This window comes from Frigoribacterium sp. CFBP 8759 (assembly GCF_014841655.1).
Classification (GTDB): Bacteria; Actinomycetota; Actinomycetes; order Actinomycetales; family Microbacteriaceae; genus Frigoribacterium.
This window is the reverse complement of sequence record NZ_JACYUH010000001.1, coordinates 680,035-907,352: the sequence shown is the minus strand read 5'-3', so window position 1 is coordinate 907,352 and position 227,318 is coordinate 680,035. Positions and strand designations below refer to the sequence as shown.

216 protein-coding genes, 1 tRNA gene, 4 pseudogenes and 1 riboswitch (2 of these 222 only partly in view) are annotated in these 227,318 nt (G+C 71.2%); of the genes and pseudogenes, 154 read left to right on the top strand and 67 right to left on the bottom strand.

All coding sequences use genetic code 11. From position 1 onward, the window contains the following. The 34 genes from pilM to map all read left to right on the top strand — a co-directional run. Window positions 1-334, top strand: the 3' end of a protein-coding gene (pilM, locus tag IFT79_RS04255) for a type IV pilus assembly protein PilM (protein WP_159827822.1). Its footprint begins 716 nt before the window's first position; the window shows 334 of its 1,050 coding nt (coding positions 717-1,050); its start codon lies off the left edge, out of view; it ends in the stop codon at window positions 332-334. Then, complete coding sequence (locus IFT79_RS04250; protein ID WP_123571292.1) at window positions 331-993, top strand: hypothetical protein; 663 nt, start codon at window positions 331-333, stop codon at window positions 991-993. The genes pilM and IFT79_RS04250 overlap by 4 nt, the downstream gene beginning before the upstream one ends. Window positions 994-995: 2 nt before the next feature. Continuing rightward, the gene (gene pilO / locus IFT79_RS04245) at window positions 996-1,775 is read left to right on the top strand and encodes a type 4a pilus biogenesis protein PilO (protein WP_192122973.1); all 780 of its coding nucleotides are present in this window, start codon (window positions 996-998) and stop codon (window positions 1,773-1,775) included. A 41-nt stretch (window positions 1,776-1,816) separates the two neighbouring features. After that, complete coding sequence (locus IFT79_RS04240; RefSeq protein ID WP_056043581.1) at window positions 1,817-2,392, top strand: DUF6121 family protein; 576 nt, start codon at window positions 1,817-1,819, stop codon at window positions 2,390-2,392. 209 nt (window positions 2,393-2,601) lie between these two features. Beyond that, window positions 2,602-2,976 (top strand): 30S ribosomal protein S12, encoded by a 375-nt coding sequence (gene rpsL / locus IFT79_RS04235; protein WP_056043579.1) that lies wholly within the window; start codon window positions 2,602-2,604, stop codon window positions 2,974-2,976. Beyond that, window positions 2,976-3,446, top strand: coding sequence for a 30S ribosomal protein S7 (rpsG, locus tag IFT79_RS04230; RefSeq protein WP_043593378.1), 471 nt, complete (start codon window positions 2,976-2,978; stop codon window positions 3,444-3,446). The genes rpsL and rpsG overlap by 1 nt, the downstream gene beginning before the upstream one ends. Before the next feature lie 87 nt (window positions 3,447-3,533). Continuing rightward, entirely contained in the window at window positions 3,534-5,648 is a 2,115-nt protein-coding gene (fusA, locus tag IFT79_RS04225) for an elongation factor G (RefSeq protein ID WP_056043577.1), read from the top strand. 129 nt (window positions 5,649-5,777) lie between these two features. Further along, window positions 5,778-6,968, top strand: a complete 1,191-nt coding sequence (gene tuf, locus IFT79_RS04220) for an elongation factor Tu (protein ID WP_043593375.1) — start codon at window positions 5,778-5,780, stop codon at window positions 6,966-6,968. Between the two features lie 125 nt (window positions 6,969-7,093). Next, entirely contained in the window at window positions 7,094-7,306 is a 213-nt protein-coding gene (locus IFT79_RS04215) for an Rv0909 family putative TA system antitoxin (protein ID WP_192122972.1), read from the top strand. Between the two features lie 86 nt (window positions 7,307-7,392). Then, window positions 7,393-8,385, top strand: a complete 993-nt coding sequence (locus IFT79_RS04210) for a DNA topoisomerase IB (RefSeq protein WP_192122971.1) — start codon at window positions 7,393-7,395, stop codon at window positions 8,383-8,385. Window positions 8,386-8,488: 103 nt separating this feature from the next. Then, window positions 8,489-9,328 (top strand): DarT ssDNA thymidine ADP-ribosyltransferase family protein, encoded by an 840-nt coding sequence (locus IFT79_RS04205; RefSeq protein ID WP_192122970.1) that lies wholly within the window; start codon window positions 8,489-8,491, stop codon window positions 9,326-9,328. Window positions 9,329-9,725: 397 nt separating this feature from the next. Further along, window positions 9,726-10,034: a 30S ribosomal protein S10 gene (gene rpsJ, locus IFT79_RS04200; protein WP_043593369.1), complete on the top strand. Its 309-nt coding sequence runs from the start codon at window positions 9,726-9,728 to the stop codon at window positions 10,032-10,034. A gap of 16 nt (window positions 10,035-10,050) precedes the next feature. Continuing rightward, on the top strand, window positions 10,051-10,701 hold the full coding sequence (gene rplC, locus IFT79_RS04195) for a 50S ribosomal protein L3 (protein WP_173154863.1): 651 nt from the start codon (window positions 10,051-10,053) through the stop codon (window positions 10,699-10,701). A gap of 3 nt (window positions 10,702-10,704) precedes the next feature. Further along, a complete protein-coding gene (gene rplD, locus IFT79_RS04190; RefSeq protein ID WP_043593365.1) occupies window positions 10,705-11,367 on the top strand; it encodes a 50S ribosomal protein L4 in 663 nt (220 codons plus the stop codon). Continuing rightward, on the top strand, window positions 11,364-11,663 hold the full coding sequence (gene rplW, locus IFT79_RS04185) for a 50S ribosomal protein L23 (protein WP_043593363.1): 300 nt from the start codon (window positions 11,364-11,366) through the stop codon (window positions 11,661-11,663). Before rplD ends, rplW begins: the two co-directional genes overlap by 4 nt. A gap of 18 nt (window positions 11,664-11,681) precedes the next feature. After that, window positions 11,682-12,521: a 50S ribosomal protein L2 gene (gene rplB / locus IFT79_RS04180; RefSeq protein WP_056043560.1), complete on the top strand. Its 840-nt coding sequence runs from the start codon at window positions 11,682-11,684 to the stop codon at window positions 12,519-12,521. A gap of 12 nt (window positions 12,522-12,533) precedes the next feature. Beyond that, window positions 12,534-12,815: a 30S ribosomal protein S19 gene (gene rpsS / locus IFT79_RS04175; RefSeq protein ID WP_043593360.1), complete on the top strand. Its 282-nt coding sequence runs from the start codon at window positions 12,534-12,536 to the stop codon at window positions 12,813-12,815. A 25-nt stretch (window positions 12,816-12,840) separates the two neighbouring features. Beyond that, entirely contained in the window at window positions 12,841-13,233 is a 393-nt protein-coding gene (rplV, locus tag IFT79_RS04170; protein WP_043593358.1) for a 50S ribosomal protein L22, read from the top strand. Continuing rightward, the gene (gene rpsC, locus IFT79_RS04165) at window positions 13,233-14,012 is read left to right on the top strand and encodes a 30S ribosomal protein S3 (RefSeq protein WP_043593357.1); all 780 of its coding nucleotides are present in this window, start codon (window positions 13,233-13,235) and stop codon (window positions 14,010-14,012) included. Before rplV ends, rpsC begins: the two co-directional genes overlap by 1 nt. Window positions 14,013-14,014: 2 nt before the next feature. Beyond that, window positions 14,015-14,434 (top strand): 50S ribosomal protein L16, encoded by a 420-nt coding sequence (rplP, locus tag IFT79_RS04160; protein ID WP_043593355.1) that lies wholly within the window; start codon window positions 14,015-14,017, stop codon window positions 14,432-14,434. Continuing rightward, the gene (gene rpmC, locus IFT79_RS04155) at window positions 14,434-14,757 is read left to right on the top strand and encodes a 50S ribosomal protein L29 (RefSeq protein WP_054145424.1); all 324 of its coding nucleotides are present in this window, start codon (window positions 14,434-14,436) and stop codon (window positions 14,755-14,757) included. Before rplP ends, rpmC begins: the two co-directional genes overlap by 1 nt. Continuing rightward, complete coding sequence (gene rpsQ, locus IFT79_RS04150) at window positions 14,757-15,053, top strand: 30S ribosomal protein S17 (RefSeq protein ID WP_056043557.1); 297 nt, start codon at window positions 14,757-14,759, stop codon at window positions 15,051-15,053. The genes rpmC and rpsQ overlap by 1 nt, the downstream gene beginning before the upstream one ends. A gap of 34 nt (window positions 15,054-15,087) precedes the next feature. Next, on the top strand, window positions 15,088-15,456 hold the full coding sequence (gene rplN / locus IFT79_RS04145) for a 50S ribosomal protein L14 (RefSeq protein ID WP_043593350.1): 369 nt from the start codon (window positions 15,088-15,090) through the stop codon (window positions 15,454-15,456). Window positions 15,457-15,459: 3 nt separating this feature from the next. Then, on the top strand, window positions 15,460-15,819 hold the full coding sequence (rplX, locus tag IFT79_RS04140; RefSeq protein ID WP_043593348.1) for a 50S ribosomal protein L24: 360 nt from the start codon (window positions 15,460-15,462) through the stop codon (window positions 15,817-15,819). Beyond that, the gene (gene rplE, locus IFT79_RS04135; protein WP_043593346.1) at window positions 15,819-16,406 is read left to right on the top strand and encodes a 50S ribosomal protein L5; all 588 of its coding nucleotides are present in this window, start codon (window positions 15,819-15,821) and stop codon (window positions 16,404-16,406) included. The genes rplX and rplE overlap by 1 nt, the downstream gene beginning before the upstream one ends. A gap of 141 nt (window positions 16,407-16,547) precedes the next feature. Beyond that, complete coding sequence (gene rpsH, locus IFT79_RS04130; protein ID WP_043593344.1) at window positions 16,548-16,946, top strand: 30S ribosomal protein S8; 399 nt, start codon at window positions 16,548-16,550, stop codon at window positions 16,944-16,946. A 6-nt stretch (window positions 16,947-16,952) separates the two neighbouring features. Next, complete coding sequence (gene rplF, locus IFT79_RS04125; RefSeq protein ID WP_056043554.1) at window positions 16,953-17,489, top strand: 50S ribosomal protein L6; 537 nt, start codon at window positions 16,953-16,955, stop codon at window positions 17,487-17,489. A gap of 2 nt (window positions 17,490-17,491) precedes the next feature. Further along, the gene (gene rplR / locus IFT79_RS04120; RefSeq protein WP_043593341.1) at window positions 17,492-17,863 is read left to right on the top strand and encodes a 50S ribosomal protein L18; all 372 of its coding nucleotides are present in this window, start codon (window positions 17,492-17,494) and stop codon (window positions 17,861-17,863) included. Then, window positions 17,860-18,600: a 30S ribosomal protein S5 gene (gene rpsE / locus IFT79_RS04115; RefSeq protein WP_043593339.1), complete on the top strand. Its 741-nt coding sequence runs from the start codon at window positions 17,860-17,862 to the stop codon at window positions 18,598-18,600. The genes rplR and rpsE overlap by 4 nt, the downstream gene beginning before the upstream one ends. Further along, complete coding sequence (gene rpmD / locus IFT79_RS04110; protein ID WP_043593338.1) at window positions 18,600-18,785, top strand: 50S ribosomal protein L30; 186 nt, start codon at window positions 18,600-18,602, stop codon at window positions 18,783-18,785. The genes rpsE and rpmD overlap by 1 nt, the downstream gene beginning before the upstream one ends. After that, the gene (rplO, locus tag IFT79_RS04105; protein WP_082460060.1) at window positions 18,785-19,420 is read left to right on the top strand and encodes a 50S ribosomal protein L15; all 636 of its coding nucleotides are present in this window, start codon (window positions 18,785-18,787) and stop codon (window positions 19,418-19,420) included. The genes rpmD and rplO overlap by 1 nt, the downstream gene beginning before the upstream one ends. Window positions 19,421-19,492: 72 nt before the next feature. Continuing rightward, complete coding sequence (gene secY / locus IFT79_RS04100; protein WP_043593336.1) at window positions 19,493-20,815, top strand: preprotein translocase subunit SecY; 1,323 nt, start codon at window positions 19,493-19,495, stop codon at window positions 20,813-20,815. Then, window positions 20,812-21,432, top strand: coding sequence for an adenylate kinase (locus IFT79_RS04095; RefSeq protein ID WP_173153446.1), 621 nt, complete (start codon window positions 20,812-20,814; stop codon window positions 21,430-21,432). Before secY ends, IFT79_RS04095 begins: the two co-directional genes overlap by 4 nt. Before the next feature lie 4 nt (window positions 21,433-21,436). After that, window positions 21,437-22,270: a type I methionyl aminopeptidase gene (gene map / locus IFT79_RS04090; RefSeq protein WP_192122969.1), complete on the top strand. Its 834-nt coding sequence runs from the start codon at window positions 21,437-21,439 to the stop codon at window positions 22,268-22,270. Between the two features lie 49 nt (window positions 22,271-22,319). Here map and IFT79_RS04085 read toward each other — a convergent pair whose 3' ends face one another. Further along, window positions 22,320-23,597 (bottom strand): LCP family protein, encoded by a 1,278-nt coding sequence (locus IFT79_RS04085; RefSeq protein WP_192122968.1) that lies wholly within the window; start codon window positions 23,595-23,597, stop codon window positions 22,320-22,322. Window positions 23,598-23,815: 218 nt separating this feature from the next. Here IFT79_RS04085 and infA point away from each other — a divergent pair, with 218 nt between their 5' ends. The 11 genes and pseudogenes from infA to glmM all read left to right on the top strand — a co-directional run bounded on the left by infA (window position 23,816) and on the right by glmM (window position 33,478). Continuing rightward, a complete protein-coding gene (infA, locus tag IFT79_RS04080) occupies window positions 23,816-24,037 on the top strand; it encodes a translation initiation factor IF-1 (RefSeq protein ID WP_043593329.1) in 222 nt (73 codons plus the stop codon). 68 nt (window positions 24,038-24,105) lie between these two features. Then, window positions 24,106-24,222: a 50S ribosomal protein L36 gene (rpmJ, locus tag IFT79_RS04075; protein WP_043593327.1), complete on the top strand. Its 117-nt coding sequence runs from the start codon at window positions 24,106-24,108 to the stop codon at window positions 24,220-24,222. 190 nt (window positions 24,223-24,412) lie between these two features. Further along, window positions 24,413-24,787: a 30S ribosomal protein S13 gene (gene rpsM, locus IFT79_RS04070; protein ID WP_043593325.1), complete on the top strand. Its 375-nt coding sequence runs from the start codon at window positions 24,413-24,415 to the stop codon at window positions 24,785-24,787. A 45-nt stretch (window positions 24,788-24,832) separates the two neighbouring features. Continuing rightward, complete coding sequence (gene rpsK, locus IFT79_RS04065) at window positions 24,833-25,231, top strand: 30S ribosomal protein S11 (RefSeq protein WP_043593323.1); 399 nt, start codon at window positions 24,833-24,835, stop codon at window positions 25,229-25,231. Window positions 25,232-25,421: 190 nt separating this feature from the next. After that, window positions 25,422-26,417 (top strand): DNA-directed RNA polymerase subunit alpha, encoded by a 996-nt coding sequence (locus IFT79_RS04060; protein WP_043593322.1) that lies wholly within the window; start codon window positions 25,422-25,424, stop codon window positions 26,415-26,417. Between the two features lie 48 nt (window positions 26,418-26,465). Beyond that, window positions 26,466-26,991: pseudogene (rplQ, locus tag IFT79_RS04055) on the top strand (50S ribosomal protein L17); the annotation flags it as partial. 160 nt (window positions 26,992-27,151) lie between these two features. Next, window positions 27,152-29,917, top strand: coding sequence for an ExeM/NucH family extracellular endonuclease (locus tag IFT79_RS04050; RefSeq protein ID WP_249407726.1), 2,766 nt, complete (start codon window positions 27,152-27,154; stop codon window positions 29,915-29,917). A 112-nt stretch (window positions 29,918-30,029) separates the two neighbouring features. Next, window positions 30,030-30,929 (top strand): tRNA pseudouridine synthase A, encoded by a 900-nt coding sequence (locus IFT79_RS04045; RefSeq protein ID WP_236557048.1) that lies wholly within the window; start codon window positions 30,030-30,032, stop codon window positions 30,927-30,929. Window positions 30,930-31,124: 195 nt separating this feature from the next. Continuing rightward, window positions 31,125-31,571, top strand: a complete 447-nt coding sequence (rplM, locus tag IFT79_RS04040) for a 50S ribosomal protein L13 (RefSeq protein WP_043593314.1) — start codon at window positions 31,125-31,127, stop codon at window positions 31,569-31,571. A gap of 32 nt (window positions 31,572-31,603) precedes the next feature. Beyond that, complete coding sequence (gene rpsI, locus IFT79_RS04035; protein ID WP_082059799.1) at window positions 31,604-32,089, top strand: 30S ribosomal protein S9; 486 nt, start codon at window positions 31,604-31,606, stop codon at window positions 32,087-32,089. A gap of 27 nt (window positions 32,090-32,116) precedes the next feature. Continuing rightward, window positions 32,117-33,478 carry a phosphoglucosamine mutase gene (gene glmM, locus IFT79_RS04030; RefSeq protein ID WP_192122966.1) on the top strand — a complete coding sequence of 454 codons (1,362 nt, stop codon included), beginning with the start codon at window positions 32,117-32,119 and terminating at the stop codon, window positions 33,476-33,478. A gap of 177 nt (window positions 33,479-33,655) precedes the next feature. Here glmM and coaA read toward each other — a convergent pair whose 3' ends face one another. Continuing rightward, window positions 33,656-34,612, bottom strand: coding sequence for a type I pantothenate kinase (gene coaA, locus IFT79_RS04025; RefSeq protein ID WP_123571284.1), 957 nt, complete (start codon window positions 34,610-34,612; stop codon window positions 33,656-33,658). A gap of 83 nt (window positions 34,613-34,695) precedes the next feature. On the opposite strand from coaA, the gene glmS reads away from it, so the two are divergent. From glmS to IFT79_RS03975, 10 genes are all read left to right on the top strand, one after another. Continuing rightward, window positions 34,696-36,549: a glutamine--fructose-6-phosphate transaminase (isomerizing) gene (gene glmS, locus IFT79_RS04020; RefSeq protein WP_192122965.1), complete on the top strand. Its 1,854-nt coding sequence runs from the start codon at window positions 34,696-34,698 to the stop codon at window positions 36,547-36,549. Between the two features lie 41 nt (window positions 36,550-36,590). Beyond that, window positions 36,591-37,010, top strand: coding sequence for a holo-ACP synthase (locus IFT79_RS04015; RefSeq protein WP_173153434.1), 420 nt, complete (start codon window positions 36,591-36,593; stop codon window positions 37,008-37,010). Next, on the top strand, window positions 37,007-38,098 hold the full coding sequence (gene alr, locus IFT79_RS04010) for an alanine racemase (protein ID WP_192122964.1): 1,092 nt from the start codon (window positions 37,007-37,009) through the stop codon (window positions 38,096-38,098). Before IFT79_RS04015 ends, alr (IFT79_RS04010) begins: the two co-directional genes overlap by 4 nt. Further along, on the top strand, window positions 38,095-39,231 hold the full coding sequence (gene alr, locus IFT79_RS04005; protein ID WP_192122963.1) for an alanine racemase: 1,137 nt from the start codon (window positions 38,095-38,097) through the stop codon (window positions 39,229-39,231). The genes alr (IFT79_RS04010) and alr (IFT79_RS04005) overlap by 4 nt, the downstream gene beginning before the upstream one ends. Window positions 39,232-39,278: 47 nt before the next feature. Next, entirely contained in the window at window positions 39,279-39,791 is a 513-nt protein-coding gene (gene tsaE / locus IFT79_RS04000) for a tRNA (adenosine(37)-N6)-threonylcarbamoyltransferase complex ATPase subunit type 1 TsaE (RefSeq protein ID WP_159828764.1), read from the top strand. A 96-nt stretch (window positions 39,792-39,887) separates the two neighbouring features. Then, a complete protein-coding gene (locus IFT79_RS03995; RefSeq protein WP_158612905.1) occupies window positions 39,888-41,393 on the top strand; it encodes a polysaccharide biosynthesis tyrosine autokinase in 1,506 nt (501 codons plus the stop codon). Further along, window positions 41,390-42,514, top strand: a complete 1,125-nt coding sequence (locus IFT79_RS03990; protein WP_235452272.1) for a glycosyltransferase family 4 protein — start codon at window positions 41,390-41,392, stop codon at window positions 42,512-42,514. Before IFT79_RS03995 ends, IFT79_RS03990 begins: the two co-directional genes overlap by 4 nt. Further along, the gene (locus tag IFT79_RS03985; RefSeq protein ID WP_199859385.1) at window positions 42,511-44,037 is read left to right on the top strand and encodes a polysaccharide biosynthesis protein; all 1,527 of its coding nucleotides are present in this window, start codon (window positions 42,511-42,513) and stop codon (window positions 44,035-44,037) included. Before IFT79_RS03990 ends, IFT79_RS03985 begins: the two co-directional genes overlap by 4 nt. Further along, complete coding sequence (locus tag IFT79_RS16825; RefSeq protein ID WP_192122962.1) at window positions 44,034-45,047, top strand: glycosyltransferase family 4 protein; 1,014 nt, start codon at window positions 44,034-44,036, stop codon at window positions 45,045-45,047. Before IFT79_RS03985 ends, IFT79_RS16825 begins: the two co-directional genes overlap by 4 nt. A 20-nt stretch (window positions 45,048-45,067) precedes the next feature. Next, window positions 45,068-45,616, top strand: a complete 549-nt coding sequence (locus IFT79_RS03975) for a DUF4265 domain-containing protein (RefSeq protein WP_192122961.1) — start codon at window positions 45,068-45,070, stop codon at window positions 45,614-45,616. A gap of 56 nt (window positions 45,617-45,672) precedes the next feature. Here the strand turns inward: IFT79_RS03975 and IFT79_RS03970 are convergent, their stop codons facing one another. Further along, entirely contained in the window at window positions 45,673-46,905 is a 1,233-nt protein-coding gene (locus IFT79_RS03970) for an AAA family ATPase (RefSeq protein WP_192122960.1), read from the bottom strand. A gap of 44 nt (window positions 46,906-46,949) precedes the next feature. Next, entirely contained in the window at window positions 46,950-47,891 is a 942-nt protein-coding gene (locus tag IFT79_RS03965) for a glycosyltransferase (protein WP_192122959.1), read from the bottom strand. A 76-nt stretch (window positions 47,892-47,967) separates the two neighbouring features. Here IFT79_RS03965 and IFT79_RS03960 point away from each other — a divergent pair, with 76 nt between their 5' ends. Then, the gene (locus IFT79_RS03960; protein WP_342211758.1) at window positions 47,968-48,969 is read left to right on the top strand and encodes a glycosyltransferase family 2 protein; all 1,002 of its coding nucleotides are present in this window, start codon (window positions 47,968-47,970) and stop codon (window positions 48,967-48,969) included. A 2-nt stretch (window positions 48,970-48,971) separates the two neighbouring features. Here the strand turns inward: IFT79_RS03960 and IFT79_RS03955 are convergent, their stop codons facing one another. The 3 genes from IFT79_RS03955 to IFT79_RS03945 all read right to left on the bottom strand — a co-directional run bounded on the left by IFT79_RS03955 (window position 48,972) and on the right by IFT79_RS03945 (window position 55,519). After that, the gene (locus IFT79_RS03955; RefSeq protein WP_342211757.1) at window positions 48,972-50,036 is read right to left on the bottom strand and encodes a glycosyltransferase; all 1,065 of its coding nucleotides are present in this window, start codon (window positions 50,034-50,036) and stop codon (window positions 48,972-48,974) included. Beyond that, the gene (locus IFT79_RS03950; RefSeq protein ID WP_192122957.1) at window positions 50,033-54,748 is read right to left on the bottom strand and encodes a PKD domain-containing protein; all 4,716 of its coding nucleotides are present in this window, start codon (window positions 54,746-54,748) and stop codon (window positions 50,033-50,035) included. Before IFT79_RS03950 ends, IFT79_RS03955 begins: the two co-directional genes overlap by 4 nt. Before the next feature lie 114 nt (window positions 54,749-54,862). Beyond that, a complete protein-coding gene (locus IFT79_RS03945) occupies window positions 54,863-55,519 on the bottom strand; it encodes a hypothetical protein (protein ID WP_192122956.1) in 657 nt (218 codons plus the stop codon). A gap of 165 nt (window positions 55,520-55,684) precedes the next feature. On the opposite strand from IFT79_RS03945, the gene IFT79_RS03940 reads away from it, so the two are divergent. Continuing rightward, window positions 55,685-57,247 carry a glycosyltransferase family 39 protein gene (locus IFT79_RS03940; RefSeq protein WP_192122955.1) on the top strand — a complete coding sequence of 521 codons (1,563 nt, stop codon included), beginning with the start codon at window positions 55,685-55,687 and terminating at the stop codon, window positions 57,245-57,247. Here the strand turns inward: IFT79_RS03940 and IFT79_RS03935 are convergent. Continuing rightward, a complete protein-coding gene (locus IFT79_RS03935; RefSeq protein ID WP_192122954.1) occupies window positions 57,195-58,511 on the bottom strand; it encodes a hypothetical protein in 1,317 nt (438 codons plus the stop codon). The genes IFT79_RS03940 and IFT79_RS03935 overlap by 53 nt on opposite strands. Before the next feature lie 296 nt (window positions 58,512-58,807). On the opposite strand from IFT79_RS03935, the gene IFT79_RS03930 reads away from it, so the two are divergent. From IFT79_RS03930 to IFT79_RS16165, 6 genes are all read left to right on the top strand, one after another. After that, complete coding sequence (locus IFT79_RS03930) at window positions 58,808-61,306, top strand: right-handed parallel beta-helix repeat-containing protein (protein WP_192122953.1); 2,499 nt, start codon at window positions 58,808-58,810, stop codon at window positions 61,304-61,306. A gap of 120 nt (window positions 61,307-61,426) precedes the next feature. Further along, window positions 61,427-62,101 carry a tRNA (adenosine(37)-N6)-threonylcarbamoyltransferase complex dimerization subunit type 1 TsaB gene (gene tsaB / locus IFT79_RS03925; protein ID WP_159824993.1) on the top strand — a complete coding sequence of 225 codons (675 nt, stop codon included), beginning with the start codon at window positions 61,427-61,429 and terminating at the stop codon, window positions 62,099-62,101. Between the two features lie 2 nt (window positions 62,102-62,103). Further along, on the top strand, window positions 62,104-62,637 hold the full coding sequence (gene rimI, locus IFT79_RS16170) for a ribosomal protein S18-alanine N-acetyltransferase (RefSeq protein WP_173153387.1): 534 nt from the start codon (window positions 62,104-62,106) through the stop codon (window positions 62,635-62,637). Window positions 62,638-62,705: 68 nt separating this feature from the next. Continuing rightward, entirely contained in the window at window positions 62,706-63,743 is a 1,038-nt protein-coding gene (gene tsaD, locus IFT79_RS16010; RefSeq protein ID WP_173154850.1) for a tRNA (adenosine(37)-N6)-threonylcarbamoyltransferase complex transferase subunit TsaD, read from the top strand. 118 nt (window positions 63,744-63,861) lie between these two features. Next, entirely contained in the window at window positions 63,862-64,266 is a 405-nt protein-coding gene (locus tag IFT79_RS03910; RefSeq protein ID WP_192122952.1) for a DUF4190 domain-containing protein, read from the top strand. 179 nt (window positions 64,267-64,445) lie between these two features. Then, a complete protein-coding gene (locus IFT79_RS16165; RefSeq protein ID WP_249407725.1) occupies window positions 64,446-65,522 on the top strand; it encodes a DUF4190 domain-containing protein in 1,077 nt (358 codons plus the stop codon). Between the two features lie 150 nt (window positions 65,523-65,672). Here IFT79_RS16165 and IFT79_RS03900 read toward each other — a convergent pair whose 3' ends face one another. Next, a complete protein-coding gene (locus IFT79_RS03900) occupies window positions 65,673-66,866 on the bottom strand; it encodes a class I SAM-dependent methyltransferase (RefSeq protein WP_192122951.1) in 1,194 nt (397 codons plus the stop codon). A 144-nt stretch (window positions 66,867-67,010) separates the two neighbouring features. Between IFT79_RS03900 and groES the strand changes: the two genes are divergently transcribed. The 3 genes from groES (at window position 67,011) to IFT79_RS03885 (ending at window position 69,969) form a co-directional block, all read left to right on the top strand. Continuing rightward, a complete protein-coding gene (gene groES / locus IFT79_RS03895; protein WP_043595988.1) occupies window positions 67,011-67,307 on the top strand; it encodes a co-chaperone GroES in 297 nt (98 codons plus the stop codon). Window positions 67,308-67,503: 196 nt separating this feature from the next. Continuing rightward, on the top strand, window positions 67,504-68,484 hold the full coding sequence (rarD, locus tag IFT79_RS03890) for an EamA family transporter RarD (protein WP_192122950.1): 981 nt from the start codon (window positions 67,504-67,506) through the stop codon (window positions 68,482-68,484). Window positions 68,485-68,646: 162 nt separating this feature from the next. Then, window positions 68,647-69,969, top strand: coding sequence for an ABC transporter substrate-binding protein (locus tag IFT79_RS03885; protein ID WP_056043452.1), 1,323 nt, complete (start codon window positions 68,647-68,649; stop codon window positions 69,967-69,969). A 546-nt stretch (window positions 69,970-70,515) separates the two neighbouring features. Here IFT79_RS03885 and IFT79_RS03880 read toward each other — a convergent pair. The 4 genes from IFT79_RS03880 to IFT79_RS03865 form a co-directional block, all read right to left on the bottom strand. Continuing rightward, window positions 70,516-71,238: an ABC transporter ATP-binding protein gene (locus IFT79_RS03880; RefSeq protein WP_043595993.1), complete on the bottom strand. Its 723-nt coding sequence runs from the start codon at window positions 71,236-71,238 to the stop codon at window positions 70,516-70,518. Between the two features lie 80 nt (window positions 71,239-71,318). Further along, entirely contained in the window at window positions 71,319-72,434 is a 1,116-nt protein-coding gene (locus tag IFT79_RS03875; protein WP_199859475.1) for an ABC transporter ATP-binding protein, read from the bottom strand. Between the two features lie 43 nt (window positions 72,435-72,477). Continuing rightward, entirely contained in the window at window positions 72,478-73,461 is a 984-nt protein-coding gene (locus tag IFT79_RS03870) for a branched-chain amino acid ABC transporter permease (protein ID WP_056043448.1), read from the bottom strand. Between the two features lie 12 nt (window positions 73,462-73,473). Further along, window positions 73,474-74,829 carry a branched-chain amino acid ABC transporter permease gene (locus tag IFT79_RS03865; protein ID WP_233568456.1) on the bottom strand — a complete coding sequence of 452 codons (1,356 nt, stop codon included), beginning with the start codon at window positions 74,827-74,829 and terminating at the stop codon, window positions 73,474-73,476. Window positions 74,830-75,188: 359 nt separating this feature from the next. Here IFT79_RS03865 and guaB point away from each other — a divergent pair, with 359 nt between their 5' ends. From guaB to guaA, 8 genes are all read left to right on the top strand, one after another. Then, on the top strand, window positions 75,189-76,691 hold the full coding sequence (gene guaB / locus IFT79_RS03860; protein ID WP_123571262.1) for an IMP dehydrogenase: 1,503 nt from the start codon (window positions 75,189-75,191) through the stop codon (window positions 76,689-76,691). Window positions 76,692-76,738: 47 nt separating this feature from the next. Continuing rightward, window positions 76,739-77,860: a GuaB3 family IMP dehydrogenase-related protein gene (locus IFT79_RS03855; protein ID WP_056043439.1), complete on the top strand. Its 1,122-nt coding sequence runs from the start codon at window positions 76,739-76,741 to the stop codon at window positions 77,858-77,860. Between the two features lie 61 nt (window positions 77,861-77,921). Then, window positions 77,922-79,781 (top strand): glycerol-3-phosphate dehydrogenase/oxidase, encoded by a 1,860-nt coding sequence (locus IFT79_RS03850; RefSeq protein ID WP_192122948.1) that lies wholly within the window; start codon window positions 77,922-77,924, stop codon window positions 79,779-79,781. A gap of 201 nt (window positions 79,782-79,982) precedes the next feature. Continuing rightward, window positions 79,983-80,513 carry a cation:proton antiporter regulatory subunit gene (locus IFT79_RS03845; protein WP_043595745.1) on the top strand — a complete coding sequence of 177 codons (531 nt, stop codon included), beginning with the start codon at window positions 79,983-79,985 and terminating at the stop codon, window positions 80,511-80,513. A gap of 4 nt (window positions 80,514-80,517) precedes the next feature. Continuing rightward, complete coding sequence (locus IFT79_RS03840; protein ID WP_056043436.1) at window positions 80,518-82,029, top strand: cation:proton antiporter; 1,512 nt, start codon at window positions 80,518-80,520, stop codon at window positions 82,027-82,029. A gap of 55 nt (window positions 82,030-82,084) precedes the next feature. Further along, a complete protein-coding gene (locus IFT79_RS03835) occupies window positions 82,085-82,936 on the top strand; it encodes an SURF1 family cytochrome oxidase biogenesis protein (protein ID WP_192122947.1) in 852 nt (283 codons plus the stop codon). A gap of 75 nt (window positions 82,937-83,011) precedes the next feature. Continuing rightward, window positions 83,012-83,452 (top strand): DUF3817 domain-containing protein, encoded by a 441-nt coding sequence (locus tag IFT79_RS03830; protein ID WP_043595742.1) that lies wholly within the window; start codon window positions 83,012-83,014, stop codon window positions 83,450-83,452. A gap of 92 nt (window positions 83,453-83,544) precedes the next feature. Continuing rightward, window positions 83,545-85,098, top strand: a complete 1,554-nt coding sequence (gene guaA / locus IFT79_RS03825) for a glutamine-hydrolyzing GMP synthase (RefSeq protein ID WP_342211774.1) — start codon at window positions 83,545-83,547, stop codon at window positions 85,096-85,098. A gap of 406 nt (window positions 85,099-85,504) precedes the next feature. Here the strand turns inward: guaA and IFT79_RS03820 are convergent, their stop codons facing one another. Further along, the gene (locus tag IFT79_RS03820; RefSeq protein ID WP_192122945.1) at window positions 85,505-86,338 is read right to left on the bottom strand and encodes a Bax inhibitor-1/YccA family protein; all 834 of its coding nucleotides are present in this window, start codon (window positions 86,336-86,338) and stop codon (window positions 85,505-85,507) included. A 289-nt stretch (window positions 86,339-86,627) separates the two neighbouring features. Between IFT79_RS03820 and IFT79_RS03815 the strand changes: the two genes are divergently transcribed. Both IFT79_RS03815 and IFT79_RS03810 read left to right on the top strand, forming a co-directional pair. Continuing rightward, window positions 86,628-87,620: a glycerophosphodiester phosphodiesterase family protein gene (locus IFT79_RS03815; protein ID WP_192122944.1), complete on the top strand. Its 993-nt coding sequence runs from the start codon at window positions 86,628-86,630 to the stop codon at window positions 87,618-87,620. Window positions 87,621-87,700: 80 nt separating this feature from the next. Next, the gene (locus tag IFT79_RS03810) at window positions 87,701-90,121 is read left to right on the top strand and encodes an ATP-dependent helicase (RefSeq protein WP_123571257.1); all 2,421 of its coding nucleotides are present in this window, start codon (window positions 87,701-87,703) and stop codon (window positions 90,119-90,121) included. On the opposite strand, the gene IFT79_RS03805 is transcribed toward IFT79_RS03810, so the two are convergent. After that, window positions 90,118-90,963, bottom strand: a complete 846-nt coding sequence (locus IFT79_RS03805) for an FHA domain-containing protein (protein WP_192122943.1) — start codon at window positions 90,961-90,963, stop codon at window positions 90,118-90,120. The two genes, IFT79_RS03810 and IFT79_RS03805, sit on opposite strands and share 4 nt — an antisense overlap. Window positions 90,964-91,065: 102 nt before the next feature. Between IFT79_RS03805 and IFT79_RS03800 the strand changes: the two genes are divergently transcribed. From IFT79_RS03800 to IFT79_RS03770, 7 genes are all read left to right on the top strand, one after another. Beyond that, complete coding sequence (locus IFT79_RS03800) at window positions 91,066-91,359, top strand: WXG100 family type VII secretion target (protein WP_043594286.1); 294 nt, start codon at window positions 91,066-91,068, stop codon at window positions 91,357-91,359. A gap of 80 nt (window positions 91,360-91,439) precedes the next feature. Beyond that, the gene (locus IFT79_RS03795; protein ID WP_056043422.1) at window positions 91,440-91,736 is read left to right on the top strand and encodes a hypothetical protein; all 297 of its coding nucleotides are present in this window, start codon (window positions 91,440-91,442) and stop codon (window positions 91,734-91,736) included. Beyond that, window positions 91,733-92,998, top strand: coding sequence for a putative T7SS-secreted protein (locus IFT79_RS03790; protein WP_192122942.1), 1,266 nt, complete (start codon window positions 91,733-91,735; stop codon window positions 92,996-92,998). Before IFT79_RS03795 ends, IFT79_RS03790 begins: the two co-directional genes overlap by 4 nt. A gap of 107 nt (window positions 92,999-93,105) precedes the next feature. Next, window positions 93,106-93,585: a hypothetical protein gene (locus IFT79_RS03785; protein ID WP_192122941.1), complete on the top strand. Its 480-nt coding sequence runs from the start codon at window positions 93,106-93,108 to the stop codon at window positions 93,583-93,585. Then, on the top strand, window positions 93,582-94,313 hold the full coding sequence (locus IFT79_RS03780; RefSeq protein WP_192122940.1) for a hypothetical protein: 732 nt from the start codon (window positions 93,582-93,584) through the stop codon (window positions 94,311-94,313). Before IFT79_RS03785 ends, IFT79_RS03780 begins: the two co-directional genes overlap by 4 nt. Before the next feature lie 34 nt (window positions 94,314-94,347). Beyond that, window positions 94,348-94,950 (top strand): hypothetical protein, encoded by a 603-nt coding sequence (locus tag IFT79_RS03775; protein ID WP_192122939.1) that lies wholly within the window; start codon window positions 94,348-94,350, stop codon window positions 94,948-94,950. Beyond that, window positions 94,947-99,380, top strand: a complete 4,434-nt coding sequence (locus tag IFT79_RS03770) for an FtsK/SpoIIIE domain-containing protein (protein ID WP_192122938.1) — start codon at window positions 94,947-94,949, stop codon at window positions 99,378-99,380. The genes IFT79_RS03775 and IFT79_RS03770 overlap by 4 nt, the downstream gene beginning before the upstream one ends. A gap of 35 nt (window positions 99,381-99,415) precedes the next feature. Here IFT79_RS03770 and IFT79_RS03765 read toward each other — a convergent pair whose 3' ends face one another. From IFT79_RS03765 to IFT79_RS03755, 3 genes are all read right to left on the bottom strand, one after another. Continuing rightward, a complete protein-coding gene (locus tag IFT79_RS03765; RefSeq protein WP_192122937.1) occupies window positions 99,416-101,356 on the bottom strand; it encodes a thioester domain-containing protein in 1,941 nt (646 codons plus the stop codon). Window positions 101,357-101,511: 155 nt separating this feature from the next. After that, the gene (locus tag IFT79_RS03760) at window positions 101,512-101,745 is read right to left on the bottom strand and encodes a hypothetical protein (RefSeq protein ID WP_056043406.1); all 234 of its coding nucleotides are present in this window, start codon (window positions 101,743-101,745) and stop codon (window positions 101,512-101,514) included. Between the two features lie 43 nt (window positions 101,746-101,788). Then, window positions 101,789-102,199, bottom strand: coding sequence for an ester cyclase (locus IFT79_RS03755; RefSeq protein WP_056043403.1), 411 nt, complete (start codon window positions 102,197-102,199; stop codon window positions 101,789-101,791). Window positions 102,200-102,411: 212 nt separating this feature from the next. Between IFT79_RS03755 and sucC the strand changes: the two genes are divergently transcribed. The 8 genes from sucC (at window position 102,412) to IFT79_RS03715 (ending at window position 113,383) form a co-directional block, all read left to right on the top strand. Then, entirely contained in the window at window positions 102,412-103,575 is a 1,164-nt protein-coding gene (gene sucC / locus IFT79_RS03750; RefSeq protein WP_192122936.1) for an ADP-forming succinate--CoA ligase subunit beta, read from the top strand. A gap of 15 nt (window positions 103,576-103,590) precedes the next feature. Further along, the gene (gene sucD / locus IFT79_RS03745; RefSeq protein ID WP_056043398.1) at window positions 103,591-104,478 is read left to right on the top strand and encodes a succinate--CoA ligase subunit alpha; all 888 of its coding nucleotides are present in this window, start codon (window positions 103,591-103,593) and stop codon (window positions 104,476-104,478) included. Between the two features lie 177 nt (window positions 104,479-104,655). After that, entirely contained in the window at window positions 104,656-106,029 is a 1,374-nt protein-coding gene (locus IFT79_RS03740) for a cell division protein PerM (RefSeq protein WP_236557045.1), read from the top strand. A gap of 66 nt (window positions 106,030-106,095) precedes the next feature. Further along, the gene (gene purN, locus IFT79_RS03735; protein ID WP_054147430.1) at window positions 106,096-106,689 is read left to right on the top strand and encodes a phosphoribosylglycinamide formyltransferase; all 594 of its coding nucleotides are present in this window, start codon (window positions 106,096-106,098) and stop codon (window positions 106,687-106,689) included. Further along, window positions 106,686-108,350: a bifunctional phosphoribosylaminoimidazolecarboxamide formyltransferase/IMP cyclohydrolase gene (purH, locus tag IFT79_RS03730; protein WP_192122935.1), complete on the top strand. Its 1,665-nt coding sequence runs from the start codon at window positions 106,686-106,688 to the stop codon at window positions 108,348-108,350. The genes purN and purH overlap by 4 nt, the downstream gene beginning before the upstream one ends. A gap of 429 nt (window positions 108,351-108,779) precedes the next feature. Then, window positions 108,780-110,615, top strand: a complete 1,836-nt coding sequence (locus IFT79_RS03725; RefSeq protein ID WP_056043391.1) for an ABC transporter ATP-binding protein — start codon at window positions 108,780-108,782, stop codon at window positions 110,613-110,615. After that, a complete protein-coding gene (locus IFT79_RS03720; protein WP_082460047.1) occupies window positions 110,612-112,537 on the top strand; it encodes an ABC transporter ATP-binding protein in 1,926 nt (641 codons plus the stop codon). Before IFT79_RS03725 ends, IFT79_RS03720 begins: the two co-directional genes overlap by 4 nt. 57 nt (window positions 112,538-112,594) lie before the next feature. Beyond that, window positions 112,595-113,383 carry a GNAT family N-acetyltransferase gene (locus IFT79_RS03715; protein WP_192122934.1) on the top strand — a complete coding sequence of 263 codons (789 nt, stop codon included), beginning with the start codon at window positions 112,595-112,597 and terminating at the stop codon, window positions 113,381-113,383. Window positions 113,384-113,492: 109 nt separating this feature from the next. Here IFT79_RS03715 and IFT79_RS03710 read toward each other — a convergent pair whose 3' ends face one another. Both IFT79_RS03710 and IFT79_RS03705 read right to left on the bottom strand, forming a co-directional pair. Then, window positions 113,493-113,879, bottom strand: coding sequence for an MGMT family protein (locus IFT79_RS03710; RefSeq protein ID WP_192122933.1), 387 nt, complete (start codon window positions 113,877-113,879; stop codon window positions 113,493-113,495). Between the two features lie 25 nt (window positions 113,880-113,904). After that, window positions 113,905-114,375 carry a GNAT family N-acetyltransferase gene (locus IFT79_RS03705; RefSeq protein WP_043594266.1) on the bottom strand — a complete coding sequence of 157 codons (471 nt, stop codon included), beginning with the start codon at window positions 114,373-114,375 and terminating at the stop codon, window positions 113,905-113,907. Window positions 114,376-114,474: 99 nt separating this feature from the next. Here IFT79_RS03705 and IFT79_RS03700 point away from each other — a divergent pair, with 99 nt between their 5' ends. The 5 genes from IFT79_RS03700 (at window position 114,475) to IFT79_RS03680 (ending at window position 122,353) form a co-directional block, all read left to right on the top strand. After that, window positions 114,475-115,749 (top strand): ROK family transcriptional regulator, encoded by a 1,275-nt coding sequence (locus tag IFT79_RS03700; protein ID WP_056043388.1) that lies wholly within the window; start codon window positions 114,475-114,477, stop codon window positions 115,747-115,749. A gap of 216 nt (window positions 115,750-115,965) precedes the next feature. Then, window positions 115,966-117,354, top strand: coding sequence for an extracellular solute-binding protein (locus IFT79_RS03695; protein ID WP_056043385.1), 1,389 nt, complete (start codon window positions 115,966-115,968; stop codon window positions 117,352-117,354). 4 nt (window positions 117,355-117,358) lie between these two features. Next, complete coding sequence (locus IFT79_RS03690) at window positions 117,359-118,345, top strand: carbohydrate ABC transporter permease (RefSeq protein WP_043594261.1); 987 nt, start codon at window positions 117,359-117,361, stop codon at window positions 118,343-118,345. A 2-nt stretch (window positions 118,346-118,347) separates the two neighbouring features. Then, a complete protein-coding gene (locus tag IFT79_RS03685; RefSeq protein ID WP_043594260.1) occupies window positions 118,348-119,184 on the top strand; it encodes a carbohydrate ABC transporter permease in 837 nt (278 codons plus the stop codon). A 94-nt stretch (window positions 119,185-119,278) separates the two neighbouring features. Beyond that, entirely contained in the window at window positions 119,279-122,353 is a 3,075-nt protein-coding gene (locus IFT79_RS03680; protein ID WP_192122932.1) for an alpha-mannosidase, read from the top strand. Window positions 122,354-122,520: 167 nt separating this feature from the next. On the opposite strand, the gene IFT79_RS03675 is transcribed toward IFT79_RS03680, so the two are convergent. Further along, on the bottom strand, window positions 122,521-123,447 hold the full coding sequence (locus IFT79_RS03675; protein ID WP_159825065.1) for an ROK family protein: 927 nt from the start codon (window positions 123,445-123,447) through the stop codon (window positions 122,521-122,523). Between the two features lie 339 nt (window positions 123,448-123,786). On the opposite strand from IFT79_RS03675, the gene IFT79_RS03670 reads away from it, so the two are divergent. The 8 genes from IFT79_RS03670 to IFT79_RS03635 all read left to right on the top strand — a co-directional run bounded on the left by IFT79_RS03670 (window position 123,787) and on the right by IFT79_RS03635 (window position 133,663). After that, window positions 123,787-124,989, top strand: coding sequence for an ROK family protein (locus IFT79_RS03670; RefSeq protein WP_199859382.1), 1,203 nt, complete (start codon window positions 123,787-123,789; stop codon window positions 124,987-124,989). A gap of 216 nt (window positions 124,990-125,205) precedes the next feature. Beyond that, window positions 125,206-126,528: an extracellular solute-binding protein gene (locus IFT79_RS03665; RefSeq protein ID WP_123571471.1), complete on the top strand. Its 1,323-nt coding sequence runs from the start codon at window positions 125,206-125,208 to the stop codon at window positions 126,526-126,528. 106 nt (window positions 126,529-126,634) lie between these two features. Further along, window positions 126,635-127,636 carry an ABC transporter permease subunit gene (locus IFT79_RS16160; RefSeq protein ID WP_199859381.1) on the top strand — a complete coding sequence of 334 codons (1,002 nt, stop codon included), beginning with the start codon at window positions 126,635-126,637 and terminating at the stop codon, window positions 127,634-127,636. Then, entirely contained in the window at window positions 127,633-128,586 is a 954-nt protein-coding gene (locus IFT79_RS03655) for a carbohydrate ABC transporter permease (RefSeq protein ID WP_199736328.1), read from the top strand. The genes IFT79_RS16160 and IFT79_RS03655 overlap by 4 nt, the downstream gene beginning before the upstream one ends. A gap of 4 nt (window positions 128,587-128,590) precedes the next feature. Next, window positions 128,591-130,321, top strand: coding sequence for a family 20 glycosylhydrolase (locus tag IFT79_RS03650; RefSeq protein WP_192122929.1), 1,731 nt, complete (start codon window positions 128,591-128,593; stop codon window positions 130,319-130,321). 22 nt (window positions 130,322-130,343) lie between these two features. After that, entirely contained in the window at window positions 130,344-131,129 is a 786-nt protein-coding gene (nagB, locus tag IFT79_RS03645; protein WP_056043373.1) for a glucosamine-6-phosphate deaminase, read from the top strand. A 76-nt stretch (window positions 131,130-131,205) separates the two neighbouring features. After that, complete coding sequence (locus IFT79_RS03640; protein WP_192122928.1) at window positions 131,206-132,873, top strand: amidohydrolase family protein; 1,668 nt, start codon at window positions 131,206-131,208, stop codon at window positions 132,871-132,873. 163 nt (window positions 132,874-133,036) lie between these two features. After that, window positions 133,037-133,663: an NAD(P)-dependent oxidoreductase gene (locus tag IFT79_RS03635; RefSeq protein WP_192122927.1), complete on the top strand. Its 627-nt coding sequence runs from the start codon at window positions 133,037-133,039 to the stop codon at window positions 133,661-133,663. 167 nt (window positions 133,664-133,830) lie between these two features. On the opposite strand, the gene IFT79_RS03630 is transcribed toward IFT79_RS03635, so the two are convergent. Next, window positions 133,831-134,235 (bottom strand): RidA family protein, encoded by a 405-nt coding sequence (locus IFT79_RS03630; protein ID WP_056043363.1) that lies wholly within the window; start codon window positions 134,233-134,235, stop codon window positions 133,831-133,833. Window positions 134,236-134,385: 150 nt separating this feature from the next. Between IFT79_RS03630 and IFT79_RS03625 the strand changes: the two genes are divergently transcribed. Further along, complete coding sequence (locus IFT79_RS03625; protein ID WP_192122926.1) at window positions 134,386-135,885, top strand: alanine racemase; 1,500 nt, start codon at window positions 134,386-134,388, stop codon at window positions 135,883-135,885. 91 nt (window positions 135,886-135,976) lie between these two features. Here the strand turns inward: IFT79_RS03625 and IFT79_RS03620 are convergent, their stop codons facing one another. Beyond that, window positions 135,977-136,873 carry a hypothetical protein gene (locus tag IFT79_RS03620; RefSeq protein WP_192122925.1) on the bottom strand — a complete coding sequence of 299 codons (897 nt, stop codon included), beginning with the start codon at window positions 136,871-136,873 and terminating at the stop codon, window positions 135,977-135,979. A gap of 138 nt (window positions 136,874-137,011) precedes the next feature. On the opposite strand from IFT79_RS03620, the gene IFT79_RS03615 reads away from it, so the two are divergent. Next, on the top strand, window positions 137,012-137,266 hold the full coding sequence (locus IFT79_RS03615) for a DUF4287 domain-containing protein (RefSeq protein WP_192122924.1): 255 nt from the start codon (window positions 137,012-137,014) through the stop codon (window positions 137,264-137,266). 45 nt (window positions 137,267-137,311) lie between these two features. On the opposite strand, the pseudogene IFT79_RS16155 reads toward IFT79_RS03615, so the two are convergent. Further along, a pseudogene (locus tag IFT79_RS16155) lies at window positions 137,312-137,422 on the bottom strand (DivIVA domain-containing protein); the annotation flags it as partial. 45 nt (window positions 137,423-137,467) lie between these two features. After that, a pseudogene (locus IFT79_RS16820) lies at window positions 137,468-137,548 on the bottom strand (DivIVA domain-containing protein); the annotation flags it as partial. A gap of 105 nt (window positions 137,549-137,653) precedes the next feature. Here IFT79_RS16820 and IFT79_RS03605 point away from each other — a divergent pair. Further along, window positions 137,654-138,184, top strand: coding sequence for an SRPBCC family protein (locus IFT79_RS03605; protein ID WP_192122923.1), 531 nt, complete (start codon window positions 137,654-137,656; stop codon window positions 138,182-138,184). 69 nt (window positions 138,185-138,253) lie between these two features. Here IFT79_RS03605 and IFT79_RS03600 read toward each other — a convergent pair whose 3' ends face one another. After that, a complete protein-coding gene (locus IFT79_RS03600; RefSeq protein WP_192122922.1) occupies window positions 138,254-139,216 on the bottom strand; it encodes a hypothetical protein in 963 nt (320 codons plus the stop codon). Between the two features lie 131 nt (window positions 139,217-139,347). Between IFT79_RS03600 and IFT79_RS03595 the strand changes: the two genes are divergently transcribed. Both IFT79_RS03595 and IFT79_RS16145 read left to right on the top strand, forming a co-directional pair. Further along, window positions 139,348-140,016, top strand: a complete 669-nt coding sequence (locus IFT79_RS03595; RefSeq protein ID WP_192122921.1) for a response regulator transcription factor — start codon at window positions 139,348-139,350, stop codon at window positions 140,014-140,016. Window positions 140,017-140,711: 695 nt separating this feature from the next. Continuing rightward, window positions 140,712-141,716, top strand: a pseudogene (locus IFT79_RS16145) (HAMP domain-containing sensor histidine kinase); the annotation flags it as partial. 501 nt (window positions 141,717-142,217) lie between these two features. Here the strand turns inward: IFT79_RS16145 and IFT79_RS03585 are convergent. Both IFT79_RS03585 and IFT79_RS03580 read right to left on the bottom strand, forming a co-directional pair. Next, entirely contained in the window at window positions 142,218-143,198 is a 981-nt protein-coding gene (locus IFT79_RS03585) for an NAD-dependent epimerase/dehydratase family protein (protein WP_192122920.1), read from the bottom strand. Between the two features lie 156 nt (window positions 143,199-143,354). After that, window positions 143,355-144,275: a copper homeostasis protein CutC gene (locus IFT79_RS03580; protein ID WP_192122919.1), complete on the bottom strand. Its 921-nt coding sequence runs from the start codon at window positions 144,273-144,275 to the stop codon at window positions 143,355-143,357. Window positions 144,276-144,347: 72 nt separating this feature from the next. Here IFT79_RS03580 and IFT79_RS03575 point away from each other — a divergent pair, with 72 nt between their 5' ends. Continuing rightward, window positions 144,348-146,093: an AMP-binding protein gene (locus IFT79_RS03575; protein ID WP_192122918.1), complete on the top strand. Its 1,746-nt coding sequence runs from the start codon at window positions 144,348-144,350 to the stop codon at window positions 146,091-146,093. Between the two features lie 154 nt (window positions 146,094-146,247). Here IFT79_RS03575 and IFT79_RS03570 read toward each other — a convergent pair whose 3' ends face one another. The 4 genes from IFT79_RS03570 to IFT79_RS03555 all read right to left on the bottom strand — a co-directional run bounded on the left by IFT79_RS03570 (window position 146,248) and on the right by IFT79_RS03555 (window position 149,425). Beyond that, window positions 146,248-147,618, bottom strand: coding sequence for an N-acetylglucosamine-6-phosphate deacetylase (locus IFT79_RS03570; protein ID WP_342211756.1), 1,371 nt, complete (start codon window positions 147,616-147,618; stop codon window positions 146,248-146,250). Next, window positions 147,615-148,010 (bottom strand): YrdB family protein, encoded by a 396-nt coding sequence (locus IFT79_RS03565; RefSeq protein WP_056043326.1) that lies wholly within the window; start codon window positions 148,008-148,010, stop codon window positions 147,615-147,617. Before IFT79_RS03565 ends, IFT79_RS03570 begins: the two co-directional genes overlap by 4 nt. 34 nt (window positions 148,011-148,044) lie before the next feature. Then, the gene (purU, locus tag IFT79_RS03560) at window positions 148,045-148,875 is read right to left on the bottom strand and encodes a formyltetrahydrofolate deformylase (protein WP_199859471.1); all 831 of its coding nucleotides are present in this window, start codon (window positions 148,873-148,875) and stop codon (window positions 148,045-148,047) included. Between the two features lie 133 nt (window positions 148,876-149,008). Next, window positions 149,009-149,425, bottom strand: a complete 417-nt coding sequence (locus IFT79_RS03555) for a DUF1304 domain-containing protein (protein WP_159827864.1) — start codon at window positions 149,423-149,425, stop codon at window positions 149,009-149,011. A gap of 120 nt (window positions 149,426-149,545) precedes the next feature. Here IFT79_RS03555 and IFT79_RS03550 point away from each other — a divergent pair, with 120 nt between their 5' ends. From IFT79_RS03550 to IFT79_RS03515, 8 genes are all read left to right on the top strand, one after another. Beyond that, the gene (locus tag IFT79_RS03550; protein ID WP_192122917.1) at window positions 149,546-150,574 is read left to right on the top strand and encodes a substrate-binding domain-containing protein; all 1,029 of its coding nucleotides are present in this window, start codon (window positions 149,546-149,548) and stop codon (window positions 150,572-150,574) included. A gap of 295 nt (window positions 150,575-150,869) precedes the next feature. Beyond that, window positions 150,870-152,213: a hypothetical protein gene (locus IFT79_RS03545; RefSeq protein WP_199859380.1), complete on the top strand. Its 1,344-nt coding sequence runs from the start codon at window positions 150,870-150,872 to the stop codon at window positions 152,211-152,213. Window positions 152,214-152,249: 36 nt separating this feature from the next. Beyond that, entirely contained in the window at window positions 152,250-153,551 is a 1,302-nt protein-coding gene (locus IFT79_RS03540; protein WP_446718850.1) for an ABC transporter substrate-binding protein, read from the top strand. A gap of 11 nt (window positions 153,552-153,562) precedes the next feature. Then, window positions 153,563-154,573 carry a carbohydrate ABC transporter permease gene (locus IFT79_RS03535; protein WP_056044485.1) on the top strand — a complete coding sequence of 337 codons (1,011 nt, stop codon included), beginning with the start codon at window positions 153,563-153,565 and terminating at the stop codon, window positions 154,571-154,573. Between the two features lies 1 nt (window position 154,574). Then, window positions 154,575-155,465, top strand: a complete 891-nt coding sequence (locus IFT79_RS03530; protein ID WP_192122916.1) for a carbohydrate ABC transporter permease — start codon at window positions 154,575-154,577, stop codon at window positions 155,463-155,465. Window positions 155,466-155,664: 199 nt separating this feature from the next. After that, window positions 155,665-156,720, top strand: a complete 1,056-nt coding sequence (locus tag IFT79_RS03525; RefSeq protein ID WP_192122915.1) for a glycoside hydrolase family 130 protein — start codon at window positions 155,665-155,667, stop codon at window positions 156,718-156,720. 108 nt (window positions 156,721-156,828) lie between these two features. Continuing rightward, window positions 156,829-158,925, top strand: a complete 2,097-nt coding sequence (locus tag IFT79_RS03520; protein WP_192122914.1) for a hypothetical protein — start codon at window positions 156,829-156,831, stop codon at window positions 158,923-158,925. A 114-nt stretch (window positions 158,926-159,039) separates the two neighbouring features. Then, window positions 159,040-159,285 carry a hypothetical protein gene (locus IFT79_RS03515; RefSeq protein WP_192123149.1) on the top strand — a complete coding sequence of 82 codons (246 nt, stop codon included), beginning with the start codon at window positions 159,040-159,042 and terminating at the stop codon, window positions 159,283-159,285. Between the two features lie 75 nt (window positions 159,286-159,360). On the opposite strand, the gene IFT79_RS03510 is transcribed toward IFT79_RS03515, so the two are convergent. Next, on the bottom strand, window positions 159,361-160,335 hold the full coding sequence (locus IFT79_RS03510; RefSeq protein WP_192122913.1) for an XdhC family protein: 975 nt from the start codon (window positions 160,333-160,335) through the stop codon (window positions 159,361-159,363). Window positions 160,336-160,482: 147 nt separating this feature from the next. Here IFT79_RS03510 and IFT79_RS03505 point away from each other — a divergent pair, with 147 nt between their 5' ends. Then, window positions 160,483-161,175, top strand: coding sequence for a nucleotidyltransferase family protein (locus IFT79_RS03505; RefSeq protein ID WP_192122912.1), 693 nt, complete (start codon window positions 160,483-160,485; stop codon window positions 161,173-161,175). A 19-nt stretch (window positions 161,176-161,194) separates the two neighbouring features. On the opposite strand, the gene IFT79_RS03500 is transcribed toward IFT79_RS03505, so the two are convergent. Next, window positions 161,195-162,166: a hypothetical protein gene (locus IFT79_RS03500; RefSeq protein WP_192122911.1), complete on the bottom strand. Its 972-nt coding sequence runs from the start codon at window positions 162,164-162,166 to the stop codon at window positions 161,195-161,197. 319 nt (window positions 162,167-162,485) lie between these two features. On the opposite strand from IFT79_RS03500, the gene IFT79_RS03495 reads away from it, so the two are divergent. Both IFT79_RS03495 and IFT79_RS03490 read left to right on the top strand, forming a co-directional pair. Further along, entirely contained in the window at window positions 162,486-163,004 is a 519-nt protein-coding gene (locus tag IFT79_RS03495) for a DinB family protein (RefSeq protein ID WP_192122910.1), read from the top strand. 236 nt (window positions 163,005-163,240) lie between these two features. Continuing rightward, on the top strand, window positions 163,241-163,786 hold the full coding sequence (locus tag IFT79_RS03490; protein WP_192122909.1) for an MOSC domain-containing protein: 546 nt from the start codon (window positions 163,241-163,243) through the stop codon (window positions 163,784-163,786). 57 nt (window positions 163,787-163,843) lie between these two features. Here the strand turns inward: IFT79_RS03490 and IFT79_RS03485 are convergent, their stop codons facing one another. After that, window positions 163,844-164,233, bottom strand: a complete 390-nt coding sequence (locus IFT79_RS03485; protein ID WP_054147090.1) for a DUF2256 and DUF3253 domain-containing protein — start codon at window positions 164,231-164,233, stop codon at window positions 163,844-163,846. Between the two features lie 228 nt (window positions 164,234-164,461). Between IFT79_RS03485 and IFT79_RS03480 the strand changes: the two genes are divergently transcribed. Together IFT79_RS03480 and IFT79_RS03475 are read left to right on the top strand one after the other, a co-directional pair. Next, a complete protein-coding gene (locus tag IFT79_RS03480; RefSeq protein ID WP_192122908.1) occupies window positions 164,462-165,124 on the top strand; it encodes a DUF805 domain-containing protein in 663 nt (220 codons plus the stop codon). A gap of 313 nt (window positions 165,125-165,437) precedes the next feature. After that, window positions 165,438-166,733 carry an MFS transporter gene (locus IFT79_RS03475; RefSeq protein WP_192122907.1) on the top strand — a complete coding sequence of 432 codons (1,296 nt, stop codon included), beginning with the start codon at window positions 165,438-165,440 and terminating at the stop codon, window positions 166,731-166,733. A gap of 92 nt (window positions 166,734-166,825) precedes the next feature. Here IFT79_RS03475 and IFT79_RS16610 read toward each other — a convergent pair whose 3' ends face one another. After that, window positions 166,826-166,951 carry a hypothetical protein gene (locus IFT79_RS16610; protein ID WP_255349713.1) on the bottom strand — a complete coding sequence of 42 codons (126 nt, stop codon included), beginning with the start codon at window positions 166,949-166,951 and terminating at the stop codon, window positions 166,826-166,828. A 146-nt stretch (window positions 166,952-167,097) separates the two neighbouring features. Then, window positions 167,098-167,583: an Asp23/Gls24 family envelope stress response protein gene (locus tag IFT79_RS03470; RefSeq protein ID WP_123571216.1), complete on the bottom strand. Its 486-nt coding sequence runs from the start codon at window positions 167,581-167,583 to the stop codon at window positions 167,098-167,100. 182 nt (window positions 167,584-167,765) lie between these two features. Here IFT79_RS03470 and IFT79_RS03465 point away from each other — a divergent pair, with 182 nt between their 5' ends. Together IFT79_RS03465 and IFT79_RS03460 are read left to right on the top strand one after the other, a co-directional pair. Further along, window positions 167,766-169,334, top strand: coding sequence for a cryptochrome/photolyase family protein (locus IFT79_RS03465; RefSeq protein ID WP_192122906.1), 1,569 nt, complete (start codon window positions 167,766-167,768; stop codon window positions 169,332-169,334). Window positions 169,335-169,501: 167 nt separating this feature from the next. Next, complete coding sequence (locus IFT79_RS03460; RefSeq protein WP_192122905.1) at window positions 169,502-170,098, top strand: hypothetical protein; 597 nt, start codon at window positions 169,502-169,504, stop codon at window positions 170,096-170,098. Between the two features lie 132 nt (window positions 170,099-170,230). Here IFT79_RS03460 and IFT79_RS03455 read toward each other — a convergent pair whose 3' ends face one another. Both IFT79_RS03455 and IFT79_RS03450 read right to left on the bottom strand, forming a co-directional pair. Next, the gene (locus tag IFT79_RS03455) at window positions 170,231-171,400 is read right to left on the bottom strand and encodes an SGNH/GDSL hydrolase family protein (RefSeq protein ID WP_192122904.1); all 1,170 of its coding nucleotides are present in this window, start codon (window positions 171,398-171,400) and stop codon (window positions 170,231-170,233) included. A gap of 58 nt (window positions 171,401-171,458) precedes the next feature. Further along, entirely contained in the window at window positions 171,459-173,150 is a 1,692-nt protein-coding gene (locus tag IFT79_RS03450; protein ID WP_056043269.1) for an ABC-F family ATP-binding cassette domain-containing protein, read from the bottom strand. Window positions 173,151-173,229: 79 nt separating this feature from the next. Between IFT79_RS03450 and IFT79_RS03445 the strand changes: the two genes are divergently transcribed. Then, complete coding sequence (locus IFT79_RS03445) at window positions 173,230-173,415, top strand: PspC domain-containing protein (RefSeq protein ID WP_054147120.1); 186 nt, start codon at window positions 173,230-173,232, stop codon at window positions 173,413-173,415. A gap of 140 nt (window positions 173,416-173,555) precedes the next feature. Here IFT79_RS03445 and IFT79_RS03440 read toward each other — a convergent pair whose 3' ends face one another. Then, window positions 173,556-174,032, bottom strand: a complete 477-nt coding sequence (locus IFT79_RS03440) for a DUF2017 domain-containing protein (RefSeq protein WP_342211755.1) — start codon at window positions 174,030-174,032, stop codon at window positions 173,556-173,558. Beyond that, a complete protein-coding gene (clpS, locus tag IFT79_RS03435; protein ID WP_056043262.1) occupies window positions 174,029-174,334 on the bottom strand; it encodes an ATP-dependent Clp protease adapter ClpS in 306 nt (101 codons plus the stop codon). Before clpS ends, IFT79_RS03440 begins: the two co-directional genes overlap by 4 nt. A 60-nt stretch (window positions 174,335-174,394) precedes the next feature. After that, a riboswitch (ZMP/ZTP riboswitch) is annotated at window positions 174,395-174,478 on the top strand. Window positions 174,479-174,522: 44 nt separating this feature from the next. On the opposite strand from clpS, the gene glyA reads away from it, so the two are divergent. Both glyA and IFT79_RS03425 read left to right on the top strand, forming a co-directional pair. Then, window positions 174,523-175,839, top strand: coding sequence for a serine hydroxymethyltransferase (glyA, locus tag IFT79_RS03430; protein WP_082460133.1), 1,317 nt, complete (start codon window positions 174,523-174,525; stop codon window positions 175,837-175,839). 62 nt (window positions 175,840-175,901) lie between these two features. Then, window positions 175,902-176,819: a bifunctional methylenetetrahydrofolate dehydrogenase/methenyltetrahydrofolate cyclohydrolase gene (locus IFT79_RS03425; RefSeq protein ID WP_173154823.1), complete on the top strand. Its 918-nt coding sequence runs from the start codon at window positions 175,902-175,904 to the stop codon at window positions 176,817-176,819. 328 nt (window positions 176,820-177,147) lie between these two features. Here IFT79_RS03425 and galK read toward each other — a convergent pair whose 3' ends face one another. Then, complete coding sequence (gene galK / locus IFT79_RS03420; RefSeq protein WP_056043260.1) at window positions 177,148-178,353, bottom strand: galactokinase; 1,206 nt, start codon at window positions 178,351-178,353, stop codon at window positions 177,148-177,150. Then, window positions 178,350-179,453 (bottom strand): galactose-1-phosphate uridylyltransferase, encoded by a 1,104-nt coding sequence (gene galT, locus IFT79_RS03415; protein WP_192122903.1) that lies wholly within the window; start codon window positions 179,451-179,453, stop codon window positions 178,350-178,352. The genes galK and galT overlap by 4 nt, the downstream gene beginning before the upstream one ends. Window positions 179,454-179,532: 79 nt before the next feature. Here galT and IFT79_RS03410 point away from each other — a divergent pair, with 79 nt between their 5' ends. After that, window positions 179,533-180,399, top strand: a complete 867-nt coding sequence (locus IFT79_RS03410; RefSeq protein WP_342211754.1) for a DeoR/GlpR family DNA-binding transcription regulator — start codon at window positions 179,533-179,535, stop codon at window positions 180,397-180,399. A 70-nt stretch (window positions 180,400-180,469) separates the two neighbouring features. After that, entirely contained in the window at window positions 180,470-181,411 is a 942-nt protein-coding gene (locus IFT79_RS03405; protein ID WP_192122902.1) for an aldose 1-epimerase family protein, read from the top strand. A gap of 442 nt (window positions 181,412-181,853) precedes the next feature. On the opposite strand, the gene IFT79_RS03400 is transcribed toward IFT79_RS03405, so the two are convergent. Next, a tRNA-Lys gene (locus tag IFT79_RS03400) sits at window positions 181,854-181,926 on the bottom strand. Window positions 181,927-182,074: 148 nt separating this feature from the next. Between IFT79_RS03400 and IFT79_RS03395 the strand changes: the two genes are divergently transcribed. The 3 genes from IFT79_RS03395 to IFT79_RS16140 all read left to right on the top strand — a co-directional run bounded on the left by IFT79_RS03395 (window position 182,075) and on the right by IFT79_RS16140 (window position 185,021). Further along, window positions 182,075-182,704, top strand: a complete 630-nt coding sequence (locus IFT79_RS03395; protein ID WP_192122901.1) for a DNA-directed RNA polymerase subunit beta — start codon at window positions 182,075-182,077, stop codon at window positions 182,702-182,704. 779 nt (window positions 182,705-183,483) lie between these two features. Then, window positions 183,484-184,080, top strand: a complete 597-nt coding sequence (locus IFT79_RS03390; RefSeq protein WP_056043251.1) for a sigma-70 family RNA polymerase sigma factor — start codon at window positions 183,484-183,486, stop codon at window positions 184,078-184,080. Next, entirely contained in the window at window positions 184,077-185,021 is a 945-nt protein-coding gene (locus IFT79_RS16140; protein ID WP_056043248.1) for an anti-sigma factor, read from the top strand. Before IFT79_RS03390 ends, IFT79_RS16140 begins: the two co-directional genes overlap by 4 nt. 116 nt (window positions 185,022-185,137) lie before the next feature. On the opposite strand, the gene pstB is transcribed toward IFT79_RS16140, so the two are convergent. The 10 genes from pstB to IFT79_RS03335 all read right to left on the bottom strand — a co-directional run bounded on the left by pstB (window position 185,138) and on the right by IFT79_RS03335 (window position 196,087). Beyond that, entirely contained in the window at window positions 185,138-185,917 is a 780-nt protein-coding gene (pstB, locus tag IFT79_RS03380; RefSeq protein ID WP_043597259.1) for a phosphate ABC transporter ATP-binding protein PstB, read from the bottom strand. A 64-nt stretch (window positions 185,918-185,981) separates the two neighbouring features. Next, complete coding sequence (gene pstA, locus IFT79_RS03375; RefSeq protein WP_056043244.1) at window positions 185,982-187,076, bottom strand: phosphate ABC transporter permease PstA; 1,095 nt, start codon at window positions 187,074-187,076, stop codon at window positions 185,982-185,984. Next, the gene (gene pstC, locus IFT79_RS03370; protein ID WP_056043239.1) at window positions 187,076-188,038 is read right to left on the bottom strand and encodes a phosphate ABC transporter permease subunit PstC; all 963 of its coding nucleotides are present in this window, start codon (window positions 188,036-188,038) and stop codon (window positions 187,076-187,078) included. The genes pstA and pstC overlap by 1 nt, the downstream gene beginning before the upstream one ends. Before the next feature lie 141 nt (window positions 188,039-188,179). Next, the gene (locus IFT79_RS03365; RefSeq protein ID WP_446718849.1) at window positions 188,180-189,280 is read right to left on the bottom strand and encodes a phosphate ABC transporter substrate-binding protein PstS; all 1,101 of its coding nucleotides are present in this window, start codon (window positions 189,278-189,280) and stop codon (window positions 188,180-188,182) included. Window positions 189,281-189,506: 226 nt separating this feature from the next. Next, on the bottom strand, window positions 189,507-190,448 hold the full coding sequence (locus IFT79_RS03360) for an NUDIX hydrolase (RefSeq protein ID WP_056043236.1): 942 nt from the start codon (window positions 190,446-190,448) through the stop codon (window positions 189,507-189,509). After that, window positions 190,445-192,616 (bottom strand): RNA degradosome polyphosphate kinase, encoded by a 2,172-nt coding sequence (locus IFT79_RS03355; protein WP_056043235.1) that lies wholly within the window; start codon window positions 192,614-192,616, stop codon window positions 190,445-190,447. The genes IFT79_RS03360 and IFT79_RS03355 overlap by 4 nt, the downstream gene beginning before the upstream one ends. A 154-nt stretch (window positions 192,617-192,770) precedes the next feature. Then, window positions 192,771-192,989 (bottom strand): hypothetical protein, encoded by a 219-nt coding sequence (locus IFT79_RS03350; protein WP_054146872.1) that lies wholly within the window; start codon window positions 192,987-192,989, stop codon window positions 192,771-192,773. Window positions 192,990-193,131: 142 nt separating this feature from the next. Further along, entirely contained in the window at window positions 193,132-194,469 is a 1,338-nt protein-coding gene (locus IFT79_RS03345; protein WP_192122900.1) for a hypothetical protein, read from the bottom strand. Window positions 194,470-194,562: 93 nt separating this feature from the next. Continuing rightward, window positions 194,563-195,393, bottom strand: coding sequence for a mycothiol synthase (mshD, locus tag IFT79_RS03340; protein ID WP_159827662.1), 831 nt, complete (start codon window positions 195,391-195,393; stop codon window positions 194,563-194,565). Between the two features lie 13 nt (window positions 195,394-195,406). Then, window positions 195,407-196,087, bottom strand: a complete 681-nt coding sequence (locus IFT79_RS03335) for a winged helix-turn-helix domain-containing protein (RefSeq protein WP_056043227.1) — start codon at window positions 196,085-196,087, stop codon at window positions 195,407-195,409. A 113-nt stretch (window positions 196,088-196,200) separates the two neighbouring features. Here IFT79_RS03335 and IFT79_RS03330 point away from each other — a divergent pair, with 113 nt between their 5' ends. The 4 genes from IFT79_RS03330 (at window position 196,201) to IFT79_RS03315 (ending at window position 199,712) form a co-directional block, all read left to right on the top strand. Then, window positions 196,201-196,491 (top strand): hypothetical protein, encoded by a 291-nt coding sequence (locus IFT79_RS03330; RefSeq protein ID WP_192122899.1) that lies wholly within the window; start codon window positions 196,201-196,203, stop codon window positions 196,489-196,491. 202 nt (window positions 196,492-196,693) lie between these two features. Further along, window positions 196,694-197,317: an FABP family protein gene (locus IFT79_RS03325; protein ID WP_043597230.1), complete on the top strand. Its 624-nt coding sequence runs from the start codon at window positions 196,694-196,696 to the stop codon at window positions 197,315-197,317. Beyond that, entirely contained in the window at window positions 197,310-198,563 is a 1,254-nt protein-coding gene (gene ygfZ / locus IFT79_RS03320; protein ID WP_199859379.1) for a CAF17-like 4Fe-4S cluster assembly/insertion protein YgfZ, read from the top strand. The genes IFT79_RS03325 and ygfZ overlap by 8 nt, the downstream gene beginning before the upstream one ends. 33 nt (window positions 198,564-198,596) lie before the next feature. Then, entirely contained in the window at window positions 198,597-199,712 is a 1,116-nt protein-coding gene (locus IFT79_RS03315) for an FUSC family protein (RefSeq protein ID WP_162234585.1), read from the top strand. A gap of 69 nt (window positions 199,713-199,781) precedes the next feature. Here the strand turns inward: IFT79_RS03315 and IFT79_RS03310 are convergent, their stop codons facing one another. Next, window positions 199,782-200,558, bottom strand: a complete 777-nt coding sequence (locus IFT79_RS03310; protein ID WP_056043213.1) for a hypothetical protein — start codon at window positions 200,556-200,558, stop codon at window positions 199,782-199,784. A 41-nt stretch (window positions 200,559-200,599) separates the two neighbouring features. On the opposite strand from IFT79_RS03310, the gene IFT79_RS03305 reads away from it, so the two are divergent. Beyond that, the gene (locus IFT79_RS03305) at window positions 200,600-201,343 is read left to right on the top strand and encodes a phosphoglyceromutase (RefSeq protein ID WP_192122898.1); all 744 of its coding nucleotides are present in this window, start codon (window positions 200,600-200,602) and stop codon (window positions 201,341-201,343) included. Window positions 201,344-201,439: 96 nt separating this feature from the next. Here the strand turns inward: IFT79_RS03305 and IFT79_RS03300 are convergent, their stop codons facing one another. Together IFT79_RS03300 and phoU are read right to left on the bottom strand one after the other, a co-directional pair. Further along, the gene (locus IFT79_RS03300; RefSeq protein WP_192122897.1) at window positions 201,440-201,973 is read right to left on the bottom strand and encodes an AAA family ATPase; all 534 of its coding nucleotides are present in this window, start codon (window positions 201,971-201,973) and stop codon (window positions 201,440-201,442) included. 94 nt (window positions 201,974-202,067) lie between these two features. Then, window positions 202,068-202,721: a phosphate signaling complex protein PhoU gene (gene phoU, locus IFT79_RS03295; protein WP_043597221.1), complete on the bottom strand. Its 654-nt coding sequence runs from the start codon at window positions 202,719-202,721 to the stop codon at window positions 202,068-202,070. Between the two features lie 238 nt (window positions 202,722-202,959). Here phoU and IFT79_RS03290 point away from each other — a divergent pair, with 238 nt between their 5' ends. Continuing rightward, a complete protein-coding gene (locus tag IFT79_RS03290) occupies window positions 202,960-204,153 on the top strand; it encodes a sensor histidine kinase (RefSeq protein WP_056044479.1) in 1,194 nt (397 codons plus the stop codon). A 13-nt stretch (window positions 204,154-204,166) separates the two neighbouring features. Further along, window positions 204,167-204,847: a response regulator transcription factor gene (locus IFT79_RS03285; protein ID WP_056043202.1), complete on the top strand. Its 681-nt coding sequence runs from the start codon at window positions 204,167-204,169 to the stop codon at window positions 204,845-204,847. A gap of 129 nt (window positions 204,848-204,976) precedes the next feature. Here the strand turns inward: IFT79_RS03285 and IFT79_RS03280 are convergent, their stop codons facing one another. Beyond that, window positions 204,977-205,543: a hypothetical protein gene (locus IFT79_RS03280; RefSeq protein WP_192122896.1), complete on the bottom strand. Its 567-nt coding sequence runs from the start codon at window positions 205,541-205,543 to the stop codon at window positions 204,977-204,979. A 166-nt stretch (window positions 205,544-205,709) separates the two neighbouring features. Here IFT79_RS03280 and IFT79_RS03275 point away from each other — a divergent pair, with 166 nt between their 5' ends. Genes IFT79_RS03275 through rlmB form a run of 4 tightly spaced genes read left to right on the top strand, consistent with a single transcriptional unit; the run spans window position 205,710 to window position 209,968 of the window. Next, on the top strand, window positions 205,710-206,192 hold the full coding sequence (locus tag IFT79_RS03275; protein WP_043597211.1) for a CarD family transcriptional regulator: 483 nt from the start codon (window positions 205,710-205,712) through the stop codon (window positions 206,190-206,192). Next, window positions 206,182-207,510: a 2-C-methyl-D-erythritol 4-phosphate cytidylyltransferase gene (ispD, locus tag IFT79_RS03270; RefSeq protein ID WP_192122895.1), complete on the top strand. Its 1,329-nt coding sequence runs from the start codon at window positions 206,182-206,184 to the stop codon at window positions 207,508-207,510. Before IFT79_RS03275 ends, ispD begins: the two co-directional genes overlap by 11 nt. Next, window positions 207,507-208,925 (top strand): cysteine--tRNA ligase, encoded by a 1,419-nt coding sequence (cysS, locus tag IFT79_RS03265; protein WP_192122894.1) that lies wholly within the window; start codon window positions 207,507-207,509, stop codon window positions 208,923-208,925. The genes ispD and cysS overlap by 4 nt, the downstream gene beginning before the upstream one ends. After that, window positions 208,922-209,968 carry a 23S rRNA (guanosine(2251)-2'-O)-methyltransferase RlmB gene (gene rlmB / locus IFT79_RS03260; RefSeq protein WP_056043187.1) on the top strand — a complete coding sequence of 349 codons (1,047 nt, stop codon included), beginning with the start codon at window positions 208,922-208,924 and terminating at the stop codon, window positions 209,966-209,968. The genes cysS and rlmB overlap by 4 nt, the downstream gene beginning before the upstream one ends. 74 nt (window positions 209,969-210,042) lie before the next feature. Here the strand turns inward: rlmB and IFT79_RS03255 are convergent, their stop codons facing one another. Both IFT79_RS03255 and IFT79_RS03250 read right to left on the bottom strand, forming a co-directional pair. Then, a complete protein-coding gene (locus IFT79_RS03255; protein ID WP_056043184.1) occupies window positions 210,043-211,344 on the bottom strand; it encodes a DUF4032 domain-containing protein in 1,302 nt (433 codons plus the stop codon). Between the two features lie 143 nt (window positions 211,345-211,487). Continuing rightward, window positions 211,488-212,588, bottom strand: a complete 1,101-nt coding sequence (locus tag IFT79_RS03250; RefSeq protein WP_043597318.1) for an ABC transporter ATP-binding protein — start codon at window positions 212,586-212,588, stop codon at window positions 211,488-211,490. Window positions 212,589-212,861: 273 nt separating this feature from the next. Between IFT79_RS03250 and IFT79_RS03245 the strand changes: the two genes are divergently transcribed. Beyond that, window positions 212,862-213,824, top strand: coding sequence for a DsbA family protein (locus tag IFT79_RS03245; protein WP_159827640.1), 963 nt, complete (start codon window positions 212,862-212,864; stop codon window positions 213,822-213,824). Here the strand turns inward: IFT79_RS03245 and IFT79_RS03240 are convergent. Continuing rightward, on the bottom strand, window positions 213,821-214,372 hold the full coding sequence (locus IFT79_RS03240; RefSeq protein ID WP_192122893.1) for a metallophosphoesterase family protein: 552 nt from the start codon (window positions 214,370-214,372) through the stop codon (window positions 213,821-213,823). The genes IFT79_RS03245 and IFT79_RS03240 overlap by 4 nt on opposite strands. A gap of 194 nt (window positions 214,373-214,566) precedes the next feature. Between IFT79_RS03240 and IFT79_RS03235 the strand changes: the two genes are divergently transcribed. From IFT79_RS03235 to IFT79_RS03225, 3 genes are all read left to right on the top strand, one after another. Further along, entirely contained in the window at window positions 214,567-215,700 is a 1,134-nt protein-coding gene (locus tag IFT79_RS03235) for an AI-2E family transporter (RefSeq protein WP_159827634.1), read from the top strand. Between the two features lie 303 nt (window positions 215,701-216,003). Further along, on the top strand, window positions 216,004-217,881 hold the full coding sequence (locus IFT79_RS03230) for an MDR family MFS transporter (protein WP_192122892.1): 1,878 nt from the start codon (window positions 216,004-216,006) through the stop codon (window positions 217,879-217,881). After that, the gene (locus tag IFT79_RS03225; protein WP_192122891.1) at window positions 217,862-218,476 is read left to right on the top strand and encodes a MarR family winged helix-turn-helix transcriptional regulator; all 615 of its coding nucleotides are present in this window, start codon (window positions 217,862-217,864) and stop codon (window positions 218,474-218,476) included. Before IFT79_RS03230 ends, IFT79_RS03225 begins: the two co-directional genes overlap by 20 nt. A 90-nt stretch (window positions 218,477-218,566) precedes the next feature. On the opposite strand, the gene IFT79_RS03220 is transcribed toward IFT79_RS03225, so the two are convergent. Then, on the bottom strand, window positions 218,567-219,610 hold the full coding sequence (locus tag IFT79_RS03220; RefSeq protein WP_056043170.1) for an NAD(P)-dependent alcohol dehydrogenase: 1,044 nt from the start codon (window positions 219,608-219,610) through the stop codon (window positions 218,567-218,569). Between the two features lie 171 nt (window positions 219,611-219,781). After that, complete coding sequence (locus IFT79_RS03215; RefSeq protein ID WP_159827628.1) at window positions 219,782-220,723, bottom strand: ROK family protein; 942 nt, start codon at window positions 220,721-220,723, stop codon at window positions 219,782-219,784. Between the two features lie 82 nt (window positions 220,724-220,805). Between IFT79_RS03215 and IFT79_RS03210 the strand changes: the two genes are divergently transcribed. Beyond that, complete coding sequence (locus IFT79_RS03210; RefSeq protein WP_192122890.1) at window positions 220,806-221,729, top strand: carbohydrate kinase family protein; 924 nt, start codon at window positions 220,806-220,808, stop codon at window positions 221,727-221,729. A 63-nt stretch (window positions 221,730-221,792) separates the two neighbouring features. On the opposite strand, the gene IFT79_RS03205 is transcribed toward IFT79_RS03210, so the two are convergent. The 3 genes from IFT79_RS03205 to IFT79_RS03195 form a co-directional block, all read right to left on the bottom strand. Then, a complete protein-coding gene (locus IFT79_RS03205; protein ID WP_159827622.1) occupies window positions 221,793-222,800 on the bottom strand; it encodes an NADP-dependent oxidoreductase in 1,008 nt (335 codons plus the stop codon). A gap of 167 nt (window positions 222,801-222,967) precedes the next feature. Beyond that, window positions 222,968-223,870, bottom strand: coding sequence for a KPN_02809 family neutral zinc metallopeptidase (ypfJ, locus tag IFT79_RS03200; protein WP_192122889.1), 903 nt, complete (start codon window positions 223,868-223,870; stop codon window positions 222,968-222,970). Window positions 223,871-223,897: 27 nt separating this feature from the next. Further along, window positions 223,898-224,335: a DUF5997 family protein gene (locus IFT79_RS03195; RefSeq protein WP_123571708.1), complete on the bottom strand. Its 438-nt coding sequence runs from the start codon at window positions 224,333-224,335 to the stop codon at window positions 223,898-223,900. A gap of 33 nt (window positions 224,336-224,368) precedes the next feature. On the opposite strand from IFT79_RS03195, the gene IFT79_RS03190 reads away from it, so the two are divergent. From IFT79_RS03190 to IFT79_RS03170, 5 genes are all read left to right on the top strand, one after another. Beyond that, window positions 224,369-225,094: a LysR substrate-binding domain-containing protein gene (locus IFT79_RS03190; protein ID WP_192122888.1), complete on the top strand. Its 726-nt coding sequence runs from the start codon at window positions 224,369-224,371 to the stop codon at window positions 225,092-225,094. Window positions 225,095-225,153: 59 nt separating this feature from the next. Continuing rightward, window positions 225,154-225,918, top strand: a complete 765-nt coding sequence (locus IFT79_RS03185) for an SDR family oxidoreductase (RefSeq protein WP_192122887.1) — start codon at window positions 225,154-225,156, stop codon at window positions 225,916-225,918. A gap of 48 nt (window positions 225,919-225,966) precedes the next feature. After that, on the top strand, window positions 225,967-226,416 hold the full coding sequence (locus tag IFT79_RS03180; protein WP_043597183.1) for a YdeI/OmpD-associated family protein: 450 nt from the start codon (window positions 225,967-225,969) through the stop codon (window positions 226,414-226,416). Between the two features lie 133 nt (window positions 226,417-226,549). Further along, window positions 226,550-226,759, top strand: a complete 210-nt coding sequence (locus IFT79_RS03175; RefSeq protein ID WP_056043151.1) for a DUF2945 domain-containing protein — start codon at window positions 226,550-226,552, stop codon at window positions 226,757-226,759. Window positions 226,760-226,808: 49 nt separating this feature from the next. After that, window positions 226,809-227,045 carry a hypothetical protein gene (locus IFT79_RS03170; protein ID WP_043597179.1) on the top strand — a complete coding sequence of 79 codons (237 nt, stop codon included), beginning with the start codon at window positions 226,809-226,811 and terminating at the stop codon, window positions 227,043-227,045. On the opposite strand, the gene IFT79_RS03165 is transcribed toward IFT79_RS03170, so the two are convergent. Continuing rightward, on the bottom strand, window positions 227,038-227,318 hold the end of the coding sequence (locus IFT79_RS03165) for an MFS transporter (RefSeq protein ID WP_192122886.1). Its footprint extends 967 nt past the window's final position; 281 of the gene's 1,248 nt are visible here — the last part of the coding sequence; the start codon falls outside the window, past its right edge — the gene reads right to left on this strand; it ends in the stop codon at window positions 227,038-227,040. The genes IFT79_RS03170 and IFT79_RS03165 overlap by 8 nt on opposite strands.

Below are 227,318 nucleotides of genomic sequence, written 5' to 3'. Positions count from 1 at the left end.
CCTCGCCACCACCGTCACGACGCCCGACGAGCAGGCCGCGTCGTCCGCCATCTTCGAGTCCGTCAACGAGCTGCTCGGCAGCCTGCGCAACACGATCCAGTACTACGTCAACACCCGCCCGACCGAGACCGTCGCGGGCATCATGATCGCCGGCGGGGGAGCGGCCCTGCCGGGCCTGCCCGAGGCGCTCAGCGAGGTCACCCGCCTGCCGGTTGCCCTCGCCGACCCGTTCGCGACGGTGGGCTTCGCGAAGAACCTCGACGAGGCCGCCCTGCGGTCGCGGTCGACCGACCTGACCGTGGCCCTCGGCCTGGCCCTGGGGAGCGCAGCATGAGAACCCGCGGAAAAGACACCGGCATCACCGTGGGAGGCGCGCCCCGCGTCGACCTGCTGCCTCCCGAGGTCCGCGCGGAGCGTCGCGCCGCCGCCCTGACCCGTCGGGTCTGGGCCGGCGTCGTCGTGGTCGCCGTCGTGGTCGGGATCGGATCGGGTGCGGCGTTCCTCGAGCGGATGAACGCCGAGGACGACCTCATGGTCGCCCAGGGTGAGACGCAGACCCTGCTGATGGAGCAGGGCGCCTTCGCCGACGTCCGCTCGACGCAGGCGCAGGTGAGCCTGGCCGCCGCGGCCCAGACCGTCGGCGGAAGCACGGACATCGATTGGCCGGCCTACCTCGAGAAGGTGCAGGCCACCCTGCCCGTGGGCGTCACCATCGTCGGCGTCTCGCTCGACCAGGCCTCGCCGCTCGTGCAGTACGCCCAGCCGACGGCTCCGCTCCAGGGCTCCCGCGTCGCCACCCTCACCTTCCAGGCGACCAGCCCGACGCTGCCGTCGGTGCCCGACTGGCTCAACGGCCTCGCCACCCTGCCGGGCTTCGCCGACGCCCAACCCGGTTCGGTCACCCTCGAAGAAGGCACCTACAAAGCCGACGTCACCATGCACATCACCGCCGACGCGTTCTCGGGACGCTTCGCCGCTTCGAAGGACGAATGACCATGGACCGCAACCGCTTGAAGATGATCATCGCCGTCCTGACCGGCGTGGTCGTCCTGGCCCTGGGGTTCGTGCTCGGGGTCCAGCCGCAGCTCACCGCCGCCTCCACGGCGTCCCAGCAGACCGCCTCGGTCGACGAGCAGAACGCCACCCTCCGTGCCGGTCTCGCCACCCTGAAGGCCGACAACGAGAAGCTGCCTGCGTTGCAGTCCGAGCTCGGCGCACTGCAGACCTCGGTGCCGTCCCAGGCGACCCTCCCGGCGTTCCTCACCGAGATCAGCCAGCTGGCCTCTGAGACCGGGACGACCGTGACAGCCTTCACGACGTCCGACGCCGTGGCGTACGCTCCGGCGGCGCCCGCCGCGGACGCCACCGCCACCGACGCGGCGGCCACGGACTCGACGGCCGCCGACGGAGCCACGGCCGAGGCCACGGCTCCGGTCGCCGCAGCGCCCGAGCTCGTCACCGATCCGCAGATCACCGCGGCGAACTTCTCGTCCATCCCGATCACGGTGACCGTCAAGGGCAGCTACCAGCAGGCCCGCGACTTCCTCGGCCGACTGCAGCAGGGTTCGCGGCTGTTCCTCGTGACGAACTTCGCCAGCTCGGGTTCGTCCGAGGGTGGTTCGACGAACGCCGTCCCCGACCAGTGGACCGTCGGCGGCCTCGTCTACGTCCTCCAGGACGCCGCCGCCACCCAGGCCGACCAGGCCGCCGAGACCCCCGCCACCACGGCCGAGGGCGCCGACGACGCGAGCTCGGACACGGCCGCGGGCGAGTAGCCGCGCGCCCCCGCACCCCCGCGGGCGCGTAGCCTCGGAGGATGTCCCGAGCCGTCTACGCCGTCATGGGCACCGTCCTCTTCGGTGCGCTCGTCATCATGGTGGCGGGGTTCGAGGCGCTGCTCCTCGACCGCGACCCCATCGACGAACCCGACGCCGGCACCCTGCTCGGCCCGTTGATGGTCGCCGCCGCCGTGCTCGTCGTGCTGCTGTCGCTGCTGCGGTCGGCGGCGCTCTCCGACGCCCGCGACGACAGGGCTCCGGAGGTGCGGGGCACGTTCCCTGCCCAGCCCGTCGTGTTCGCCCGCCCGGCCGGCGCGGGTGGGTCCCGCTCCGTCACCGGTGACGAGGTGGCCGGCCCTCGCGGGCCCGCACCGCACCTCCTCGTCGCCGCGCTCCTCACGGCCGCGCTCGTCTACGTGTCGATGCTCGCCGTCGGGGGAGTCGTCTACGGCCTCGTGCGAGAAGAGCTCGTCTGGGTGCTGCTGTTCGCCGCCCGGTACGCCGTGTCGCCGTTCGTGATCGGTTCGGCTGTCTGCGCCGGGCTCGTGGTCGGGGGCACGCTGGCGGTGTCGCGCATCGACCCGGGGCGTTCCGACCCTCGACCATTTGATTAAGGCCCTACCTCAAGATAAGCTCTTTCGGGTGTGCGCCTGACCGCGCGCCCGAATAAAAGCCCCCTCGACCTCGCGGCCGAGACGGGCAGACCGTCTCGATCACCGAGACGAGGATGCCGGCTGATCAGCCGGACAGAGCAGAGCGATGCGAGAGCAGCGCGACTCGGCGTGTTCGCAAGGGCAGCGTCGAGATCCGATGAGGAGAACCAGTGCCAACTATTCAGCAGCTGGTCCGCAAGGGACGCACGCCGAAGGTCGTCAAGACCAAGGCCCCCGCCCTGAAGGCCAACCCCCAGCAGCGTGGCGTGTGCACCCGTGTGTACACCACCACCCCCAAGAAGCCGAACTCGGCGCTCCGCAAGGTCGCCCGCGTCAAGCTCTCCAACGGCACCGAGGTCACCGCCTACATCCCCGGCGAGGGCCACAACCTGCAGGAGCACTCGATGGTGCTCGTCCGCGGCGGTCGTGTGAAAGACCTCCCCGGCGTGCGCTACAAGATCGTCCGTGGCGCGCTCGACACCCAGGCCGTCAAGAACCGCAAGCAGGCCCGCAGCCGCTACGGAGCGAAAGCAGAGAAGAAGTAATGCCTCGTAAAGGACCCGCTCCCAAGCGCCCTGTCGTCGCCGACCCGGTCTACGGTGCGCCGATCGTCAGCCAGCTCGTCAACAAGATCCTCCTCGACGGCAAGAAGGGCCTGGCCGAGCGCATCGTCTACGGTGCTCTCGCCGGCGTCACCGCCAAGAACGACCAAGATGCAGTGGCCACGCTGAAGAAGGCGCTCGACAACGTGCGCCCCACGCTCGAGGTCCGCTCGCGTCGCGTCGGCGGTTCGACCTACCAGGTCCCCGTCGAGGTCAAGCCCCACCGCGCCAACACCCTGGCCCTCCGCTGGCTCACCAGCTACGCCAAGGCCCGTCGCGAGAAGACGATGACCGAGCGTCTCATGAACGAGATCCTCGACGCGTCGAACGGTCTGGGCGCCGCTGTCAAGCGTCGCGAAGACACTCACAAGATGGCCGAGTCGAACAAGGCCTTCGCGCACTACCGCTGGTAACCGGCACGAGGAGGCGCGGTGTGCGCACGACGCGCACCGCACCTCCTCGTCCCCCCAACTTCCCCACCTACCCCTTCGGAGGAACCTGTGGCACAGGACGTGCTCACCGACCTGAACAAGGTCCGCAACATCGGCATCATGGCGCACATCGATGCTGGCAAGACGACCACCACCGAGCGCATCCTGTACTACACGGGCATCACCCACAAGATCGGTGAGGTGCACGACGGTGCGGCCACCATGGACTGGATGGCGCAAGAGCAAGAGCGTGGCATCACGATCACCTCGGCGGCGACGACCTGCTTCTGGAACAAGAACCAGATCAACATCATCGACACCCCGGGTCACGTCGACTTCACGGTCGAGGTCGAGCGTTCGCTCCGCGTGCTCGACGGTGCCGTCGCCGTCTTCGACGGAAAAGAGGGCGTCGAGCCCCAGTCCGAGACCGTGTGGCGTCAGGCCGACAAGTACGACGTGCCGCGCATCTGCTTCGTCAACAAGATGGACAAGCTCGGCGCCGACTTCTACTTCACGGTCGACACGATCATCAACCGCCTCGGCGCCAAGCCGCTGGTGATGCAGCTCCCGATCGGTGCCGAGAGCTCCTTCGAGGGCGTCGTCGACCTGGTCGAGATGCGTGCCCTCACGTGGCGTGGTGACGCCAAGGGTGACGTCGAGCTGGGTGCGAAGTACGAGATCGAAGAGATCCCCGAAGACCTCAAGGAGAAGGCGGCGGAGTACCGCGCCAAGCTCCTCGAGACCGTCGCCGAGTCCGACGACGTGCTGCTCGAGAAGTACTTCGGTGGCGAAGAGCTCACGATCGCCGAGATCAAGGGCGCCGTCCGCAAGATGACGGTCAACTCCGAGCTCTACCCGATCTTCTGTGGTTCGGCCTTCAAGAACCGCGGCGTGCAGCCCATGCTCGACGCGGTCATCGACTACCTGCCCTCGCCGCTCGACGTGCCTCCCATGGAGGGCCACGACGTCCGCGACGCCGAGAAGATCATCATCCGCAAGCCCGAGTCGACCGAGCCCTTCTCGGCTCTCGCCTTCAAGGTCGCGGTGCACCCCTTCTTCGGTCGTCTCACCTACGTCCGCGTCTACTCGGGCTCCATCGAGTCCGGCGCCCAGGTCATCAACTCGACCAAGGACAAGAAAGAGCGCATCGGCAAGATCTTCCAGATGCACTCGAACAAGGAGAACCCCGTCGACAGCGTGACCGCCGGTCACATCTACGCCGTCATCGGGCTCAAGTTCACCACCACGGGTGACACCCTCTGCGACCCGTCCGAGCAGATCGTCCTCGAGTCGATGACGTTCCCCGAGCCCGTCATCGAGGTCGCGATCGAGCCGAAGACCAAGGCCGACCAAGAGAAGCTGTCGCTGGCCATCCAGAAGCTCGCCGAAGAAGACCCGACGTTCCGCGTCGAGCTCAACGCCGAGACGGGCCAGACGGTCATCAAGGGCATGGGCGAGCTCCACCTCGACATCCTGGTCGACCGCATGAAGCGCGAGTTCAACGTCGAGGCCAACGTGGGCAAGCCCCAGGTCGCGTACCGCGAGACCCTCAAGAAGGGCATCGAGCGCTACGACTACACCCACAAGAAGCAGACCGGTGGTTCGGGTCAGTTCGCCAAGGTGCAGATCGCTCTCGAGCCCTTCGAGGTCACGGCCGAGTCGACCTACGAGTTCGTCAACAAGGTCACCGGTGGCCGCATCCCCCGCGAGTACATCCCCTCGGTCGATGCCGGCATCCAGGACGCCATGCAGGTCGGCGTGCTCGCCGGCTACCCGACGGTGGGCGTCCGCGCGCTGCTGCTCGACGGAGCGGCGCACGACGTCGACTCGTCCGAGATGGCGTTCAAGATCGCTGGGTCGATCGCCTACAAAGAGGCGGCTCGCAAGGCCCAGCCCGTTCTCCTCGAGCCGCTCATGGCGGTCGAGGTCCGTACGCCCGAGGAATACATGGGCGACGTCATCGGCGACCTCAGCTCGCGACGCGGGCAGATCTCGTCGATGGAAGACGCCAGTGGTGTGAAGGTCGTTCGGGCCAGCGTGCCGCTGTCGGAGATGTTCGGTTACGTCGGAGACCTGCGGTCGAAGACCTCGGGCCGGGCCGTCTACTCGATGACGTTCGAGTCGTACCAAGAGGTGCCCTCGGCCGTCGCCGAAGAGATCATCCAGAAGAACAAGGGCGAATAGTCCTGAACCGCGTGGTCGTCCGACGACCGCGTAACATGTACACACACCAATCCGCAGGGCGACCGGTAGGCCGGGTCATCGACCCGGCCCCCGGGCCGCACTGCAACCGAGTCCTGAGGAGGACCCACAGTGGCTAAGGCCAAGTTCGAGCGGACCAAGCCGCACGTCAACATCGGAACCATCGGTCACGTCGACCACGGCAAGACCACGCTCACCGCGGCGATCACCAAGGTCCTGCACGACAAGTACCCCACCCTCAACACGGCGTCGGCGTTCGACCAGATCGACAACTCGCCTGAAGAGAAGCAGCGCGGCATCACGATCAACATCTCGCACGTCGAGTACCAGACCGAGAAGCGCCACTACGCTCACGTCGACGCTCCCGGCCACGCCGACTACGTCAAGAACATGATCACCGGTGCAGCTCAGATGGACGGCGCGATCCTCGTCGTCGCCGCCACCGACGGTCCCATGCCCCAGACGCGTGAGCACGTCCTGCTCGCCCGCCAGGTCGGCGTGCCCTACATCGTCGTCGCGCTGAACAAGGCCGACATGGTCGATGACGAAGAGATCATGGAGCTCGTCGAGCTCGAGGTCCGCGAGCTCCTCTCGAGCCAGGAGTTCGACGGCGACAACGCCCCGATCGTCCAGGTCTCCGCTCTCAAGGCCCTCGAGGGTGACGAGAAGTGGGCCGAGACGGTCGCCGAGCTGATGAACGCCGTCGACGAGAACGTGCCCGAGCCCGTTCGCGCCACCGACCAGCCCTTCCTCATGCCCATCGAGGACGTCTTCACGATCACCGGTCGTGGCACCGTCGTCACCGGTCGTGTCGAGCGCGGTCAGCTCAACGTCAACGAAGAGGTCGAGATCGTCGGCATCCGCCCGACCGTCAAGACCACCGTCACCGGCATCGAGATGTTCCGCAAGCTGCTCGACTCGGCTCAGGCCGGCGACAACACCGGTCTCCTCCTCCGCGGCACCAAGCGCGAGGACGTCGAGCGCGGCCAGGTCGTCGTCAAGCCCGGTTCGGTCACGCCGCACACCGAGTTCGAGGCGAACGTCTACATCCTGTCGAAGGACGAGGGTGGGCGTCACAACCCGTTCTACGCGAACTACCGTCCGCAGTTCTACTTCCGCACCACCGACGTCACGGGTGTCATCACGCTGCCCGAGGGCACCGAGATGGTCATGCCCGGCGACACGACCGAGATCAGCGTCCAGCTGATCCAGCCGATCGCCATGGAAGCCGGTCTGCGCTTCGCCATCCGTGAGGGTGGTCGCACGGTCGGTGCCGGTACGGTCACCAAGATCAACAAGTAAGTCCTGTTCACACAGAACTGCTGATCTGACGAGAGAGGTCAGGCCCTTCGGGGCCTGGCCTCTTTCGCGTCAGCAGGGCACGATGGGGGAGACGTCGGACGGACCGGCGCCGACGGGAGGACGACATGGCAGGTTTCGACGACATCACCAAGAAGGCCCGGGCCTTCCTCAAGGACGGAAAGGTCCAGGAGGCGCTCAAGAGCGAGAAGGCCGAGGGTGTCAGCGACAACATCCTCGACGCGGTCGCCTCCGCGGCCGACAAGGCCACCGGCGGCAAGCACGCCGACAAGATCCAGCAGGCCAAGGAGCAGGCCGACAAGAAGCTGGGCAACCAGTAAGGCACGAGCGATGCCCCCGCCGTCGAGCGGGGGCTTCGCTGTACCCCGCCCAGGCCCCTCGACGACGTGCGGTGTTCACTCGACCGATGCCGCGCCTCCGGAGGACCGATTCGAGCCGACCCGGGCTGACGCGGGTCCGGGCAGGACGAGGGTTCTCGTACCGGACGGCCGACGGGACCGCCGTCGCCGACGCCGAGCTGCGGGCCCGCATCGAGCACCTCGCCATCCCACCGGCCTGGACCGACGTCTGGATCTCCCCTTACGAGAACGGCCACATCCAGGCCACGGGAGTGGACGCCGCGGGTCGGCGTCAGTACATCTACCACCCGACGTGGCGTGAGCAGAAGGACCGCATCAAGTTCGACCGGGCACTCGCCCTCGCCGAGTCGCTGCCGACCGCGCGTCGATTCGTGACGCACGACCTGCGCGTCCAGGGGGCCGGCCGTGAGCGGGTCCTGGCCGCCGCCTTCCGCATGCTCGACACGGGCTCCCTCCGGGTGGGCTCCGAGCGCTACGCGCAAGAGCACGGCAGCCACGGGTTGTCGACCCTGCTCTGTGCGCACGCGACCGTCTCCGGCGACACGGTGTCGCTGGCGTTCCCCGGCAAGAGCGGCCAGGACTGGGACTCCGAGATCCGCGACGCCGACCTCGCCGCCGTCGTCCGCAGCCTCAAGCGGCGGGGCGGGCGGGCCCGGTTGCTCGCCTGGAAGGCCGACGGCGGGGGAGCGGGGGAGGCGCGCGCGGCCTGGCACCCGCTACGAGCGACCGAGATCAACGACTACGTCAAGGTGAGGGCCGGCGACGAGTTCACCGCCAAGGATTTCCGCACCCTGCACGGCACCGTCGCCGCCGCCGTCAGCCTGGCCCGCTCCGGGCCGCAGGCGTCGGCTTCCCGGCAGTCGAAGTCCCTCGCCCAGGCGATGCGGGACGCCGCCGCCGTGCTCGGCAACACCCCGGCCATCGCGAAGTCGTCGTACGTCGATCCCCGACTGGTGGATGCGTACCGGCACGGGGAGACCATCGATCCGGCCCGCCTGCACGCGGCCGAATCCGAGGTCCGGGCATTGCTGTTCCGCTGAGCCGTCGCACACCCGAGGTGGTCCACGGTCTGCGAACGGTGCGCGTCGTGACGTAACCTAGAGGGTCGCGTCCCGTTCGGGTCGCCCGAGAGGAACAACTGCAGTGACTGACGAGTGCATCCACGGATTCGAGCGAGAGTTGTGCGACATCTGCGCTCCCCGCAAGCGCGAGGGCGTCGCCGACGGCATGCCCTCGACCGCCGCACGGTCGGTCACCACCCGCCGCCGCCCCTCCAACCGCAAGCCCGAGTCGCTGCGCAGCACGCCCGCACTCGCCCGTGACTCGGCCGCCGTCGCCGTGGCCGCGCAGGCGGCCGCCACCCCCGTCCCCGAGTTCTCGACCCAGCGTGCCTACCACTGGACGCACGTGTCCAACCTGCCCGGCATCCTCGAGGCCGGCGCGCTGCAGGCCGGCGCGACTCCCGTGCTCGACGTCAGCTCCGAGGCGACCCGGGCCCTCCGCGCCTCCGTCACGACCGCGTCGGGTCAGCCCGTCGCCGCGCACGTGCCGTTCTCCCTGTCGCCTCATGCGACCGCCTGGGACGCCGTCCGTACCGGAGCCGAGGGCTACGAGTGGTCTGATGCGGCACGTGAGGCCCGTGCCATCGATTTCGTCATGCTCGTCGTTCCCGTCGCCTCGCTCGGCGACGACTTCGTCGTGACCGAGGGTGACGCGGCCGTCGAGGGCGTGCGTGCGGCCGCCGGACTCGACGACGCCTCGTCGATGGTGCGCCGGTTCAGCCTCAAGGACCCCGACCTGCTCGGGCCGGAAGTGCTCGTGCCCGGTTCCGTGCCCTTCTCCTCGGTGACGCTCGTCGGCGTCCCGAACGACAAGGTCCGCGACGCCGTGAAGGAGACGCTCGCCGGGCTGGGAGCCGAGGCGCCGCGCGTCGCCGTCTACCCGCCGTGGTTCCGGCCCGCACCGGTCGTCGAAGCCGTCTGACATCCGCGACACGCCCGGGTTGCAGCAAATGCAGGCGTGTGGCAAAATCGTCTAGTTCAACATTTCGAGCCTGGCCTCTGCGCCGGGTGTCGGATCACTGCCAGGCAGTGCACAGACGCAAGGCGTCTGGGCCGCGGGTAGCAGGACGCATCTCACAACGAAACCACCGCCGTGACCTCAGGTCGCGGTGTGCCGGGGCGAAGCCCCGGGTGCGGTTGGCGGTGGCGAAGATGGCCCTCCCCGGGTCCTTCCTCGCGGGCACCGGCCGGTTTCGGCAGATGGATTGACACAAGAACAGCGGTACGCGAGAGACACGTAGTGCCAACAGATGTTCGCCCAGCGAACAGCGTCAGGCGGCCCCCGAGGTGCGCGACGTCCGAACGAGAGAGAGTCACACATGGCGGGACAGAAGATCCGCATCCGACTTAAGTCGTACGACCACGAGGTCATCGACACTTCCGCGCGCAAGATCGTCGACACGGTCACCCGCGCGGGCGCTACGGTCGTCGGCCCCGTGCCGCTCCCGACCGAGAAGAACGTGGTCGTCGTGATCCGTTCGCCCCACAAGTACAAGGACTCGCGCGAGCACTTCGAGAAGCGCACGCACAAGCGCCTCATCGACATCGTCGACCCGACGCCGAAGGCCGTCGACTCGCTCATGCGTCTCGACCTGCCTGCCGACGTCAACATCGAGATCAAGCTGTAGGGGGGCGACCATGACCATCAGCACCACCAAGAACGTCAAGGGCCTGCTCGGCAAGAAGCTCGGCATGACCCAGGTCTGGGACGAGAACAACAAGCTCGTCCCCGTCACCGTCGTCGAGATCGCCCCGAACGTCGTGACCCAGGTCCGCTCGCTCGAGAAGGACGGCTACACCGCCGTCCAGATCGCGGCCGGCCAGATCGACCCCCGCAAGTCGAACAAGCCCTCCACGGGTCACTTCGACGCCGCGGGCGTCACCCCCCGTCGCCACCTCACCGAGGTCCGCACCGCCGACGCCGCCGAGTACGCACTCGGCCAGGAGCTCACGGTCGACACCTTCGAAGCCGGCCAGAAGGTCGACGTCGTCGGAACGTCCAAGGGCAAGGGCTTCGCCGGTGTCATGAAGCGTCACAACTTCAAGGGCGTCAGCGCCTCGCACGGTGCGCACCGCAACCACCGCAAGCCCGGTTCGATCGGTGCCTCCTCGACCCCCAGCCGTGTCTTCAAGGGCATGCGCATGGCCGGTCGCATGGGTGGCGAGCGCGTCACCATCCTCAACCTCACGGTGCACGCCGTCGACGCCGAGAAGGGTCTGCTGCTCGTCAAGGGCGCCGTCCCCGGTGCTCGTGGCCGCATCGTTTTCGTCCGCACCGCCGTGAAGGGGAAGTAGCTCATGGCCACCACTACCGCATCGGCCGCTTCGGTCGACGTCGTCGACGCCAAGGGCCAGAAGACCAGCACGGTCGAGCTCCCCGTCGAGCTCTTCGACGTCGTCACGAACGTCCCGCTCATCCACCAGGTCGTCGTCGCCCAGCAGGCCGCCGCACGTCAGGGCACGCACAAGACCAAGCGTCGCGGCGAGGTCTCCGGCGCCGGTCGCAAGCCGTTCAAGCAGAAGGGCACCGGCCGCGCCCGTCAGGGTTCGATCCGCGCTCCTCAGATGACCGGCGGTGGCATCGTCCACGGCCCGCAGCCCCGCGACTACGCCCAGCGCACCCCCAAGAAGATGATCGCCGCAGCCCTGCTCGGTGCTTTGTCCGACCGCGCTCGTGGCGCCCGCGTCCACGTCGTCGAGAGCTTCGTCGCCGACTCGATCTCGACCAAGGTCGCTCTCGAGCTGCTCGCGTCGATCGCCTCCAGCAAGCACGTCCTGATCGTCACCGACCGCGATGACACGCTGACCCTCAAGAGCGTCCGCAACGTGCCCACGGTCCACGTGATCACGTTCGACCAGCTGAACGCCTACGACGTCCTCGTCAGCGACGACATCGTCTTCACGAAGAGCGCCTTCGACGGCTTCGTCGCCTCGAAGACCAAGAAGGAGGCCACCGCATGAGCGGCTACGGAAAAGACCCCCGCGACGTCATCATCGCGCCCGTCGTCTCCGAGAAGAGCTACTCCCTGATCGACCAGGGCAAGTACACCTTCCTCGTGGACCCGCGTTCGAACAAGACCGAGATCAAGCTCGCCATCGAGAAGATCTTCGACGTCAAGGTCGACAGCATCAACACGCTCAACCGAACGGGCAAGACCCGTCGCACCCGCTTCGGCACCGGCAAGCGCAAGGACACCAAGCGCGCCATCGTCACGCTGAAGTCCGGTTCCATCGACATCTTCACGGCTGTCGGCTAGGGAGCAGAGGCATAAATCATGGCAATTCGTAACTACAAGCCCACGACCCCGGGTCGCCGCGGTTCGTCGGTCGCCGACTTCGCGGAGATCACGCGTTCGACGCCCGAGAAGTCGCTGCTGCGCCCGCTTTCGAAGTCCGGTGGCCGTAACAACGCCGGCCGCATCACGACCCGTCACATCGGTGGTGGCCACAAGCGCCAGTACCGCGTCATCGACTTCCGTCGCAACGACAAGGACGGCGTCAACGCCAAGGTCGCTCACATCGAGTACGACCCCAACCGCACGGCTCGCATCGCGCTCCTGCACTTCGTGGACGGCACCAAGCGGTACATCATCGCGCCGAACAAGCTGAAGCAGGGCGACGTCGTCGAGTCGGGTGCCGGCGCCGACATCAAGCCCGGAAACAACCTGCCGCTCAAGAACATCCCGGTCGGTACCGTCATCCACGCCATCGAGCTCAAGCCCGGTGGAGGCGCGAAGATGGCCCGCTCGGCCGGTGCCTCGGTGCGTCTCGTCGCCAAGGACGGCCCCTACGCGCAGCTCCGTCTGCCGTCGGGCGAGGTCCGCAACGTCGACGCCCGCTGCCGCGCCACGATCGGCGAGGTCGGAAACGCCGAGCAGTCGAACATCAACTGGGGCAAGGCCGGCCGCATGCGCTGGAAGGGCGTCCGCCCGACCGTGCGTGGTGTCGCCATGAACCCCGTCGACCACCCGCACGGTGGTGGTGAGGGCAAGACCTCCGGTGGACGCCACCCGGTCAGCCCGTGGGGCCAGAAAGAGGGCCGCACGCGTCACCCCAACAAAGAGAGCGACAAGCTCATCGTCCGTCGTCGTAACGCTGGCAAGAAGCGTAAGTAGGAGTTGTAGAAGATGCCACGCAGTCTTAAGAAGGGCCCCTTCGTTGACGACCACCTGCTTCGCAAGGTCGTCTCGCAGAACGAGGCCAGCACCAAGAACGTCATCAAGACCTGGTCGCGCCGTTCGATGATCGTCCCCAACATGCTTGGGCACACCATCGCCGTGCACGACGGACGCAAGCACATCCCCGTGTTCGTGACCGAGAGCATGATCGGCCACAAGCTCGGTGAGTTCGCGCCCACCCGCACCTTCCGCGGTCACGTGAAGGACGACAAGAAGGGTCGTCGCCGCTAACGCGGCGACGTGAAGGAGGAGAGAAATGGTGGAGTCGATCGCACGCGTGCGTCACATCCGCGTCACCCCCATGAAGGCCCGTCGTGTCGTCAACCTGATCCGCGGCAAGCAGGCCGCCGAGGCTCTGGCGATCCTGAAGTTCGCACCTCAGGGCGCCAGCGAGCCCGTCTACAAGCTCGTCGCGTCGGCCATGGCCAACGCCCGGGTGAAGGCGGACGCCTCGAACAGCTACCTCGACGAGCAGGACCTGTACATCAGTCGTGCATTCGTCGACCAGGGCGCCACCCTCAAGCGGTTCCAGCCGCGTGCACAGGGCCGCGCCTTCAAGATCCTGAAGCGCACCAGCCACATCACGATCGTCCTCTCGACGCCTGATGAGGTCGAGGCTGCCGACGCTACGAAGAAGGCGAGCAAGTAATGGGCCAGAAAGTCAACCCGTACGGCTTCCGTCTGGGCATCACCACCGACCACGTGTCGCGGTGGTTCACCGACAGCACGAAGCCGGGACAGCGTTACAGCGACTACGTCGCCGAGGACGTCAAGATCCGCACCCTGCTGAAGACCTCGCTCGACCGCGCCGGCGTGGCGAAGATCGAGATCGAGCGCACCCGTGACCGCGTCCGCGTCGACATCCACACGGCCCGTCCGGGCATCGTGATCGGTCGTCGTGGCGCCGAGGCCGAGCGCATCCGCGGCGACCTCGAGAAGCTCACGAGCAAGCAGATCCAGCTCAACATCCTCGAGGTGAAGAACCCCGAGGCCGAGGCCCAGCTCGTCGCCCAGGGCATCGCCGAGCAGCTCGCTGCTCGCGTGGCGTTCCGTCGTGCGATGCGCAAGGGGCTCCAGGGCGCCCAGCGTGCCGGTGCCAAGGGTGTCCGCATCCAGGTGTCGGGCCGTCTCGGCGGCGCCGAGATGAGCCGCTCGGAGTTCTACCGCGAGGGCCGCGTGCCCCTGCACACGCTCCGCGCCAACATCGACTACGGCTTCTACGAGGCCAAGACCACCTTCGGTCGCATCGGTGTCAAGGTCTGGATCTACAAGGGCGACATCACCAACAAGGAGCTCGCGCGCGAGCAGGCGAACCAGAAGTCGTCTCGCCCCGAGCGCCGCAACGACCGTGACGGCGCCCGCCGCGGCGGGGGCGACCGCGCTCCCCGCGAGCAGAAGGCACCCGCCACCACAGGAGCTGAGGCGTAACCATGCTTATCCCCCGTCGTGTCAAGCACCGCAAGCAGCACCACCCCGGCCGTAGCGGCCAGGCCACTGGTGGCACCAAGGTCAGCTTCGGTGAGTACGGCATCCAGGCCCTCACGCCCGCTTACGTGACCAACCGTCAGATCGAGTCCGCTCGTATCGCCATGACGCGTCACATCAAGCGTGGCGGAAAGGTGTGGATCAACATCTACCCCGACCGTCCCCTCACGAAGAAGCCCGCCGAGACCCGCATGGGTTCCGGTAAGGGCTCGCCCGAGTGGTGGGTCGCGAACGTCAAGCCGGGTCGCGTGCTCTTCGAGCTCAGCGGCGTGAGCGAGGAGATCGCCAAAGAGGCACTCACTCGCGCAATCCACAAGCTGCCCCTCAAGGCACGCATCATCAAGCGCGAGGAGGGCGACGCATAATGGCGATCGGTTCCAAGGAGCTCCGTCCTGTCGAGCTCGACACATTCGAAGACGAGCGTCTCGTCGATGAGCTGAAGAAGGCGAAGGAAGAACTCTTCAACCTCCGCTTCCAGTCGGCCACCGGCCAGCTCGAGAGCCACGGCCGCCTGCGTGCCGTGAAACGCGACATCGCTCGCATCTACACGGTCCTGCGTGAGCGCGAGCTCGGCATCCGTGCCACCCCCGCCCCGGTCGAGGCGGCCCCCAAGGCCGCCAAGAAGTCGACCAAGAAGGCTGACAAGCCGGCCGAGACGGCTGACGAGACCGCCGAGGAGAGCAAGTAATGGCCACCGAGAACAAGACCGAGGTCGACTCGGCTGCCGTCGAGGTCCGCGGCTACCGCAAGACGCGTCGCGGCTACGTGACCAGCGACAAGATGGAGAAGACCATCGTCGTCGAGGTCGAGGACCGCGTGAAGCACCCCCTGTACGGCAAGGTCATCCGCCGCACGTCCAAGGTCAAGGTCCACGACGAGGCCAACTCGGCCGGCGTCGGCGACCTCGTCGTGATCAGCGAGACCCGTCCGCTCAGCGCCTCCAAGCGCTGGCGCCTGGTCGAGATCCTCGAGAAGGCGAAGTAGGCCTCGCGGCCTGCTTGCGTAGAAGGAGACACAAGTGATTCAGCAAGAATCCCGCCTCAAGATCGCCGACAACACCGGGGCAAAAGAGATCCTCACCATCCGCGTGCTCGGTGGCTCCGGCCGTCGTTACGCCGGCCTGGGTGACGTCATCGTCGCCACGGTGAAGGACGCCATCCCCGGTGGCAACGTGAAGAAGGGTGACGTCGTCAAGGCCGTCATCGTTCGCACCAAGAAAGAGGTCCGTCGTCCGGACGGCTCTTACATCAAGTTCGACGAGAACGCCGCAGTGATCCTGAAGGCCGACGGAGACCCCCGCGGAACCCGCATCTTCGGACCGGTCGGTCGCGAACTCCGTGACAAGAAGTTCATGAAGATCATCTCGCTGGCGCCGGAGGTTATCTAAGTCATGGCAAACATCAAGAAGGGTGACCTCGTGCAGGTCATCACCGGTGCCTCGCAGGCCCGCGGCGGAGACCGCGGCAAGCAGGGCAAGGTCCTCGAGGTGCTCGTCGAGCGCAACCGCGTGGTCGTCGAAGGCGTCAACTTCGTGACCAAGCACGTGCGCGTCGGCCAGACCCAGCGTGGTTCCAAGACCGGTGGCATCGAGACGCACGAGGCTCCCATCCACGTGTCGAACGTCGCCGTCGTCGACCCCAAGACCAAGAAGCCCACCCGCGTCGGCTTCCGCGAAGAGACGGTCACCAAGGACGGCGTGTCCAAGACCGTTCGCGTCCGTTACGCCAAGAAGTCTGGTGAGAACCTCTGATGACCGACACCACCACGCAGGCCGCCACGGCCCTCCCGCGGCTGAAGGCCAAGTACCGCGCCGAGATCATCGAGCAGCTGAAGTCCGACTTCGGCTTCACGAACGTGCACCAGGTGCCCGGGCTCGTGAAGATCGTCGTCAACACCGGTGTCGGTGAGGCCGCTCGCGACAGCAAGATCATCGACGGTGCCATCAAGGACCTGACGGCCATCACGGGCCAGAAGCCCCAGGTCACCAAGGCACGCAAGTCCATCGCGCAGTTCAAGCTGCGCGAGGGCCAGCCGATCGGTGCCCACGTCACGCTCCGCGGTGACCGCGCCTGGGAGTTCCTCGACCGACTGCTGTCGCTGGCGCTGCCCCGCATCCGTGACTTCCGTGGTCTGAGCGACCGCCAGTTCGACGGAAACGGCAACTACACCTTCGGTCTCAACGAGCAGAGCATGTTCCACGAGATCGACCAGGACCGCATCGACCGCGTCCGTGGCTTCGACATCACCGTCGTCACGACCGCCAAGAACGACGACGAGGGTCGCGCGCTGCTCAAGGCGCTCGGGTTCCCGTTCCGTTCGGCCGACTCGGCCAACTAAGATCGTCCGGTCGGCAACTCTCTCGTAGAGTTGCCGGCCGTTCCCCTGAGGTCGACGAGAACCGCTCGTCGACCAATCGATCGCCCAGGTCGGCACCCGGTGTACCGGATGTCGAAACCGGACGAGAAAGTGACAAACCGCATGACGATGACAGATCCGGTCGCAGACCTGCTGACCAGACTGCGCAACGCGAACTCGGCTTTCCACGAGACCGTGTCGCTCCCGAGCAGCAAGCTCAAGTCCCACATCGCCGAGATCCTCAAGCGCGAGGGTTTCATCGAGTCGTGGAAGGTCGAAGACGCCCGCGTCGGCCAGACCCTCACGATCGACCTCAAGTACGGCCCCGCCCGTGAGCGCTCCATCAAGGGCATCAAGCGCGTGTCGAAGCCCGGCCTCCGCGTCTACGCCAAGTCGACCGAGATCCCCCAGGTGCTCGGTGGCCTCGGTGTCGCCATCCTGTCGACTTCCTCCGGTCTGTTGACCGACCGTGAGGCCCAGAAGAAGGGCGTAGGCGGAGAAGTCCTCGCCTACGTGTGGTAACTCGTCATGTCTCGAATCGGAAGACTCCCCATCTCGATCCCTGCCGGGGTCGACGTGAAGATCGACGGCCAGGCCGTCAGCGTCAAGGGCCCCAAGGGTGAGCTGTCGCTCGTCGTCAAGAGCCCCATCGAAGCCAGGATCGAAGAAGGCACGGTCGTCGTGACCCGTCCGGACGACGAGCGCGAGTCGCGTTCGCTCCACGGCCTCACGCGCACCCTGATCGCCAACCAGATCATCGGCGTCACCGAGGGCTACACCAAGGGCCTCGAAGTCGTCGGAACCGGTTACCGCGTCCAGGCCAAGGGCTCGAACGTCGAGTTCGCCCTGGGCTACTCGCACCCCATCACCGTCGAGCCGCCCGCGGGCATCAGCTTCACGGTCGAGGGCAACAACAAGCTCACCGTCGTCGGGATCGACAAGCAGGCCGTCGGCGAGATGGCTGCCAACATCCGCAAGCTGCGCAAGCCCGAGCCCTACAAGGGCAAGGGTGTCCGCTACGCCGGCGAGGTCGTCCGCCGCAAGGCCGGAAAGTCAGGTAAGTAATCATGGGTCTCGGTACACGAGGAAAAAGCAAGTCGGCTGCCACCAAGCGCCGTCACACCCGCCTGCGCAAGAAGGTCGTGGGCACCGAAGAGCGTCCCCGTCTCGTCGTCACCCGTTCGGCCCGGCACGTGTTCGTGCAGGTCGTCGACGACAGCAAGGGCTTCACCGTCGCCAGCGCATCGACCCTCGAGGCCGACCTGCGCACGTTCGACGGTGACAAGACCGCGAAGTCCCGCAAGGTCGGCGAGCTCGTCGCCGAGCGTGCGAAGGCTGCGGGCATCGAGGCCGTCGTGTTCGATCGCGGCGGCAACAAGTACGCCGGACGCGTCGCGGCCATCGCCGAAGGCGCCCGAGAGGCTGGTTTGAACCTGTGAGCGACGCTACGAACACCACTCCCCCCGCAGAGACCGAAGCGACCAAGGCACCGGCTGAGGCCGTCGTCGAGCGTCCCGTCGAGACCGCTGCCGGCTCGGAGTCGAACAACCGCGAGGGTGGTCGCACCGACCGCCGTGGCGGCCAGGGTCGCGGTGACCGCAACCAGGGTGGCCGCGGACGCGGCGACCGTGACGACAAGAGCCAGTTCCTGGAGCGCGTCGTCACGATCAACCGCGTGTCGAAGGTCGTCAAGGGCGGTCGTCGCTTCAGCTTCACCGCACTCGTCGTCGTCGGTGACGGCAACGGACTGGTCGGTGTCGGCTACGGCAAGGCCCGAGAGGTCCCCACGGCCATCAGCAAGGGCGTCGAAGAGGCCAAGAAGAACTTCTTCCGCGTCCCGCGCATCGGCAACACGATCCCGCACCCCGTGCAGGGTGAAGCCGCTGCAGGCGTCGTCATGCTGCGTCCGGCCTCGGCCGGTACCGGTGTCATCGCCGGTGGTCCCGTCCGCGCCGTGCTCGAGTGCGCCGGCGTGCACGACGTCCTGAGCAAGTCGCTCGGTTCGTCGAACACGATCAACATCGTCCACGCCACGGTCGAGGCGTTGCAGCAGCTCGAAGAGCCGCGTGCCGTCGCCGCCCGTCGTGGACTCGACATCGACGCTGTCATGCCGGCCTTCATGGTCCGTGCCGAGCAGGCAGCTCGTACCGCCGCGACCGAGAAGGCAGGTGCCTGATGGCCGCCAACCTCAAGGTGACCCAGATCAAGTCCGTAATCAGCGAGAAGCAGAACCAGCGTGACACGCTGCGGAGCCTGGGCCTCAAGCGCATCGGCCAGTCGGTCGTTCGCGAGGACACCAAGCAGAACCGCGGCTACGTCAACACGGTCGCCCACCTCGTGAAGGTCGAGGAGATTGACTAATGGCTGACGAGAAGAACGAGGCCGCCGCGAAGGCCGCCCCGAAGAAGGCCGCCGCCCCCAAGGCGACGACCACCAAGGCAGCAGCTCCCAAGGCTGCCGCCAAGAAGCCCGCAGCCGACAAGGCCGCTGCTTCGACGGGTTCGACCACCAAGGCCGCTCCCGCCTCGACGACGTCCTCCGACGACGTCGCGCGTCCCCAGGTGCTCAAGGTGCACCACCTTCGTCCGGCTCCCGGTGCCAAGAAGGCGAAGACGCGCGTCGGCCGTGGTGAGGGCTCGAAGGGTAAGACGGCCGGTCGTGGCACCAAGGGTCAGAAGGCCCGGTACCAGGTCAAGGTCGGATTCGAGGGTGGCCAGATGCCGCTCCACATGCGTACTCCGAAGCTGCGCGGGTTCAAGAACCCGTTCCGCGTCGAGTACCAGGTGGTCAACCTCGAGAAGCTGAACGAGCTCTACCCGCAGGGTGGTGACGTCACCGTCGGTGACCTCGTCGCCAAGGGTGCCGTTCGGAAGAACGAGAAGGTCAAGGTCCTCGGACAGGGCGACCTGAGCGTCAAGCTCACCGTCGCGGTCGACAAGGTCTCCGGCTCCGCCGAGGACAAGATCGTCGCCGCCGGCGGGTCCGTCAGCAAGTAAAAATCACCTGAGGGGGTGGTCCGCCAGGGCCACCCCCATCAGTCGTCTATCCTTCATACCGGGAGGCCCCACGTGTTCAGAGCTGTCGCGCGCATCATGCGCACCCCCGACCTGCGTCGCAAGATCGGGTTCACGCTCGGCATCATCGCGCTCTTCCGGTTGGGGAGCTTCATCCCCGCGCCGTTCGTCGACTACCAGAACGTGCAGGCCTGTCTCGCGGGCAACCAGGGCACCTCGGGTCTCTACGAGCTCGTCAACCTGTTCAGCGGCGGTGCTCTGCTGCAGCTGTCCGTCTTCGCGTTGGGCATCATGCCCTACATCACCTCGTCGATCATCGTGCAGTTGCTGCGCGTGGTCATCCCCCACTTCGACACCCTCTACAAAGAGGGCCAGTCCGGGCAGGCGAAGCTCACGCAGTACACGCGGTACCTCACCATCGCCCTCGGCGTCCTCCAGTCGACGACGCTCATCACCGTGGCCCGCTCGGGTGCCCTGTTCGGTTCGTCCGGCATCGCGGAGTGCAGCCAGCTGATCACGAACGACGCCTGGTACGCCGTCATGCTCATGGTCGTCACGATGACCGCCGGTACCGGCCTCATCATGTGGATGGGCGAGCTCATCACCGAGCGCGGCATCGGCAACGGCATGTCGCTGCTGATCTTCACCTCGATCGCCGCCCGCTTCCCGACCGCCCTCTGGAGCATCGCGCAGTCGCGCAGTTTCGAGATCTTCCTCCTCGTCATCGCGGTCGGACTGATCATCATGGCGCTCGTGGTCTTCGTCGAGCAGTCCCAACGGCGGATACCCGTCCAGTACGCCAAACGCATGGTCGGTCGGCGCACGTACGGTGGCAACAACACGTACATCCCGATCAAGGTCAACATGGCCGGCGTCGTGCCGGTCATCTTCGCCTCGTCGCTGCTCTACCTCCCGGCCCTCGTCGCCCAGTTCAACCAGCCCTCCGACGGAACGGCTCCGCCCGCCTGGGTCAGCTGGGTGCAGGCCAACCTCACCTCGGGCGACAACCCGCTCTACATGGTGCTGTACTTCGCCCTCATCGTCGGGTTCACCTACTTCTACGTCGCGATCACCTTCAACCCCGAAGAGGTCGCCGACAACATGAAGAAGTACGGCGGGTTCATCCCGGGCATCCGGGCCGGTCGCCCCACGGCCGAGTACCTCGACTACGTGTTGACGCGTGTGACGCTGCCCGGTGCCCTGTACCTCGGCATCATCGCGCTCATCCCGCTTATTGCGTTGGCCACGGTCGGTGCGAACCAGAACTTCCCCTTCGGAGGCGCCAGCATCCTGATCATCGTGGGCGTCGGCCTCGAGACGGTCAAGCAGATCGACTCGCAGCTGCAGCAGCGTCACTACGAGGGCCTGCTCCGATGAGCGCCGCTGAGACCCGACTCAGCCCGCGCCTCCTCATCGTCGGTCCCCCCGGGGCCGGCAAGGGCACCCAGGCGGTCGCGATCGCCGAGTCGTTGGGCATCCCCGCGATCTCGACCGGCGACATCTTCCGCGCCAACGTCAAGAACGAGACCGAGCTCGGTCTCAAGGTCAAGGCGATCCTCGACGCGGGCGACTACGTACCGGACAGCCTCACCAACGAGCTCATCTCCGACCGGCTGTCGCAGGCCGATGCGAGCGAGGGCTTCCTCCTCGACGGGTACCCACGCACGTTGCAGCAGGTCGAATTCCTCGACGAGCACCTCGCCGCGCAGGGGCAGTCGTTGACCACCGTCGTCCAGCTGGTCGCCGAGCGGGACGAGATCGTCGAGCGACTGCGCCGGCGTGCCGTCGACCAGGGTCGTTCCGACGACACCGAGGACGCCATCCGCCACCGCCAGGACGTCTACCTCCGCGAGACCGCACCCCTGATCGACACGTACCGAGATCGAGGCATCCTCGTCGAGGTCGACGGTCTGGGCAGCATCGACGAGGTCGCCGGGCGCATCGAGTCGGCCTTGGCCGCTCGCGGCTTCACGTCCGTCGCCTCGGCCTCCTGACCTCGTGGCGTTCCGCCGCTCCGGCATCTACAAGACGGCCGACGAACTCCGACGTCTGGTCGCGCCGGGGCTGTTGACGGCCGCGTCGCTCGACGCCGTCCGGTCCGCTGTTCGTCCCGGCGTGTCCACGCTCGAACTCGACGCCGTCGCCGAAGCCGTCATCCGAGACGGTGGGGGAGAACCCAACTTCATGTTGGTGCCCGGCTACCGTCACACGGTGTGTGCGTCGGTCGGTGACGAGGTCGTGCACGGCATCCCCGGTTCGCGCGTGCTGGCGGCGGGGGACCTCGTCTCCGTCGACAGCGGAGCGCAACTCGACGGCTGGAACGGCGACAGCGCACGGAGTTTCGTCCTGGACGATGCCGACCGCCCTGACGTGGTGGCCGAGCGTCGTCGGTTGAACGAGGTCACCGAGCAGTCCCTCTGGCACGGCATCGCCGCGCTGGCGTCAGCCTCGCACCTCAACGAGGTGGGGGGCGCCATCGAGGACTACATCGACGGGCAGGGCGACTTCGGCATCATCGAGGACTACACCGGCCACGGCATCGGTCGTTCGATGCACGAGGACCCGCCGGTGTTCAACTACCGCGTCCGCGGACGTGGCCCCGCCGTCCGGCCCGGCCTCGTGATCGCCATCGAGCCCATGGTCACGTCGGGCGGAATCGACACCGTGACCCACGACGACGGGTGGACCGTCAGCACGCGCGACGGCTCGATGGCCGCGCACTGGGAGCACTCGATCGCGGTGCACGACGGCGGCATCTGGGTGCTCACGGCACAGGACGGCGGCGCTGCGGGTCTGTCTCCGCTGGGAGTGACACCCGTCCCGATCGCCTGACCCGCGCCTCCTCGGCTCACGCCGACGACGCGAGGAGGCGCGGTGCGGCTCAGCGGGACGAGCCGACGCTGCAGGTGGCCTCGGCCGCCGACTGGCCCGTGATGGTCGAGGGCAGCGTGGTCGTCGGCGCGTCCGTCGCGGCCGGGGCGGCCGGCACGGAGGACTCCGACGTCGTGTCGGACGGCGTCGACGTCTCGCTCGGTGCGGCGGGGGGCGTGGTCGCGACCGGGGCCGTTCCGTCCGAGACGGAGCCACGTCCGGCGCTGTCGTCACCGAGGGTGAACTTCTGGTCGGCGTTCAGGGCGGCGTTCAGGGCCGCGGCGTCGGTCGTGGACTGCACCACCCTGTTCGGGTCCCGCGGATCGTCGACGACCGGGTACTGGACGAAGACGATCCCCGCGGGCTGGATGTCCTTGAGCGCGAGGGCCAGGCGCACGAGCGTGTCGGGGGAGTCGAGGGTGGACGACAACGTCATGTTGCTCAGGGCGGCCGAGGCGAGTTTGTAGAGCGTCGTCACGTCGCCGAGGGTGCCGCCCGAGATGATCTTGCGCATCATCGACGACAGGAAGACCTGCTGCGAGCTGATGCGCGCGATGTCGCTCCCGTCGCCGACGCCGTGTCGGGTCCGCAGGAAGGCGAGGGCCTCGGCGCCCTGCAGGGTGTGGGTGCCCGCGGTCAGGTCGATGCCCGAGTCGGTGTCCCGGATCGTCCGCGTGACGCAGACGTCGACCCCACCGATGGCGTTCGACATCTCGATGACGCCGTCGAAGGTGATCTTGCCGGCGTAGGGGATCGCCAGTCCGGTCATGCCCTCGACCGTCTTGACGGTGCACGAGAGGCCACCGCGTCCGAGGGTCGTGTTGAACTGCACGTAGTCCTCGGCCGGGTACACCTGGCCGTCGTCGCCGACGCATTCGGGTACGTCGATCATCAGGTCGCGGGGGAAGCTCACGGCCGTCAGCTGGGTGTGGTCCGCCGAGAGGTGGGCCAGGATCGTCACGTCGTTGCGGATGCCGTCGACCTCGCCGGCGTCGACCTGGCTGCCGTCGTCGCGTTCGTCGCTGCCCACCAGCAGGATGTTGGCGCCGCCCTGGATGGCCGAGATGTCGACCCCGGCGACCTCGTCCTCGTTGCCGAGAGAGACCGTCTGCACGCCCGAGGTCGCGGAGCGGACCGCGATGGCCGCGACGGACACGCCGCTCACGAGCACGACGGCCATCGTCCCGGCGACGAGCCCCAGGAGCATGCGGACGGGGCCGCGGCGGCGGAGTCGGCCGTGACGAGCGACCCCCCGAGGGGAGGAGGGGGTGGTCGAGCGGTCAGGCATGGTGCTCCCGGCAGTCGTGACGCGTACCCGACGAGACGACGGCCGAGGTGGGCGGCAGAGGTCGGCGGGTGCTCCGGCGTGTCGGGTTGACCAGCCGGGTTGCTGAACTATACCGGCATCACCTAGGATCGACCTTTGGTGTTCCGTGTGCGTTTCTGCGCGCCTGGGCATCGCATCCCCGCACGACCAACACCCCTATTCTTAGCGACAGTGAGGCTATGGCCAAAAAAGACGGTGTCATCGAAATCGAAGGCGCAGTGATCGAAGCTCTGCCCAACGCGATGTTCCGCGTTGAGTTGACCAACGGACACAGGGTCCTCGCGCACATCTCCGGCAAGATGCGGCAGCACTACATCCGCATCCTGCCCGAAGACCGTGTGATCGTGGAGCTCAGCCCCTACGACCTGACCCGCGGCCGGATCGTCTACCGCTACAAGTAGGGCGTGCTGGAAAGGAACGGCCCCACGCACCCGTGGGGCACGAAGCCAGCGAGATCAAGGAATCAGCAATGAAGGTCAACCCCAGCGTCAAGCCCATCTGCGAGCACTGCAAGGTCATCCGCCGCAAGGGCAACGTCATGGTCATCTGCAAGAGCAACCCGCGCCACAAGCAGCGTCAGGGCTGACTCGTCCGTCGCTCCGGCGACGTGCCGATGCCGACCCGGCCGAGCCGGGTCACACAGCAACACCCTCCCAGCAGCACCAGAACTCGTCACGGACGCCCGACAGGGTGGACGGAGGCGGGGGACACCCCGGGTCGGAGGCCCGGGCACCGGTGCTGTGACAGACCTCCACCATCTCTGAAAAGAGGCCATCATGGCACGTCTAGCAGGCGTTGACATCCCGCGCGACAAGCGCGTCGAAGTCGCACTGACCTACATCTACGGAGTCGGCCGCACCAGCGCGCTCAAGACTCTCGCCGAGACCGAGATCGACGGCAACATCCGCGTCAAGGACCTCACGGACGACCAGCTCGTCCTGCTCCGCGACTACATCGAGGGCAACTACAAGGTCGAGGGTGACCTCCGCCGCGAGGTGGCCGCCGACATCCGCCGCAAGGTCGAGATCGGTAGCTACGAGGGCATCCGCCACCGCCGCGGCCTCCCCGTCCGCGGCCAGCGCACCAAGACGAACGCTCGTACCCGCAAGGGCCCGAAGCGCACCGTCGCCGGCAAGAAGAAGGCTCGATAGGCCTCGGCTCCCGCCGTACGCCCCTCAAGGTTGTAGGAGAAAAAATTGGCAGCACCGAAGACGGCCGCGCGTAAGCCCCGCCGCAAAGAGAAGAAGAACGTCGCCGTGGGCCAGGCCCACATCAAGAGCACGTTCAACAACACGATCGTCTCGATCACCGACCCCTCGGGCGCCGTCCTGAGCTGGGCCTCGTCCGGCGCCGTCGGCTTCAAGGGCTCGCGCAAGTCGACCCCGTTCGCCGCGCAGCTCGCCGCCGAGTCCGCCGCCCGCCAGGCGCAGGAGCACGGTGTCAAGAAGGTCGACGTCTTCGTCAAGGGCCCGGGTTCGGGTCGCGAGACGGCGATCCGCTCGCTCCAGGCCGCAGGCCTCGAGGTCGGTTCGATCAACGACGTCACCCCCCAGGCGCACAACGGCTGCCGCCCGCCGAAGCGTCGTCGCGTCTAACTGAGTTACCGCCCGCCGTCCCTGACGGGCCCCGTCACCGGGGTCCGTCGGGTACGGCGGGCTCCCCCGCGTCAGCACCGCCTCCCGCGTGTTCGCCCGAGGCGCCCACAACTCAACAGACCCGACGGGCCAGCCACCTGTCGTACCGCCAAGAGTCATATAGCGGACTCTTCGCCGAAAGGATTAAACAGTGCTCATTGCACAGCGCCCCACCCTCACCGAGGAGAACATCTCGGAGTTCCGCTCCCGCTTCGTGATCGAGCCCCTCGAGCCAGGCTTCGGTTACACCCTCGGCAACTCGCTGCGCCGCACGCTTCTCTCGTCGATCCCCGGCGCTGCTGTCACCAGCATCCGCATCGACGGTGTGCTGCACGAGTTCACGACCGTCCCCGGAGTGAAAGAGGACGTCACCGAGGTCATCCTCAACATCAAGCAGCTGGTCGTCGCCAGCGAGCACGACGAGCCCATCACGGCCTACCTGCGCAAGCAGGGTGCGGGTCAGGTCACGGCCGCCGACATCTCGGCTCCGGCCGGCGTCGAGATCCACAACCCCGAGCTCGTCATCGCCACACTGAACGACAAGGCGAAGTTCGAGCTCGAGCTCACGATCGAGCGTGGCCGTGGTTACGTGTCGGCCGTGCAGAACCGCAGCGAGTTCAGCGAAGCCGGTCAGATCCCGATCGACTCGATCTACTCGCCCGTGCTCAAGGTCACCTACCGCGTCGAGGCGACGCGTGCCGGTGAGCGCACCGACTTCGACCGCCTGGTCGTCGACGTCGAGTCGAAGCCGTCGATCTCGCCCCGTGACGCCATCGCCTCGGCCGGTCGCACGCTGACCGAGCTGTTCGGCCTCGCCCGCGAGCTGAACACCGCCGCCGAGGGCATCGAGATCGGCCCCGCGCCGGTCGACGCCGTCCTGTCGAGCGAGCTGCAGACCCCGATCGAGGACCTCGACCTGTCGGTCCGCAGCTACAACTGCCTGAAGCGCGAGGGCATCAACACGGTGTCCGAGCTGGTCGCCCTGTCCGAGACCCAGTTGATGAACATCCGCAACTTCGGTCAGAAGTCGGTCGACGAGGTGAAGGACAAGCTCGTTGAGCTCGGCCTCTCGCTCAAGGACACGGTCCCCGGGTTCGACGGAGCCCACTTCTACAGCGGTTACGACGAAGAAGAGACCACCAACTAGGTCTCTCCGCCCGACGCCCTCCACTCTCGACTCACTTAGGAACAGACAATGCCCAAGCCCACCAAGGGACCCCGCCTCGGAGGCGGCCCGGCGCACGAGCGCCTCATGCTGGCCAACCTGGCCGCCTCGCTCTTCGAGCACAAGACGATCAAGACGACCGAGACCAAGGCCAAGCGCCTCCGTCCCGTCGCCGAGCGTCTCGTGACCTTCGCGAAGCGTGGCGACCTGCACTCGCGTCGTCGCGCCATGCAGACCCTGCGCAACAACAAAGAGGCCGCCCACATCCTCTTCACCGAGATCGCCCCGCTGGTCGAGAACCGTGACGGCGGCTACACCCGCATCACGAAGCTCGGCTTCCGCAAGGGTGACAACGCGTCGATGGTGTCGATCGAGCTCGTCCTCGAGCCCGTGAGCCCCAAGGTCAAGAACTCGAAGACCACCGCCGCGGCGGCTCCGGTCGCCGAGCCCGTCGCCGAGGAGCCCACCGAGGCTCCCGTCGACGAGACCGAGACCGTCGAGGAGTCGGCTCCCGTCGAGACCGAGACCGAGACGGCTGCCGCCGACGAGGTCGAGGNTGACGGGCCCTTCGTCGTGCAGGGAGCAGGAGGGGTCCGCACAAGTGAGGACTGGCCCCCCGGGCGGGGGTCGTTTACCTTGGCGATTGTTCTGCGACACCTGTGGTGCACCTGTGCCGCCTACGGTGACCGGAGCCCGACCCGATCACGAAGGACGTCATGTCGCCACGCCCCCGCCCACTCAAGGCCCTCGCCCTCACGACGGGCATGGCCCTCGCGCTCGGGCTCGCCCCTCTCGCGACCGCCGCGCCTGCCCTCGCCGCGCCCGACGGTTCGTCGGTGGTCATCAACGAGGCCTACCTCAAGGGAGGCAGCGCGAACGCTCCCTTCAACCGCAAGTTCGTCGAGCTGTACAACCCCACGACGGCGTCGGTGTCGCTGGCCGGCTGGTCCCTGCAGTACCGCTCGGCGACGGGCGCCGGGCAGTTCTCCGCCGCCGAACTCGCCGGCGCCATCGCGGCCGGTGGCTACTTCCTCGTGGCGATCCCGGGCAACGGCACCACGGGCGCCGACCTGCCCGCCCCCGACGCGAGTGCCTCGCTCAACCCGAGCGGCACCACGGGAACGGTCCTGTTGTCGAACGGCGCCGTTCCGTTGACGCTCGCACCCGGTTCGGTCCCCGCCGGGACGCCGGGCGTGGTCGACCTGCTCGGCTACGGCGCCTCGAACACCTTCGAGACGACCGTCGCTCCCGTGACGGGAACGAACCCGACGCCCAATTCGTTGGCCCGCACCGCTGGTGTCGACACCGACGTCAACGCGGCCGACTTCTCGACGCAGACCACCGTCACCCCGCAGAACTCCGGCGGCACGGGCACCGAGCCCGGTCCGGAGCCCGAGCCGCAGCCCGAGCCGACCCCCGAGGCCGACGTGACGGTCGCCCAGATCCAGGGTGCGACCGGCACGAGCCCTCTCGTCGGTCGCACGGTGACCACGCGGGGCGTCGTCACGGCCACCTACCCCACGGGCGGCCTCGACGGCTACGTCATCCAGACCCCGGGCACCGGTGGCGCACTCGACCTGGCGACGCACGTCGCGTCGGACGCGCTGTTCGTGTACTCCGCGAGCACCGCCTCCTCGGTCGCCGTCGGCGACTACGTCGAGGTCGACGGGACCGTCACCGAGTTCTTCGGCCTGACGCAGATCACCGTCACCGGTGCGGCGTCGCTCCGGGCGCTCGACGCCTCGACCGTCGCGGCACCCCAGGCGGCGACCGTCGGCCTGCCCGCCACCGACGCCCAGCGCGAGGCGCTCGAGAGCATGCTCGTGCTGCCTCAGGGCAAGTTCACCGTCGCGGACACCTACACGACGAACCAGTACGGCGAGGTCGAGCTCGCCTCGGGTGACCGGCCGCTGATCCAGCCCACCGAGGTCGCCCGACCGGGTTCGCCCGGCTACGCGGCGGTGGTCGCCGACAACGCGGCCCGTGCCGTGACCCTCGACGACGGTGCCACGACGAACTTCTTCACCGCGGCCAACCAGTCGATCCCGCTGCCCTACCTCTCGAACGAGAACCCCGTCACGGTGGGCGCCTCGGTCGCCTTCACGAAGCCGGTCGTGTTCGACTTCCGCAACTCGGCCTGGAAGTACCAGCCGACTGCCCGTCTCACCGGAGACACCGCCTACGGCGACCTGCCGGTCACGTTCGAGGACATCCGCACCGACGCCCCGCGCGAGGTGGGAGGCGACCTGAAGCTCGCCAGCTTCAACGTGCTCAACTACTTCACGACGACGGGCGACCAGCTGCGCGGCTGCACGTTCTACACGGACCGCGCGGGTGCGCCGGTGACGGTGAACAGCGGCTGCGACGCTCGTGGTGCCGCGAACGCCGAGAACCTCGCCCGCCAGCAGGTGAAGATCGTCACGGCGATCACCGCCCTGGGCGCCGACGTCGTGTCGCTCGAGGAGATCGAGAACTCGGCCCGCTTCGGCGAGGACCGCGACTCCGCACTCGCGACCCTGGTCGGGGCGCTCAACGCCGCGGCCGGCAGCGAGGTCTGGGACTACGCGCGCTCACCGGAGGCGCTGCCCGCCAACGAGGACGTCATCCGTCTGGCCTTCATCTACAAGAAGGCCGTCGCCGAGCCCGTCGGAGGGTCGACGATCCTGACCGGATCGGCCGCGTTCAGCAACGCCCGGCAGCCGCTCGCGCAGGCCTTCCGGCCCGTCGGCGGTGACGCCGGCTCGACCTTCGTCGCGATCGCGAACCACTTCAAGTCGAAGGGCAGCGGTTCGGGCCCGGACGCCGACCAGGGTGACGGTCAGGGCGGTTCGAACGGCTCGCGCGTCAACCAGGCGAACGCCCTGGTCGCCTTCGCCGCCGAGCGTGAGGCCGCTGCGGGGACCGACAAGGTGTTCCTGCTCGGCGACTTCAACGCCTACAGCCAGGAGGACCCGATCGAGGTGCTCCGCCAGGCCGGCTACGTCGACCTCGGCTCGACCGGGACCGACGAGTACAGCTACGTCTTCAGCGGTCTCAGCGGGTCCCTCGACCACGTGCTCGCCTCGCCCGCCGCGGCCGAGGCCGTCACGGGCGTGGACATCTGGAACATCAACTCGGGTGAGGGCATCGGCCTCGAGTACAGCCGCTTCAACTACAACGCCGAGCAGCTGTACCAGCCCGACCAGTTCCGCTCGAGCGACCACGACCCGGTCGTCGTCGGGGTGTCGCTGCTCGCCGCTCCCGTCGACCCCGCCCCGCCGGTGACCGACCCGGGCGCGACGCCCGGAGCCGGAGCCGGTCCGACCGTGCCGGGTGCCGGTCCCGGGGCGGTCACCCCGGGCACGACCGCACCGACCGCGGACGGCTCGCTCGCCTTCACGGGCTCCGCGCCCCTGGCCGGGTGGCTGGCGCTCGCCCTGGTGCTGATGGCGATGGGCGGCACGGTACTCGTGGTCCGGCACCGCGCCTCCCGCATGGGCTAGGCGGAGGCGCCCGACGGCGGTCGTGACCCGGGTGACCGGGTCGCGGCCGCCGTCGTCGTCCGCCCACCCGGCAGGCCGAGGAGGCGCGGTGTCGGCCCCGTAGGATCGTCGGGTGACGATCGACGCCCCGGCCCTGACGCGCCTCCGCCTCGGGGTGGCGTACGACGGCACCGGCTTCTCGGGCTGGAGCGAACAACCCGGCCGTCGCACGGTGCAGGGCGAGATCGAGGCCGCTCTGCAGACGCTCTTCCGTCGGCTGGGGGACGTGCCGACCGTGACCGTGGCGGGTCGCACCGACGCCGGCGTGCACGCGCGCGGGCAGGTGGTGCACCTCGACCTCACCGACGCCCAGATCGCCCAGCTGCAGAAGCCGCACCGCGGCATGCGCGACCAGTCCCCGCTCGACGCCCCGACCGTGCTGGCCCGGCGGTTGAACGGGCTCGCGGGCGCGTCCGACGAGATCGTGATCTCGGGTGCGCGAGTCGCGCCTCCGGGTTTCCACGCCCGCTTCGGCGCCCTCTGGCGCCGGTACGAGTACCGCATCGCCGACCGGGGGGCCGAACGCGACCCCACGAGACGCAGCCACACCCTCTGGTACGACCAACGCCTCGACCTCGAGCTCATGAACGCGACGGCGTCCGGCCTGCTCGGCCTGCACGACTGGGCCGCGTACTGCCGACACCGCGACTACGCGACCACCATCCGCGAGCTGCAGGAGTTCTCGTGGAGGCGCGAGGCCGACGGCGTGCTCGTCGCCTCGGTGCAGGCCGACGCGTTCTGCCACAACCTCGTGCGCAACCTCGTGGGCGCCTGCGTGGCCGTCGGCGAGGGAGCGATGGAGGCGCATCGTGCGGTGGGCGTGCGGCGCGAGGCCCAGCGCAACGGCGAGTTCCGGGTCGTGCCCGCGCACGGTCTCACGATGGTCGAGGTCGGCTACCCGCCCGACGCCGAGATGGCCGCCCGGGTGGCCCTGACGCAGGTGAAGCGGTCGCACGATCAGCTGGGGGAGTGACTCCCCGGGGCGAGGCGGGCGATGGTTGACCGTCCGGCCCGTGTCGGGTAACGTGAACCCTTGGTGTCTGCGCAACTGCGCGCTTTCGCCCGAAGTTGAGCCCTCCACCTGACTCGTTCTCATCGCCTCTGCGGTGACAACGGCAACGGAGCGGGATTCACGAACCTCTCACCTCGACCAGAAAGCAGCACTACTGTGACGCGCACTTTCTCCCCCAAGCCGGCTGACGTTCAGCCGAACTGGCTGATCATCGACGCCAACGACGTCGTGCTCGGCCGCCTTGCGAGCCACGTGGCAGCCCTGCTGCGCGGCAAGCACAAGCCGACCTTCGCCCCCCACATGGACATGGGCGACTTCGTCATCGTCATCAACGCCGACAAGGTGGCCCTCACCGGCTCCAAGCTGGCCGAGAAGCTCTACTACCGTCACTCGGGTTACCCGGGCGGCATCACGGCCACCACGTACTCCGAGATGGTCGAGAAGCACCCCACCCGTGCGGTCGAGAAGGCCATCCGTGGCATGCTGCCGAAGAACTCGCTGGGCCGTGCCCAGATCAAGAAGCTGAAGGTGTACGCGGGTGCCGAGCACCCCCACGCTGCTCAGCAGCCCACGGTTTACACCCTCGACCAGGTCGCCCAGTAGCGTCCGCCTTCAGACTTAAGGACCCCCACACAGTGGCTCAGATCGCAGATTCCATCGACCAGGCTCCCGAGAGCTTCACCACCGAGAGCTCGGCCCCCGAGGCCGCCGCGACGCCCCGCCCCGTGCTGAGCGTCGGCGGTTCCGCCGTCGGTCGCCGCAAGGAGGCCATCGCTCGTGCGCGCCTCACGCCCGGCTCCGGCACGATCGTCGTGAACGGTCGCACCCTCGAGGACTACTTCCCCAACAAGCTGCACCAGCAGCTGATCAACGACCCGTTCAAGGTCCTCGACCTGCTCGGCTCGTACGACGTTGCCGTCAAGGTCACCGGTGGTGGCCCCTCGGGCCAGGCCGGTGCCCTCCGTCTCGCCATCGCCCGTGCGCTGAACGAGATCGACCGCGAGAACAACCGCGCCACGCTCAAGAAGGCCGGCTTCCTCACCCGTGACGCCCGCGTCATCGAGCGCAAGAAGGCCGGTCTCAAGAAGGCCCGCAAGGCCTCGCAGTTCTCGAAGCGCTAACCAGCACCACACAAGGCAGGTCTCGCGATGTCGCGTTTGTTCGGTACCGACGGTGTCAGAGGCCTCGCCAACCGTGAGCTGACCGCCGCGCTCGCCCTGGGGCTCTCCCAGGCGAGCGCGGTGGTGCTCACGAAGGGGCATCACGCCGATGCCCGTCGCGCCGAGGGGCGGCGCCCCGTCGCCGTCGTCGCGCGCGACCCCCGCATCTCCGGTGAGTTCCTCACCGCGGCCGTCTGTGCCGGGCTCGCCAGCTCGGGTGTCGACGTGCTCGACGCCGGAGTCATCCCGACCCCCGCCGCGGCCTTCCTGGTCGACGACATCGGCGCCGACTTCGGCGTGATGATCAGCGCATCGCACAACGCCGCGCCCGACAACGGCATCAAGTTCTTCGCCTTCGGCGGAACCAAGCTCCCCGACGAGGTCGAAGACCGCATCGAGGCCGCCATGTCCGATCCGCAGCTGATGCCGATCGGTGGCGACGTGGGCCGCATCCGTCGGTTCGCGGACGCCGAGGACCGCTACGTGCTGCACCTGCTCGGCGCCCTGCCCAACCGACTCGACGGCATCCACGTCGTCCTCGACTGTGCCCACGGGGCCGCCTCGGCCGTCTCGCCCGAGGTGTTCACCGACGCCGGCGCGACGGTCACCCTGATCGGCGCCGATCCCGACGGCGTGAACATCAACGACGGCGTGGGGTCGACCCACCTCGACAACCTCGCGAAGGCCGTCCTCGAGCACGGGGCCGACGTCGGCATCGCGCACGACGGCGACGCCGACCGCTGCCTGGCCGTCGACGCCACCGGCGCCGTGGTCGACGGCGACCAGATCATGGCCATCATCGCCCTGGCGCAGAAAGAACGTGGCGCCCTCGTCGACGACACGCTCGTCGCGACGGTGATGAGCAACCTCGGCCTCATCCGCGCCATGGCCGAGCACGGCATCACGGTCCGCCAGACCAAGGTCGGCGACCGCTACGTGCTCGAGGACATGAACGAGCACGGCTTCACCCTCGGCGGCGAGCAGTCCGGCCACATCGTCTTCGCCGACTACGCCACCACCGGCGACGGCATCCTCACCGGTCTCTCGCTCGTGGCCCGCATGGCCGCGACCGGCAAGAGCCTGGCCGAGCTCGCCTCGGTCATGACGGTCTTCCCGCAGATCATGATCAACGTGCGGGACGTCGACCGCTCGCGAGCCGCGTCCGACGAGGGCGTGGCCGAGGCCGTCCGCCGGTTCGAGGCCGAGCTCGGCGACACCGGCCGCGTGCTGCTCCGCCCCTCGGGCACCGAGCCCGTGGTGCGCGTGATGGTCGAGGCCGCCGACCAACCGACCGCCGACCGCGTCGCCCACTCGCTGGCCGACGTCGTGCGCGAGCGACTCGCCCTCTGACCCGGGCGGCGGACGGGGCGCGACGTCCCGGTGACGTCACCCGCGCCTCCTGACCGGACGCGGTGCGCGACCGGACGCGGTGCGCGACCGGACGCGGCGCCCGACCGGACGCGGTGCGCGACCGGCTGCGGCGCCTGACCGGACGCGGCGCCTGAGCCGGCCCGGCGTCGCCGCGGCTCAGATCTTGCGCAGCAGGACCGAACTGACCTTGTGGTCGGCCGCCTTCCGCAGGACGAGCGTCGCCCGCGACCGGGTCGGCAGCACGTTCTCGATCAGGTTGGGCTCGTTGACCGACTTCCAGATGCCCGAGGCGAACGACCGCGCCTCGGGTTCGCTCATGTCGGCGAAGCGGTGGAAGAACGAGCGCTCCTGGGTGAACGCGCCCTTCTGCAGCGCGAGGAACCGTTCGACGAACCAGTTCTCGATGTCGCCGGTGCGGGCGTCGACGTAGACCGTGAAGTCGAACAGGTCGCTCAGGGCGAGCCGGCCGGCGACGGCGGGCTGCAGCACGTTCAAACCCTCGACGATCAGGATGTCGGGCCGCCGCACGACGACCTCGGCGCTCGGCATGATGTCGTAGCTGGTGTGCGAGTAGAACGGCGCACGCACCTCTTCGGCGCCGCTCTTGACCTGCGAGACGAACCGCAGCAGGTGGCGGCGGTCGTACGACTCGGGGAACCCCTTGCGGCTCATGATGCCGCGGCGTTCGAGTTCGGCGTTCGGGTAGAGGAACCCGTCGGTGGTCACCAACTCGACGCGGGGGGTGTCGTCCCAGCGGCTGAGCAGCTCCCGCAGGAGGCGCGCGACGGTCGACTTGCCGACGGCCACCGACCCGGCGACGCCGATCACGAAGGGCGTGCGCTGGGCCCGTTCGCCGAGGAAGTCGCTCGTGGCCCGGTGCAGGTTGCGGGCGCCGGCGGCGTAGAGGTTGAGGAGGCGGCTGAGCGGGACGTAGACGTCCTGCACCTCGCGCATGTCGAGGCGGTCGCCGAGGCCGCGCAGCTGGACGATCTCGGTCTCGGTCAGCGGCAGGCGCGTCGTCGGGGCCAGGTCGGCCCAGGCGTCGCGCCCGATCTCGACGAAGGGGCTCGCGTGCACGGCGGAGGGCGCGGTCGTCGGGTTGGCTTCGGCCATGCGCACGAGGCTACCGGTCCGGGGTCGACGCGAGTCGGCACGGCCCGCCGGGCTCTCGGACGGGAACCTCTAGGATCGACCCCATGTGTGGAATCGTGGGATACGTCGGAACGGGTGACAAGAGCATCGAGGTGCTGCTGGGCGGCCTCAAGCGACTCGAGTACCGCGGGTACGACTCGGCGGGAGTCGCCGTGATCGACGCCGCGGGCGACCTCGGCACCCGCAAGAAGGCCGGCAAGCTGCAGATGCTCGTCGACGACCTCGAGGCGACGCCGCTCACCGACGGCACGACCGGCATCGGCCACACCCGGTGGGCGACCCACGGTGGCCCGACCGACGCGAACGCGCACCCCCACCTCGCGGACGACGGCAAGCTCGCCCTCATCCACAACGGCATCATCGAGAACTTCTCCGAGCTCAAGGCCGAGCTGCTCGCCGAGGGCGTCGAGTTCCTCAGCGAGACCGACTCCGAGGTCGCCGCGCACCTGGTGGCCCGGGCCTACCGTTCCTCCGGCGACCTGACCGAGGCCCTGCGCACGGTCGTCAACACCCTCGACGGCGCGTTCACGCTGCTCGTCGTGCACGCCGACCAGCCGGGCGTCGTCGTCGGCGCCCGCCGCAACTCGCCCCTCGTCATCGGCCTGGGCGACGGCGAGAACTTCCTCGGCAGCGACGTCGCGGCCTTCGTCGCCCACACCCGTCGGGCCATGTCGATCGGGCAGGACCAGCTCGTGACGATCCGTCCCGACTCGGTCGAGGTCGTCGACTTCTCCGGGGCGCCCGTCGAGACGACCGAATTCGAGGTCGACTGGGACGCCTCGGCCGCCGAGAAGGGCGGCTGGTCCAGCTTCATGGCGAAAGAGATCAGCGAGGAGCCCGAGGCCGTCGCCAAGACGCTGCTCGGCCGCATCACCGCCGAGGGCGCCGTGACCCTGACCGAGCTCGACGGCGTGCGCGAGCGCCTCCTGACCGTCGACCGCGTCATCGTCATCGCCTGTGGCACCGCCGCCTACGCCGGCATCCTCGGCAAGTACGCCATCGAGCAGTGGGCCCGCATCCCCGTCGAGGTCGAGCTGGCGCACGAGTTCCGCTACCGCGACCCGGTCCTCGACGAGAAGACCCTCGTGGTGTCGATCAGCCAGTCGGGCGAGACGATGGACACCCTGATGGCCGTCAAGTACGCCCGAGAGCAGGGCGCCCAGGTGCTGTCGATCTGCAACACGCAGGGCTCGACGATCCCGCGCGAGTCCGACGCCGTGCTCTACACGCACGCGGGCCCCGAGGTCGCCGTCGCGTCGACCAAGGCGTTCGTCGCCCAGGGCACCGCGCTCTTCCTGCTGGGCCTGCACCTGGCGACCCTGCGCGGCACGCTCAGTGCCGAGGCCATCGCCGAGCAGGTCACCGACCTGCACGAGATCCCCGGCAAGATCGAGCAGGTGCTCGAGTCGTCCGAGCGCATCAAGACCCTCGCCGGCTGGATGGCCGACACCCGGTCGGTGCTGTTCCTCGGGCGTCACGTGGGCTACCCCATCGCCCTCGAGGGTGCGCTCAAGCTGAAAGAACTCGCCTACATCCACGCCGAGGGCTTCGCCGCCGGCGAGCTCAAGCACGGCCCGATCGCCCTGATCGAGCCCGGTCAGATCGTCTTCGTCGTCGTCCCCAGCCCGCGCGACCCGCGGTCGTTGCACCCCAAGGTCGTCTCGAACATCCAAGAGATCCGCGCGCGCGGCGCCCGCGTCATCGCGATCGCCGAAGAGGGCGACGCCGCGGTGCTGCCCTTCGCCGACGAGGTGCTGCACATCCCGCTGGCGGCCCCGCTCTTCGAGCCCCTGCTGTCGGTCGTGCCGCTGCACATCTTCGGCATGGAGCTCGCCGCCGCCAAGGGCCTCGACGTCGACCAGCCGCGCAACCTGGCCAAGTCGGTCACCGTCGAGTAGCGGGTCGTGCAGCCGGGGCAGGGCGTCAGGCGGGTGAGGACGTGATCGTGGGCATCGGCGTCGACGTCGTCGACCTCGGACGCTTCGACCGCTCGATCGAGCGCACGCCGGCGCTCGCCACGCGTCTGTTCCGAGCCGACGAGCTCGTCCTCCGGGACGGCAGCCCCCGCGGGCGCCCGTCGCTCGCGGCCCGCTTCGCCGCCAAGGAGGCGCTGATCAAGTCCCTGGGCGGCTCCACCGGGGTGCGCTGGCACGACGTCGTGGTCGTCTCCGACGACCAGGGAGCCCCGTCGCTCGTGCTCAGCGGGGGAGCGCGGTCGCTCGCCGACTCGCGAGGCGTCTCGCGCCTCCATCTGTCGCTCAGCCACGACGGCGGGGTGGCGGTCGCGTACGTCGTCGCCGAGGGCGACGGCCGGGCCCCCGTCGACCACGACGCACACCACGAAGGGGCGGGCCGATGACCCACGACGTCACCATCACCGTCGACACGGCCGCGCTGCGCCACAACGTCGAGGTCCTCCGGGCCGCGGTCGCGCCGTCGGCCGTCATGGCCGTGGTCAAGGCCAACGCCTACGGCCATGGTGCAGTCGAGTGCGCCCGGGCCTTCGTCGCGGCCGGCGTCGACTGGCTCGGGGTGGCCGACCTGACCGAGGCCGTGGCCCTGCGTCGAGCCGGTGTCGAGGCGCCGGTGCTCGCGTGGCTGCACGCTCCCGACGAGGACTTCGTCGAGGCCGCGGCGCTCGGCATCACCCCCGCGGTGTCCAGCGTCGACCAGCTCGAGGCGGCCGTGGCGGCCGGCGTCCGCGCGGTCCACCTGGCGATCGACACGGGTCTGAGCCGCAACGGGGCCGTCGAGTCCGAGTGGCCCGAGCTGTTCGACCGCGCGGCCGGCCATGACGCCGTCGTGCCGGTCGAGGGCCTCATGACCCACGTGTCGAACGCGTCGTCCGAGGACGACGGCCTGCAGACGGCCCGCTTCGCCCGGGCGTCCGCGATGCTCGACGAGCGGGGGGTGCGGCCGCCCCTGCTGCACGTGGCCGCCTCGGCGGCGGCGCTCGACTACGTGGGGACACGAGCCACGATGGTGCGCTTCGGCCTCGCGAGCTACGGGCTGAGCCCGTACGCCGACCGCACGTCCGCCGAGCTCGGCCTGCGCCCGGCCATGACCGTCACGGCGCCGGTGACCACCGTCAAGCGCATCCCGGCGGGCGAGGGCGTGTCGTACGGCTACCTCTTCCGTCCCGAGCGCGACACGTCGATCGCCATCGTGCCGGTCGGGTACGCGGACGGCATCGACCGGGCCGCGAGCGAGCGCGCCTCCGTCACGATCGGTCGGCGCACCTACCGCGTCCGGGGGCGCATCGCCATGAACGCCCTCGTGATCGACGTGGGCGACGACCCCGTCGAGATCGGCGACGAGGTCGTGCTCTTCGGCGACCCGGCGTTGGGTCGGCAGTCCGCCGCCGACTGGGCCGAGGCGATGGGCGGCATCACCTACGAGGTCGTCGCCTGCCTGGCCGCCGGCCTCACCCGGAGGTACACCGCATGAGCGCCGCGACGTCCCTGCGACGGGCCACGGTCGACCTGGCCGCGTACCGGGCGAACCTCGAGTCGTTGATCGCCCGTCTCGACCCGGTCGAGATCCTGGCGATCGTCAAGGCCGACGCCTACTCCCACGGCGCCCCCGTGCTCGTGCCCGAGGCCGTGGCGGCGGGCATCCGCTGGTTCGGCACGGTCGAACTCGCGCCGGCCCTCGAGATGCGACGGCTGGGCATCGGGGGCGACGCCTCGTTCTTCGCCTGGCAGCTCAGTCCGTCCGACGACCTCGAGGCGGCCGTCGACCTGAGCGTCGACCTGGGGGTGTCGACCTTCGACCAGCTCGACGCCGTCGCGGCGGTCGCGCGGGCCCGCGGCGGTGTCGCCCTCGTCCACCTGACGATCGACACGGGCCTGCACCGCGAGGGGTGCCTGCCCTCGGACTGGCCAGCCTTCGTCGCCCGTGCCGTCGAGTTGAGCGACGAGGGGGTGGTCCGCCTGCGCGGCATCTTCTCGCACGTCAGCGAGACGAGCGAGGCCGACGACCAGGCCGCGGCCCGCGTGTTCGAGCAGGCCGTGGCCGAGGCCGAGGCGCTCGGGGCCACCGTCGAGAAGCGGCACATGTCGTCGAGCTCGGCCGCACTCGAACACCCCGAACGACGCTTCGACATGGTGCGCATGGGGTCGAACGGCCTGGGCATCCCCGTGACCGAGGGCGTCACCGCCGCCGACCGGGGACTGCGGCAGGTGCTCACGCTGAGCGCGTCCGTGGTCAAGGTCAAGCGCGTCGCCGCGGGCACCGGCGTCTCGTACGACTACACGTTCCGTGCTCCGTCCGACACGACGCTCGCGCTCGTGCCCCTGGGGTACGCCGACGGCGTCAGCCGGCGGGCGCAGGGCACCGTGCACGTCATCGTGAACGGCGCGCCCCGCCCGATCGTGGGCCGGGTCGCGATGGACCAGTTCCTGGTCGACATGGGCGACGACCCCGTGGCGGTCGGTGACGAGGTCGTGTTGTTCGGGCCGGGCGACCAGGGCGAGATGACCATCGGCGAGTGGGCCGACGCCACCGACACGATCCCCGAAGAGGTCGCCTGCCGCGTCGGAGCCCGGGTGCCCCGCGTCTACGTCGGCGGACGGCCGTGACCGTCCAGGGCGACCCCGTCGAGCTGACCGTCGCCGACGCCGAGGCCATGGAGGCGCTGGGGCGTCGGATGGCCGGGTCGCTGCGGGCGGGTGACCTGCTGGTGCTGACCGGACCGCTCGGCGCCGGCAAGACGACCTTCACGCGCGGCCTCGGCGAGGGGCTCCAGGTGCGCGGCCAGGTGGCGAGCCCGACGTTCGTCCTGGCGCGCACGCACCCGACCGCGTCGGGCACGCCCCTGGTGCACGTGGACGCGTACCGGCTGTCGGGCGAGGCCGAGCTCGACGACCTGGACCTCGACTTCGAGGGCTCGATCGTCGTGGTCGAGTGGGGAGCCGGGCTGCTGGACGGCGTCGCCGAGTCGTGGCTCGACATCGTCGTCGAGCGTCCGACCGGGGCGGCCGAGGCGCCGGTCGTCGACGCGTCGGACGACGGGTCGGCGGGGCACGGGCCGGACGACGAGCAGGAGGCGCCCGCTCCCGAGGTGCTGGACGAGCCGAGACGCGTGACGATCACGCCGCACGGCACCCGCTGGGCCGACACGGCCCTGCTCGCCGACTGACCGTCGCGGGCACGGGCACCCCCTCCGGGGGTCGTGAGGACCTCTCTGCTCCGGGTATGCTCGCCAGGTTCCACCACCTCAACCCGGGAGTGTCCGTTGGATCCTCAGCACTACTGGCGCGCTCTCCTGAAGAGTTGGCCCCTCGTCGTCGTCCTCGCCCTCGTCGGCGGAGGCGCGGGTTACGCGTACGCCCAGACGCAGCCCGACTCGTTCCGGGCCACGAGCAGCGTGTTCGTCTCGGCGACCGAGGGCTCCGACCCCAACGAGCTGTTGCAGGGGTCGTCGTACACGCAGAACCTCGTGCAGAGCTACACGCGTCTCGCCACGTCGTCGGTCGTGCTCGAACCCGTCATCCAGCAGATGGGCCTCGACGTGACCCCGACGCAGCTGGCACGTCAGATCACCGCCGAGAACCCTCTGAACACCGTCATCATCGACGTCGCCGTGGTGGACGGCGACGCGCAACGGGCGGCCGACGTCGCGAACGCGGTCACCATCTCGTTGAGCCGGCAGGCCCGGGCGCTGTCGCCCGAGAACACCGCCGGCAACTCGACGCTGAGCGTCGCGCCGATCGCCGAGGCCACGCCCCCGACGTCGCCCATCAGCCCGAACCGCCGACTGATCGCCCTGAGCGGTCTCGCCGTCGGAACCGTCCTCGGCATCGCCCTGGCGCTGCTGCGATCGGTGGTCGACACCAGGCTCCGCACCGCCCGCGACGTCGAGGACCTGCACCTCGTGCCGTTGCTCGGCAGCGTCACGCGCCGCAACCGTGGTGTGCTGGCTCTCTCCGACGAACCCCAGGGCGCGGCGGCGGACGACTTCCGTCGCATCCGGGCCCAGCTGCAGTTCGCGGACGTCGACCGGGCCACCCGGACCATCGCCGTCTCGTCGGTCGCGGCCGACGAGCGCGAGGGTCGGGCTGCGGTCGCCCTCGACCTCGCGCTGGCCTTCGCCGAGCGGGGCCTCGAGGTGCTCGTGGTGGACGCCGACCTGCGCGGCAGCGGTCTCGCCGAGCTCGCCGCCGTCTCGGACGAGGTCGGCCTGACCGACGTCGTCGTCGGCCGACTCGAGTTCGCCGCCGCCGTGACGTCGTGGCGCGACGGCGTCGACATCCTCACGGCCGGCGACGTGCCGCCGAACCCGAGCCCGCTGCTGAGCTCGCGATCGATGGCCCTGCTGCTCGAGACCGCCGGGGAGCGCTACGACGTCGTCGTGGTCGACGCCCCCGCGGTGCTCACGTCGTCCGACACGCTCGAGATCGGTCGCCTGACCGACGGCGTCGTCATCGTCGCCACGGCGGGCCGGTCGACCCGGCCGCGGCTCGTGTCGGCCGTCCGCGCGCTGACGAACGTCAAGGTGCGCGTCATCGGCGTCGTGTTCGACGGGGTGGCCCCGGGCCGTCAGCGGGCGTCGCACGACCTGCCGCCGTCGGTGCTCGTGCCCGTCTCGACGTCGTCCGACGAGCAGACCTATCCCTTCGGCTCCGCCACGACGGCCGACGCGACCGCCACGACGACCGCCGCGACGGCCGCCACGACCGACGCGGCGGCCCCGGGCAGGTCCCGCCGCACCGCGGGCCGCCAGGGCGACGCCACGTCGTGAGCCCCACCCGCCCGGCCCGCCCGTCCCGGGGGCGCACGCCGCGCCTCCCGGCGGTCCGCCTCTACGAGTCCGTGCGCACGGCCCACCTCGAGCGGGCGCACGAGCTGGCGCCCGCCAGCATCGTCTACCGCGTCACCCGCTACGACTTCGACGACTCGCTCGCCGCGGGGCTCGACCTCGTGCAGGCCGGTCCGCTCGCCTCGGCCTGGCTGATCGCGCGGTCACGGGTCGAGACGCTCGAGGTGAACGAGCCGCTCATGACGTCGAGCCTGCCGACCACGGCGCTGGTGCTGGCCGCCCTCGCGGTGCGACGCCGGCTGACCGGCCGCCGCACGGTCGTCGTCAGCTACCTGATCGGCAACGCCGACCCCTTCGACGCGGCCACTGCTCCGCGCCTGCGGACGCGACTGCGTCGACGAGGCGAACGCGTGCTGGCACGCGCGGTCTGGCGCCGTCTCGACCGGGTGGTCTTCGGGACGGACGCCGCGCGCGAGACGTACGCGCGCCTCCTGGGGGCCGCCTCGCCCCGCGTCACCACGACCACCGTGCCGGCCCTGCCGACCCGGCACGCGGACGCCCGCGGTGGCGGCGTCCGCCCGCCCGCGGTGGCCTTCGTCGGCTCGTTCGTCGAGCGCAAGGGGCTGCGCGTCCTGGCGGCGGCCTGGCCGCTCGTCGTCGCCGCCCGCCCCGAGGCGACGCTGACCCTGCTCGGCAAGGGCGCCCTCGAGCAGGAGGCGCGGGCCCTGTCGGTCGCGCAGCCCTCGGTCGCCGTCGAGGTCGACCCGCCCCGTCCCCGCATCCACTCCGTGCTCGAGGAGGCGCGCGTGCTCGTGCTCTGGTCGCAGCCCAGCCCGACCTGGCGCGAACAGGTGGGGTTGCCGATCGTCGAGGGTCTGTCGCACGGCTGCACGGTCGTCACGACCACCGAGACGGGGCTCGCCGACTGGCTCGACGCCCACGGTCACGTGGTCGCGTCCGACCCCCGCGCACCACAGGTGCTGGCCGACGCGATCGTCGAGGCGCTCGACGCCGGACGCGCCGCCGACGACGTGCTGGCCGACCTGCCCGACCGGGACGGACGCCTCTCCGCGGACGACCGACTGTTCAGGAGCGCCTCGTGAGCCGGTCGACGACGGGCTCGGCCGGTCGTCCCCGTCGGGGCGGCGCGATGGCCGCCGTGGGCTCGACCGCGGCGACGAAGGTCATCGTGATGGGCCTGTCGGGCGTACTCGGCATCATCACGAGCCGCATGATCATCCAGAACTTCGGCACCGACGCCTACGCGCAGTACGGGCTGCTCTCGACCTTCCCGACCCTGTTGCCGTTCGCCGACCTCGGCATCGCGGCCATCGTCATCAACGCGGTGGCCGGGTCGTCGTCGGTCCGCACCGACGACTTCGTCAAGCGCTCGATCGTCACCGCCTTCCGCGTGCTGCTGGTGTCGGGCGGCATCATGGTCGCGGTCGCCCTGCTCATCACCCTCGCGGGCTGGTGGCCCGTGCTGCTCGGCGAGGGGTTGCTGCCCGACGGCGGCTCGCTCGCGGCGGGACTCTGCCTCGCGGTGTTCGGCCTCGTGATCCCGCTCACGGTCGGGCAGCGCATCCTCGTGGGGCTGAAGAAGACCAGCACGCAGGTCGCCAGCCAGGCCGTCGTGGCACCGTTCATGCTGCTCGCCATCGGTTCGGCCGTCATGTTCAGCGTGCCGGTCGGCAGCTACCTCGCGGTCATCTCGTACGTGGCCAACAGCCTCGTCTCGGTGATCTGCCTGATCGTGGCGGCGCGCGCGCTGTCGCCCCAGATCGGGTCGGCCGTCAAGCTCGTGCCCCGCATCCGCAGCTACCGCGGCGTGCCCGCGCTGGGCCTGGCCTGGCCGATGCTCGTGCAGATGATCGCCCTGCCGGTCGCGATGCAGACCGGCCGCCTGCTCCTCAGCCACCTGGCCGGGCCGGACGAACTCGCGCAGTACAACCTCGCCTCGCAGCTCTTCGGCATCGTGCTGCAGACCGTCGCGGCCGCGGGCATCGCCCTCTGGCCGGTCTACGCCGCGGCCCGCTCGGCCGGGCGGGTGGAGTCGCCGACCGTGCCGACGCTGTGGTTCCTGCTGGGGGGACTCGTGCTGGGTACGGCGCTCGCCGTGCTGAGCCCGTTCCTGGCGCGCTTCGTCTCGGGCGGGTCGATCACGCTCGACGGCTGGATGCTCGTCGGCTTCGTCGTGTTCGTCGGCCTGCAGGCGGCGAAGTACCCGGTCGGCATGTACATGACCGACAAGACCGGGCTGGTCTTCCAGGTGCTGCCGATCGTGCTGATGGTGCCGCTCAACCTGGGGCTGTCGTGGTGGTTCATCGGGCAGGTCGGGGCCGCCGGACCCGTGCTGGGGTCGGCGATCTCGGTGGCGCTCTGCCAGCTCGTGCCGAACCTCTGGTACGTGTCGCGCGACCTCGGTCGCCGTCGGGCCGAGGCGGCAGCGGGCGGAGCGGCCGGCGACGATGCCGACGACGACGGCACCGTGGGCCTCGACGTCGACGAGCAGCGTGGCGACGAGACGGCGACCGACCAGGCCATCGTCGAGCGGGCGGCGGCCGAACAGGCCTCCGACGCACGGCCCGGCGACGGGCGTGGCGACGGACCCGAGGAGGCGCGGTGATCGAGGTCCTGTTCGCGAGCGAACGCGACGTCCCCGGTTGGGCGGCCGACCACGCGGCGGGCCTCCGCCCCGGCCTCTGGCCGTACGGCCTCGAGGCGCTGCGCGACGCGGACCCGGAGGCGCGCATCGCGTCGGTCCCGGAACCCGGCCGCCTGCAGGTGCTGCGCGACCGGGTGGTGCCGCGCCGCGCCTCCTCGTCCGGGGTGCCGTCCGACGACGTCGGGGTGACCTGGGACGAGAACGTCGCGCGTCGGATGCTGCTGGCACGGCCGCACGAGCGCATGTACACGGGCGTGATCTGGGTGACGGACCGGGTCGAGCGCGGGCAGGACGTCGGGCGCATGCGTGACGTGCTGCGACGCATGAGCGGGCTCTGGGTGATCAGCCGCGGGCAGGTCGAGCCGTTGCGACGGTTCGTCGGCGAGGACGGCCCGCCGGTCGGGTTCTTCACCTTCGGGGTCGACGAGGACTTCTTCGCGGCGCGCCCGTGGCCCACGCGACCGATGGTGCTGAGCATCGGAGGCGACCGCGACCGCGACCCGGCGACCCTGTTCGCGACGCTCGAGCAGGTCCACGCCGAGCGACCGGACGTCGAGCTGGTCGTGCAGACGACGAGCGACGCGGCCCCGCCCGAGGGCGTCACCGTGGTGCCGCACGTCTCGCACCGCGAGCTGGCCGAGCTGTACGCCCGTGCCTCGCTCGTCGCCGTGGCGACGCGCGACAACCTGCACGCGTCCGGCATGACGGTCAGCCTCGAGGCGATGGCCACGGGTCGGCCCGTCGTGATGACGGACACGCCGGGCATCGAGGACTACGTGGTGCACGAACGCACCGGGCTGCTCGCGCCGGTGGGGGACTCGGCGGCCCTCGCCGGGCACGTGCTGCGGCTGCTCGGCGACGAGGCCGAGGCACGCGCGTTCGGCGCGGCGGGACGGACCCTCGTCGAGGAGCGGCTGACGACGCGGCACCTCGCGGCGTCGCTGGCGGAGTTCGTCGGCGCCTCGGCATGAGCTCGGGGGCGCCGAGGGGCATGGCCCGGTTGTGGCCGTTCAAGCGCAGGGACGCGAAGGTGCCGGGTGTCGGTGGCGGAACCGTCCGGACCGAGGCGAGCGAGGCCGTCGAGGGTGCCACGCACGTGAAGGTCCGCGTCCTGCTCGACCAAGAGGACGGGTGGCCGGACACGGAGTCCGAGGGGCTGTGGGCGCTGCCGCTGATCTCCGGTGACTACCGCCTCGAGAACACGCCGTTCTTCGCCTTCGGGATGTCGAACGGCGACGAGGTCGCGGTCTCGTCGGATGCTGACGGCGTGCTCTGGGTGAGCGGAGTCGTCTGGCGCAGGGGACGCATGACGGTCCGCATCATCACGAGTGACCGAGACGACTCGCTCGAGGGCATCCTCGCGGAGTTCGCGCCCCTGGGCGTGACGGGCGAGGGCTTTCCGCAGTTCCGGTTGCTGTCCTTCGACCTCGGCCCGGAGTCGGACGTCCCCGCCGCGAAGAGGCTGCTGGCGCACGGTGCGGCGTCCGGGCGCTGGGAGTACGAGGAAGCCGACGTGTCGGACGCGTGGCTGGCCCTCTGAGGTAGTCAGCGGGCGGCCGACGGTCGCAGGCGTGGATCATCAGGGCGCCGTCGGGCTCAGGCGGTCCGGGGCCAGTCCGTCGTCAGGTAGGCCTCGACGGCACGGTTGCGGAACGCGTACGGCTTGCCCCGGCTCACCACCCCGCGCACCGTGTCGAGCCGTTGCGAGGTGGGCCCGAGCTGGGCGCCCGAGGCCAGGCCCATCGCCTCGGCGATGGCGTTCAGGGTGCGCTCTGCCGGGGGCAGCGACGCCATCGCCCGAAGGAACTCGTGCTCTCGTGGGGGGAGGCGGTTCAGGATGCGCTCGACGTGGGCCGACGCTTCGCCCTCGGCTCCGCGCCAGCCCGCCACGACGTCGTCCTCGGACACGACGGGTGCCGTCCCGACGTTCCACGCCCGCTGCCCGGCGAGCTGGAACAGGAAGGGCTCTCCGCAGCTGAGGGCCGCGATGGCCCTGGCCGCCGCGGGGTCCATGCGGACGGTCTCGACGACGCCGTGTTCGCCCGGGGTCTCCCAGCCGGCGATCACGAACGGCTGGAGTGCTTCGAGGATGTCGCCCTCGTCGAGGGGGCCCAGCGTGGTGGTCCGGAACCGCCGGGCGAAGGTCGCCCCCTTGCGGGCACCCGCCATGTCCTCGAAGTCGGGGAGGCCGGTCAGGTAGACGGCGACGGGCAGGTGCCGGGACACGGTGCCTCCACCGGGGACGGCGACCTCGACCTCGTGCGAGAGGGTGTCGCCGAGCGCGATGAGGAGCTGCGAGAGGGCGGCCTCGTCGCCGATGTTCTGCACCTCGTCGACGTGGATCACGACGACGGCGTCCTGCTCGATCGCCGCCTGCCCGAGTTCGACGAGGAGTTCGAAGAGCGCCGTGAACGGCTCGGGGCCGTCGGCGCCGCGCGTCGTCACCGAGAAGCCGGTCACGGCCACCTGCTCGACCCTGGCGAGCAGGTCGAGCACGCCCCGACGGGTCGAGGCACGGAGCCCGGCGCCGTCGGCCAGACGCAGGACGGCGGAGGCGATGATCTTGAGCGGATCGGCCCCGGTGGGCATGCGCAGCTGAGGCGTGACCCAGTCGCCGGCCTCGGCGGCGTCGCGGGCGATGCGTCGGACGAGGCTCGACTTGCCGGTGCCCGGTTCGCCGAGGATCGTCCGTCCGGTCTCGTACAGACCCGCACGTCGGCGGGGTCGCAGGACCTGGTGCCAGTCGCTCAGCTGCTCGGTTCGGCCGGCCCAGACGTCGGGGACGACGTCGGAGCCCGCCTGGAACGGGTTGGTGAGGGGAGTTCGCACGGTGATAAATTTATCAGAGCCCGGGTCGACCGTTGATAAATTTATCAAAGCCTCTCTCGGGCTCGTCGTCGACGCAGCTCGGTCGCCACGATCCGTCGCCCCTCGAGGACGGCCCGCAGTCCGACGAGCAGCGTGCCCGGTGACCCGACGAACTGGCGCCGCCCGCCCTGCAGCAGCACCTCCCACGCGATGCGGGGGGTCAGTCGGCGCCACCGGCGGAGGTCGTCGTCGCCGAGGTGCTTCGCGGCGAACAGCAGCCGGTTGCGGATGTTGTACCGGTAGTACCCGGCCGACTTCGCCTGCCCCGACCGGTCGGCCCCGCCGTCGGTCTGCGTGCCGCCCTCGGCGTGGACGACGGTGACGTCGTCGAGCAGCCGCAGCGCGCCTCCCGAACCGACGACGCGACGAGACAGGTCGACGTCCTCCCAGTACAGGAAGTAGTCGTCGTCGAAGCCGCCGCAGCGCTGCCAGAGCTCGTCGCTCAGCACGAGGCAGGCGCCGCTCAGCCACTCCTCGACGCGGGCGCCGGGCAGCCGTCGTCGCCGGGAGCGGATGCGGCCGTCGTCGAGGTACAGGTCGCTGCCCGCCGACCAGACGCTGCCGTCGGGGCGCAGCACGGTCGGCGCGCTCATCGTCAGCGGGTCGGACGAGGAGGCGCGGTGCAGGGCGGTGAGGGCTCCCGCGTCCGCGACGGCGTCCGGGTTGAGCAGCACGTGGTGACGCGCCCCGGCCTCACGGGCCCGGGCGACGCCGAGGTTGACGCCGGTGCCGAAGCCCTCGTTGCCGTCGGGCGCGACGAGGTGCCAGCCCTCGGCCGCGGCGAGCTCGCTCACGCGGGCGCGCTCGGCCGCTCCCGACCAGTTGTCGACGACGACCACGACGAGGCCTTCCGTCGCCCGCGAGACGGGCGCGAGGTTCTGGCGCAGCAGGTCGGTCGAACCGTAGTTGACGACGACCACCGAGAGGCCGACGAGCGACTCACCCACGGTTCGTCCCCCGTCCACCCGCAGGAGGCGCGGTGCAGGGCCCGTCGCCCGTCACCGACCTGACATGCTGGGGGCCGTGACGATCGACCCGACCACGCCGCGCCTCCTGACCATCGCCGTGCTGACCTTCCGCCGGCCGCGCGATCTCGACGCGGTGCTGCCGCTGCTCGTCGAGCAGGCCCGCAGCGTCCGCGGACTCGGCGTCGAGGCGCGCGTGCTCGTCGTCGACAACGACGCGAGCGGGTCGGGCCGTGGACGCGTCGAGGAGGCGGCGCTCGCGGCGGCCGACCCGGGCGACGGTGCCGGACCCGTGACGGTCGACTACGTCGTCGAGGCCACGCCGGGCATCGCCTCGGCCCGCAACCGTGCGCTCGCCGAGAGCGGCGACGGCGACGTGCTGGTCTTCATCGACGACGACGAGCGGCCGTCCGAGGGGTGGCTGGGCGCCCTGGTCTCCCTGCAGGCCGAGACGGGTGCCGCGGCCGTCGTCGGTCCCGTGCGCAGCGAGTACGAGGTCGAGCCCGAGCCCTTCATCGTCGAGGGACGCTTCTTCGTGAGACGCCGACTCGCGACCGGCACGCCCGTCGACGTCGCCGCCACCAACAACCTGCTGCTCGACCTCGTCGAGGTGCGTCGCCAGGGCCTGGCCTTCGACGTGGCCCTCGGCCAGCTCGGTGGCGAGGACACCCTGTTCACCCGCAGCCTGGTCGCCGGTGGCGGCACGATCCTGTGGTGCGCCGAGGCGGTCGTCACGGACGTCGTCCCCGCCCACCGCGTCACGCGGCGATGGGTCGTGCAGCGTGCCTACAGCAGCGGCAACGGTTGGAGCCTCACCTCGGTGATGCTGTCCGCGCGAGGGGCCTCGCGACTGTCCATGCGCCTCCGGCTGTCGGCCAAGGGCGGCGTGCGCGTCGTCGGCGGGCTGGGCCGGTACGCGGTCGGCACGGTGACCCGCCCCCTCGGTCGACGGTCGCTGGGGCAACGCGCTCGCGGCATCCGGACGATGGCCCGGGGCGCCGGCATGGTGGCGGGCGCGTGGGGCGCGGGGTACCGGGAGTACGGCCGCGTCGACGGCTGAGCTCACGGGCGCGCCCGGCGTCCGCCGACGGCACGTCGACCACGGGTCGCGGCGATCGCCCGACGGTAGGCCGCGACGTGTGCCTCGCCCGCGCGGTCCCAGTCGCGGGCCGACAGGTCGGGGCGCGCGTCGTCGTCGAGCCGCGAGGCCGCGTCGAGCGCGTGCTCGACGTCGTCGGGACCGAGTTCGTCGGCGTACTGCCGGACCCAGTCGGCGCCGACCTCGTCGGCCAGGCGGGCGTTGACCTCGTTGGCGGGCACGAGCACGGGCCGGCCGAGCGACAGCGCCGTCAGCACCCCGCCCGAGTTGTGCATTTCGCGGTAGGGCAGCACGACCAGCTCGGCCCGGCGCACCACGTCGATGAGGTCTTCGTCGTCGAGGAAACGCAGGTCGAGGCTGACCCGGGGATCGTCGGCCGCGAGCTGCTCGAGCCCGTGGGCGAGCTCGGGCGTCGAGGGCTTGCCGGCGGCGTGCAGCCTCCGGTCGTCGCCCCGGACGCCTCGGAAGGCCCGGACGAGGCCGTCGACTCCCTTGTAGCGGCGGATGAAGCCGAAGTACGACACCCGGCCTGCCTCGCGCGACGGCCACGGCCAGCGGGCGAACCAGTCGACGTAGTGGCCGTGGGGGATGAGCGCGCCGAGTGCGTCGGCGTGCTCGGGAGTCTCGTCGTTCAGCCGCACCCAGAGCGCGGTGCGTCGTTCGATCCAGCGCAACAGGACGCGCTCGCGCCGGGAGATGCCGCTCGGCAGCTCGAGGTTGTGCTCGGTGCGGACGATCGGGGTGCGCGTCAGTCGCAGCTTCGTCACCAGGGCGACGGTCAACGCCTGACGCACGAGCGCCTTGAGCGGGCTCTGCCCCGAGACGAGGATCTCGGGCCAGTGCACGTGGAAGACGTCGTAGCGGCCCAGGAGGGCGCCCTTCCAGTCGAAGGTGCGCACCTCCACCCCGGGCACCGCGCCGACGGCGTCCCGGAGCATCACGAGGTAGGGGTTCGTCGTCGGTCGCGGTCGCGGGAACGACTGCTGGACGACGAGCCTGCTCACGTGCTCCGGGGCGGCGTCGGTCACGGCTTGAAGACGCTCAGGTCGTCGAACGAGACCGTCTGCGGGGCGTTGGTGGTGCTTCCCGAGGTGTAGGCGCCGAGGGCGACCCAGCCGGGTGCCTGCAGGCCGGCGAAGGTGTCGGTGGTCGACACCGTCCAGGCCGTGGGCTCCGCGGTGCCGTCCGCCCAGACCTTGGCGCGGATCGTCGTCGTGCCCGAGCCGCTCACCTCGAGTCGGACGTTGAGCTTCGCACCGGGGACGATCGTGCCGGGCACGAGCGTCTCGCCGACCAGGTTCACGCCGGAGGCCGACCCCTTGAAGGCGGTCAGGGCGACGACGGCGCGTCCGTCGGAGCGGTAGCGCAGGGTCGCGCGGTACTCCGAGTTGGTCGCGACCTTGCGGCCGGTCACGTAGACGAAGGTGCCGCCGCCGGTGGCCGCCTTGTCGAGGCTCACGCTGGTGCGCAGGTCGGCGTCGGTCGTGCTGACGCCGGTGAGTGCCATCGAGGTGTTGTAGCCCGCTGCCCCGAGGAACTGCGTGCCGACCCCACCGGTCACCGCGTACTGCGACGCGCTGCCCGTGCGGGCCCAGGTGCCGCCGACCTCCGCCGTGCCCCAGCCGCCCGTCACCGAGCGTCCGAAGCCGTCCTTGACCGCGGCCGTGACCACGGGAGGCGCGGTGACCGTCACCGTGGAGGTGCGGGTGGCGGTGGCTCCCTTGTCGTCGGTCACCGTGAGGGTCACGGTGTAGGTGCCGCCGACGGCGTAGTCGTGGGCCGCCGTGCTGCCGGTCGCCGTGCCTCCGTCGCCGAAGTCCCAGGCGTACGCCGTGACGGTGCCGTCCGAGTCGGTCGAGGCGCGTCCGTCGGTCGAGACCGAGAGGGCCTTGGCCGACGTCGTGAACGAGGCCGTCGGAGCAGCGTTCGGGATCGGCGCGACGGTCACGCTGCCGGTCGAGGTGCCCGTGGCGCCCTTGTCGTCGGTCACGGTGAGGGTCACCGTGTAGGTGCCGGCCGCCGCGTAGGTGTGCGCGGCCGTCCTGCCCGTGGCCGTGCCTCCGTCACCGAACGTCCAGGCGTAGGCCGCGACGGTGCCGTCGGGGTCGGTCGACGCGGTGGCGTCGGTCGAGACGGCCAATCCCGTGGCGGCGCTCGTGAACGAGGCCGTCGGGGCCACGTTCACCGGGGGAGCCGGGGCGACCGTGACCGTCCCCGTCGAGGTGCCGGTGGCACCCTCGGAGTCCGTCACGACGAGCGTCACCGTGTAGGTGCCGGCAGCGGCGTACGTGTGGTTCGCGGTCGGGCCCGTCGCGGCCACGGTGCCGTCACCGAAGTCCCAGCGGTACGACGCGACGGTCCCGTCGGAGTCGGTCGAGGTGCTCGCGTCCACGGCGACGGCCAGGTGGTCGACCACCGAGGTGAACGAGGCGGTCGGTGCCGCGTTCACCCGGGGCGCCGTCACGGTGACGGTGGCGGTCGACGTGCCGACGGCTCCCTGGTCGTCCGTCACGGTGAGGGTGACGGTGTAGGTGCCCCCCGCGGCGTAGGTGTGCGAGGGGGTGGCGCCGCTGGCCGGGGCGCTCCCGTCGCCGAAGTCCCAGCCGTACGAGGCGATCGTCCCGTCGCGGTCGACCGAGGTGCGGCCGTCGAACGCGACGCCGAGACCGGTGGGCGTCGAGGTGAAGGCCGCCGTGGGCGCGGCGTTCGGCTTGTTCGCACCGAGCGCGTAGTGCTGCGCGACCGTGGTGGCGTCGAGGGGGCGGGCGTAGACCGCGGCCTCGTCGAGGCTCCCGGCCCAGTAGCCCGAACCCGAGTTCCACGAGCTGTCGCCGCCGAGGCGCCAGAACCCGCGGTAGCCGTCCGAGGCCGTGGTCGGGTTCGACCCGACCTGGGCGCCGTCGACGTAGAGCTTCATGCCGTCCGAGCCCTGCGTGGCGACCACGTGGTGCCAACGGCCGTCGTTGTAGCTCGCCGTGCTGCTCGCGAGGTTCATCCGACCGGTCCAGTTGCCGAATTGCAGGCGACCGTCCTGCTCCATGTACACGTGGCGGTCGTAGTTGCCGCTGTAGCCGGTCTGCTGGTTGCCGAAGCCGATCAGCTTGCCGCCCGAGGTCGTCGTCGTGTTGAACCAGGTCTCGAGCGTGTAGTTGTTCGGGGTGTCGTACGAGGTGGTGGTCGCGACGCCGGCGTCCTGGCCGTTGAACGTGGCCGACTGGCCGGAACCGCCGACGGCGGACGTGCCGCCGGTGGCCACGCCACCGCTGACGACGCCGTTGGTGCCGACGGGCGACGAGTCGGCCGAGACGGTGGAGGCGTCCCCGTCGAGGCGGAAGTACGCCTCGGGGTCGTCCTGGAACACCCGGGCGCCGTAGGCATCGGCCGGGGCCTTGGGCAGCTTGCTCGTGCGGCCCGAGGCGACCCACTGGCCGTCGACCTGCTTGGCGCTCAGGGCGGCCGGGTACACGGAGACGTCGTCGATGTCGCCCTGGAAGTACGGGGCGCCGTCCCAGTTGTTGTCACCGCCGATGCGCCAGTAGCCCGTGTAGTCCTGGCCACCCGTCGTGCCGGCGTCGGTCGCGACCTTCTTGCCGTCCACGAAGAACGACTGGCCGGCCGAGCTCAGAGTGCCCACGACCTGGTGCCACGCACCGTCGTTGAGGGCGGTCGGGCTGGTGATGATGCGGGACGAACCCGGGTAGACGCCGAAGGACACACGGCCCCGGGGGTCCATGTAGAGGTGCCGGTCGTACGAGTTCGAGGCGCCGGTGCGGTTGCTGCCGAAGCCGACGATCTTGCCACCGGTGGTCGACGTGGTGCGGAACCAGGCCTCGACCGAGAAGGTCTGCGGGCCGGCGATGGCCGAGGTCGTGGACGAGAGGCCCGTGTCGGTGCCGGAGAAGGTGCTGGCGCCGTCGGAGTCGGACGCGGTCTGACCGGTGGTGCCACGCGTCACGCCGGCCTGGGCCTGCTGGTCGTCGTAGCCGACCCAGTCGTAGACGGTCGAGCCGCTCTTCTCGCCGAGGCGCCAGAGCGAGGTGGCTCCGTCGGCGGCGACCTGCTTGACGTAGGGCGAGGCCTTGTCGGCGGTCACGGTGACGTCCACGCCGTCGCCCAGCACGGTGTTGCCGAGCGGGTCGGTGGCCCGGATGCGGTAGCTGTGCGTGCTGCCGGGCGCGAGGTCCTTGTCGACGAAGCCGAGGGCGGGACGCTTCCAGAAGGTCGAGGCCGAGGTCGTCGTGTACACGGGGTTGGTGAGGTCACCGTCGCGGTAGACGGCGTAGCTCAGGTTCGCGTTGTCCTTGTCCCAGTTGGACTGCCAGCTGACCCGGACCGTGCCGGACGACAGCGAGACCAGGCTCGGGGTGAAGAGGGCGCCGGAGGCCTCGGGGCCCGTCTTGTTCGGGGCGATGCTCGACACCGCGAAGCGCACGAGGCCGTTCTGCGCCTTGCCGTTGACGGACGGGAACTCCCCGCCGTAGACCACGTACTTGTCGTTGGCGGCGACGCTCCACGGGCCCTGGCTCAGGCCGGTGTAGGTGCCGGTGGCGAAGTCGGGGAACCAGTTCAGGATGCTGGGGGCGGGAGTACCGGCGAAGTTGTAGTAACCCATCGGATCGTTGGTGATGGTCTGCGTGGCCGAGTCGCTGAACGCCATGGCGCGCTGGAAGGTCCAGGGGTTGGTCTGCGGCTGTCCGCCGATGTTGCCGCAGTAGTGCGGGTGGCCGGCGACGTAGACGGCGGTGCTGTTGGCCGCGACCGAGTAGGTGTCACCGTGGCAGTCCTCGACCCACTGGAGGTCGCCGTTCCAGGTCGCCTTGAAGGCGCCTTCGAGTCGACCGCCGCCGCCGAACGTGTAGCCCGACCCGTAGAAGCCGTTGGCCGTGGCGCTCAAGCTGTAGATGGCCGCCTGGCCACCACCGTTGCGGACGACGTCGTTCGCCTGGACGGGCAGGTTGGCCGCCGAGGTCGCGTCGACCATGGCGAGCCCGTACCCGGGCTGCGACGAGCCGTTCACCGAGCTGAACGAACCGCCGAGGACGATCTTCGAGCCGTCGGGGCTGGCGACGAGGCCGAGCACGTCACCGCCGGCGATCTGCGGAGCCCACGGGAGGTTCGTGCCGTTCGAGGCGGTGACCGCGGCCGCCTTGGCACGCGTGTCCTTGCCGATGCTCGAGAAGACGCCGGCGATGTAGACGTTGGGGCCCACGGCGGCGATCGCGTTCACCGTGGCGTTCGTGCCGGGGTTCCAGCTGGTGACGAGGGCGCCGGTGGTCGGGTCGAGGGCCGCGAGGCGGTACTTGTTGACGCCGTTGACCTTCGTGAAGGCGCCGCCGATGTAGAGACGTTTGCCGTCGGGGGACGCGGCGAGGGCCTTGACCTGCCCGTCGATCACCGGCGCGAACGTCGTCGAGAGCGCTCCCGTGGTGATGTCGTACGCCAGCAGGTAGCTGCGGGGGACCTCGTCGACGCCCGCTGCCGAGCCCGCCGGGCGGGCCTTCGTGAACTTGCCCGCGGCGTAGACGGTGTTGCCCACGATCACCTGCGTGAAGACGGACCCGTCGATCTGGGGTGCGGGGAGCGCGTCGGCCGTGACGGTCGCCGGCGTCGACGGCGACGTCGGGTCGAGGGGGGCGGAGTCGGCCGCAGCGGGCTGGACTCCGACCAGGACGGACAACAGCACGGCGGACGCAGCGACGATCGCGGGGAGACGAAGGCGCGACGAGACGGTTCTTCCCATGGGGGAGCCTCATTCGGGTCGGGTAGGCGTCATCGGCATTCGGGTACCGATGGCTTGACGACTATAAGGTCCCCCCAAGGGGGGACAATGGCCCCCGTTGTGGGTACAGGGGTATTACGAGGTCGATCCCTCGAAGACGACGACCGGCACGTCGACGGCGTAGTCGAAGGTCAGGCGGAGGTCGGAATGCCCGTCGACGGGCACGGCGAAGACGTAGACGCCGTCGGCCGTGGCGCCCGCGGCCACGCTCGCCGGGAACGAAGAAGTCCCGGTCGAGAACGTGTTCGCGGGTGTGCGGTCGGCACCGTAGGCCAGGTTGACCACGACGGTCGAGAGGTCCACGGGAGCAGCCGACGAGTTGTACACCTCGAGTTCGGCACGGACGGCCGGGCCGGTCACCTCACCGGGCAGCGCGGCCTCGCCGTCGACCGCGTCGAGGCTTTTCACCCGGACCGTCACCCCGTCCACGACGGCGGGCGACTCGTCGAGGCCCACGGGTGGTGCCTCGGGTGTGTCCGGCCCCGCGGCGGGAGGCACGGTGTCGGTTGGGGCCGTCGTCCCGTCGTCCGACGACCCGCCGGTCGTCGGCGAGCTCGAGCCCGACCCCGGTCCGGCGGCGCCGGGCTCGTCGGCGTCGCCGCCCGAGACGGCGGGCACGACCACGAAGGCGACGACGAGGGCGAGCGCCACGGCGACGGCGGCCAGCGCGATCACCAGGCGCCGACGGGACCTCGTCGGTGTGGGGTCGGGCGTCTGGTCGTCTGACGACATGGTGGCTCCTCGGTCGGGTGGCCCGTCCCGCCGGACGCCGGTGGGGTCCAGGGCCGCTGCTAGCATGCCAGCACTCCGGGCCACCCGCACCCGACCCGTCGGTCCGGTCGCCCTCTCCCTCGTCCACGAGGCGAGGGCTCGCGGTCGGCACGCACGAGGACGGCCATGACGACCACCACCCCGACGACGACCCGCCCGGCCGGGTCCACGGCGTCCTCAAGACGACCTCGCGCCTCCTCGATCGGCGTCCCGCTGGCGCTGGGTCTCGCCGGCACCGCCGTGGCGCTGGTCGGTTCGTCGACGGTGTCGCTGTGGACCGACGAGGCCGCGACGGTCTCGGCGGCCACCCGCAGCCTCCCCGAGCTCTGGGCCCTCGTCCAACGCATCGACGCCGTGCACGCCGCCTACTACCTGCTGATGCACGTCTGGACGACCGTCGCCGGGACCTCCCCGGTGGCTCTCCGCCTCCCGAGCGCGGTCGCGGCCGGAGTCGCCGTCGTCGGCGTGCACCGGCTGCTTGTCGTGCTCGGACGCCGGGACGCCGCCGTCGCGGGTGCGGTGGTCGCCGTCGTGCTGCCGCGCATCACCTGGATGGGGATCGAGGCGCGCTCCTTCGGGCCCAGCGCGGCCGTGGCCGTGTGGGCGACCGTCCTGCTCGTCGTCGCGCTGAACCGAGGAGGTGCGGCGCGGTGGATCGGGTACGCCGCCCTCGTCGGGGTGGGTACCGCCCTCAACATCTACGTCGCCCTGTTGGCCGTCGCCCACGCCGTGACCGTGGCCGCCTGGCGTCGGGTCCCGGTGAGGCGCCGCCTGGCCTGGCTCGCCTCCGCCGCGGCGGGCGGTCTCGTGGCGTCGCCGGTGGTGCTGCTGGCCGCCGGTCAGCAGGGGCAACTGGGCGACAACGACCTGGGTCTCGTGCAGATCGCGCGGGGGATCGTGGTCAACCAGTGGTTCCTCGGGGGGACCCCCACGCGCGTGGACTCGACGGCGTCGCCCACCGAGCCCTGGGCGCTCGCCTCCCTGGCCCTGGCCCTCGTGGGGTGGATCGCGATGGCGGCTGCGATCGTCGCCGGGGTGCGCGGCCGTCGTGCCGGGCCGCTGTGGGTCCTCGTCCCCGTGCTCGTCGTGCCCACCGCCGTCGTGGTCGGCTACAGCCTGCTGGTGAGCCCGCTCTACAACCCCCGCTACTTCACCTTCGCGGCGCCGGCGTGCGCGGCGCTGGTCGGAGTCGGCGTGACCGCACTCCGCCACCGTGGCGCCCGGGTGGTCGCCCTCGCCGTGATCGTCGCCCTGTGCGTCCCGGTCTGGCTGTCGCAACGTCAGGTCACGGGGAAGAGCGGCACCGACTGGTCCGAGGCGGCAGCGGTGGTCGAGCGGGGCGCGCGGCCCGGCGACGGGGTCTACTTCGCGCCTCTCGACGCCGATCCGCCTCGGGTCGTCGAGCGGTCGACGTCCAACGTCGCCGTCGTCTACCCGGATGCCTTCGACGGTCTCGTCGACGTCACGGTCCGCAGCCGGCCCGTCGACCAGGACAGCCTGCGGGGGACGGCCTGGCCCCTCGGCTCGCCGGAGGCGAGGCTCGACGCGGTCGACCGCCTCTGGGTCGTCGAGCCCGCCGACGAGCCCACGGCCCGCGCCGACGACGTCGTCCTCGAGACCGCCGGCTTCGAGGTCGTCAGCCGGTGGGCTGGCGGGATGACGGCAGTCGAGGAGTGGCGCCGACCCTGAACCGGTCGATCCCGTCGCGGGCCACCGGCACGAATGCCAGGGCCAAGGCGACGACCAGGGTCGGGAACGCGCTGTAGAACGGCGCGAAGAAGAGGTTCCAGCTGCTCTGCGCCGCGGTGTAGAGCAAGATGCCGCTGGCGGTGCCGTCCGCGATGCGACGGACGACGCCGACCCCGAGGACGCCGAGGACGACGGCGGACAGCACGAGCCCGACCACGCCCGACTGCGCCCAGAGGTCGCCGACGACCGAGTGCAGCTCGAAGTGCCCGCCGAACATGAACCGCTCGACGTAGCCGTTGTCGGGTTGGTACCCGATGCTGCTCATGCCCTCTTTGGCGATCTGGATGTCGCCCGCCGTCGGGACGACGCCGGCCCCGAAGCCCCAGGGGTGGTGCTCCATCAGGGCGGCGGTGGCCGCGAGCTCGGGGCGCCCGCCCAGGATGAGGGAGCCCGACACCCTGAGCTGCTCCACGCTGCGCGACTGGGTCGCGAGGCCGAGGTAGCCGTCGAGGATGAGGGCCTGACCGAGCTGGAAGACCACGACCCCGAGGACGCCGAGCCCGATCAGGACGGCGGCGGCCGACGGGCGCCGGTGCGGGCGGACGATCGCCAGCTGGGCGAAGACCAGCAACGCCGCGAGGAGCAACAGGCCGAACGCCGAGCGGAAGTCGCTGAGCGCGGCGACGATCGTCAGGGCGAGCAGGACGGCCAGTTCCCACCGGCGTCCGTACCGGGTGGCGAGGGCGAGGGCGATGACCGTCACCGGCAGGGCGAACCCGAACTTCCAGGGGTTGCTCGCGAAGAGCGGTGTGCCCGTGCTGAAGCCCAACGCCAAGCCGATGCCGAACCAGAGGACGGCCCGCTCGGGCGTCAGGACCTCCGTTCCCCACAAGAAGAGGCCGACGCCGAGGAGGGTCCCGAGGAGGATGACCGTCATCGGCACCGTGGAGGGCGACGACGAGACGTGGTCCCCCGAGTTGGCGACGCCCAGCCAGAGCCCGAGCGCGACGGCCAGGAGGCCCGCCACCATGAACGCGACCCCCCAGTGGTGGCGCCGCAGCGAGCCCCACCACACGGGCAGCAGCAGGGCGGCCACGACGAAACCCGCCTGCATGCCCTGCGGCAGGGTGAAGCGCATGCCGAGCACGACGAGCGCGGCGGCGGCGATCGCCCGGACCCAGGCGCGCGCGTCGCCGGGGGAGGCGCGGGACCGCTCGGGACGGCCGGCCGCCGGCGCCGACGGGGCGGCTCGGAGCAGCGTCATGGGACGAACTCTAGGCGACGCCCGCGACCTCGACGACCCCCGTCCTGGTGTCCCCCACAGTGCCGACACCCGAGGGGGAGCCACCTTGTTGGGGGCTGACGCCCCCTTGCGGAGTACGCGTGAATGTAACAAGATCACCTCTTGTCCTGACCGGGTGAGATTCCGTCCCCTCAGATCCATCCCGCGCAAGCCCCCGTCCTGGGGGCACGGCGTGGTGTTCTTCCTCTCGCACGAGCCTCCGTCCCCGAGGCATGTCGCGGGATCGCCCACACCTTCCCTTGATGAAAGCAGTGACGATGCCCAGCGCCCCCGAGCACCGCCTCTCTCCGCCCGTCCGCGTCCGCACCGCCGTGGGTGCCCTGGCGACGGCCCTCGCCGTCGTGGCCGGGGTCCTCGTCCCGGTCACCAGCGCCTCCGCGGCCCCGACCACGGTCGCCACCGACTCGTCGGCGCGCACGTCGACCACCGGTTGGGGGTCCGCCGACAAGGGAGGGGCCTGGTCGACCTGGTCCGGTCCGTCGAAGGCGTCCTTCACGGTCGGGTCCGGCACCTCCACCATCTCGGACCTCGCTCCCGGCTCGACCGCGACGGCGACCCTCGCGAGCGTGTCGGTCAAGGACGTCGAGGTCGAGGGCACGGTCTCCCTGCCGAAGACCAAGGCCGGCTTCTACCAGGGCTGGGAGCTCCGTCGCCAGGGTGACGGCTCCGCCTACCGAGGCCGACTGGAGTCGGGCAGCTCGGGCAAGGTGGCCCTCGCGGTGACCAAGGTGAAGAAGTCCGGCGAGACCCTGCTCGGCCGCGTCGCCCTTCCCGCCAGCGTGACTCCGGGTTCGACCCTGGCCGTCTCGTTCCGTGCCGAGGGCACGACCGCCGTCGCCCTCAAGGGCAAGGCCTGGGTCGACGGTTCCGCCGAGCCGGGTTGGCAGCTCGCCGTCTCGGACTCTGCGGCGGACCGCGTCTCGCAGGGCGGGTCCGTGGGCCTCTGGCAGTACGCCAGCGCCGGCAACACGGCCCGCTCGAGCACGTCGTTCGACGACCTCGTCGTCATCGGCAGCCCGTCGGACGCCACGCCGGCGCCCACGCCGACGCCCACGCCGACGCCGACGCCGACGCCTGCACCTGCTCCTGCACCTGCTCCTGCACCTGCTCCGGCACCCGCGCCCGAGGTCGCTCCCGTCGGCTCGCGGGGTTCGCTCCCGGTCGGCTCGGCCTCCTACCCCGTTCCCTCGGGCGCGATCGTCGTGTCGCCGTCGGGCGACGACGGCGCGGCCGGGACGCAGGCGGCGCCGCTGCGCACCCTCGCGGCAGCCGTCGCCAAGGCGAAGTCCGGGGCGACGATCGTCCTCCGTGCCGGCACCTACAACGAGAGCGTCGTCGTGCCCTTCCAGAAGAAGGTCACGATCCAGTCCTACCCCCGCGAGGCCGTCTGGCTCGACGGCTCCGTCCCGGTCACGTCGTGGTCGCGGTCGGGTTCGGGGTGGAGCACCCCGTGGTCGGCGTTCCCGTCGTCGGTCATGGACAACGTGGCGGACAACCCCCGCTTCGTGTCGCCGTCCTTCCCGCTCGCCGCGCGTCCCGACCAGGTCTTCCTCGACGGGGTGCAGCTCACCCAGGTGACTCCCGACCGTCTCGTCCCGGGCACCTTCGCGGCCGACCCGGGCTCCGGCCGCATGCTGATCGGCAGCGACCCGGCCGGTCACTCGATCCGCATCAGCAACAAGGCCCAGGCCATCTGGGTGCAGTCGCCCGACACGACGGTTCGTGGCTTCGGCGTCCGGGGATACGCGACTCCCTACGCCGAGCGAGGCGCCATCCGCCTGGGCAACACCGGGGCGACGGCCGAGAACCTCGTGATCCAGGACAACGCCATGATCGGCATCAACCTCGAGAACAACGGTGGCACCCTGTCGAAGCTGACGGTCGAGCGCAGCGGCCTGCTCGGCATCGGCACCAACGCCTCGTACGACCTGAGCATCACCGACTCGGTGATCCGTCAGAACAACTGGCAGCGCTTCAAGGAGGCGCCGGTCTCGGGCGGCATCAAGATCACGCGATCACGCGGCGTCACCGTGTCGAACAACGACATCAGCCGCAACTACAGCTCGGGTCTCTGGCTCGACGAGTCCGTCTACGACAGCAAGGTCATCGGCAACACGGCCGAGGGCAACGAGTGGACGGGCATCCAGCTCGAGCTCTCGAGCAAGGCCGTCGTCGCCGGCAACACCATCACGGGCGGCAAGGCCGGACTGCAGATCTTCAACACCGACGACGTCCGCGTCTACAACAACTCGATCGGCGGCTTCAGCCAGTTCGGCATCAAGGTCACGCAGGACGAACGTCGGCAGGCCACGGCCTCCACCGGCCAGGACCGTCGCCGTCCGTTGCCCGACCCGACGGTGACCTGGGTGACGGGCAAGATCACCATCGCCAACAACGCCTTCGGCAGTGGTGGTTCGTACCAGATCTTCGTCCTCGACGGCAAGACGAACCGGTCGGCCGACTCCATGGGCATCACGGTGACGGGCAACGCCTTCAACCAGCGACGCACCACGGCGCAGGCGACGCTCGTCGGCTGGGGAGCCGGGGACAACAAGACCGTGACTCGTCTCGACTCGGTCGCCGCCCTGTCGGCAAAGAACGGATCGTGGCGCAACGTCGAGACGTCCGGGGCGCTCGACCTCGGCGGCATGGGCAGCCTGCTCGCCTCGTCGCTCGGCATCGTGTCCACCCTGCCGGCGGACGTCGCGGCGCTCCTCGGGCAACCCGGGACCGCCCGCCGCATCGGCGCCTTCTGATCGACCGACGACGCCCGGCACCTCGTGGTGCCGGGCGTCGTCGCGTCCGGTCCTGGGTCGATCGGGCGACCGGTCGAGGAGGCGCGGGTCGCCTCGTCGACACCGCCTACGATTGACCCCGTGATCCTGGCCATCGACACCTCCGCCGGCTCGTCCGTCGCCGTCGTCGACCGCGACGGCGGCGTCCTCGCCGAGCACACGGTCGCCGACACCCGGCGACACGCCGAGGTGATCGGCCGTCTGATCGACGACGCCCTGCGCGAGGCCGGCGTGACCCCGTCCGAGCTCTCGGCCGTGGTGGCCGGTCGGGGCCCGGGCCCCTTCACCGGCCTGCGCGTCGGCATCGCCGCCGCCCGGGCCTTCGCCTTCGGTGCCGGGGTGCCGTGCCTCTCCGTCGGCAGCCACGACGCCGTCGCGTTCGAACGGCTCTCGGCGGCGGCGGGCCGTTCCGTCGGCACCGCCGGCGGGTCCGTCGACTCGCCGCTCGTCGTCGTCACGGACGCCCGTCGCCGCGAGGTGGCACACAGCTCGTGGTCGGGGCTCGACGACGACGGCCTGCCCGTGCTGGTGGCCCGCCCCGCCCTCGTGAGGCCGGCCGACCTCGACGAGGCGACCGGCGCCTCCTCGTCCTGGCCGCGCACCGACCCCGACGCGACGACGGTCTCGGCGGCCGCGCTGGGAATGCTCGCCGAGCGGCTCTTCGAGCACGGCCGCGCCTTCGCCGCCGCCGAGCCGCTGTACCTGCGCGAACCCGACGTCACCCCGTCGGCCGGCCCGAAGCCGGTCACGCAGTGAGCGTGCTGCTGCGCACGGCCACCCTCGACGACCTCGACGGCATCATGGCCATCGAGACGTCGACGTTCCTCACCGACGCCTGGTCGCGGGCGAGCATGACGCACGAGCTCACCGCCCCCGGCGGTCGCTACCTGGTCGCCACGGCCGAGGGCGACGACACCACCGTCATCGGTTACGCGGGCATGCTGGCGCTGAAGGGGGCTCCTGAGGCCGACATCCAGACCATCGCCGTCCTCGCCGAGCACCAGGGGCGCGGGCTCGGACGGGCGATGCTGACCCAGCTGCTCACCGAGGCCCGTCACGGCGGGGTGCGCGAGGTGTTCCTCGAGGTGCGGGCCGACAACCCCGGGGCGCAGCACCTCTACGAGACGCTCGGCTTCGAGCGCATCGCCGTCCGTGCCCGGTACTACATGCCCGACGGGGTCGACGCCGTCGTCATGCGACTGCGCGTCCCGCCGGCCGTCACCGAGACCACCGCGGGCCCCCTCGAGCCGATCGACGACGTGCCCCTCGACGAACAGGACGTCCGCCCGTGACCGCGACCCGCGCCTCCTCGTCCGCCGCCGAGCAGGCGGCCGCCGAGCCCGCCGTCCGCGAGCCCCTCGTGCTCGGCATCGAGACCAGCTGCGACGAGACCGGCATCGGCATCGTCCGCGGACGCACCCTCCTCGCCAACGTCATCTCGTCGTCGATGGACGAGCACGCCCGCTACGGCGGCGTCGTGCCCGAGGTCGCCGCGCGCGCACACCTCGAGGCGCTCGAGCCCGCCCTCGCCGCAGCGCTCGCCGAGGCCGGCGTGACGACGGCCGAGCTCGACGCGATCGCCGTGACGAGCGGACCCGGGCTCGCCGGGGCGCTCATGGTCGGCGTCGGTGCCGCCAAGGCCCTCGCCCTGGCGACGGGCAAGCCCCTCTACGCCGTGAACCACCTCGTCGGCCACGTCGGGGCGGACGTGCTCCGCGCCGACGGCAGCGAACTCGAGTTGCCGACCATCGCGCTGCTCGTCTCGGGCGGTCACACCTCGTTGTTGCACGTGCGCGACCTCGTCGACGACGTCGAACTGCTCGGCGAGACGATCGACGACGCCGCGGGTGAAGCGTTCGACAAGGTGGCCCGCCTGCTCGGCCTGCCCTACCCCGGCGGGCCGCAGATCGACCGCGTCGCCGAAGGCGGCGACCCGAGGGCCGTCCGCTTCCCGCGCGGGCTGACCCTCCCGAAGGACCTCGCGAAGCACCGGTACGACTTCTCGTTCTCGGGGCTGAAGACGGCCGTCGCCCGCTGGGTCGAACAGCGTCGCAGCGAAGGAGGCGCGGTGCCCGTCGCCGACGTCGCCGCCAGCTTCCGCGAGGCCGTCGCCGACGTCCTGCTCACCAAGGCCCTCGCGGCCTGCGCCGACCGGGGCGTCCCCCGCCTGCTGCTCGGCGGGGGAGTCGTCGCCAACGCCCGCGTGCGCGAGCTCGCGGCCGAACGCTGCGCGGCGGCCGGGGTCGAGCTGCGCGTGCCGCCCCTCTCGCTCTGCACCGACAACGGCGCCATGATCGCGGCACTCGGTGCCGAGCTCGTGTCGCGGGGTCGGGCGCCCTCGCCTCTCGACTTCGGGGCCGACTCGACGCTGCCCGTGACGACGGTCCAGGCCGTCTGAACCCCGCTGCGGGGCCCGGGCGACCGGCCCCCGGTCGCCGGTCATGGGTCGCCGATAGCATGGGCGCTCGACCGACCGCGGCCGTCACCGGCCGACCCTCAGCAGAAGGACGTCTCCGATGACCGACCAGAACCCCACGCCCCACGGCCAGCCCTCGCCGCAGAACCCCTACCAGGGCCAGCAGCCGGCCTACCCGGGGCAGCCCTCCGGTGGTCAGCCCTCGTACCAGGGGCAGAACGGCGCTCGTCCCGGTCAGCGCAACACCCTCGCCCTCGTGTCGATGATCCTCGGCATCGCGGGCTTCGTGACCTCGATCACGGCCATCGGTGCCATCGTCACCGGCCACATGGCGTTGAGCCAGATCAAGAAGCGGGGCGAAGAGGGCCGGGGGATGGCCCTGACGGGGCTCATCCTCGGCTACGTCGTCGTGGCGCTGACGATCCTGACGATCATCCTGCTCTTCGTCGTGTTCGGTGCGATCGCCAGCAACCCCGACCTCTACGACGGCAGCTACAACTCCTGAGGCCGCGGGCGCGCCCCCATGGGCGACGCCTCCCAGGGGCCGCTCATCGGCGGCCTCGCTAGCATGACGGGGTCCGCACCGGACGGTGCGGGCCCTTTCGTGTCCCGGGACGCGACCGTCACGGGTGTGACCGGCCGCCCCGATGGCACGACCGACGCACCGCTCGCGAAAGGCAGCTGATGGCCACCGACGACACCACCCCCGAGAAGCCGTCCTCGGCGCCGACCGCGCCCTCGGCTCCGACGCCGCCCGCGGCACCCACCGCGCCCCCTACGCGCCCGACCGAGGGTGGCGACGGGGCCACCGCCTCACCGCCGCTGCCTCCCACCGCCTTCCCGGGAGCCGCGTCCCAGCAGCCGTCGTCCCAGCCGCCCGCGTCGTCGCCCTACGCCGGGGCCGGCGTGCCGCCGACGGGGTCGGCGCCGTACGGGGCACCCCAGGGCGCCCCGGCGCCGCAGTCCCGTCCGGGGCAGGTCCCGCCGGGTGCTCCTCAGCCGCCCCGGCCGCCCTACGGCCAGCCGGGTGCACAGCCGCCGGCGGGGTACGGGCAGCAGGGCTACGGGCAGCAGGCGCAGAACCGGCCGCAGGGCTACGGGCAGCAGCCGGGGTACGGCCAGCAGCCGGGGTACGGCCAGCAGCCTCAGGGTCAGCGACCTGGCTACGGGCAGCCACAGGGGCAGCCCTCGGGCCAAGGCCAGCCTCAGGGCCAGCAGCCGGGGTACGGCCAGCCCCAGGGCTACGGCCAACAGCCCCAGGGGCAGCAGCCCTCCGGGCAGTCCGGTGCGCCGTACGGTCAGCAGTCGTTCGGTCAGCAGTCTTTCGGCCAGCAGGGTCAGCCCGTCGGACAGTACGGTCAGCAGCCCTACGGCCAGCAGCCCTACGGCCAGCAGCCGTACGGCCAGCAGGGCCAGCCCGGCGGAGCGTACGGCCAGCAGGCCTACGGCTCGCCCTACCCGCCGTACGCCTCGGCCGGCGCCGCACAGCCCCCGCGCCTCCTCAGCCTCCTGGCGATGATCGGCTCCATCGCCGGTCTCGTGCTCGCGCCCTTCACCTTCGGGCTCTCGATCGTGGCGTCCATCGCGGGCATCGTGCTCGGGCACCTGGGCATGTCGCGTGAGCGTCACGCGAGGGGGTTCTGGCTCACCGGGCTCATCGTCGGCTACGCCGGCGTCGTGCTCATCGTGATCGGCTGGATCGCCTTCGGCCTCTTCATCGCCGACTTCTCGTCGGGTTCCGACTACTACGGCGGGTACTGAGCCCGGCCCCACCCCGGTGGGGCACGAGTGGGCAGGAGGCGTCGCCGCAGGGGCGAGAAGCGTCTTCTGCCCACTCGTGCGTCACCACGAAGGCGCGACGGCGGGGGTCGGGCAGCAGCGAGACCCGCCGCTCTCGCGTCCCGCCCGGCGTCAGACCAGGCGCTCGCAGAGCAGGGCGGTGTGCCGCCCCGCGACCCGGGTGAGGACGAGGGTCGCCGACCCGGTCCCCTGCAACGAGAGTCGCTTGCGGAACGTCGCGGGGTCGACGTCGACTCCGCGCTTCTTGATCTCGAGTCGCCCGATGCCCCGGGCCCGCAGCTCGCGCTTCAGCGTCCGCTCGTCGAGCGGGAACGTCTCGAGCACGCGGAATCCCTGTGCGAAGGGGGTCTCGACCCGCGCCTCCGTCGTCAACCAGGCGATGTCGCGACTGATCATCCGGGCGTCGATCGAGCGGGCCAGGTCGCCGATGAGGCGTGCCCGGATCACGGCGCCGTCGGGTTCGTAGAGGTACTCGCCGAGGTCGCCCGGGTCGACGTCGTCCGAGTCGGCGGCGGCCGTCAGCTCCGACGCCCCGGAGGCGCTGATCACCAGGGCGGACCGGCCCACTCCCGGCCGCGCGAGCGGCCCGAACCACACGCCCACCTCGACCACGTCGCGGTCCACCGAGATCCACTGGCACTCGGCGTCCGTCGGCAGCAGCTCGCGGTCGACGCCCGGACCGAGCTTGACCCCGGTGGGCAGGCGGTCGGCGAAGCCGAAGGCGACGTCGAGGCCGGGGGACCAGTCGGCCGGATCGGCGAGGCGCTTGGTGGCGGTGTGGCCGGACGTCCGTCGCGCCGGGTCGAGGAAGACCCCCTCGACGCCTGCGAGGTCGGTCGTGGCGGCGTCCCCCTGCTCGACCCGTGACGACGGCCACGGCGCGAGGTTGTACGAGGCGACGGCCGCGGTCACCTCGTCGCGGTCGACGGCGAGCACGTCGAGGTCGAGTGCGGCGAAGGCCAGGGCGTCGCCCCCGATGCCGCAGCCCAGGTCGGCGACGCTGCCGATCCCCGCCGCGGCGTAGCGTCCGGCGTGGCGGGCGGCGACCGGGAGGCGCGTGGCCTGTTCGAGGCCCGCGTCGGTGAACAGCATGCGGCTCGCGAACTCGCCGAACTTGGCCACGGCCCGGCCGCGGAGCCGGGCCTGTGTGAGCACCGCCGACACGAGGGCGGGGGAATGGCCCTGCTTGCGCAACGCGGCCACCGTGCCGACGACGTCGTCACCGGAGGTGCCGCCCGCCGGCAGCGAGTCGAGCAGCCGCAGCCCCTCGGGCGAGAGGACTTCGAGCAGCTCGGAGGAATCCATGTCGTCCAGTGTGACGCACGCGGGCAGACGCGTTGGCACTCGGATTGACCGAGTGCCAGTCTCGTCCTACAGTTGTTCTGGCACTCGCCCCCGGCAAGTGCCAGCCCCCATGTTTTCGTAGCACCGAGAAAGAAGAGGTCACCCGTGTCGGTCAGCATCAAGCCGCTCGAAGATCGCATCGTCATTCGTCAGGTCGAAGCCGAGCAGACCACTGCTTCGGGTCTCGTGATCCCCGACACCGCCAAGGAGAAGCCCCAAGAGGGTGAAGTGGTGGCGGTCGGCCCGGGCCGCATCGACGACAACGGCAACCGCGTGCCGCTCGACGTCGCCACCGGCGACAAGGTCATCTACAGCAAGTACGGCGGAACCGAGGTGAAGTACGGCGGAGAAGACCTCCTCGTGCTCTCGGCCCGCGACGTCCTGGCGGTCATCGTCCGCTAGCACCCCGGCACGGCTCCGGCCGTGCTCCGCGACCCCGGTCGCCATCCCGAAGGCCCCTGCTCCGGCAGGGGCCTTCTCCGTGTCGGCACCGTGCCGGCCGACGAGGGCCCGTCCCCAGGCGTCGTCGTCCGTCGATCGATCCACGGTGGCAGGAGTGGCCGTTCCGGCGGCGGGCGCAGCCACCTAGAGTCGCCTGGTGACCTCGACCCGCGCCTCCTCGTCCCCCTCCGCCCCGACCTCGGGGCTCGGCGTCGACGGGGCCGGCGGGGCGGGCCTCGCCTACGCCCTGGGGGCCTACGGGCTCTGGGGCGTCCTGCCGGTGTACTTCCTGCTGCTGGCCCCGGCCGGCCCGTTCGAGATCGTCGCCTGGCGGGTGCTCTTCTCGCTCGTCTTCTGCGCGGTGCTGCTCGTCGTGACGGGGGCGCTGCGCTCGTTCCTGGCCCTGCTGCGACAGCCGCGCCTGGTGGCCACCATGGGGGTGGCCGGCGCGTTCATCGTCGTGAACTGGACGGTCTTCATCTCGGCGACGCTCAGCGGGCACGTGGTCGAGGCGGCGCTCGGGTACTTCATCAACCCGATCGTCACCGTCCTGCTCGGCGTGGTCGTGCTGCGCGAGCGTCTCCGCACGACCCAGTGGGTGGCCGTCGGGCTGAGCGCCGTCGCCGTCCTCGTGATCGCCGTCGGGGCGGGCCGGCCGCCGTTCATCTCGCTCGTCCTCGCGTTCTCGTTCGGGCTCTACGGCCTGGTCAAGAAGCAGGTCGGCGGTCGGGTCGACGCGGTCGGCGGGCTCACGCTCGAGACGCTCTGGATCGCACCCTTCGCGGCCGTCACCCTGATCGTGCTGCACGTGACGGGCCTCGGCGGCGGCGTCGTGCTCGGCACCGTGAGCGTCGGGCACACCCTCGCCACGATCGGCACGGGCGTGATCACGGCCGTGCCCCTGTTGCTCTTCGCCTCGGCGACGCGTCGGTTGCCCCTGACGACCGTGGGGTTGACCCAGTACGTCGCCCCCGTGCTGCAGTTCGTCGTGGGGGTCGTCGTGCTCGGCGAGCACATGTCGACCGCGCGGTGGGTCGGCTTCGCCATCGTCTGGGTCGCGTCGATCGTGCTGACCGTCGACATGGTCCGTGCAGGGCGACGATCACGCCGGCCCCTCGCCGTGGCCCCGACCACCTAGAAGCGACCATCCCTCGCAAAGTCACGAATGGCTAACGAAACGTCACTTTGACGTCGAGAACACACGCCAGAAACATTCGACCCCTAGTTTCGGACCAATCGCGGCAGGTTCGACCGCCACCGGTCGGGCTGCACTGCCGCTGTCCACGAAAGGGTTCCACGGATGATCCGATCCAGCACCGCCCTCCGAGCACTGGCTCTCGCCGGCGCAGCCTCCGTGCTGCTCGCTGCCTGTTCGACGGCATCTCCCTCTGACGACGCCTCGTCGTCGTCGTCGGCCAAGGCCGATCCCGCCGCCAAGTGCGAGGTCGGGACGCCCAGCACCGATCCCTTCGCGATCGGCACCATGCTGCCGCTGACCGGAACCCTGGCCTACCTCGGCCCGCCCGCCATCGCGGGCGCCAACCTGGCCATCAGCGACATCAACGCCGCCGGCGGCGTGCTCGACCAGCCGGCCGAGATCTCGACCAGCACCGACTCGGGCGACAGCAACGACATGACCGTGTCGAGCAACGCCGCGACGCAGCTGATCGACGCCAAGGTGCCCGTCGTGCTCGGTGCCGAGTCGTCGAGCGTCACGCTCAACGTGGTCGACCAGCTCACCAGCAACTGCATCATCGAGATCTCGCCCGCCAACACGGCGAGCTCGCTCAGTGGCTACTCGTCCTACTACTACCGCACCGCTCCGCCGGACTCGGTGCAGGGCTCGGCGCTCGGCCAGCAGATCACGGCCGACGGCAACGCCAACGTCGCGTTCCTCGTCTTCAACGACACCTACGGCACGGGTCTGCGCGACTCGACGCAGAAGTCGATCGAGAGCTCGGGCGGCACCGTCGTGTACGGCGGCACCGGCAAGGGCGAAGAGTTCCCTCCCGGTCAGACCACCTTCTCGTCCGAGGTGTCGGCGGCCATCGCCGCCGAGCCCGACGCGATCGTCATCCTGGCCTTCGACGAGACCAAGTCGATCGTGCCCGAGCTGAAGAGCCAGGGCTGGGACATGAGCAAGGTCTACATGTCCGACGGCAACACGGCCGACTACAGCGCCGACTTCGAGCCCGGCACCCTCGCGGGCGCCAAGGGCACGATCCCTGGTGCCGACGCGAGCGCCGACTTCAAGTCGAAGCTCGTGGCCGGCTACAAGGCGAGCGAGGGCGGCGACCTGGCCGACTTCTCGTACGCGGCCGAGTCGTACGACGCCGTCATCCTGACCGCTCTCGCGGCACAGGCCGGTGGCGGCACCGACGCCGGGACGATCCAGGCCAACATGGCCGCGGTCTCCGGAGCGGACGGCGGCACCGAGTGCACGACGTACGCGGACTGCAAGACCGCGCTCGACGCCGGTGACGACATCCACTACACCGGCCCCTCGGGCATCGGAGCGTTCAACGACAACAACGACCCGTCGTCCGCCTCGATCGGCGTCTACACGTTCGACGACGACAACAAGCCCGTCTACCAGACCGGCATCGAGGGCAAGGTCGAATAACGGCACCTCGCACCACCCGGGGCCCGGCACGAGTCATCGTGCCGGGCCCTTCGGCGTGCCGGGGAGGTGCCGTGTCGGGTCTCGGCCCCGGCCCCGGCCCAGCACCTGTCCGCCCCGCCCCACACCTCGTCACACCGCGTTTCGTGCACCGCACCGCGTCGAGACGGGGTGCGGTGCACGAAACGCGGTGTGCACGACGGCACGTCCCGGCGCCAAGGCCCTTCTGCGTGCCAGGGAGGCGCGGAGGCGGGCCGCAGGACGGTCGCGACGTCCGCGCCCACCGGGGCCGCGCCTCCTCGTCCCCTGGCCCCACCGGGCGTGGCGTCGCACTCCCTCCGCACCGCGTTTCGTGCACTGCACCGCGTCGAGACCGGGTGCGCTGCACGAAACGCGGCGCGCAGCACCCGCGTCCCCGACGCCGGCGCCCGACGCCAGCGCCCGGCGCCAGACGCCGGCGCCCGGCGCCCGGCCCCCGGCGCCGGACGCACGCACGAGGCCCCGACCACGCCAGGGCGTGATCGGGGCCTCAAGGCACCACCGGGGGCGTCAGGACGCGTCGACGTCCTTCGCCAGGGTGCCGAGGTAGAGCTCGATGACCTTGGGGTCGTCGGCCAGCTCGCGGCCGGTGCCCGAGTAGGCGTTGCGGCCCTGGTCGAGGACGTAGCCGCGGTCACAGATCTGCAGGCAGCGGCGGGCGTTCTGTTCGACCATGATCACCGAGACGCCGGCCTTGTTGATGCGGCGGGTGCGGATGAACGTCTCGTCCTGGCGCACGGGCGACAGGCCGGCGGACGGCTCGTCGAGCAGCAGCACCTTCGGGTCCATCATCAGGGCCCTGGCCATGGCGACGGACTGCCGTTCACCGCCCGAGAGCGAGCCGGCACGCTGGCCGCGACGGTCGGCGAGCACCGGGAACAGGTCGTAGATGACCTCGAGGCGTTCGGCGAACTTCTTGGGCCGCAGGAACATGCCCATCTGCAGGTTCTCCTCGATGGTGAGCGAGGGGAACACGTTGTTGGTCTGCGGGACGAAGCCGACGCCCGCCTCGACCAGCTTGTTGGCCTTGAGGTTCGTGATGTCGGTGCCACCGAGCGTGACCGATCCCGAGTGGATCTTGACCTGGCCGAAGAGCGCCTTGAGAAGCGTCGACTTGCCGGCGCCGTTCGGGCCGATGATGCCGATCAGTTCGCCGGGGTAGCAGACGAGGTCGCACCCGTTGAGGATGTTGACGCCGGGCAGGTAGCCCGCGACGAGGTCCGTCGCGTTCATCACCGGCTCGACGCCCGCGAACTTCTCGGTGCCCGGGTGCTTGGCCGCGGTGGTGGCGCCCGCGCCGTCCTGTGCCGTGCTCATCGCTTGTCTCCGCTCTGCCGTCCGTCGGACAGCTGGTCGTCGGCCGCGTTCGTGGCCTGCGGGGTCGAGGGGTCGGGGTCGCCGGGCAGGTCGCGTCCGGCGACGCCGCCCGTCGACGAGGAGGCGCTGGTCGCCTCGGCCGCGCGGGCCGCGTCCTCGCGTGCCACCTCTTCTTCGAGTTGTTCGAGCGTGGCGTCGTCGAGCAGCGAGTCGTCGCCCAGGTCGGTGTCGTGGTGCGCGCCCAGGTAGGCGTCGATGACGGCCTGGTCGTCCATGACCGTGTCGGCCGGGCCCTCGGCCACGATGCGTCCCTCGGCCATGACGATCACCCAGTCCGAGATGTGGCGGACCATGTGCATGTCGTGCTCGACGAAGAGCACCGTGGTGCCGTCGTCGCGCAGGCTCTGGATGTGCCCCAGCAGCGACTGCGTCAGCGCCGGGTTCACGCCGGCCATCGGCTCGTCGAGCATGATCATGGCCGGGTCGCTCATCAGGGCACGGGCCATCTCGAGCAGCTTGCGCTGGCCGCCCGAGAGGCTGCCGGCGAAGTCGTCCTTCTTCTCGAGCAGCTTGAACCGGGCGAGGAGGTCCTCGGCCTTGGCCTCGATCTCGCGCTCGCGCTTGCGCCAGAGCGGCGCGACGATCGCGACGAAGAAGTTCTCCCCGGGCTGGTCCTTCGCGCCCAGCAGCATGTTCTGCATGACCGTGAGCCGCGAGAGCGCCTTGGTGAGCTGGAACGTGCGCACCATGCCCGAGCGGGCGACCTTGGCGGCGCCGACGTTGCCCATGGCCTTGCCCTCGAACACCCACTTCGCGACGCCCGGGCCGCTGCGCTTGAACGCCGTGGGGGCGGACGAGGCCTTGTCGAAGCCGGTCAGCAGGTTGAAGAAGGTCGTCTTGCCGGCGCCGTTGGGGCCGATCAGTGCCGTGATGGCACCGCGCTGCACCTCGACGTGGCCGACGTCGACGGCGGTCATGCCGCCGAAGCGTCGGACGACGTTGTCGACCGTGAGGATCGGGTCGGGCTTGGCCGACCCGGGGGTCCGCTCGACCGTGGTGAGCTTCGAACGCAGGACGCTGCGGTCGTAGTCGTAGCCCTCGCGGCGGGGCAGCGTGCTGCCGCTCGGGGCCGGTCCGTTGGTGGTGCTCGAGGTGTCAGACACTGAACGCCAACTCCTTCTTCTTTCCGAGGATGCCCTGTGGCCTGAAGATGATCAGCAGCATGAGGGCGATGCCGACGAGGATGTACGAGAACTGCTCGGCCTGCTGGCCGTTCATGATGCTCGACGGGATGAAGTCGCCGGCGAGGGTGCGCACCAGCAGGCGGGTGACGAAGAACAGGATCGCTCCGAGCACCGGGCCGAAGACGGTGGCGGCACCACCGAGCAGCAGGGCCGTCCAGATGAAGAAGGTCATCGACCGTCCCATGCTGTCGGGCTGCACCGAGCTCGGCAGCACGTAGATGATGCCGGCGAGCGACCCCATCAGCGCACCGAGCACGAGCGCCTGCATCTTGTACGAGTAGACGTTCTTGCCGAGGCTGCGCACGGCGTCCTCGTCCTCACGGATGCCCTTGAGCACACGGCCCCACGGGCTGCGGCTGAGCAGGAAGACCAGGAGGCTGAGGAGGGCGACGATGCTCCAGCCGGCGATGCGGATCCACCAGCCGTTGACGCCGTTGTTCTCGTAGGTGAACCACAGGATCGTCGTCTGGCCGTCGGGCAGCGGCGAGAGGGCGGTGAAGGCCTCGCGGTACGAGGCCCCGGGGATGCCGTTCGAGCCACCCGTCGTGGTCGTCAGGATGCTCGACCGTCCCACGTACCGGATGATCTCGGCCGAACAGATGGTGACGATGGCCAGGTAGTCGCCCCTCAGCTTCAGCGTCGGCACGCCGAGGATGAGCGCGAAGACCAACGAGCAGAGCAGGGCGATGATGACGGCGAGGCCGAGGGGCAGGCCGTTGCTGATCGAGATGGCGAAACCGTAGGCACCGAGCAGCAGGAACGCCGCCTGGCCCATGTTGATCAGGCCGGTGAAGCCGAAGTGGATGTTCAGGCCGATCGCCGCGATGGCGAAGGCGGCCGTCGTGGGCGCGAGGGCCTCGGCGCTCAGCGCCCGCAGGAGTTCGATGAAGTACATGGTCGTGTCCCCTTAGCCCACTCGTTCTTTTCGCCCGAAGATGCCCTGTGGTCTGAACACGAGGATCAGGATCAGGATCAGCAGCGCCGTCGCGTACTTGAAGTCGCCGGGCAGCCAGATGTTGGTCAGCTCGACGATGATGCCGATGATCAGCGAACCGACCAGGGCCCCGAAGGCCGTGCCGAGGCCGCCCAGGGTGACGGCGGCGAAGATCAGCAGCAGGATCTGCAGGCCGGTCATCCAGTTGACGCCGTTGAGCACGAGGCCGAGCATGACGCCCGAGAGGCCGGCCAGGCCGGCGGCCAGCGTCCAGACCAGGCGGATGATGCGGTCGACGTCGATGCCCGAGGCCGCGGCGAGGGCCGGGTTGTCCGACACGGCGCGGGTGGCGCGGCCGGTGCGGGTCTTCAGCAGGAACAGTCCCGTGCCGACCAGCACGACCACCGAGATCGCCATGGCGACGTACGACTGGACGGTCAGGGTCACGCCGAGGAAGTCGACGGTGGTCGGGTTGTCGCGGTCGATGCGCACGGTGCCGGCGCCGTAGAAGTACTGGAATGCGTACTGCAGGGCGATCGAGAGGCCGATGGTCACGATCATCAGCTGGGTGAGGCTGAGCCGGCGCTTCCGCAGCGGTTTCCAGATCGCGAGGTCCTGCAGGTAGCCCGTCGCCGCACAGATCACCGTGCTGAGCACCGCGGCCAGGATCAGCGGCACCCCGATCGAGGTGAACGAGTAGGCCAGCAGACCGCCGAGGGTCACCTGCTCGCCGTGCGAGAAGCTGCTGAGGCCCGTCGTGCCGTAGATCAGCGACAGGCCGATGGCGGCGAGGGCGAGCAGCAGGCCGAGCCGGATGCCCGAGGCGAACTGCTGCGCGAAGCGGTCCCAGTTGAAGCTCGACGCGGTCGCGGCGCCGCTCGTGGCGCCTTCCTCGGCGGTGAGGGCGAACAGGGCGCTCGCCGTGGCGCCGAGGTTCACGGTCACGGTGCGCTCGGCGTTGTCGGCGTTCACCAGGAACTGGCCGTCGGGCAGGGTGTCCTGGTCGACCGTCACGGTGTAACTGCCGGCCTCGGTCACCGCGATGCTCCACCGACCGGTGTCGTCGGTGGTCGCGGTCTGCTCGTCGCCGGTCGCGTTCGTCGCGATCACGTCGACGCCCGAGGCGGGCTCCCGCTCGCTGTCGTTGATCGTTCCCTGGATGCAGCCGGTCGTCGCGTCGGTGGTGCAGGCGGCGGCCGCGGCGTGGGCGGCCGTCGGGGCGAAGGCCCCCATGAAGGTCGCCAGGAGTCCGAGCAGTACGGCGGAGGCCGTCACGATCAGGGACTGCCGCAGCCGTGGCCGCGACGCGATGGTCGTCGAGAGTCTCACAAAACCTCCTGGTGGGAAGCGCCCCGTCGAGATTCGGGCGGTCTCGTTCTGCTCCCGGGGCGTCGTCGTCGCTGACAGTAACTCCGCTGTGTGTCGAGCATGTTTCAGGTGCGCGACGGAGTGGAGTCGGTACAGAATCCCCCATGTCGAGCGAGAATCACGAATCTTCCGTGTGTCGGATCGGTAACGGTGCCGTTCCGTTGCGTCCCGGGGGGCCGCGCGCGCCTCCTCGGCGATGCGGCGGGTGCGCCGCCGAGAGGAATGCAGGAGGCGCGGGCTGGGTTAATATCGACTACCGGGCTCGACGGCGATCCGGTGCCAACCCACCCACCCTCATCTCGCTCCTTCGAAGGGGACTCATGGACCAGCCGGACCCGTTCGGATTCATCGGACTCACCTACGACGACGTCATGCTGCTTCCGGGCCGCACCGACGTCATCCCGAGCGAGACCGACACCTCGTCGCAGCTCACCAAGCGCATCCGGGTCGCGGTGCCGCTGCTCTCGGCCGCGATGGACACCGTGACCGAGTCGCGCATGGCCATCGCCATGGCGCGCCAGGGCGGCATCGGAATCATCCACCGCAACCTCTCGATCGCCGACCAGGCCGCGCACGTCGACAAGGTCAAGCGCAGCGAGTCGGGCATGATCACCAACCCCGTCACGACGACGCCCGACGCCACGGTGGCCGAGGTCGACGCGCTCTGCGGGCAGTTCCGCGTCTCGGGCCTGCCGGTCGTCGAGGGCGACGGCACACTGGTCGGCATCATCACCAACCGCGACATGCGATTCGTCTCGCCGTTCGAGATGTCGACGACGCTCGTCCGCGACGTCATGACGAAGGCGCCGCTGATCACCGCGCCCGAGGGCGTCGACCCCGACTCGGCGATCGCCATCTTCGCGCAGCACAAGATCGAGAAGCTGCCCCTGGTCGACGAGGCCGGGCACCTGCGCGGCCTCATCACCGTCAAGGACTTCGACAAGAGCGAGAAGTACCCCGACGCCACGAAGGACGACGAGGGCCGCCTGCGGGTCGGCGCCGCGATCGGCTTCTTCGGCGACGCGTGGGAGCGCGCCAGCGCCCTGCGTGACGCGGGGGTCGACGTGCTCGTGGTCGACACCGCCAACGGCGAGAGCTCGGGCGAGCTCGACATGATCCGTCGCATCAAGGCCGACCCGAGCTTCGCGCACATCGACGTCATCGGCGGCAACGTGGCCACGCGCAGCGGCGCCCAGGCGCTGATCGAGGCCGGCGCCGACGCCATCAAGGTCGGCGTGGGCCCGGGCTCCATCTGCACCACCCGCGTCGTCGCGGGCGTCGGCGTGCCCCAGGTCACGGCCGTCTACGAGGCGTCCCTCGCCGCTCGCGAGGCCGGCGTCCCGGTCATCGCCGACGGCGGGCTGCAGTACTCGGGCGACATCGCCAAGGCCCTGGTGGCCGGCGCCGACACGGTCATGCTCGGTTCGCTGCTCGCCGGCTGCGACGAGAGCCCGGGCGACCTGGTCTTCGTCAACGGCAAGCAGTTCAAGAACTACCGCGGCATGGGCTCGCTGGGTGCGATGCAGACGCGCGGCAAGAACACGTCGTACTCGAAGGACCGCTACTTCCAGGCCGATGTGCCGAGCGACGACAAGCTCATCCCCGAGGGCGTCGAGGGTCAGGTGCCCTACCGCGGCGCGCTCAACAACGTCGTCTACCAGCTCAGCGGTGGTCTCCGTCAGTCGATGTTCTACGTCGGGGGCCGCACCGTGGCCGAGCTCAAGGCGAACGGCAAGTTCGTCCGGATCACCGCCGCCGGCCTGAAGGAGAGCCACCCCCACGACCTGCAGATGGTCGTCGAGGCCCCCAACTACCGCCGGTGATGTCGCCGGGCCGGGGGCGCGACCCCCGGCTCCGGTAGGGTGGCACGGTGACTGAGGTAGAGATCGGCGTCTCCAAGCGAGCCCGCCGCGCGTACGCGTTCGACGACATCGCCATCGTTCCGAGCCGGCGTACGCGCGACCCGCGCGACGTCTCGGTCGGGTGGTCGATCGACGCGTTCCAGTTCGAGTCGCCGGTCATCGCCGCGCCCATGGACTCGGTGGTCAGTCCGGCCACGGCCATCCGCATCGGCCAGCTCGGCGGCCTCGGCGTCCTCGACCTCGAGGGCGTCTGGACGCGGTACGACGACCCCGAGCAGGTGCTGGCCGAGATCCGCGAGCTCTCCGACGACGACTCGGTCGCCCGCATGCAAGAGATCTACAGCGAGCCGATCAAGCCCGAGCTCGTCCGCGACCGCCTCGCCGAGATCCGCGCCGCCGGGGTCACCGTCGCCGGCGCCCTCAGCCCGCAGCGCACCCAAGACCTGTACCAGACGGTCGTCGACGCCGGCGTCGACCTCTTCGTCATCCGGGGCACGACGGTCAGCGCCGAGCACGTCGCGAAGAACAGCGAGCCGCTGAACCTCAAGAAGTTCATCTACGAGCTCGACGTCCCCGTCATCGTCGGTGGCGCCTCGACCTACACCGCCGCCCTGCACCTGATGCGCACCGGTGCCGCCGGCGTCCTCGTCGGGTTCGGGGGCGGCGCAGCCAGCACGACCCGCGCCTCCTTGGGCATCCACGCTCCCATGGCGAGCGCCGTGGCCGACGTGGCGGGCGCGCGCCGCGACTACCTCGACGAGTCGGGCGGGCGCTACGTGCACGTCATCGCCGACGGGGGCCTGGGCACCTCGGGCGACCTGGTCAAGGCCATCGCCTGCGGCGCGGACGCCGTCATGCTGGGCGCCGCGCTGGCCCGGGCCGACGACGTGCCCGGCGGTGGCTACCACTGGGGCGCCGAGGCGCACCACCCCGAACTGCCCCGCGGCCGACGCATGCACGTGGGCACCATCGGCTCGCTCGAGAAGATCCTCTACGGTCCCGCCACGACGGTCGACGGCACGTCGAACATCATGGGCGCGCTGCGTCGTTCGATGGCGACCACCGGCTACAGCGACCTGAAGGAGTTCCAGCGCGTCGAGGTGGTTGTGGCCCCCTACCAGCCTCACTAGCGTTTGATGGGGTGGTCCGGTCGAGAGACCGGGCCGACCGAATCCAACGATGGAGGCTCGCATGGCCAAGTCCGCGTCCGTTTCGCTCTCCACGAAGCTCGGCCCCGACGAACGGGCCGCAGCCGTCGAGGCGTTGAAGACGAAAGAACTCGACATCCTCGTGATCGGGGGTGGCATCGTCGGTGCGGGTTCCGCGCTCGATGCCGTGACCCGTGGGTTGAGCGTCGGCATCGTCGAGGCCCGTGACTGGGGCTCCGGCACGTCGAGTCGCTCGTCGAAGCTCGTGCACGGTGGCATCCGCTACCTCGAGCAACTGAACTTCCGTCTCGTGCGCGAGGCACTGATCGAGCGTGGCCTGCTGCTGCAACGCCTGGCACCGCACCTGGTGAAGCCCGTGCGGTTCCTCTACCCGCTCAGCAAGCCGGTCTACGAGCGGTTCTACATCGGTGCCGGAATGGCGCTCTACGACATCTTCAGCTGGACCGGTGGTCGCCCGCCCGGCGTCCCCCACCACCGTCACCTCACCAAGACGCAGGTGCTCCGCGCCATCCCGAGCCTGTCGAAGGACGCGGTCGTCGGCGGCCTCACCTACTACGACGCCCAGGTCGACGACGCCCGGTACGTCTCGTCGCTGGTGCGCACCGCGTCGAGCTACGGCGCCCACGCGGCGAGCCGCATCCGGGTCGAGGGCTTCGTCAAGGTGGGCGAGCGGGTCGTCGGCGTGAAGGCGCACGACTACCAGACCGGCCAGCACTTCGAGATCCGCGCCAAGCAGGTCGTCAACGCGACCGGCGTCTGGACGGACGACACGCAGGCCATGGTCGGCGAGCGGGGACAGTTCAAGGTGCGGGCGTCGAAGGGCGTGCACCTCGTGGTGCCGCGCGACCGCATCCACTCCGACATGGGCATGATCTTCCGCACCGAGAAGAGCGTCCTGTTCGTCATCCCGTGGGGCCGCCACTGGCTCGTGGGCACGACCGACACCGACTGGGACCTCGACAAGGCCCACCCCGCGGCCACGGCGGCCGACATCGACTACATCCTCGAGCACGTCAACAAGGTCATGGCCGTGCCGCTCACCCGGGCCGACGTCGAGGGCGTCTACGCCGGTCTGCGGCCGCTGCTGGCGGGCGAGTCCGACCAGACGTCGAAGCTCTCGCGTGAGCACATCGTCGCCCACACCGTGCCGGGCCTCGTCGTCGTGGCCGGCGGCAAGTGGACGACCTACCGGGTCATGGCCGAGGACGCCATCGACGAGGCCGTCGCGGCCCTCGACGGACGCATCCCGTCGAGCACCACCATGGAGATCCCGTTGATCGGCGCCGAGGGGTACCACGCGGCGTGGAACAAGCGCGGCAAGATCGCGAAGGCGTTCGGCGTCCACAAGGTGCGCATCGAGCACCTGCTCAACCGGTACGGCACCACGACCGACGAGATCCTCGACCTCATCCGCGACGACCCCTCGCTCGCCGAGCCCCTCCCGGGGGCCGACGACTACATCCGCGCCGAGGTCGTCTACGCCGCGAGCCACGAGAGCGCCCTGCACCTCGAGGACGTCCTCGCCCGCCGCACCCGCATCTCGATCGAGGCGTGGGACCGGGGCGAGTCCGCCGCTCCCGTCGCCGCCAAGCTGATGGCGGGCGTGCTCGGCTGGAGCGACGACGAGGCCGAGGCCGAGGTGGCGAACTACCTCAAGCGGGTCGCGGCCGAGCGGGCGAGCCAGCTCGAGCCCGACGACGAGTCGGCCGACCGCGTCCGCCTCGAGGCGCCCGACATCACCTTCGGCTTCGACGAGGACGACATGGTCGTCGCCGGTGCCGACCAAGGAGGCGCGCCCAAGCCGGGCGAGGAGGTCACCGAGCCCGCGGGCACGCCGGGTGACGACACCTCGGCGGGCAGCCCGGGCGGTCGCCAGGGCTGATGCCCGGTCGCTCGCGCGACCACCTGCAGGAGGCGCGGTGCCCGTTCGTCGGGCACCGCGCCTCCCGCGGTTCCTCCGTCCGCGGACGCGGGAACACCTGTGGAGGGTGACGGGTTGTCCCCACCGTGAGCAGCCCGGCTGCCGCGGCCGAACCCGCCGCTAGGCTGAGACGACTGCCCCCGAGTCCACTGGAGACGAACCATGGTTGACGTGCGTCGAGTCAAGCTCCCCGGCGTGGGTGTGCTGCACACCTTCATCACCGACGACGGCGGCAAATGCGGTGTCATCACGCACCGCTCGGGTCACAGCGACCTCATCACGTTCAGCGACGACGTCGACGGCGACCACGTCAAGAAGGTCTCGCTGCGCCTCAGCGAGGACGAGGCGCACACGCTCGCCGAACTGCTCGGCGGCACGCGCATCACCGAGTCGCTCTCGGCCCTCGACCAGATCCCCGGCCTCAGCATCGACTGGTTCACGGTCGACTACGACGACCACATCGCCGGTCAGCCGCTCGGCGACCTCGGCGCCAAGGGCGTCGTCGGCCTGACCGTCGTTGCGGTCGTCCGGGGCGACGCGGCCAACCCGGCGCCGTCGGGCGACTTCAAGGTGTTCCCCGGTGACACGCTCGTCGTGGCCGGTTCACCCGAGAAGGTCGCCAAGGCGTTCTCGTTCTACCGCACGGGCGAGCTCAAGCACCGCTCGCCGGTCGACGCCCCGCCCGGGGGCTAGGCCGATGCACCTGGGTGAAGAGCTGATCGTCCTCGGCATCCTGCTGCTGATCGCGTACGTGCTCGGCCGCGCCGGCAAGCTGATCGGCCTGCCGTCGATCCCGATCTACATGATCGTCGGCCTGCTCGCCAGCACGAACACGGGGTGGTTCCCGCTCAGCTTCGAGTCCGACAACATCGAGTTGATCGCCATCTTCGGGTTGATCCTGTTGCTGTTCAACCTCGGCCTCGAGTTCGACCAAGACGAATTCTTCTCGAACGCGGGGCGGCTCATCGTCTCGGGCGGCAGCTACATCGCCATCAACATGGGCGTCGGGCTGATCTTCGGCTTCATGCTCGGGTGGGGCACGCGCGAGGCGCTGATCATCGCGGGCATGACGGCGACGTCCTCGAGTGCGATCGTCACCAAGCTGCTGATCGAGTTGAACCGCCTGGCGAACCGCGAGACGCCGATGATCCTCGGCGTCACGGTCGTCGAAGACATCTTCATCGCCATCTATCTCGCGATCGTGTCCGTCGTGCTCAGCGGCGAGACCGACCCCGGGCCGGTGATCCTGAAGCTCGGCATCGCCTTCGCGTTCCTCGTCGTGATGTTCGGCGTGGCCCGATGGGGTGGTCGCGTCGTCTCCCGGCTCATGCGCACACGTGACGACGAACTCTTCACCGTGCTGTTCTTCGGACTGGCCGTGCTCTTCGCCGGCCTCGGCGAGGTGCTCGGGGTGACCGACGCGATCGGCGCGTTCCTCATCGGCCTGATCATCGGGGCCACGAAGTTCCGCAACCGGGTCGAGCAGTTCGCCCTGCCCATGCGCGACGTCTTCGGGGCGTTCTTCTTCCTGAACTTCGGCCTCGGGCTCAACCCGGCCCTGTTCCCGAGCGTGCTCGGCCCCGTGGCCATCGCCGTGGGCATGACCGTGCTGCTCAACGTGGGTGCCGGGCAGTTCGTCGCGTGGCTCAACAAGCTGGGGCCGCAGGCGGGCATCAACACCACGGTCATCCTGGTCAACCGGGGCGAGTTCGCGTTGATCCTGGCGACCTTGTCCGCGGGTGCGGGTCTCGACGAGCGGTTGCAGCCCTTCGCCGGTCTGTACGTGCTGATCATGGCGGTGCTCGGGCCGGTCCTCGCCTCGAACAGCGAGCGCATCGGCTCGGTGCTGTTGCGGTCGCGCAAGAAGGCCGAGCGTGCCGAGGCCGAGGCCCGTCGTCTCGAACGCGAGGCGCGCAGCGGTGACGAGATCGCCCTGATGGAGGCCGCCCTCGCCGGTGACGACCTGGACCAGGCCGAGGTCACCGAGGACGACGACGAGCGCGAGACCGAGCGGGTCCGGGCCGGTGCGGCGCGGGCCGCCGCAGGCCGGGTCGACACCACGCGACACGGGGCCGACGGTGATGCCGACGCCGACGACGACCTGGACGACCTCGACGCGATGGACGCCGACGAGGCCCGCATCTGGGCCGAGCAGGCGGGCCAACAGAGCGACCAGCGGGCCACGCGCCGACGCGACCCCGAGTACTGAACCGCTCGCCGTCGTCCCAGCGGGTTCGTGGGCGACGCGAGGTACGATCGCCTCCGTGACCCAGACCGAGCAGCGCCCCGCCCTCCTCGGCGTCGACGGCGAACCGCTGCCCGCGACCATGTGGCACGTCGCCCGTCGACCCCGCTGGATCGCCCTGCTCGGCCTCGCCCTCGTCGTGGCGGCGATCTTCGCCTGGCTCGGGCACTGGCAGATCGAGCGCAGCGTCGAGAGCGTGCAGGTCGTCAACCCCGAGACCGAGACCAGCAAGGTGCTGTCGTCGGTCGCGACCCCGCAGACGCCCTTCGCCGATTCGCTCGGTGCCCAGCGCGTGTCCGTCACCGGTGAGTTCGACCCGGACGGCTTCGCCGTCATCGGTGACCGCGTCAACGGTGGCGAGACCGGCTACTGGCTGATCGGCCGTTTCGTCGACGACGCCAACGGCGCCTCGCTGCCCGTGGGGCTCGGCTGGTCCGCGACCCGCGAGGGTGCCGAGGCCGCCGAGCCGTCCGTGGCCGCGACCTCGACCGTCACGGTCGAGGGCCGTTACTTCCCGTCCGAGTCGCCGACCGAGAGCGACTTCGAGAGCGGTGCGCAGACCGTCGTGTCCGTGGCCGCCCTGATCAACGAGTGGCCCGGCTTCGACGGCCAGGTCTACGGCGGCTACGTCGTCTCCGACTCCGCACCCGCGTCGCTGAGCGAGATCGACTCCGCGCCTCCGGCGTCCGACGTGCAGTTCAACTGGCTCAACGTCTTCTACGCGATCGAATGGGTCGTCTTCGCCGGCTTCGCCGTCTTCCTCTGGTTTCGGCTCGTCCGCGACGCGTTCGAGCGCGAGCACGAAGAAGCCGAGGAGGCGCGGGCCGAGGCGGACGCGCGCGGCGCGACCCAGCCGACCCGCGCCTCCTGACCCCGCGCGTCCCGACCTGTCGACGTCGACAGGTGCCGTCCTGGCGCAGGGGCGGGCGCGGCTAGAATCGTCCCCATGCCTCTGAAGCCCCGGCAACGCGACATCCCGAAGATTCCGGGTGCCGTCAGGTTCTACAAGATCTCGGCGTACGTCACCGGCGTGATGCTGCTGCTGCTCATCTTCGAGATGCTGTTCAAGTACACGCCCCTGCAGCTCGAGATGCAGCTCGGCGGTCAGGGCGGGTTCCTCGTGCCGGTCGACTCGACCACGGGCTTCAACCTGTCGACCGCGATCCTCATCGCGCACGGTTGGCTCTACGTCGTCTACCTCTTCGCCGACTTCCGTCTCTGGAGCCTGATGCGGTGGCCGTTCTCGCGGTTCTTCCTCATCGCGCTCGGCGGCGTCGTGCCCCTGCTCTCGTTCTTCGTCGAGAGCCACATGACCAAGCTCGCGACGCGGCAGTACGAAGCCCTGACCGCCGAGACCACCCCCACGACCGAGGGAGCCCCCGCGTGACCGACGCACCCGAGACCGCCGAGGCGTCGGCGACGACCGCCGCCACGGCCCCCGCACCGGCCGACCGCGCGCCCGAGACCGCGCAGAGCCCCGTGCTCGTCGTCGACTTCGGCGCCCAGTACGCGCAGCTGATCGCCCGGCGCGTGCGTGAGGCCAACGTCTACAGCGAGATCGTTCCCCACACGATCACCGCGGCCGAGATCGCCGAGAAGAACCCCGTGGGCATCGTGCTCAGCGGTGGTCCGTCGAGCGTCTACGAAGAAGGCGCGCCGAGCATCGACGCGGGCATCTTCGACCTCGACATCCCCGTGCTGGGCATCTGCTACGGCTTCCAGGCCATGGCCAAGGCGCTCGGCGGCGAGGTCTCGCAGACCGGCCAGCGTGAGTACGGCGCCACCGACGTCACGCTCGCCGAGGGCGACAGCACGCTGTTGTCGGGCCAGCCGGCCTCGCAGACGACGTGGATGAGCCACGGCGACTCGGTGTCGAAGGCCCCCGAGGGCTTCGACGTGCTGGCCTCGAGCGCCTCGACCCCCGTCGCCGCGTTCTCGAGCGACGCCCGCAAGCTCTACGGCGTCCAGTGGCACCCCGAGGTCAAGCACTCGTCGTACGGGCAGGCCGTGCTCGAGAACTTCCTGCACCGCGCCGCCGGCATCCCCGCCGACTGGAACAGCGGCAACGTCATCGCCGAGCAGGTCTCCCGCATCCGCGAGCAGGTCGGTGACTCTCGCGTCATCTGCGGCCTCTCGGGCGGGGTCGACTCGGCCGTCGCGGCCGCCATCGTGCACGAGGCCGTCGGCGACCAGCTGATCTGCGTCTTCGTCGACCACGGTCTGCTGCGCGCCGACGAGCGCCGTCAGGTCGAAGAGGACTACGTCGCCTCGACCGGTGTGCGACTCGTCACGATCGACGCCGAGCAGCAGTTCCTCGACGCCCTCGCCGGGGTGACCGACCCCGAGCAGAAGCGCAAGATCATCGGCCGCGAGTTCATCCGCAGCTTCGAGGCCGCCGCCGAGGCGCTGGTGCTCGAGGCCGCGGCCGAGGGCGACTCGGCCGTGAAGTTCCTCGTGCAGGGCACCCTCTACCCCGACGTCGTCGAGAGCGGTGGCGGTACGGGCACGGCGAACATCAAGAGCCACCACAACGTGGGCGGCCTGCCCGAAGACCTGCAGTTCGAGCTCGTCGAGCCGCTCCGCACCCTCTTCAAGGACGAGGTGCGGGCGATCGGGCGCGAGCTCGGTCTGCCCGAGGTCATCGTCGGGCGTCAGCCGTTCCCCGGCCCGGGTCTCGGCATCCGCATCGTGGGCGAGGTGACGCACGAGCGACTCGAGTTGCTGCGTGCGGCCGACGCGATCGCGCGGGCCGAGCTGACCGCGGCCGGCCTGGACGACGAGATCTGGCAGTGCCCCGTGGTGCTGCTCGCCGACGTCCGCTCGGTGGGTGTGCAGGGCGACGGTCGTACGTACGGTCACCCGATCGTGCTGCGTCCGGTGTCGTCCGAAGACGCCATGACGGCCGACTGGACGCGTCTGCCCTACGACGTGCTGGCCCGCATCTCGAACCGCATCACGAACGAGGTGGACGGCGTCAACCGCGTCGTGCTCGACGTCACCTCCAAGCCCCCGGGAACGATCGAATGGGAATGACCGGGCTGTTTTCGATGCGAAGCATCGAGCCCGGTCATTCCGGGGGAGCCTGCGACCCCGGTGCCCACCAGTAGCCGCGAACGCGAAGTGAGGGAGACCTCTCGCGAAGCGCAGTGACGCGAAACCCCCTCCGGCAGACACCTGCCCGAGGGGGTTTCGTCGTCTCCGCGGGATGTCGTCGTTCCTGGATCTCGGCGTGGTCTCGGGCCAGGGCACGAACGAGCGGGCAGAACGTGCTCTTCATCTGCCCACGAGCAGCACCTTCTGCCCCCTCGGCCATCGACCCCCACCCCCTCGGCCATCGACCCCCACCCCCTCGGCCGTCGACCCCCACCCACACAGAAGCGGGGCCCGTCCCGGTCGGAACGAGCCCCGCTTCGGGGTGGTGCGGGTGACGCCGCGCTGGCTAGTCGCTGCCGCGCAGGATGGCGAGCATGCGCAGGATCTCGACGTAGAGCCAGATCACGGTCATGACGATGCCGAAGGCGGCCGACCAGGCGTAGATGCGGGGTGCGCCGCGCTCGACGCCGGTCTTGACCTGGTCGAAGTCGAGGACCAGCGAGTACGCGGCCATGATCACGACGAGGATGCCCAGGATGAAGCCGAGCGGGATGCCGAAGATCTCCATGCCGCGGAGGCCCCAGGGGTTGCTGTTCGCACCGAAGATCATCAGACCGAAGTTGATCAGCGAGAAGACGCCGTAGCCGATCATCGCGATCATGAAGACCTTGGTGGCCTTGGCCGACGCGCGGATCTTGCCACTCTTGAAGAGCAGCAGGGTCGTGGCGAACACCGCGACGGTGCCGATCAGGGCCTGGGTGACGATGCCGTCCCACTGGCTCTCGAAGATCGACGAGATGCCACCGACGAAGAGACCCTGTGCCGCCGAGTAGGCGAGCACGAGCCCGGGGGAGGGCTTCTTCTTGAAGATGTTGACGAGCGCCAGCACGAAGCCGGCGATGGCCCCGACGAAGGCGAGGGCCGGGATGAACCATCCGATGGCCGCACCGACGAGCACCACGCCGAACGCGAGCAGCGTCTTGGTGATGGTGTCTTCGTAGGTCATGCGGTCGGTCTGCGTGGGGGCGGCGGCGGGCTGCGAGTAGAGCTGCTGCAGCTGTTCGGCGGTCATGCCGTTGTACTCGACCGGCTGGGCTGCGCCCTGCTGCTGACGGATGACGGGCCCGCCGTTCTTCGAGAAGGCCGGCGACTGACTGAAGCCGGGATTCGAGAATGCCAAGGGGTTCCTCTTCTGATCGCTAGGGATGTGTGGATCGCCCGCGCAGGTTCACGAAGGCGTTTCCGTACAGATGAGGCTAACGCCTGTCGTGCAACGAATGGCTGAAGATCTGCCTGATGAGAGCCGCATTCTCGCAGGGCGAACGTGCGTGCCGTGCATCTTTTGCGTCTGCGGGGGGCGCGACGCCTCGTCCCCAGGGGCCGCGCCTCCTCGTCTCTCCACAGACGGTCTCTCTCCGGGAGGTCGGGCGGCTCGGGCTGCGCACCGGGACGCCGGTTAGCGTGACCGGGTGTCCACCTCGCCTCTCGTCATCGCCCATCGCGGCGCCAGCGGTCACCGACCCGAGCACGGCGAGGACGCCTACCGTCTCGCGATCGAACTCGGGGCCGACGCCATCGAGCCCGACCTGGTCGCGTCGAGCGACGGCGTGCTCGTCCTGCGGCACGAGAACGAGATCTCGGGAACGACCGACGTCGCCGACCACGACGAGTTCCGGCACCGCCGCACGACCAAGACCATCGACGGCACCAAGGTCACGGGCTGGTTCACCGAGGACTTCACCTGGGACGAGCTCAGCACGCTGCGCATCCGCGAACGGCTGCCCGAGCTGCGGCCCGAGAGTGCGGCGCACGACGGCGAAGGGCGCATCCAGCGGCTGGGCGACCTGCTCGACCTGCTCGACGCGGCCGACCGGCCCGTCGGGCTCGTCGCCGAGGTCAAGCACGCCACCTACTTCGACTCGATCGGCCTGCCGCTCGGCGAGCTGCTCGCCGACGAGCTGCGGCAGCGGCGCTGGGTCGACGACCCGCGGCTGACCATCGAGTCGTTCGAGCAGACCGTGCTCGGTCGCCTGGCCGACCAGCGGCTCGGGGCCCGGCTCGTCTACCTGCTCGAGAAGGCGGGCGTGGCGGCCGACCTGGTCGCGGCGGGGCGGACCTCGGTGGGCTACCGCGACCAGCTGCACGCCGAGTCGCTCGAGTCGTTCGTCGACGCCGGGCTGCACGGCGTCAGCCTCGACAAGCACACGCTCGTCGACGCGCAGGGGGCGACCGACGGTCGGGTCGTCGACCGGGCGCACGCGGCCGGCCTCGACGTCTTCACCTGGACGCTCCGCGCCGAGAACGCCTTCCTGGCCAAGGCCCACCGCGGCCCCGGTGGCAAGGCGGCCTTCGGCGACTGGCAGGCCGAGTTCACCTCCCTCATGGCGCTCGGCGTCGACGGAGTCTTCGCCGACCAGCCCGAGCTCGCCGAGGAGGCGCGGGTCGCCTTCGCGTCCCGCTGACCCCGCGCGACGCCGCCTGCGACCGTGGTCGCCCCGCACCCTCTCGCCATGTCGGTGGTCGCGCTTAGACTCGACGGGCCATGACGATCGTGCTCGAGCCCTCTGACGCTGCCGGCGGTTCCGGCGACCCCCTGACCGCCGGTCTCAACCCCCAGCAGAAAGAGGCGGTCGAGTACCGCGGGCAGTCGCTGCTGATCGTGGCCGGTGCCGGCTCGGGCAAGACCAGCGTGCTGACCCGCCGCATCGCGGGCCTGCTGGCGACGCGCGAGGCGTGGCCCAGCCAGATCCTCGCCATCACCTTCACCAACAAGGCCGCGGCCGAGATGCGCGAGCGCGTGGCGCACCTCGTCGGTCAAGCAGGCGAGGGCATGTGGATCAGCACGTTCCACTCGGCGTGCGTGCGAATCCTCCGGCGCGAGGCCGAGCAGTTCGGCTTCACCAAGAGCTTCACGATCTACGACTCCGCCGACTCGAGGGCCCTGCTCAAGCGCATCCTGAAAGAGCTCGACGCCGACCAGCTCGGGCTGACCGTCAGCATGGCCTCGGGCAAGATCTCCAAGCTCAAGAACGAGCTCAGCGACGTCGAGTCGTACTCGCGCCAGATCAACATGAACGACCCGCAAGAGGTCATGTTCCTCGAGATCTTCCGGCAGTACACCCGCGAGCTGCAGCGGGCCAACGCCTTCGACTTCGACGACCTCATCGCCCAGACCGTGTACCTGTTCCGCGCCTTCCCGCACGTGGCCGCGCAGTACCAGCGGCGGTTCCGGCACATCCTGGTCGACGAGTACCAAGACACCAACCACGCGCAGTACTCGCTCATCCGCGAGCTGACCCGGCCGGTGCAGGCCGACCTCGTCGACGAGCTCGAGAGGGGCGGCCAGTTCGTCCAGTCGATGCGCGACGGCAGTGGCGGCATCCCCGGGGCGTCGCTCACCGTGGTGGGTGACTCCGACCAGTCGATCTACGCGTTCCGCGGCGCCGACATCCGCAACATCGTCGAGTTCGAGCGCGACTTCCCGAACTCGAAGGTCATCCTGCTCGAGCAGAACTACCGCTCGACCCAGAACATCCTCGACGCCGCCAACGCGGTCATCTCGAACAACTTCGACCGTCAGGCCAAGAACCTGTTCACCACCGTCGGCGCCGGCAAGAAGATCGTCGGGTTCACCGGCTACACCGGTCACGACGAGGCCCAGTTCGTCGCCGACGAGATCGCGGCGCTGCACGAGTCCGGCACCGACTACAAAGACATGGCCGTCTTCTACCGCACCAACTCGCAGACGCGTGCACTCGAAGAGATCTTCATCCGCTCGGCCATCCCCTACCGCGTGCTCGGTGGCACGAAGTTCTACGAGCGTGCCGAGATCAAGGACGCCATGGCGTACCTGATCACCGTCGCCAACCCGGCCGACCCGCTCGCCCTGCGACGCATCATGAACGTGCCCAAGCGCGGCATCGGTCCGGCGACCGAGACCGCGATGCAGCGCTGGGCCGACACCAACGAGGCGCCGCTGCGTGACGCGATGCGCAACGCCGACCAGCTCGGCCTCGGGCCGAAGGTCACCGGTGCGATCACGGGCTTGGCGAAACTGCTCGACGACGTGCAGGCCACGGCGGCGACCGCGCCCGTCCACGAGATCCTGTCGGCCCTGATCGCGGGCAGCGGCCTGGTCGAGGTGCTGCGGGCGTCGCGTGACCCGCAAGACGAGGCCCGCGCCGAGAACATCGACGAACTCGTCGCGGTGACGAAGGAGTTCCAGAAGAACAACCCCGACGGCACGCTGCTCGACTTCCTCACCGAGGTCACGCTGGTCGCGGCCGCCGACGACCTCGACGACACGAGCGGCACGGTGTCGCTGATGACCCTGCACACCGCCAAGGGGCTCGAGTACGAGGCCGTGTTCCTCACCGGCGTCGAAGAAGACCTGTTGCCGCACCGCATGTCGGCGAACGAGCCCGGTGGTCCGTCCGAAGAGCGACGACTGTTCTACGTCGGCATCACGCGTGCGCGACAGCGGCTGTTCCTGTCGCTCGCGATGACGCGGGCGCAGTTCGGCGAGGTCAACGTGGCGATGCCGTCGCGGTACCTGCAAGAGATCCCCGTCGAGCTCATCGACTGGAAGCAGTCGCCCGGCATGGCCACGAGCCGCGGGGGCACTCAGCCGCGGGCGCTCAACGCCCGTCGCGAGGGGGGCGACGGCAACCGCGGAGCGACGCCTCGAGCGTCGGGTGGCTATGGCTCAGGCAGTTACGACCGGGCCACGGCGGCGGCCAAGACGAAGCCCAAGACCGAGTGGGCGAACCGGGTCACGGGTACCGTGCGCGACAACGGCGACATGGAGCTCGAGGCCGGCGACCGCATCTCGCACGTCGACTTCGGCGAGGGCCGTGTCATGGCCGTCACCGGCATCGGCGCCCGCCGCATCGCCGAGGTGCTCTTCGACGGCGCCGGCCGCAAGAAACTGCTGATCAAGGTCGCGCCGATCGAGAAGATCTAGATCCCCTCCGCGTTCTCGCGAGAGGTCGTGTCGTGTGTCCTGGAAGGCAGGAGGGCCGCGGTCGTGTCGCTCTCGGGTCGGTGCCGGACGACCGTCACGCTGTGGTCGCCGATCGACAGCAGCGATCCGACCCGGGCGCGCGCCGGGATGTGAGCCTCGAGTTCGGTGACCTCGCCGGTGGTCGCCACGAGGGTGGTGCCGTTTCCCGAGCCGAGATCGGTGACCCAGACGGCCGCGTCGGCCCCGATCGCGATCGAGACGTGATGGCGAGACAACGATCGGCCGGCGTCGTCGAGCGCCACGACATCCGCGTCGGTCGGAACGGGCAGGGGGCGGTCGGTGCGACGCCCGACGACGATCGCGCGCCGTGTGACGGGGACGACGCTCTCGTCCGGCAGCCGCAGGCCGTAGTGCCGAGGGCGCACCGTCGTCGCCTCGAGATCGGGAACGGGTGGCACCGCGTCACCGCCGGCCGGCTGATCGGGGGCTGACCGCCTCGGGGTGGTGGCGGCAAACTGCGGCGCGTGAGGGATCGGGGCAGCGCGGGGCGCGAGGGGCGCGAGGGGCGCGGGGGGTGCGGCGGCGGACGGTCCCGTGCTCTCCGGGATGACGGGAGCCTGCTGCGCCGGCCCGCTTCGGCGCTCCTCGACGACGAACCCCGAGGAGGCGCGGGTCGGCGGGGGAGGGGACGTCACGATCGGTGCGGGCGGCTGGAGGGGCAGGGTGGTGACGCGCGAGAGCAGCCCTGCGGCGCGTTGCTCACGAATCGTCTCGGCGGTGATCACCGGAGGTGGCGTCGGGTGTTGCTCGCGCCTCCTGGGCTTGTCCTTCTTGCGACGCATGTCGACTCCGATCTGTGGAGAACCGTTACGCAAACTATCAGGCATGACATATTGGTCGAGTCCGACCGACCGGTCGGCACCACCAACGAGAGGGACCACCTCATGGCCAATGTCACCGTCACCTACGACGACCTGCGCACGCAGGCCACCCAGCTGCGCAACGGGCAGCGTGCGATCGAAGACCAGCTGGGTCAGATGAAGTCGCAGATCGACAACCTCGTCGGCTCGGGCTACGTGACCGACAAGTCGTCGAAGGCATTCGACGCGACGTACACCGAGTTCACGACCGGGGCGTCGAAGACGATCTCGGCGGTCGAGAGCATGGCGACGTTCCTCGAGAACGCGGCCAGCACCCTCGAGGGCGCCGACCAGCAGCTCGCCAGCAGCCTGGGCTGACCGACCACACACAGGGACGGCCGGGGCGGGTCGCGGTGAGACGCGACGCGCTCCGGCTTCCGGCACGAGGGGAGGACCTCATGGCTCGAACGAGCCTCAACATCGACGGTGCGGGTCTCGAGGCGTTGCTCGCCGACCTGGCCACCGTGAAGACCGAGTTCGAGTCGAACGACTCCTCGGTGTCGGCCACGGCCGAGGCTTGCGGGCACGTACGGCTGGCGGCGAAGGTCACGTCGTTCGCGACGAACTGGAACGACCGGCGGGCGAAGCTCGCCGAGCAGATCACCGAGCTGGGCACGGCGTTGTCGACGATCGACGAGACCTTCACCGAGGTCGACGGAGAACTCGAGGGCGTCTTGGTCGGGGGCGACAGATGACGGCCGGCACGCTCGCGGGGGTGGCGGCCGATTCGCTGGTGGGGGTGTCGGGCGACCCGGTGCTGTTGAATTCCATGGCGAGCCACTACGAGTCGGTGGCGGCTTCGATCCGAGGTGCGGCAGCCAAGCTGAGATCGCTCGAGACGGGGTCGTCCTCCAGCGACGCCCTGGACGCGTTCGTGGTCAAGGCCGAGGCGGTCTCCGCAAGTCTCGGCAAGGCCGAGGGACGATACGGAGAAACGGGGGCTGCGCTCAAGGCGTACTCGTCTGAATTGTCGCTGGCACAAGAGGCAGCCGCGCCGGCCCTGGCGAACCACCGCGACGCCGTCGACGACCTCGCCGCAGCCGAGAAGCTGGTCGAGCGGTACGAGCACTTCGCGCTCGTGGCCACCGACGAGGTGACGAAGCAGGAGCACCTCGACCAGGCCGCGGCGCAGCGCACGAAAGCCGAGGAGGCGCGGGGCCGGGTCGCTCTCTACGCACGCCGCCTCACCGATGCGCACACGTCCGTCGAGACCGCCGCGACGGCTGCCATCGCGAGGATCGACGACGCCACCGACGACGGCCTCGCCGACACCCTCTGGGACGATCTCGGGGGCGCATGGGACGCCGGCTTCGCCGCCTTCCAGAGATGGATGGAGGAGAACGACTCGTGGATCAGCACGCTGCTGGACGTCTTGACTGTCGTCGGGGTGGGGCTGGCAGCCATCGCTCTCCTCATACCAGGAGTCAACATATTGGCCGCCATCGTTGTCCTCGCCTCCTTTGCCATCACGGCAGCTCGAGCGACCGCAGGAACAGGCACCTGGACCGACGTCGCCCTTGCTGGCCTCTCAGTCGTGACCATGGGGCTCGGAGGTCTCGCCGTAGGTTCGGCTCGCGGCATGATGGCGGGACTTGCTCGGACGAGAGCGAACCACCTCGTTTCGCAGGGCTACTCGAAGGGGCTCGCCTTCCGTTCCGTGAGCAGGAGTTGGCAGCGCGCGCGCCCCGGGTTAGGTGACTGGTCGCTCGTCAAGGGGTTAGGTGACGCCGACGTCGGCCGAATGCTTCATTTCATGAGGGCCAGTCGGCCGGGTGCACTGGCTGATGATGCTTCCGAAGTCGCACGTGTGATGGTCCGCCTCAACGTGGCGCGGGGGTTACAAACCTTCGACCACTTGCGCGGGTTGAGCGACTCGACGCAGTTGGGCATGAAGCAGATGGAAGAATCCTTGGGCTCGCGGAGCACGTGGCGTATGTCGCCGGGCACTCAACTCTGATGGCGGGCCGACGAGTCGCAGTGGTGTTGCCGCGTCAGCGACTAGACGGGCTCCTGCCCGTCATCGCCGGGGCCTTGGCTATCACGCCGGCTGTCTATTCACAGGCGATGCGCCTCACCCTCGGTCTCATCGCCATTCCGCAGGGCGGCAATCTCCGCCTGAACCCTGCAGGCAAATCCCTCTTCGAGGCGGGACAGAATTGGCCCCCCGCTCCCTGGCCTAGTTTTCCCTTCTGGGTTTCGGCAATAGGGCTGGCTCTGGTTGCTGTCCACCTCCTACGACGAGGCAGCTTCGATGTCCCCTACACCATGCATCCCTGGGTTTTGGCGTTCTGGTGCGGGCTCAGCGCTGGATACGCCTGGGTCTTCGGAGATCTCTTCAGAAGGTCCGCAGACTGGCCGCGCGATTCGGCTTTCGCCGGCGGTCTATTCCTCGCGGAGTTCGTCGCCTTCACCGGTTTGGGGATCGTCTTTCTGCAGCGAAAGAGAAAACACGGACGCGAGAAAACACGGGCTCGAGCAGAGGTGCCCCTCGCCGAGAATCGATTGTCTTGTTCAGCCAGCACGAACCCGAAGGACATTCCGTGAGCGGCCCGGGGCACGTGGGGCGGACGGCCGGGACGGTGGCGGCGTCGTATTCGATCGTCGTGCCTCCGGGGTTCGTCCGGGTGCCGGGTGGAATGGACGCGCCTGACGCAGCGGCGTTCGTCGCCGAGCAGCTGGGAGACCAACCCGCCCCCGGAACCGGGACGGCCCCCGACGACTGGCGACTGCGGTTCGGGTCGGCACTCGGGCGTGCGCTCGTGGCCGACGTCAACGGCCGTGTGCTCGACTCGTACCTCAGTGCGGGCCCGCTGCCCGGCACCGACATCGTGTGCTCGATCGTCGTCGCGTCCGTGCCCGTCACCCGGACTCCGCATGCCGACCTCGACCGGCTGCTGCTGCGACGCGTCGCCACCCACGGGGCGGCTCCGATCGTCCTCGCCGGCGACCCGGCCGTTGTCTGGACCGACCTCGCAGCTGAAGCCCCGGCACAGGACGGCCATGCCGCACCCGACGAGGTCGCCGACCTCACGCCTCTCCGCCGTCGGACCGTCCTCACACGAGTCGCCGGTCATGACGACCGGCTGCTCACCCTCGTCCTCACCATCGGTTCAGCGACCGATGCGTCGGCCGCGCCGGGCGACACCGGGTCCGACATCGACGCACGAACCCGCATCGTCGACGCCGTCAGCGACGTCTTCGACGCCATGCTCAGCACCTTCCGATGGCGTGACGCCGAAGGGCGCCTCGTCACCGACCGGCCCCTCGCCTGAACCCCCTCGACCGCCACAGAAAGCGACCTGCGCCATGAGCGAAACCGACACCGATGCCACCACTGACTTCGACATCCTCATCGGGCACGACCCCGAGACCTGGGTGGCCCTTCCGACCTCTTGGCCGCATGACGGTCACCGCGCGCCGCGATCGTGGATCAAGGCGACCGTGCGCACCGTGGCCGAGCGGTCCGAAGTGTCGACCCGCGCCTCCCGGTCCTGGCTGACGGAGGTGCTCTCGGCCCTCGCGCGCTGGTCGCCCGAGGACGAACGCCGGTACCTCTACCTGCCGGACATCGCGACCCCTCCGTCGCTGCTGCGCGTCCAGTACGGGTTCGTCGGAGGCGATCGTGATGTCGCCCTCCGGGCCATGGTCTTCGACAGCGACGTGGCCGCGGTCGAGCCTCCCGTCGTCGAGCAGGTCGAGGCGAGCGGTCTCGGGCAGGGGCTCCGAGGCGTGCGGTACGCGGCCGTCGACGGCGACGCCGGCCTCCACGCCACGCTCGTCTACGCCTTCCGGGCCGAGCCGTACGATCTCCGCGTCACCTGCCAGGTCGGCGGGCCGGAGGGCGTCCTCGGCATGATCGACGAAGTCGACGTGTTCGTGGACGACATCAGCGTGGTGCCCGCCGCGTGAGGCTGAGCGTCACCGTCCTGCACGTCCCGACGGGCCACCGGGCGGACCGCTCGGTCCTGGTCGATCCGGACACCACCGTCGACGCCGTGGCGCGGCACCTCGCGTCGTCACTGGGTCACTCGGGTCACGCCCCGCCCGCTGAGCCCGGGAGCATCACGGTCGACGGGGTGCCGGTCGACCCGACCGCGCGCATGAGTTCGGGAATCCTGCTCGACGGCGCCGTCGTCGGCTTCGGCGGCCCGGCGACGCACCTCCGTTCGCCTGCCGATCTGCCCACCATCCGCATCATCGGAGGCCGCGGGGCAGGGACGATCCACGTCGTCGACGTCGGGCTCGTCCACCTCGGAAGCGGTCCCGACGCAGGCGTGAGGCTGGACGACGTGCGGGTGCCGCCGATCGTCGCGACGATCGAACTCGACGGCGCCGGGCGCTTCACGCTGACCCCCACGGTCGACGCCTTCCCCGAGTCCGACGACGAGGCTCGCGGGCCACTCGTGCTCGTCGACCGCGTTCCCGTCCGAGGTACGGCCGCCGTGGACGAACACTGCGTCATCACCATCGGCGACACCCTCCTCGCCGTCGCGCCGGCCGGGCACCCGTCCGCCGCGATCACCGTGAGCGAGGGGGGAGGCACCTTCGACCACGCACGCCCACCGCGCCTCCTGCCGGAACCGCCGACCACGACGTTCCGGTTCCCCGCCGAACCCCAACAGGGTGCGAAGCGGCCCCTGCCGATCGTCGCGGCGCTGGCGCCGATGCTGATGGCCGTCGTCATGGTCAGCGTGTTCGGGAACGTCGCCTTCCTCGCCTTCGGGCTCATGTCGCCGGTGGTCATGATGGGCAACCACCTCTACGACAAGCGCAACGGGAAGGTCTCGCACCGGCAACGCCTCGCCGACCATCAGGCCACGAAGGAGGCGGTGGCGGCGGATGCCGAGAGCGCCGTGCGGCAGCTGCAGCGCGAGTTGCGACACCTCAGTCCCGACGCCGCCACCGTGCTCGACATCGCCGCCCGGCGTCGCTCACGGTTGTGGGAACGCCGTCGTGACGATCCGGACCACCTGCGCGTCAGGATCGGCACGGCGGATCTGCCCTCGGGTGTCACCATCGAGGACCCGGCCGAACTCGAGCACCGTCGGACCGTCGCTCGCCCCGCGGTCGACGTGCCCGTCACCGTCGATCTGGCCGACCACGGGGTCGTCGGGGTGGCCGGCCGATCCGAACACGCCAGACCTCTCGTCGCGTGGATGCTGGCTCAGCTCGCCGTCGCCCAGAGCCCCCGCGACGTGCGGTTGGTCGTCCTGACCGAACACGCTGCGGGCGACGACTGGTCCTGGCTGGCCCATGTCCCCCATGCCCGTCCCGAGAACGGTCGTCCAGCCGTCGCCTGGGTCGGCAACGACGCCGAGACCGTCGCCCGCCGCATCGCCGAGCTCGGGGCCGAGATCGACTCTCGCCGGCGGGCGGTGCGGGAGTCGCAGGGGACCCTCCGTGCGGCCACCGACATCGTCCTCGTCGTCGACGGTGCGCGGCGGTTGCGGGCACTGCCCGGGCTCGTCCGCGTCCTGCGGGACGGGCCCTCCGTCGGCGTCTACGCCGTGTGCGTCGACGCCGAACGCCGATCCCTTCCCGAGGAGTGCGTCGCCGTCGTCACCTGCGGCCTCGCGCGGCATTCCCTCGACGTGCACCGCACCGCCGACGTGCGCGAGGTCAAGGCCGACCTGCTGCCCGTCGGTTGGTTCGAGGCCGTCGCCCGGGCCGTCGCCCCGGTGGTCGACGTCGACGACGGCGACGGAACGGGCGGGCTCCCGGCGCGTTCCCGGCTGCTCGACGTGCTGCAGCTCGAACCCCCCACCGTCGAGGCCGTACTCGACCGATGGGCTCGCACGGGCCCCACGACCGAGGTCGTCATCGGAGACAGTCTCGACGGCCCGTTCGCATTCGACCTCCGCAGGGACGGTCCGCACGGTCTCGTGGCAGGCACGACCGGCTCCGGCAAGTCCGAGTTGCTGCAGAGCATGGTCGCGTCGCTCGCCGCCGCGAACACCCCCGAGTGGATGACGTTCGTCCTCGTCGACTACAAGGGTGGTGCCGCGTTCCGGGACTTCGCGCCGCTGCCCCACACCGTCGGGATGGTCACCGACCTCGACACGCACCTCGTGGAGCGGGCGTTGCACTCGCTCGGGGCCGAGCTGCGACGCCGCGAGCACCTCCTCGCCGACGCCGGAGCGAAGGACCTCGAGGACTACGTGGAGGGCGCGGTCGGTGACGATGCGAGGCCTCCGTTGCCGCGCCTCCTGATCGTGATCGACGAGTTCGCCAGCATGGTCCGCGAGTTGCCGGACTTCGTGACCGGCCTCGTCAACATCGCCCAGCGCGGGCGTTCTCTCGGAATCCACCTCGTGCTCGCGACGCAGCGGCCGACGGGCGTCGTCACCGGCGACATCAAGGCGAACACGAACCTGAGGATCGCCCTTCGCGTGACCGATGCAGGTGAGAGCAGCGACGTCATCGACGCGGGTGACGCGGCCGGCATCTCCAAGTCGACACCGGGTCGCGCCCTCGTCCGATTGGGGGCCAGTGCACTCGTCCCGTTCCAGGCAGGCCGTGTCGGTGGCCGACGCCCCGGGGCGGTGGCCGAGGTCGTGCCCGAGGTGTGGTCGAGTCCGCTCGACTGGCAGGACCTCGGGCGGGTCGTGGCCGAGCCGCCGCCACGGACGACGACCGAGTCCGTCGGTCGCACCGACCTGGCCGAGCTCGTCGACGCGCTCGCCGCGGCCTCCACCCGTCTCGGGATTCCTCGCCCGCATCGTCCGTGGCTCGACGCCTTGCCCGACAGGCTCGTGCTCGACGACCTGGCAGGGTCCCGGACGGGCTCGGACGTCGACACGTGCGTCCCCGGCGACGTGGCCGTGCTGCCCTTCGGTCGGCAGGACTTCCCGGCCGAACAGCACCAGGCCCCGGCCGCGCTCGACCTGCAGACCCTGGGGCATCTCTTCGTCGTCGGCGCCCCGCGGACGGGACGCTCGCAGGTGCTCCGCACGGTCGCGGCCTCCCTCGCCGACCGGACGAGCTGCGCCGACGTGCACCTCTACGGCATCGACTGCGGCAGCGGTGCCCTGCTGCCGCTCGAGAGCCTTCCGCACGTCGGAGCCGTCGTCCAGCGGACCCAGCTCGACCGGGTCCGGCGCCTGCTGACGAAGCTCGTCGACGAGACCTACCGGCGGCAACAGGTGCTCGCAGCGGGAGGTCATGCGGGAGCGGTCGAGCAGCGACGAGCCTCTCCCGAGGGGGACCGCCTGCCGCACCTGGTCGTCATGATCGACCGGTGGGAAGGGTTCACGGGCAGCTTCGCCGAGATCGAGCACGGCAAGCTCGTCGACCAGGTGGGGGTGCTCTTGCGTGAGGGTGCCGCGGTCGGGCTCCACGTGCTCGTCACGGGTGACCGGCAGCTCGTCGCGGGCCGGCTCGCCGCCCTGGTCGACGACAAGCTGCTCCTGCGCCTGACCGACCGGGCCGACTACGCCCTCGCCGGTCTGAACGCGCGGGCCCTGCCCGACGTCCTGCCCCCGGGGCGGGGCTTCACCGCCGAGACCTCGATCGAGACGCAGGTCGCCTTGATCGATGCCGAGGCCACGGGGCAGGCGCAGGCCGAGGCGCTGAGACGGCGGGCGGCGTCGGCGGCTCACCGTGACCGTGATGTTCCTGCCGCCCGTCGGCCCTTCCGCGTCGACGAACTGGCGGGCCCCATCTCGTTCGACGACGCCTGGTCCCGCCGGGGAGCGGCTGACCCGGCGAGCGTCTTCGCCTTGATCGGCGTCGGTGGCGACGACCTCGTTCCGTGGGGTCCCGACCTCGCCGACGGCCCGGGCAGCTATGTCGTGACGGGCCCCCCGAAGAGCGGGCGCAGCACCGTCCTGGTAGCCGTCGTCCGGTCGCTCACGGCCCAGCGCATCGGAGTGGTCGTCGTCGCCCCACGGCGATCGCCGCTGCGGGCGCTCGAGGGGTCGCCCGGCGTGGTCGCGGTGATCACCACCCGGACCGTCGAGGAGGCCCTCCTCGCGCCCTTCTTTGCAGACGCCGACGGCCCTCGCGTGCTCGTCATCGACGACGGCGAACACCTCAAGGACTGCCCCGCGGGCGAGTGGCTCGCGGAGTTCCTCAGGTCGTGCCCCGACACCGGTCGCGCACTCGTCGTGGCCGGGACGACCGGCGAGGTGTTGTCCGGGTGGGCCGGCTGGCAGGTCGACGTGAGGAACAACCGGTGCGGCGCCGTGCTCAGCCCGCAGCTGCCCAATGAAGGTGACCAGGTGGGGCTCCGGCTGACGAAGTCCGACCTCGCCGACCGGCCGACGCCAGGGTTCGCCCTCGTGGACGACGGCAGCGGTCGAGCCGTCCGGGTGCAGGTGCCGTTCGACCGGGCCGGGTGAGCCCGGGCCGCTTCGGGGCACCTGCACCCGGGGGCTCATCGCGCCTCGCCCAGGCCGAACGACGACAGGGCGTCGGTCTCGACCGCACGGCAGGCAGTCTCCGAGCCCCGGTCCGGGCGGCGCCTCCGAAGGTGCAGCGCACCTGCCGCCGTCACGAGCACCAAGCCGGTACCCATGATGCCGAGGGCGACGAGCAACGGTTGCCCTCCACCGGTCGAACCGGTGAAGGCCAGCCTCGCCGGAGGCGCGGGGGCATCGGCCGGCACCGGTTGTCGGACGGTCGTCATCTCGCTCCGGTAGACGGTGGTGTCGGCGAAGGCCGGCACGATCCTGCTGCCGTCCTCGGCGGCCGCCGACCCCTCCGACGAGAACAGGAAGACGTACGTGCCGGGTCGCTCGAGCGTGACGCAGGGCGTGGTGTAGTTGCCGTCCTCGCTGGTGGCCACCGTCTCGCGGGCCACGATCAGGTCCGGGTCGAGGAGGCCGATCGGTCCGAGGTCGCTTCCCACCTCGGGGGCCTCGGCGAACGGTCCGACGAGCACCGACTCGACGTCGACCCCGCCGGGCACGTCGGGGTGGAGGTCGACGACGGTGAGTTCGTCGCTGACGCAGGTACCAGGGTCGATCTCGGCGTCGGACACCACGGTCGAGATGGTCGGCGTCCAGGGCACGAACGTCGTCTCGGTCGCCGTGCCGAAGGGAGAGCGCCAGGAACCCACCCGGTCACGCCCCGCTTCGACCGGAGTGTCCGCAGGATCGATGGTCTCGACCCACGTGTAGTAACCGCCGCCGGGCAGCTCGCAGCCCGGCGTCGAGTAGGTGCCAGGACCGTCGACTACCTCCAGGGCGACCTCGCAGACCAGCGGGGCGTCGTCCGGCCACGCGGCGGCCTCGACCACCGGAGCGAGGAAGGGCCCCAGCAGGCGGCTCCGCACCGTGACCGGTACGGGACGCCAGCTCCCCGCGTCGTCGTATCGACCCCACTCGGACAGGAGCCCGTCTCCGGGCCGCACGCCGAGCGTCACCTGGTCGGTGACGACCGTCCCGGTCTCGGCCACGGTGTCGCTGGTGACGGTCGACACCGTGGGCTGGAACGGCAGGGGCGACAGCTGCTCGACACTCGCGGCTTCGGAGGCGGAGGCCGCGACCCCGCCCGAGAAGAGGATCATCTGTGAGCCCGCGGGGCTGTTCCCCACCGTGGTCACCCGTCCGTACGGCAGGTCGACGAACTCGACCGAGGCGTTCACGGTGACGTGGGCAGCGTCACCGGTGGCGACGACGGACACGCTCTCGCCGTTGCGGACGACGGCCGTGGTCGAGCCGTCCGCGAACACGGCGCCGTCCAGGGTGACCGTGCCTGCATGTGTCGGTTCGAGGCTCGTCGGCCCGCCCGCCACACGGTCGACCGTGAGGTCGGGGCGGATCAGCCCGGTGCCGTCGTCCGAGAGTTCGACGGTGATCGATGCCGCGACCGATTTCGACGCGGCGGACGAGGCCTCGGCGAGCATCTGGTTCGCGCGTTCGAGCACGATCGGCCATCGCTCGTTGGCACGGCCGGCGTAGTACCGCTGCGTGTGGCCGTTCAGGCCGGTGATGGTCCAGACCGCGAGCTGTCCCGCGGCGGCCGTGTCGGCGTCGGTCGTGCCGCCCCAGGTGCGGGCGATGTACGCGAGCCGCGCGTGGTCGTCGGTCGAGACGCCGATCACGTCACCACCCGTGGTCGTGTCGTAGTGGTTGCCGACGGGCGAGCTCTTGCCGGCTTCGAGGCAGAACGCCTGGGTGCCGTCGTCGAGTCGGTAGGTGCCGAGCCACGAGACGTCGTCGCCACGCCAGAGATGGCCCGGGCCGAGTCCCGTGCCGGTCACGGCAGCGGCCGGAGCGTGGCCGAGCAGCCCGACGGCGACGGAGAACAACAGGGCGAGGGCGAGCGCGAGGCGCCGTCTGGGGGGCCCGAGGGCCTTCGTTGGTGATGTCATGCACCGACGATCGGGCAGCGGCCCCGGCTGCCGAGGCCGGCACCGCGCCTCCTGTGCACCGTTCCCGCTGACGCAGGCCGGGGGAGGAGCCGTGACGCGACGACGCCCCCGCCGCGAGGTGCGGCGGGGGCGTCGTCAGACGGTGGTGACCGAGGTCACTCGGTCTCGTCGAGGTCGATCTCGTCGCCCTCGAGGTCGTTCGAGGCGTACTCGGGCGAGCCCTCGCGGGGCGCGCCACCGGTGGGGCCGTCGTTGCCCTCGCCGACGCCGGGGAAGACCGTCTCGCCGGCCACGGCGTCGTTCGTCGCGATCTGCTCGGACTCGGCGAACTCGTCGGCCTGGTCGTAGGGCTGCTCGCCCGATGCTGCGGGGGTGTTGGTGTCGCTCATGATGTGTCCTCTCGAGAATGGTGCGGGGTGGTGGGGGAGCGGCTCAGGCCAGACCGAGTTGCTGCTTCATGCCGGCCTCGTCGGTGGCGCCCCAGCGCTCGACGAGCAGGCCGTCCTCGTCGAACCGGCCGACCTGGATGCCGCGCACGGTGAACGACTTGCCCGTGGGCTCCGCGCCCTGGAACGTGCCGGTGTGCGTGCCCGAGATCGTGAAGACGGCGGTGACGTTCTCGTCGTCGGCGACGAGGGTCTCGACCGCGAGGTCGGCGTCGGGGAAGGCCGCGAAGAACTCGGTCCAGAAGGCCTGGATGCCGGCGAGGCCGGCGGGTGCGTCGGGGGCCGGGTCGTGGTCGACGACGTCGGCGTGGAAACCCTCGCCGAGGCGGTCGATCTCACGGGCGGTCAGGATCTCGCCGAGGCGCTCCTGCGTGGCGAGGTTCTTTTCTTTCGACATGCGTGTCTCCGTCTTCTGGTTCTGTCGGGGTGTCTCTCGTCTACTCCCCAGGCGGCAGCGGGCCCCCGATGCTCACAGCAGACGCCCCGCTCGGCGTACCCCTGGGGTCGCCCGCTAGGCTGACCGCGGCCCATATGTCTTCATGTCGAGATGGCTCGATGTCGAGACGGATCATGGTGAGACGACGCAGCGATGCGGATTGGAAGAACAGCGTGGATCTTTTCGAGTACCAGGCCAGAGACCTGTTCGAGCAGTACGGCGTGCCCGTGCTGCCGGGCATCGTGGCCGACACCCCCGAGGAGGCGCGAGCGGCGTCCGAGAAGCTGGGTGGCGTCACCGTCGCGAAGGCCCAGGTCAAGGTCGGCGGCCGAGGCAAGGCCGGCGGCGTCAAGGTGGCGCAGACCCCGGACGACGCCGAGGCCGCGGCGAAGGACATCCTCGGGCTCGACATCAAGGGCCACGTCGTCAAGCGCGTCATGATCGCCGGCGGCGCCCAGATCGCCCGCGAGTTCTACTTCTCGGTGCTGCTCGACCGTGCCAACCGTTCGTACCTGTCGCTCTGCAGCGTCGAGGGCGGCATGGAGATCGAGCAGCTCGCCGTCGAGAAGCCCGACGCGTTGGCGCGCATCGAGGTCGACCCCCGCGCGGGCATCGACCTCGCGAAGGCCACCGAGATCGCGAAGGCCGGCGGGTTCCCCGACGAGCTCGTCGAGAAGGTCGCCCCCGTCTTGGTCAAGCTCTACGCCGTCTACGAGGGCGAGGACGCGACCCTCGTCGAGGTCAACCCGCTCGTGCTCACCGAGCAGGGCGACATCGTCGCCCTCGACGGCAAGGTCTCCATCGACGAGAACGCCGAGTTCCGTCACCCCGGCCACGCCGAGCTCGAGGACGCCGACGCGGCCGACCCGCTCGAGGCGAAGGCCAAGGCCGCCGGCCTCAACTACGTGAAGCTCGACGGCGAGGTCGGCATCATCGGCAACGGTGCAGGTCTCGTCATGTCGACGCTCGACGTCGTCGCGTACGCCGGCGAGGCGCACGGCGGCGTCAAGCCCGCCAACTTCCTCGACATCGGCGGCGGAGCGAGCGCCGAGGTCATGGCGGCGGGGCTCGACGTGATCCTGGGCGACGCCCAGGTCAAGAGCGTCTTCGTCAACGTCTTCGGTGGCATCACCGCCTGTGACGCGGTCGCCAACGGCATCGTCGCCGCCCTCGGCATCCTCGGCGACGCGGCCACCAAGCCGCTCGTCGTGCGACTCGACGGCAACAACGTCGACGAAGGTCGACGCATCCTGGCGGAGGCGGCCCACCCGCTGGTCACCGTCGTCGCGACCATGGACGAGGCTGCCGACAAGGCCGCCGAGCTGGCTTCGAAGTAAGGACTGCACAGAACAATGTCGATCTTCCTCAACAAGGACAGCAAGGTCATCGTCCAGGGCATCACCGGCGGCGAGGGCACCAAGCACACCGCACTCATGCTCAAGGCGGGCACGAAGGTCGTGGGTGGCGTCAACGCCCGCAAGGCCGGCACGACCGTCACCCACGGTGACGTCGAGCTCCCCGTCTTCGGCACCGTGACCGAGGCCGTCGCCGAGACCGGCGCGGACGTCTCGATCGTCTTCGTGCCGCCGGCGTTCGCCAAGGACGCCGTCGTCGAGGCCATCGAGGCCGAGGTGCCGCTCGTCGTCGTCATCACCGAGGGCATCCCGGTGCAGGACAGCGCCGAGTTCTGGGCGCTCGCCAAGGCCAAGGGCGGAACGACCCGCATCATCGGCCCGAACTGCCCCGGCATCATCACGCCCGGCGAGTCGCTGGTGGGCATCACGCCTGCCTCGATCTCGGGCTCGGGGCCCATCGGCCTGGTCTCGAAGTCGGGCACCCTGACCTACCAGATGATGTTCGAGCTGCGCGACCTCGGCTTCTCGACCGCCATCGGCATCGGTGGCGACCCGGTCATCGGCACGACGCACATCGACGCCCTCGAGGCGTTCGAGGCCGACCCCGACACCAAGGCGATCGTCATGATCGGCGAGATCGGCGGCGACGCCGAAGAGCGTGCCGCCGACTACATCAAGGCACACGTCACCAAGCCCGTCGTCGGCTACGTCGCGGGCTTCACCGCCCCCGAGGGCAAGACGATGGGCCACGCCGGTGCGATCGTGTCCGGCTCGGCCGGCACCGCCCAGGCGAAGAAAGAGGCGCTCGAAGCCGCCGGCGTCAAGGTCGGCAAGACGCCGAGCGAGACCGCGGCGCTGCTCCGCGAGGTCTACGCCTCCCTGTAGGGGCCGACCCGCGACTCCTCGACGGGCGTGTTCGTCACCGCCGGTCGTCCTCGGACGCCGGCCACGACGGACACGCCCGTCGTCGTGCGTGCGGGCCGGCGGGTGCGGAGCGGAGTCGTCGTCGCGGGCGGCGGGGCAGCAGGCCGGCCCCGGTCGGCACCGGTACAGTCGCTCGCGATGAACCGCCCAGTCACCGCTCTCTTCTCCGCGCTCGAAGCCCTGCTCGTCGTGGCCATCGGCGTCGGCATCCCCCTCGTCGTGCTGACCTCGCTCTGGGCGTTCCAGTACGGCCTGCAGATCGACTGGGTCGTCTTCTGGCGCGCAGCCGTCGATTCGTGGCTCGTCGGGCACGGCGCCGACCTGACCGTCCAGCTCAGCGCCGACGCGGCCGCGGCGACCGGCATCCCCGGGGCGGACGCCCCCATCGTCATCTCGCTGGCCGCGCTCGGCTTCGCCCTGCTCACGGTGCTGATGGGCATCCGCGCCGGCCGCGCCGCGGCCGAGACCGCGCACCGCCTGACGGGCGTGCTCGTGACCATTGGCACCTTCGCCCTGCTGTCCCTCGCCCTGGCGGCCTCCGCGCAGCACGAGCTCGCACGCCCGTCGTTGTGGCAGGGCACGCTCCTGCCCGCGCTCGTGTACGCCGTGCCCGTCGTGGCCATGGCGGAGGTCACGCGCCGGCGTCGGGGTGAGGCCGCCGACCCCGTGACCGGTGCCGTGATCGGCCTCCTGTCGCGACTGCCCCGACAGGTGACCGGCATCGCGGCCGCCGGACTGCGGCTCGGGACCGTGGCCGCATCCGCCGTCCTGGCCGTGTCGGCCCTGATCGTCTCGGTGCTGATCGTGACGAACTACGCCCAGATCATCACCCTGTACGAAGGCGCGCACGGTGGGTTCCTCGGAGGGCTCGCGTTGACGCTCGGTCAACTCGCCCTGCTCCCCGACGTCGTCGTGTGGGCGGCGTCGTGGCTGGTCGGCCCCGGCTTCGCCATCGGCACCGGGTCGTCGATCTCGCCCCTGGGCACCGCCGTCGGCCCGATGCCCGCGATCCCCTTCCTCGGCGCGCTGCCCACCGCCGACCTGACGTTCGGTTTCGTCGGGCTGCTGGTCCCGGTCGTCGCCGCGTACGTCTGCGCGACCCTCCTGAGGCCGCGGCTGCAACGGATGCTCGCCGGGTACGGGGTCGACGACCTGGTCCGTCGCATCGTCGTCGCGGTCGTCGGCGGGGTCGTCGGGGGAGCGCTGCTCGGCCTGCTCGCCTGGGCGGCCTCCGGCTCGGCCGGGCCCGGACGCCTGACCGACGTCGGACCCGACCCGCTGCTGGTCGGCGGGTTCGCGGCGCTCGAGTTCGCCGTCGCCGGCGTGCTCGCGATGGTCGTGACGCCACCGAGGTTCGCGGGTGATCGAGCCGAGACGACGCCGGACGGCTCCGGTGCGAAGCGGCACGACGACCCGGTCGTCGACGACACCACGCCGACGGGCCCTGTGCCCGTGACCACCCTGCGGCGCGACGGCGACGACACCGAGCGCATCGAGGGCATCACGCGCTGACGCCGTCGTCCGACGGACCGCCGACCGCCCCCCCGGTGCGCGTGCCCGGGCCGCTAGGCTTGCCGGGTGCTGAAGCTCGTGGTGCTCATCTCCGGTGGCGGCTCGAACCTCCGGGCTCTGCTCGAGGCCGCGAGCGACGCCGAGTACCCCGCCCGGGTGGTCGCCGTCGGCGCCGACCGCGAGGCCGACGGCTTCGAGCACGCCGAGCACTTCGGGGTGCCGACCTTCTCGGTCGCCTTCTCGAACTTCGCCGACCGTGCCGCCTGGGGTGACGAGCTGTTGGCCCAGATCGAGCAGTGGCAGCCCGACCTCGTGGTGCTCAGCGGTTTCATGCGGCTCGTGCCGCCACGGGTCGTCGCCGCCCTCGCGCCGAACCTCATCAACACGCACCCCGCCTACCTGCCCGAGTTCCCCGGCGCGCACGGCGTGCGCGACGCGCTCGCGGCGGGCGTCGAGCAGACGGGCGCGAGCGTCATCGTCGTCGACGAGGGCGTCGACAGCGGCCCGATCCTCGCCCAGCGTCGCATCCCCGTCCTGCCCGGCGACGACGAGTCGTCGCTGCACGACCGCATCAAGGTCGTCGAGCGCGAACTGCTCGTCCAGACCGTGCTCGACATCGCCAACGGAACGACCACACTCGAACAGGAGCCCACCGCATGAGCGGCCACGCCATCGACCCCAGCCTCTACCGCGACCGTGACGCCGTGACCGTGCGTCGTGCCCTGATCAGCGTCAGCGACAAGACCGGCCTGCTCGACCTGGCCGCCGCCCTCTCGGCCTCCGGCGTCGAGATCGTGTCGACCGGCTCGACGGCCCAGACCATCCGCGACGCCGGCCACGCCGTCACCGAGGTCAGCAGCGTCACCGGGTTCCCCGAGTCGCTGGACGGCCGCGTCAAGACGCTGCACCCCGCGGTGCACGCCGGCATCCTCGCCGACCTGCGGCTCGAGTCGCACGAGGCGCAGCTGGCCGAACTCGACATCGCCGCGTTCGAGCTCGTCGTCGTCAACCTCTACCCGTTCGTCGAGACCGTCGCCTCGGGTGCCGACGTGCCGACCGTCATCGAGAACGTCGACATCGGGGGCCCCGCGATGGTCCGGGCCGCCGCGAAGAACCACGCCAACGTCGCGATCGTCGTCTCGCCGACGAACTACCCGCAGATCGAGAAGGCGCTCACGCTGGGGGGCACGACCCTGGCCCAGCGTCAGCGCCTGGCCGGCGAGGCCTTCGCCCACACGGCCGCGTACGACACGGCAGTCGCGGCGTACTTCGCCGCACACGTGGGCGTGCGCGCCGAGGCCGACGCGTCCGCCGCCGCGACCGGCGCCTCCTCGTCCGTCGTCGACGAGCAGGAGGCGCGGGCCGGCTTCGAGCCCGCGGTCACCGTCTCGGCCGAGCTGCAGGACACCCTCCGCTACGGCGAGAACTCCCACCAGGCGGCCGCGATCTACGCGACGCCCGGCGCGCACGGCATCGCGCAGGCGACGCAGCTGCACGGCAAGGCGATGTCGTACAACAACTACGTCGACGCGGACGCGGCCCTGCGCGCCGCCTACGACTTCGACGAGCCCGCCGTCGCGATCATCAAGCACGCCAACCCGTGCGGCATCGCCGTGGCCTCGCCCGACGCCGTCGACGCCATCGCCGACGCGCACCAGCGGGCGCACGCCTGCGATCCCGTCTCCGCGTTCGGCGGCGTCATCGCGGCCAACCGCCCGGTGACCCGCGCCATGGCCGAGACCGTCGCGGACATCTTCACCGAGGTCGTCATCGCCCCGGCGTTCGACCCCGAGGCCGTCGAGATCCTCAGCGCGAAGAAGAACATCCGCCTGCTGACCCTGCCCGCCGACTTCACCCGCGACGCGCGCGAGGTCAAGCAGATCTCGGGTGGCCTGCTCGTCCAGGACGCCGACCGGTTCGACGCGTTCACGTCCGACGGCTGGACGCTGGTGGCCGGCGACGAGGCCGACGCCTCGACGAGAGCCGACCTCGAGTTCGCCTGGAAGGCCTCGCGCGCCGTCAAATCGAACGCGATCCTGCTCGCCTCGGGCGGCGCGTCCGTCGGGGTGGGCATGGGCCAGGTCAACCGCGTCGACTCGTGCCACCTCGCGGTCGACCGCGCCGGTGCGCGTGCCGCCGGGTCGGTCGCGGCGTCCGACGCGTTCTTCCCCTTCGCCGACGGCCTGCAGGTGCTGCTCGACGCCGGCGTGGCAGCGGTCGTCCAGCCCGGCGGGTCGATCCGCGACGACGAGGTCGTGGCCGCGGCGAAGGCTGCCGGCGTGACCATGTACTTCACGGGCGAGCGCCACTTCTTCCACTAGGTCGCCGTCGGCCGGGGCCCCGGAGGCGCGCGTCGCGTCGTCCACGATTCCGAACCGTTCCGTCTTGCGGCGGAGTCGACGGCACGCATATCCTGTAAGGCTGCTCACAGCCGGTCGGACACGACCGCACGGACGGATGACGACACTCAGGAGGACATGATGACGACGACGACACTGACCACGGTGGGCACGGCCACCGACGGTGCTCGCGTGGGTCGCGCCTCCTCGGCGTCTCCGAGCCCGGCGCCGATCGTCTAGACGAGACGGTCCGCCGCCCACCGGCACCCCTCCGACACACCGCCCGCCGACGTCTCCGGGCGCGACCGCGGGACCGCGGGTCCTCCCCGGGCGGTCGCCGCACCACCTTCTCCACCACGGGTCACCGCTCCGTTCGGTCGCCCGTGCCAGATCACGACACTTGGATCACCCATGTCTCAGAAGTCCTCGTCCGCACGCCCGCCCGACCCGGCGAAGCGCCCCTCGACGGTGCAGTCGCTCGTGCGGCTCCACCCCTACGTCAAGCCGGCCCTGCCCCGCATCGTGCTGGGCATGGTCGCGGCCCTGCTCGCCGCCGTCGTCGCCCTGCTGATCCCCCTCGTCCTGCAACTGCTCGTCGACGGCCCCCTGTCGAGCGGGGACCGATCGCAGGTCTGGCCCGCGTTCGCCGTCGTGCTGGGCCTCGGAGTGGCCGAGGCGATCCTCATCGGTGCCCGCCGTCGCCTGGTGCTCACACCGAGCACGCACGTCGAGGCGACCATGCGCAACGCCCTCTACGCCAAGCTGCAAGACCTGCCGGTGGCGTTCCACGACCGCTGGCAGAGCGGTCAGCTGCTCAGCCGGTCGGTCAGCGACCTGAGCCTCATCCGCCGCTGGCTCGCGTTCGGTGTCGTGCTGCTCGTCGTCAACGTGCTCACGATCGTCGTCGGCTTCGTCGTCCTGTTCTCGTACAGCTGGGTGCTCGGCCTCGTCTTCCTCGTGGCGTCGCTGCCCGTGTTCTTCGTCAGCTTCGCGTTCGAGAAGCGCTACTCGGTCGTCGCCCGCCGCAGCCAGGACCAGGTCGGTGACCTGGCGACCAGCGTCGAGGAGAGCGTCCACGGCATCCGCGTGCTCAAGGCCTTCGGTCGCGGCAAGCACTCGCTGCGCGAGTTCGCCAAGCAGGCCGAGGACCTCCGTGGGACCGAGATCGAGAAGGCGAAGGCCATCTCGAAGCTGTGGCTCTGGCTGCTGCTCGTCCCCGACGTGGCCTTCGCGCTCTGTCTGCTCGGCGGCGTCTGGTTGGCCGCCGACGGCCAGCTGACCGTCGGCCAGCTCTTCGCCTTCTTCGCGACGGCGACCGTGCTGCGCTGGCCGGTCGAGTCGATCGGCTTCCTCCTCTCGATGACCTTCGACACCCGCACGGCCGTCGACCGCTACTTCGAGGTGATGGACAGCGAGAACACGGTGACCGACCCCGAGGACCCGGCGACGATCGCCGAACCCCACGGTCGACTCGAGTTCAAGGGCACGCACTTCCGCTACCAGGACTCGCCGGCCCAGTTCTCCGACCTCGTCAACGGGGTCGACCTCGTCGTCGAGCCCGGCGAGACGATGGCCCTCGTCGGTCTCACCGGTTCGGGCAAGACGACGCTCCTGTCGCTCGTGTCCCGGCTCTACGACGTCACCGGCGGGCAGGTCCTGATCGACGGTGTCGACGTCCGCGACCTCAGCCGTGAAGAGCTCCGCCGTCACATCGGCATGGCGTTCGAGGACGCGACGCTGTTCAGTGCGTCCGTCCGTGACAACGTCCTGCTCGGTCGCCCCGACCTCGCCGACGACGCCGACGAGGCCGACCGGGTGATGCGCGAGGCACTCGAGATCGCGCAGGCCGACTTCGTCGAGCGGCTGCCCGAGGGCGTCGACACCCGCGTGGGTGAAGAGGGCCTCAGCCTGTCCGGCGGCCAGCGTCAGCGCCTCGCGCTGGCACGCGCCATCGCTGCGCGCCCGGCCGTGCTGGTGCTCGACGACCCGTTGTCGGCCCTCGACGTCGACACCGAGGCGCGGGTCGAGGCCGGTCTGCGACGCGTGCTCGCGTCCACGACCTCGCTGATCGTCGCGCACCGGCCGTCGACGGTCACCCTGGCCGACCGGGTCGCGCTGCTCCAGAACGGCACGGTCACCGCGGTGGGCCGGCACTCCGACCTCATCGCGAGCAACGAGCACTACCGCTACGTCATCTCGTCGCTCGACGACGACTCCACCACCACCCGAGAGGAGGTGCTCGCATGACCGACACGACACTCGAGGACGACCGTCCCGATCGCCCGGCGGTCGCCGACGGCCCCGTCGAGCGCGAGGCGTTGGACGGCCGCACGCCGGCCGAGAAGCGCGCCGAGCAGGGCTCGACGACGCAGGGCGTCCGCGGCGAGGAGCGCGAGAACTTCACCAAGGACGAGAGCAAGAGGCTCCGCCGTCGGTCGCTGCGCCTCCTCGGCTCGCTCGTGCACCCGCTGCGCTGGCGACTCGCGTTGATGGGCGTCGTCGTCGTGATCAGCACGGCCTCGCAGGTCGCGGGGCCGGCCCTGATCGCGATCGGCATCGACACCGCCCTGCCGGCCCTGATGGACGACCAGGACTGGGCACCGGCGATCCTCGTCGTGGTCGCCTACCTGGTGACCGGCGTGATCGGTGCGGTGCTGATGGCGCAGTACACGGTGCTGTCGGCGCGGATCAGCCAGGCGATCCTGTTTGACCTGCGCAAGCGGCTGTTCCTGCACACGCAGCGGCTCAGCCTCGAGTTCCACGAGACGTACACGTCGGGCCGCATCATCTCGCGCCAGACGAGCGACCTGGACTCGATCCGCGAGCTGCTCGACTCGGGCATCAACCAGCTCGTGTCGGGCCTGCTGTACATGGTCTTCACCGCCGTCGCCCTGGTCGCGCTCGACCCGCAGAGCGGCCTCGTCCTCGCCGTCGCCCTCGTGCCGCTCGTGGCGTTGACCCGGTGGTTCCAGGTGCGCTCGCAGAAGCTGTTCCGGGCCACGCGCGTCACGAGCGCCCGCGTCATCGTGCACTTCGTCGAGACGATGACGGGCATGCGTGCCGTGCAGGCCTTCCGCAAGGAGGCGCGCAACGAGAAGGAGTACGCCGGTCACGTCGAGGACTACCGGCAGGCCAACTCGAAGGTGTTCACGTTGTTCGGCACCTTCGACCCGGGCCTGGTGCTCATCGGCAACGCGACCCTCGCGGCGGTCGTGCTGTTCGGCGGCTTCCGGGTGATCGACGGCTCGCTCGAGATCGGTGCCCTGCTGGCGGTGGCGCTCTACGCGAAGCGGTTCTTCGACCCGGCCGAAGAGATGGCCATGTTCTACAACGGCTACCAGTCGGCGTCCGCCGCGCTCGAGAAGATCTCGGGCGTGCTCGAGGAGCAGCCGAGCGTGCCCGACCCGACGCGCCCGGTCGACCTGTGGGACGCCAAGGGGCAGGTGCACTTCGACGACGTCGAGTTCGCCTACAACGCCGACACGGTCGTGCTGCCCGGCTTCGACCTCCACGTGCCGGCGGGGCAGACCATCGCCCTCGTCGGATCGACGGGGGCCGGCAAGTCGACGTTGGCGAAGCTGATCTCGCGCTTCTACGACCCGACGCGCGGTGCCGTGACGCTCGACGGCGTCGACCTGCGCGACCTGCACCCGAAGGACCTCCGCCGCGCCATCGTCATGGTGACGCAGGAGGCGTACCTCTTCTCGGGTTCGGTGGCCGACAACATCTCGCTCGGCAAGCCCGACGCGACGCGCGACGAGATCGTGCGGGCGGCGAAGGCGGTCGGGGCGCACGAGTTCATCGAGGCCCTGCCCGACGGGTACGACACCGACGTGAACAAGCGCGGCGGCCGGGTGTCGGCCGGGCAACGCCAGTTGCTGTCGTTCGCCCGGGCGTTCATCGCGAACCCGAGCGTGCTGATCCTCGACGAGGCGACCGCGTCGCTCGACATCCCGTCCGAGCGCATGGTGCAAGAGGCCCTGCAGACGCTGCTCGCCGACCGCACCGCGGTCATCATCGCGCACCGCCTGTCGACGGTCGCGATCGCCGACCGGGTGCTCGTGATGGAGCACGGCAAGATCGTCGAGGACGGCACCCCCGACGACCTGATCGCGGGCACCGGCCGCTTCGCGCAGCTCCACGCCGCGTGGCGCGACTCGCTCGTGTGAGGCGGGGCCCGGACGGCGGGCCCCGCCCGCCGTCCGGGCTCGGCTAGCGTGGCCTCGATGACCGACGCGACGAGCTACCTGCAGGCCTACGACGAGCAACTCCGCACCGACGCCGAGACGCCGAGTGCGATCGCGGTCACCCGCCACGGTCCGTTGCGGCTCGTCACCTTCGCCGGTGGTCGCGGGTTCGTCACCTACCGCGACCTCGGCGACGCGGACGCCGACGCGGTCCGCGCGCTGGTGGCGGCCGCCGTCGAGCACTTCGACGCCGACGACGAGACCACCCGGGTCGAGTGGAAGACCCGCGGGCACGACCGTGCCCCCGGGCTCCACGACGCGCTCGTGGCCTCGGGCTTCGAACCCGGCGAGCCCGAGTCGATCATGATCGGGCCGCTCGCCGTGCTCGCGGACCTCGGCGAGGTGCCCGAGGGCGTGACGGTGCGTCGGGTCACCACCGAGGCGGACGTGCGGGCGATGAGTGCGATGGTCGACGAGGCGTTCGGCGAGGCGGTCGACGCGCGGATGGCCGACGCGCTGCTGTCCCGGTTGGGCCGTGGCGACGGCATGGAGCTCTGGGTCGCCGAGGTCGACGGCCGGATGGTCAGCGGAGGCCGGCTCGAACCCGTCCCCGGCACGGACTTCGTCGGCATCTGGGGCGGCGCCACGCTCGAGGCGTACCGCCACCGGGGCATCTACCGGGCGTTGACCGCGGCGCGCGCGCGTTCCGCCCTCGCGCAGGGCAAGACCCTCGTGCACAGCGACTCGACCGACGACTCGCGTCCGATCCTCGAGCGGTCGGGTCTGGTCGCCGTCTCGACGACGACCCCCTACGACCGGACGCGCTGAGGCGACACGGGCGACGGCGGGCGGCGCCGGGGGAGGCGGGCGGTCGTGGACGACCGCCTTCGACGAACACGCCCGTCCCGGTGATGCCGGTGGTCCGTGGTGCAGTCGCTCAGGGACGGTGGGAGGCGCGCTCCAGATCGACGCGGAAGGTGCCCGACCGGCTCCACAGCAGAGGCGTGCCCTCGACCCGGTACTGCTCGAGGGCGCGCTGCTCGTGGTCGCGCGGGGCATGGCCCGAGGCGCGGATCACCCGCCACCAGGGCAGGTCGGCCCCGGCGTAGGCCATCACCCGGCCGACGGCACGAGAGGCCCGCGACCCGAGGGCGGCGGCGACCGACCCGTAGGTCATCACGTGGCCCGGCGGGATCGACTCGACGACGGCGACGACCTGCGAGACGAAGTCGTCGGGGTCGGGGTCGGGGTCGGGGGCGGGCCCGGGGTCGGGGCCGGGGTGCGGCGCGGGCTCGCCGCCGCGGGTGGAGGCGCCCGGGGTCACGTCGTCGGCCTCACGCGGTGCCGGCTCAGACCTGTGACGACGCCAGGGTCAGGCCCGCGACGTGCTCGCCGTAGGGCGTCTCGCCGATGACCTCGAAGCCGATGTGGTGGAAGAAGTCCTCGGGCCCGTCGTCACCCGGCTCGTAGATGACGGTGACCCGGTCGAAGCCGCGGCTGCGGGCCTCGTCGGCGAGGGCGTGCACGGCGAACCGGCCGATGCCCCGGCCCTGGGCGTCGGCCTCGACGTTGATGCGCCAGATGCAGCTGCGCAGCGCCTCGTCGTCGGCCTCGGCGTCGAAGTTGCCCATGATGAAGCCGACCACCGTGTCGTCGTCGTCGACCACGACGCGGGGCCAGGCGGTGGTCGGGTTGACGTACGCCTCGGCGATCGAGTGCGAGACGGGGGCGACGAACTGCTCTTGCCCCGGCTTGAGGGTGAGGTTGTTGGCCGCGACGACGGTGGCGGCGGACAGTTCTTCGAGGCGCAGTCCAGACATGCGTTCAGGGTAACGGGGCGTCCCGACGGGCACCACCGTCGGGCGGATGACCGGCGGTGGTGCGCGCGCGACCCCCCGACGTCGTGGATGATGACGAGAATGAACCGCGGGACGAACCTGCCGGCGATCGGCGGCTACAACCGGTCGGTCGTGCTCGACGCCATCCGGCGGGAGAGCGCGGGCCTCAGCCGGACCGAGATCGCCGGGCGCACCGGACTCAGTCCCCAGGCCGTGACGAACGTCTCGCGCAGATTAATCGAGGCGGGGCTCATCCGCGAGAGCGGCACCGTCATCAGTGGTCCCGGCAAGCCCCGCACCATGCTGCAGCTCGAGTCCCGCGGGCGCTTCGCCGTGGGCGTGCACATCGACCCCGCCGTGCTGACGTTCGTCCTGCTCGACCTCGTCGGCACGGTCGTCGCCCACGCCCGAGAGTTGACGCCCTCCGCCAGCGAACCCGACGAGGTGGTGGCCCTCATGGCACGGGCCATCGACGGACTGGTCGTCACGAGCGGCGTCGACCGCGACCTGCTGCTGGGGGTCGGCATCGCCTCGCCCGGCCCGGTCGACATCGGGCCCGGCCTCGTGCTCGACCCCCCGATGATGCCCCTCTGGCGGCACGTGCCGTTGCGTCGGGCGCTCAGCGAGGCGACCGGTCTGCCGGTGCTGCTCGAGAAGGACGTCACGGCCTGCGCGGTCGCCGAGCTCTGGCTCAGCGACGGAGGCGCGGGTGAGCGCAGCGACTTCGCCTTCGTCTACTACGGCACCGGTTACGGCACCGGGCTCGTGCTCGGCGGCGACGTGCTGCGCGGGGCCAGCGCGAACGCGGGGGACTCGGGGCACGTGATGGTCGACGACCACGGCCACCGATGCACCTGCGGGCGCATCGGCTGCGTCGGGGAGCTCATCACGCCGCACGCCCTCGTGCGGGAGGCCGCGGCCACGAGAGTGCTGCTCGAGGGGGACGTCTCGGACGAGGCGCTCGCCGAGGCGGCTCGCAGCGGGGACGACGTCGACATGCGCCGCATCGACGAGGCGTTCGGCGCCCTGGTCGGCAAGGCCGACCTGGGAGACGCGGGCGCCCTCGGGGTGCTGCACGGCGCGGGCCGACACCTCGCGCGTGCCCTCGTGACCATCGTCAACCTGCTCGACCTCGACGAGGTCGTCTTCGGCGGCCCGTTCTGGGCGCCGCTGTCGCGGCACGTCCTCGCGGTGCTGCCGGCCGCGCTCCGCGACGACCCGGCGCTGATCCCGAAACACCCGATCCGGCTCGTCGAATCGTCGATCGGCATCGACGTCGCGGCCGTCGGAGCCGCCTGCCTCGTGCTCGACCAGACGTTCTCGCCGCGACCCTCCGCCCTGCTGATCCGCGCCTGACGGGGCCGACCCGCGCCTCCTCGGGTCCCGATCCGCGCCTCCTGCGGTCGCGACCCGCGCCTCGCGGGGGCCCGACCCGCGCCTCCTCGGCTCGGGCGCCGTTACCGGACCGATGCGGGCCGGCGTCTTGACACGAGTTACTCCATACGATGTAGTAATCGAATCGCGGTCGGGCAGAGCTGCCCGGCGCCGACGCGACTGGAGCAAAGGAGCACCATGTCACGCACGTTCACCTCGGTCCGGGGGCGCAAGCGCGCACTGGCCGTCGCCGCCGCAGCGGTCGCCACGGCCCTGCTGGCCTCGGGTTGCTCGGGGGGCGCCGGCAGCGGCGACTCCGACACCATCAAGGTCGCGTACCAGAAGTTCGGGACGTTCACTCAGATGGACGCCCACATGAAGGAGACCGCGAAGACCTTCGAGGCGGCCAACCCCGGCATGAAGGTCGAGTTCGTGCCCATCGCGGCGCAGAACGACGACTACTTCACCAAGCTCGCGCTGATGAACCGGTCGGCGGCCACCGCGCCCGACGTCATGTACGAGGACACCTTCAAGGTCAAGAGCGACGCAGCCGCCGGCTACCTGCTGCCGCTCGACGAGTACACCGACGCGTGGGAGGACTGGGACGCGTTCTACGACAACGCCAAGGAGGCCGGCGTCGGCGAGGACGGCAAGACCTACGGCATCCCGATGGGCACCGACACCCGGGCGCTCTGGTACAACAAGGACCTCTTCGCGCAGGCCGGCCTGCCCGTGCCGTGGGAGCCGAAGACCTGGCAGGACGTGCTCGACGCGGCCGAGACGGTCAAGGCGAAGGTGCCCGACGTGGTCCCGCTCAACGTGTACTCGGGCAAGCCGCAGGGCGAGGGCGCGACCATGCAGGGCTTCGAGATGCTGCTGTACGGCACGCCGACCGGCACCCTGTACGACGACGAGACCGGCAAGTGGCTCACCGACTCGCAGGGCTTCGTCGACTCGCTCGGCTTCATCGAGGACGTCTACCAGGGCGGCATCGGACCGAAACCCGAGGAGGCGCTGGACACCAACATCGCCACCATCGTCGGTGGGGAATGGCTCCCGCAGGGCAAGCTCGCCATCGCCCTCGACGGCTCGTGGATGAGCGGCACCTGGCTCGAGACCGGCACCAACCCGTGGCCCGAGTGGAACGACGTGATGGGCCAGGCGCCCATGCCCACCCAGGACGGTGCGAAGCCGGGTGCGACGAGCATGTCGGGCGGCTGGACGCTGGCCGTCGGCTCGAAGACGAAGAACCCCGACAAGGCGTTCGAGTTCATCGCCGACGCCCTCGACAAGGACGGTTCGCAGAGCTACGACATCGCCGCCAGCCAGATCGCGGTCCGCAGCGACGTCGCCGAGGACCCCGAGTACGTCGGCAGCAACCCGACCTTCGAGTTCTTCTCGTCGATCGTGCCGGTGACGCACTTCCGTCCGGCGACCACCGACTACAGCCGCATCTCGAACGAGATCACCGTCGCGATGGAGGCCGTCATGACGGGCCAGCAGAGCCCCGAAGAGGCGGCCGCCGCCTTCGACGACCAGCTGGTCGGCATCGTCGGTGAGGACCAGACGCAGAAGGCGGGGGACTAGCCACATGGCGACCATCGCCCCCACCCCGGTCGGCCGTGAGAGCGGCCGACCGGGGGCCTCCGGGCCCGGCCCCGGGCCCCACGGCGAGAAGCCGGGTCGCCGGGCGGGGGCGTCGAAGGCGCGCGCCCTGCGCACCGGCGCCCGCACCCTGCCGCTCGTCCCGGCCTTCGTCCTGCTGGCCCTGTTCCTGCTGGGGCCCGTCATCTCGAGCTTCTACGGCTCGTTCACCGACGCCTCGCTGACCGGCTACGCCGCCGGCGGCTCGGAGTTCATCGGGTTCCGCAACTACACCGAGCTGTTCGCCGACCCGGACTTCCCGAAGTCGGTGCTGCTGACGCTCGCCTTCGTCTTCTTCTCGGCGGTGGTCGGCCAGAACGTGGTCGGCCTGGGGCTCGCGCTACTGATGCGGAACGGCCACAAGGTCGTGCGCTCGATCGTCGGCACGTTCGTCATCGCCGCGTGGGTGCTGCCCGAGATCGTCGCCGCCTTCGCGGCGTACGCGTTCTTCAACGACGCGGGCACGCTCAACACGGTCCTGTCGTGGTTCGGCATCACGGGCGCCAACTGGCTCTACGCAATGCCGATGCTCTCGGTGATCCTCGCCAACATCTGGCGCGGTGCCGCGTTCTCGATGCTCGTCTACTCGGCGGCGGTGCAGGAGGTGCCCCCCGAGATCACCGAGTCGGCGGAGGTCGACGGCGCCACCGGCTGGCAACGCCTGGTCTACATCACGCTGCCGGTCATCCGACGGAGCATCTCGACCAACCTCATGCTGACCACGTTGCAGACGCTCTCGGTGTTCACCCTGATCTACGTGATGACCGGCGGCGGACCCGGCGTGAACAGCACGACCCTGCCGATCCTGGCCTACCAGGAGGCGTTCCAGTTCTCGCAGCTCGGCTTCGGGACCGCCATCGCCACGATCATGCTGCTCGTCGGCGCGGTCTTCTCGATCATCTACATCAGGGCCCTCAAACCGGAGGTCGACTGACCATGGCCATGACCTCACCCAGTGGCCGCAGCATGAAGGCCGTCTCGAACGCCGTGCTGATCGTCATCGCGATCTGCTTCGCCGTTCCGCTCGCCTGGCTGCTGCTGGCCTCGTTCGACCCGTCGGCCACGCTGTCGGCGAAGGTGCCGTCGCAGTTCACGCTCGACAACTTCACCGCCGTGCTGACGCCCGAGATCTCGTTCGTCCCGCTCGCCAACAGCCTCATCGTGTCGGGCGGCTGCGCCCTGGTGACCGTCGTCGTGGCGATCCTCGCGGCGTACCCGCTCTCGAGGTACCGGATGCGCATCAACAAACCGTTCCTCTACGGCATCCTCTTCGGCACCGGCCTGCCCATCACCGCGATGATGGTCCCCGTCTACAGCCTGTTCGTCTCGCTGAACCTGATCGACTCGATCGGCGGCACGGTGTTCTTCCTGGCCGCGACCAGCCTGCCGATGGCGATCTGGATGGCGAAGAACTTCATGGACTCGGTGCCGATCTCGCTCGAAGAGGCCGCGTGGACCGACGGGGCCTCGATGTTCTCGACCCTGACGCGCATCGTGGTGCCGCTCATGCGCCCGGGCATCGCCGTGGTGTTCATCTTCGTGTTCATCCAGGCCTGGGGGAACTTCTTCGTGCCGTTCGTCCTGCTGCTCAGCCCCGACAAGCAGCCGGCGGCCGTGAGCATCTTCAACTTCTTCGGGCAGTACGGCTCGGTGGCGTACGGCCAGCTGGCGGCGTTCTCGATCGTCTACTCGGTACCCGTTATCGCGTTGTACGTCCTCGTCTCGCGGACCCTCGGCGGCTCGAACGCGCTGGCCGGCGCCGTGAAGGGGTGAGGCGCCTCCCCACCAGTGCCCCCGCCGCCCTCCCGGTCCACAGAACGACCCGCCCCACCGTGCGCCCCGGCGCGCCCGTCAGGAGACTGATCCCATGCACGACAACACCGTCCTCGTCGAGGCCCGCATCGACCGCTTCGTCCGCGACCGCATCACCCCGGCGGTCTACCGCCGGGCCGTCCCGCTGACGATCGCGGCCTGGGAGGCGCCGGGTGAGCCGGTCCCCTTCGCCGAGGCCGTCTCGCAGACGTTCGAGCCGTTCGCCGTCGGCTCGCCGTGGAGCAGGCCGTGGGGCACCACGTGGTTCCACGTCACGGGGACGGTGCCCGACGACCTCGGCACCGACCCGGCGACCGCCCTCGAACTCGTCGTCGACCTGGGCTTCAGCATCAGGCAGCCCGGGTTCCAGGCCGAGGGCCTCGTCTGGCGACCCGACGGCACGATCGTCAAGGCCATCGAGCCGTACAACGGCTACGTGCCGCTGACGGCGATCGGCGCGGGCGTCACCCCGCTCAGCACGATCGACGTCTACGTCGAGGCCGCGTCGAACCCCGACATCGGTGGCGACGACTTCCACGGCGAGACACCGCTCGGCGACCCCGAGACCGCGGGCGACGCCCCGATCTACGCCCTGCGCAGCATCGTGCTCGCCGAACGCGACGAGGTGGTCGCCGAACTCGACCGCGACGTCTGGACCCTCGTCGGGCTGATGCGCACCCTCGCGCTCACGTCGCCGCGACGGCACGAGATCCTGCGGGCGCTCGACCGGATGTGCGACGTCGTCGACCACGCGGACGTCGCGGGGACCGCGGCAGCCGGGCGTGCCGCGCTCGCCGACGTGCTCGCGGCACCGGCGAACGCGAGCGCGCACCGGGTCGTCGCGACCGGCCACGCGCACATCGACTCGGCCTGGCTCTGGCCCGTCCGCGAGACCCAGCGCAAGGTCGCCCGCACCTTCTCGAACGTCGTCGCCCTGATGGACGACGACCCCGACTTCGTGTTCGCCGCCTCGAGCGCGCAGCAGTACGCCTGGTTGAAGGAGCGCTACCCCGAGCTGTTCGCACGGGTCGCGCAGAAGGTCGCCGAGGGCCGGTTCGTGCCGGTCGGCGGCATGTGGGTCGAGTCCGACACCAACATGCCCGGCGGCGAGGCACTGGCCCGTCAGTTCGTCGCGGGCAAGGGGTTCTTCCTCCGGGAGTTCGGCATCGACAACGACGAGGTGTGGCTGCCCGACTCATTCGGCTACACCGGGGCGATGCCTCAGATCGCCCGAGCGGCCGGCGCCAGCTCGTTCTTCACGCAGAAGGAGTCCTGGAACGAGACGAACCGCATGCCGCACCACACCTTCCTGTGGGAGGGCATCGACGGCAGTCGCGTGTTCACGCACTTCCCGCCCGTCGACACGTACAACTCCGACCTCTCGCCGGCCGAGCTCGCCCACGCCGAGAGCGGCTACGCCGAGAAGGGGTTCTCGAACGTCTCGATCGTCCCGTTCGGCTGGGGTGACGGCGGTGGCGGCCCGACCCGCGAGATGATGGCGGCCGCGCGCCGGGCCGGCGACCTCGAGGGCTCGCCCCGCGTGACCGTCGGCACCCCCGCCTCCTTCTTCGCGCAGGCACGGGCCGAGCTGGCCGACCCGGCCGTGTGGTCGGGCGAGATGTACCTCGAGTTCCACCGCGGCACGTACACGTCGCAGGCCCGCACCAAGCAGGGCAACCGTCGCAGCGAACACCTGCTGCGCGAGGCCGAGCTGTGGAGCGCCACGGCGACCGCACGCGGCCTGCTCGACTACCCCTACGACGAGCTCGAAGAGATCTGGCACGTCGTGCTGCTCCAGCAGTTCCACGACATCCTGCCCGGGTCGTCGATCGCGTGGGTGCACCACGAGGCCGAGCGGCACTACGCGCGGGTCGCCCAGCAGCTCGAGGCGATCATCGGTTCGGCCCAGCGGGCACTGGCGGGGACGGGGTCGGCGACGACCACGTTCAACGCCGGGCCGGTCCCGTCGGCCGGGGTCGACGCCTCGGCCGGGTCGGCCGCGGGACGGGCCCAGGAGGCGGGGGTCGGGTCGGTGGCACCGGTCGCCTCCGACGACGGCTGGGTGCTCGACAACGGGTTGGTGCGTGCGGTGTTCGACGGTGACGGCCTGGTCGCCTCGCTCGTCGACGCCACGTCGGGACGCGACCTCGTCGCCCCGGGGGCCCGGCTCGGGCTGCTGCAGCTCTTCCGCGACACCCCCAACCAGTGGGACGCATGGGACGTCGACCAGGCCTACAAGAACGTCCGCACCGACCTGGTCGAGGCCGAGTCGGTCGTCGCCGATGGCGGGGCGCTCGTCGTGACCCGCCGCGTCGGCGACTCGACCATCGTGCAGCGCTGGTGGCTCGACGACGGCGAGGGCGAACTGCACGTGCAGACCGAGGTCGACTGGCACGAACGGCAGAAGCTGCTCAAGCTGGCGTTCCCGCTCGACGTGCACGCCGACCGGGCGGCCTCCGAGGTGCAGTTCGGTCACGTGCAGCGCCCGACCCACCAGAACACGTCGTGGGACTTCGCCCGGTTCGAGACCGTCGCGCACCGCTGGGTGCACGTCGCCGAGCCCGGCTTCGGCGTGGCCGTGGCGAACGACGCCACCTACGGCCACGACATCACGCGGAGCACCCGCGAGACGGCCGAGGGCGGCGACGGCGGCACGACGACGCTCGTGCGCCAGTCGCTGCTGCGGGCACCCACGTTCCCCGACCCGCACGCCGATCAGGGGCGGCACGTGCTGCGCTCGTCCGTGCGGGTCGCGCCCGACGTGCTCGACGCCCCGACCGCGGGCTACCGCATGAACCTGCCCGTCCGACGGGTCGAGGGGTCGTCGGGCGCCGGGGTCGCTCCGCTGGTGTCGTCGTCGTCGCCGGCCGTGCTGGTCGAGGCGGTCAAGCTGGCCGAGGACCGGTCAGGCGACTTGATCGTGCGGCTCTACGAGGCTCGCGGTGCTCGGGCGGCCACCACCGTGACGGTCGACGCCGACAGCGGGTTCGGCGAGGCGTGGCGCACCGACCTCATCGAGCGCGAGCTGGCGTCGGGCACGGCCGGGGCCGGTCGGTGGGCGTCGGGCTCCGCGGTCGAGTTGACGCTGCGCCCGTTCGAGATCGTGACGCTGCGGGTGGCCCGCGCGTAGCGCCGCACCTGCGGGCACCGCACCTCGCGATGGTCACAGCGCCAGGTTTTCTCCTGGTGCTGTGACCATCTCGTGGCGGTGTGGCGGTGTGGCGGTGTGGCGGTGTGGCGGTGTGGCGGTGTGGCGACGTGGCGACGTGGCGACGTGGGGGCAGGCCGTGGTGGCGGTCAGAGGGCGGCGGCGACGGCTGTGGCGGGTCCGCGGGCGCCGATCGTCGCGGCACCGACGGCCGCCACGGGGAACCCCGGCGGCAGCAGCTCGATGCGCGACGACAGCTCGAGCGAGGCGAGGAAGGGCGACCCCGCCGCCCACCGGTCGAGCACCCCGGCGACGTCGTCGAGCAGGGGTCGTCCCAGGTTGCTGAGGCCGCCGCCGATCACGACGGAGTCCACGTCGGTCGTCAGGACGAGGAGGCGCACCGCGGCCGCCACCCCCGCCGCGAGGTCTGCACGCACGCGGACGGCCTCGGGGTCGCCGGCGTCGGCCGCCGCGAACAGCGCCACGGCCGGGTACGCCCCCTCGGTCGGCCAGTGACGGGACACCGCGGCACCGGCCGCGACGGTCTCGAGGCAGCCGCGCTGCCCGCAGGGGCAGAGCTCGCCCCCGGGGTCGACGGGGACGTGACCGATCTCGCCCGAGACGCCCCGCGAGCCGCGCCAGAGTTCGCCGTCGACGACGAGGCCCGCAGCGAGGCCGGTGCCGAGGTTGAGGTAGCCGACGGACCCCGACAGCGACATGGCGAGGTACGCGCCGAGCGCGGCCGCGTTGACGTCGTTCTCGACCCGGACCGGGACCCCGAGCCGGGCGCTCAGCGTCGGCCCCACGGCGACGTCGTCGAAGCCGATGTTCACGGCGTGCCGCACGCGACCCGTCGTGCCGTCGACGAGGCCGGGGATGCCGACGCCGACCGACTCGAAGGCCTCGACGGCGACGCCGGAGCGGTCCGCCAACGAGGCGACCGCCGTTGCCGCGTTCGTCAGCACGGCATCGGGGCCGAACCCCGTGGGCAGGCGGAGGCGATGGACGGGGGCTCCGGACCCGTCGACGACGACCGCGTCGATCTTGGTGCCGCCGATGTCGAGGCCGACCCTCACGGCCACTCCGTCGACCCGGCTGCGGACGGTCCCGCCGGCGCACCGCCGACGGCGCCGTGAGGCGCGGCGACGGACACGGTGGCGAGCGTGGACATGTTTGTTAGTAAAGCTTACGAACCCGGTCGCGGCAAGGGGTCGCGGCCCGTGGGTCGCCGTGTTTCGGGTGTTGACCGCCGGTGTTTCGTGTGCGTAAACTCGCCGCCACGCACCTTGACACGTGTTTGTAAGGCCCATTTACTAACGGCACGCCACCACGGCGACGCCACCCGGCACCGCTGCCGACGGGCCCTCTCACCGGGTCCGAGGTCGGCGACGATGCCGAGACGAGAGGACGCGCCCGTGACCAGCACGACGATCACCCGGCAGCAACAGCCGCCGGTCCGCGCCCACAACCGGTCCCTCCTCCTGCAGGCCCTGTACCGCGACGGCTCCATGAGTCGAGCCGACCTCGCGCGTCGCTCGGGTCTGACGCGTCCCACCGTCTCCGCCCTCGTCGCCGAACTCATCGACGACGGCATCGCCCGCGAGCTCGGCGTCCGCGACGACGCGCGGGTCGGCAAGCCGGCGACGCTCGTCGGCATCGAGTCGGACGCCTTCCACATCGTCACGGTCGACCTGTCGAGTGCCGAGCGTTTCGTCGGGGCCGTCGTCGACCTGCGGGGCGGGGTCGTGGAGCGCGCCGGGGTCGAACTCGACGGGGCCGTCGGCGAGGCCGCCGTGAGCCTGGTCGAGCGGCTCGTCGACGACCTCGCCTCGCGGACGACCCGCCGGCTGCTCGGGGTCGGCGTCGCGACCCCCGGCATCGTCGACCACGACGGCGTCGTGCGCACGGCCGTCCACCTCGGTTGGTACGACCTCCCGCTGCGGTCCCGACTGTCGGCCCGCACCGGTCTGCCCGTCCACGTGGGCAACGACTCCAACGCCGCGGCGATGGGCATCCGCACCTTCGGCGAAGAGGTCGGGAACGATGCGACCGGGCGGGGCGCGACCGGACCGGGCGCGACCGGACCGGCTGCAGCCGGGCAGAGCGGCGACGGGCGGTCCCCGGCGGGCCAGAGCCTCATCGTCGTCACGATCGACCACGGTGTCGGGGTCGGGCTGATCGTCGCCGGTGCGCTCGTCGAGGGCGACCAGTTCTCGGCCGGCGAGATCGGGCACGTGACGGTCGACGAGAACGGCGACGTGTGCGCGTGCGGTCGACGCGGCTGCCTCGAGGAGGCCATCGCCGCCCCGCAGCTGAGGGCGCGCCTCCGACGGCACGACGAGGGGTCGCGCGGCGCCGTCCTCCACGAGGCCGGTCGCGCGCTCGGCCTGGTGCTCGCCCCCATCGTCAGCGCGCTCAACATCGACGAGGTCGTGCTGTCGGGCCCGGCCGACCTGGTCGAGGGTGCGATGCTGCGCGCAGCCCGCGAGACCGTCCGGCAGCGCACGCTGTCCGCCGTCAGCAACGGCCTGACGATGCGGATCGCGGGCAGCGGCACCGACCTCGCCCTGCGAGGCGCCGCGTCGTTCGTGCTGCAGGCCGAACTGGGGCTGACGTGAGCCCGGCGTCGGCCCGCCCGGCATCGGCCCGCCCGGCATCGGCTCGCCCGGTGCCCGGCTCGCCCGGGGCGACCGCCCCACCACAGACCTCGGGGGTCCACCCCCGGAGGCGGCGAGGGCCTCGGCCCGTGCCGCATTCCCGACCCGACGCTTGTGCGAGCGCGGGCCGGGACCACAGCGATGCGGCATCCCCGCTTCGAGAACGAGGAGATGAAATTGCGAATCCAACGCTACACGGCGGTCGGGGCCCTGGGCCTGGCCGCGGCACTCGCCCTGTCCGCCTGCTCGAGCTCGGGCACGGGCGGCAGCTCGTCCGACGAACCCCAGGCCGTGCCCACCACCAAGGGTGACGGCAAGACCCTCACGGTCTGGGTGATGACGGGCGACTACACGCCCGAGACCATCGATGCCGTCAACGAGGAGTTCACGAAGCAGACGGGCGCCGACGTCGACGTCCAGATCCAGCAGTGGGACGGCATCACCACCAAGATCAGCACGGCACTCGCCACGAGCACCCCACCCGACGTGCTCGACCTCGGCAACACGCAGGTCGCCAGCTACGCGGCCAACGGTGCACTCCTCGACCTGACGGCGTACCGCGACGACCTCGAGCAGGGTCAGACCTGGTTGACGGGCCTCGAGGAGCCCGCGACCGTCGACGACTCGCTCTACGCCGTCCCCGGCTTCGCCGGTGCCCGCGCCGTCATCTACAACAAGACGATGTGGGCCGAGGCCGGCGTGACCGAGGCGCCCACCACCTACGACGAGCTCACCGCCGACCTCGACAAGGTGAAGGCCGCGAACACGGCGTCCGACTTCTCGGCGTTCTACCTGCCCGGCCAGTACTGGTACGCGGGCATGCAGTTCGTCTGGGACGCCGGCGGAGAGATCGCCACGTCGAGCGACGGCACCTGGAAGGCGGGCCTGGCGAGCGACGAGGCGCAGCAGGGACTGGCCGACTTCACCGAGTTCCAGAACGCCTACTCGACGCCCGCCTCGCAGACCCTCGACACCGACGCCCCCGACCAGACGCAGGTCTTCGCGGACGGCAAGACAGCGACGATCCTGCACACCAACGGCTCGATCGACCTGATCCAGAAGGCCAACCCCGCCCTGACCGACGACGACTTCGGCACGTTCCCGATGCCGGGCAAGTCGGGCGAGACGCAGCCGGTCATGCTCGGCGGCTCGGACTGGGGCATCGCGGCCAAGAGCCAGAACTCCGACCTGGCCCTGCAGTGGACCAAGATCGCCACGAGCCCGGACATCCAGAGCGAGTGGGTCGTGGGCAACGACGGCTGGATCCCGAACAGCGAAGAGGGCATCGAGGCGGCCGGCAGCGTGGTGACGCCGATCCAGAAGGGCTTCTTCGACGCCGCCCTCAACTCGAAGGCCACCCCGGCCAGCGCGAACTGGGCGGCCCTCGAGGGCGACAAGAGCATCAACCAGCTCTTCTCCTCGGTGGTCTCGGGCTCGAAGTCGCCCGAGGCGGCCGCGAAGTCCTTCGACGAGGCCACCGACGAGGCGCTGAACGACTAGCACCGAGCCCTCGGCAGCACCCCGGGGGCGTCACGCGACCACCTGATCGCGCGACGCTCCCGCCCCCTCGACCCGCACCTCCTGGACTCGAACCGAAAGAGGAACCGTGGCCCTCTCCATCGCCCCCGGTCTCACCGAGACCCCGCCCGGCGCGGCACCCGACCAGAAGGGCGGCCGGCGCCCGAAGGCCGAACGGAAGGCCCCGGTGCGCCCCGGCGGGAAGCGCCAGCTCGCCCCGCTCTGGCTGCTGTCGCCCGCGGGCATCGTGCTGCTCGCCGTGACCGTCGCGCCCATCGTGTTCCTGGTCTTCACGTCGTTCACCGACTACGACCAGCGCTCGCTCTTCACCGGCGCGTACGACTCGGTCGGCGTGCAGCAGTACGCGACCCTGCTGGCCGACACCGACTTCTGGTGGTCGCTCGTCCGCACGCTGGTCTTCACGGCCGCGATGGTCGGCGGCAGCGTCCTGATCGGCACGGGCGTCTCCCACCTGCTCACCCGGCTCGGCACACCGATGCGCTACACGGTGACCGTCGTGCTGATCCTCGCCTGGGCGATGCCCAACGTGGCGTCGTCGATCGTCTGGAAGTGGCTGTTCCAGCCCGGCTACGGCGTCGTGAACTGGCTGTTGACCCGGACCGGCCTGGTGGGTGACATGACCAACGTCGACTGGTCGAACGACGCGGCCCTCGCCTACACGAGCATCTGGCTGCTGATCGTGTGGCAGGCGGTGCCCTTCATCGCGCTGACCATGTACGCCGCCGAGACGCAGATCCCGCTCGAGTACAAAGAGGCCGCGCGGCTCGACGGGGCGAGCGAGTGGCGCGTGTACCGGACCGTCACCCTGGTCTTCCTCAAGCCGACGCTGCTGCTGATCACGATCCTGTCGATCATCTGGGACTTCAACGTCTTCAACCAGATCTGGCTCGTCTCGGCCGGCGGCCCCGACGACGCCACCTCGACCCTCGGCGTCTTCACCTACGTCACCGCGTTCGTCGGCTTCGACATCGGGCAGGGCGCCGCCATCTCGGTGGTCACCACCCTGCTGCTCGTCGTGTTGACCGCGTTCTACGTCCGCAACCTCGTCCGATCCGGAGAAGACCTGTGACCACGACCGCACCCGCCGGCGTCGGCACCACGACGACCGAGACCGTCGCGCGCGACGAGAGAAGCAAGGAGGCGCGCTCGGGTCACGGCACCGGCCGCCCGTCGCCCGCCCGCCCGACCCGTCGCCGCCGGAAGCCCCGCTGGGTCAGCAACGCGATCGCGATCGTCTTCAGCCTCGTGTGGCTGTTCCCCGTCTACTGGATGGTCAACACGGCGTTCAAGCCGCGCCCCGAGGTGATGACGGCCACCCCGCTGTTCTGGCCGCAGAACCCGACCCTCGACAACTTCGTCGTCGCGGTGACGCAGTCCGACTTCTTCACGAACCTGCGCAACAGCGTGATCGTCGTGGTCGGGGCCGTCGTGTTCTCGATCGTGCTCGGACTGTTCGCTTCGGCCGCCCTGTCTCGGTTCCGGTTCCGGGGGCGGCGCACGATCATGGTGTTCATCCTGATCGTGCAGATGCTGCCAGCGACGGCCCTGTTGATCCCGCAGTTCCTGATCTTCAACAGCCTCGGGTTGCTCGGCACCTACGGCGGGCTCATCCTGGCGTACGTCGCGTCGACGCTGCCGTTCTCGATCTGGGTGATGCGCGGGTTCTTCCTGGCGATCCCGGTCGAGGTCGAGGAGGCCGCGCAACTCGACGGCGCGAGCACCTGGCAGGTGCTGACGCGGATCATGTTCCCGCTCGTGCTGCCCGGCATGATCGCGACGAGCATCTTCGCCTTCATCGCCGCGTGGAACGACTACCTCGTGGCCTACACGTTCATGAAGGACCAGTCGATGTACACGCTGCCGGTCTGGCTGGCCTCGTTCAGCACGCCGACCAGCGGCACCGACTTCGGCGGACAGATGGCGGCCTCGGTGCTGTTCTCCCTGCCGGTCGTCGTCTTCTTCATGATCATCCAACGCAACCTGGTGACCGGCATGTCCGCCGGCGCCGTGAAGGGCTGACCCCGTGACGACCGACTCCTCGACCCCCTCGATCCCCTCGACCACCAAGGGGGCCGGCACCGCGACCCCCGAGACCGCACCGGTCGCGATCGTGCCGCGTCCTGCCCGGCTGACCCGCGCCTCCGGGGCGTTCCGGCTCGACTCGGCGACGCGCGTCTCGGCACCCGACGAGCTGGCAGGCGTCGTCGCCTGGCTGCAGCAGGCGCTGCGCCCGGCGACCGGGTTGCCACTGCGCGAGGGCAGCGCCGACGGGACCGGCATCTCGTTCGACCTGGACGCCTCGCTCGGGGCGGAGGCCTACCGGCTGGAGGCGCGACCCGCCGGGGTGCGCATCACCGGTGGCGACGCGGCCGGCGCGTTCCACGGGGCGCAGGTGTTGCGTCAGCTGCTGCCCGAGGCCGCGTACCGCTCGGCTCTCGTGCCCGGCGTCGACTGGGTCGTTCCCGCCGTCGACGTCGAGGACCGACCACGCTTCGGCTGGCGCGGCACGCACCTCGACGTCGCCCGGCACTTCCTGCCCAAGCGCGACGTCCTGCGGTTCGTCGACCTCATGGCCCTGCACCGGCTCAACACGCTGCACTGGCACCTCACCGAGGACCAGGGCTGGCGCATCGAGATCACGAAGTACCCGCGCCTGACCTCGGTCGGCGCGTGGCGGGGGTCGTCGCAGGTGGGGGCGGGGCCGGACGCGACCCAGGACGGCCGACCGCACGGCGGCTTCTACACGCAGGACGACATCCGCGAGGTGGTCGCCTACGCCGCGGCCCGCCACATCACGGTCGTGCCCGAGGTCGACGTGCCCGGCCACTCGATGGCGGCGATCACGGCGTACCCGCACCTCGGCGTCGGCGCCGTCGAGGTCGGGGGGACGCCCGTGGCGGCGCCCCGGCAGATCGCCGTGGGGACCGAGTGGGGCATCTTCGAGGACGTCCTCAACACCGAGCAGACGACCGTCGACTTCTACACCGACGTGCTCGACGAGGTGATGGAGCTCTTCCCGGGCACCTGGATCGGCATCGGCGGCGACGAGTGCCCCAAGGCGCAGTGGCGGGCCGACCCGCGCACGCAGGAGCTCATGCGGGACCGCGGCCTCGCCGACGAGGAGGAACTGCAGGCGTGGTTCATCGGGCGGCTCGACGCGCACCTCACCGCGGCCGGGCGCCGCACCTTCGGGTGGGACGAGATCCTCGAGGGGAACGCCACGATGTCACCCGGCGCGACGGTCGCGTCGTGGCGGGGCATGACCGGCGCGATCACGGCGGCACGACGCGGCTACGACGTCGTGGCGTGTCCCGACGACCAGGTCTACCTCGACTACCGGCAGTCGGACGGGCCCGACGAGCCGATCCCGGTGTCGATCCCGCTCACCCTGGCCGACGTGTTCGCGTTCGAACCCGTGCCCGCGCAGCTCACCGAGGACGAGGCACGTCACGTCCTCGGAGGCCAGGCCAACATCTGGACCGAGCACATGGACTCGCCCCGCACCGTCGACTTCTTCGCGTTCCCCCGGTTGTGCGCCGTCGCCGAGGCGCTGTGGACGACCGAACCGCGGGACTTCGACGACTTCTCCACACGGCTGGCCGTGCACCTCGGACGCCTCGACGCCCTCGGCGTCGAGTACCGGCGGGAGTCGGGGCCGCTACCGTGGCAGCAGCGTCCGGGCGTGCCCGGGCGGCCGGCCTCACGCGAAGAACGCGAGGCGTACATCGCGTCGGTCGTGGCCAACATCGTCTGACGCCTCGGCAGCAAGGAGCCCCATGGAGATCGTCATCGTCCGCGACGCCGACGAGGTCGGCCGTGTCGCCGCCCTCAAGATCGCGTCCGTCGTCCAGCGCGACCCCGAGGCCGTGCTGGGCCTCGCGACCGGGTCGTCGCCCACCGGCATCTACGCGTCGCTCGCGGCCCGGGTCGCGGCGGGCGAGCTCGACTTCGGCCGCGCCTCCGGGTTCGCGCTCGACGAGTACGTCGGCATCCCGCTCGAGCACCCCGAGAGCTACGCCTCGGTGATCGAGCGCGACGTCGTCGTGCCCCTGGGCATGGACGCGTCGAAGGTCCACGTGCCCGACGGGCGGGCCTCCGACGTCGAGGCCGCGGTCGTCGAGTACGAGCGGGCCATCGCCGACGCGGGCGGCATCGACATCCAGATCCTCGGCATCGGGGCGAACGGGCACATCGGCTTCAACGAGCCCACCTCGTCCTTCGCGTCGCGCACCCGCATCAAGACGCTCGCCCCGCAGACCCGGGCCGACAACGCCCGGTTCTTCGACGACCCGTCGCAGGTGCCCACGCACTGCCTGACGCAGGGGCTCGGCACCATCCTCGACGCGCACGAGGTCGTGCTCGTGGCGCAGGGGTCGTCGAAGGCGTCGGCGGTCGCGGGCATGGTCGAGGGGCCGCTCGGCGCGATGTGCCCCGGCAGCGCGTTGCAGTTGCACCGGCACGCCACGATCGTCGTCGACGAAGCCGCGGCGTCGCTGCTGCAGCTGGCGGACTACTACCGCTACACCTACGCGAACAAGCCCGTGTGGCAGCGCTTCGAGTAGCGCACCCGTCCCGGCGACGACCGGGGTGTTCCCGTGACGGCGGCGGCGTCCGCGTCCGCGTGACGACGGCGTCCCCGTGACGACGCTGGTGCTCGCGGGCGGGACGGTCTGGGACGGGTCCGGAGGCGCGGGTCGCGTCGCGGACGTCGTCGTGCGCGACGGCGTGGTCGCGGCCGTGGGGCCCGGGGCCGCGGCGTCCGCGGGTGACGGTCACCGCGCCTCCTCGTCCGGTGTGCCGGCCGGGGTCGAGGTGGTCGACGCGAGCGGACTCGACGTGCTGCCGGGGTTCGTCGACGTGCACGCGCACGACGACGCCGCGTTGTTCCGCCCGGGAGGGGTCGCCCCCAAGACCGGGCAGGGCGTGACGACCACGATCGTCGGCAACTGCGGCCAGGGCGTCGCGCCGTCGCCGACCGATCCTGACGACCGTTCGCTCGAGGACTACTCGCGGCCGGTGCTCGGCGGGTTCCCTGCGCGACGATGGGCGACGTTCGCCGACTACGTGCGGACGCTGGCCGAGGGCGACGCCGACGGCACCTTCGGCCTGCACGCCGCGACCCTCGTCCCGCACGCCCCGCTGCGGGCGGGCGTGCTCGGCTTCGACCGCCGACCGGCCGACGGCGTCGAGCGGTCGCTCATCGCGGCGTCGGTGGGCGAGGCGCTCGACGCCGGGGCGCTCGGCGTCTCACTCGGCCTCATGTACGCACCCGGCGACGCCGCCGACCGGCCCGAACTCGTCGCCCTGGCCCGGGAGTGCGCGGTGCGGGGCAAGCTGCTGGTCGCCCACGTCCGCAACGAGGCCGACGGACTCCGCGACTCGATCGACGAGCTGGCGTCGCTGGGGCGCGAGACCGGGGCCGCCGTCCACGTCAGCCACCTGAAGGTGACCGGGCCGCGGAACGTCGGCGGCATGCCCGCGATCGTCGAGCACCTCGACGCCCTGCACGACGACGGTGTCGACGTCAGCGCCGACGTCTACCCCTACGACGCGGGCAGCACGACGGTCGCGTCGCTGTTCCCGCCGGCCACGGCCGACCACGGGGTCGAGAGCCTGCTCGAGGCGCTCCGACCCGGCACGCGCTCGCGGCGGCAGGTGCTCGACGGGTTGCTCGAACCCTGGGCCGGATCGACGCTCGAGAACCAGTACGCCGCGATCGGCCCCGAGCGGATCTCGGCGGCGGGGTTCACGCGACCCGAGCACGCGGGCTTCGAGGGGCGGCCGCTCGCCGAGATCGCCGAGGCGGTCGGTGCCGACCCGCGCGAGGTGCTCGCCGACCTCGTCCTCGCCGAACGGGGCGCCTTGACCGTCATCGTGTTCCACACCGACCTCGAGGGCATGCGGACGGCCCTGGCGTGGCCGCACACCCTGGTCGGCTCGGACGGGCTGCCGCGCGAGACCGGCACCGTGCATCCCCGCCTGTACGGGACGTTCTCGCGCGTGCTCGACGAGTACGCCGGGTCGGGGCCGCAGGCCGTGTTGTCGCGGGGCGAGGCGATCGCGCGCATGTCGACCCGCGCCTCCTCGCGGTTCGGGTTGGGGGGCACGGGTGCCCGCGCCGGCGGCGGCGTCGGCGCCGTGGGTGGTGGCCGGGCAGGAGGCGCGCTCGGCATCGCCGCCGGGGCCGTCGCCGACCTGCAGCTGGTCGACCCCGGGGCGTACGCCGACCGGGCCACCTACGCGACGCCCCGCCTCGGCCCGTCGGGGCTGGTCGGCCTCTGGGCCGCGGGCCGTCGCCTCCGCTGAGCTTGCCTCTGGTGACCCCGACTTGGCCGACCTGCATCGGCTGACCCGACCCGACCCGACCCGACCCGCCCTGTTCCGACCCGACCTGCCCCGACCCTGCGCCGACGTTCTCGGCCCGCTCTTGGTCGGACGGTGTTCGCTTCGATGAACGACAGGAGGCGCGATGAAGGTTCTGGTGTTGGGAGCGACCGGGGGCACGGGCTCCCACGTCCTGCGGGTCGCCCTGTCGGCGGGGCACGACGTGACGGTGCTCGTCCGCGATGCCTCGTCCCTCGACGTGACGGAGGGCGTCCGGGTGCTCACCGGGGACGCGACCTCGGCCGAGGACGTCCGCGCCGCCGTCGCTGGCCAGGACGCCGTGCTGAACGCGATCGGCTCGCGGAACATGCGGCACCCGGTCGAGGTCGAGGTCGGGCGGGCCCTGCTGCCGGCGATGCACGACGCGGGCGTCGACCGACTCGTCGTCTGTTCGGCCTTCGGTGTCGGCGAGAGTCAGACCGATGCGAACACCTTCCAGAAGATGTTCTTCCACACCGTGCTCGGCAAGGTCTACGCCGCCAAGGACGTCGCCGACGCCGAGGTGCGCGAGAGCGGACTCGACTGGACGCTCGTCTACCCGACGCGCCTCACCGACGACCCGGCGACCGGGTCGCTCGCCACGGGGGAGCGGTTGCCCCAGGGGGCGGGCAGCCACGTGACCCGTGCCGACGTGGCGCGTTTCATGCTCGCCCAGCTGACCGACGCGACGTGGTCACGGAAGATCGTGGTCGTGACGGGCGCGGCCGACTGACCTGCGCCTCCTGCGGGGGAGCCGCCTGGACGCCGCACGACCCCGAACACGGGCGTGTCCGGGGGCGGCGGGCGATCGTGTGGGCCCGGAAAGTTCGAACTGGCCCGCTGTCGACGAGCGGCAGGGCGGCAGCTCGGCAGGGCCGCAGGCCGCAGGCCCGGAGCGCGTCAGCTGAGGATCGCAAGCGCGTCGATCTCGACGAGCATGGCCTCGTTCGGCAGCTCGACGAAGACCGTCGTGCGGGTGGGGAACACCCCGCTCGGGACGTTCTGCAGCAGGTAGGTCTCGTACGCGGCGTTCATCTCGGCGAAGTCGTCGCGCGTGGTGAGGAACACGCGCAGCGACACGACGTCGTCGAACGTCCCGCCGGCGCCCTCGACGATCGCCTTGACGTTGTCGAGCGTGCGGACGGTCTGCGACGTCAGGTCGCCGGGGTGCAGGTACTCGCTCGTGGCGGGGTCTTGCGGGCCCTGGCCCGACACGCTGAGGAACCCGTTCTTGAGCACGCCCTGCGAGAAGGTCGAGATGGGGGTGGGGGCGCCGCCGGTGCGGACTTCGGTCTTCTCGCTCACAGGTCTGCTCTTCTCTGGTGGATGGTCGGTGGGCCCGACGTGAGGTGTCGCCCGTCGGGGGTGGCTGCAAAACTACCGTCAGGTACCGACACACGGCCTGACCGCAGCACCACTCCGCCCACCCCCGAACCGCACCCGTCGGAAGGCACCATGACCACGTCGTCCTCGACCCCGTCCGCCCCCGTCCCCACCAAGGTGGGCTTCGGCCGCGAGCCCCGGCCGGTCCCGCTGATCGACCTCGCGACCCCGCTGCTCACGATCGACCTCGACGCCCTCACCCACAACGTCGAGACCATGGCCGCCTGGTGTCGCGAGGCCGGGGTCGACCTGGCGCCGCACGGCAAGACGACGATGGCACCCGAGATCTGGCGCCGGCAGCTCGACGCCGGCGCGTGGGGCATCACGCTCGCGACGGCGTTTCAGGTCGCCGTCGCGCGCGAGGCCGGGGTGCCGAACGTCGTCCTGGCGGGCACCGCGTTCGCGCCCGCGACCCTCGCGGCGCTCGCCGCGCCCGGCGTCGACGTGCTCATGTGGGTCGACTCGGTCGAGACGGTGCGCCTCGTCGACGCCGCCCTGGCGCGGGCCGAGGGCGAGCGTCCGCTCGCCGTGCTGGTCGAGTTCGGGTCGCCGCTCGGCCGGACCGGCGCGCGCTCGGTGCGCGAGGCACTGCTCGTCGCCGAGGCCGTGGCGGCGGCACCGCACCTCGTCCTGGCCGGGGTGGCCGGGTACGAGGGCGCCCTCACGCACGACGTCGACGCGGCCGGCATCGCCGTGGTCGACGACTACCTGCGGGGGCTCCTCGAGGTGCTCGACGGCATCGGTGCGCCGGCCTTCGACCCGTGGCTGTCGAAAGGTCACGACGTGGTGGTGACCGCCGGCGGCAGCGTCTACTTCGACCGTGTCGTCGCCGTGCTCGGCGACCGGCACGACCCCTCGGGTCTGCAGGGGCCGCGCACGCGCGTCGTGCTGCGGTCGGGTTCGTACGTCGCCCACGACCACGACCTCTATCGCCGGCTGACCCCGTTCGCCCGCGACACGATGCCGTCGACCCGCCACGCCGTGCCGTCGACCGCAGGAGGCGCGGCCGGCGTCGACGCCGACGTCACGGTCGTCGTCGGCGACGGTTCGGCGGGGTCGCAGGCCGACCGCGAGATGGGCGGGCCGACCGACGGCGAACTCACCGGATTCGACGGCGCGGCCGAGGGGTTCGACGCCGAGCGGGCCGAGGGGTTCGACGCCGAACAGGTCGAGGGGCCGACGATCGAGCCCTCGTTCCTGCCGACCCTCGAGCTCTGGGCGTCCGTGGTGTCCCGTCCCGAGCCCGGGCTCGCCCTGCTCAACGTCGGACGGCGCGACACGTCGGACGACGAGGGGTTCCCGGTGCCGCTCGAGGCGTGGCGTCCGCAGGCGGCCGACCGGCGCCTCCCGGGGGTGCTCGACGGGTCGCACGTGTCGGCCCTCAACGACCAGCACGCCTTCCTGCGGCTGGACCCGGCGTCGGGGCTGCAGGTCGGCGACCTGGTGCGGCTCGGCGTCTCGCACCCCTGCACCACGATCGACAAGTGGAACGAGATCGCCACGGTGCGGGGCTCGGCCGACCGCCGCGGTGTGCCACCCGTCGTCGAGGGCGGCATCACCACGCGGTTCTGACGGAGCCTGCTGTTCTGACGGAGCCTGCTGTGCTGACCGGTGCCGGCGCTTCCGAGCGGCCGGCGCCCTGACGGCCGGTGCGGCCGGCGGCCTACGAGCCCGAGCCCTCGTCGGTGCCGGGGGTGGGGGTCGGCGCGTCCGTGGGAGGGGCGGGCGCGTCCGTCGGCGGGGTGGGGCGGTCGGAGTCGTCCTCGGTGTCGCCGGAGTCCGTCTTCGGGCCGCCCTTCTCGCCGGGGCCGTGGCCCGGGCCGCGCTTCTCTCCCGGGCCCTGCGGTCCGCCAGCCATCGGGCCGCCGGCGGCGGGGCCGCCCTCCGGTGCCTCGGGCAGGGCCTTCCCGTCGGGGCCGGTGCCGGGGGTCGGCATGGCCTTCCCGTCGGGCCCGGTGCCGGGGGTCGGCAGGGCTTCGCCGTCGGGGCCGACGCCCGGGGTCGGCAGGGCCTCGCCGTCGGGCCCGGTGCCCTCGGCCGGAGTGCTCTCGTCCGAGTCGTCGCCCGCAGCAGGCGGGGTCGGCGCGTCGGTGGGTGCACCGGTGGCGTCGTCGGAGCCTCGTTCTCCCGGCCCCTGGCGTGAACCGTCGGCCTGGTCCGTCGCGTCGTCCCGGCCCGGCGTCGCGCTCGAGGAGGCGCTGGTCGAGCTCCCGGCGTTCGACACCGCGACGGCGGTGCTGGTCCCGACCAGGGCGAGGCCGGCCGCCGCGATGCCGATGCCGACGAGCAGGCCCTTCCTCGGGCGCCGTCGCGGGGTCGACTCGGCTCGGAACGCGCTGCCGTCCGTGGGCAGTTCGCGGGTGCGCTGGTCGTCGGCGACGATCGGGGTGGTCGGGGCCGTGGGCTGGCCCGACGGCCGGGCCGGCAGCTCGGTCGTCGCCCGGGCGTCCTGGTCCTCGTCCTCACGACGCAGTCGCTCGGCCCACGCATCGTCCTGCGCGGGGGTGTTCTCGTCGCGACGGTCGTCGTCGCGGCCGTCGGGGGTCGTGTCCTTCGCCATGGTGTCTCCAGATGTCGGGTGCCGGGCGAGCCGCGGTGCGGCTGGCGGTCGGGGCGTTCCCTCCGGCAGGCACCACTCTCGGAACCGAATCTGAAGCGGGGCTTAAGTCGCGTCGACATCGACTGCTACCGTCACGGCATGTCCGAGCGACGCGTCCTGGCACCCGAACCGCCCGCCGACGGCCACACCGTCAAAGGGCCGGCGTCGTACTTCCCGAGCATCGAGCGCACCTACGGGCGGCCGGTCCAGGAGTGGCTCGACCTGGTCGACGAGCGTCTCGACGAGCACGCGCACATGCAGGTGGTGTCGTGGCTGAAGTCCGAACACGGCCTGGGCCACGGTCACGCCAACGCCAACGCCATCGTCGCGTACGTGCGCCACGCCCGCGGCTGACGCGTCGTCGGGACGCGGTCAGCGACCCCCGGCGGACTGTCGTCCCCTGAGCTCGACGACGACCTGGTCCAGGAAGTCGTCGACCTCGTCCTGGTCGTAGCCTTCCCTGAACCTCGTCGGTCGGAACCGGGCGGCCACGACGTCGACGTCCGCCAGGAGGCCGACGGTGGTCCCTTGCTCGTAGGCCGCGAGGGTGGCCCGGATGCGCTCGAGGAACGGGTCAACGTCCTCCATCGCGTAGCCGTCGCGGAAGCGGGTCGGGGTGAATCTCTTCTCGGTCACGTCTCGTGCGAGCACGTCGCTCCTCGGGGTCGGGTGTCGACAGGTCTGTCCTGATCTTTCCACGCCCGTGGTCGCCCGGACGTCCGGAGGTGGGACGATGAGCCCATGCCCGTCGTCGAGTCCCGGTGTGTCGTTCCTGTCGACCTCCACGTCGCCTTCGCGGTGTCGCAGACCCAGGGGGAGGCGCGCAGGCGATGGGACCCGTTCATCCGGCGGCAGTACCTCGTCGGCGGTGCGCCCCGGGCCGCCAAGGGGGTCCGGACGTTCACCGTGCAGCGTTTCGGGTTCCGGATGGAGAGCGAGTACGTCTCGTACAACCCACCGACGAACGTCGGCATGAAGATGACGAAGGGGTCGTGGTTCTTCGCGCGCATGGGCGGGGGATGGCGGTTCAGCGAGGTCGACGGCGACCCGAGCTCGACCGAGGCCGTCTGGCGCTACAACTTCTCGTGCAAGCCGGCGTGGCTGGCGCCCGTGGCCGAGCGCATCGGCGCCGTCCTCCTCCAGCGCGACATCGACCGACGCATCCGCGGTTTCGCCCGGGGCTGCGTCGATCCGTTCGTCCTGGCCCACCTCGACCCCGATCTCGGCGGCGCCGGTGACCCGGCCCGCACCGTGCCTCCGGCCCTTCCATAGGTCCTGCTCACCGTCGGCCCCAGGGGGCTTCCGGGCACCTCACCACCCCGGTGGCTCGGCAGGTTCGCCTCAGGTCTCGGAGGGGCCGAACGTCGACGCCGGGTCGGGCTCGTGCGCGTGCCGGAGGACTTGGCGTAGGCGTCCTACCAGCTCGTCGGCCACCAGGCGTTCGTCGTGTCCGTCCTCGACCCTGGCGGTCCCGAAGTCGTCGGGCCGCTGGGCGTCCGGCCGGTGGGTCGCACCGAGATCGACGTCGATGGTGCCCTTCGCCACCTCTTGGAGGGTGTTCAGCACGGCCTCGAGCTGGTCGAGGGGAACGGCGAACCACGGATCTCGGTTCTCGTCGCCCCCGGCATCGTCCTCGAGCGCCCAGGCGGTCCACGCGATGCGTCGCGCGCCGACGGCAGTGGTGCGCGGCGGGCCGGGCCGGGGGGCCGGCCCGTCGCGGGCGGCGCGGGCGGCCCGACGCGACCAGGCGAGTGCGTCCTGCGCATCGAAGCCGATCTCCCTGGCCGGGTAGGGGTCGCCGGAGTCCTCGGCGTCCGCCTGCAGCGCGGCCGACATCAGCAAGAGGTCCTGGGTGGAGAACGCCACGACGATCTGCCTCTTCGTACCGATCGGGCCTTCGCCTCGGTCGTCGATGAGCAACAGCTCGAGGGTCTCGTCGGCATCGACGCGACGGAGTGCGGGGACGACCCGGTCGTCCCAGACGTGGTGGCGCCAGGGGGCGGAGGAGAACTCATCCAGGTCCGGAGGGATCGGAGGCTGCCGCCGCTGGAACGGCCACCAGCCCGGGGAACTCGGACGGGTCGGGAGGGTCGGGGCACCAGAAGGCGGCCCCTCACGCTCGGCGATGACGAGGAGGAACAGCCACAGGGCGACCAGGAAGAGCCCGAACGCCGCCAACCCCACGGTCAGGTAGGCGGACGGCCACCGGGCCGAGATCGGCCCTCCGAGCCAGAACGCGAGCAGCGACAGCCCCAGCAGGACGCCGCCCGCGACGAGTTGCCGTCGTCGGCGCTGTCTCCCCATGCGCCGACCCTAGCGGCAGGCCGAGCCCGTCGGCGGTTCACCCCTGGTGGCAGTCCGTGCCCACGCGACCCACACCGCACCTCCAGCCCGTCCATAGCCTCCGCCCACCGACCGGCCCTACCGTTCGGAGGATGCTCAGCCCCGCCCGTGTCCTCGTGATCGACGACGACGAGACCATCCGCACCGCCGTCGTCACCGCGCTGGGCGCCGAGGGCTTCGCCGTGCACGGTCTCGCGGACGGCTCCGACCTGTCCGAACAGCTGAAGGCATTCGTGCCCGACCTCGTCGTGCTCGACTGGATGCTCCCCGGGGCGAGCGGCATCCGGCTCGCGGGCACGATCCGCACCTCGTCCGACGCGGCGGTCGTCATGCTGACCGCCCGCGACGAGGTCGACGACCGGCTGCGCGGCTTCTCCGAGGGCGTCGACGACTACGTGGTCAAGCCCTTCGCCGTCGCCGAACTGATCGCGCGCGTCACGGCCGTCCTCCGCCGCCGCGGCCGCATCCCGTCGGTGATCCAGATCGGCGACCTCGTCGTCGACCCCGAGGCGGCCCGCATCACGCGGGGCGGCGAACCGCTCGACCTCACCGCGACCGAGTTCCGCCTGCTCGGCTTCCTCGCCGAGAGCCGCGGACGCACCGTCTCGAAGACCCAGATCCTCACCCAGGTCTGGGGCTACGACGACTACGACCCCAACCTCGTCGAGGTGCACCTCAGTGCCCTGCGCCGCAAGATGGAGACCCGGGGCCCCCGCCTCATCCACACCGTCCGCGGCCTCGGCTACCGGATGAGCGCGTGAAGCGCGCCCGCCGTCCCGCCGCGCTCACGACGGGACACCACCCCCGAGGAGGCGCGGTGCCGGCCCCCGAGACCGCCACCCCCGGGCTGCGTACCGGCTCGTTGCGCGTCCGCACGGTCGTCGCCGTGCTGCTGCTGCTGGCCGTCCTGCTGGCGGCGCTCGCCGTGACGGTCGAGCTCACGCTCGGCCAGCGACTCCGCGCCCAGGTCGTCGACCGGCTGTCGGACCGCGCCGCGGCCGCCGCGGCCCTGGTCGGCACGGTGGACGGCGACGAGCTCGCCGACCGGCTCTCGGCCCAGGGGCTCTCGGTCGTCATCCGCGACGTCGACGGCGACGCCATCGTCGCCGGCCCGAGCCCCGACCAGCTGCGCGAGGGCCCGCCCTCGCTCGGCGACGGCCCCGGACGCGGCGGCCCGGCCTCGGGGCTCGACGACGGACCAGGAGGCGCGGGCGCCGGCAGCCCGGACGGCACCGGCACCGGTACCGATGAGGCCGGCACCGACTCCCCGGGCGGCACCGACGCCGGGGACGCGACCGGCACCTCCTCGTCCGACGCGGTCACGGTCACCTCGTCCGAGGTGCGGAGCGACGACGAGGTGACCACCCTCGTCTCGCAGCTCAGCGACGGGTCGACGATCACCCTGACCACGGACTCGCGGTCGGTGGGCGAGACCCTGGTGCAGCTGCGCTGGGTGATGATCGGCGCCTCCGCGGCGTTCCTGCTGATCGCGGCGGTCGGCCTCGCCCTCGTGGTGCGGGCCACCCTGCGGCCGCTCGACCGGATGACCGGCGTCGCCCGGTCGATCGCACACGGCGACCGGGGACGACGCCTGCGGCCGGCCCGACGCGACACCGAGATCGGCCGGGTCGCCGTCGCCTTCGACGAGATGCTCGACGGCGTCGAAGGGGCCGAGCGGGCCGCGCTCGACGCCGAGACGCGGGTGCGCGCGTTCGTGTCGGACGCCGCCCACGAGCTGCGCACCCCCGTCGCCGGGATGCGCGCCGCGGCCGACACCCTCGTGCGGTCGCCCGGCACGGCCGACGAACGCGAGCGGCTGGCGACGCACGTGGTGCGCGAGGCCGAGCGCGCCTCCCGGTTGATCGACGACATGCTGCTGATGGCCCGCGTCGACCAAGGCATCTCGCTGGACGTCGCACCCGTCGACCTCGGGGCGTCGCTGCTCGCCGACGTCGAGCGTCAGCGGCTGCGACGGCCGTCGCTCGACCTGCGCGTCCTGCTGCCCGACGGCCCGGTCGTGGTGGCGGCCGACGCGGGTCGGGTCTCGCAGATCGTCGGCAACCTGGTCGACAACGCCGCTCGGGCGACGGGGGGCTCGGGGCGGGTGACGATCTGGCTCGACGCGTCGCGTACCGACGAGGTCGCGGTGCTCGTGTCCGACGACGGCCCGGGCGTGCCCGAGCGCGACCGCGAGCGGGTGTTCGACCGGCTGGTGCGGCTGGACGAGGCCCGACGGTCCGGGGACGGAGGCGCGGGCCTGGGGCTGCCCATCGCCCGCGGTCTGGCGCGCGCCCACGGCGGCGACCTGGTCTGCGAGCCGCCCGGGGTCGGCCGGCCCGGCGCGGTGTTCCGGCTGACGCTGCCCGTCGCCGTGCGTGCGGTGCGGGCCGGAGCGGAGGCGGCTGCGGCTGCGGCGGCTGGCGCCCCGACGGCCGCGCCCGCGCCCGCGCTGCGTCGCACCNCCGGCGGCCCGGCCCGGTGGCCCGGCCCGGCCCGGCCCGGTGGCCCGGCCCGGCCCGGCCCGGTGGCCCGGCCCGGCCCGACCCGGTGGTCCGGCCCGGCCCGGGGCCGAGGTCGCACCACGCCCGTGTCGTGGAACCACGCCCCCGGGTGGTTCGAGGACGCGACGGTGGTGCGACGTCGAGCTGGCGGTGCGGCGTCCAGCTGGCGGTGCGTCGGCGGGTCGGTGGCCGGGCCCGGGGCCGAGGTCGCACCACGCCCGTGTCGTGGAACCACGCCCCCGGGTGGTTCGACGACGCGACGGTGGTGCGACGTTCCGCTGGCGGTGCGACGGTGGCCCGGTGGCCCGGCCCGGCCCGGCCCGGGGCCGAGGTCGCACCACGCCCGTGTCGTGGAACCACGCCCCCGGGTGGTTCGACGACGCGACGGTGGTGCGACGTCGACCCGAAGCTCCAACGGGCCGGGGCCGGGGGCCGGGCCGGGGTCGGGACCCGAGCCCGGGCTAGAGCGCGACGAGCCGCTCGTAGGTGTCGTCGACCCAGGGGTCGACCGTGCGCCGGGAGGCGTCGGCGTCGTGCCACGCGACGATCTGGCGGGCTCCCTCGGCGAAGGGGACCCGCGCCTCCCACCCGGGCACCAGCGCGCGGATCTTCGACGTGTCGAACACGGCGGGGTGGCTGCGGTCGCCGCAGAGGTCGGCCGTCCACTCGGGCACCTCGTCGGTCAGGACCTGCGTCGTGCGGTGGACGACGTGCAGCGACGCCCCCGCGGCGTCGGCGAGGTCGCGCGCGATCATGTTCCAGGTGAGCAGCTCGGGCGACATGATGTGGAACGCCTCGCCCAGGGCGCCGGGGTGCCCGAGCAATCCGACGAACGCGCGGGCGAAGTCGCTCGAGTGGGTCAGCGCCCAGAGCGAGGTGCCGTCGCCGTGCAGCACGACCGCGTCCCCGCGGCGCATGCGCTCGATCGGGGTCCAGCCGCCGAGCAACGGCACGTGCGTCTCGTCGTAGGTGTGCGACGGACGGACCACGGTCGCCTGCACCCGCCCCGCGAGGTGCTCGTCGCGCAGCAGGCGCTCGCAGGCGATCTTGTCGCGCGAGTACGACCACCACGGGTTGAAGAGCGGCGTCGCCTCGGTGATCGGCAGCGTCACCGGGGGCTTCTGGTAGGCCGACGCCGAACCGATGAAGACGTACTGGTCGGTGAGCGGGGCCACCACGCGCAGCATCGAGGCGAGCTGGTCGGGCGTGAAGGTCAGGAAGTCGGCCACCGAGTCGAAGCGACGCCCGTCCAGGGCGGCGACCAGCGCCTCCTCGTCCCGGACGTCGGCGACGAGCTGCTCGACGCCCGCGGGCACGGGCCGGATCGTGGTGCTGCCGCGGTTGAGCACGGTCACGGCCAGACCGTCGCGCAGGGCCTGCCGCACCACCGAGGCGCTGATCTGCCCGGTGCCGCCGATCACGAGGAGGGACGTCGATGTCATCGCTCCACTGTGCACCCCCGCGCCCGGTGGCGGTCGCCGACGTGGGCAGGAGTCGGGCAGGAGGCGCGGGTCGGGACCCTGGGGAGGAGGCGCGGGTCGGGACCCCGGGACGGGCCTCGTCGGCGGTGCGCCGCGGTGTGGCGGTCGGCCGCGGCCTCAGGCCTGGTCGAGGGCGTGACGGGCGGCGCGGACCAGGTCGTGGTCGGTCTCGAACCACGAGTCGGTCGACGCCTCGGTGCCGAGCGACACGGTCGTCCCCGACCGGGACGAGGAGGCGCGCCCGGCCCGCGCCCGCTTCGCCGAGAGGTGGACGGCGTCGACCCCCGCGGCCACGAGCGCCGGGACGTCGCCGAGCTGCACGCCGCCCCCGGCCATCACCTGCACGTCGCCCGCGACCTCGACGAGGCGCGGCAGCACCCCCGACGCCAGACCCGCCCCGACCGTGGAGGAGCCACCCGACGTCAGCACGCGTGTGACGCCCAGCCCCGCCAGGGCCGTCACCGCCGCGACCGGGTCCGCCGCACGGTCCACGGCCCGGTGGACGGTGATCTCCAGTGGGCGCGGCTCCAGCGGGCGCGGCTCGAGGGGTGAGGCCCCCGGAACCCGCGCGGACCTCACGCCGCGCGGAGGGGTCTCGGCGACGTCCTGCGGTCCGGCGACCCGGTGCGGAGGTGCGGCGGCGTCGAGCGCGGCCTCGACGAACCAGCGGAGGGCGTCGACGTCCAGCGAGCCGTCCTCGCGCAGCGCGCCCACGACGACGCCGGCCACGCCCGAGCGCACCAGCGCCCGGATCTCGCGCACCATCACGTCGAGCTCGTCCGCGTCGTACGCGAAGCCGCCGGGCCGGCACCGCACCAGCGCGTGCACGGGAACGCCCGTCGCGACGGTCGCCTCGACCAGCCCCTGCGACGGGGTGACGCCGCCGAGCTCGAGGGCGCTGCACAGTTCGACGCGGTCGGCTCCGCCGTCGCGCGCCGTGACGGCTCCGGCGGCGCTCGTCACCGCGATCTCGAGCGCGGGCCGCCGGCGGGCGGACGTGTCGGCGGATGAGGAGGCGCGGGTCGCGTCGTTCGTCATGTCACGACCCTAGGCGAGCGGCTCGACGGGCCCATGCCGGGCCGGGCATGGGGCGGGGTGCATGATGGCGGGATGTCCGACGCACCCGCATCCGCACCCGCCGAGGCCCCGGCCACCGCCGCCTACCGGGCGGCCCGCGACCACCTGCTGGGGCTCGGGCACGACCTCGACCGGGCGAGCGACGAGTTCCGCTGGCCGGACGTCGGCGACCGCTTCAACTGGGCGACCGACTGGTTCGACGTGGTCGCCGACGGCAACGACCGCACGGCGCTCTGGATCGTCGAGGAGGACGGCTCCGAGCAGCGGGTGTCGTTCGACGCCATGCGTCGGCGCAGCGACCAGGTCGCCGCGTGGCTGCACGACCTCGGCGTCGCCAAGGGCGACCACGTCATGCTCATGCTCGGCAACCAGGTCGAGCTGTGGGAGGCCATGCTCGCGGTGATGAAGGTGGGCGCGGTCATCCTGCCGACGTCGACCGTGCTCGGCAGCGCCGACCTCGCCGACCGCATCGACCGCGGGCTCGTCCGGCACGTGATCGCCAACGCGGCCGACGCCCCGGCGTTCGCGGGGGTCGACGGGGTCGAGGCCGTCACGCGGATCGCGGTCGTCTCCGAGGGCGACGCAGTCCCCGCGGGCTGGACGTCCTTCGGGGACTCGCACCGCGCCTCCTGGGACCGCCCCGACGTCGCCACCGCGACGGAGGACGCCTGCCTCGTCTACTTCACGTCGGGCACGACGAGCAAGCCGAAGATGGTCGTGCACTCGCACGCCTCGTACCCCGTCGGGCACCTGACCACGACGTACTGGCTGGGCGTGCAGCCGGGCGACGTGCACATGACGATCTCGTCGCCGGGCTGGGGCAAGCACGCCTGGAGCTGCTTCTTCGCGCCGTGGACCGCCGAGGCCACCGTCTTCGTCTACAACTACGGGCGCTTCCGCCCGGCCGAGCTCCGCGACCAGCTCGAGCGCGCCCGGGTGACCTCGTTCTGTGCGCCGCCGACCGTGTGGCGGATGCTGATCCAGTCGTCCCTGGGTTCGCGACCGAGCGCCCTGCGCGAGGCGCTCTCGGCCGGCGAACCGCTCAACCCCGAGGTGATCGGGCGCGTGCAGCAGGGCTGGGGCCTGGACATCCGCGACGGGTACGGGCAGACCGAGACGACCGCCATCGTCGCGAACGCGCCCGGCGGCACGATCAAGGCCGGCTCGATGGGGCGCGCCCTGCCCGGCGTCGAGGTCGTGCTGGTCGACCCCGTCACGGGTGTCGTCGGTGACGAGGGCGAGGTCTGCCTCGACCTCACCACGCGGCCCGTCAACCTGATGACCGGCTACCTCGGCGACGCCGCCCGCACCGAGTCGTCGATGCGCGACGGGCTGTTTCACACCGGCGACGTGGCGGTGCGCGACGCCGACGGCATGATCACCTTCGTCGGCCGCACCGACGACGTCTTCAAGTCGTCGGACTACAAGGTCTCGCCGTTCGAGGTCGAGAGCATGCTGATCGAGCACCCGGCCGTCGCCGAGTCCGCGGTCGTGCCGGCACCCGACGACACCCGGCTGAATATCGTCAAGGCGTACGTGACCCTGGCCGAGGGGTGGGCGCCCGACGCCGAGACCGCTCGGGCCGTCCTGGCTCACGCCCGGGTGTCGTTGCCCGCCTACGAGCGGGTCCGGCGGGTCGAGTTCGCCGAGCTGCCGAAGACGATCTCGGGCAAGATCCGACGCGTCGAGCTGCGTGACCGCGAGGAGGCGCTGGCCCGGTCGGGCGAGCGGGCCGCGGCCGAGTGGCGCGACGCGGACTTCCCCGACCTGAAGGGATAGGGCCGCTCGGCGAGCCCGACGCCCCACGGCTCCGACTCACGGCACCGCGTGTCGTGCACGACACCGCAACTCGTCGCAATGCCTTGCACGAAACGCGGTGCGGTGTCGGGCGGAGCGAGGCGAGGCGGGGTGGGGCGGGGCCGGCTGCCGGGGATCAGCCGGTGCGCAGTTCGCGGCCGGCGGCCCAGACCCGGGCGACCGTCCAGTCGTCGTGCCACGCGACGGCGTCGGCGGCGTGCCCGGGGGCCAGGCGCCCGAGCGACGGTCGGGCCCCGGCGGCCTGCGCCGTGCCCGGCGCCGTGCCCAGCCCAGCGCCCTGCGCCGGGTCCTGCGCCGTGCGCTCGACGCCGGCCTGCGCTCCGGACATGTCCGCTCGCCGGCCCCCGGCGTCGAGGCCGAGCACGCGGGCCGGCACGAGCGTCAGTGCCGCGACGGCGTCGACGGCGGCGAGCCCGGTCTGCAGCACCGCGATGCGCAGGGCGGCGTCCTGCGTCAGGGTCGAGCCCGCGATGGTCGACGTGCCCGTGAGCACGGCGACGCCGTGCTCGACCGTCACCGCGAGCTCGCCGATGCGGTAGTCGCCGTCGGCGGCTCCGGCCGCGGCCATCGCGTCGGTGATGAGGGCGACCCGCCGGGGCGCCGAGCGCAGCACGAGGTCCGCCACGGCCGGGTGCACGTGCACGCCGTCGAGGATCAGCTCGATCGTCACGCGTTCGTCGCCGACCGCCGCGACGAGCGGCCCCGGGTCGCGGTGGTGGATGCCGGCCATGGCGTTGAACGCGTGGGTCACGAGGCTCGCGCCGCGGTCGAACGCCGCGCGGGCGAGGTCGAAGTCGGCCCCGGTGTGCCCGACGGCGGCGACCACGCCCGAGCTGACGAGCCGGTCGATCGCGTCGAGCCCGCCGGGCAGCTCGGGGGCGAGGGTGACCTGACGGACGATGCCGTCGCCGGCCTCGAGCAGGCTCTCGACCGTGGCGGCGTCGGGTTCGAGCAGGAAGTGCGGGGCGTGGGCTCCCCGCCGGTCGGGCGCCAGGAACGGTCCTTCGAGGTGTGCCCCGAGCACCAGCGGATCACGGCGCATCAGGTCACCGATCAGTCCGAGCGACCGGGACAGCACCGGCACCGGGTTCGCGACGAGGCTGACCAGCGAGCGCGTCGTACCGTGCCGGCGGTGCAGCGCGAGTCCGGCGTCGAGGTCGTCCGGTCCGCCGTCGAAGGCGTGCCCGCCGCCGCCGTGCGTGTGCAGGTCGATCAGCCCCGGGGTGAGCGTGGCGCCCGCGAGGTCGACCGTGACGTCCGCGGGGGGCGGCACCGCGCCTCCTGCGGTCGGGTCGTCGGGTGCACCCGACGCCGCCGAGGAGGCGCGGGTCGCATCGACCCCGTGCCTCGCCCCGGCCGCCGCGCGCGACCCCGGCACCGTGGCGCCGGTGGCGACGATCACGTCGCCGTCGACGAGCATCCAGAAGCCCTCGACCACGCCGTCGGCGTCGACCTTGCGGGCGTCGGAGAACAGGGTGGTCGTCACCGGCGGGCCCCCCGGCCGTTCTCGCGACGGAAGGCCAGGACGCCCGTGACGCCGGCCAGGACGGCGAACGCCACGGCGACGACCGGGTAGCCGAGCATGGCCCAGGCGGCGACCACGGCACCCATGATCGCGATCTCGACCAGGGCCTTGCCGACGGCGTCGGTCGGGATCGGGGCGCGTGGCGAACGGAACAGGCCCCACACGACGATCGCGAAGAGCGGCGCGCCGATCATGAACGCCAGCGACGGGAACGGGAACGGCCAGGCGAGGTAGCCCCAGAAGCCGAGGCTCAGGAAGGCGAGGATCAGCGTGACGAACCGCACCACGTCGAGGGGGCCGACCGGGCCGCCGCGGGCCGGGACGGGGGAGGGGGCGGGATCGGTCGGGGTCACGCGTCCAGCGTACGGCCGGTGTGCCCGGGCGGGGCTAGCGGAAGACGATGGTGCGGGCGCCGTCGAGCAGCACGCGGTCCTCCGCGAACCAGCGGACGGCCTGGGTCAGCGTGCGGCTCTCTTCGTCCTGGCCGATCGCCATCAGCTCGGGGGCGCTGCGGGTGTGGTCGACGCGGACCACGTTCTGCTCGATGATCGGCCCCTCGTCGAGGTCGCTCGTGACGAAGTGCGCCGTCGCGCCGATCAGCTTCACGCCGCGGGCGTGCGCCTGGCGGTAGGGGTTCGCCCCCTTGAACCCGGGCAGGAACGAGTGGTGGATGTTGATCGCCCGCCCCTCGAGCGCGGCGCAGAGCTCGGGGCTGAGGATCTGCATGTAGCGGGCGAGCACGACGAGCTCGACGTCGTAGCGGTCGACGACCTGCAGCACGCGGGCCTCGAAGGCGGCCTTCGACTCGGCGTCGGTGACCGGGTGGTGCTCGAAGCGCTTGCCGTAGAACTCGGCGAGGCCCGACAGGTCGTCGTGGTTCGCCAGGATCAACGGCACCTCGATCGGCAGCTGTCCCGCCCGCTGCCGGAACAGCAGGTCGTTCACGCAGTGCGCCGCCTTGCTCGCGAGCACGAGCGTGCGGGTCGGGCGACCGACGACGTCGAGCTTCGCCTGCACGTCGTAGTGCGCGAGCACGGGCGCCAGTGCCGCCTCGAACGCGTCGCGCTCGCCGGGGGCCTCGACCTGCAGGCGCATGAAGAACGTGCCGGTGTCGTGGCTCGAGAACTGCGCCGACTCGGTGATGTTGCCGCCCGCCTGCACGACGGCACCGCTGATCGCGTGGACGATGCCGGGTCGGTCCTGGCAGACGAGCGTCAGCGTCCAGTGCGTCGTCGGGGCGGCCGGGGCAGCGGCCCGAGCGGCGTCGGCCGTCGCGGCGTCGGGGGCGGAGGAGGCGCGGGTGGCGTCGGTCACGTCGGTCACCCGCCCAGGGTAGTGCGGCCGAACCCGGTCAGGCGGCGGCGATGAGCAGCGTGACGAGCGCGACGAGCGGGAGGAACCCCTGCGTGACCGCGGCGCGGGTCTTCGTGCGGTCCGAGAGCAGCAGGACGAGCGCGGCGGCGAGCATCGACCCCGTGCCCGCGACGAGCAGGGCGTTGCCCGAGGGGGATGCCTCGAAGGCGCTGCCCGCGCCTCCTGCCCCTCCGGCGGCGATCAGCACGACGCCCACGATCGTGACGATCGCGAGGAACAGGTTGTAGAAGCCCTGGTTGTAGGCGAGCGGCTTCGTGTGCTCGGCCTGGACGTCGTCGGTGATGCCGAAGGTCGCGCGGACGCGGGGGGTGGTCCAGAGGAAGGACTCCATCACGAAGATGTAGAGGTGCAGCAGGGCGGCGAGCGAGGCCGCGACGAGCGAGACGATGAGCATGCCCCGACCCTAGGGCCGGGCGGTCCACGCGAGGGTGGCGGCTGCGGCGGGTCAGTAGCATCGTGGGGGCGCAGCGGGCGCACACGGGCATCGGCACCGGCGAGGACGAGGAGGCGCGGCGTGGCAGAGCGGGTCACCATCGTGGAGGTCGCGGCCCGGGCCGGCGTCGCGATCAGTTCGGTCAGCAGCGCCCTCAACGGTCGCCCCGGCGTCTCGGAGCAGACCCGCGCGCGCATCCGCCAGGCCGCCGACGACCTCGGCTTCGTGCCGAGCGTCCGGGGCCGCAGCCTGAGCGCCAAGCGGGCGTTCACCGTCGGGCTCGTCGTGCACCGCGACCCGTTCGTGCTCGAGTCCGACCCGTTCTTCGGCAGCTTCATCGGCGGGCTCGAGTCGGTGCTCGACCCGCGCGGGTACGCGCTCATCCTGCAGATGGGGTCGGCGGCGGACGAACCGCTCGACCGCTATCGCCGGCTCGCGGCCGGACGTCGGGTCGACGGCGTCGTCCTGAACGAGCTGACGGTGGACGACCCGCGCGTCGAGCTGGTCCGCGAGCTCGACCTGCCCGCCGTCGGGGTCAACCCGGCCGGGGACTTCCCCCTGCCCGCCGTGCGGCAGGACGACTCGGCCGGCATCGGCGAGCTCGTCGAGCACCTCGTGTCGCTCGGTCACCGGCGGTTCGCCCACGTCGCCGGGCCCGGGCGCTTCGTCCACTCGCGGCGTCGCGGGGCCGCCTGGCGGGACGCCGTCGTCGGAGCCGGGCACGAGCCCGGGGCGGTCGTCGAGGCCGACTTCACCTACGACGGGGGAGCCCGGGCCGCCGCTCGCCTCTTCGGCCCGGACGCACCGGTCGACGACCGCCCCACCGCCGTCTTCTGCGCCAACGACCTGGCCGCCATCGGGTTCATGACCGAGCTCGACCGGCTCGGGGTCCGCGTGCCCGACGACGTCAGCGTGGCCGGGTTCGACGGCATCGAGCTCGGGTCGTACGTGCGCCCCGGGCTGACCACGCTGACGACGGCTCCGCGGCTGATCGGGGCCGAGGCGGCGCGCCTCCTGCTCTCGGCCGTCGAGGGCGAGACCGTCACCGACGCCGCGATCGAGCCCGCCCGGCTGCTGGTCCGCGCGTCGACGGGCCCTGCCGCCCGCTGACCCCGCGGCGCCCCGCGCCGCCCTGCGCTGCGTCAGAGTTCGCTCGGCGCCCGGGCGTCGAGGGCGCACCACGCTCGCGTCGTCGAACCACGCTCCGAGGTGGTTCGACGACGCGAGCGTGGTCCCCCCTGCGGCGAGAGCCCGGTGGGTGCCCGTCGGGCATCAGGTCAGGAGGCGCGGGTCGGGAGATCGCGCCGGAAGGGGTTCCGGCGCGGCGGCGGACGTGCTAGCTTCTCGATCTACCGAAACGTTTCGGTAGACGAGTGAGACCGCACACGACGAAGTGGGTGCCCCGATGACGACCGCCAGTGACACGACGAGCACCGAGACGAGCGCCGACACCGGGCCCGACACGACGCGCGTCGACACCGGGCCCGACGCCACGAGCACCGACACGACGCGCGCCGACACCGGGCCCGACGCCACGAGCACCGACACGACGCGCGCCGGCACCGGGTCCGACGCCGACGCGGCCCGCGCCGCCTCGAAGCCGTACCTCGTCCCGCTGACCCGGGAGCGCCTCCGGACGGTCCTCGACGAGGCACTCGTCCACCGCAACGAGCTCACCGGCGCCCTCTCGCAGCTGACCTTCTCGAGCCCCGCCGCCTACGACTCGGCCCGCCCCGACTGGGCGGTCGGGCCCTTCACCGCCGACCCGGCGTTCACCTTCACGCTGGACGGCCAGTGGCCCGACCCCGACGGACTCGGCTGGACGAGCGAGTCGCTCTACAACCCCAGCCTGATCGAGCACGACGGCACTCTGCACCTCTTCTACCGGGCCTCGCCCCGCAAGGAGAGCCTCGGCAGCCGCATCGGCCACGCCACCCTCGCCCTCACCCCCGACGGCGAACCCGCACCCGGCGCCGCCTGGGTCGACGACCCGGCCAACCCGGTCGTCCGTCCCACCCTCGACGACGAACTGTTCGGCACCGAGGACCCCAAGGTCTACCGCGCCGAGGGCCGCTTCTGGCTGTTCTACAACGGCGTCTTCCCGATCACCGAGGAGGCGCGGGTCGCGCACCCGAGCCCCGGGTACCCCGTCCAGGCGGTCGGCATCGACCTGCTGGTCGCCGTCAGCGACGACCTCGTCACCTGGCAGAAGCTCGGCCCGATCGCCGACCACGAGCAGACGCGGCTCTGGGCCAAGGGCGCCGTGATCCCGCGCGACGAGCACGGGAACGCCGTCCGCCTCGGCGGCAGCGGCAGCGGCGGCGGCGGCCGTGACGACGGGGACTACCTCATGTTCGTCAGCGAGGGCTTCGACGGCGTGCTGCACGTCGGCCGCTCGGACGACCTGCGCCACTGGACCTTCGAGCCCGTGCCGTACCTCGACCTGTCGGGCGTCGGCGGCCACCTGCACGAGGTCGCCGCCGCGATCGTCACGGGCGACGGCCGACTCGTGCTGGACGTCTTCCACGACGTCGGCGGGGTCTTCGCGGCGAGCCAGGCGCTCTACGACGTCGGGCGTCCGGTCGACCAGCTCGCCCTCACGTCCGGCGGGTCGCTCAGCTGGGGCGGCCTGCAGCAGATCGGCGGCCGCTGGACCTTCGCCCAGGGCTGGGACGCCCCCGCCGGCCACCGCGACCTGTACTTCTACCGCACCGACCCGCACGCCCCCGTGCCTCAGACCACCCCCTAGCCACACCCGCAGCACCACCCACCCAAGGAGAACACCGTGCAACGACGCACACGCTTCACCCGCCGCACGACCCTCGGCGCGACCGTCCTGGTCGCCGCCCTCGGCCTGACCGCCTGCTCCGGCGGCGGCGGCGCCTCGAGCGACGCCCTCACCGCCAAGGGCCCCATCACCATCTGGTACTCGAACAACGAGCAGGAGGTGACCTGGGGCAAGGCCATGGTCGAGGCCTGGAACGCCGACCACCCCGACGAGCAGGTCAAGGGGCAGGAGATCCCCGCCGGCAAGTCGAGCGAAGAGGTCATCGGCGCTGCCATCACGGCCGGCAACGCCCCCTGCCTCGTCTACAACACGGCCCCCAGCGCGGTCGGGCAGTTCCAGAAGCAGGGCGGCCTGGTCGACCTGTCGAGCTTCGACGACGGCGCGAGCTACATCGAGGAGCGCAGTGGCGACCTCGCGAAGCAGTACCAGGACGCCGACGGCAAGTACTACCAGCTGCCCTGGAAGTCGAACCCGGTGATGATCTTCTACAACAAGGACCTCTTCACGAAGGCCGGCCTCGACGCCGAGAACCCCGACCTGTCGACCTACGACGACTTCCTCGCGACGTCGAAGACCCTGGTCGACGCCGGCGTCTCGAAGTACGCCATCCACCCGGCGCCGACGAGCGAGTTCTTCCAGTCGCAGTTCGACTTCATGCCGCTCTACGCGGCCGAGACGGGCGGCACCGGCCTCGTCGAGGACGGCAAGGCGACCTTCGCCGACACCGCCGGCGAGGACGTGGCGACCTTCTGGCGCTCGCTCTACGAGCAGGGGCTGGCCGGCCAGGAGCAGTACACGGGCGACTCGTTCGCCGACGGCGAGGCCGCGATGTCGATCGTCGGGCCGTGGGCCGTGTCGGTCTACGAGGACGTCAACTGGGGTGCCGTGCCCGTCCCGACCAAGGACGGCACGAGCGCCGACGAGACCTACACGTTCAGCGACGCGAAGAACGTCGGCATGTACACGGCCTGCGAGAACCAGGGCACGGCGTGGGACTTCCTGAAGTTCTCCACCAGCAGCGACCAGGACCGCGCCCTGCTCGAGACCACGGGCCAGATGCCGATCCGCACCGACCTGGCCTCGACCTACTCCGACTACTTCGACGCGAACCCCTCGTACGCGCTCTTCGGCGACCAGGCGGCCCGCACGGTCGAGGTGCCGGCCGGCCCGAACACCGTCGCCGAGTTGCAGGCCTTCCGCGACGCGTGGTCGAGCAGCGTGATCTTCGGCAAGGGCGACGTCGACTCGTCGCTCAAGGACGCCGCGGACAAGATCGACGAGCTCGCGGCGCAGGGCTGATCGTGTCCACCGTGCACGAGGCGGCGGCAGCGTCGCCGACCGCCGGACGAGCCGAGGAGGCGCACCGCGCCTCCTCGGGGGGTCCCGGCTCCGGGCACCGGGCGGGCCGTCGCCGCGACGGCGACCCGCGCGGGCGTCGGCGGGGCGGCCCCCTCGGCAAGCACCCGCTCGGCCTGCTGTTCAGCGCGCCCTACCTGGTGTTCGTGCTGGCGGTGTTCGCGTACCCGTTGGTCTACGCGGTCTACATCGCGTTCCACGACTACTTCTTCACGGCGCCCGGTGCCGTCGTCGCGCGGCCCTTCGTCGGCCTCGACAACTTCGTCACCGCGTTCACCGACCCGGCGGTCATCCGCTCGTTCGGCAACGTCGGCGTCTTCCTGGTGATCAACGTGCCGCTGACGGTCGTGTTGAGCATGGTGCTCGCCACGGCGCTCGACAAGGTCGCGCACTTCCGGGGCTTCCTGCGGGTGGCGTTCTACGTGCCGTACCTGACGGCGAGCGTCGCCGTCGTCGCGGTCTGGTTGTTCCTCTTCAACGGCGACGGTCTCGTGAACAACGTGCTCGGGCCGCTGGCCCCGACCCCGTCGTGGCTGATCAACTCGGCCTGGGCCATGCCCTCGATCGCGTTGTTCGTCACCTGGAAGCAGCTCGGCTTCTACATCCTGCTGTACCTCGCGGCTCTGCAGAACGTGCCCAAGGAGCTGTACGAGGCGGCCTCGAGCGACGGTGCCGGCCCGATCCGGTCGTTCTTCACCGTCACCGTCCCGGGCGTGCGTCCGGCCACCGTGCTCGTGCTGCTCGTCTCGACCGTCACGGGGGCGAACCTCTTCACCGAGCCGTACCTGCTGACCGGGGGAGGCGGGCCGAACGGCGCGTCGACCTCGCCCGTGCTGCTGATGTACCAGAAGGGCATCGAGCAGGGGAACCCCGACCAGGCCGCCGCGATCGGCGTCGTGCTCGTGATCCTCGTGCTGGTCATCGCCCTGCTGCAGAACCGGTTCGCCGGCGGAAAGGAGGACTGAGATGACCGTCTCCGACGAGACCACCGCCCGCCCCCTGCGGGTCGGCAAGAAGCCGCCGTTGACCCGGGCCCAGACCACGCTGCGCGGCGTCGTGCTGGCGCTCGGCGCCCTGGCGTTCCTCTTCCCGTTCTACTACATGGTGATCGGGTCGCTGCAGACCAAGCCCGACCCGACCGTGGCCGGGGCGTTCCCCCACCCGTCGAACCTGACGGTCGAGAACTACGCCGCGATCGACAGCCGCATCGGGCTGCTCAGCGGCCTGCTCAACTCGGGCATCTTCACGGTCGGCGTGCTCGCCTGCACCCTCGTGTTCGGGGTGCTGGTCGGCTACGCGCTGGCCGTGCTGCAGTGGCGTGGTCGCGGGGTCACCTTCGCGCTGGCGCTGCTCGTGCAGGTGGTGCCCTTCCAGCTGCTGATCATCCCGCTGTACGTGCTCATCGCGCGCAACTACGGGCTGAGCGACAACTACCTAGGCATGATCCTGCCGTTCGCCATCAACTCGACGGCGGTGATCATCTTCCGGCAGTACTTCCTGCAGCTGCCGAAGGAGCTCTTCGAGGCCGCGCGCATCGACGGCACCGGCGAGTTCCGGCTTCTGTGGAACATCGCGTTGCCGCTCGTGCGCCCGGCGCTGGTCACGGCCCTGCTGCTGACCTTCATCGGTCCGTGGAACGAGTTCCTCTGGCCGTTCCTCATCACCAAGGAAGCGTCGATGCAGCCGCTCGCCGTGTCGCTGGCGAACTACATCAGCAACGTGGCGGCGACCGCGGCGAACCCGTTCGGCGCGACCCTCGCGGGCGCCGTCGTGCTGGCCGCCCCGGTCGTGCTGCTGTTCATCGTGTTCCAGCGCTACTTCATCTCGACCGACGTCGGCTCGAGCGTGAAGGGCTGACCGACCGCCCCCCGACCCGAGGAGGCGCGCTGCGCGACCGGCGCGCGCCGCGCCTCCTCGGCTCCCCACCCCCAGACCGGGTCGTCGTGCCGACGGCCCCCACCGCAGGAGGCGCGGTGCGATCCCCCCTCGCACCGCGCCTCCGTCGCCTCCCGCCTCCCGCCTCTCGCTTCTCGCCTCTCGAAAGGGCCTCCCTCCCATGGCTGACTTCCCGTACCGACTGACCCGCCTGGGCGTCGTGATGACCCCCGACCCCGACTCGCCCGACGAGGCCGAGGGGGTGCTCAACCCCGGTTCGGGACGCGGGCCCGACGGCGAGCTCTACCTGCTGCCGCGGCTCGTGGCCACGGGCAACGTGTCACGCGTCGGGCTGGCCCGGGTCGTCGTCGAGGACGGCGTGCCCGTGGGCGTGACCCGCGAGGGCGTCGTGCTCGCGCCCGACCGCGGGTGGGAACGCGGCGCGACCCACGCCGGCGTCGAGGACCCGCGCGTCACGTGGATCGAGGAGCTCGGGCTGCACGTGATGACCTACGTCGCCTACGGACCGCTCGGGCCGCGCACCGCCGTCGCCGTGAGCGACGACCTGCGCGACTGGCGCCGGCTCGGGCCCGCGACCTTCGAGTACGTCGACGAGCTCGACACCGACCTCGGACTGTTCCACAACAAGGACACCGTGTTCTTTCCGTCGCCGGTCACCGCGCCGGACGGCGTGCGCAGCTTCGCCGTGCTGCACCGACCGATGTGGCACATCGGTGCGACGGTGCCGGGCGAGGGCAGTCCGCTGCCGGCCGGCGTCACCGACGGGCGGCACTCGATCTGGATCAGCTACGTGCCGGTCGACGCGGTCGCCGCCGACCCGCGGGCGTTGGCGCGGTGGGGGCAGCACCGGTTCGTCGCCGGCCCCGAGTTCCCGTTCGAGGAGCTGAAGATCGGCGGCGGCCCGCCCCCGCTGCGCGTCGACGAGGGCTGGCTGCTGCTGCACCACGGCGTCACCGGCGTGATCGACGACGCCTTCGCCCAGCAGCAGAACGTGAACTACGCGGCGGGCGGGATGATCCTCGACGCCGACGACCCGTCGCGCGTGGTCACCCGGTCGGAGGTGCCGCTGCTCGAGGCCGAGACCGCCGACGAGCGCGACGGCATCGTGCCGAACGTCGTGTTCCCGACCGCGATCGAACACGTCGACGGCGTCCCCTACGTGTTCTACGGCATGGCCGACTCGAAGATCGGCGTCGCCCGCCTCGACCGCCCCTGAGGTCGCGCACGGACCGACGACACCCACGGCCCGACGACACCCACGGCCCAGCGACACCCACGGACCGACGACACCCACGGATCACCGACAAGAAGGAGGCGGTCGACGATGATCGCACGCAACTCACGATGGACGGGCGCGGCACTGGCCGCGGCCCTGGCGACCGTGCTGGGGGTGACGGGGGCGCTGCCGGCTGCCGCCGCGCCTCCTGGTCCGGCGACCGCGCCGCCCGGCTCGGCCGCGCCGACCGTCCCGGCGGCCGCACCGGCCGTGGCACCGTTGACGAACCTCGCGCACCTGGACTTCCTGCTCGACCGGACGACGCCCGTGCCCGAGGCCGGGCACTCGACCTACCGGCAGAGCGCGGAGCCGACGCTCACCCTGCCGTGGACCTACGCCGACGCCCGCGACGGCGGCACCTTCGCCCGGGTGGGCGGCGGTCCGCTCGACCCCGCGACCGGGTACTGGGGGCAGGGCGCGTACAACAGCGACGACGTCTCACGGACGGCCGTCGTGTACCTGCGCGACTGGAAGCAGACCGGCTCGGAGTCGAGCCGGCAGAAGGCCTACGAGCTGCTGCGGGCGACCGCGTACTTCCAGACGACCACCGGTGACGCCGCCGGCAACGTCGTCCTCTGGATGCAGCCCGACGGCACCTTCAACCGCAGCCCGGTGCCGGTCGAACTGCCCGACCCGTCCGACAGCGGCAACAGCTACTGGCTGGCCCGCAGCATCTGGGCGTTCGGCGAGGGGTACGCCGCATTCGCGGACGACGACCCCGAGTTCGCCGCGTTCCTGCAGCAGCGGCTGCAGCTCGGCGTGACGGCGCTGAACCGCGAGACGCTCGCCCGCTACGGTCGGTACGACGTGGCCGACGGGGCGAAGGTGCCCGCCTGGCTGATCGGCTCCGGAGCCGACGCCTCGGCCGAGGCCGTCCTCGGGCTGAGCGCCTACTCGGCCATCGTGCCGGGTGACGCGGCCTCGCGCACCGCGCTGACGCAGCTCGCCGAGGGCGTCGCGGCGATGTCGTCCGGCGACGGGCAGACCTGGCCGTACGGAGCCGTGCTGCCCTGGGCGAAGTCCCGCTCGATGTGGCACGCCTGGTCGTCGCAGATGCCCGTCGCCCTGGCCCGGGCGTCGACCGTGCTCGGCCGACCCGACCTGCTGAAGCCGGCCGTGCTCGACCAGACCTCGTTCACGACGACCCTGCTCACGGCGAGCGGGCCCGACAACGCCTGGTACCCGACGCCCGTCGACCAGACGCAGATCGCCTACGGAGCCGACTCGCGGCTGCAGTCGGCGCTCGCCGTGGCCGGTGCCGGCGCGGGGGCCCCTGGTCTGAAGCGCGTCGCGGCCGTGGCCGCGAGCTGGTACTTCGGCACGAACCGCTCGGGCACCCCCGTCTACGACCCGGCCACCGGGGTGACCTTCGACGGCGTGCAGGCCGACGGCACGGTGAACCGCAACAGCGGTGCCGAGAGCACGATCCACGGCCTGCTGTCGATGATCGCCCTCGACGGCGCCCCCGACGTCTCGGCCGAGGCTCGAGGGCTGACGAGCGTCACGTCGCGTGACGGCCTCACGGTGGTCGAGGCCGAGACGGCGTCGCCCACGACGGGCACGGTCGTCACCCCCGACTCGGCGTGGACGGGTGAGTCGCAGTACGGCGGTGGGTCGGCGCTGCGGCTCGAGCCCGGGCAGAGCGCGACGATCACGGTGCCCGCGGGCTCCGGGTTGCGGCACGTCGAGCCGGTCCTGCTCGCCGCCGAGGGAGTGCGCTCGACGTCGGTCTGGAAGGCGGGACGCGTGCCCCTGGGGACGCTGACGACGCAGGCCGGGGCGCAGGGCGTGACCGCCGCCTCCGGGGCTCTGCTGCCCCAGACGCTGCCGGTGCCGATCGGTGCCGGAGCGACGGCGATCACCGTGACCGCCGGCCGCGACGCGACCGTGGTCGACGGCCTGATCGTGCGGCCGCTCGTCCAGCGGCTCGTGCTCGCCGGGACGGCGGCCGACGGTCGCCCGACGACGACCGAGCTGCTGTCGTCGACCTCGCGGCTGCCGTTGCCGACCCCGGTCGGCGTGCGGGGCAGTCGGACGTCGGCGTCGTCGTACGACGCGCAGGGCCGCCTCGTGCAGCAGCGCGACGTGCAGGGCCGCAGCGTCGTGCTGGTCAAGCCCGGCGGCTTCGCCGTCCTCACCCGCTAGCCGGCCCCGAGACCCAGGAACCCGCTCAGACCCCATCGACCCACGTGAGGGTCTGGGCGGGTTCCTGGGGTCTCGTGCGCCAGGACCCGAGGAGGCGCGGGTACGGTCGACCGCATGAGCGACGACACGCAGGCCCCCGGTCCCGACGACGCCGGCCGCGACACCAGCCCGGGGCACGAGGTCGACCACGACCCGACCGGCATGACCGACGACGAGAAGCTGCACGACCAGCTGACCCGTGCCCCGAAGTCGGACGAGTCGGACGCCGCCCCGCGCATCACGACCGAGGACCGCGGCGACGGGGTCACCCGCATCGACGTCGCCGACACCGCGAAGGTCCGCCCGGGCGGGGCCGGCTGACGCCGACGCACCAGGGGCTCGCCGAGACCCACCTGCGCGCACGGGCGCCTCGGCGGAACCCGGGGGTCTCGCGCCTCAGCTGATCAGGTGGATGCTGCCGTCACGGTCGCGCAGCGGAGCCCGCGAGGCGCCCGACCGCACGGCGAGCACCTCGGCCAGGATCGACACGGCCGTCTCCTCGGGCGTGCTCGCCCCGAGGTCGAGCCCGATGGGGGAGTGCAGACGTGCGAGCGCCGCCGGCCCGACTCCCTGACCGGCCAGGGCGGAGACGCGGCGGTCGTGCGTGATCCGTGACCCCATGGCCCCGACGTACGCCGCGGGCGAGGCCAGCGCCGCCTCGACCAGGTCGGCGTCGAACCGCTCGTCGTGCGACAGCACCGCGATCACGGTGCGCTCGTCGACCCCGGTGCGCGCCAGGTAGGCCGGCGGCCACTCGACGACGACCTCGTCGGCCGACGGGAAACGCTCGCGGGTCATGAAGACCGGACGCGGGTCGCACACCGTCACGCGGTAGCCCAGTACCGCTCCGGCGTTGCAGAGGGCGACGGCGAACTCGACCGCCCCGAAGACGAGGAGGCGCGGCGGCGGCACCGAGCGCTCGCTGAAGACCCGCAGACCCTCGCAGTCGTCGACGGTCGGCACGACCTCGCCGGTGCGGACCGGGCCGAGCACGACATGCGCCGACGCCTCACGCCCGGCGGCGGCATCGCGGAGGGCGGCGACGGTCACGCCGTCATCGGGGGTGACGAGCCGGGCGAGCACCTCGATGCGCCCGCCGCAGCTGAGGCCGACCTCGAACGCCGTCTCGTCGCTGAACCCGAACGTCTCGAGCTGCGGCGTGCCGTCGTCGAGCACCTGCGTGCAGATCTCGTAGACCGCGCCCTCGACGCAGCCGCCCGAGATGCTGCCGATCACGGTGCCGTCGACGGTGACGGCCATCGACGTGCCGACCGTCCGGGGTGCACTGCCCACGACCGACACGGCCGTCGCGACGGCGAGGCGCTCGCCGGCGTCGAGTCGCGCCAGCAGGCGGTCGGCGATCTCGAACACGGGGCTCCTCGGGTGCGACGGGCGAGCGGGTGGTCTCTGGTGGTGCCAGGTCTCGATGGTGTCACGGCCTCGGCCCCGCGACCTACCGCGACGTCGGACGTCGCCGGCCGGGGCGAGGTGCTCTCCGGGGCTGGCTAGCCTGACACCATGCCCGGTGACGACTCCTCGACGTCCGTCGGCCTGCTGCTCGCGGCCGGCGCCGGGACGCGCATGGGCCGTCCCAAGGCGCTCGTGGTCGACGAGCGCGGGCCGTGGCTGACCCGCGCCGTGACGACGCTGCTCGACGGGGGCTGTGACCGCGTCGTCGTCGTGCTCGGGGCGGGCGCGACCGAGGCGCGAGCGCTGCTGGCCGCCGACCCGCGCCTCCTGACGGTCGAGACACCGGTGCCGGTCGGGGCGACGGACGCGCCGCACGCCGACCCGCGCCTCCCGCCGGTCGACGGTCGGGCGAGGGTGGCGGTCGTCGTCGCGGACGACTGGGCCGACGGCCTCGCCGCGTCGTTGCGGGTCGGGTTGGCGGCGCTCGCCGCCTCCGACCCCGAGGAGGCGCGGCTCGCCCTGATCACGCTGGTGGACTACCCGGGTCTGCCGCCGTCCGCCGTCGCGCGGCTGCTGTCGTCCTCGGCCGCCGACGTGCCCCTGGGCCCGGCTGCGCTGCGGCAGTCCGTCTTCCACGGACGCCCGGGTCACCCCGTCGTGGTCGGTCGGTCCCACTGGTCGGCCCTCGCGGCGTCCCTCACCGGGGATCGCGGGGCGGGCCCCTACCTCAGGGCGCACACCGCCGAGCCGGTCGACTGCTCCGACCTCTGGGACGGCGCCGACGTCGACGCGCCCGCCTGACCTTCGCCGTTCCCGAGGGTCAGTTGCATTTCCCGCTGCCGCTGAAGCACGGGGTGTAGTTCGCGGGCAGGGGTTCCTGACGGGGGGTGGGGGACTCCCACCGGTCCCCGGGGACGGGTGCGCCGACGGCACCGATCACGACCAGCCCGGCGACGACGACGGCCGCCACGACGACACCTCGATGCCCGGCGGTGATCGCGGCGAACAGCGTCACGACGAGGCACGCGAGGCAGGCGACGAGGGTCCGGAGCCAGCTGTCCGCGGCCTCCTGGCTGACGGTCACGGGGGTGCCGAAGAGGCTGAACTCGGCCGAGAACCACTGCCCGGCCAGCGAGAGCGTGAGCAGGACGCCCGCCGCGAGGGCGAGCGCCTCGACGATCACGGCGACGCGGTGCACGAGGTGACGGGGCGGGCGGGGCGGGCGGGGCGCTCGGGCCGCGGGGGCGTCGACGGGGACGTCGACGGGTGCGTGCTCGGCTGGATGTGATCCGTCGTGCGCCGAGGTGTCGCGGCCGCCCCGACCCGATCGTGCGGCGAGGACGACGAACGACGCCAGGCCGACGGTCGCGACGAACGGCAGGCTGACGAAGACGACGGTGGGCAACGTATACAGGGAGAAGCCCGCCCGGAGGCCCGACGTGACGCCCGACCCGACGGTGAGCTCGACGCCGGCCCGGGCCACGGCCGCCGCGGCGACGTAGAGCCAGGCCCGGCGTGACGCCGGCAACTCGGACCACCGCCACGCGACGAGGACGACGAGGACGGCCCACACCACGAACGGCACGAGCGCGGTCTGCGCGAGCGCGCCCGGCAACTCGAGCAGCGACGCGACCACCCGGCCGGCCGAGGCCGTCAGGCCGACGAGCGCCGCGCCGGCGACGAACAGGGCCGCGGTGGTGCCGACGACCCACGCCACCTCGCGGCGGTCGACCCGCCGTCGCAGGCTCGCCGCCGCCCCCGCGAGCCGGCCCTCGTGCTGAGTGTTCGTCATGGGTCGACGGTAGCGGCGGGTCGCGGGGCCGACGTCATCCCGGAGGTGGATGTCGGTCGGGCGACGCCGGTAGCCCGAGCCCCCGTCCCGCCGCGCCCCGCCCCGTCCCGCCGTCCCGCCGCGCCTCGCCCCGCCGCTCCCGCCGCGCCCCGCCGCGCCTCGCCCCGCCATGAACCCGGTTTCGAACCGTGCACCCGGTAGCAACCGGGTGCACGGTTCGAAACTGGGTTCCTCGCGTGGTCGCGGTTGGCGGCGGGGGCACCGACGTCGGCAGGATCTCGATGGCGGGTGTCGGGCCGCGCGCCCTAGCGTCGGTCCCATGCCGATCACGCCCGACACGAAGAACTGGACCTGGGTGCTCGAACGCCCCTGCGACGACTGCGGCTTCGACCCCGCCGAGGTCACGTTCCGCGACGTGCCGCGCCTCGTCCGCGAGAACGCCGCCGCCTGGCCCGCCGAGCTCGCCCGGCCCGACGCCCGCACCCGGCCCGACGACGCCACGTGGTCGCCGCTCGAGTACGGGGCGCACGTGCGCGACGTGTTCCAGGTCTTCGACACGCGCCTCCGGCTGATGCTCGCCGAGGACGCGCCGACCTTCGCGAACTGGGACCAGGACGCCACCGCGCTCGACGACGACTACGCGTCCCAGCAACCTGCGGTGGTGGCCGACGAACTCGTGGCCGCCGCGGCCGTCGTCGCCGACGCGTTCGAGGCGGTGCCCGACGACCGGCTCGGTCGCACCGGCCTGCGCAGCGACGGCTCGGCCTTCACGGTCGACTCGCTCGCGCGCTACTTCGTGCACGACCCCGTGCACCACCTGCACGACGTCCGCCGCTGACCCGTGCCCTGGGCGGCACCATCGCCCGGCAGGCCGCTGTCGCACCGCCGCCCGGGCCACCGCTGTCGCACCGCCGACTGAACATCACACCGCCCATGTCGACGGTGCGACGTTCAGTCGGCGGTGCGACCCACTCTGGCCGACCCACCCAGGCCGACCGCGGCCCCGCCGCCCCGCCCGCACCCCCAGCCCGCCCCACCCTCGACCCCGGCGGCCGACGCGGGCAGACTGACGACATGACCCGCGCCTCCGTCCTCTCGGTCAACGTCGACGACGTCCACCGCTTCAGCAAGCCGCCCGTGGAGCGGGTCACCCTGCTCGCCGGGCTCGGCGTCGAGGGTGACGCGCACCTCGGGCGCACGGTGCAGCACCGCTCCCGCGTGGCGCGCGACCCGAGTCAGCCCAACCTGCGGCAGGTGCACCTGATGCACGCCGAGCTCTTCGCCGAGCTGGCCGACCACGGCTACGACGTCGGGCCGGGCGACCTCGGCGAGAACGTCACCACCCACGGGGTCGACCTGCTCGGCCTGCCCGTCGGCACCGTGCTCACCCTCGGTCAGGAGGCGCGGGTCGAGATCACCGGACTCCGCAATCCGTGCGTGCAGATCGACCGCTTGGAGTCGGGCCTGCTGAAGGCGGTCGTCGGACGCGACGAGGCCGGCGAACTCGTCCGCAAGGCGGGCGTCATGGGCGTCGTGCTCGCCGGGGGAGAGGTGCGACCCGGCGACGCGGTCGGAGTCGACCTGCCCGTCGAGCCCTGGTCGGCCTTGCAACCCGTCTGACCCCGGTCGGTCGCCCCGGGCGCCCCACGCGCCCCACGCGTCGTGTCGATGCCCGGCTCAGGACCGGTGACGGCGGATGCGGATCGGGCCCTTCGCCGTGGACGGGTCGACCACCGAGCCACCCTGCGTGATGTCGACCTCGCCCGCGGCGACCAGTCGTCGGGCCGCGCGACGGACAGGCTCCATCAATCCGCGCCAGGCGTCCTCGTCGTCGGGGTGCAGCGACCGCGCGACGTCCGAGGGGCAGATCGTCGACGTGGCCGCCCGGGCCGCCAGGAGGTCGCGGATGCGCTGCTCGAGCTCGCGGTCCTGCGCCGTCACCTTGCGCTTGCGGCACGCGTCGCTGCAGTACGCGACCTCGTCCCAGTTCGACGCCCACTTCTTGCGCCACTCGATGGTGCGCCCGCACGATCGGCAGGTCTTCGGGTCGGGGGTCGCGGCGCTCATGCTGACAGTCAACGCGGGAGGCGCGGTGTGCGTTCCCGGGGAGGCAGCCGTCGGTCCCTCCGCCGCGGACCGCACCCGCGCCTCCTGATCCCGTGGCACCGCCTTTCGTGCAGCACACCCCGACGAGTCGAGGCGCCCTGCACGAGACGCGGTGCGACGCTGCGGGAGGGGACATCTCGCTCGCGTGGGGGATGGAGGCGCGGGCACGGTCCCCGTATCGTCGTCCCGATGAGCGAGGGCACGGCGGCAGGCACGACGAGGGGTTCGTGGTTCGAGGTCGACCGTCAGCCCCTGCCCGGCGCGACCCCGATGCAGGCTCTCCGGCGGTTCGTCGGCAACGCCTACGTGGTGCACGCCCGCGCGGGCCGGGCCGAGTTCTGGTGGATCTGGCTCTTCCAGACCGTCCTCGCCCTCGTGCTCAACGTCGGCGTCGGGTCGCTGGTGCGCGGTGCGAGCGTGGCCTCGTGGTCGATCGGCGCTTACGGCTCGTCGCTCTTCGCGCCCTGGCCGGTCGTCGTCCTCGGCCGCCCGGCCGGTGCGGGCCCGGGCACCAGCCTGGGCCAGGGCGCGTCCCTCCAGATCGGACAGTTCTCGCTCGGCCCGTTCGGCCCCGCGGGTCCGGCCTGGGGCGGCACGACCTGGGTGGCCCTCGTCTGGGGTCTCTGGTGCCTGATGACCTTCGTGCCCATGGCGACGCTCACCATCCGTCGCCTGCACGCCGCCCGGGCCTGGGGGTGGGGCTGGTTCTGGCTCGGGGCGCTCATCCCGTTCCTGCAGATCGTCGTCGTGTTCATGCTGGCTCGCGAGACCCAGCCGCCGAGTGCCCGCTTCCTGGACCGCGACCGCCCGCGTGACCGCGACCGCGAGCCCGACCCGCACCGCGCCTCCTGACACCACCACACCGCGTTTCGTGCACCGCACCGCGACTAGTCGAGGTGCGGTGCACGAAACGCGGTGCGCCGCCGCACCCCGGGCCCCTGGCCAGGCCGGGCGCGAGCGGGTAGGCTCGACCTCGGTCGGGCGGTACTCCCGGCCCCGGGCGTGCACGACAGCGCGCAGTCGGGATCACCATCCTCCCCGAGTCACCCACGGTCACGAACGGCACCTGCCGCGAAGGCCGTGCCGCCGGCAGATCGTCACGATCGGCCGGCCCGTGGCCACCATCGGGTCGAGAGAACGGCGCCCGCCGACCACCCCAGGTTCCATGACACTCGCACCCCCGCGCCCCACCGCGCCTTCGTCCACCCCGTCCGCCCGCTTCCCGTGGGCCGGCCTGATCGCCATCGCCGTCGCCACGTTCCTCTCGATCTCGGGCGAGATGCTGCCGACCGGCCTGCTGCCCGAGATGAGCGCCGACCTCGGCGTCACCGAGTCGAGCATCGGCCTGCTCGTCAGCGTCTTCGCCTTCACGGTCGTGCTCACCAGCACCGGCCTCACCCACCTCACCCGTCGCCTGCCCCGCCACCTGATCGTGGTCGGCCTGATCGTCGTCCTCGCGATCAGCGCCGGGCTCACCGCGATCGCACCGACCTACGAGCTCGTGCTCGCCAGCCGCGTGCTCGGCGGTCTCGCCCACGGCATGTTCTGGGCCATCGGCGGCGCCTACGCCGGTCACCTCGTGCCCCGGGCGCAGGTCGGCCGCGCGCTCGCCGTCGCGATGAGCGGGGGCACCCTCGCGTTCGTGCTGGGCGTCCCGCTCGGCACCGCGCTCGGCCAGGCCCTCGGCTGGCGTGAGGCGTTCGGCATCCTCGCCGGGCTCATGGCGCTCGGTGCGGTCTTCGTCTACAAGTTCCTGCCGCCGGTCGGTCGGGGCACGGCGCACGAGTCGGTGCCGGAGCCGGTGACCGACGCGGTCCCGACGCTGGTCGACGGCACCGCGCCTCCTGCGGGGGCCGTCCGTCGCCGTCGCTCGCTGCCGAGGCCGAGCGTGCTCGGCGTCGTCCTGAGCTGCGTGATCACGGCGGTCTTCATGATCGGCCACTACTCGTTCTTCACCTACATCACGCCCTACCTCGTGCGCTCGACCGGGGTGCCCGAGCAGGGCCTGGCCGCGTGGCTCTTCGCGTTCGGCGTCGCCGGGGCCGTGGGGCTCGGCATGGTCGGGTGGTTCCTCGGGGCGCGACCGCGGGTGAGCATCCCGATCGGCGTGGCCGTGGTCGGACTAGCCGTGAGCGGCATGCTCGTGTTCGAGGGCATGCTCGTGCCGTCACTGGTGGCCTTCGTGCTGTGGGGCGTCACGTTCGGAGCGCTGCCGCCGCTGTTCCAGACCCGGATGCTGCAGGTCGCCCCCGAGCGGATGCGCGACCTCGCGAGCGCCTTCTACACGACCGGCTTCAACGCCGGCATCGGCGGGGGAGCACTGATCGGTGCCCTCGTGCTCGACGGGTCCGGGCTCGACTCGCTGCCCGTCCTCTACATCGTGGTCGCCGCGGTGGTGCTCGTCGCCGTGCTGGCGAGCGACCGTCTGCTCGCCCGTCGGTCGGCCCGCCCCGCCGCCTGAGCGGCGCCGCCGGGACGAACAAAGACGCAGGAGGCGCGACTCGCGTGAGTCGCGCCTCCTGCGTCCGAGGCGGTGCGGATGGTGCTGTTGGGTCAGCGACGCCGACCGGGCTGCTGGTAGCCGCCGGCCTGGCCGTTGCCGCCGCCGCGCTTGTTCATGATCTTCTTGATGACGAAGCCCACGATGAGCGGGGCGAAGCGTCGGAGCAGTGATGCCATGGGGTGCCTCCTGGGGCGATGGTGCACGGGTCGTGCGGTCGAGCCGGTCGGCTCGGTGGGGTGCGGCCCGCGGTGCTGCGGGGGACGATCGTGTCGGGACGACCGCCGCGGGTACCAGTGAACTCGCTGTCTACTGAACCCGCTGTCTACTGAACCCGCTGCGAGTCGTTCGTGCCGTCCGAGTCGTCGTCCTGTCCGGCGATGAAGATGTCGCTGACCTCGATGTTGATCTCGACGACCTCGAGCCCGACGAGCTGGGTGATGGCGTCGGCGACGGCCTGGCGGACGTCGTCCGCCACCTGCTGCACCGACAGCGGGTAGTCGACGACGATGCTGAGGTCCGCGGCGGCCTGGGTCTCGCCGACCTCGACCTTGACGCCCTGGCCGTGGTCCTGCTGGCCGACGGCGGTGCGCAGCGCACCCACGGCACGCGACGCGCCGCCACCGATCGAGTGGACGCCGGGCACCTGACGGGCGGCGATGCCCGCGACCTTTGCGACGACGCCGTCGGCGATCCGCGTGGTGCCCGCGGCGTCGGACGACACGGTCGAGGCACCGTCCACGCGCGCGGCGCCGTCGACGCGCGAGCTGCTGGTCAGGGTGGCGGGGGTGGGAGCGGCGGTGTTCGACATCTCGGGTCCTCTTTCGGCTGGGGGAGTCGTGCGGATGGTCGTGCGGTGGTCGTCGTGCGAGCGGGCGTGTCCGGGCGAACCGGGGCGACCCGGGCTGCACGTCAATGAGACGCCGCGCCCGCCCCGTTCGTCACGGTGAACATGCTGGCAACCCGCTGAGTGCCCACGTCTACTGTCGGGGCATGCAGCGCACCCGGTGGATCTTCCTCGACCAGCTCGGCCCGCACTTCGACGACGGCGACCCGATGCTGCTGGTCGAGAGCCGGTCGTCGTGGCGGGGCCGCACCCTGCACCGCGCCAAGCTGCAGCTGATCCTGTCGGCGATCCGGCACCGGGCGGCCGAGCTCGGCGACCGTGTCGACTTCCGGCAGGTCGAGCACTACTCCGAGGCCCTCGAGGGGCGGGACGACCTGCAGGTAGTCGACCCCACCTCGTACCGGGCGCGCCGTCTCGTGCGGTCGGTGGGAGCCGAGGTGCTGCCGAGCCGCGGCTTCGTCTCGAGCGAGGCCGAGTTCGCCGAGTGGGCCGCGGGTCGCCAGGGCGGGCGCGGTCCGGGCCGGTCCGCAGGCGCGACGGCGGACGCCGACGACGCCCGTCGAGGAGGCGCGGGTCGACCGACCGGCGCGTCCGGCGGTCGACCGGCACCGCGCCTCCTGATGGAGGACTGGTACCGGGCGGTGCGCCAGCGCACCGGACTGCTGATGGAGGGCCCGCAGCCCGTCGGAGGCCAGTGGAACTACGACCACGACAACCGCGAGAAGCCACCGAAGGGCGCGGCCACTCTCGGCCTGCCGCCGCAGGAGTGGCCCGAGGAGGACGACATCGACGCCGAGGTGCGGGCCGACCTCGAGCGCTGGGAGCGTGACGGGGTCGTCCGGCTCGTCGGCGACGACGCGCCCCGACGGTTCGCGGCGACCCGGGCCGAGGCGACGGCCGCGCTGGCGGACTTCGTCGAGGTGCGGCTGCCCGACTTCGGCCCGTTCGAGGACGCCACGCTGTCGGGCGACTGGACGATGGCGCACTCCCTGCTCAGCGCCCCCATGAACCTCGGGTTGCTCGACCCGCGCGAGGTCGTCGAGGCCGCCGTCGCGTCGTACCAGGCCGGAGACGCCCCCTTGCGGAGCGTCGAGGGGTTCACCCGGCAGATCGTCGGCTGGCGTGACTGGGTCTGGCACCTCTACTGGCACCTCGGCGAGGACTTCGCGACGACGAGCAACGCCCTCGGGGCGACGCAACCCCTGCCCGAGGTGTTCGCCGGGCTCGACGTCGAGGCCGTCGAGGCCGAATGCCTCAGCGAGACGCTCGACGGCCTGCGGCGGCACGGCTGGAACCACCACATCCAGCGGCTGATGATCCTCGGCAACTGGGCCCTGCAACGTGGGGTCGACCCGGCGGCACTCAACCAGTGGTTCGTCGACATGTACGTCGATGGCACGCCCTGGGTGATGCCGGCCAACGTCGTGGGCATGTCGCAGCACGCCGACGGCGGGATCGTCGCGACGAAGCCGTACGCGTCGGGTGGTGCCTACATCAATCGCATGACCGACCACTGCGGCTCGTGCCGGTTCGACCCGAAGAAGCGGCTCGGCGAGGACGCCTGCCCGGTGACCGCCGGCTACTGGGCGTTCCTCGACCGCGTCGAGCCGGTGCTCTCGGGCAACCCGCGCATGGGCCAGCAGTTCGCCGGGCTCCGCGGGCTCGCCGACCGCGAGGCCGTCGTCGAGCAGGAGCGCACCCGCGCGACCTGGTGAGCCGCGGCGACCGACGCCGCCGGAGGTCGCACCACCGTCGCGTCGTCGAACCAGCCTCCGGGGTGGTTCGACGACGCGACGACGGTGCGTCCTCGGAGGTGCCCCTCGTTAGGGTGACGGGAGCACCGGGCAGAGCGAGCCCGGGGCAGATCACGAGGGAGCCCCCGATGACCACGACCATGCGCAGAACGGCCGTGACGGCCACCACCACGGGCGTGCTCGCCCTCGGCCTGCTGCTCGCCGGCTGCACCTCAGGAGGCGCGGGTGACGGTGACGAGGCCGGTTCCGGTGGGTCCTCGGTCGGCTCGACGGAGGGCACCTTCGACGACCTCGCCAGCTGCGACGACGTCGGCTCGGCGCTCGGCGGCGTCGTGGACGGCCTGGAGCTGCGCGACGACAGCACGTTCTCGGGTGACCAGGCGAACTGCCAGTGGGCGACCCCGACCACCGAGGCGACCGACGCCGCCGACGTGACGGCGATCGTCGTCCTCGCCCAGCGCCAGGAGTTCAGCGCCGACGACATCAGCGCCCAGACCTCGCAGATCGAGGGCACCGAGGGCGTCGAGACCGTCGACGACTCCCGCGTCCAGGCGTTCGGCGGCCAGGCCTTCTCGCAGTCGGTGACGCAGCAGGGCATCACGGCCTCGGCCAGCACGGTCCTCTCGCCTCACGGCCTGATCGCCGTCACGGCGACCGGTGCGGGCGACGCCGCCCCGCTCAGCACCGACGAGACGCTCGACGCCGCCTATGGCCTCTTCGACTGAGCCCCGCCGGGGCGGGCGTCGTCTTTGTGACGGGCCCGCGCCTCCTCGTCCGCCTCGACACGTCGGTCGAGTGGTCCCGAAACGTCCTCGCGTGCGGGCCGAGCCACGATACGGGACCACTCGACGGGTCGCTCAGCCGACGCTGAGCTTCTCGAGCACGAAGTCGGCGATGACGCGTTGGCCGGCGTCGTTCGGGTGCACCCCGTCGGCCGAGAGCAGCGAGGCGATGCCGTCGGCGGGCAGGGCGTCGGCGAGGTCGACGTAGGCGCTGCCGGTCTCGGCCGCGAGGCGCTGCACGACGGCGTCGTACTCGGCGGCATCGCCGGCCAGCCCCTCGGTGAGGTTCGTGCCCGGCACGAACTCGCCCATCAGCAGGACCGACGGCGGGTCGTCGAGGCTCTGCAGGCCGTCGATCAGGGTGCGGTAGTCGTCCTCGAACTGGTCCGGCGTGCGGCTGAACGCGTCGTTGGCACCGAGCGTGAGCGTGACCAGGTCGGGCTTGGTCGCGGCGATCGAGTCGAGGAACCCGGGCAGGTCGGCCGTGAAGGTGCGGGCCGTGGCGCCGGAGCGGGACGAGTCGAAGAGCGTGATGCCGCGGTCGCGATCGCCGTCGAAGGCGGTCAGACCCTCGAGGTCGACCGGCGTCTGCGCGTGGATCGTCACGGTGTGTGCGCCCGCGTCGAGCCCGGTCACCGACGTGATCCCGCTGGTGGCCATGGAGTCGCGGGTGTCGACCTCGATCGCCTCGCCGTCGTCGACGGTGTAGTCGAAGGTGCCGCGTCCGCTCGACCACCAGAGGTCGAGGTCGGTGCCCGTGAACGGGTACGTGGTGGTCGCGCCGGCACCGAGGGTGACCGCGCGGTAGCCGAGGTCGGCGGTGCGGGACGACGCCGACACCGACCCCTCGCTGCTCGAGGCCCAGCGGGCCCAGGTCGACGCCGGGGGAGCGACGGCGAACGCGGCCGGCCGGTAGCCGACCCCGCCCGGCACGTCGTCGGTCGGGTAGCGCTCGCGCAGGCCGTCGAGGGTCAGGTCGATCCACCGGGAGTCCACGGTCGAGGCGCCCATGCCCTCGGAGATCGAGTCGCCGACGGCGACCCAGCGGGCGGAGTAGTCGTCGCGGGCGTCGAGGGCGGTCGCCCAGTCGGCGAGCTCCGAGGAGGCGCGGGTCGGCTGGGGAGAGGAGGTCCCGTCCGTGGAGGCGCCGCCCGTGGGCTCGCTCGGGGCGGTCGGGCCCGCCGTGCAGCCCGTGAGCAGGGCGAGGGCAGCGGCGACCGCGACCAGTCGGGTGGTTCGGGTCATGACGACGACGGTAGTCGAGGGGCGCGGGGGTCGTTCACCGGCGACGTCGTCGGCGCCCTCACGACTCGGTGACGGTGCCGCCCTCGACCCTCCAGTGCCGATCGAGCCGGACCGTCTCGAGCATGCGCCGGTCGTGCGTGACGAGCAGCAGCGTGCCGTCGTACGACTCGAGGGCCTGCTCGAGCTGCTCGATGGCGGCGAGGTCGAGGTGGTTCGTGGGCTCGTCGAGCACGAGCACGTTGACGCCGCGGGCCTGCAGCAGGGCGAGGCCGGCGCGGGTGCGCTCGCCGGGCGAGAGCTCGTCGACCGGACGCGAGACGTGGTCGGCCTTGAGCCCGAACTTGGCGAGCAGCGTCCGCACCTCGGCCTGGGGCCAGTCCGGCACGAGCGCCTCGAACGCGTCGGCCAACGGCACGTCGCCGGCCAGCAGTGCCCTGGCCTGGTCGATCTCGCCGACGGCGATGCTGGCTCCGCGACTCGCGCCTCCTTCGCTGGGGGCCTGGCGGCCGAGCAGGCCGCGCAGCAGGGTCGACTTGCCGGCTCCGTTCGGGCCGGTGATGCCGATGCGGTCGCCGCCGTCCACCTGCAGCGACACCGGACCGAGCACGAACTCGCCCGTCGCGGGGTCGCCCTGGCGGAACACCGCACCGCTGAGGGTCGAGACGACCGAGCTCGACCGGGGTGCGGCACCGATCGTGAACTCGAGCTGCCACTCTTTGCGGGGCTCGTCGACCTCGTCGAGGCGCGCGATGCGGCTCTCCATCTGGCGGACCTTCTGGGCCTGCTTCTCGCTCGACTCGGCCGAGGCCTTGCGACGGATCTTGTCGTTGTCGGGGGCCTTCTTCATCGCGTTGCGGACGCCCTGGCTCGACCACTCGCGCTGGGTGCGGGCGCGGCCGACGAGGTCGGCCTTCTTCTCGGCGAACTCGTCGTAGGCCTCGCGGGCGTGACGGCGGGCCGTCTCGCGCTCGTCGAGGTAGGCGTCGTAGCCACCGCCGAAGACGCGGTTCGACGACTGCGCGAGGTCGAGCTCGAGCACCTTCGTCACGCATCGGGCGAGGAACTCGCGGTCGTGGCTGACGAGGACGATGCCGCCCCGCTGCCCCTGCACGAAGCGCTCGAGTCGTTCGAGGCCGTCGAGGTCGAGGTCGTTCGTGGGCTCGTCGAGCAGTGCGACGTCGAAGCGGCTGAGCAGCAGGGCGGCGAGGCCGACGCGGGCCGCCTGGCCTCCGCTGAGGCCGGTCATCGGGCTGTCGGGGCCGACGGCTCCGTCGCCGTCACGGTCGAGGCCGAGGTCGGCGAGCACCTGCGGCAGGCGGTCGTCGAGGTCGGCGGCGCCGCTGGCGAGCCACCGGTCGAGGGCGGTCGAGTAGACGTCGGCGGGTTCGAGGCCGTCGGCTCGGGGCGCCGGGTCGGGGTCGCCGAGGGCGGCGGCGGCGGCGTCCATCTCGGCGGTGGCCTGCGTGCTGCCCGTGCGGCGGCCGATGTAGTCGGCGACGGTCTCTCCGGGCACGCGCTCGTGCTCCTGCGGCAGCCAGCCGACGAAGGCGTCGCCGGGGTTGAGGGTGATCGTGCCGGCCTGCGGCTCGTCGACCCCCGCCAGGAGGCGCAGCAACGTCGACTTGCCGGCCCCGTTCACGCCCACCACCCCCACGACGTCACCCGGGGCGACGGTCAGGTCGAGGTCGTCGAAGAGGGTGCGGTGCCCGTGGCCGCCGGCCAGGCCCTTGGCCACGAGTGAAGCGCTCATCCGGCCATTCTCGCGTACCGGGCGCCGGCCCGCGAGGCGGCCCTGGCGCCCTCCAGGCGGGGCTGGCATGCTCGGGGGCATGGCCTCCCTCACTCGTCCCCGCCGCGGCAAGATCATCGCCGGAGTCTGCGCCGCCCTCGCGAACCGCTTCGGCATCAGCGCCTTCCTGGTGCGCCTGATCTTCGTGCTGTCGATCATCCTCCCGGGGCCCCAGGTGCTCGTGTACCTCGTGCTCTGGGTCGTGTTCCCGAAGGAGAACCGCTAGACCTCGTCCCACGGGTCTGCTGATCGCCGGGTCGCGGCCCTCGCCCTGCGGGGCGCCGGGCGCGTGTTGCCGGGTTCGGGCGCCGGGCGCGTGGCGCCGGGTTCGGGCGCCGGGCGCGTGGCGCCGGTTCGGGCGTTGGGTCAGCCCTTGGGCAGGGACCGCAGCAGCGCCTCCTGCAGGTAGCCCAGCCAGTCGAAGACGTGGCCCATCGCCTGCAGCTGTCGGTCACCGCCCTCGGGGAGGCCGTCGCCCGTGACCCCCAAGCGCTCGCCGAGGGTCAGGCGCAGGTCGTTGAGGGTGCGCAGCCACGACTGCTGGGCGGCACGGTCGAGCGTCGACCCCGGTTCGCCGAGCGTCGCCAGCACCGCCCGGCCGTTCTCGACCTTGCGCCGGGTCAGGTCGTCGGCCGTGAACCGCCGGAACTCGGCGGCCGCCTCGGCGTCGTCGCGGTACGCCGCCGGCAGGAGGCGCGCCAGGGCCGGATCGCCCTCGTCACCGTTCTCGAGCAGCGACAGCAGTTGACCCACCAGGTCGGTGAGCAGGCCCCGCTCGTCGGCGTCGAGCCGCACGCGGATCTCGTCGCCGCCCCGGGGGCGGACGAACGGCACCAGCGTCACGCCTCGTCCTCCTTCGAGAGGGTCGCCCACAGGCCGTAGTCGTGCATCGCCTCGACGTGCCGCTCCATCGCTTCGCGGTTGCCCGTGGCGACGACCGCACGACCCTCGGTGTGGACCCGCATCATCAGGCGCTTCGCCTCGGCCCGGCCGAAGCCGAAGTAGGTCTCGAAGACGTGCGTGACGTAGGTCATCAGGTTGACCGGGTCATCCCAGACGAGCGTCACCCAGGGGGTGTCGGGCGAGGTCAGGAGGCGCTGGTCGGCCTCCGTTCCCGTGCGGGTGTCGTCGAGGGTGGGGCTCACCCGTCCAGGGTGTCACACGGTCGCCGAGCGGGTTCCCCGTCAGGGGTCGTCTTGTTATGCTGTGCGGGTCGCGACTGGCGTTCAGATGGTCACCATCGGGGAGCGACTGACACACGTGCGTGGCCGTACGCCTGGGCCACGACATCCGACCTCCGTCCGTCCCGTGTGCCAAGGAGTCCTCCGTGACCATCTCCGACCAGACCAGCGCCCAGACCGCCGCCTCGTCCGCCGAGTCGACCGATCGCCAGCCGTCGACCTTCAACCAGCCGCTCTCGGTCGTCGACCCCGAGATCGCCGCCGTCCTCGAGCAAGAGCTGGGGCGCCAGCGCGACTACCTCGAGATGATCGCCTCCGAGAACTTCGTGCCGCGTGCCGTGCTCGAGTCGCAGGGTTCGGTGCTGACGAACAAGTACGCCGAGGGCTACCCGGGTCGTCGCTACTACGGCGGTTGCGAGTTCGTCGACGTCGCCGAGAACCTCGCCATCGAGCGCGCCAAGTCGCTGTTCGGCGCCGAGTTCGCCAACGTCCAGCCGCACTCGGGTGCCCAGGCGAACGCCGCCGTGCTCGCCGCGATCGCCGACATCGGCGACACGATCCTCGGTCTCGAGCTGTCGCACGGCGGCCACCTGACCCACGGCATGAAGCTCAACTTCTCGGGCAAGATGTACAAGGCCGTGGCCTATGAGGTCGACCCCGAGACCTACCTGATCGACATGGACGTCGTCCGTCGCCAGGCGATCGAGCACCAGCCCAAGGTCATCATCGCCGGCTGGTCGGCCTACCCCCGTCAGCTCGACTTCGCGGCCTTCCGTGCCATCGCCGACGAGGTGGGCGCCTACCTCTGGGTCGACATGGCGCACTTCGCCGGCCTCGTGGCCGCGGGCCTGCACCCGTCGCCCCTGCCGCACGCGCACGTGGTCTCGTCGACGGTGCACAAGACCCTCGCGGGTCCCCGCTCGGGCGTGATCCTCTCGAACCACGAGCCCCTGTTCAAGAAGCTCAACTCGGCCGTGTTCCCGGGCCAGCAGGGCGGCCCCCTGATGCACGTCATCGCGGCCAAGGCGACGGCGTTCAAGCTCGCCGCCGAGCCCGAGTTCAAGGACCGTCAAGAGCGCACCATCCGCGGCGCCCAGGCCCTCGCGGCCCGCCTCACGGCCGACGACGCCAAGGCCGCCGGGGTCGACGTGCTGACCGGTGGCACCGACGTGCACCTGGTGCTCGTCGACCTGCGCGCCAGCGAGGTCGACGGCAAGCAGGCCGAGAACCTGCTGCACGACGTCGGCATCACGGTGAACCGCAACTCGGTGCCGTGGGACCCCCGCCCGCCGATGGTCACCTCGGGCGTGCGCATCGGCACGTCGGCCCTCGCCACCCGCGGCTTCTCGGATGACGAGTTCGCCGAGGTCGCCGACATCATCGCGCTCACGCTGATGCCCTCGCCCGACGTCGAGGCCCTCGCGGCCCGCGTCAAGGCGCTGACCGACGCGTTCCCGCTCTACGCGTGAGCGCTGACGTCGCGGCCGGGACTCCGGCGGACGTCGGGGTCGGGGCCTCGTCACGGGGTGCGGTGGGCGTCGAGCGTGCCCGTTTCGTCCCCGGCGACGACTCGTCCGCCGTGAAGATCGACGGCACGGCTCTGGCCGCCGCCGTCAAGGACGACCTGCGCCTCCGGGTGGACGCCCTCAAGGCCCGGGGCATCGCGCCGGGGCTCGGGACGATCCTCGTCGGGGCGAACCCCGGTTCGCTGTCCTACGTCGCGGGCAAGCACCGTGACTGCGCCGAGGTCGGCATCGAGTCGATCCGCATCGATCTGCCCGACACGGCGACCGAGGACGAGATCCGTCGGGCGATCGAGACGATGAACGCCGACCCCGCGGTCACGGCGTTCATCATCCAGTTGCCGTTGCCCGCCGGCATCGACCCGACGGCGATGCTCGAGCTCATGGACCCGGCCAAGGACGCCGACGGCCTGCACCCGGTCAACCTCGGCGAGCTCGTGCTGGCCGTGCCCGGCGGCAAGGGGTCGATCGACACGCCTCTGCCCTGCACGCCGCGCGGCATCGTCGAGATGCTGCACGCCTACGACATCCCGATCGCGGGGACGCACGTCACGATCATCGGCCAGGGGCTGACGGTCGGGCGGCCGCTCGGGCTGCTGTTGACCCGCCTCGAGGCGACGGCGACGCTGACGCACTCCCGGACGGTCGACGTCGCCGCCGAGGTGCGCCGGGCCGACATCGTCGTGGCCGCCGCGGGCGTCGCGGGGCTGGTCAAGCCGGACTGGGTGAAGCCCGGGGCCGCCGTGATCGACGTGGGCATCACCCGCGTGCTGAACGAGGAGACGGGCAAGTACAAGCTGCGCGGAGACGTCGATCCGGCCGTCGCCGCGGTCGCGGGCTTCCAGTCGCCCGTGCCGGGTGGGGTCGGGCCGATGACCCGGGCCATGCTGCTGAAGAACGTGGTCGAGGCCGCCGAGCGTCCCTGACGCCGGGGCCTGCCGGGCGTGCTGCCGCTGCCCGCACCACGCCAGGAGATGAGCACAGCGCCAGGTTTTCCCCTGGCGCTGTGCTCATCTCGTGGTGCTGTGCCCATCTCGTGGCGCTGCGTCGGGGTCGTGCCCTCATCCCGCCACGAACTCGACACCCCGCCACGCGATGACGTGGCGGCGTATTGACCTCGTGGCGGGGAGCACTGCCGCCGCTCCCACCACGCCAGAAGATGGACACCGCGCCAGGTTTTCCCCTGGTGCTGTGCCCATCTCCTGGCGCTGTGCCCATCTCGTGGCGCTGTGCCCGTGGCAGGGCAGCCCGGCGTCAGGCGTCGCGGCGGGCGCCCTCGGCGGCGTGCACCGTGAAGACGGTCGGAGCCGTGTAGCCGGCCTCGGCGAAGGCGGCGACGATCGCGGCTTCGACGTCGGCGCGGGCCTCGGTGGGGACGAGCGCGATGGCCGACCCGCCGAAACCGCCCCCCGTCATGCGGGCACCCACGGCACCGGTCGCCTGGGCGGTGGCGACGGCGAGGTCCAACTCGGGGACCGAGATCTCGAAGTCGTCGCGCATCGACACGTGCGAGGCGTCGAGCAGATGGCCGATCGCCTGCGGGCCGTCGGTGCGCAGCGTGCGGACGGTGTCGAGCACGCGCTGGTTCTCGGTGACGACGTGACGGACGCGACGGAAGGTCTCGTCGTCGAGCAGCTCTTCGGCCCGACCGAGGTCGTCGGCGTCGAGGTCGCGCAGGGAGTCGACGCCGAGGGCGGCGGCACCCTTCTCGCACGACGCGCGACGCTCGACGTAGCCGCCGGTGGCGTGGGCGTGCTCGACGTGCGTGTCGACGACGAGCACCTCGAGGCCGGCGGCGGCGAAGCCGAGGTCGACGACGTCGGCGTCGAGGCTGCGGCAGTCGAGGAACACCCCCGAGTCGGCCTCGCCCAGCAGCGACGCGGACTGGTCCATGATGCCCGTGGGTGCGCCGACGACCTCGTTCTCGGCGAGTTGCCCGACCGCGGCCAGGGCTGAGCGGTTGACGTCCAGCGACCAGAGCTCGGCGAAGGCCACGGCCACCGAGCACTCGAGCGCCGCGGACGACGAGAGCCCCGCGCCGACCGGCACCTCGGATTCGACGAACAGGTCGAGGCCGGGGACGCCCGACAGGTCGATGGTCGACAGGTCGCCCCCGGCGGCCGCGAACGAGGGTGAGTCGGCGCGGTCGTGTGCAACCGACAACGCCCAGGCGATGCCGAGGGCGTACGCCGACCACCCCGACATCGATGCCGGGTCGAGGTCGTCGAGCGACACCTCGTGCACGCCGCCCTCGAACGACGACGCCACGCGCAGCAGGCGGTCGTCGCGCCGACCGACGGTGACGGTGGTGCGTCGGTCGATGGCGAAGGGCAGCACGAAGCCGTCGTTGTAGTCGGTGTGCTCGCCGATGAGGTTCACGCGGCCCGGGGCGGACCAGCGTCCGGCGACCTCGGTGTCGAAGACCTCGCGGAAGCCCTGGGGAGTGGTGGTGTCGGTCATGATCGCTCGATCGTCTCTCGGATTCGGTCGGCCTGCACCTCGGGGACGAGGTCGCCCACCCAGGCTCCCATCGCTGCCTCGGAGCCTGCCAGGAACTTCAACTTGCTCTCGGCCCGGCGAGGCGAGGTGATCTGCAGCATCAGGCGCACGGTGTCGCGACCGACGCCGACGGGGGCCTGGTGCCAGGCGGCGATGTAGGGCGTCGGGTCGTCGTACAGGCCGTCGACACCGCGCAGGAGGCGCCGGTACATGACCGCGAGCTCGTCGCGTTCGTCGTCGGTCAGCGCCGCGAAGTCGGGGGCGTGACGGTGCGGCAGCAGGTGGATCTCGATGGGCCATCGCGCGGCGAACGGGACGAAGGCCGTGAAGTGCTCGCCGGCGAGGACGACGCGGGGGCCGGAGCGTTCGCGGTCGAGCAGGTCGGCGAAGAGGGTCGGCCCGTAGGTCTCGATGCTGTCGAGCAGCCGCGTGGTGCGCGGCGTGACGTAGGGGTAGGCGTAGATCTGGCCGTGCGGGTGGTGCAGGGTGACGCCGATGGCCTGGCCGCGGTTCTCGAAGGGGAACACCTGCTGGATGCCGGGCAGCGCCGACAGGGCGGCCGTGCGGTCGGCCCAGGCCTCGACCACGGTGCGGGCGCGTGACTCGCTCAGGTCGGCGAACGACCCGTGGGTCTCGGGGCTGAAGCAGACGACCTCGCACCGGCCGACGCTGCGCAGGGTGCGTTCGAGGCCGATGCGGGTCAGGTCGTCGAGGCCCTCGGGAGCGTCGTCGCTCTCGAGCAGCGGCCCGAACGACGGCGAGCGGTTCTCGAACACGGCGACGTCGTAGACGTCGGGGATCTCGGACGGGTTGGTCTCGCTGGCCGGCGCCAGCGGGTCAAGCTCGGCCGGGGGCAGGAACACACGGTTCTGCCGCGACGCGGCGATCGAGACCCACTCGCCGGTGAGGACGTCCTGTCGCATGGTCGCCGTGTCGGGCCGCGGATCGAGCGTGCGCGCGTCGACGCGTCGCTCGGCCGTGAGCGTGGTGTCGGCGTCGTCGAAGTAGATGAGTTCGCGACCGTCGGACAGGACCGTCGCGCGTTTCGTGATGGACGACATCGCGCCTCCTTCAGTTCGGGGCACTCGCGACCACGATTTGCAGTTGCGAAAGTACGTGAAAGCATACGAAACTAGCCGGGTGAACGGCAACTCGACCCCGCCCCCGGTGCCGCAGCCCGCGCCGCTGCCGGGTGAGCGGCGTCGCGACCGCATCGCCGACCTCGTCGGGCGTCGCGGCTTCGTCCGCACGGCCGAGCTGGCGCGCGAGTTCCGGCTGTCCGAGGTGACGATCCGCACCGACCTCGAGAGCCTGGCGGCCGACGGCCTGCTCTCGCGCGTGCACGGTGGGGCGCTGTCCGTCGACCGCCCGGCCGAGCGACCGTTCGAAGAAGAGAGCTCGGTCTCGACCGAGGCCAAGCGGGCCATCGGGGTCGAGGCCGCGTCGCTCGTACGGTCGGGTGACTGCGTCGTGCTCGACGTCGGCACGACCACAACCCAGATCGCGCTTGCCCTGCTCGAACGGCACGACCTCGAGGGCGTCGTGGTCGTGACGAACGGCCTCACCATCGCGCTGGCGCTCGAGCAGGCCGTGCCCCGGTTCACGGTCATCGTGTCCGGCGGCACCCTGCGGCCGTTGCAGCACTCGCTGGTCAACCCGCTGGCGACGAGCGTGTTCGCGAGCGTCACGGCCGACCTGGCGTTCATCGGCTGCACCGGCGTCCACGCCCTCCACGGGGTGACGAACGTCAACCTGCCCGAGACCGACCTCAAGCGCCTCATGACCCAGACCGCCCGCCGGTCGTACATCGTCGCCGACGGCAGCAAGCTCGGCGAGGCCCACCTCGGCGTCATCGGTCCGCTCGACACCTTCGAGGCGCTCATCACGGCGGGGGCCGACGAGGCGCCCGTCGCCGAGCTGCGTCGAGCCGGCCTCGCCGTCGTCACCGCAGGAGGCGCGGGCGGGGTCGACGCGCCTCCTCGCGACCCTGCCCCCTCGCGTCCCTGAGCCCCGGCCCCCGTCGCGGGGCCTCGAGCGATCCCGGACGCCACCGACACCCGAGAGCGAGACTGGAACGATGACGACGAGCAGCCCGACCGGAGAACAGTACGACCTCGCCCTGGAGCACGACGGGCACCGCGTCACGGGTGTGGTCACGCAGGTGGCGGCGGGCATCCGCGCGCTGGCCGTCGACGGCATCACCCTCACCGAGACCTTCGGTGCCGACGAGGTGCCGCCGTCCGCCTGCGGCATCACCCTCGTGCCCTGGCCGAACCGGGTCGCGCGCGGCCGATGGACGCTCGACGGCCGTGAGCAGCAGCTCGACCTGACCGAGCCGTCCAAGGGCAACGCCAGCCACGGGCTGCTGCGGTACACGGCCTACCAGGTGGTCGACCGCGAGCCCCACGCCGTGACGCTCGGAGCGACGGTGTTCCCCCAGCACGGCTATCCGTTCGAGCTCGACACGAGCGTGCGGCACGAGCTCGTCCCGGACGGCATGGTGGTGACGCACACGATCACGAACGTCGGCCCGGACCGGGCCCCGTTCGCCGTCGGGTCGCACCCGTTCTTCCGTGTGGGCGACCACGATCCGGCGACGCTGACCGTCACGCTGGCGGCCTCGACGCGCTACGAGACCGACGAGGCGAGCATCCCGGTCGGGACGGTGCCGGTGGCCGGCACCGAGTTCGACCTGTCGCAGGGCCCTCGCCTGGGCGACCTCGACCTCGACACGGGTTACCGCGACGTCGAGTCCGACGCCGACGGCATCCGCACGACGACCTTCTCGGCCCCCGACGGCTCGGCGACCGAGCTCTGGCAAGACCCGTCGTTCGAGTACGTGCAGGTGTTCACGCCCCGCAACTTCCCCCGGGACGGGGTCGAGGGGCTGGCCGTCGCCGCCGAACCGATGACGGCACCGGCCAACGCGCTGGCCTCGGGCGAGGGTCTGCGCTGGCTCGAGCCGGGCGAGACGTGGACGGGCACGTGGGGCGTGCGGTACCGGGCGTCCGGCTCATGACGATGACGTGGCGGTTCGTCGCGACTCGCTCGAGGGTCAATGTCCAGAAAACGCGAACCTGAGACCGGCACGATGCCGGGCGCGTAACGTCGAGTGCTGTCTCCCCAGGGTCCCGTAACCCTGGCGTACCCCGTAACGACCGCGTCGGCTTGCCCGACACGTGTCGCGAGGAGGCCGAGCGCCCCTCCCGGCCCGAACCGGAGGGGCGCTTTCTCTCGCCCTCAACAGACTCGTCGAGACGCGGAGGCGGACAAGGCGTAGGTTCTGCGCATGCCAGGTGGGTGGGACCCACCTGAAATCGGGGGACAGGATTCGGGTTCGGTCTCTCGTGGTGGGGCCGCCGCATTCGGGTGCGACGTCGGCCCCACCTTCCTGGTCGGAAGGCGGCCGTCCGTGACGGGCGACGACGTCGGAGCGATGTGGCGACGGCGACGCGTACAGGTGGGCCCCGTGGGGCTCGAACCCACGACCCGCGGATTAAAAGTCCGATGCTCTACCAACTGAGCTAGAGGCCCGTGCGCGTCCACTTTACGGGATGCCGCGCCTCCTGCCCGCCAGGCCCACCCGCGCCTCCTCGGTGTCGACGGGTGCGCCCGGTGCAGGCGGTGATGCCGTGGGCGAACGCCCGGCTCGGTGTCGGTGGTCGCGCCTATCGTGGGTCCGGTGCCGAGACCATTCCACCGCCCGACCCAGTTCTCGGGGTCCGAGTTCGAAGCCTTCCAGGGCGGAGACGACCCCGCGACGATGAACCGCGTCGCCCACGAGTCGGCCTCGGCCCTCGTCGCGCGCGTCAAGCACGACCCGAGCCCCGAGATCCTCGACCGGCTCGTCACCTTCACCGACCAGCACGGCATCGACGCGGTCGCCGAACTCTGGGCCCGGGCCAGTCCCCACAGCCTTCCCGGCGCCCTCTGGCGCATCTACCTCGTGCGGGCCGTCATCCGGCAGAACCCGGTCGAGGTCACCCAGCTCTTCGAGCGCGGGGTCCAGGTCGCCACCACGATCGACCCGGTCGTCGCGGGTGCGCCCGCTCCGGCCAGCCCGGAAGAGATCCTCGAACTCGCCGACCTGATCCTCCGCGGGGTCTTCGTCGGGGACTTCGCCATCGCCCTCGAGCGGGGTGCCGCGTTCTGTCGCCTCGCCGCCGCCGGCGCCACCTCGGTCGCCGACGACCAGGACGCCGTCGGGTCCGACCGCGCGGGCGAACTCACCCGTCGCGCTCTGCGCTTCAGCGAGCTCGGGGTCGACCTCGTCGCCTGCGCCCACCTGTGGCGCGACGACAGCCTCGACTGAGCGCCGGGGCCAGCGCCGCGCGGGCGGGCCTGCGCCGCGCTGAGGAGGGCGGCACGGCCGAGCGCCGACCGCCGACCGGCGACCGCCCCCCGCTCGACACGCGCGGACCCGCCTCGCGTTCGCACGACGCGAACTCGGCGGACCGCTCGGCCCGAGGCGGGTAAAGTCTTCCCTGTCGGGCCGCAGTAACCCCGGGCTCCAAATTTAGCCGCTTCGAGCGGCCTCGCGCCGAGAGGCGTTTCTGCGGTCCGGCGCCTCTTCCTCCCGAGGTGGGTCCTCGGTCGAGAGCCGACGTGACGACCGACCGTCGGCCTCCTTTCCGCCGGCACCGCGCCTCCTCGGCTCGTCGGCTCGGGTACGTCGGGAGCAGGCGACGGCGTCTGGCGATCGCTGGGTGACGGTGAGCGACGCGTCGGGGCGAACCCGTCGGCTCCTGGACGGCTGTCGGTCCGCCCCTGTCAGGTTCGACACCCGGGGTCCGGCCGGGCACCACGAGCGTGCCGGGATGTTCACCCAATCCGGCGGGCCCCCCGTGCCGAATCATTGACGTGAGGGATCCACGATCCCCCGCCGACACCCGTCCTCCCTTAGTTTCGGGCGTCGGCGGGCTGGTCTCCCTGCGATGCACCGGGCCTGAACGCCATCCCAGACGGACGCATCGCAGGGAGTCCCGTCCGCACCACGAACACACCGCACCACGAACACCGCACCACATCACGATCCGCCCCGGATCGTGACCCACGACCCGACGAACAGTGCGACCGGAGGTGAACCCTGACATGCTCGAACTCGTGACCCGAGAGACAGAGACACCCGAGAGCGGGCCTGCTCCGTCGACCCCCGACATGTTGTTGCCGCGGGTCGCGCAGGGTGATCAGGCCGCTTTCGCCGAGCTGTACGACCAGACGGCGCCCCGCGTGCTGGGTCTGATCAAGCGCCTCCTGAAAGACCACGCCCAGTCCGAAGAGGTGGCCCAAGAGGTCTTCCTCGAGATCTGGCAGAACGCCACGCGCTTCGACTCCACCCGGGGCAGCGCCGCCAGCTGGATGCTCACGATGGCGCACCGACGAGCCGTCGACCGCATCCGCGCCTCCCAGGCCGGCCGCGATCGAGACCTCAAGATCGGCGTGCGCGACCTCGAGACCGACTTCGACTCGGTCACCGAGTCCGTCGAGATCCGCATCGAGCACGAGCGGGTCGAGCGGGCCCTCGGACGCCTCACCGAACTGCAACGGCAGGCGGTGAAGCTCGCCTACTACGGCGGCCTCAGCCACAGCGAGGTCGCGAAACTGTTGGACGTGCCGATCGGCACGGTCAAGACCAGACTGCGCGACGGCATGATCCGTCTGCGCGACGAGATGGGGGTGGCTTCGTGACCGACCACGACGAGCCCACGCACGGCCGCCACGCGGACGACGCGGGCACCACGAGAACCGACACCGACAACCTGTCCGGCGCCTACGTGCTCAACGCACTGAGCGACGACGAACGACACGCGTTCGAGGCACTCCTCGACGACACATCAGACCAGCACGACGACACCAGGACGGAGGTGGCCGAATTGAGAGAGACCGCATTGTTGCTCGCTCACGCGGCCCGGCCCGTCACCCCGTCGGCCGGGCTCCGCGCAAGCGTGCTCGACCTCATCGCGTCGACGCCGCAGCTCGCGCCGCTCACGGCGACGGCGGCACCGACGAGCCCCACGGCAGACCACGACATCGCGACGACCGCAGGAGGCGCGGGTGACGACGACCACGCACGTCGCGTCGAGCGCACCCCCGCCCCCGAGATGGAGCCGAGCGAATCCGAGGGTGCTCGCGTCCTCACGCCGACCGGAGCCGCGCACCGTCGTTGGTTCACGCGCCCCGTCGCCGTCCTCGGGGCGGCCGCCGCGGCCGCCGCGCTCTTCTTCGGCGGTGGAGCCCTCGTCGAGGGCCTCGGTCAGTCCGGCCAGCAGCAAGAACAGCAGGCTTCGGGCATCGACGAGATCTACGCCGCGAGCGACTTCCAACGCTCGGTGGCCGACGTCAGCACCGGCGGCAAGGCGACGCTCATCTGGTCGGACGAGCTCGGTCGCTCGGCCGTCGTCGTGGACGGGATGACCTCGCTGCCCGGCGACCAGACCTACGAGCTCTGGTACATCAACGATGACGGCGCCGTCCCCGCGGGTACCTTCGACGCCTCGTCGAGCGCCCCGGCCACGCACCTGCTCAAGGGTGAGATGAACGCGGGCGACACGATCGGCATCACGGTCGAGCCGGCGGGTGGCTCGTCCTCGCCGACCAGCGACCCGGTCGTCGCCATCCCCAGCGCCTGACCCCGTCGCCACGCCAGAAGAGGCGGTCCACCACGTGGTGGACCGCCTCTTCTCGTGTGCCCCTCACGGACACGCGGCGTGCGGGTGCGCCTCACCCCGAGGAGGCGCGGCGCCGATCAGCCGAAACGTCCCGACACGTAGTCTTCCGTGGCCTGCACGCTCGGGTTCGAGAACATCTTCGCGGTGTCGTCGTACTCGATGAGCTTGCCTGGCTTGCCGGTGCCGGCGATGTTGAAGAACGCGGTCTTGTCGCTGACGCGGCTGGCCTGCTGCATGTTGTGGGTCACGATGACGATCGTGTACTGCTGCTTGAGCTCCTCGATGAGGTCCTCGATGGCGAGCGTCGAGATCGGGTCGAGGGCCGAGCAGGGCTCGTCCATCAGCACGACGTCGGGGGAGACCGCGATGGCCCGCGCGATGCAGAGGCGCTGCTGCTGACCACCCGAGAGGCCCGAGCCGGGCTTGTCGAGGCGGTCCTTGACCTCGTTCCAGAGGTTCGCGCCCTGCAGCGACGACTCGACGAGGCCGTCCTGGTCGCTCTTCGACATGCGGCGGTTGTTGAGCTTGACGCCCGCGAGCACGTTGTCGCGAATGCTCATCGTCGGGAACGGGTTGGGGCGCTGGAACACCATGCCGACCTGTCGACGGACCAGGACGGGGTCGACGCCGGGGCTGTAGAGGTCGTTGCCGTCGATCAGCACCTCGCCCTCCACGTAGGCACCGGGGATGACCTCGTGCATGCGGTTCAGCGTGCGCAGGAAGGTCGACTTGCCACAGCCGGACGGGCCGATGAACGCGGTGACCGTGCGGGGCTCGATGGTGATGTTGACGTCTTCGACAGCCTTGAACTTGCTGTAGTAGACGTTGAGGTCGTTGACCTCGATGCGCTTGGACACGGTGATTCCTTCGGGGTGGGAGCCGGGCGGGAGCCGGGACGGGGTGTGGGTCGGGGCGGCCGGGTCAGCGGCCGAGCTTGGGGGCGAACACGCGGGCGATCAGGCGGGCCAGCAGGTTCAGCGCCATGACCATCAGGATCAGGGTGAGGGCGGAGGTCCAGGCCCGGTCGATGAAGGCCGCCGCGTCGGTGCCCTGGCTGACGTACGAGCTGTAGGCGAACACCGGCAGCGACTGCATGCGACCGTCGAAAAGGTTGTAGTTCATGCTCGCGGTGAAGCCGGCCGTGATCAAGAGCGGAGCGGTCTCGCCGATGATGCGCGCGATGGCCAGCATGACGCCGGTCGTGATGCCCGCGACCGAGGTGGGGATGACCACCTTGACGATGGTCAGCCACTTCGGGACGCCGAGGGCGTAGGCCGCTTCTCGCAACTCGTTCGGCACGAGCTTCAGCATCTCTTCCGTGCTGCGCACCACCACGGGGATCATCAGGACGGCGAGGGCCACGGAGCCGGCCGCGCCCATGCGGACCCCTTCGCCGAAGAAGATCACGAACAGGGCGTAGGCGAACAGGCCGGCGACGATCGAGGGGATGCCCGTCATGACGTCGACGAAGAACGTGATGGCGCGGGCCAGGCGGCCCTGACCGTACTCGACGAGGTAGATGGCGGTCAGCAGGCCGATCGGCACCGAGATGACGGCGGCCAGCGCCGTGATCAGCAGGGTGCCGGTGATGGCGTGCAGACCACCGCCGCCGGCTCCGACGACGTTGCGCATCGACATCGCGAAGAAGTCGGCGTCGAACCGGTTGGAGCCCGACGTGACGACGGTGAAGAGCAAGGAGACCAGCGGAACCAGCGCGATGATGAACGCCGCACTGACGGCGGTCGTGACGACGCGGTCCTTCGCACGGCGGATGCCCTCGATCTGCATCGCGACGACGAAGACGAGCACGGCGTAGAGCACGGTGCCGAGGATGATCGCCCCGACCCAGTTGAAGGAATCGGTGACGCCCGCCGCGTTCAGGAGGGCGAAGACGACGCCCATGACGACCCAGCTGCCGAGCAGGATGACGAGGGGCGCGGCCTTGGGCAGGCGCCCCGTCGTGAGGGCGTTGACCGTGCGGGTGGACCGGCGCACGCCGGCGGTGGTGGTGGCCATCAGTTCGCTCCCGAGAAGGCCTTGCGGCGGTTGATGACGTAGCGTGCGATCGAGTTGACGATCAGGGTGATGACGAACAGCACGAGGCCGGTCGCGATGAGGGTGTTGATGCCGATGTCGTGCGCCTCGGGGAACCGGAGGGCGATGTTCGCCGCGATGGTCGAGGAGTTCGTCGACGTCAGGATCGCGGGGTTGACGACGAGGGCCGGCGAGAGCACGAGCGCCACCGCCATGGTCTCGCCCAGGGCACGACCGAGGCCGAGCATCGCGGACGAGATCACTCCGGGGCGACCGAACGGCAGCACGGCGATCTGGATCATCTCCCAGCGGGTGGCGCCGAGGGCGAGGGCGGCCTCTTCGTGCAGTACCGGCGTCTGGAGGAAGACCTCACGACTCAGGGCGGTGATGATCGGCAGGATCATCACGGCGAGCACGATCGAGGCGGTCAAGAGGGTGCGACCGGTGCCCGAGACCGGGCCGGCGAAGAGCGGGAACCAGCCGAACGTGCTGACCAGCCAGTCGTAGAAGGGCTGGATCGCGGGGGCGAGCACGATGCTGCCCCACAGGCCGAAGACGACCGACGGCACGGCGGCCAGGAGGTCGATCACGTAGCCGAGCCCCTGGGCGAGCTTGCGGGGGGCGTAGTGCGAGATGAAGAGGGCGATGCCGATGGCGACGGGGAGGGCCATCAGCAGGGCGAGCGCGGCGGCGTAGACCGTGCCGAACGCCAGCGGTCCGACGTACTCCCAGAACGAACCGGGGTAACCCGAGAGCGAGACGTCCTCGGGAGCGGCCGTGAGGGCCGGGATGCTCTGCACGATGAGGAAGAGCGCGACGGCCGCGAGGATCGCGAGGATGAGACCACCGGCGACGACCGTGCTGCCCGAGAAGATCCGGTCGGCAGGACGTCGCTTGGGCTTCGGGACGACGGCGGGGGCCGAGGTCGTGGCGGGGGCGGTCATCGGACGGGGTCCTCCGGAGGCTCGGGTGGGGTTCGGGGACGAACACGGGTGCTGGTGCTGGTGCTTGTGCTGGTGGTGCCTGTCAGGCCGACGGCCCGGGAACGCCGCGGTGCGTTCCCGGGCCCCCGGGGTGGTGCCGTGTTACTTGATGAGCGCGATGGCGTCGGCGACCTGACCCGAGAGGGTGCTCGAGATCGGGGCCGAACCGGCGGCGTCGGCCGCGACCTTCTGGCCGTCCTCGCTGGTGACGTACGAGAGGTACGCCTTCACGAGCTCGCCCTTGGCGGCGTCCTCGTAGGACTCGCAGGCGATCAGGTAGCTGACCAGGACGATCGGGTAGACGCCTGCGGCGCTCGAGGTGCGGTCGAGCTCGATGGCGATGTCGCCGTCGGTGCGACCCTCTTCTTCGGGCGACTCGTCGACGATGGCGGCTGCGGCCTCGGCCGAGTAGCCGACGAAGTCGTCGCCGACCTTGACCTTGGCGACGCCGAGGTCACCGGCGCGCGAGGCGTCGGCGTAGCCGATGGTGCCGGTGCCGTTGGTGACGGCGTCGATCACGCCGGTGGTGCCCGAGGCGCCCTCGCCGCCGAACGCGGTCGGCCAGGTGCCGTCGGCCTCTTCGGTCCAGGTGTCGCCGGCCGTGGCGTGCAGGTAGTCGGTGAAGTTCTCGGTGGTGCCCGAGTCGTCCGAGCGGTGGACGGCCGTGATGCCCGTGCTGGGCAGGTCGGCGTCGGGGTTGTCGGCCTTGATCTCGGAGGCGTCCCAGGTGGTGATCTTGCCGCTGAAGATGCCGGCGAGGGTGGCGGGCGTGAGGTTGAGCTCCTTCACGCCGTCGAGGTTGAAGACGACCGCGATGGGCGAGACGTAGGCGGGCAGTTCGACGATGCCGGTGTCGGGCGTGCAGCCGGCGAAGGTGCTCGACGAGATCTCGTCGGTCTTGAACGCACGGTCGGAGCCGGCGAAGTCCGCGGCGCCCGAGATGAAGCTCTCACGGCCGCCACCCGAACCCTGCGGGTCGTAGTTGATCGTGACGTCGGGGTTGGCGGTCTGGAAGCCCGCGACCCAGGCCTCCTGCGCAGCCTGCTGCGACGAGGCGCCGATGCCCGAGATGGAGCCGGAGAGGTCGCTGGCCGATGCGTCGCCCGAGGGCGAAGCGCCGCCTTCGTTGCTGGCGCAGGACGCGAGGAGCATGGTTCCGACCGCGGCGATCGCGACGATGCTGCCGGTGCGCTTGAAGTTCACAGGGGGGTCCTTTTCGGGATGTGATGGCTGGGTGCTGTGGGCCAGGTGCCGACCCGTGCGAGACGCTACGGCGACGGGTTAACCACGGTCGCCTGCCCCGGTGAACGGAAGGTGAACGAGGGGGGAACATCGGCCCGGACAGGCGCGTCCGGACGGCGGTCGACCCCGGCCCGGTGCGGGCGGGGGTCGACCGTCTCGGCGTCGCGGCGAGCCGAGGAGGCGCGGGTCAGGCGGCCGGGCCGTGCGTCTCGATCGCCACGAGCGCCGTGTCGTCGACCGAGACGTGCAGCACCGTGAACTCGGCCGTGCCGAGCGACGAGGCACGGCGCAGATCGATGCGGTCGCCCCCCTTGGTGCCCAACGAGATCTGTCGGATGACCTCGGGCAGCACCGGGCCGTGGCTGCAGATGACGGCCGCGGCCTTCTTCTTGAGGCGCTTCTTGACGACGCCGGCGACGTCGTCCGTGCCCTGCTCGAAGGCGTCCTGGCTGATCGCGTCGGTCTGCTTGACGCCGACCCGGGTCAGCTCGGAGAGGGGCTCGAGGGTGGCCAGGCACCGCGCCGCCGTGCTGCTGACGATGCGGGTGGGGGCCCAGGCGGCGATGACGGGGGCGACCGACCTCGCCTGGCGGCGGCCCTGGGGCAGCAGGGGGCGCGTGGCGTCCGAGCCGTGCCAGTCGGACGGCGAGGTCGTCTTGGCGTGGCGCAGGGCCACGATCGGGAAGGTGCGGGCCGTGCCCGTCGCCACCCGGTCGGCGAAGCGCTGCAGCACGTCGGCGTCGCGGGCGTAGGTCAGCATGGCCTTCGCCTTCTCGATGCCGACCCACTCGATGGCCGCGACCTCGTGGTTGGGCGTGAACGTCCCGGCCGCGGCGAAGGACTCGTCGGTCACCTCGGCGGACCAGTAGTGCACCACCTTGTCGCGACCGCCGGGCAGCAGGTACTCGGCCGTGCCGAGCGGGGCGCCCAGCGTCACCCGGTAGCCCGTCTCTTCGTGGATCTCGCGCACGGCCGTCTGCGGCGTCGCCTCGCCCGGGTCGACCTTGCCCTTCGGCAGCGAGACGTCGCCGTGGTGGTCGCGGTGGATCAGCAGCACCCGGACCTTGCCGTCGACCAGGCGCCAGCAGACGGCACCCGCAGCGACGACCGTCGTCGAGGTGATGGTCATCGCTTGGAGCGCTTCCGCTGCGTGATGGCCTTCATCTGGGCGTTCTGCAGATCGGTCAGCGAGCGGCCGTCGGCGTCACGCGCGTGGCGGGTCCAGGTGCCGTCGGCCTCGAGCCACCACGAGGCGGTCTCGTCCGACATCGCCTGCTCGAACAGGTCGGCGACCTCGGCGAGGTGGTCGGCCTGCGTCAGACGCACCAGGGCCTCGACGCGACGGTCGAGGTTGCGGTGCATCATGTCGGCGCTCCCGATGAAGACCTGCGGGTCGCCGTCGTTGAGGAACCAGAACAGACGGCTGTGCTCGAGGTACCGCCCGAGGATCGACCGCACCCGGATGTTCTCGCTCAGGCCCGGCTCGCCCGGCTTGATGGTGCAGATGCCGCGCACCCAGACGTCGACGGGCACACCCGCCTGGCTCGCCTTGTAGAGGGCGTCGATGATCTGCTCGTCGACGATGGAGTTGATCTTGATGCGGATTCCCGCGGGTCGGCCGGCCTGGGCGTTCTCGATCTCGTTCTGGATCTGCTTGAGCAGACCTCGGCGGAGGTAGCGGGGGGCCACGAGCAGCCGCTTGAACTTCTTCTCGATCGCGTAGCCCGACAGTTCGTTGAACAGGCGCGTCAGGTCTTTCCCGACCTGGTCGTCGGCGGTGAAGAGCCCCATGTCTTCGTAGATGCGGCTGGTCTTCGGGTTGTAGTTGCCCGTTCCGATGTGCGTGTAGTGCTTGAGCGTGCCCTTCTCCTGGCGGATGACCAGGGCGAGCTTGCAATGGGTCTTGAGCCCGACGAGGCCGTAGACGACGTGCACGCCGGCCTTCTCGAGCTTGCGGGCCCAGGTGATGTTGTTCTGTTCGTCGAACCGCGCCTTGACCTCGACCAGCGCGAGGACCTGCTTGCCCGCCTCGGCGGCGTCGATGAGCGCCTCGATGATCGGGCTGTCGCCGCTGGTGCGGTAGAGCGTCTGCTTGATGGCCAGCACGTTGGGGTCGGCCGCGGCCTGTTCGAGGAACGCCTGCACGCTGGTCGCGAACGACTCGTACGGGTGGTGCACGAGGATGTCCTGCCGGGCGATGCTCGCGAACATGTCGGGCTTCATGTTCGGCTCGGTCTGCTGCAGCTGCACGGCGGTGGTCGGCAGGTGCTTGGGGTACTTGAGGTCGGCCCGCGGCATCTTGGTGATCTCGAACAGGCCGGCCAGGTCGAGCGGGGCCGGCAGCTTGTAGACCTCTTGATCGGTCACGTCGAGTTCGCGCACGAGCAGCTCGAGCGTGACCGGGTCCATGTCGTCGGTGATCTCGAGGCGGATCGGCGGACCGAACCGGCGGCGCAGCAACTCGCGCTCGAGGGCCTGGATGAGGTTCTCCGACTCGTCCTCGTCGACCTCGACGTCCTCGTTGCGGGTGACGCGGAACACGTGGTGCTCGACGACCTCCATGCCGGGGAAGAGGTCTTGCAGGTGGTTGGCGATCAAGTCCTCGAGGGGGATGAACCGCACGCGCCCGCTGTCGTTGTCGGGCAGCTGCACGAAGCGCGGCAGCATCTGCGGCACCTTGAGGCGCGCGAACTCCTGTCGCATCGTCTTGGGGTTGCGGACGCGGATGGACAGGTTCAGGGACAGCCCCGAGATGTAGGGGAAGGGGTGGGCCGGGTCGACCGCCAGGGGCATGAGGACGGGGAAGATCTGCTCGGCGAAGATCTCGCGCATGCGGACCCGGTCGGCCTCTTCGAGGTCGGACCAGTTCTCGATGTGGATGCCCGCGTCGTCGAGGTCGGGCTTGACCAGGTCGAGGAACGCCCGGGCGTGGCGCTCTTGCAGCTCGTGGGCCTTCCGGTTGATGTCGGCCAGCACCTCGTTCGGCCCGCGCCCCACGTTGGTCGGCACGGCGAGGCCCGTCGCGATGCGGCGCTTGAGGCCGGCGACCCGCACCATGAAGAACTCGTCGAGGTTGCTCGCGAAGATCGCGAGGAAGTTGGCCCGTTCGAGCAGCGGCGTGGTCGGGTCTTCTGCGAGCTCGAGCACGCGCTGGTTGAACGCGAGCCAGCTCAGCTCGCGGTCGAGGTAGCGCTCGGCCGGCAGGGTGCCGTCCTCGAAGCTGACGATCTCGTCGAAGTCGTCGAGGAAGTCGGGGGTGACGCCGGCGCCGTCGACGCGGGGTTCGCTGCTGTCCATCGCACCATCGTGCCACCCCCGACCGCCCCGCAGCGTCGTCCCGGGTAAACGCGAGATGACGTGTGGACACCCGGGCGCGGGGGAGGAGCGGTCGAGCGGACGACGACGCCCCCGCCGGGTGGGCGGGGGCGTCGACGTACTGGTGGTGTCGTGCCTACTTCTCTTCGTTCTTCAGGGCGAGGCCCAGGGCGAAGAAGGTCGGCGCCCAGTGGCCGATGAAGATGCCCCAACGGTCGGACTGGGCCTTGTCGGACGAGTCCTTGCCCTGCGAGGCGATCCAGGCCACGAGGGCGATCACGATCGAGGCGAAACCGCCCCAGTAGGCGTGCTTGCTCTGGAGGCCGAGATCGGAAAGGAACTTGACGGGGTTCATGCTGTTCTCCTGACGATGGGATGCGTGCCTTGCGCGGTGCCTCAATCCACTCCCCGGTGCTGGGAGTGCGGTGGCAGGTCGGCTCGGTCCACAGGAGTAGGTGCCGTCGCCCCGCTTCTGTACCCCGGTTGTACCCCTCGGGTCAGGTGAGTGGCGTGGCGACGCTCGAGGTGAACGTGGCGCCGTCGGCGGTCACGTCGCTGATGAGACCGCCCACCCGCACCGGCACGGGGGCGAGCGAGCCGTAGACGCCGCTGTTGCCCGCAGCGTCGACGCCCTGGGCGGTGAAGGAGGCCGAGCCCGGAGTCGTGGTGGTCACCGTCCACCCGCCGTCCTGCCAGTCGCCGACGGTGAACTGCGGCGCGGACTCGAGGGTCCACTTCTGGCCGGACAGCGTGTACCGACCGGACTCCGTGTCGTACAGGCCGAAGCTGCAGCCCTCGGGACGCAGGTCGGTCGAGGCGATGCAGCCCGCCACCCAGGCGTCGACGGCCGCGGTCGCCGCCTCGGTGCCGGCGGGCGTGAGTGCGGTCGTGAGCAGGGTCGGTTGGGCGATGGCGTCGGCGCCTTCGACCACGGCCGTGGCGGCGGTCGCCGAGTACGACTCGTTCTCGGCGGCGAGGGCGACCTCGTAGCTGCCGGGGAAGGCCTTGAGGCTCACCGATCCGTCGGACCCCCGGGTCACGGGGGCCCCGTCGACGGCGATCTCCGCCGATGCCGGTCCGGCGACCTGCACCGAGACCGTGCCGAGGTCGACCGGCTGGAGCGCCCATCGGTCGAAGAAGAGCAGATCGCGCCCGTCGCGCACGAGCCTGAACTCCTGGGCGTGGGTCGACCCGTCGCCGCGGTGCACGACGGTCTCGACCTGCGCGTCGTCCCCGTCGGTCGAGACGGCACCCACCTGGAACCCGTCGACCCGGTCGCCGGCCGCGGCATAGGCCACGTCGGTCAGCAGCACGTCGCCCTTGGCGACCTCGGTGCCGTCGAGCGCGAGTGCGCGTTCGACCTCGCCGGCCTGGACTGCGCCGAGGTAGTCGCGGACGGTCGCCTCGGGCCGGTGGGAGGCGCTCATCGTGGCGAACGTCACGGCACCCGCCACGACCAGCACGAGCAGCAGGGCTGCTCCACCGATCAGGCCGATCAGCAGTCGTCGACGTCGTGCGGCCTCTTCGGGCGTCCTCGGTGCCGGGGGAGTCGGGGCCTGCGCGTACGCGAACTGCGAGGTCGGCTGGCCCGAGGCGTCGTACGGCTGCTGGTACGCCCCCTGCGGCTGTCCCTGGTCGCCCGGCTGCGGCGAGGAGCCGTAGAGCTGGTCCCCGTAGCCGGTCGCCTGGTGCGGGTTCCCCTCGGGCTGCTGCCCGTACGGCAGTCCCTGGTACGGGAAAGCGGCGGGCTGCTCGTGCCCCCCGGCCGGTGCCACGTCGTGCTGCGGCTCGTCGTGCCCCTGGTCGTCGCCGTCCGGTCTGGTCTGATCGGTCATGATGCCCCCTCGATCGCTGTCATCCGATCCGCAGCATATCGGTGGACCGGAGGGGCCCGCACCCCCCGAGGACGGGCCGTGCCCGGGCGGGGTTCAGCGGGTGAGGGTGTACTGCACGTCGACGGCGTGGTCCGTGAACCCGCGGGCCGCATAGAGCCGGAGGGCGGCGGTGTTGTCCCCTTCGACGTACAGCGCCGCGGTGCCGGCACCGCGCTCGGCGAGGCGCGCGAACCCGGCGTCGACCACCGCGCCTCCGAGTCGTTCGCCCTGGTGGTCGGGCGAGACGCCGACCGCGTAGAACTCCCCGGGCTGGCCCTCGTCGAGCTTCAGCCAGCAGAAGGCCAGCAGGTCGTCGCCGCGCCAGAGCAGGAGGAAGTCGTCGGCGTCGAACCACGACTCGGCCTGCCGGGCGTCGAGGTCCGCCTGGACGAGCGAGCCTTGCTCGGGGTGGTCGGCGAACGCGCGGGCGTTGAGGTCGAGCCAGGCCTCGTCGTCGACTCCCGGCCGGAACGAGGCGACCCGGTCGGCGTCGCGGAGGCGGGGCGCACGGGGTTCGGCGGGGACGTCGGCACGCTGTTGCAGCAGGCGACGGGTCTCGGCGAGGCCGAAGCGCGCGGCGAGCACGCGGGAGCCGGGGTGGTCACCGTGTGCCCAGAAGAGCAGCGGGCCCTCGGTCTCGTCGACGAGTCGTTGCAGCAACTCGGCACCGCGACCCTGTCGGCGGTCGTCGGGATGCACGACGAGCTCGGCCTCGCCCTCGCGCAGCACCGCCGCGGCGTGCGCGTCGCCGACGACGGTCGCGACGCCCGACCGGACGTCGACCAGGGTCTGGTCGGAGAACGGCGGGCTGCCGTCGGCCGTGGTGGCCGCTCGGGCGAGCGTGGGCACGAAGGAGGCGCCGGTCGCGTCGGCGGCGTCGGTCACCGCGACACCGTGCTCACGAGACGACCGCCTGGGCGTCGTCGTCGTAGACGTTGAACCGGTAGCCCACGTTGCGCACCGTGCCGATCAACGACTCGAGGTCGCCGAGCTTGGCCCGGAGTCGTCGGACGTGCACGTCGACCGTGCGCGTGCCGCCGAAGTAGTCGTAGCCCCAGACCTCGCTGAGCAGCTGTTCACGGGTGAAGACGCGGGAAGGATGCGTGGCGAAGAAGCGCAGCAGCTCGAACTCTTTGAAGGTGAGGTCGAGGGGGCGACCGTGCACCTTCGCCGAGTAGCTGGCCTCGTCGATGACGACACCGGAGGCGTGGATCTTCGAGCCGTTCTGCGACTGCGCGAGACGACCGGTGACCAGTCGGATGCGGGCGTCGATCTCGGCGGGGCCGGCCGTCTCGAGGATGACGTCGTCGACGCCCCACTCGCTGTTGACGGCAGTCAGCCCGCCCTCGGTGAGCACCAGGACGAGCGGCACCGTGACGCCCGTGGTCCGCAGGATCTTGCAGAGCGACTTGGCGCTGGCGAGGTCGACGCGGGCGTCGACGAAGATCAGGTCGCTCGAGGGGGCGTTCACCAGTTGCGCGGGTTCGGCCGGGATCTGCCGGGTACGGTGGCTTAGCAGGGCGAGAGACGGCAGGACCTCGGGGCCGCCCGCAGACGTCAGTACCAAGAGCTGCGCCACACGACCTCCAGTGAATGTACTGTCGAGCAGTCTAAAACATGAGACACCGCCACTCCGACCATCCGATGCTAGGGCAGGTCGGCAGAACGGCGGACACGAACGAGGGACGAACGGTGCAGACAGGCGAACGAGACGTCGACGCGACGACGGCACGGCTCAAGCCGATCACGGTCGTCCCGGTCTGGGCCGCCACGCTCGTCGTGGCCGTGCTGATCGGCCTGCGGTCGCCCGCCTCCGAGTACTGGGACCACGTCGTCCTGGCCCTCGGCGGGGCCATCGTCCTCACCTTCGTGCTGCAGCTCGCCACGAGCCAGAAGGACGGCCTGGTCTCACGCACGATGCTCAGCACCTGCGGCAGCCTGGTGATCCTGGCCGTCTTGACGGGCGTCTTCGCACTCGTCTGAACGCCCGACCTCCGGCTCGTCTGAACGGTCGCCCCGAAGGGCTGGGCACGTCCGCGGTCGCCGGGTAGGCTCGACGGCATGGATTCCCTGCTCGCACTCGAGGTGTTCTACATCGGGCTCCTCGGCCTCGCCACCCTCGCCATCGGCTTCGTCTCGGTCGTCGTCCTGCTCAAGTTGTTCAAGGGTCAGCGCTGACCGCTCCATGATCGACATCCCCACCGACCTGCCGTCCGAGCTCGTCCCCCTCTCGTGGTTGATCGGCGTCTGGCAGGGCACCGGCGTCGTCGACTACAAGATCGGCGAGGGCGACCCCGACTCCGAACCGGGCACCGAGCGTCGCACCCACGAGTTCGGGCAGCGCATCAGCTTCAGCCACGACGGCCTGCCGTTCCTCAACTACAGCTCGTTCACCTGGCTGCTCGACGACGAGCACACGCCACTGACGAGCGAGACGGGCTACTGGCGGCTCGAACGTCCGGCCGAGCCGGGTGACCGCGGCCCGGGGATGCTGCCCGGCGTCGGCGTCCAGCCCTTCACGTCGGCCCGGGCGGTCGAGATCCTCCGCACGCCCGACGACGGCTTCGGCCTCGAGGTGCAGATCGCCCACCCGACCGGCGTGAACGAGCTCTACCTCGGTCGGGTCAAGGGGCCGCGGATCGACCTCGCGACCGACGCCGTCGTCCGGTCGAGCAACGCGAAGGAGTACTCGGCGGCCACCCGCATGTACGGCCTCGTCGAGGGCAAGCTCTTCTGGGCATGGGACATCGCGGCCCTCGGGCAAGAACTGCGCTCGCACGCATCCGGGCAGCTGGCGCGCGTTGACTGACGTCGGCGGCCCGTCCCTCGACACCACGGGTCCCGTGGTCTCGCCCTTCTCATCCCGTGACGGCTTCGTCGACGACGGCTCGGGCGTGGCGTCCCACTACGGCAATCCTCTCGGCGAACAGCGGCTGCTCGCCCGGGGGGCGGCGATCGTCGACCTCTCCGATCGTGGCGTGCTGACCGTCACGGGGCCGGACCGGCTCAGCTGGCTCAACTCGCTGACGAGCCAGGCCCTGGTCGGTCTCGCGCCGGGCGTCTCGACCGAGACCCTGCTGCTCGACGCCAACGGCCGCCTCGAGCACGCCGCCCGCGTCCTCGACGACGGCGAGACCACCTGGCTGCTCGTCGACCGCTCCGAGGTCGAACCGCTCGGCACCTGGCTCGACCGGATGCGCTTCATGCTGCGCGTCGAGGTCGCCGACCGCACGGCCGACGTCGCGACGATCGGCTCGATGCACGACCTGCTCGACGGCCCCGACGACCCCGACGGCTCCGACGGCTCCGCTCCGCTCGTCCCGGTCCTGACGTCACACGACACGGCGCTCGTCTGGGTCGACCCCTGGCACGAGGTCGCGGCCGGCGGTCACAGCTACGCCGACTCCGACCGTCACCCGGGTCACGACTGGACCTACCGCGAGAGCCTCGTCCGGCGCTCCGACCTCGACGCCCTCGCCGCGTCGCCGGCCGACCGGCTCGCCGTCGCGGGCACCCTCGCCCTCGAGGCCCTACGCATCGAGGCCTGGCGTCCCCGACTCTCGACCGAGGTCGACGAGCGGACCATCCCGCACGAGCTCGACTGGATGCGCAGCGCCGTCCACCTCACCAAGGGTTGCTACCGCGGGCAAGAGACCGTCGCCAAGGTGCACAACATCGGTCACCCGCCGCGTCGGCTCGTCATGCTCCACCTCGACGGCAGCGACGGCGTGCTGCCCCCGCGCGGTGCCGAGGTCGTGCTGGCCCCGGTCGCCGGCGGTGCCCCCGACGCGGCCGCCACCGCAGGAGGCGCGGTGTCCGATCCCGAGGCGACCGCACCCAAGTCGGTCGGGCACGTCACGAGCGTCGCCCTGCACCACGAGCTGGGCCCGGTGGCCCTCGCGCTCGTCAAGCGCGGCACCGACGAGGCCGCACCGCTGGCCGTCGTCGTCGACGACCTGATGATCGCCGCTGCGCAAGAGATCGTCGTGCCCGCCTCGGCTGGTGCCGCCGCAGGCGTTCCCCGGTTGCCGCGCCTCGGCGCCGTCCGCCGCTGACGGCCTGGTGACGCGGTGCACCCGGGCCCGGTCGTGACCGGGCCGACGCGCGGCGGCGGGCTGCGACGCGGCTGGCACCGCGCCTCCTCGTCCTTCGACGTGCGCGACGCGACGGCGCGGACGATCGCGTCCGGTCCGGCGATCGTCCAGATCGTGCTCGCCGTGGCGGGGGCCTACGCCATCACGCACTACGGACTCGGGCACGCGGTCCCCCTGCTGGCCGTGACCGTCACGATCTCGTCGCTCGGCCTGGCCCGTGACGCCCGTCCGCGTCGGGTGCTCGAGAACGCGGTCGGCGTGCTCATCGGCATCGCGCTCAGCGAGGTTCTGCTCATGGTGGTGGGCAAGGGGCTGTGGCAGATCGCCCTGGTGCTGTTCGTGACGCTCCTCGTCGCCCGGTTCTTCTCGTCGAGCAGCGCCTTCGCGGCGGCCGCCGCGACCCAGTCGATGCTCGTCATGCTGCTGCCCGACCCCGACGGAGGGGCGTTCGTCCGCAGCATCGACGGCGCGGTCGGGGGAGCGGTGGCGTTGCTCGTCACGGCGATCGTGCCGCGCGACCCGGTCGGCCTGGCCCGCCACGACGCCCGGCGCCTGTTCGACGAGCTCGACCGGGCCTTCGCGGCGCTCGTCGGCGCCCTCCGCGCCGACGACGCCCCGCGGGCCGACGACGCCCTCGAGCGGTTGCGGTCGACCCAGCCGGTGCTCGACGACTGGTCGTCCACCCTCGAGTCCGCCGAGTCGATCGCGCGGCTGTCACCGTTCCTCCGCTCCCGGTTGCCCGACCTGCGGCAGCAGGCGACGGTCCGGCGCTACGTCGACCTCGCCGTGCGCAACCTGCGCGTGGTGGCGCGACGGCTCGACACGCAGCTCGGCGACGGCGTCGACCGGTCGGCCCTGGCCGACCTCCTCGAGTCGACCTCGCGCGCGGTCGCCGTGCTGGGCCGGTCGGTGCACGACGTCGAGCAGCGGCCCGTCGCCCGTGAGGCCCTGTCGGCCGTCGCCCGTCGACTCGATCCGACGGTCGTGCTGCCCGGGGCACCCGTGACCGAGGCGATGGTCGTGCTGATGCTGCGCCCGCTGCTCGTCGACCTGCTCATGGCCACCGGCCTGGACCACGACGAGGCCCGAGGCCGACTCGCCCACGTCTGAGGACACCCGCCCCGCCCCGCCCCGACCCGACCCGGCTCGCCCCGACCCCCCGACCGGGCTCGACCCGGCTCAGTCGCGCGGCGTCACGGCGGCCCAGGGCAGCGAGAGCTCGCCGAGCCGCCAGCGGGACCGCCCGCCGAGCACCGGCCAACCCATGTCGCGGAGCCCCTGCACCGTCGCGAGCCACCGTTGGACCGGCCCGTAGACCGAGAGCGGGGCCGCCACCGCCCACTGCCGGTCGAGGTCGACGAGCAGGTCGTGCACGCGCTCACCCGGCACGTTGCGGTGGATCAGGGCCTTGGGCAGCCGTTCGGCCACGATCGAGGGCAGCTCGAGCCCGGCCAGGCGCAGCGAGATCGTGAACGTCGTGGGCCCCTCGGGGGTCACGTCGATCCAGCTCGCGACTCGCCCCACCTCGTTGCAGGTGCCCTCGACGAGGACGCCTCCGGGCTGCAGCCGGCCGGTCATCAACGCCCAGGCGTCGGCGACCTGGGACTCGTCGTACTGCCTGAGCACGTTGAACGCCCGGATCACCGCGGGTCGCCGGTCGCCGTCGAGCGGCACCTCGAAGCCGCCCCGCCGGAAGCTCACGCCCGGCCGCGCCGAGAGGCTCGCCAGCCGGACGCGCTCGGGCTCGATCTCGATGCCCACGACCTCGACGTCGTCGCGCACCTTCAGGAGGCGCTGGTGCAGTTCGAGAGGAGTCGTCGCGCTCGCCCCGTACCCCAGGTCGACGACGAGCGGGTCGTCCGCCCGCCGGAACGACGGGTGCGCGGCGATCCAGCGATCGACGCGGCGCAGGCGGTTGGTGCCGGTCGTCCCTCGCGTGACGGAACCGATGGGCATGAGCCAAGTCTGCCATCGGGCCGTCGCGATACGCTGGCGGCATGACTTCGACCCTCATCCTCCTGCGTCACGGCAACAGCGAATGGAACGCGAAGAACCTCTTCACCGGATGGGTCGACGTGCGGCTCACCGAGCAGGGCCGCGCCGAGGCCAAGCGTGCCGGCGAGCTGCTGCGCGAGGCCGACCTGCTGCCCGACATCCTCTACACGTCGCGCCTGACCCGGGCGATCCAGACCGCCGACATCGCCCTCGACGAGGCCGACCGCCTCTGGATCGACGTCAAGCGGTCGTGGCGACTCAACGAACGCCACTACGGGGCGCTCCAGGGCAAGGACAAGGCGCAGACGCTCGAGCAGTACGGGCCCGAGCAGTTCCAGACCTGGCGTCGCTCGTTCGACGTGCCGCCGCCCCCGCTCGACGACGAGAGCGAGTTCTCGCAGGCGCACGACAAGCGCTACGCCGAACTCGGCATCGACGCCCCGCGCACCGAGTCGCTCGCCCTCGTCATCGAGCGCATGCTGCCCTACTGGAACAGCGACATCACCGAGAGCCTGGCCGCCGGTGACGTCACCCTCGTCGTCGCACACGGCAACTCGCTGCGTGCGCTGGTGAAGCACCTCGACGGCATCGGCGACGACGAGATCGCCGAGCTGAACATCCCCACGGGCATCCCGCTCGTCTACGAGCTCGACGACGACTTCGTGCCCACCGGCCCGGCCCGCTACCTCGACCCCGAGGCCGCCGCCGCCGGTGCCGCCGCGGTCGCGAACCAGGGCAAGAAGTAGCGCCTCCCGACGTTCCCGCGCCCCGCGCCCCGTTCTCGGGGGCGTGGGGCGCTTCGGCGTCCGGCACCCCCGGCGCCACAGGGTTCGGGGCGGTCGTCAGACGAACCGCTCGCTGATCTGCACGACCAGGTCGTCCATGTCGACGGGTGCGCTCGTGTCGACGCGGATCACGGGCCAGTCGCCGAGTGGCCCGGCCGCGGCGGCCCACGTCGGCCACGAGGCCCGGGCCGATTCGACCGTGCCGTGCGCCGGGTGACGACCGCCGGCCGCGAGCCGGTCGACCACGCGCTGCAGCGCGGTGTCGGGGTCGACGTCGCACCACACCTCGACCGTGCGGGGCGACCCGGCACGCTCGACGCCGGCCCGGGCGAACTCGAGGTCGCGCTCCCGGTGCCAGAAGGCGTCGACGACGACGCCCGCCTCGACCTCGCCCGCCATCGCCCAGACGGTGTCCATCGCGATGCCACCGAGGGCCTCGGGGGCGATCATCGGCCCGGCCAGGTCGACCAGCGCCTCCTTGACGGGGTCCTTCGCGAGCAGCGGGCACCCGAGCACCCCGGCGAGCGTGGCCGAGAGGGTGGTCTTGCCCGATCCGGGCAGACCGTTGACGAGGATCGCGACTGAAGCCATGCCCCCATCCTCGCGGACGACGCAGGCCCGACCGGACGCAGGAGGCGCGGTGCCCGTCGAACGGTCACCGCGCCTCCTGTGGTCCGAGGGTCGATCAGACCTCGGGCGCGACCCAGTCGCCGGTCGCGAGGTACTGGACCTTCTTGGCGATCGAGACGGCGTGGTCGGCGAAGCGCTCGTGGTAGCGCGACGCGAGGGTGGAGTCGACCGTGTCGACGGCCGCGCCCTTCCAGGTCTCGCCGAGCACCTTGTCGAAGACGCTGAGGTGCAGCTCGTCGATGCGGTCGTCGTCGTTGCGGATCTCTTCCGCCAGGCGGACGTCCTCGGTCGTGAGCAGCTCGGTGAGCTTGTTCGCGATGGCGACGTCGAGCTCGCCGAGCTCTTTGAACGTCGGACGCAGCGACTTGGGCACGACCTTCTCGGGGAACCGGTAGCGGGCGAGCTGGGCGATGTGCTCGGCCATGTCGCCCATGCGCTCGAGCGAGGCGCTGATGCGCAGCGCGCTTACCACGATGCGCAGGTCGCGGGCGACCGGGTTCTGGCGGGCCAGGATGTCGATGGCCAGCTCGTCGAGGGCGATGGCGCGCTCGTCGATCTTGTCGTCGTCGGCGATGACCTGCTCGGCCAACGAGACGTTCGACTCGTTGAAGGCCGTGGTCGCGTTCGCGATCGAGACGGCGACGAGGCCGGCGATCTCGACGAGACGCTCCTGCACCTCCAGGAGTTCCTGCTGGAATACCTCGCGCATGTCGTGTTCGACCCTCTCGTCGTGGGGGCTCGGTGGCCCTGGGAGCACGGTGGCTGTGAGCGACGTGCGGGTCGCACGGTCGGCTCGTGACGTGGGGCAGAGTCGCCCGCACAGTCCCGACGATGGTCTCCGGTGAAGGTTAACGACCGGTGATCACCGCCTGAACTCTGACCAAAGTACAGCGGATGGGACGACCTCCCGTTCATCCGCCCGCTGGGGGGTCACTACTGTGAACGACATGGAATCCGCCTGGCTGGTGCCGTTGTCGCTGGCCTTCGGGGTCGTCGTCGGCGCCGCGATCGTGGTGGTCGTCGTCTCGGCCCACCGACGAGCCGTGCGTGCGGCGGCACTCGTCGACGTCGCCCTGCCCGACGGCATCGACGCCGTGCTCGACGCACTCGAGTCGGCGGGCCTCGTGGTCGACCCGTCGGGCAACGTGCTCAAGGCCTCGGCGGCGGCACGTCAGCTCGGCCTGGTCTCGGCCCAACAGCACCTCGTGCACCCCGAGGTCGAGACGATCGTGGACGCGGTGCGTCGGCACGGCGACCCGGTGGTCGAAGAGCTCACCCTCCCGCGCCTGCCCGGCAGCGAGGCCACCATCGCCGTGCACGTGCGGGCTGCCGCACTCGGTGGACGATTCGTGCTGGTGCTCGCCGAGGACCGCACCGAGGGTCGTCGGCTCGACGACATGCGCCGTGACTTCGTCGCGAACATCAGCCACGAGCTCAAGACGCCGATCGGGGCCGTCGGCCTGCTCGCCGAGGCGCTGGAGTCCGCGTCGTCCGACCCCGAGCAGGTGCGCCACTTCGCCGCTCGGCTGACCCGTGAGGCCGGCCGCCTCGGCCGCCTCACGCAGGACATCATCGAGTTGTCGCGTCTGCAGGCGACCGACGCCCTCGAGACCAGCGAGTCGGTCGACGTGCGCCACGTGGTCGACACCGCCGTCGACCGCAACCGCGTGGGTGCCGAGGCGAGGGGCATCGACCTCGTCGTCCGGGGTGGCAAGCACGCGCACGTGATCGGTGACCAGGCGATGCTCGTCACGGCCGTCGACAACCTGGTCGCCAACGCGATCAACTACTCGCCGGACGGTTCGCGGGTCGGCATCGGCGCCACCCTCGACCAGGCCGGCGTGGTCGAGATCTCGGTGACGGACCAGGGCTACGGCATCCCCGACGACGAGCTCGACCGGGTGTTCGAGCGGTTCTACCGGGTCGATCCGGCCCGGTCGAGACGGACCGGCGGCACGGGACTCGGACTCGCCATCGTGAAGCACGTGGTGCAGAACCACGGCGGCGACGTGCGCGTCTGGTCGCAGGTCGGCAAGGGGTCGACCTTCACCCTGCGCCTGCCGGCGGCGGACGTCGACCCCGTCACCCGATCGATCCCGACCACGGCCGCCTCGGCACCCGAGCACCAGGAGACACGATGACCATGGAGACCCGATGACCCACATCTTGATCGTCGAGGACGAAGAGTCCCTCAGCGAGCCGCTCGCCTACATCCTGCAGCGCGAGGGCTACCAGGTGAGCGTGGCCGAGGACGGACCGGCCGCCGTCGCGGCGTTCGACAAGACCGGTGCCGACCTCGTGCTGCTCGACCTCATGCTCCCGGGCATCCCGGGCACCGAGGTCTGCCGCGTGATCCGCACGAGGTCCCAGGTGCCGATCGTCATGCTCACCGCCAAGGACAGCGAGGTGGACATCGTGGTCGGCCTCGAGCTGGGTGCCGACGACTACGTCACGAAGCCGTACTCGACCCGGGAGCTGCTCGCCCGCATCCGGGCCGTGCTGCGCCGCCGCGTCGACCCCGACGACCTGTCCGACTCGATGCTCGAGGCAGGCGACATCCGCATGGACGTCGAGCGTCACGTGGTGACGGTCCGCGGGGACGACGTCGCCATGCCCCTCAAGGAGTTCGAGCTTCTCGAACTGCTCATGCGCAACGCCGGTCGCGTGCTCACCCGCGGTCAGCTGATCGACCGGGTCTGGGGTTCGGACTACTTCGGCGACACCAAGACGCTCGACGTGCACATCAAGCGCATCCGCTCGAAGATCGAGGCCGTACCGTCCGAGCCGAAGGCGCTCGTCACGGTGCGCGGTCTCGGCTACCGCATCGAGGCCTGATCCCGAGGGCGGGCCGTCGGCCCGTCCCCACCGCGCCGACGGCCCCGAGGAGGCGCGGTGCACGGAGTACGCGAGAGGCCCGGCACCGCACTCGGCGGGCCGGGCCTCTCGGCTGACGTGGGGGAGACGCTACGGCGTCGGCGACGAGGAGGGCGCTTGCTGGGTCGCCTCGGGCAACGGCGTCGACGACGGCGTGGCCTCGCCGGACGGCGTGGGCGAGGGCAGCAGGGTGGCGTACTCGCCCAGCGCGCCCGTGAGGACGGGCACGACGAACGACTTGCCGGTCTCGCTGCCGTACTGGACGAAGATCGTCACGAGGGCACCCGGGTCGGAGTCGAGGGACTCCATGAGGAACTGGTCCTGACCGGGCTCGGTGCCCAGCGAGACCTGCGACGAGCCGTCGACGTCGACGGTCTGGGTCTTCTTGCCGTCGGTCGTGGGGTACTCGAACGAGACCTCGGCGGCCTCGTCGCTCGTGTTGAGCACGACCATGCTGAGGCTGGCGGTGCCGCCGTCGCCCTCGCTCGCGGTGAGGGCGATCGCGTTGCGCACCTGGATGGCGCCCACGTTGACGCTCGTGCCGTCGCTCGCGTCGTACTGCTTGGTGGTGGCCTGGGGGCTGATGAAGTTGCAGCCGGCGGCGGTCAGGACGACCACGGCACCGACGGCGGCGGCCGAGACGAGCCGCGTCGTCAAGCCACGCGACTTCAGGGTTGGGGCTCGCACAGGTGTCCTCCAGGATCAGCGTCACGACAAACGTACGTCGTCCAGCTTATCCGCGCCCGCAGGGGTCGGTTCCTTAGGGCAGCCTTACCAACGACGGCTTATGGTATCCTGGGTGTCGCAGAATGGAGCCTGATTCATGCAGTTCGAGGTCGGCGAGACCGTTGTATACCCGCACCACGGGGCAGCGACAATCTCAGAAGTCAAGAAGCGGATCATCAAGGGCGAAGAGAAGCTGTACCTCAAGCTTCGCGTCACCCAGGGTGATCTGACCATCGAAGTACCCGCAGACAACGTCGACCTGGTCGGCGTGCGAGACGTCATCGGCAAAGAAGGGCTGGACCGCGTCTTCGACGTGCTCCGCGCCCCCTTCACCGAAGAGCCGACCAACTGGTCGCGCCGCTACAAGGCGAACCTCGAGAAGCTCGCCAGCGGTGACGTCATCAAGGTGTCCGAGGTCGTCCGCGACCTCTGGCGTCGCGATCAGGACCGTGGCCTCTCGGCCGGCGAGAAGCGCATGCTCGCCAAGGCTCGTCAGATCCTGATCAGCGAGCTCGCGCTCGCCGAGAAGACCGACGAAGAGAAGGCGTCGAGCGTCCTCGACGAGGTCCTTGCGTCCTAGCACTCCCGACGACCGCTCGGTCGACGACGGCGGGGTCCACACCCCGTCCGCCGCCGGTCGGGCGGTCGTCGTCGTTGCGGCCGGAAGCGGCACGCGCCTCGCCCTCGGCAAGCCGAAGGCCTTCGTCGAGGTGGCCGGGCGCAGCATCCTCGAACGCTCGCTCGACGCCGTCTTCGCCTCGGCCGTGCCGACGCAGGTCGTCGTCGTCGTGCCCGAGGCGCTCGTCGACGAGTCCCGCACCCTCGTCGACGCCCTCGCCGGCCCGGCCCGTGACTACGCCTCCGTCGTCGTCGGCGGTGCCACCCGCCAGCAATCGGTCGCCGCCGGCCTGACGGCCCTGGGGCCCGACGTCGAGACCGTGCTCGTCCACGACTGCGCCCGACCGTTCACGCCCACCGCCCAGTTCGACCTGGTCGCGACGACCGTCGAGGCGAGCGGTGACGGCGTCGTCCCGGGGCTGCCGGTCACCGACACGATCAAACGCGTCGACGCTGACGCCGCCTTCGTCGTCGACACCGTCGACCGCAGCGAACTCGTCGCCATGCAGACGCCGCAGGGGTTCCCGCGCGCCGCCCTCGACCACGCCTACGCGACGGCGTCCGTCGAGCACACCGACGACGCGGCGCTCTTCGCCGCCGCCGGTCACCGCGTCCGCGTCGTGGCGGGCGACCCCGTGGCCTTCAAGATCACCACCCCGTGGGACCTGCGCCGGGCCGAGACGATCGTCGCCGAGACCGAGGCGACCCGGCCGGGTCCCGAGGCGAGCGGTGGACCGGCCCCGCGCCTCCTGACCGGGGTCGGCACCGACGTCCACGCGTTCGACGCGGCCCAGCCGATGCACCTCGGGCTGCTGCACTTCCCGGGCGAGGCGGGCCTCGCGGGCCACAGCGACGGCGACGCGGTCGCCCACGCGATCGTCGACGCCCTGCTCTCGGCCGCGGGCCTCGGCGACATCGGGTCGAGTTTCGGCACCGACGACCCCCGGTTCGCCGGGGCGTCCGGCGACGTCTTCCTCACGGCGACCCTCGAGCTGCTCGCGGCGGCGGGGGCCGCTCCGGTCAACGTCGCCGTCCAGGTCGTCGGCAACCGGCCCCGGCTGTCCTCCCGCCGCGTCGAGATGCAGGCGGGGCTGACGCGCGTGGTCGGCGCCCCGGTGAGCGTGTCGGCCACGACGACCGACGGGCTCGGCTTCACCGGTCGGGGCGAGGGCGTGGCTGTGATCGCGACGGCACTCGTCACGCGCGACGGGTCGTCCGCGGGCCACGGGGCGTCCCCGGGCGACGCGACCGAAGCCGCGTCAAATAGGCTGATCACGTGACCATCAGGCTCTACGACTCCCGTCAGCAGACGCTCGTCGACTTCGTCCCGCTCGTGCCCGGCCAGGTCGGGCTGTACGTCTGCGGACCCACCGTCCAGTCGTCGCCCCACATCGGGCACCTGCGCTCGGCCCTGGTCTACGACCTCTGGCGTCGGTGGTTCACCTACCGTGGCCTCGACGTCACCCTCGTGCGCAACGTCACCGACATCGACGACAAGATCCTCGCGCTGGCCGCCGACACGACCGAAGAATGGTGGGCGCGCGCCTACCGCTACGAACTCGAGTTCACCGCCGGCTACCAGGCGCTCGGCATCCTGCCGCCGACCTACGAGCCCCGGGCGACCGCCAGCGTCAGCGAGATGCAGCAGATCATCACGACGCTGCTCGAGAAGGGGCACGCCTACGTCGCCCCGGACGGCTCGGGCGACGTCTACTTCGACACCGCCGCCTGGCCGACGTACGGTGCCCTGACCAACCAGTCGATCGACGACATGGCACCCGCCGCCGACGCCGACCCGCGGGGCAAGCGCGACTCCCGCGACTTCGCCCTCTGGAAGGGCCACAAGGCCGACGAGCCCGTCTCCGCCTCGTGGGCCTCGCCCTGGGGTGAAGGGCGACCGGGCTGGCACATCGAGTGCTCGGCGATGTCGGCCCGCTACCTCGGCGAGGCGTTCGACATCCACGGCGGCGGGCTCGACCTGCGGTTCCCGCACCACGAGAACGAGCTGGCGCAGTCGACCGCGGCCGGCATGGGCTTCGCCTCGTACTGGATGCACAACGGCCTCGTCGCCGTCGAGGGCCAGAAGATGTCGAAGTCCCTCGGCAACTCGATCTTCGCCGCCGACTTCCTGGCGCAGGCCCGGCCCGTCGTCGTCCGCTACTTCTTCAGCGCCGCGCACTACCGGTCGACCATCGACTACCACGAGGGCGCGCTGCTCGAGGCCGAGGCAGCCCTCGACCGCGTCGAGACGTTCCTCGAACGGGCTCAGCGTCGCCTCGCCGACACGCGCTTCGCCGGGGTCGGTGCCCGCGTCGTGCCCGACGAGTTCGGCGAGGCGATGGACGACGACCTCAACGTCCCCCAGGCCGTGGCCGTGCTGCACGACACGGTGCGCGCCGGCAACGTGGCCCTCGACGACGGCGACCTCGACACCGCCGCGCGCTCCTGGCAGCACGTGGCCGCCATGGTGGCCGTGCTCGGCATCGACCCGACGGCGCCCGAGTGGCGCGCCGGTGACGAGGTCGACGCGCACCGCGCGCTCGGCACGCTCGTCGACGTACTCTTGGCCGAACGCCAGCAAGCCCGGGCCGATCGCGACTTCTCGCGGGCCGACGAGATCAGAGGCGTCCTGACGGGCGCCGGCATCACCATCGAAGACACCCCCAGCGGGTCGCATTGGAGCCTCGAACAGTGAAGAACACCAGCGGAGCACGCAAGGGCCGTCCCGGCAGCAGTGCCGTGCGTCAGGGCAGCAAGGGCAAGCAGGTCGGCAGCGGCGGCCAGGGGCGCCAGGCGCTCGAGGGCAAGAAGCCCACCCCCGCGGCGGAGGACCGCCCGTACCACCCCGCGGGCAAGGCCAAGGCGGCGCGCGAGCGACTCGAGGCGGCCCGTGGTCGTGGCGGAGCCGGTCCCCGTGCCGGGTCGCCGATCGCCGGTCGAGGCGGACCGGACGCCCCCCGTCGTCGCCCCAAGTCGGCCGACGACCACGAGATGGTGACCGGTCGCAACTCCGTCGTCGAGGCCCTGCGGACGCGCATCCCCGCCACGACGCTCTACATCGCGGCCCGCATCGAGATGGACGAGCGCACGAAAGAGATCCTGCAGCTCGCCACCCGCCGCGGCCTACCGATCCTCGAGGTCATGCGCCCTGAGCTCGACCGCATCACCGGGCACGACTCCGTGCACCAGGGCGTCGCGCTCAAGGTGCCGCCGTACGAGTACGCGCACCCCGTCGACATGCTCGAGGCCGCGGTCAAGCGCCAGCAGAAGCCGCTCTTCGTCGCGCTCGACGGCATCACCGACCCGCGCAACCTCGGAGCGATCATCCGCTCGGTGGCCGCGTTCGGCGGGCAGGGCGTCATCGTCCCGCAGCGTCGTTCGGTCGGCCTGACGGCGTCGGCCTGGAAGACCTCGGCCGGTGCGGCCGCGCGCATCCCCGTCGCGATGGCGTCGAACCTGACCCAGACCCTCAAGTCGTTCAAAGAGCAGGGCGTGTTCGTCGTGGGCCTCGACGGTGACGGCGACGTCATGCTGCCGGGGCTGGAGCTCGCCGACCGCCCGATCGTGGTCGTCGTCGGCAGCGAGGGCAAGGGCCTGTCGCGCATCGTCGCCGAGACCTGCGACGCGATCGTGTCGGTGCCGATCACCGGTGCCGTCGAATCGTTGAACGCCGGCATAGCGGCCTCGGTCACGTTGTACGAGATCTCGAAGCTCCGCGCCGAGCGCAAGAAGAAGTAGCGAGGGCGCCCGCGAGACGCGGGGCCTCGAGGAGGCTCGGGTCGGCTGGTCGCCGGCCCGCGCCTCCTGCGTTCTCAGACCTTGCTGCGCCAGTCCTCGTCCGCGTCGGCCTCGTCGGCCTCGAGCTGGGCGGCCTCGGGCAGCGTGAGGGACTCGGTCGCGGGCTCGATCACCATCTGCTCGTCGCGACGGTGGCGCAGCACGTCGTTGATGTACGAGGTGAGGGCTTCGGCGATCGGCACGTCGCGGTTCTCGGCCTGCGACTGGTACCAGCGGTGCTCGAGCAGCTGGTGGAAGACCTCGGCGGGTTCGAGCCGTCCGCGCAGGTCGCGGGGGATCGAGCGCACGACGGGCTCGAAGACGCGCGAGGCCCACTCGTGGGCGATCATCTCTTCGTCAGAGTCCGACTGGTCGGTGCGCATGCGGTACGCGTCGAGGTCGTTCAACAGTCGACGGGCCTGGTTCTCTTCGACGTCGAGGCCGGTGAGTCGGAGCAGGCGGCGCGAGTGGTGCCCGGCATCGACGACCTTGGGCTGGATCTTGACCTGGCTGCCGCCCTCGGCCGTCTTGATGGCCAGTTCTTCGATGTCGAAGCCGAGGTCGTTCAGGCGTTCGACGCGGTCGTTGATGCGCCAGCGCTCCGAGCTGTCGAAGGTCTCGGCCCCGGTCAGTTCGGTCCAGAGGCTGCGGTACGCGGCGACGATGCCGTTGCTCACGTCGACCGGGTCCAGGTTGTCGTCGAGGCGACCCCCGGCCTCGAGGTCGAGCAGTTCGCCGGCGATGTTGACGCGGGCGACCTCGAGGTCGTTCTCGCGCTGCCCGTTCGAGAGGCCGCCCGGGTAGAGCTTGCCCGTCTCGGCGTCGACGAGGTACGCCGCGAACGCACCGGCGTCCCGGCGGAACAGCGTGTTCGACAACGACACGTCGCCCCAGTAGAAGCCGATGATGTGCAGCCGGACGAGCAGGAGGGCGAGCGCGTCGACGAGGCGACGAGCCGTGTCGGGGCGCAGCGTCTGCGAGTACAGCGCCCGGTAGGGGAGCGAGAACTTCAGGTGCCGTGTGACGAGCACCGGGTTCAGCGGCGACCCGTCGGCGTCCTGGCGGTTGGTGATGACCGCGAGCGGGTCGACGCACGGGATGTCCATGCGCTGCAGCGTGCGCAGCATCTCGTACTCGCCGCGGGCCATCTCGCCCGACGTCTCCTTGATGGCGATGACGAAGCCGCTGAGGTGCGCGAACCGGACGAGGTGGCGCGAGATGCCCTTGGGCAGGGTCGCGATGGCCTCGTCGGGCCACTCCTCGAGCGGGAGGGCCCAGGGCAGGTCGAGCAGCGCCGGGTCGGCCGTGGCCGAGGTGATGTTGAGGGAGTCGGGCATGAGGGCCTCTCGTGCGGGGGAGCGCCGCCTGAGGCGAGGCGGCGGGGGTGGTTCGGGAGGCGCGGGGCCGGAACGCGGGACGGCCCGCCGGGCCGATCGGAGGAGTGCTCCGAGCGGACTCGACGGGCCGACCCGACGGGGTGCTACGCGCTGACGACGGCCTTGTCGCCGAGGCGCTCGCCGCTCTCGGTGTCGAAGACGTGCACGTGGTGCGCCTGCGGGGTGACGTAGATCGTCTCGCCCAGCTTGGGGTGGTTGCGACCGTCGACGCGGACGACGACGTCGACGCGGTTGCCGTCGACCTCGGTGTGGCCGTAGAGGTACCCGTCGGCGCCGAGCTCTTCGACGACGTCGACGGTGACCGCGAGCCCCTCGCCGGTCGTGTTGACCACGACGTCCTCGGGACGCACGCCCACGGTCACGCTCTTGCCGTTGGCCTGGCCGACGGTGTCGCGGTCGACCGCGGTGACGGCTGTGCCGAACTGGATGCCACCGTCGACGACGTCGGCGGGCAGCAGGTTCATGGCGGGCGAGCCGATGAAGCCGGCGACGAAGACGTTCTGCGGCTTCTCGTACAGGTCGCGCGGCGTGCCGACCTGCTGCAGGACGCCGTCCTTCAGCACGGCGATGCGGTCGCCCATGGTGAGCGCCTCGGTCTGGTCGTGCGTGACGTAGACCGTGGTGACGCCCAGTCGGCGCTGCAGCGACGCGATCTGGGTGCGGGTCTGCACGCGCAGCTTGGCGTCGAGGTTCGACAGCGGCTCGTCCATGAGGAACACCTGGGGCTGACGCACGATGGCGCGGCCCATGGCGACGCGCTGACGCTGACCACCCGAGAGGGCCTTGGGCTTGCGCGAGAGGTAGGGCTCGAGGTCGAGCAGCTTGGCGGCCTCGAGGACGCGGGTGGCCCGCTCTTCTTTGCCGACGCCGGCGATCTTCAGGGCGAAGCCCATGTTCTCGGCGACCGTCATGTGCGGGTAGAGCGCGTAGTTCTGGAAGACCATCGCGATGTCGCGGTCCTTCGGCGGGACGTCGGTGACGTTGCGGTCGCCGATGTAGATGTCACCCGAGTTGACCTCTTCGAGGCCTGCGAGCATGCGCAGGGTGGTCGACTTGCCGCAGCCGGAGGGGCCGACGAGGACGAGGAACTCGCCGTCGGCGACCTCGAGGTCGATGCCGTCGACCGCGGCGCGGGTGCTGCCGGGGTAGAGACGAGTTGCCTTGCTGAACGTGACTGACGCCATGATCTTCTCCTTCACCGGCAGGTACGTGCCGGACGATCCGTTGTGAATGGACGGTGATCAACCTCAGAGGTCTGCGGTGACCACCACCGATCAGCATGCCATGAAAATCTCTCGGATCGCCACGGGAGCGCCTCTTCTCCACCCGCTCTCGCCCGCACCTGGCGGACTTCTGCCAGGCTCGCCTCGTACCATGTTTCGTGGCCACGACTCGTGGCGACCGTCCCCACCACCCGCTCGACGCGACCATGCGAGGCCGTCGCGCACCGGAGCCCCATGACTGACCTGAATCCCGACGACTCGTCGTTGACCAAGAACCAGCGGCGCGCGGCGGCCCGCCAGAAGGCCCAGCTGGCGCGCCAGAAGCAGAAGCGGCGCCAGCGCGCGGGCAAGTGGGCGCTGCAGGGCGGTCTCGCCCTCGTGGTGATCGCGATCGTCGTCGGCGTCGTGCTGGTGATCACGAACAGCATCCGCCCGGCCGGCCCCGGCCCCGCCAACATGGCCAGCGACGGCATCAAGATCGGCCAGGGCTTCGAGGCCGTGCAGACCGGGGCTCTCGGCCCCGACGACGAGCCCACGGCGTCGGCGTCCACGGCGTCGAGCGACACGGTCGACATCGTCGTCTACCTCGACTACCTCTGCCCCATCTGCGGCGAGTTCGAGCAGGCGAACAACGACTACATCAGCGGCCTCGTCGAGTCGGGGGCGGCGACGGTCGAGTACCACCCGGTCGCCATCCTCACGAACCAGTCCCTCGGCACGAAGTACAGCAACCGGGCGGCCAACGCGGCGGCCTGCGTGGCGAACTACTCGCCGAACTCGTTCTTCGACTTCAACACCGCGATGTTCGAGCAGCAACCCGAAGAGGGCACGCGCGGTCTCGACGACTCGCAGCTCGCCGACATCGCGACCGGCGTCGACGGGGTGACGAAGGCGAGCGACATCACCAGGTGCATCGACGACGACGAGTTCGGGTCGTGGGTGACGGCGGCGACCCAGCGGGCCATCGACGGTCCCTTGCCGAACAGCGATCTCGACGCCCTCACGGGCACGCCGACGGTCCTCGTCAACGGGCAGAAGTACGACGGCAGCCGTCCGTTCACGGTGCAGGAGTTCCGCAGCTTCGTCGTGACGGCGGCCGGCAACAGCTACACCGAGTCGGGCACGGCCAGCCCGTCGCCGACCCCGACCGAGTCGGCTCCTGCCGAGTCGGCCCCGGCCGAGACGCCGGCCGGCTAGGTCGTCATGCGGGGGTGCGGAAGCACCCCCGTGCGGTCCCGGGCGGCCACGGGCAGCTCGTGCAGCACCACGTCGCGCACCTCGCCCGCGTCGAGGGTCAGCGTGAGGTAGGTGGCGTGCGGCTGGCGACGGCGGTCCGTGGGCGACCCCGGGTTCAGCAGGCGCAGGCCCGCCGGGGTCGTCGTGTCCCACGGGATGTGGCTGTGCCCGAACAGCAGCAGGTCCGTCTCGGGGAAGTCACGGTCCATTCGTCGTTCGCGCGCCTCCTTGGCTCCCGTCTCGTGCACCACGGCGAGGCGCACGCCCTCGATCGTCGTGCGGGCCACCTCGGGCAAGCGGGCGCGCAGCGCGTCGCCGTCGTTGTTGCCCCAGACCCCGATCAGGAGGCGCGCGCGGGCCTCGAACTCGTCGAGCAGCGGTTCGCCGGTCCAGTCGCCCGCGTGCACGACGACGTCGGCCCTCTCGACCGCGGTCCACACGACCCCCGGAACGGCCTTGGCCTTCTGCGGCACGTGGGTGTCGGACACGACGAGGACGGAGGTCGGCATGCCTCCCACGCTAGGCGCGCGTCGGGTCGCGGGGGCACCGATCCGGCCCGATATTCTCGTGACGGGGTTGGCTGTCCTAGTCGGGCCGATCACCCCCGACGCCTCCGTCGGCGCACCGGCACGCGGCCGTGCCCGGTCGTTCCCTTCCCGGCGCCCCTCTCGACCCCCGCACCCCCAGAAACGAGGACGACACCGTGGCACTCTTCCGCAGCCAAGAAGCCGAGGTGGCCAAACAGGACGCCGCCGTCCGGCACTCCCTCTGGGCCGACGCGTTCGGCACGCTCGCGACGCGTGCCGTGCAGATCATCGCGGTGCTCGTCGTCGCGATCGGCGTCATCTACGTCTTCCTCAGCCTGAGCCTCGTCACCCTGCCGGTGCTGCTCGCGCTGATCTTCGCCTCGGCCATGCTGCCGGTCGTCGCGTTCCTGCGGCGCCACAAGGTGCCCTCGGTGCTCGCGACCCTGATCTGCCTCTTCGCCGTGTTGATCATCCTCGGGCTCGTCGCCTGGCTGATCGTCTGGGCCGTCGAGAGTCAGGCCAGCTCGCTCGCCGACTCGGCCACCTCGGGCTTCAACAAGCTGCAGGACTGGGTCACGACCCTTCCGTTCTCGATCAGCGACCAGCAGATCGACGACGTCCGCAACACGGCCGTCGATTTCGTGACGAGCTCGCAGTTCGGTTCGGGCGCACTCGCCGGCGCCTCGGCCGTGGGCAGCTTCGCGACGGGCCTCGTGCTGATGATCGTCGTGCTGTTCTTCTTCCTCAAGGACGGCCCGGCGATCTGGGAGTTCCTGCTGCGCCCGTTCAAGGGCGAGAACTACGCCCGCGCCCGTCGCATCGGCGACAAGACGGTCACCACCCTCGGCGGCTACGTGCGCGGCACGGCGACGGTCGCCGCCGTCGACGCCATCGGGATCGGCGTCGGCCTGTGGATCGTCGGCGTGCCGCTGGCCCTGCCGCTCGCGGTCATCGTGTTCCTGACGGCGTTCATCCCCCTCGTGGGCGCCACGGCCGCGGGCATCCTCGCGGCGCTCGTCGCCCTCGTCGCGCTCGGCCCCGTCCAGGCGCTGATCGTCGTCGGCATCGTGGTCGTCGTGAACCAGCTCGAGGGCAACTTCCTGCAGCCGGTGCTGATGGGCCGCACGTTGCAGCTCCACGGCCTCGTCATCCTCGTCGCCCTGACCGCCGGCACGATCCTCGGCGGCGTCGTCGGGGCCGTCATCGCCGTGCCGCTCATGGCCGTCGTCTGGGGCATCACCCAGGTCTGGAACGGTGACCACCAACCGGCCGAGATGTTCCGCCAGAAGCGGCCCGAAGAGGTCCGCTAGCGCTCACGGGCGAGGCGGGACCCGCAGGAGGCGCGGTGCGAGGACGACTCGCACCGCGCCTCCTGCGCGTCCGCGGTCGAGAGCCCACCTCGCGCGGGCGTTCGAGAGAAATGTGCAGCAACTGCACTCAAATGGTTGCGGATCGTCAACGAAAGCGTATGGTTGACATTCTGCAACCAACGGACCCGGCCAACGGCGGTCAGTCCTCACCATCTCGAACCACCGGAGCGCACCTTGTCGCAGACCACGACCGCCGCGGGCACGAAGCCCGCGGCACCCCACGAACCGGGCGAAGCGCCCGGCATGAGCCACCGCGAAGTCCTCACGGCCCTGTCGGGCCTGTTGATGGGCATGCTCGTGGCGATCCTCTCGTCGACCGTCGTGTCGACCTCGCTGCCGCGCATCGTCAGCGACCTCAACGGCAGCCAGACCTCGTACACCTGGGTCATCACCGCGACCCTGCTGGCCACCACCGTCAGCACCCCGCTGTGGGGCAAGTTCAGCGACCTGACGAACCGCAAGGTGCTGCTGCAGGTCGCCCTCGTGCTGTTCGTGCTCGCCTCCGTCGCGGCGGGTTTCTCGCAGAACACCGCGACGCTGATCACCTTCCGGGTCTTCCAGGGGCTCGGTGCCGGTGGCCTCACCGCGCTGGTGCAGGTCGTCATGAGCGACATCATCAGCCCGCGTGAGCGCGGCCGCTACATGGGCTACCTCGGCGCCGTGATGAGCGTCGGCACCATCGGCGGGCCCCTGCTCGGCGGCGTGCTCACCGACTCGATCGGCTGGCGCTGGAACTTCTTCGTCGGAGTGCCCGTCGGCGTCGCCGCGCTCATCGTCATCCAGCGCACCCTGCACCTGCCCCCGAAGCCCAAGAAGGCCGTCGTCGTCGACTACTGGGGCGCGGGCCTGATCGCCGGAGGCGTCTCGCTGCTGCTCGTCTGGGTGTCGCTCGGCGGCAAGCAGTTCGACTGGAACTCGACCACCAGCTGGCTGATGGGCGTCGGCGCGGCCGTCCTGCTCGCGCTCGCCGTCGTCGTGGAGTTCCGCTCGAAGGAGCCGATCATCCCCCTGACGCTCTTCACGAACCGCACCTTCACCTTCGCGGTGATCGCCTCGCTCAGCGTCGGCGTCGCCATGTTCGGCACCAGCGTCTTCCTCGGCCAGTACATGCAGCTCGCGCGCGGCCAGTCGCCGACCATGGCGGGCATCCTGACCCTGCCGATGGTGCTCGGCCTGCTGATTTCGTCGATGGTCGCCGGTGCGCTCATCTCGAAGTACGGCAAGTGGAAGCCCTACATGATCGTCGGGTCGATCCTGCTCGCCGCCGGCCTCTTCCTCATGTCGACCATCGAGTACGACACCAACTTCGCCATCGTCTCCGTCTTCATGGCCATGATGGGGCTCGGCATCGGCATGGTGATGCAGAACCTCGTCCTCGTCGTGCAGAACTCGGTCGACGTCAGCGTCGTCGGTGCCGCCTCGTCGAGCGTCGCGTTCTTCCGCAGCCTCGGCGGCACGATCGGCGTCTCGGTCATGGGTGCCGTCCTCGGCACCAAGGTCTCGGGCTACATCACCGACGGCCTCACCGACGCCGGGGTCGACCCCAGCGCGCTCGGCAGCGGCGGCTCGACGAGCATCCCCGACCTCAGCACCGTGCCCGGCCCGATCCGGACCATCATCGAATCGGCCTACGGTCAGGGCGTCGCCGACGTGTTCCTGATCGCGGCCCCGCTGGCGATCATCACCATCGTGTTCGTCTGCCTGCTGCCCAACGTCGAGCTCGGCACCAAGACCGGCCTCCAGCGCGCGGCGGCGAAGACGGACGACCCGGCCGACGGCGCTGCCTCGGCCTCGGCCTCGGTCGAGCACGACGGAGGCGCGGCTCCGGTCGACGCGAATGCCGCGTCCCCGGCCGCCAAGGGAGCCGCGGCCACGGCCGGCCTGGCCCCCGCCGTGTCGAGCGCCCCGGCGACGGAGTCGACGCCGGCACCGGTCTCGCCGATCGACGAGGGCCAGCGCCGTCACCACGGCCACACGACGACCGCCACCGGTACCATCGACACGATCATCGCGACGGGTGCCGCCGAGGTGGCAGGGCACCCGGTGCCCGCCGACGAACTGGCCGAGAGCCCGGTGTTCTCGTCCCTGGTCGAGGAGAAAGATGTCGCAGCCGACCGTTGACGGCCAGCCCGAGGGTGCGGTGCTCGACGCGCCGCGCCCCTCGGGGGGCGACCCTGCCGACCAGGCCGCACCGCACCTCCTCGGGGCTGCGGGGCAGGCCGCACCGCACCTCCTCGGGGCTGCGGGGCAGGCCGCACCGCACCTCCCGGGTCCCGACGACGACGGGCGCGAGGGCCTCATGGCCGGCGTGGTCGACGAGATCGGCTCGATGATGGTCGAGGCCAAGCGCACCATCGCCGCGGCAGCGTCGCGCTTCGACCCGGACGTGCCGCCCACGGCCTTCTACGTGCTGCGCTACGTGATGAAGCACCAGCCGTGCAGCGCCGGCGACATCGTCAAGGCGATGGCGATGGACAAGAGCGCGGTCAGCCGGCAGGTCACCCTGCTGCGCGAGGCCGGGTTCGTCGACGTGGTGCCCGACGCGGCCGACGGTCGGGTCATGACCCTGCGCAGCACCGAGCGCGCCGAGAGCCGCATGCTCGAGGTGCGCCACGAGAACCGCGCCGTGTTCCGCAACCACGTCGAGGGCTGGTCCGACGACGAGCTCGCCGAGTTCGCCGGCTGGCTGCGCCGGTTCAACACCCCCGCCGGGTAGCGCCGGAGCCGTCCGGCAGCGCCCCGCCCTCCGCACCGACGAAGGCCCCCTCCCATGACGGGAGGGGGCCTTCGTGCGTGCAGGCGGGTGCTAGATGGTCGCGGTGTCGATCACGAAGCGGTAGCGGACCTTGCTGGCGACGACGCGCTCGTAGGCCTCGTCGACCTCGTCGGCGCCGATCGTCTCGATCTCGGCTCCGATGTGGTGCTCGGCGCAGAAGTCCAGCATCTCTTGCGTCTCGGGGATGCCGCCGATGTTCGAGCCGGCGAGGCTGCGACGGCCACCGATCAGCGAGCCGGCGCTGAACGACTGCGGGTTCTCGGGCAGGCCGACGAACACCATGGTGCCGTTCAGGCGCAGGGTGCGGGCGTAGGCGTCGATGTCCATGTCGGCCGAGATCGTGTTGATGATCAGGTCGAACGAGCTGCGCAGCTGCGTGAACGTCTCGGGGTCGCTCGAGGCGTAGTAGTGGTCGGCACCGAGCTTCAGGCCGTCCTCCTGCTTGGACAGGGTCTGGCTGATGACGGTGACCTCGGCGCCCAGAGCGTGGGCGATCTTGACGGCCATGTGGCCGAGCCCGCCCATGCCGACGACGGCGACCTTCTTGCCGGGACCGGCACCCCAGTGCTTGAGGGGCGAGTAGGTCGTGATGCCGGCGCAGAGCAGCGGCGCGGCCTCGTCGAGCGAGATGCCCTCGGGGATCGACAGCACGTAGTTCTCGTCGGCGACGATCTGCTTGGCGTAGCCGCCGTAGGTGGGCTCGCCCGAGTACTGGCGGCCGTTGTAGGTCGCGACGTTGCCCTTGACGCAGAACTGCTGCTCGCCCGCGAGGCAGTTCTCGCACTCGCGGCAGCTGTCGACGAAGCAGCCGATGCCGACGCGGTCGCCGACCTTGTGCTTCGTGACGTCGGAGCCGACCTCGGTGACGATGCCGGCGATCTCGTGGCCGGGCACCATCGGGAAGATGGCCTTGCCCCATTCTTCGCGGGCCTGGTGGATGTCGCTGTGGCAGATGCCGGCGAACGCGATGTCGATCTGGACGTCGTTCGGGCCGACGTCGCGCAGTTCGACCGTGGAGTGCTCGAAGGGGGCGCCGGCGGACGGCGTGAGCAGGACGGGGACGGTGGTGGGCATGAGATGACCTCTCTGCGAGTGGTGGTGCGGTGGTGGTGCGCGCCCCGCGGGCGCGACGGATTCCGACGACGTTGTGGGATGCAACCCAGCCTAGGCGGCACCTCCGACACCGGCTCCCAGAGAAGCGGCGGACCGGAGGAGGCGCGGGTCGTCGACCCGAGGAGGCGCGGCTCAGCCGAGCAGCTCGGCCTGCCAGACGAGCGCCGCGGCCCCGACCAGGGGGCTCTCGTCGCTCAGGCCCGAGCGGACGACCCGGACGCGACGGGCGTACTCGTTGACCGGCGCCTCCTGGACCGCGGCCCGGACGAGGTCGAGGTAGTCGTCGCTGACGCGCGAGAAGCCGCCGCCGATCGCGACCACGTCGAGGTCGAGCAGGGTCGTGACCGACGAGATCGCCTCGCCCACGGCGTTCGCGGAGCGACGCACCGCCGCGACGGCGATCGCGTCCCCGGCGACGTAGCCGGCGGCGAGGTCCTCGCCGCGCTCGCCCGTCCAGCCTCGTTGCCGGGCCCAGGCGACGACGTTCGGGCCCGAGGCGATGACCTCGAGCGTGGCGGCCCAGGCGCTCTCGCCCTCGGGGCGGTCCGCGATCTGGATCTGGCCGATGTGACCGGCGTTGCCCGTGCCTCCCGAGAGCAGCCGGCCGTTGACGATCAGGCCGCCGCCGACGCCGGTCGAGACGGTGATCGCGAGGGCGTTGTCCGCCCCCTGCGTGGCACCCACCCAGTGCTCGGCGAGGGCGAGGCTGACGCCGTCGAGCCGTAGCGTGACCGGGGCCGCGTCGGGCAGGGTCGACGCCGCCAGGGCCGCCACCTGCTCGCGCAGCGGATAGCCGCGCCAGGCGTGCAGGTTGATCGGCGAGACGGTGCCGTGCACGAGGTCGACGGGCCCGGCGCTGCCGATGCCCGCCCCGACGAGGACGTGACCGTCGGGCAGGGCGTCGAGGGCGTGCGCGACGACCGCGCGGACCGCCTCGGCGAGTTCGTCGGACGTCGACCCGGCACCGGTGGGGCGTCGGTCGCGACTTCCGTCGAGGAGGGCTCCGTCGGAGGCGACCAGCGCCGCCTCGACCTTCGTTCCGCCCACGTCGACGGCCAGTGCGTAATCGGTCACGTCGGCCAGCGTAGCGGGGGAGTGCGGCCCGACCGCGTGCCGGAATAGGGTGGCTCCCGGCACGCTGACGAAAGGCATCCCCATGGACACCACCGACGGTCGGGTCGTCGTTCTCGGCGACGCCCTCATCGACGAGCTCCGGACCGACGAGGGCTCGACCGACCACGTCGGCGGGGCCGGCCTCAACGTCGCCGTCGGGCTGTCTCGCCTCGGCGTGCCCACGACGCTGCTCGCCTCGATCGGGGACGACGCCGACGGCGAGGCCATCCGGTCGTTCCTCGCCGAGCACGGCGTCGAGCTCGTCCCGACGATCAACCCCCTCGGCACCGGCCGGGCGGTCTCGCTGCGGGTGGCCGGCGAGCCGACCTACGTCTTCACCGACGCCGCCGTCGCCCGCGGTCTCGACTTCTCGCCCGGGCAGCGGGCCGTGCTCGACGCCGCCCCCGTGGTCGCCGTCAGCTCGTACCCGTTCGACGACGCCCCGCTGACCGATCGCTTGCTGCGCGCGGTCGGCACCGACCCCGTGCGGCTCGTCGTCGACCCGAACCCGCGGCCGGGGTTCCTGCCCGGCGGGGCCGCGCAGATCGCCGACTTCGCCGCCGGCTTCGAGCGGGTCGCGGCCTCGGCCCTGCTCGTCAAGATCGGTGACGACGACGCCGAACTCGTCGCCGGGCGCTCGCTCGACGACTGGCAGGAGGCGCTGCTCGCGGCGGGCACCGGGGGAGTGCTCGCGACCCGCGGCTCGGCCGGGGCGGGTCTGGTGCTGGCCCCGTCGGCCGACGACACGGCGGGCACCTCCCTCACCCGCGGCATCTCGGACGCCGACGGCGAGGTCGTCGACACGATGGGTGCGGGCGACGCGACCTTCGCGTCGATCGTCGCCTCGTTGCTCGCCGAGCGGCGCGGGCCCGGTTCGGTCGACTGGGCGGCCGCCCTCGGGCGGGCCATGGACGTGGCGGCGGCGACGGTCAGGGCTCCGGGAGCGCTCCTCCGGCTGCCCCGGTGACGTCGGCGGGTCCGGTGGTGCGCGCCTCCTGAGCCCGCCCGCCTCGCCCGCCGGGCGGGAGGCTCAGCCCAGCGACTCGGCGACCGCCCGTGCCTTGCCCGACAGGTACCAGTGCGAGCGGGCGCCGGTCTCGACCGGTTGCATGCCGACGACGACCTTGCCGCGCGAGTGCTGCTCGGCGAGGTCCTCGAACGCCTGGGCGATGTAGTCGAACGGGTAGAAGCCCGAGACGAGCACGCGCAGCTTGTTCTCGGCGATGAGCTTCGCGAGGGCCGAGAGGATCATCGCGGGTTCGGTGTCGTCGCGCTCGGCGCCGATGAAGCGGATCTCGCGCTCGAGGCGGTCCTCGCTCGAGCTGAAGCGCGCCGGCAGCACGCCGAGGTCGGTGCTGAGGGCGGGGTTGTCCCCGCCGAAGTTGTCGATGAAGGCCGTCACGTGGCGGTCGGTGCCCGCGGCCTTGTCGATGCGCTCGCGGAGGCCTTCGCCGTAGTCGACGGGCACGACCCCGATCGAGCGGAGGTAGTCGTGGTTGCCCGGGCTGCAGGTGCCGATCACCTTGGCTCCGAGCTGCAGGGCGAGCTGGCACTCGATGTGGCCGACGCCGCCCGCCGCGGCCGTGATGACCACGACGTCGTCGGGTCCGAGGTGCAGGCTGCGGACCGTGTCGTAGGCGGTGGCCCCGGCGAGGTAGAGCCCACCGGCGACCTCCCACGGGACGTGCTGCGGCTTGGGCACCACGGCGCTGGCCGGCACGGCGATGTAGGTCGCGTGCGCGCCGCCGCCCACCGCGTGGCCGATCACCTCGGCGCCGACGGAGAAGTTGCGCACGGCGGCCCCGCGCTTCTTGACGATGCCGGCGAAGCACGACCCTTCGCGGGCCGGGAAGTCGAGGGGCAGCCGGTCGACGAAGTCCCCTTGCCGGATGAAGTTCTCGATGTGGTTGAGGCCGGCGCAGATCACCTCGACGACGACCTCGTCGTCGGCGGGCGTCGGCAGCGGCTGCTCGACGAAGTGCAGCTGCGAGACGTCTCCGTACCCGTCGAACTCGATGGCCTTGCCCGGTCGTGCCATGACGCGCCTCCACTGCTGTCGTCGCGGCGGCGCCGGTGCCGTCGCGAGGGTGAGTGAAGTGTGCGCCCTCCGGACCGCCGTCGCCCGGAGGACGCGCTTCGAGTTGCCTGGACGCACCGTGCCGCGGTGCGGCGTCGACCGTCCGGAGGCGCGGGTCGGCCTCGTCGTCAGAGCTGGTCGGTCGGCACCGAGAAGGTGTCGCAGGCCGTCGCGCCCTGGCTGCGCCCGGTCTCGAACCACCTCTGACGCTGCTCGGCCGAGCCGTGCGTCCAGGTGTCCGGGTCGACCTGTCCGCCGCTCGCGGACTGGATGCGGTCGTCGCCGACGGCGGCGGCCGCGTCGAGCGCGTCGGCGACCTGCTGGTCGGTGACGGGCTCGAGGAACGTGGTGCCGTCGGCGTCCGCGATGGTCGACGCCGAGCCGACCCACGCCCCGGCGTAGCAATCCGCCTGCACCTCGAGCCGGATGGTGTCGGAGCCCGGCCCGGTGTCGCTGCGGTCGGCGCGGTCGAAGGCCCCGGTCAGCTGCTGGACGTGGTGGCCCCACTCGTGGCCGACGACGTACATCTGGGCGAGGGGGCCGCCGCTGGCGCCGAACTGCGACCGGAGCTGCTCGAAGAAGTCGGTGTCGACGAAGAGGGCCTCGTCGGGCGGGCAGTAGAACGGGCCGGTGGCGCTCGTCGCCCCACCGCAGCCGGTGTCGGTCGAGCCGCTGAAGAGGAAGAAGTCGGGGGTGCGGTAGTCGGTGACGCCGAGTGCCGGGGCCTCGGCGGCCCAGTACGCGTCGAGCGAGTCGGCCGCACCGACCATGCGGCAGTCGACGCTGTCGTTGGCCTGCGCGCCGGTGGTGCACTCGGACGACAGGTCGCCCTCGCTGACCGGCTGGGCGCCCCCGCCGGCCGTGCCGCCGCCGAGCAGCCCCGAGACGTCGACGCCGGTGACCTGGCTGATGAGGAAGACGGCGATCACGCCGACGATGCCGATGCCGCCGCCGGCGACACCCACCGTGCGACCGCGACCGCGTCGCTTGACCTTGCTGCCGTCGAGGCGCGCGTCGTCGTTGAAGGACATGTCGCCGACGGTAGCGCAGGGCGGGGGTCAGTGCCCTTCGGCGGCTTCTTTCGCCTCGCGCTCCTTGCGGAGGACCTCGCGGCCGGCGTTGCGCTCCTTGACGCGCAGTTCTTCTTCGCGCACGTCGGCGTGGATGCCGCGTTCGGTGCGCAGCCAGTCGGGCATCTCGTCGAGCAGGGCGTGGATCTCGTCGGTGGTCATGACGTCGTCGACGCCGGCACGGGCGAGGCCCGAGGTCGAGATGCCGAGCTTCTGGGCGACGACCGGCCGCGGGTGCGGACCGGTCCGGCGCAGGTCGGACAACCACTCGGGCGGGTTCGTGCTGAGCTCGGCGAAGGCCTCGCGCGTGACGGGGGCGGCCTGGAACTCGGCGGGCGTGGCCGGCAGGTACACGCCGAGCTTCTTGGCGGCCGTGAAGGGCTTGAGGGTCTGCGGCTGCTTGCCGGACGGCGCGTCGGAGGTCATCTGCCCAGGGTACCGGGCCGATACCCTCGACCCATGACGACCGAGCCGACCCGCGTCCCGTTCCGCATCGGGGTCGTGCCCGGCGTGACCCTGTCGAAGTGGTCGAGGCTCTGGGAGGAGCGCCGCCCCGAGACCCCGCTGGCCTTCGTGCCGCTCACCGACCTCGACGCGGTGCCCGCCCTCGACGACGACCGGGGCGACGACCGGGTCGACATGGTCCTGGCCCGACTGCCGATCGAGGTCGAAGGTTTGTCCGTGATCCGCCTTTACGACGAGCGGGCCGTCGTCGTCGTGCCGAAGGACCACGCCGTCGCCACGGCCGGCGCCGAGGACGAGGTCGAGGCCGCGGCGTTCGCCGACGAGCACCGGCACGACCTCGACCCGTCCCTGTCGCTCGCCGATGCCGTGTCCGTCGTCGCGACCGGGGCCGGCGTCGCCGTCATGCCGCAGTCGCTGGCACGGCTGCACGCCCGGAAGGAGGTCACCTACCGTTACGTCGCCGATCTGCCGCCGACCACGATCGCGCTGGTCTGGCCCGAGGGCGAGCTCACCGACGACCTCGACGACTTCATCGGCGTCGTGCGGGGTCGCACGGCCCGCAGCTCCCGGTCGAGGAGGCGCGACGAGCCCGAGCAGGAGGCCCCGGCCCGCAAGGGGTCGGCTCCCGACCCGCGCGGGGCGAAGCCGAAGCGCATGCCGCCGAAAGGCCGAGGGCCCCAGCGCGGCACCGGTCGCAGCCGACCGCGCCGAGGGCGCTGACCCCCTCGCCGACGGGTCGACTGGTCTGCCAAGCTGAGCGGATGTCGAAGGAGACCCGCATGTCGAAGAAGATCTGTCTGCTCACCGGTGCCGGCCGCACGAACTCGATCGCGAACGGCATCGCCCACGAGCTCGCCGCCGACGGCTGGGACCTCGCGCTGACCACCTGGGATGGTTACGACGCCGCCATGCCCTGGGGACTAGCGGCCGTCGACATGGGCTCGCTCGTCTCCGAGCTCGAGGCCGCGGGTGCGCGCGTGGCCGTGTACCCGGCGGACCTGGCGGACCCCGCGACCCCCGCGCGCCTCCTCGACGCGGTGAACGACGACCTGGGGCCGGTGACGGCGCTCGTGCTGTCGCACTCGCACGGCGTGGACTCGTCGATCCTCGACACGACGCTCGAGAGCTGGGACGCGCACTACGCCGTCAACGTGCGGGCGGCGTGGCTCGCGATCAAGGCGTTCGCCGAGCAGCTGCCCCCGGTCGACCTGCTCGACGAGGGTGCCCGCATCGTCGCCCTGACGAGTGACCACGTCGTGCACAACCTGCCCTACGGCTCGAGCAAGGGCGCCCTCGACCGGCTCGTCGTCGCGGCCGCCCGGGAGCTCGGGCACCTCGGCGTCTCGTCGAACGTGCTGAACCCCGGCCCGATCGACACGGGGTGGATGGACGACGCCATCCGCGCCAGCGGCATCGAGCGTCAGCCGACCGGGCGCCTCGGCACGCCCGCCGACATCGGACGGGTCGTGCGCTTCCTGCTGTCGTCCGAGGGTCGCTGGATCTCGGGTCAGCTGCTCAAGGCCGACGGCGGCTTCTCGGTCTGAGCGGCGCCGGTGGTGGTGCCGGCGGTGGCGGCTCGTTAGCATCCGGACATGACCGAACCCGTGACGTTCCGCACCACGATAGCCGAGGCCCGGACGAACGCGACCGGGATCGTCGTGCCGCCGGAGGTCGTCGACTCCCTGGCGGCCGGGAAGAAGCCCGCAGTGGTCGTCACGCTCCGGGGATACACGTACCGCAGCACGGTCGCGAGCATGGGCGGGCGGTTCCTGATCCCCGTCAGTGCCGAGCACCGGGCGGGGTCGGGCGTCGTCGGCGGGCAGGACGTCGAGGTCACACTGGCCCTCGACACCGAGCCGCGGGTCGTCGAGGTGCCGGCGGACCTGCGCGAGGCACTCGACGCGGACGACGCGGCCCGCGCCTCCTACGAGTCCCTGTCCTTCAGCCGGCAGCGCGCCCTGGTCGAACCGATCGGAGCGGCGAAGACCTCCGAGACCAGGGCTCGTCGGCTCGCCGCGGCGCTCGCCGTCCTCACCGGCTGAGCCCGACGGGTCGCGGCGTCCGACCTGTACCCCACCACGCTGGGTGGTGGGTCGGCGCGAGCGGGGTACCGTCCACGCCACCACCGCGCGGCACCGGACGCCGACGGACGGATCGACACACCAAGGAGGCGCGATGTCGTTCAGCAAGGGAGATCACGTCACCTGGAACACCCCCCAGGGCGAGACCCACGGCACGGTCGTGGAGAAGCGCGTCGAGGAGTTCCAGCTCGACGGGCAGAAGTTCAAGGCCTCGGACGACGAGCCCTACTTCGTCGTCGAGAGCGACAAGAGCGGGGCGAAGGCCGCCCACAAGGGTTCGTCGTTGAGCCCGAAGAAGAAGTAGCACCAGCCGCACCCCACCCACCACCGCCCCACCCCACGAGGAGAACACCATGGCCGACCTGAACGACGTGCGCTGGAACGACGAAGCGCGTGACAAGATCCTGACCGACGCCGACAACGTGCTGCGCGACGCCGTCCGCGACGCGGCCGCAGCCCACTCGGGCGAGTCGTGGGAGGAGTCCTTCAAGGCGATCAACGACGCCGTCAAGGACCGCTTCATCGACTACGAGCCCGGCCCGGACGTCCGCAAGTACGCCGAGGCGATCGAGCGCGGCGACTTCAGCTGACCCGCGCCTCCTGGCCGGCGTCGATCCGTCGCACCCGTGAGCTCAGCGCCACGGCCACCGCGACGGCGACCACGAGGCCGGCCAGGGCGGCGAGGGTGGCCGGGGTGCCGATCACCTGGGTGAGCGGTCCGACCACCACCTCGCCGACGGGCACGCCCGCCAACGACGCCAGCGTCAGGCACGAGAAGACGCGCCCCAGGTAGGCCCCTGGCACCTGCCGCTGGACGACCACGTCCAGCGGCACCGTGAAGACCTCGAGCCCGACGCTGGCGG

Coding starts and splice junctions, on each gene's coding strand:
- IFT79_RS03230 (WP_192122892.1), top strand. CDS start 216,004: ATGAGCCACCGCGAAGTCCTCACGGCCCTGTCGGGCCTGTTGATGGGC.
- IFT79_RS03185 (WP_192122887.1), top strand. CDS start 225,154: ATGTCGAAGAAGATCTGTCTGCTCACCGGTGCCGGCCGCACGAACTCG.
- purH (WP_192122935.1), top strand. CDS start 106,686: ATGAGCGGCCACGCCATCGACCCCAGCCTCTACCGCGACCGTGACGCC.
- rpsG (WP_043593378.1), top strand. CDS start 2,976: ATGCCTCGTAAAGGACCCGCTCCCAAGCGCCCTGTCGTCGCCGACCCG.
- pilO (WP_192122973.1), top strand. CDS start 996: ATGGACCGCAACCGCTTGAAGATGATCATCGCCGTCCTGACCGGCGTG.
- rpsS (WP_043593360.1), top strand. CDS start 12,534: ATGCCACGCAGTCTTAAGAAGGGCCCCTTCGTTGACGACCACCTGCTT.
- rpsC (WP_043593357.1), top strand. CDS start 13,233: ATGGGCCAGAAAGTCAACCCGTACGGCTTCCGTCTGGGCATCACCACC.
- IFT79_RS03930 (WP_192122953.1), top strand. CDS start 58,808: ATGCCCAGCGCCCCCGAGCACCGCCTCTCTCCGCCCGTCCGCGTCCGC.
- IFT79_RS03220 (WP_056043170.1), bottom strand. CDS start 219,610: ATGCCCACCACCGTCCCCGTCCTGCTCACGCCGTCCGCCGGCGCCCCC.
- IFT79_RS03360 (WP_056043236.1), bottom strand. CDS start 190,448: ATGACCATCACCTCGACGACGGTCGTCGCTGCGGGTGCCGTCTGCTGG.
- IFT79_RS03830 (WP_043595742.1), top strand. CDS start 83,012: ATGCCTCTGAAGCCCCGGCAACGCGACATCCCGAAGATTCCGGGTGCC.
- IFT79_RS03250 (WP_043597318.1), bottom strand. CDS start 212,588: ATGGCGTCAGTCACGTTCAGCAAGGCAACTCGTCTCTACCCCGGCAGC.
- galK (WP_056043260.1), bottom strand. CDS start 178,353: ATGACCGACACCACCACTCCCCAGGGCTTCCGCGAGGTCTTCGACACC.
- IFT79_RS03680 (WP_192122932.1), top strand. CDS start 119,279: ATGCACGACAACACCGTCCTCGTCGAGGCCCGCATCGACCGCTTCGTC.
- IFT79_RS03695 (WP_056043385.1), top strand. CDS start 115,966: ATGTCACGCACGTTCACCTCGGTCCGGGGGCGCAAGCGCGCACTGGCC.
- IFT79_RS03520 (WP_192122914.1), top strand. CDS start 156,829: ATGATCGCACGCAACTCACGATGGACGGGCGCGGCACTGGCCGCGGCC.
- IFT79_RS03790 (WP_192122942.1), top strand. CDS start 91,733: ATGACGGCCGGCACGCTCGCGGGGGTGGCGGCCGATTCGCTGGTGGGG.
- rplF (WP_056043554.1), top strand. CDS start 16,953: ATGTCTCGAATCGGAAGACTCCCCATCTCGATCCCTGCCGGGGTCGAC.
- IFT79_RS03470 (WP_123571216.1), bottom strand. CDS start 167,583: ATGTCGAACACCGCCGCTCCCACCCCCGCCACCCTGACCAGCAGCTCG.
- rplR (WP_043593341.1), top strand. CDS start 17,492: ATGGGTCTCGGTACACGAGGAAAAAGCAAGTCGGCTGCCACCAAGCGC.
- nagB (WP_056043373.1), top strand. CDS start 130,344: ATGGAGATCGTCATCGTCCGCGACGCCGACGAGGTCGGCCGTGTCGCC.
- IFT79_RS03555 (WP_159827864.1), bottom strand. CDS start 149,425: ATGCTCATCGTCTCGCTCGTCGCGGCCTCGCTCGCCGCCCTGCTGCAC.
- IFT79_RS03950 (WP_192122957.1), bottom strand. CDS start 54,748: ATGGGAAGAACCGTCTCGTCGCGCCTTCGTCTCCCCGCGATCGTCGCT.
- IFT79_RS03685 (WP_043594260.1), top strand. CDS start 118,348: ATGGCCATGACCTCACCCAGTGGCCGCAGCATGAAGGCCGTCTCGAAC.
- IFT79_RS03490 (WP_192122909.1), top strand. CDS start 163,241: ATGACCCGCGCCTCCGTCCTCTCGGTCAACGTCGACGACGTCCACCGC.
- rplX (WP_043593348.1), top strand. CDS start 15,460: ATGGCAAACATCAAGAAGGGTGACCTCGTGCAGGTCATCACCGGTGCC.
- IFT79_RS03870 (WP_056043448.1), bottom strand. CDS start 73,461: ATGTACTTCATCGAACTCCTGCGGGCGCTGAGCGCCGAGGCCCTCGCG.
- IFT79_RS03805 (WP_192122943.1), bottom strand. CDS start 90,963: ATGCGTCGCAAGAAGGACAAGCCCAGGAGGCGCGAGCAACACCCGACG.
- IFT79_RS03505 (WP_192122912.1), top strand. CDS start 160,483: ATGCCCGGTGACGACTCCTCGACGTCCGTCGGCCTGCTGCTCGCGGCC.
- IFT79_RS03850 (WP_192122948.1), top strand. CDS start 77,922: ATGGCCAAGTCCGCGTCCGTTTCGCTCTCCACGAAGCTCGGCCCCGAC.
- IFT79_RS03945 (WP_192122956.1), bottom strand. CDS start 55,519: ATGTCGTCAGACGACCAGACGCCCGACCCCACACCGACGAGGTCCCGT.
- IFT79_RS03760 (WP_056043406.1), bottom strand. CDS start 101,745: ATGAGCGACACCAACACCCCCGCAGCATCGGGCGAGCAGCCCTACGAC.
- IFT79_RS03405 (WP_192122902.1), top strand. CDS start 180,470: ATGACGACGAGCAGCCCGACCGGAGAACAGTACGACCTCGCCCTGGAG.
- IFT79_RS03880 (WP_043595993.1), bottom strand. CDS start 71,238: ATGAACGCGACGGACCTCGTCGCGGGCTACCTGCCCGGCGTCAACATC.
- IFT79_RS03800 (WP_043594286.1), top strand. CDS start 91,066: ATGGCCAATGTCACCGTCACCTACGACGACCTGCGCACGCAGGCCACC.
- IFT79_RS03275 (WP_043597211.1), top strand. CDS start 205,710: ATGCAGTTCGAGGTCGGCGAGACCGTTGTATACCCGCACCACGGGGCA.
- IFT79_RS04210 (WP_192122971.1), top strand. CDS start 7,393: ATGCCGCGCCTCCGGAGGACCGATTCGAGCCGACCCGGGCTGACGCGG.
- sucD (WP_056043398.1), top strand. CDS start 103,591: ATGTCGATCTTCCTCAACAAGGACAGCAAGGTCATCGTCCAGGGCATC.
- infA (WP_043593329.1), top strand. CDS start 23,816: ATGGCCAAAAAAGACGGTGTCATCGAAATCGAAGGCGCAGTGATCGAA.
- IFT79_RS03885 (WP_056043452.1), top strand. CDS start 68,647: ATGATCCGATCCAGCACCGCCCTCCGAGCACTGGCTCTCGCCGGCGCA.
- phoU (WP_043597221.1), bottom strand. CDS start 202,721: ATGCGCGAGGTATTCCAGCAGGAACTCCTGGAGGTGCAGGAGCGTCTC.
- IFT79_RS03515 (WP_192123149.1), top strand. CDS start 159,040: ATGAGCGACGACACGCAGGCCCCCGGTCCCGACGACGCCGGCCGCGAC.
- IFT79_RS03525 (WP_192122915.1), top strand. CDS start 155,665: ATGGCTGACTTCCCGTACCGACTGACCCGCCTGGGCGTCGTGATGACC.
- alr (WP_192122964.1), top strand. CDS start 37,007: ATGACCCACGACGTCACCATCACCGTCGACACGGCCGCGCTGCGCCAC.
- rplE (WP_043593346.1), top strand. CDS start 15,819: ATGACCGACACCACCACGCAGGCCGCCACGGCCCTCCCGCGGCTGAAG.
- rplW (WP_043593363.1), top strand. CDS start 11,364: ATGAGCGGCTACGGAAAAGACCCCCGCGACGTCATCATCGCGCCCGTC.
- IFT79_RS04250 (WP_123571292.1), top strand. CDS start 331: ATGAGAACCCGCGGAAAAGACACCGGCATCACCGTGGGAGGCGCGCCC.
- IFT79_RS03910 (WP_192122952.1), top strand. CDS start 63,862: ATGACCGACCAGAACCCCACGCCCCACGGCCAGCCCTCGCCGCAGAAC.
- IFT79_RS03595 (WP_192122921.1), top strand. CDS start 139,348: ATGCTCAGCCCCGCCCGTGTCCTCGTGATCGACGACGACGAGACCATC.
- IFT79_RS03700 (WP_056043388.1), top strand. CDS start 114,475: ATGAACCGCGGGACGAACCTGCCGGCGATCGGCGGCTACAACCGGTCG.
- IFT79_RS03350 (WP_054146872.1), bottom strand. CDS start 192,989: ATGAACCCCGTCAAGTTCCTTTCCGATCTCGGCCTCCAGAGCAAGCAC.
- glmS (WP_192122965.1), top strand. CDS start 34,696: ATGTGTGGAATCGTGGGATACGTCGGAACGGGTGACAAGAGCATCGAG.
- IFT79_RS04215 (WP_192122972.1), top strand. CDS start 7,094: ATGGCAGGTTTCGACGACATCACCAAGAAGGCCCGGGCCTTCCTCAAG.
- rpmC (WP_054145424.1), top strand. CDS start 14,434: ATGGCGATCGGTTCCAAGGAGCTCCGTCCTGTCGAGCTCGACACATTC.
- IFT79_RS16610 (WP_255349713.1), bottom strand. CDS start 166,951: ATGGCATCACTGCTCCGACGCTTCGCCCCGCTCATCGTGGGCTTCGTC.
- IFT79_RS03810 (WP_123571257.1), top strand. CDS start 87,701: ATGACGATCGTGCTCGAGCCCTCTGACGCTGCCGGCGGTTCCGGCGAC.
- IFT79_RS04085 (WP_192122968.1), bottom strand. CDS start 23,597: ATGCCTGACCGCTCGACCACCCCCTCCTCCCCTCGGGGGGTCGCTCGT.
- IFT79_RS04095 (WP_173153446.1), top strand. CDS start 20,812: ATGAGCGCCGCTGAGACCCGACTCAGCCCGCGCCTCCTCATCGTCGGT.
- IFT79_RS03705 (WP_043594266.1), bottom strand. CDS start 114,375: ATGTCTGGACTGCGCCTCGAAGAACTGTCCGCCGCCACCGTCGTCGCG.
- rpsJ (WP_043593369.1), top strand. CDS start 9,726: ATGGCGGGACAGAAGATCCGCATCCGACTTAAGTCGTACGACCACGAG.
- IFT79_RS03455 (WP_192122904.1), bottom strand. CDS start 171,400: ATGACCCGAACCACCCGACTGGTCGCGGTCGCCGCTGCCCTCGCCCTG.
- IFT79_RS03325 (WP_043597230.1), top strand. CDS start 196,694: ATGATCGACATCCCCACCGACCTGCCGTCCGAGCTCGTCCCCCTCTCG.
- galT (WP_192122903.1), bottom strand. CDS start 179,453: ATGTCGTCCATCACGAAACGCGCGACGGTCCTGTCCGACGGTCGCGAA.
- IFT79_RS03975 (WP_192122961.1), top strand. CDS start 45,068: ATGGCCCGGTTGTGGCCGTTCAAGCGCAGGGACGCGAAGGTGCCGGGT.
- IFT79_RS03355 (WP_056043235.1), bottom strand. CDS start 192,616: ATGGACAGCAGCGAACCCCGCGTCGACGGCGCCGGCGTCACCCCCGAC.
- rpsM (WP_043593325.1), top strand. CDS start 24,413: ATGGCACGTCTAGCAGGCGTTGACATCCCGCGCGACAAGCGCGTCGAA.
- pstA (WP_056043244.1), bottom strand. CDS start 187,076: ATGGCCACCACCACCGCCGGCGTGCGCCGGTCCACCCGCACGGTCAAC.
- IFT79_RS04240 (WP_056043581.1), top strand. CDS start 1,817: ATGTCCCGAGCCGTCTACGCCGTCATGGGCACCGTCCTCTTCGGTGCG.
- glmM (WP_192122966.1), top strand. CDS start 32,117: ATGTCGCGTTTGTTCGGTACCGACGGTGTCAGAGGCCTCGCCAACCGT.
- IFT79_RS03725 (WP_056043391.1), top strand. CDS start 108,780: ATGTCTCAGAAGTCCTCGTCCGCACGCCCGCCCGACCCGGCGAAGCGC.
- rpmJ (WP_043593327.1), top strand. CDS start 24,106: ATGAAGGTCAACCCCAGCGTCAAGCCCATCTGCGAGCACTGCAAGGTC.
- IFT79_RS03210 (WP_192122890.1), top strand. CDS start 220,806: ATGGACACCACCGACGGTCGGGTCGTCGTTCTCGGCGACGCCCTCATC.
- IFT79_RS03600 (WP_192122922.1), bottom strand. CDS start 139,216: ATGGGGAGACAGCGCCGACGACGGCAACTCGTCGCGGGCGGCGTCCTG.
- IFT79_RS03795 (WP_056043422.1), top strand. CDS start 91,440: ATGGCTCGAACGAGCCTCAACATCGACGGTGCGGGTCTCGAGGCGTTG.
- IFT79_RS03170 (WP_043597179.1), top strand. CDS start 226,809: ATGGCCGACCTGAACGACGTGCGCTGGAACGACGAAGCGCGTGACAAG.
- IFT79_RS03485 (WP_054147090.1), bottom strand. CDS start 164,233: ATGAGCGCCGCGACCCCCGACCCGAAGACCTGCCGATCGTGCGGGCGC.
- IFT79_RS03460 (WP_192122905.1), top strand. CDS start 169,502: ATGACCACGACCATGCGCAGAACGGCCGTGACGGCCACCACCACGGGC.
- alr (WP_192122963.1), top strand. CDS start 38,095: ATGAGCGCCGCGACGTCCCTGCGACGGGCCACGGTCGACCTGGCCGCG.
- IFT79_RS03345 (WP_192122900.1), bottom strand. CDS start 194,469: ATGACCGATCAGACCAGACCGGACGGCGACGACCAGGGGCACGACGAG.
- rplO (WP_082460060.1), top strand. CDS start 18,785: ATGGCTGACGAGAAGAACGAGGCCGCCGCGAAGGCCGCCCCGAAGAAG.
- IFT79_RS03620 (WP_192122925.1), bottom strand. CDS start 136,873: ATGGCGAAGGACACGACCCCCGACGGCCGCGACGACGACCGTCGCGAC.
- IFT79_RS03255 (WP_056043184.1), bottom strand. CDS start 211,344: ATGCCCGACTCCCTCAACATCACCTCGGCCACGGCCGACCCGGCGCTG.
- IFT79_RS03180 (WP_043597183.1), top strand. CDS start 225,967: ATGACCGAACCCGTGACGTTCCGCACCACGATAGCCGAGGCCCGGACG.
- IFT79_RS03545 (WP_199859380.1), top strand. CDS start 150,870: ATGACGACCGCCAGTGACACGACGAGCACCGAGACGAGCGCCGACACC.
- IFT79_RS03500 (WP_192122911.1), bottom strand. CDS start 162,166: ATGACGAACACTCAGCACGAGGGCCGGCTCGCGGGGGCGGCGGCGAGC.
- IFT79_RS03625 (WP_192122926.1), top strand. CDS start 134,386: ATGACCACGTCGTCCTCGACCCCGTCCGCCCCCGTCCCCACCAAGGTG.
- IFT79_RS03935 (WP_192122954.1), bottom strand. CDS start 58,511: ATGACGCTGCTCCGAGCCGCCCCGTCGGCGCCGGCGGCCGGCCGTCCC.
- guaB (WP_123571262.1), top strand. CDS start 75,189: ATGGACCAGCCGGACCCGTTCGGATTCATCGGACTCACCTACGACGAC.
- IFT79_RS03175 (WP_056043151.1), top strand. CDS start 226,550: ATGTCGTTCAGCAAGGGAGATCACGTCACCTGGAACACCCCCCAGGGC.
- rpsQ (WP_056043557.1), top strand. CDS start 14,757: ATGGCCACCGAGAACAAGACCGAGGTCGACTCGGCTGCCGTCGAGGTC.
- IFT79_RS03190 (WP_192122888.1), top strand. CDS start 224,369: ATGACGACCGAGCCGACCCGCGTCCCGTTCCGCATCGGGGTCGTGCCC.
- rpmD (WP_043593338.1), top strand. CDS start 18,600: ATGGCCGCCAACCTCAAGGTGACCCAGATCAAGTCCGTAATCAGCGAG.
- IFT79_RS03575 (WP_192122918.1), top strand. CDS start 144,348: ATGTCCGACGCACCCGCATCCGCACCCGCCGAGGCCCCGGCCACCGCC.
- ypfJ (WP_192122889.1), bottom strand. CDS start 223,870: ATGTCCTTCAACGACGACGCGCGCCTCGACGGCAGCAAGGTCAAGCGA.
- IFT79_RS03305 (WP_192122898.1), top strand. CDS start 200,600: ATGACTTCGACCCTCATCCTCCTGCGTCACGGCAACAGCGAATGGAAC.
- IFT79_RS03585 (WP_192122920.1), bottom strand. CDS start 143,198: ATGACATCGACGTCCCTCCTCGTGATCGGCGGCACCGGGCAGATCAGC.
- IFT79_RS03450 (WP_056043269.1), bottom strand. CDS start 173,150: ATGAGCGCTTCACTCGTGGCCAAGGGCCTGGCCGGCGGCCACGGGCAC.
- IFT79_RS03940 (WP_192122955.1), top strand. CDS start 55,685: ATGACGACCACCACCCCGACGACGACCCGCCCGGCCGGGTCCACGGCG.
- IFT79_RS03580 (WP_192122919.1), bottom strand. CDS start 144,275: ATGACGAACGACGCGACCCGCGCCTCCTCATCCGCCGACACGTCCGCC.
- IFT79_RS03445 (WP_054147120.1), top strand. CDS start 173,230: ATGGCCTCCCTCACTCGTCCCCGCCGCGGCAAGATCATCGCCGGAGTC.
- IFT79_RS16165 (WP_249407725.1), top strand. CDS start 64,446: ATGGCCACCGACGACACCACCCCCGAGAAGCCGTCCTCGGCGCCGACC.
- IFT79_RS03285 (WP_056043202.1), top strand. CDS start 204,167: ATGACCCACATCTTGATCGTCGAGGACGAAGAGTCCCTCAGCGAGCCG.
- IFT79_RS03240 (WP_192122893.1), bottom strand. CDS start 214,372: ATGCCGACCTCCGTCCTCGTCGTGTCCGACACCCACGTGCCGCAGAAG.
- IFT79_RS03480 (WP_192122908.1), top strand. CDS start 164,462: ATGAGCGAGGGCACGGCGGCAGGCACGACGAGGGGTTCGTGGTTCGAG.
- IFT79_RS03635 (WP_192122927.1), top strand. CDS start 133,037: ATGAAGGTTCTGGTGTTGGGAGCGACCGGGGGCACGGGCTCCCACGTC.
- IFT79_RS03755 (WP_056043403.1), bottom strand. CDS start 102,199: ATGTCGAAAGAAAAGAACCTCGCCACGCAGGAGCGCCTCGGCGAGATC.
- IFT79_RS03225 (WP_192122891.1), top strand. CDS start 217,862: ATGTCGCAGCCGACCGTTGACGGCCAGCCCGAGGGTGCGGTGCTCGAC.
- IFT79_RS03495 (WP_192122910.1), top strand. CDS start 162,486: ATGCCGATCACGCCCGACACGAAGAACTGGACCTGGGTGCTCGAACGC.
- IFT79_RS03900 (WP_192122951.1), bottom strand. CDS start 66,866: ATGGATTCCTCCGAGCTGCTCGAAGTCCTCTCGCCCGAGGGGCTGCGG.
- IFT79_RS03310 (WP_056043213.1), bottom strand. CDS start 200,558: ATGCCCATCGGTTCCGTCACGCGAGGGACGACCGGCACCAACCGCCTG.
- IFT79_RS03205 (WP_159827622.1), bottom strand. CDS start 222,800: ATGGCACGACCGGGCAAGGCCATCGAGTTCGACGGGTACGGAGACGTC.
- IFT79_RS03715 (WP_192122934.1), top strand. CDS start 112,595: ATGACCGACGCGACGAGCTACCTGCAGGCCTACGACGAGCAACTCCGC.
- IFT79_RS03290 (WP_056044479.1), top strand. CDS start 202,960: ATGGAATCCGCCTGGCTGGTGCCGTTGTCGCTGGCCTTCGGGGTCGTC.
- IFT79_RS03300 (WP_192122897.1), bottom strand. CDS start 201,973: ATGGCTTCAGTCGCGATCCTCGTCAACGGTCTGCCCGGATCGGGCAAG.
- IFT79_RS03530 (WP_192122916.1), top strand. CDS start 154,575: ATGACCGTCTCCGACGAGACCACCGCCCGCCCCCTGCGGGTCGGCAAG.
- IFT79_RS03775 (WP_192122939.1), top strand. CDS start 94,348: ATGAGCGAAACCGACACCGATGCCACCACTGACTTCGACATCCTCATC.
- IFT79_RS03475 (WP_192122907.1), top strand. CDS start 165,438: ATGACACTCGCACCCCCGCGCCCCACCGCGCCTTCGTCCACCCCGTCC.
- rpsH (WP_043593344.1), top strand. CDS start 16,548: ATGACGATGACAGATCCGGTCGCAGACCTGCTGACCAGACTGCGCAAC.
- IFT79_RS03785 (WP_192122941.1), top strand. CDS start 93,106: ATGCGCCTCACCCTCGGTCTCATCGCCATTCCGCAGGGCGGCAATCTC.
- rplP (WP_043593355.1), top strand. CDS start 14,015: ATGCTTATCCCCCGTCGTGTCAAGCACCGCAAGCAGCACCACCCCGGC.
- IFT79_RS03840 (WP_056043436.1), top strand. CDS start 80,518: ATGCACCTGGGTGAAGAGCTGATCGTCCTCGGCATCCTGCTGCTGATC.
- pstC (WP_056043239.1), bottom strand. CDS start 188,038: ATGACCGCCCCCGCCACGACCTCGGCCCCCGCCGTCGTCCCGAAGCCC.
- IFT79_RS03765 (WP_192122937.1), bottom strand. CDS start 101,356: ATGACATCACCAACGAAGGCCCTCGGGCCCCCCAGACGGCGCCTCGCG.
- rplD (WP_043593365.1), top strand. CDS start 10,705: ATGGCCACCACTACCGCATCGGCCGCTTCGGTCGACGTCGTCGACGCC.
- IFT79_RS03690 (WP_043594261.1), top strand. CDS start 117,359: ATGGCGACCATCGCCCCCACCCCGGTCGGCCGTGAGAGCGGCCGACCG.
- rplB (WP_056043560.1), top strand. CDS start 11,682: ATGGCAATTCGTAACTACAAGCCCACGACCCCGGGTCGCCGCGGTTCG.
- IFT79_RS03390 (WP_056043251.1), top strand. CDS start 183,484: ATGCTCGAACTCGTGACCCGAGAGACAGAGACACCCGAGAGCGGGCCT.
- IFT79_RS03605 (WP_192122923.1), top strand. CDS start 137,654: ATGCCCGTCGTCGAGTCCCGGTGTGTCGTTCCTGTCGACCTCCACGTC.
- IFT79_RS03245 (WP_159827640.1), top strand. CDS start 212,862: ATGACTGACCTGAATCCCGACGACTCGTCGTTGACCAAGAACCAGCGG.
- IFT79_RS03465 (WP_192122906.1), top strand. CDS start 167,766: ATGCAGCGCACCCGGTGGATCTTCCTCGACCAGCTCGGCCCGCACTTC.
- coaA (WP_123571284.1), bottom strand. CDS start 34,612: ATGGCCGAAGCCAACCCGACGACCGCGCCCTCCGCCGTGCACGCGAGC.
- rplV (WP_043593358.1), top strand. CDS start 12,841: ATGGTGGAGTCGATCGCACGCGTGCGTCACATCCGCGTCACCCCCATG.
- IFT79_RS04050 (WP_249407726.1), top strand. CDS start 27,152: ATGTCGCCACGCCCCCGCCCACTCAAGGCCCTCGCCCTCACGACGGGC.
- tsaE (WP_159828764.1), top strand. CDS start 39,279: ATGGAGGCGCTGGGGCGTCGGATGGCCGGGTCGCTGCGGGCGGGTGAC.
- IFT79_RS03195 (WP_123571708.1), bottom strand. CDS start 224,335: ATGACCTCCGACGCGCCGTCCGGCAAGCAGCCGCAGACCCTCAAGCCC.
- IFT79_RS03720 (WP_082460047.1), top strand. CDS start 110,612: ATGACCGACACGACACTCGAGGACGACCGTCCCGATCGCCCGGCGGTC.
- IFT79_RS03615 (WP_192122924.1), top strand. CDS start 137,012: ATGTCCGAGCGACGCGTCCTGGCACCCGAACCGCCCGCCGACGGCCAC.
- IFT79_RS03845 (WP_043595745.1), top strand. CDS start 79,983: ATGGTTGACGTGCGTCGAGTCAAGCTCCCCGGCGTGGGTGTGCTGCAC.
- IFT79_RS03740 (WP_236557045.1), top strand. CDS start 104,656: ATGAACCGCCCAGTCACCGCTCTCTTCTCCGCGCTCGAAGCCCTGCTC.